This is a genomic window from Nevskia sp. (assembly GCF_021732705.1).
Classification (GTDB): domain Bacteria; phylum Pseudomonadota; class Gammaproteobacteria; order Nevskiales; family Nevskiaceae; genus Nevskia.
Genome location: NZ_JAKFUM010000006.1, coordinates 57,475 through 285,618, shown reverse-complemented (window position 1 = coordinate 285,618; position 228,144 = coordinate 57,475). Strand labels below are relative to the sequence as shown.

Here is a 228,144-nt window from a genome sequence, read left to right as displayed (position 1 = left end):
CGGGCTCAGGCCGCCCGCTTGTCGGCGGCGCAGAGGTTCAGCAATTCGGCGGCGATGTTGTCCAGCTTGATGGCGCGATCGGCCGCGCCCATCTTGTAGGCGGCGCCCGGCATGCCCCAGACCACGCTCGAGGCCTCGTCCTGCACGATGGTGTGCGCGCCGCTCTTGAGCATTTCGAGCAGGCCGCGGGCACCGTCGTCGCCCATGCCGGTCAGGATGCAGCCGACGGCGTTGGCGCCGGCGAAGCGCGCCACCGACTTGAACAGCACGTCGACGCTCGGCCGGTGGCGGTTTTCCGGCGGCGCATCGGTCAGCTTGGTGACGTAGCGTGCGCCGCTGCGGGTGACTTCCAGATGCCGGTCGCCCGGCGCGATGTAGACGTGCCCCGGCACGATCTGCTGGCCGTCACGCGCCTCGCACACCGACATCGCCGACGAGCGATCCATGCGGGCCGCGAACGGCCCCGAGAACATCGCCGGAATGTGCTGGGTGATGACGATGGCCGGGGCATCGGCCGGCATCCGCTCCAGCACTTCCTTGATCGCCTCGGTGCCGCCGGTGGAGGCGCCGATCGCGATCAGGCGCTCGGTCGTGCGATAGCGATTGCCGACGCTGGCCAGCGGTCCCTTCGACGGCTGGCGCGGAAATGCGGGTGCGCGGACATGGCTGCGCGCCGCGGATTTCACCTTGGCGATCAGGTCCGCGGTGTAGCTGCGCATGCCGGCGGCGAGATCGATCTTCGGCTTGGTGACGAAGTCGACGGCGCCCAGCTCCATCGCCTGCAAGGTGACTTCCGCGCCCTTTTCAGTCAGCGACGACACCATCACCACCGGCATCGGCCGCAGCCGCATCAGGTTCTCGAGGAAGGTCAGGCCATCCATCTTCGGCATCTCGACATCGAGCGTCAGCACGTCGGGGTTCAGGGCCTTGATCAGGTCGCGCGCGACGAATGGATCGGGTGCGGCACCGACGACTTCGAGTTCGCGGTCGCCGGACATGATCTCGGTCAGCAGCTGCCGCATCAGCGCGGAGTCGTCGACGATCAGGACCTTGATGATCTTGCTGGGCATCAGAAAAGCTCCACGGAGCCTGCGGTGGGGGATTCGGCGAGCTTGTGCCGGTACAGGCTTTCGCTGGCCAAAACCTCGGTGTCGTTGGCCGAAGCCAGGCGCTTGACCAGCACGCGGCCGGTCAGCGGGAAGTAATGCACGCGTCTCGGGCAGGTGTCGTACAAGTCCTGTGCCGCCACGCCCAGTCCCTCGGTCTGCAGGTAGCGCAGCACGAATTGGCCGTTGCGCTTGCCGACGTTGGACACGGTAAAGCCGGCCAGCACCGCGCCGCCGCCGAAGACCTTGCATTCGAGCCGGTTGCGCGCCGCGCCGCGCTTCAGCAGCTCGTTGATCAGCACTTCCATCGCGTACGAGCCGTAGCGCGCGCTCTCGTTGGCCACGCCGCCGTTCTCAAGGTCCGGCAGCATGAAATGGTTCATGCCGCCGACGCCGGCCAGCGGGTCACGGATGCAGGCCGACACGCAGGAGCCGAGCACGGTCACCAGCATCACGTCGCGATCGGTGACGATGTACTCGCCCGGCAGCACCTTCATCGCGTGGGCGTTGAACTTCGGGTCGAAGTAGGTCGTCGGTGCGGCGATCTGCTGCACCTTCTCGCGAACCTTGCGGATCGAATACACGGCGATCAGCCCTTGGCCGCCGCGCGGCGATAGACCGTGCGACCGATCGAAGTGACGATGTCGGTGGCGTGGAAGAAGCTTTCCGAGTGGCCGGCGAAGAACAGGCCATCGGGGCTCAGCAGCGGCGCCATCTTCATCAGGATGTCGCGCTGGGTCGGCTTGTCGAAGTAGATCATCACGTTGCGGCAGAACAGCGCGTCGAACGGCCCCTTCATCGGGTAGCGCGGATCGAGCAGGTTCAGCGGCTTGTAGGTGATCAGCTCACGCAGTTCGTCGATCACCCGGACACGGCCGGCGTTGGCACCGCTGCCGCGCCGGAAGAAACGGCGCTTCTGCGCCTCGCTGAGCTTCTCGATGCGCTCTTCCGGATAGACGCCGGCGGCGGCCGTATCGAGCACGTTGGTGTCGATGTCGGTCGCGAGGATCTTCACCGGCGGCGTCAGCGTGTCGTAGGCCTCGCAGGCGGTGATCGCGAGCGAGTACGGCTCCTCCCCGGTCGAGGCGGCCGAGCACCAGATCTTGACCGGCGTGTGCCGGCCTTTCTTGACCAGGAACTCGCGAAGAATCTCGAAGTGATGGGCCTCGCGAAAGAACGAGGTCAGGTTGGTGGTCAGCGCATTGGTGAACGCCTGCCATTCATCGGCACTGCCATGCGCTTCGAGCTGGTCCAGATAGTCCTTGAACGACTCCAGATTCAACGCCCGCAGCCGACGGCCCAAGCGGCTGTAGACCATGTCGCGCTTGGATTCGGACAGCGCAATGCCGGCCTTGGCGTGGATCATCTGGCGCACGCGATCGAAGTCGCGGGCGGTGAAGGTGAAGTCGCGGTCGTCGGCGACGATCGAGGCTTCGGCGGCTGCGGCGTGGCTCATCGGAAGTCAGGCTCTTGGCGGTACGACGGTATCGAGGAATTCAGCCAGCCCGGAGCGGACGGCCGCGTCGCGCGGTGGTCGCCCGCGATCGGGGACGACGCCGGACGCGGTGCGCAGTCCGGCGACGATGAGCGCATCGCCCACCATGTCGCCGAGCGTGGCGACCAGTGCCATCAAGTGCCGCTGCCACGAGACTGCGATCATCGTGCTGCTCCGGTTCGTGCCGGGGTTGCGGCTGCCGTCAAACCGTCATGACGGCACGCGCGCTCCGGTCATCGCTGGCAACGGTTCAAAATTCGGTCCACTGCTCGCCACCGCCGTTGAGCGCCTTGGCCGGCGCCGGAACCGGCGAAGTCGACGATGGACGGCGGGTCACCGGCTTGCTGCGCGTCAGCGAACGGACACTGGCGGCGGCGGCCGGCGGCAGCGCCGGGGTTCTGGCGCTGGCCATCGGGCCCTGCTCGCTGGCGCTGACCCGGAAGCCGGCAACCGAGGCGCTGAGCCCCTCGGCCTGCGATTCCAGCGAACGGGCCGCGGCCGACGCTTCCTCGACCAGTGCCGCGTTCTGCTGCGTCACCTCGTCCATCTGGGTGATGGTCTGGTTGACCTGCTCGATGCCCTGGCTCTGCTCCTGCGAGGCCGCCGAAATCTCGGCCATGATGTCGGTGACGCGCTTCACCGACGTCACGATCTCGTCCATGGTCTTGCCGGCGTGCTCGACCAGACGCGTGCCATTGCCGACCTTTTCGACCGAGTCGCCGATCAGGCTCTTGATCTCCTTGGCGGCCCCGGCGGAACGCTGCGCCAGGCTGCGGACTTCCGCCGCCACCACCGCGAAGCCCCGGCCCTGCTCGCCGGCGCGGGCCGCTTCCACCGCCGCGTTCAGCGCCAGGATGTTGGTCTGGAACGCGATGCCGTCGATGACGCTGATGATGTCAACTATTTTCTTCGACGACGCCTGGATCGCGCTCATCGTGCCGACCACGTCGCCGACCACCCGGCCGCCCTTCAGCGCGACGTCCGAAGCGCCGAGCGCCAGTTGGTTGGCCTGACGGGCGTTCTCGGCGTTCTGTTTGACGGTGCTGGTCAGCTCCTCGATCGAGCTCGCGGTTTCCTCCAGCGACGCCGCCTGCTCCTGCGTGCGCTGCGACAGGTCGGCATTGCCGGTGGCGATCTCCTCCGCCGCCAGCCGGATCTCGTCCGTCACACCTTGGATCTGGCTGACCAGGCGGGTCATGCCGTCGAGCACGGTGTTGACGCCGCTGCAGAGATCGCCGATGCGGCCTTCCTTGCCCTCCATCGGCACCCGGACGGTGAGGTCGCCATCGTTGGCGGCAGCGATCGCGTCCTGCGCCTGGCGCACGGCCAGCTCGAGCAGTTCATTGGCGCGCTGCTCGCGATCCTTGATCGCCAGTTCCTCGGTGAGGTCACGCCACTCCACGACGTAACCGACGCGAAGCCCGGCGGCGTCGTTGATCGGGTTCAGGATCAGCGAGAAGTGACGGCCACCGAGATGCAGCCGGGTGACGTGGGTCTGGGCCATCGCCGCCAGCATCGTCCGCTGGTGCGACGGCTTCTTGTGGAAGCGGTCGATGTTGGTGCCGACGATGCGGCGCGCGTCGAAGTTCGGCACGTCGCGGCGGATGTCCGACTCGGCGGTGTTCAACATCGTCTGAATCGACTGGTTGACGTAGACGATGTTCAGATCGGCGTCGGCGATCATCACGTTGGTGACCACCACGTCGAGACCGCGCTGCACGCGCGCCATTTCCGCAGCCATGCGCTGCTCGCGCTCGGTGGCGGCCAGTTCGTCGGTCAGGTCCTTCCATTCCACGACATAGCCGAGCCGCGCATTGGCCTCGTCGTTGATCGGGTTGAGGATCAGCGAGAAGTGCCGGCCACCGAGATGGAGCGTGGTTTTGTGGGTCGCCGACATCCTCGCCAGCATGCCGCGCTGGTGCTCCGGCTTCTTGTGGAAGCGGTCGATGTTGGTGCCGACGATGCGCCGGGCGTCGAAGCTCGGCAGGTCGCGGCGGATGTCGGGCTCGACGACGGCCAGCATTTCCTGGATCGACTGGTTGACGTAGACGATGTTCAGGTCGGCGTCGGCGATCATCACGTTGGTGACCACCACGTCGAGGCCGCGCCGCACGCGGGTGACCTCGGCGGCCATGCGCCGCTCGCGCTCGGCGGCGGCCAGCTCGTCGGTCAGGTCCTTCCACTCCACGACATAGCCGAGACGCGCGCCGGATTCGTCGTTGATCGGGTTGAGGATCAGCGAGAAATGCCGGCCACCGAGGTGCAGCGTGGTCTGATGGGTCGCCGACATCCGCGCCAGCATGCCGCGCTGGTGCTCCGGCTTCTTGTGGAAGCGGTCGATGTTGGTGCCGACGATGCGCCCGGCATCGAAGTTCGGCACGTCGCGGCGGATGTCGGCCTCGGCCGCGCGGAGCATGTCCTGGATCGACTGGTTGACGTAGACGATGTTCAGCTCGGCATCGGCGATCATCACGTTGGTCACCACCACGTCGAGCCCGCGCTGGATGCGCTGCTGCTGGACGAGACCGGCCCGCTGGACGGGACGGGCACGCGCCTGCTGCCAGGCACGGCCCAGCCACAGCGCCGTGGTCGCCAGCAACAGCAGTTGCACCCAGACAGCGGGCAGGCGGGACGCCGCGGCCGCGGCCATCACGGCCGCAGCGGCGATCAGCACACCGCGGTCACGCCACGGCGGGGCAACGGCGGACATCGGGTTCGACTTCGACATGGACGGCACTCCTGAAACGGGGATGGGAAATCGGGTGAGCACAGCCGGGCGCACGCCGGTAACGCGCGGTTGCCGTCGTTCAGAATTCGGTCCAGGCCTCGCCACTGCCGTTGATGACCTTGGCGGGCGTGGCGGCGGGCGTGGCGCGACGCGCCGACGGCTTGGGCCGCGCAGGGCCGCGCAGCGGGGCGACCGGCGGCGGGGCGACCGGCGCGATCGGCGCGGCGGCGCGCTCGGCCGCGTGGACGGCGACCTGCCCGCTGTCGACCCGGAAGCCGGCGACGGCGGTCGAAAGGCCATTGGCCTGCGCTTCCAGCGAGCGCGCGGCCGCCGAGGCTTCCTCGACCAGCGCGGCGTTCTGCTGGGTGACCTCGTCCATCTGGGTGATCGTCTGGTTGACCTGCTCGATGCCCTTGCTCTGTTCCTGCGAGGCCGCCGAGATCTCGGCCATGATGTCGGTGACCCGCTTCACGCTGGTCACGATCTCGTCCATGGTCTTGCCGGCCTGCTCGACCAGCCGCGTGCCGTCGCCGACCTTTTCGACCGAATCGCCGATCAGGGCCTTGATCTCCTTGGCCGCCGACGCACTGCGCTGGGCCAGGCTGCGGACCTCCGAGGCGACCACCGCGAAGCCCCGGCCCTGCTCGCCGGCGCGCGCCGCTTCAACCGCCGCGTTCAGCGCCAGAATGTTGGTCTGGAAGGCGATGCCGTCGATGACACTGATGATGTCGACGATCTTCTTCGACGACGCCTGGATCGCGCTCATCGTGCCGACCACGTCGCCGACCACCTGGCCGCCCTTCAGCGCCACATCGGAAGCCCCGAGCGCCAGCTGGTTGGCCTGACGGGCGTTCTCGGCGTTCTGCTTGACGGTGCCGGTCAGCTCCTCCATCGAGCTGGCGGTCTCCTCGAGCGACGCCGCCTGCTGCTCGGTGCGCGCCGACAGGTCCTGGTTGCCGGCCGCGATCTCGCGCGCCGCCACGTTGATCGCCTCGGTCGATTCCTTGATCCGGGTGACCACCGAGGCCATGTTCTCGACCAGCGCATTGACGCCGCTGCAGAGGTCACGGACCTGGCCGGCCTTGTCGTCCAGCGGCACCCGCTGGGTCAGGTCGCCTTCGCGCGCCGCCGTGGCGACTGCCTGCGTCTGCTCGACGGCCCGGTTCAGCGCGGCCTGGGCATTGATCTGGTCGGTGATGTCGGTGGCGAAGATCGCCGCCTTGCAGGGCTTGCCGGCGAGATCGAGGATCGAGTTGTAGTTGGCCTGGAACCAGACCACCTTGCCGTCCTTGCCGATCCGCTTGAACTGGCCCGACGGGCTTTCGCCGCGGCCGATGCGGGCGATCAGTTCGCGCGCCTCGGCCAGTGCCGCGGGTGTTGCCTCGACCAGCATGTCGTGATGGCGGCCGACCAGTTCCTCCGGGCTGTAGCCGGTGGCGCGGCAGAAGTTCTCGTTGGCCAGCAGAATGGTGCCGTCCAGTGACAGCTGCAGCGCGCAGCGGGCACGGTAGACCGCCGCGATCTGGCCGGCGGCGTCGTTGTCCTTGATTTTCTGTTCGGTGATGTCGGTCGCGTACTTGATGACCTGCTGCGGCCGGCCCGCAGCATCGAGGATCGGGTTGTACGAGGCGTTCAGCCAGATCTCGCGCCCACCCTTGCCGAAGCGGCGGAACTGGCCGGTATCGGCTTCGCCGCGCCCGAGCTTCTCCCAGAACTGCCGGTACTCGGCGGACGCGCTCTCGGTCGGATCGACGAACATCGCGTGATGTCGGCCGACGATCTCGTCCAGCCGGTAACCGGTGGCATCGAGGAAGTTGGCGTTGGCATCGATGATCTTGCCGTCGAGCGTGAACTTGATGACCGCCTGGGTCTTGGAGATCGCGTCGAGCTGGCTTTCGTAGGCCGCCGAGCGCAGCCGCGAGTCGGTGATGTCGGTGGCGTACTTGACCACCTTGAACGGCTTCCCGGCCGGGTCGTAGATCGGGTTGTAGGTGCCGTGGATCCAGACTTCGCGACCGCCCTTGCCGATGCGCCGATACTGGCCGCTGTCGTACTCGCCGCGTCCGAGCTTGGCCCAGAACGCCGTATAGGCCGGCGAGTCGCGGGTGGCGCCGTCGACGAACATCGAGTGATGCCGGCCGACGATCTCGTCGCGCGTATAGCCGAGCACATTGAGGAAGTTGTCGTTGACGCTGAGGATGTGCCCGTCGAGCGAAAACTCGATGACCGCCTGGGCCTTGGAGATGGCAGCCAGCTGGCCCTCGTAGTCGGCCGAGCGCAGCTTGGATTCGGTGATGTCGGTGGCGTACTTGACGACCTTGTACGGCCGTCCCTCGATGTCGAGCATCGGGTGGTGCGAGGCGTGAATCCAGATTTCGCGGCCATCCCGGCTCAGGCGGCGGTATTGGCCGGAATCATGCTGGCCGAGCGCGAGCTTCGACCAGAACTCGCGGTAAGCCGGCGTGTCGCGCTCTTCCGGCACCACGAACATCGCGTGATGCTGGCCGACGATGTCCTCGAGCCGGTAGCCGGTCATGGCGAGGAAGTTCGCGTTGGCCGCCAGCACGCGCCCGTCGAGCGAGAACTCGGCGACCGCCTGTACCTTGTCGATGGCGGCATTGCGGGCGGCGAATTCGATGATCTGCTGGCGCGCGGCGCGGCGCGGGAACAGCGAGGCAAGAAACGTCATGTCGGCAGCCTTCGGAAAGGGTGGAGATCAGGGATCGAGCAGGAAGGCGTGCCGTCCGCCCGGAACCCGCAAGGACGCCGCGCCTGGTAGGCAGCCTTTGCAAGTCCAGTTCCCGGTGGCTGACGCCGGATTTCCGGCAACGCGTGCGGCGGCCGCAGACGCGAAAAACCCCGCAGCGCCGTTCAGGCCCTGCGGGGTTCGTGCTGCCGGGTCCGCACCCTCCCGGCGACCGGGAAGGGTGGGCGCTGCGTCTGGGTCAGAACTCGGTCCAGGTGTCGCTGGCTGCCGCACGTGACGACTTCGGCGCGCTGCTCCCGCCGCCCGATGCCGGACGGCGCAGCGTGCCGGCAGTCGGGGCCGGGGTCGGGCGACCGCCGCGCTGCGGCTGGCCGGCAGCCGGATGCTGCGGTACGCCCTGCTGCCTCCGCTGCACCGGAGCCGCATGGCTGCCTTCGAGCGTGAACTGCGCGACAGCCGTCGACAGGTTGCCGGCCTGATCTTCCATCGAACGTGCCGCCGCCGAAGCCTCTTCGACGAGTGCCGCGTTCTGCTGGGTGACCTGATCCATCTGCGTGATCGCCTTGTTGATCTGGTCGATACCGCTGGACTGCTCCTGCGACGCCGCCGAGATCTCGGCCATGATGTCGGTGACCCGCTTCACGCTGGTCACGATCTCGTCCATCGTCTTGCCGGCCTGCTCGACCAGCTTGGTGCCGTTGCCGACCTTCTCGACCGAATCGCCGATCAGGGTCTTGATCTCCTTCGCGGCCGAGGCGCTGCGCTGCGCCAGGCTGCGGACTTCCGCCGCCACCACCGCGAAGCCCCTGCCCTGTTCACCGGCGCGGGCTGCTTCGACCGCGGCGTTCAGCGCCAGGATGTTGGTCTGGAACGCGATGCCGTCGATGACGCTGATGATGTCGACGATCTTCTTCGACGAATCGTTGATCGCCGTCATCGTCGTCACGACCTGGCCGACGACCTGACCACCCTTGATCGCGACATCGGATGCGCCGAGTGCCAGCTGGTTGGCCTGACGCGCGTTCTCGGCGTTCTGCTTGACCGTGGAGGTCAGCTCTTCCATCGAACTGGCGGTTTCTTCCAGCGACGCCGCCTGTTCCTCGGTGCGCTGCGACAGGTCGAGGTTGCCGGCCGCGATCTCGCCGGCGGCGACGTTGATGGTGTCGGTGGCCTGCTTGATCTGGGTGATGATCTCGGTCAACTGGGCAACGGTGGCATTGGAGTCGTCCTTCAGCTGGCCGAAGGTGCCGTGGTACTCGTTGGTGATGGTTTCGGTCAGATCGCCACGGGCCAGCGCGCTGAGCACGCGGACCACTTCGTTCAGGCCGACGCTGGAGGTTTCCAGCAGCTGGTTCAGGCTTTCGCCGAGCATCTTGAAGAAGCCCTCCTTGCCCTTCATGTCGATGCGCTGCGTGAAATCGCCGTTGGCGGCCGCCGCGACGATGCTGCCCACTTCATTCTCGACCGCCACTTCCGCCGTCCGGTCCTTCCACTCGACGACCGCGCCGAGGCGCTCGCCGGCGGCGTTGATGATCGGTGCGGCGATCAACGAGAACGTGCGGCCGCCGACCACGATCTGAGTGCGATGGGTATCGCGGAAGGTCGACAGCATCCGGGCCTGATGTTCCGGATGCTTGTGGAAGACGTCGATCTTGGCGCCATCGAGCTTGCGCACATCGAAGTTCGGCAGGCTCTTGCGAATGTCCGACTCGGCGACGGTCAGCATCTCCTTCACCGAGCCGTTCATGTAGACGATGTTGCGATCGTTGTCGGCGATCATCACGTTGGTGGTCACCGAGTCCAGCGCCATCTTGATGCGCAGGTTCTCGTCCGCCACTTTCCGCTCGATCACCTGCGCGGCAAAGATGCCGTCGAGCATCGCGTTGATGCCGCCGGCCATTTCGGCGATCGGTCCCTGCTTGCCTTCGAGCGGGATACGCTGGCTCAGATCGCCGCGCTTGGCTGCCGTCACCACTGCCTCGGTTTCGGCCACGGCATGCGACATCGATTCCTCGGCATGCACGCGAGCCGTGATGTCGGTCGCGTACTTGACGACCTTGAAGGCCTTGCCGTCGGCATCGAGGATCGGGTTGTAGGTCGCTTCCAGCCAGATCGGCCGGCCGCCCTTGCCATGCCGCAGGTAGCGGCCGGCATCGAATTCGCCGCGGCCGAGCTTGTCCCAGAACGCGCGGTACTCCGGCGTGCTGCGATAGGCGGCATCGACGAACAGGCTGTGGTGCTGACCGCGCACCTCATCGAGCGTGTAGCCGACGGTGTTCAGGAAGTTGGCGTTGGCGGTCAGGATGCGGCCGTCGAGGGTGAACTCGATCACCGCCTGCGCCTTCGAGATCGCCGCCAGCTGACCGTCGGCATCGGACGCCTTCTGGCGCTGCTCGGTGATGTCCGTGGCATAGACGGCGACCTTGGTCACCGTGCCGTCCTCGAGCACCACCGGGTTGTAGTTGGCCTGCAGCCACAGGTCGCGGCCTTCGCCGGAGCGATAGCGGAACTGCCCGGCCACGGCCTCGCCGCGCGCCAGACGGTCCCACGCGGTACGCATCTCGTTGCGGCTGCCGGCGTCGTCGGATTCGATGACGCTGTGCTTCTGGCCGCGCAGATCGTTCATCGAACGACCGATGACGCGCAGGAAGTTGTCGTTGGCCGAGACGATGGTGCCATCGGTCGTCAGTTCGAGATACGCGCGCAGCCGGCCGATTGCGGCGATGTGCGCGCGCGTGGCGGCCAGTTCGCGGCTCAGTTCGGCAACGGTCAGCCCCTTGACCGCCTTCGGTGCGACGCTCGCGGTGGAGACCTTGCCGCGATGAACCAGTGCCGCCGTCTTCAGCGGCTTGCGCGCGGCCTTGGCCGGCGCACGCTGCGGCTTCGACGGCGCCGCCGGGCGGGAAGAAGACGCCGAGGCGGCGCGGGCAGCCGGCTTGGCCACCGGGCGCGCCGCAGGCTTGGCGGCGGACGAGGCGGACGGGCGGACGGATTTCGGAGTGGACTTCACTTGGGCTTTCATGAGGGTTCTGCCGGGTTCGTGCGGCGGGCGCGACGGGCGCACGCGGGGTGGATCAGCGGGTGACGATCGACGGGCGCTGCGCGGGATGCGAGGTGGCGTCGTGGATGGATGGCGACAGGCCTACTGCAGCGACTGCGACGGCAGATCGACCAGCGCCATGTCGGTCGACGACATCAGCTTCTCGATGTCGATCAGGATCAGCATCCGCTCGTCGAGCGCACCCAATCCGGTGATGTAGGAGGTATCGAGCGCGCTGCCGAATTCCGGCGTCGGCTTGATCTGCTCGGGGCCCAGCTGGGTGACGTCGGACACGCTGTCGACGACGATGCCGACGATGCGCCGGGCGATGTTCAGGATGATCATCACGGTGAACTCGTTGTAGGCGACGCTCGACAGGTTGAACTTGATGCGCAGGTCGATCACCGGAACGATGGCGCCGCGCAGGTTGATCACGCCCTTGATGAATTCCGGCGAACCCGGAATCCGGGTCACGGTGTCGTAGCCGCGAATCTCCTGGACCTTGAGGATGTCGACGCCGTAGTACTCGTTGCCGAGCGTGAACGTCAGCAGTTCACTGCCGACGGCGGAGTGGGCGCTGGCAGCGCCGGGTAACGGGGATGCGGCTGTCGGGTTCATGGCGGGTGACGACCTGTCGGGTGGGACTCTCCTGCTCCGCGTGCAAGTTCAAGACCCGCGCGCCACGCCGTCCCTGGTGTCAAAAAACTTGCACGGCCCGGTGTGTTCGCTGCCCGGAACAGCGCGCCGGCCCGGTCATCGTCGTGATCGATGATGACGATCGCGGACACGACAAGGCCCCTTGCGGGGCCTTGTCGGGGACGGCGTGCGCGACGTGCGCGATGGTCAGGAAGCCAGCGCCTGCGGCGGCGCATGCGACGGCAGCCGCGGCTTCGACGCCGCCGCCGGCTTGCGCGCGGGAGCGGGGCGCGCGGCGGTCATCGCTCTGTCCGCGGCGTGCGGACTGGCGTCTTGCGCCATCTCGTCGATCACGAAGCGAGCCACGGCCGCCACCAGGGCCTCGGCCTGATCCTCGAGCGAGTGCGCCGCAGCCGAGGCTTCCTCGACCAGTGCCGCGTTCTGCTGGGTCATCTGATCCATCTGGGTGATGGTCTGGTTGACCTGCTCGATGCCCTGCGTCTGCTCCTGCGAGGCCGCTGAAATCTCGGCCATGATGTCGGTGACCTTGCGCACGCTGCTGACGATGTCGGCCATCGTGCGGCCGGCTTCCTCGACCAGTTGCGTGCCGTTGCCGACCTTCTCGACCGAATCGTGGATCAGGGTCTTGATGTCCTTCGCCGCCGAGGCACTCATCTGCGCGAGGTTGCGCACTTCCGCCGCCACCACCGCGAAGCCGCGGCCCTGCTCACCGGCGCGCGCCGCCTCCACCGCCGCGTTAAGTGCCAGGATGTTGGTCTGGAACGCGATGCCGTCGATGACGCTGATGATGTCGACGATCTTCTTCGAGCTGGCGGTGATCGAACCCATCGTCGTCACCACCTCGCCGACAACCTGCCCGCCGCGCAGCGCGACATCGGACGCGCTGATCGCCAGCTGATTGGCCGCGCGCGCGCTTTCCGCGTTCTGCCGCACCGTGGCGGTCAGCTGTTCCATCGAACTGGCGGTTTCCTCCAGCGAAGCCGCCTGCTGTTCCGTGCGCGCAGAGAGATCGGCATTGCCGGTGGCGATCTCGCTGACGCCCTGGTTGATCTGCGCGACGGCCTGCTTGACCTCGCCGAGCATCGCGGTGAGCTGGGTTGCCGTGGTGTTGGAATCGTCCTTGAGCCGGCCGAAGGTACCGCTGTAGTCGTTGCTGATCCGTTCGGTCAGATCGCCGCGCGCCAGTGCCTCCAGCATCCGCACCACTTCATCGAGTCCAGTCTGGCTGACCGTCATCAGGCGGTTCATGCCCTCGCCCAGCTGCTTGAAGAAGCCTTCCTTGCCGCTCAGCTCGATGCGTCGCGTGAAGTCGCCGGCAACGGCGGCTTCGACCAGTGCCGCGATCTCGCCCTCCGCCGCCAGCTGATCGGTGCGATCCAGCCACTGGCCGACCGAGCCCATGCGCTCGCCGTTCGGGCCGCGGATCGGCGTGGTCGTGACTTCGTAGGTGCGGCCGCCAAGGCGCAGCAGCGAGGACGTGGTGCGCTCCAACGCCTTCAGCCGCGCCAGCGCTTCGTCCGGCTTGGCATAGAACACGCCAACCGAGCCGCCGAGCAGCTTCGAGGCATCGAAGCCCGGCAGTTCGCGCTTGAACGCGGCTTCGTCGCGCTTCAGCACCGACTGCAGCGCATCGTTCAGGTAGACGATGGTGCCGTTCTCGTCGGCGATGCGGACCGGCATCACCGTGGCGTCGAGCGCGTCGCGAATGCGCCGATGCTCGGCACTGGCCTGCGTGCGGGCGTCCGCCATCTGCCTGCAATGCTGCTGCACGCGCAGCACGGCGTCGCGCAGCAGCCCGTCGGGCACACGGCCGGTGCGCCCGGCTGCGATGTCGTCCAGCGCTTGGGCGCTCGCTGCCAGCGGCTGGAACACGAGCACCTGCAGCGCCAGTCCCACGACGACGGCAGCCGCCAGCGCGACACCGGCGGCATCGGTGAGCGATGTCGACAACAGCACCAGCAACGCAGCGAACGGCACGGCGAACGACAAGGCCGTCGTCACCAGCCACGGGATCGGAAACGCGATTGATGCTTTCATGTCGGACACCTGCGTGATGGAAAGCGATGTGACCGTCAGTGGTGCGCTGCGAGGCCGCCGCCGGCTGCGAGCACGGCCAGATCGTCGGCCTGAAGCAGGCGTTCGATGTCGACGAGGATCAGCATGCGGTCGTCCAGCGCACCGAGGCCGGAGATGTACTGGGTATCGACCCCGGCCCCGAATTCTGGAGCGGGCTTGATCTGGTCGACGCTGAGTTGCGTCACGTCGGACACCGCGTCGACGACGATGCCGACGGTCCGGTTCGACAGGCTCAGGATGATCATCACCGTGAACTCGTTGTACTCGACCTTGCTCAGCCGGAACTTGATGCGCAGGTCGATCACCGGAACGATGGTGCCGCGCAGGTTGATCACGCCTTTCAGCCAGTTCGGCGCATCGGGAATCCGGGTCACGGTGTCGTAGCCGCGGATTTCCTGCACTTTCAGGATGTCGACGCCGTAGTACTCGGCACCAAGCGAGAAGGTCAGCAGTTCGCTGGCGGCAACCGCCGCCTGCGCGCGGGAGCCGCCGGACAGGGTCAGCAATTCAGGGGTCATGGGAGTGCTCGATTCGATGGCAGGGACGGATGCGGGGGCGGATCAGAATTCGGTCCAGACGTCGCCGCCGCCGTTGACGCGGCGCGCTGCGACCGGCGGGGCGACCGCGGCACCGCTGGCAGCGCTGGCGCGCCGTGGCGCAGGCTTGATCCGCGGCGTGCCGGCTTTCCGTATCGGCGCCGGCCGGGCGGCCGGGGCCGGGGTCTCGACCACCGGATGGGCACGCGCCTGATCGAGCACGAACACCGATACCGTCTGCGCCAGCTGCTCGGCCTGCTGCTCCAGCGCGTGGGCCGAGGCCGACGCCTGCTCGACCAGCGCCGCGTTCTGCTGCGTCACCTCGTCCATCTGGGTGATCGCCTGATTGACCTGCTCGATGCCGGAACTCTGCTCCTCCGACGCCGCCGAAATTGCCGAGATGATCTCGGTCACCTGCTTCACGCTGCCGACCACCTCGTCCATCGTGCGGCCGGCCTGTTCGACCAGCTTGGTGCCGTTGTCGACCTTCTCGACCGAATCGCCGATCAGGGTCTTGATCTCCTTCGCGGCCGTGGCCGAGCGTTGCGCAAGGCTGCGCACTTCCGAAGCCACCACGGCGAAGCCGCGGCCCTGCTCGCCGGCGCGCGCCGCTTCCACCGCCGCGTTCAGCGCCAGTATGTTGGTCTGGAAGGCGATGCCGTCGATGACGCTGATGATGTCGACGATCTTGCGCGACGAGTCGTGGATCTCGCCCATGGTCGTGACCACGTCGGACACCACCTGGCCGCCGCGCAGCGCGATCTGCGATGCGCCGTGCGCCAACTGGTTGGCCTGGCGCGCGCTTTCGGCGTTCTGCCGGACGGTCGACGTCAGCTGTTCCATCGAGCTGGCGGTTTCCTCGAGCGAGGCCGCCTGCTGCTCGGTGCGCGACGACAGGTCCTGATTGCCGGCCGCGATTTCACGCGATGCGGTATGGATGGTTTCGGTCGCCTGCTTGATCGTGGCGACGATGCGCGACAGCTGTTCCACCGTCTGGTTGGAATCGAGCTTCAGCTGGCCGAAGGTGCCGTGATACTCGGCGGCGATGGTCTCGGTCAGGTCGCCCTTGGCCAGCGCGCCGAGCACCCGCACCACTTCGCCGAGGCCGACCGAACTGGTGTCCATCAGCTCGTTGATGCCGCGCGCCAGCGCCAGGAAGAAGCCGGTCTTGCCGTCGAGCGCGATGCGCTGCGTGAAGTCGCCTCGGGCGGCAGCCTGGACGATGCGCGCCACTTCGGCTTCGGTCGCCACTTCGTTGCTGATGTCGCGGGCGTACTTGATCACCCTGACCGGCTTGCCGGCGGCATCGAACAGCGCGTTGTACGAGGCTTCAAGCCAGATAACGTGACCATCGGCCGCGATGCGGCGGAAGCGCCCGCCGATGAACTCGCCGCGACGCAGGCGGTTCCAGTGCGTGGCGTAGTCCGGATGCGCGACCTCGGTCGGATCGCACAGCATGCTGTGCGGCTTGCCGATGATCTCGGCCAGCGGATAGCCGAATGTCTTCAGGAAGATGTCGTTGGCATGCTGGATGCTGCCGTCGAGGCCGAACTCGATCACCGCCTGCGAGCGGTTGATCGCCGCCAGCTGGCCACTGTTCTCGGCCGCCACTGCAGCGCGGCGACGCAGCTCATCCTGCATGCGGGCGAGCGAGGCCATGACGCTGCCCGGATGCGCCGCAGCGCCCTCGACCTCGCGGTCCAGCGTGCCGCCGGCGATGCGGTCGGCGACCAGGCCGGCATCGCTCGGATCGGCTCCGAGTTGCGCCATGATCTTGCGGGTCACCGCAAGGCTCAGCCAGGCCAGCAGCGCCGCCAGCACCGCGAGACTGCCGAACTGCGCCCAGGTGACTTCACGGCCGACGGTCTCGCCAGCCGCGGTCTGCTGCGCGATCAGCGCCTCGATGCTGTCGCCGACGGCCGCCAGCGAGCCTTCCAGCGCCGTGAAGGCCGCGCGAAACTTCGGCAGGCGCGCGGTCGCTGCCGTGGCGTTGCGCGACGCGAGATCGACGATGGCGGTGGCTTCGGCGGCATAGCTGTCGATCTGCGGGCCGACCGCGTCGAGCTGCTGGCGGATGTCGTGATCCAGCGTGGTGGCGTTCAGCGAGGCCAGCGATTCGCGAATGTTCTGGATATGGCCGTCGAGCCCGCTGCGGATCTCGGCGAAGCGCGCCGCATCGGCCCGGGTGTCGGCCGCGAGCATGGCGGCGAGCACGTCCGAGTTCAGGGCGTCGTGCATCATGTCGACCTGCATCTGGGCGCGAACGGCCTGCGCCGCTGCCGATTGCCGGGCAGCACTTTCCAGCAGCAGCTTCTGGCCGAACCAGCCAACGAGACCGAGGGTGCACGCAGCCACCAGACCGGCGGCCCCGAGCAGCAACAGGCGTTTCTTGAGATTCATGGGCAAAGGTCCTCGGGAAAACGGACGCGCTACCAGCGGGCCGACAGGCCGATGGCAAGGGTGATGTCGGGAGTGCTGCGGTTCAGGCCGGCGTAGGCGGCGGTGTCGAGCTGCAGGTTGTCGTTGATCAGCCAGACCAGGCCGGTGTCGAAGCTGAACTGGGTATCGCCATGACCGGCGGAGCCGAGTTCCTCGCTCGCCAGTTCGACGAAGCTTCTGAACTGCGGTGTCCAGGCATGGGCGACGGTGATGCCGAAGATGCCGCTGACGTAGCGGTTGCCCGCGTCGTCCTCATTGAGCGCGAGGCCCGGCATCAGGCCGAGCGAGCAGTCGTGGGGCAGCTCCCATTCGGCGACGCCGCGCAGCGACGTGCCGACGCCGCTGGCGCGAAAGGCGCGGCTGCCGCTCGGCAGGTCGACGTGGAACAGCACGGCCAGCGAGGCATCGGCCGGCCCCGGGGACGGCACGTGGTACTTCACGCCGAGCGCGATGTCGCCGATGCCATCAGCCTGTGGCGTCGACGCGTCGGAACGTTGCAGCAACAGGCCATCGGTCTCCAGCCGGGCTTCCCAGTTCTCGCTGAAGCCGAGGCGCAGGAGCGTTGGTGTCGCCAGCGTCTGCGGACGATCATCGACCCCATCGCGGCGTTCCATCGCGACACTGGTCTCGATCTGGAAAGTGCCGGTGCCGACGGTCAGGCTGGACTCGACGAAATCCGGCCGGTCGGTGCTGATCGGATCGGCCGACGCCGGTGTCGGGAGGCACGCCGCGAAGACGCTGCACAGGATCGTGTTGCGGGCAATTGCCGGGAGCTGGATGTTCATCAGAATTCCGTCCATTGATCGCCCGACTGGGCCAGTGCCGGTTCGAGCGCGGCGCGACGGCCGGCTGCCGCGGCGCGGCCGCCTCGTCGGCTGGTGCCGACGGTCTTGCCGCCGGGGCGCACCGGCAGCGGCAGCACGCGCGACGAGCCGCCCGACGCATCGCCTGCGCCGGTGCCGCGAGCGTCGTGCGACAGCACGAACACCGCCACGGTGCTGGCAAGATCGGTGGCCTGCTGCTCCATCGACCGCGCGGCGGCCGAGGCCTGCTCGACGAGGGCCGCGTTCTGCTGCGTCACCTCGTCCATCTGGGTGATCGCCTGATTGACCTGCTCGATGCCCGAGCTCTGCTCCTCGGACGCCGCGGTGATCTCGGCCATGATGTCGGTGACCCGCTTCACCGAGGTCACGATCTCGTTCATGGTCTTGCCGGCCTGTTCGACCAGTCGCGTGCCGGCGCCAACCTTCTCGACCGAATCGCCGATCAGCGTCTTGATCTCCTTGGCGGCCGCGGCGCTGCGCTGGGCCAGGCTGCGCACTTCCGCCGCGACGACCGCGAAGCCCCGGCCCTGCTCGCCGGCGCGGGCGGCTTCCACCGCGGCGTTTAGCGCCAGAATGTTGGTCTGGAAGGCAATGCCATCGATGACGCTGATGATCTCGACGATCTTCTTCGACGAATCGTTGATGGCATCCATCGTGCTGACCACGTGTGACACGACCGAGCCGCCCTTGACTGCGACTTCCGAAGCGCCGATCGCCAGCAGGTTGGCCTGACGGGCGCTCTCGGCGTTCTGCTTCACGGTCGAGGTCAGCTGCTCCATCGAGCTGGCGGTTTCCTCGAGCGAGGCCGCCTGCTCTTCGGTGCGCGACGACAGATCCTGATTGCCGGCCGCGATCTCGCTGGCGGCGACATTGATCGTGTCGGTCGCGTTCTTGATCGTCGAGACGATCGAGGCCAGCTGCTGCACCGTGCTGTTGGAATCGGCCTTCAACTGACCGAAGGTGCCGTGATACTCGTTGCTGATGGTTTCGGTCAGATCGCCCTTGGCCAGCGCGCCGAGCACGCGCACCACTTCGCCGAGACCGACCGAACTGGTTTCGAGCAACTGGTTGATGCTGGCGGCCAGCGTGCCGAAATAGCCGGACTTGCCTTCCAGCGAGATGCGCTGCGTGAAGTCGCCACGGCCGGCGGCCTCGACGATGCGCGACACCTCCTGTTCGGTGGCCACTTCGATCGTGCGATCGAGCCATTCGACGACCGCACCGAGCCGCGTGCCGTTCTCGCCGACGATGGGGTTGACGGTCAGCGCGAAGCTGCGGCCGCCGACCTTGATGCTGGCGCGCATCGTCGCGTTCATCCGATCCAGCATCTGCGTCTGGTGCGCCGGATTCTTGTGCAGCGAATCGATCGAGGTGCCGATCAGCTTGCGGGCATCGAAGCCCGGCAGGTCGCGACGGATGTCGGACTCGGCACCGATCAGCATCTCCTGCACCGACCGGTTGACGTAGACGATGGTGCGATCGGCGTCGGCGATCATCACGTTGGTGGTGACGTTGTCGAGCGCGTTGAGGATGCGACGGTTGACGTCGGCCTCGCGCTTGATCGTTTCCGCGCGTTCGGTCTCGCGGTTGCCGCGCTCGCGTTCCAGCGCCTGTTCGGCGTTGACGCCGCGAACGATCCAGACCGCGAGCCCGGCAAACGCCAGCAGCCCGAAGCAGACCAGGCCGACCATCTTCATGCGCGTGCCGGTCAACGCCGTGCGGCGCGTGGCGAGCGTGTCGCCGATCAGGCCGAGCGCCGCCTTGCCGAACGCCGTGCCGTGCTCCAGCGCGGTCGCGGCAGCGGCGGACTGCGCGGCGGTCGGCCCTGCCGCCAGCGCCGCCTCGAAGGTCGCGGTCGACTGATCGAGATTGGCGAATGCGGCGCCGATCACCGCCTCGAACGACGGATCGGCAGCAAACGACTTGCGCAGCGACTCGGCGAGCGCGTGACGAGCCTCGGCGATCCGCTCGCGCAGCATCGCGATGTCGGCGACGCCGGCATTGGCGGGCATGGCCGCGGCATCGCCCAGCGCCGCCAGCAGCGCCGGCGTCGAGAACATCGTGGCCGACATCAGGTGATAGGTATTGGCCTCGGGGTCCAGCGACAGCGTCGAGGCATCGGCAATGGTGGTGAGGCTGTTGCGCCAGGTGGCGCGAGCCTCGCTGCTGGCGGCGTCGCCACGGGCGTCGAAGGCCGCCAGTGCGGGTGCGATTCCGCCCTGTTCTGCATCGACGGCCGACAGCGCGACATTGACCTGCGCGACATACAGCCAGGTGCCCAGCCCGACGAGGCCGGTGGCGACTGCGATCATCAGGACCAGCTTGCTGGTCAGGCGCAGGGATTTCAGGAAGACAGGCATCTTCGGCACCTCGGGGAACGTGTGGTCAATACCGACGCGCCGCGCATGCGGCTGTCTGAGCGGCCGACGTCACGGCGATGACGTCGGCATGCAACGGGCTGCGGACCCGGTACGAGACCGTGTCCGGCAGTCAGGTGATTCGGTGCGGCGGCGCAGGCCCATGCGAGATCGGCCTGCGCGCGGTCATGCAGCCGCGGCCTGGCTGGTGCTGCGGACGAGTTCGCCGACATCGAGAATCAGCGCGACGTGGCCATCGCCCATGATCGTGGCGCCGGAGATGCACGGAACCCGGCGATAGTTCGCTTCGAGGTTCTTGATCACCACCTGCTGCTGACCGACCAGTTCATCGACCAGCAACGCGACCTTGCGGCCATCGGATTCGAGCAGCACCAGAATGCCGAGGCACGGATCGTGGACCTGCGAATCGAGCCGGAACAGTTGCCACAGCGCGACCACCGGCACGTATTCGTTGCGCACGCGCACCACCTGACCGAAGCCGGCCACGGTCTTCACCTGCTCGGGCACCGGCTGCATCGACTCGACGACGCTGTTCAGCGGAAGCACGAAGGTTTCGCCACCGACGGCGACGGTCATGCCGTCGAGGATCGCCAGGGTCAGCGGCAGGCGGATCACGGTGCGCGAGCCGCGACCGGCCTCGGAGAACAGTTCGACCTGTCCGCCGAGCGCCTGGATGTTCTTCTTGACCACGTCCATGCCGACGCCGCGGCCGGAGACGTCGGTCACCTTCTCCGCGGTCGAGAAGCCCGGCGAGAAGATCAGCTGCCAGACCTCGCCGTCGGGCATCGATTCGGCCTGCGCGGCGGTGATCAGGCCATTGGCCTGGGCCTTGGCGACGATGCGGGAACGATCGAGCCCGCGACCATCGTCCATGACTTCGATGACGATGTGGCCGCCCTGATGCGCGGCCGACAGGCGAATGGTGCCGGTGGCGTCCTTGCCCGCAGCGGTGCGCGCGGCCGGCAGTTCGAGACCGTGATCGAGGCTGTTGCGAACGAGGTGATTGAGCGGATCGGTGATCTTCTCGATCACGCTCTTGTCCAGCTCGGTGGCTTCGCCGAACGTGGTCAGCCGGACCTGCTTGTTCAGGCGGCCGGCGAGATCGCGCACCACGCGCGGGAAGCGACTGAACACGCTTTCGATCGGCAGCATGCGGGTCGACATCACCGCTTCCTGCAGCTGCCGCGTGTTGCGGTCGAGCTGGCTCAGGCCGGCGAACAGCTTCTCGTGCAGCACCGGATCGAGCACGCTGGCGAGCTGCGTCAGCATCGCCTGCGTGATCACCAGTTCGCCGACGAGATTGATCAGCGCATCGATCTTCTCGGTGCCGACGCGGATCGAGCTTTCGCCGCCATGGCTGCCGCTCGCCGCCGCCGCCGGCACGGTCGCCGTGGGCACGGCGGCCGACGCGGTCACGGCGGCATCGGCACCGCCCACCAGCGTCAGCACCGGCTTTGCCGCGGCCGGCTTGTCAGCTGCAGGGTCAGCGGCGCAGGTCGCCGCGGGAGCCGCCTCGATGCTCAGCGTGCACTCGTCTTCGACCCAGGCGAATTGTTCAACGATTTCACTGCGAGGCGCAGTGGTTTCGAGCGCGATCTGCCACGACAGGTAGCAGGTCTCGGCGTCGGCCGCATCGAACGCCGGCAGACGCGACAGGTCGGTTTCGACCGTCATCGTGCCGAGGTTTTCGAGGCCGCGCAGGATGCGCCACGGGTCGTTGCCGCTGCGGAAGATGTCGGCGTTCGGCATGAAGCCGATGTTCCACACCGTGCTCGCTGGCACCGATGGCGCCGATGCCGCGGCGGTGGTGACTGCCGCGACGGGTCCGGCCGATTCGCCGGCCAGCGCCCGCTTGATCTCGGCCTGGGTGCTGGCCACGGCCTCGACATCGAGCGCCGACCCGTCGCGCGCCGCACCGAGCAGCCCGCGCAGCACATCGACCACGCGCAGTAGCAGATCGACATCGCCTTGCGTGATCCGGCGCTTGCCGGCGCGCATCTCGTCGAGCAGGGTCTCGACGCCATGCGTGTATTCGGCAACGCCGGCAAAGCCGAAAGTGGCCGCACCGCCCTTGATCGAATGGGCCGCGCGGAAGATCAGGTTGATCGTCTCGCTGTCCACCGTCTGCAGATCAAGGCGCAGCAGCGCCTGTTCCATGGTGTCGAGCCCTTCGAAGCTTTCCTCGAAGAAGCTCTGGTGAAACCGGGTGAGATCGAGCGTCATGCCATGCCTCGGACTGGAGATCGGGCGCTGCGGGTGTGCGGCGTTACCCCACGCAGGCAAGGCGTGTTCCAGACGTCGACGACGTAACCTTGACAACTTCCATCCCTTGCGCAGGCCGGAAAAGCGCGTGCAGACAAGCGCTTGCAACCGGCGATCGGTCAGCGTCCGGCGCTGGTTGGAAGTCGCTCAAGTTTCGCGGTGGCGCTGGCGCCATTGCCGCGTCGGACCGCGCACGCGGTCATCGGCGGCTGGCCGGCAGTGGTCCGTCGGTCCTCGATGGCGTTCGACGGGCGCCCGGGTCGATGCGAGGCGGCGCCTCGGGGTCGTCAGGCGCGACGGGCCGCCGCCGCGCCGCGCCAGCAATCGGACGCGGCCGTCGGCTCAGGCCGCGGCCGCGGACTCGTAGCCGGCGATCCAGCCGTCGAGTGCCTGGCGCTGGCCGATGGCCTCGATCCAGTCCTGATCGATGCGCTTGAGCACCGGCGTCGGATTGCTCGGGGACATGCCATCAAGCCGCGCGTGCTCCATCGCATCCGCCACATGGATGGCACCGGCAAGCCCGAGCTGGGCTTCGCCGAGGGCCGCCGGTTGGTGGTGGAAGGCCACCGCTTCGACCAGCGACGGCGGCAGGCCCCACAAGGCCAGCACGTGGGCGCCGATTTCGGCATGCGTGCAGGCGAAGATCTGCTGCTCGGCGATGTGCTGCCGGATGCCCATGCGCTTCGACAGATCGATGGCGCGGGCATAGGCCTCCGGCATCGACACGGCGAGGATCACCTGGCCGATGTCGTGCAGCATGCCCGCGCAGTACGCGGTGCGGCTCAGTTCGCGATCGGTCAGCAAGGTTGCGGCGGTCATGCCAACACGCTGCGAATGGCGCTGGACTTCCTCCAGCGAGAAGCCGGCCGGCGCGCAGATCTTCGACATCGCCCGGAACAGCTCGGCCGACGCCACCAGATGGCGGATCGGCTCGAAGCCGAGATAGGTCACCGCCTCGCGGATGTTGGTGATGCGCCGCGCGAGGCCGAAGAACGCCGAGTTCACCAGCTGCAGCAGGCGCAGCGTCATCGACATGTCCTGCTCGATGATCGACGCGACCGACTTCGGCGTGGCCCGGCCGCTGTCGAGATCCTGCGTCAGCTGCTGATACAGGCGCGGCACCGCCGGCAGGCTCTTCAGCGAGCCGAGCGAGGCCATAACACCGTTGGAATAGAGCTTGGCCTGCAGCGTGCAGGCACGCGCGACGACACGGCTGAGATGCGTCAGGTCGAACGGCTTGGCCAGAATCTGGTGCGCCACCGGCAGCGCCTTCATCACGCTGTCCTGACTGGTCTGGGCGCTGAGGATCAGCCGCACCGTGGCCGGCCAGCGGTCGCGCACATCGCGCAGCAAGGCGATGCCATCGAGCGTGGCGCCGCCGGCGGCGCTGCCGATGTCGCTGATGACAACATCGAAACGCTGCGCTTCGAGCGCCGACTGGGCGGCGGCCGTGCCGATCACGTACTGCATGTTCCAAGCGTCGCGCAGCGGCTTCAGGCGAGACAGCAGCGCTTCCTGCGCGGAAGACGAGGATTCGGCAATCAGGACGTCGATCATGGCGATGGCGGAGCAGATGGAATTCGGGCGGGAACGGGGTGATCGCGCTGCCGATCAGGCCGCCTTGTGGTCGTCCTGACGCGTCGGGACCAGCACCGGCACCGGCTCGCGCACACGGCCGCGCGGAATGTTCCAGAGCTTGGCCAGAAAGCTTTCGGTGACCACGAAGCCCTTGCCCACCAGCAACTGACCGGCACTGCTGCGCAGTTCGCCGGCGATGATCATGCCCGGCCTCAGCAGCAGCACCGGCAACTGCCGGATCGCGATGCGACCGCTGTCGTGCACGACCAGCCGTTCGAGCGCGGCCACCATCGGTTCGGCGAAATGCCGGTCATCGTCGCGCAGCATGCCGATCGCTTCGGCCTCGCCGTAGCCGCGCACCTGCAGGCTGTCGTATGACGAGGTCAGTTCGAGGATGCGCGCGCTGTGCGTCAGGCGTTCGATCGCGGCCGCATCGAACAGCGCGTTCCAGTCATCCGGCAGCAGCTTGCCGTGACGCAGCAGCAGGATCGCGCGCGCCGGCTCCAGCCGCGGAATGGTCGACAGCAGCCGGTCGGTCAGCGCCGGCAGGCCGTCGATCATCACGGCTTCGTCATCCGCCAGCGGCTCGCCGGCATGGAATCGCTGCAGCAGGCCAGCCGGCAGGCTGACCGCGCCGATCGACGACAGCAGCGCCGCCACTTCCAGCGGCCAGCCGCCATCGATCTGCAGCTCGCGCGACAGCTCGTGCACGAGACGCTGCACGCGCAGCGCTTCGCCGTGCCCGGCCGGATCGACCACGCCGAGAATTTCGGCCAGCGCCTTGATCGCGCCGCGCAAGGTGCTTTCCAGCAGTTCGTGCTCGACCTGCTGCAGCCGGTACTGCGTGGCGGCGGCTTCGAACGAGGCCAGCAGCTCGGTCGGCGGGCAGGGCTTGGTCAGGAAGCGGAACAGCGCGCCATCGTTGACCGCGGCGATGGCCGACGGCACGTCTGCATAGCCGGTCAGCAGCAGGCGGACGCTGTCCGGCTGCCGGGCCCGCGCCTCCTTCAGGAACTGCGCGCCGTCCATGCCGGGCATGCGCATGTCGGACATCACGATCGCGAACGGCGCCATCGTCGCCATCGTGTTCAGCGCCGCCTGCCCGGAGGTTGCGACATGCACCTCGTAGCGCCGACCCAACTGCAGTTCCAGACCTTCGAGCACGGCCGGCTCGTCGTCGACGAGCAGCACGCGCAAGCGAACGGGTTCCGTGACGATCATGCCGATACCCCGGACAGGAATCGGCTCTGCCACTCGCCGAGATCCTGGATGCGATTGACCGAGCGAAGGAATTCGAGATCCAGTGGCTCGGGAGCACTGTCCTCGATGGAGCCGGCGCGATGCGTCAGCCAGTCCGCGACATGGACCGCGCCGACGATCGAGAAGCTCGCAGCGCCGAGCCGCGACGGTTCGTGGTGATGGCTGACGGCATCGACCAGCTGCGGCGGCAGGCCCCACAGGGCCAGCACGTGACCGCCGACCTCGGCATGGGTGCAGCCGTAGATCAGCCGTTCGGCCGCGCAGCCCAGCGTGCGGGCCCAGGTGCCGCTACGCAGGCCGTTGGGCAGCGCCGCCGACAACGCCAGCACCATGTGGCCGATGTCGTGCAGCAGGCCGGCCGCCATCGCCGTGGCGCGGTCGGTGCGGTCATCGACGAGATCGCCGGCCAGCGTCGCGACGCGCATCGCATGCGCCTGCAGCACGTCCAGATCGAGGCCCTGCGGCTCGGCCAGCTGCGACATGCCGCGAAACAGCTCGCTGGTCAGCACCAGTGCCCGGACCGGTTCCAGCCCGAGCAGATTGACCGCTTCACGGGTACTGCTGACCGGACGCGCGAGCCCGAAGAAGGCCGAGTTCACCACCTGCAGCACGCGTGCGGTCATTGCCACGTCCTGCTCGATGATCTCGGACACGCGGCGAAGCGATGGCTCGCGACGATCGATCTCGGCGGCAAGATCCCAGTACAGCCGCGGCAGTGCCGGCAGCACGGCGATGCTGGCGACGACACGCCGGACGACGTCATCGTCCGCGCCGCCGTCAGGTCCGCTCGCAATCCCGCCATTGGGCCCGATGGCACTGTGCACCGCAGCCTGCAGCCGGCGGGCATCGCAGGGCTTGGTCAGGAACTGATGCGCCACCGGCAGCGCGCGCAGGACGTCGTCCCGGCCGGATTCGCCGGACAGGATGAAACGCACGGTCTGCGGATGGCGCTCGCGCACGGCACGCAGCAGGCTGGCGCCGTCCATCCCCGGCATCCTCATGTCGCTGATCACGACATCGACCGGCGCCTGCTGCATCTGCGCCAGGGCATCGTCGCCGCTGCGGGCAAACGACAGTTGCCAGCGATTCCTCAGCGCCCGCAGACGATTCTCCAGCCCTTCGAGGACGTCGGGTTCGTCGTCGACGAACAGCACGCGGATCACGGCGCGACCTCGACCGGCGGCCCGGCAATCGGCAGCGCGATGTTGAACGTGGTGCCGACCTCGGCGCTGGACACGAAGTCCAGCGTGCCGTGATGGCGGTCGACGACGATGTGCCGCGAGATCGCGAGCCCCTGCCCGGTGCCCTTGCCGACCGGCTTGGTGGTGAAGAACGGCTCGAACACGCGCTGGCGGATGCCCTCCGGAATGCCGGTGCCGGTATCGCCGATGTGGATCACGACGCAGTCGTCGACCCGTTCGGTGCTGATCGTGATCGTGCCGCGCGCGCCATCCGGACGCGCCTGGATCGCGTGGGCCGCGTTGATCAGCAGGTTCAGGAACACCTGGTTCAGATCGCCGCCATGCCCGATCACGCGCGGGATGTCGCCGAACGCAGTCTGCACGTCGGCCGCGTACTTGTATTCGTTGTGCGCCACGACCAGGGCATCGGCGAGGCTGGCGTTGATGTCGACCGGACCGAGGTCGGCGCGCTGATGCGAGAACCGCTTCATCGCTTCGACGATGCCGGCGACGCGGCTCACGCCATCGATCGAACGCAGCACCGCGCGCGGCACGCGCTGGCGCAGGAAATCGAAGTCCGAGGAATCGATCGCCTGGGTCAGTTCGTCGAACGGCAGGCGGCCCGCTCGGACCTCGATCACGCGGTCGATGATGCCGCCCAGCGTTTCGAACGCCTCGCGGATGAAATGCAGGTTGTCGCCGACGAACTGCATCGGCGTGTTGATCTCGTGCGCGATGCCGGCTGCCAGCTGACCCAGCGATTCCAGCTTCTGCGCGTGACGCAGGTCGAGTTCCAGCTTGCGCTGCTCGCGCAGGTCGAGCGCCACGCACAGGATCGCCAGCACGTCGCCCTCGCTGTCGCGCTGGCACGCGGCGGACAGCAGCAGCGGCAGATGGCTGCCATCGCGCGCCACCCATTCCACTTCCTCGCGCAGCAACTGCGTCGGGTCGCCGAGGCAGCGGGCGATGAAGGCGTCGGAATCCGGCCAGTAGCGGGCCAGCGAATGCGTGATCAAGGTGCCCGGCGGCGTGCCGAGCAGCGTGTGCAGCGTCTGGTTGGTGCGGGTGATCTCGCCTTTCGGCGTGATCGTCAGCAAGGCACCCGGCACCACCTCGTACAGGCCGAGCAGGTAGCCGTAGACGGCGCTCATCTGCTGCTGGTTCAGGCGCGCTTCGCCATCGCGTTCGGCGAGCAGCCGCTCGAGTTCGGCGATGCGCCGGCGCTGGCGCTGCAACAGCGTGTCCGGCACCTCGATGGCGTCATCGGCCGCTGCACCCCGTGCCGCGTCGCCCGACGCATCACGCGTCGGGCCCGCCGCCGGATCCGCCAGGGCCGACGCCTCGATCATCAGGCCAGCACTCGCTGCACGGTGGCGACCAGCTGCTCCGGATTGAACGGTTTGACCAGCCAGCCGGTCGCGCCGGCCGCCTTGCCTTCCGCCTTCTTTTCCGGCGTTGACTCGGTGGTCAGCATCAGCAGCGGCGTGAACTTGTAGTCGTTCAGCGTGCGCAGGTTCTTGACCAGGGTCAGGCCGTCCATGTTCGGCATGTTGACGTCGGCCAGCACCAGCCGGAATTTCTCGGTCTGCGCCAGCTTCAGTGCCACGGCACCATCTTCGGCTTCGGCCACGTCGTAGCCGGCGGACTTGAGAGTGAACGCCACCATCTGGCGCATGGAGGCTGAATCATCGACGGCGAGTACGCGCTGGCTCATGACGGGTTCCTGGAGATCTGCAGGTGGTTGGCTACGCCCATGACGGCGGCGGCTGTTTGCAAGGTGGTGGAGGGCTGACGCCACTCGGTGTCGAAACCGGCGGCGCGACGGTCGCGGCAGAACATGACGAACAACTGCATCGCGGCCGTGTGCACGCGCTGCACGGCCGAGGCTTCGAAGACGACGGTCCCGGCGCGCTCGAAGCACGCGGCGAGCTGGGCGCGCAGGTCCTGCGTCTGCTCGATGCCGAGATCGGACGGCAGCACCACGAGGTCATCGGACGCAGCCGACGGGGCTTCCGGCATCGATGCGGCAACGGCAGCCGCAGCCGTGGTGGCGGCTGCGGCCTTGCGGCTGCCGCGACGCGGGCGCTTTGCCAGCGGCGGGAGTTCCGCCGGCGCACTGCCCTCATCGTGGCTGACGGGGTTTTGAAGCACGGTATCGGGCATGGTTTCCATCCAGAGACAAAGGGGACGACGCCGGCAACGATCGTTGACATCGCGATGACACGGTCAAGGCAAGTCCTGTTCCTGTGGCCATCGGCGGATTGCTGACAGGGCTGCCGTCCGCGGGCCGCCGTCGAAGGGCGGCGCGCCGCGACGAACGGTCAGGCTGCGAGCGCCGACGGACCGACGAGTGTCGCGACCATGTCGTCGGCATTGAGCAGCGTCAGCATTTCGCCGGGCCGGGTGACGACGCCAAGCACGCCGGACTGCGTGTTGCCGCCGGTGGCGGGCGCGCGCTTGATCGCGGAGTCGGCAATCCGGCGCACGTCGACCACGCGATCCACGCGCAGGCCGACCGATTCGCCATGGCCGTCGACGACGACGCAGCAGACCGGCGTTTCCAGCGGCCGCGGCGACAGACCCAGCCGCAGGCGCAGATCGAGAATGGTGACGATGCTGCCGCGCAGGTTGGCGACACCGAGAATCTGGCGCGGCGCGCCGGGCACCGATTCGATCTCGGTGTCGGCCAGCACTTCCTGGACCTTGAGGATTTCGAGGCCGTACAGCTGGCCAGCCAGTTCGAAGGTGACCCAGCGGCTGGAGTCATCCTGGGCGCGTCGCAGGTTCATGGTGTGTGCTCCGGGGGCGGTGCGGCTGCCGGCGCGATGGCCAGCGTGTGAGTGGGTTCGGGTGCCGCCGTGAGCGGCGGAAAGGCGGCAGGCGCGCTTGCGGCGGTGTCGCTGCCGGCCGCGTCTTCGCTGGCGCCGGCCATCGCTTCGGCATCGGCCACGGTCAGCGGCGTCGCCGAGCCCGCCAGCACCACGACCAGCACGCGGCGATTGCGGTTGCGACCCTCCGCCGAATCGTTCGAAGCCGCGGGATAGAACTCGCCGAAACCGGCGACGCTCATCCGCGTGGGTGCCACGCCCTGCGCCATGAACAGCGAGACGACACTGGCCGCGCGGGCCGACGACAGCTGCCAGTTCGACGGGAATGCCGCAGTGGCGATCGGCACGTTGTCGGTGTGGCCTTCGATGCGGATCGCGTTCGGAAACGGCTTCAGGATCGCCGAAACTCGCGCCAGCACCGGCTTGGCCGCGGCCGAGACATCGGCCACGCCGCTCGGGAACAGCAGATCGGTCCGGATCTCGATCTCCAGCCACTGCTCGGTGCGGCGCACGGTGACCAGCTTCTTGTCGATGAGATCGCCCATCGCCGCCTGGATCTGGTCGGCCATGCGCCTGAGATCGCCGCGGCCCTGCCCCGCGCCGGCGGTGCGCGCCTGTTCCGGGCTCGGGCTGGATGTCGGCAACGGTGCCTTGACCAGCGAATTGCCATCGACCCGCTTCTGCGTGGTGCCGGCCTGCTTCGGCACGATGTTGATCAGCGCCGGGTTCGCGCCGCGATCGGGGTGATCGCCGATCTGGATCGGCTTCATGCTGCGCGGACGCCCGCCGAATGCTTCGTTCAGCGAATCCGACAGCACGCGGTACTTGCCCTCGTTGACCGAGGACATCGAGTACAGCACGACGAACAGCGCCAGCAGCAGCGTCACGAGATCGCCGTAGGGAATGGCCCAGGCCTCGTGATTGGTGTGGTCTTCGTGGCTGCGCTTGCGCATGGCCGACTACCGCGGGTGCGCGCGAAGTGACGTGGACCCGCTCACGACAAGAACCCCAGCAGCTTGGCCTCGATGTTCCGTGGGTTCTCGCCCTGCGAGATCGAGATCAGCCCTTCGATGATCATTTCCTGCGTGCGCGTCTGTTCGGCCACGGCGGCCTTGAGCTTCGACGCCATCGGCAGGAAGAACAGGTTGGCGCTGGCAATGCCGTAGATCGTGGCGACGAACGCGGCCGAGATGCCGTGACCGAGCTTCGACGGATCGGCGAGGTTCTGCATCACCGCCATCAGGCCCATCACCGCACCGATGATGCCGAGGGTCGGCGCATAGATGCCCATGCCTTCCCAGACCTTGGCACCGGCCAGGTCGAAGTGTTCCTTGGTGCTGATCGACACTTCCATCGTGCTGCGGATGACGTCGGGCTCGGCACCGTCGACCAGCATCTGCAGGCCCTTGCGGATGAACGGATCGGTCTCGGTACCGACCGCGCCTTCGAGCGCCAGCAGGCCCTGCTTGCGGGCGCTGTTGCTCCACTCGACGATGCGCGCGATCAGCGCCCGGCCGTCGACATGCGGCGGGAAGAACACCCACTTCGCCATCGCCATGCCGCGCTTGAACGTGGCCATCGGCGTATGCATCGTGATCGCGGCCAGCGTGCCGAGAATGACGATGACGAACGCCGCCGGTCCCCACAGCGCGGCAATGCCGCTGCCCTTGAGGATCGAGCCGCCGATCAAGGCAACCATCGCCAGCACGAAGCCGATGATGCTGAGGAAATCCATGGCGTTCCGAAGCCTCCGTTCAGAACATCGAGAGGCCGTGCAGCGACGTCGTCCAGGCCCGGACCAGGCCCGGGAAATCGACGATCAGCGCGACACGGCCTTCGCCGGTCACCGTGGCGCCGGCCAGACCGGCCAGACCGCGCAGGCCCAGGCCGAGCGGCTTGATCACCACTTCCTCGCGCGCCTTCACCGAATGCACGATGAAGCCGAAGCGCTCGCCATCGGCCTGCGCCACGACGACATGGCGCGGCGCATCGGTGGCCGGGCCGTCGGCGCTGGTCCACTGCTGCAGGTCGATCAGGCGCAGCGTGCTGTTGCGATAGAGCAGAGCCTGCCAGTGATCGAGGTGTCGGACCCGGGTTTCATCGAGCGCGAAGACATCGAAGACATCGGCCAGCGGCAGCGCCAGCAGGCGATTGCCGACGGCGACCATCAAGGCCGGCAGGATCGCCAGGGTCAGCGGCACGCGCAGCTTCACGCAACTGCCCTGCCCGACCTTCGACTCGATGACGACGCTGCCGTTGAGTGCCGTGATCTTCGACTTGACCACGTCCATGCCGACGCCGCGGCCGGACAGGTCGGACACCTGATCCTTGGTCGAGAAGCCGGCCATGAACACCAGCTGCAGGCATTCGTCGCTGGTCAGCTTGGCCGCCTGCGCTGGGTCCATCAGACCTTTCTCGACCACCTTGCGGCGCAGCTTTTCCGGATCGATGCCGGCACCGTCATCGCGCACCGAGATCAGGATGTGATCGCCCTGCTGCTCGGCCGACAGCACCAGCTTGCCGACGGCCGGCTTGCCGCTGGCCGCGCGCTGCTGCGGCAGCTCGATGCCGTGATCGACGCTGTTGCGGACCATGTGCACCAGCGGATCGGCCAGCGCCTCGACCAGGTTCTTGTCGAGATCGGTGTCTTCGCCGATCAGCTCGACATCGACCTGCTTGCCAAGTCCGCGCGCAACGTCCCGTGCCAGCTTCGGAAACTTCGAGAACACCTTCTTGATCGGCTGCATGCGGATCTTCATCACCGCCGACTGCAGGCTGCGGGTGATGTGGTCCAGCTCGCCGACGACCTTGCCGTACGCCTCCGGCGTCGCATTGCGCGCGCGCAGGGTCTTCAGGCGATTGCGCACGAGCACCAGCTCGCCGACCAGATTCATCATCTGATCGAGGCGCACGGTATCGACGCGCACCGTCGTTTCGGCCGTGGCGGCCGATGCCGCCGCCGGCGGCGACACCGGGTGCGCCGGCGGCATCGGCTTCGGCGCAGCCGTCGAGGCAGCGGCCGGCGGCGCGGGCACGGCTTCGCCGGGCGATGCAGCCGGTATCGCGGAATCAAAACCCTGCATCACGGCAGGAGACGCCGCCCCCGGCGCCGCACCACCGTGATACAGGTCCAGCAACTTTTCGAATTCGTCTTCGGTGATCGTGTTGGTGTCCGGTGCGGCCGGCGGGGCAGCCTCCGCGGGCTTGGCCACCGTGCCCGGGGCAGCACCGCCGTGCAGGGCGTCGAGCAGCGCTTCGAACTCGTCCTCGGAAATCGAGCCTGAATCGGCAGCCGGGGCCGTCGGGGCCGTCGCGGTCTTCGACTTCCCGCGCGCCTTCTTCTTCGGCGCCGCCTTGCGCGTCGGCGTCGGCGATTCCGCCACCGGCGCCGGCACCACCGACACCGCTGCCGGCTGGGCGGGCGGCGCTGCGGCACTGGCGCGCAGGGCATCGAGCAGACTCGCCGGTGCCGGCGACGGATCGCCACCGGCGGCGACGTCGGCCAGCATCGACTGGATCTGGTCGACCGACTGCATCGTCGCGTCCATCAGGTTCGCGTCGAGCTTGCGGGTGCCGGCGCGCACCACGCCGAACACTTCTTCGGCGACGTGGCACAGGTCGACCATCGCCTTCAGGCCGAGAAAGCCGGCGCCACCCTTCACGGTGTGAAAGGCGCGGAACACGGCATTCAGCAGCTCGCGATCATCCGGGCTGCGCTCCAGATCGACCAGCTGCTCGCCGAGTCGTTCGACCAGCTCGCCCGCCTCGGTCAGAAAGTCGGCCCGGATATCGTCATCTACACCGTTCATCGTGTTGTCCTGGTGGTTCCGTGGGGGCGCGGAAACCCGCCTGCTGCCTGTGCGTCGATGCGTGTCCGATCAGAAGCCGAGTTCGGCCAGCAGGGCATCGGCGTCTTCCTGGCTGGCACCGCCGCCGGCAAGGCCCGGCACCACCGGCCCTTGCAGTTCGCCGCTCGCGATCGGCGCGGTGGCACCGCTCGGCCGCACGCCTTCATTGGTGGCGCGCAGCAGCTTGATCAGCGCGCCTTCGATGTTGTGGACCAGCGCGATCACGCGGCGGATCACCTGACCGCTGAGGTCCTGGTATTCCTGGGCCTGGGCAATCGCCGTGACGTTGCCGCGCAGGCTCTGACCGATGTCCTTGATCTCGCCCTCGATCCGCTCGATCTCGTTGGCCAGCGTCAGGCCCTTGATCGGCTGGCTGGCTTCGCGCGGCAGCCGCTCGCGCACGACATCGAGTTGCGTCACGCAGCCGTTCAGGCGTTCCAGCAGGCCGCGGCTGGCATCGCAGAGATCGAGCGTGTTGTGCGCGGCGTCCTCGCCCATCTTCACGACGTAGTCGAGGCGCACGCAGGCGTCGGGAATCTCGCTGCCGGCGAGCTGCTGCAGGCGCTCGTCGAAGTTCATTTCCTTCACCGCCTGATGCAGTTCGCGCGTCAGCTTGGCCAGGTTGACGAACAGGCCTTCCTCGCGGATTCGCATCAGCTGGTTCAGCCGCGCTTCGAACAGCGGCTGGTCGTCGGCTTCAAGCGCCGACAGGATCTCGCGCAGGCGCGAGACGTATTCGCTGCGATCCGGGATCGTGCTGTCGCGTTCGGCGGCACGCATCGGCAGGCTGACGACGACGGCGCTCATGCGATGACTCCGTGATTGAAGGTCATGGCGAGGGCTCAGGCAGCCTGCTCGAAGCGCTGGAAGATCTTGTCGAGCTTTTCCTTCAGCGTGATCGCGGTGAACGGCTTGATGATGTAGCCGTTCACGCCGGCCTTAGCCGCCTCGATGATCTGGTCGCGCTGCGCTTCGGCGGTGACCATCAGCACCGGAATCGCCTTCAGCTTGTCGTCGCCGCGGATCGCCTTCAGCAGGTCGATGCCGGTCATGCCCGGCATGTTCCAGTCGGTGACCACGAAATCGAAGCCACCGGCCTGCAGCATCGGCCACGCGGTCTTGCCGTCATCGGCCTCGGCGGTGTTGGTGTAGCCGAGATCGCCGAGCAGGTTCTTGACGATGCGGCGCATCGTCGAGAAGTCGTCGACGATCAGGATGCGGAGGTTCTTGTCCATGTGTTCAGCCCAGGCTGGCGGTGGTCGGGGATTCGGGAGTGGTCAGCCGCGTGCGGCGGGCCGAGCGGGATTCGGTGGCGGACTTGCGCGCGCGCGGGGTGGCGCTGCCGGTCTTGCCGTCGCGCCAGTCGTTCAGTCGCGCCCGCAGCCGCAGCAGCGCCTGCCCGTGCAGCTGGCAGACGCGGGATTCGGTGACGTCGAGCACCTGCCCGATCTCGCGCAGGTTCAGCTCTTCGTCGTAGTACATCGCCATCAGCAGCTTTTCGCGCTCCGGCAGTTCGCTGATCGCCTGCGTCAGCGCGCGCATGAAATCGGCGTGCTCGACGACATCGGCCGGCGTGGCGGCCGGATCGACCGCCTCGTAGTCGCGATCGTCCTCGTCGTCGTGGCTGGCGCCATGCATCGACAGCACCTGGCACTGCACGGCATCGCGGACGATCTCATGGTACTCGCTCAACGACGCGCCGAGCTTTTCGGCGATCTGGGCATCGCGCGCCTCGTGGCCGGTTTCCTGCTCGATCGCGCGGATCGCGGCCGAGACGTCGCGCATGCGGCGATGCACCGAGCGCGGCGCCCAGTCGCCGCGACGCAACTCGTCGACCATCGCGCCGCGAATGCGGATGCCGGCGTAGGTTTCGAAGCTGGCGCCGCGATCGCCGCTGTAGTGACGGGCGGCCTCGATCAGACCGATGACGCCGGCCTGGATCAGGTCGTCGATGTCGACGCTGGCCGGCAGCCGCGCCGCCAGATGCCAGGCAATGCGCTTGACCAGTTCCAGATGCTGCGTCACCAGCGCCGATTCGGCATTGACGCTGGTGCGGGCAGCGCCGCTGCCGCTGTAGGCAAGCAAGGCCGGTTGCGCGCTCATGGCACGGCCACGCCGGCGAGACGCGGTGCGCTGGCACCGGTCGGACTGTTGGCGGCCGGTTGCTGCACCAGCCGCTCGACGAAGAATTCGAGATTGCCGCGTGCGCCGTTCGGCATGCCCCAGCTGTCCGCGCGCCGTGCCAGCTGGCGGAACGCTTCCGACGCCGGGCAGTTCGGATAGGCCTCGACCACCGCGCGCTGTCGGCGCACGGCGCGCTTCAGCCAGTCATCGCTCGGAATGCCGCCGATGAAGCTCAGCGTGACATCGAGGAAGCGCTCGGCAACGCGGCGCAGGCTGTCGTAGACGCTCTGCGCTTCGCTGGCATCGCGAACCATGTTGGCCAGCACCTGCACGCGCTCCACGCCGTGATCGCGGTTCAGCACCTTGATCAGCGCATACGCATCGGTCAGCGAGGTCGGATCGCCGGTGACGACGACGATCACTTCCTGCGAGGCCTGGCTGAACGTGATCACCGAATCGGCGATGCCGGCGGCGGTGTCGACGATCAGCACGTCGATCGGCCGGTTCAGCTCGGAGAACGCCTGCACCAGCCCGGCGTGCTGCAGCGAGTTCAGCTCGGCCATATGGCGCTTGCCGCTGGACGCCGGCACGATCATCACGCCGGCCGGGCCGGTCATGATCGTGTCTTCGAGCGTGCACTTGCCGTCCAGCACGTGCGCGAGGTTGTAGCTCGGCTGCAGGCCGAGCATGACGTCGATGTTGGCCAGGCCGAGGTCGCCGTCGAGCAGCATCACCTGCTTGCCGGTCTGGGCCAGCGCGACGGCCAGATTGACCGAGACATTGGTCTTGCCGACGCCGCCCTTGCCGCTGGTCACGGCAATCACGCGGACCGGTTGCGCGGCCTTCAGGCTGCGCAGGCCGGCAGCCTGATCGAGGATCGGCAGCGCCGCCATCTGGGGCTTAGACATGAGCCTTCGCTCCGGTCGGTGCGATGCCATGGGCGGAACCGACGGTCGAGCCGTCGAACATCGATGCGAACTTGAGGGCCATCATGTCGTCGTCCAGTTCCATCGGGGTGGCGCGGGCCAGCTGCTGCGCGCGGATCACGAGCTGATCGGCGCGAGCGACCTGGAGGTCTTCGGGAACCCGCTGGCCGTCGGTGACATAGGCCAGCGGCAATTGGTGACGGATGGCCACGCTGAGCGCGCCGCCGATCCGCGAGGTTTCGTCGAGCTTCGACAGGATGCAGCCGGCCAGACGGCCGCCCGGATTGGCCGGCGACTGCACGCCGCCGAAGCGGCGCACGACTTCGTCCTGATCACCGGACTGGCTGGTCGCGGAGATGGTCAGGTAGGCCTTCAGGCGCGGGCTGGCGTCGGCCAGCATCTCGATCTGCTGCACCAGCGCGCCGTCGCGCGGGCTCATGCCGACGGTGTCGATCAGCACCAGCTTGCGATCGGCGAGCTTGGCCAGCGTGTCGCGCAGGCTCTGCTGCGGCGTCACGGTGTAGACCGGCACGCCGAGCAGGCGGCCGTAGGTGTAGAGCTGTTCCTGCGCGCCGATCCGGTAGTGGTCCATCGCCACCAGCGCGATGTCGCGCAGGCCGTGGCGCTCGGCGTAGCGCGCGGCAAGCTTGGCGATGGTGGTGGTCTTGCCGACGCCGGTCGGGCCGACCAGCGCGAGAATGCCGCCATCGAGCACGACATCGTGCTTGGCCACCGGAATGCGGCGAGCCAGCAGGCCCAGCGGCAGGAAGCGCGCCCGTTCTTCGGTGGTCGCATCCGGCAACTGGTCGGCGATCTCGCGGGCGAGTGCGGTGTCCAGACCGAGATCGGTCAGCGTCTTCAGCACGGCGTAGCGCTGCGGGCGGTTGGCGCGCAGATCGTTCCAGGCGAGGCCGGCGAGCTGCTGCTCGATCATGCGGCGCATGTCGCTCAGTTCGCGGGTCATGCCGCGCTGCATTTCGAGGTATTCGTTGGGCAAGGCCATCGTCGCAGCCACGGCATTGCTGCCGGACACCGCGTGCATCAGCGACGCGGCCTGCGTGCTGCTCATCACCGGCCGCACGCTGCCGGCCATCTGCGTCGGCTGGGCCATGGCGGCGGTCATCGGCGGCGTGGCGGCGATCTGCATCGTCGGTGCCGGCGGCGCGGCCACTGCCGGCGCGATCGCGTCCGGCTCGCCGAATTCGGCCAGCAGCAGTTCCAGCGGCGAACGGATCGACGGCATCGACGCGGCCACCGGCTCCGGCTTCGGCGGCGGCGGTGGCGGCGGCGGCGGCGGTGCGGCAACCGCCGGCTGGGCGGCGCGACGCAGCGACTGCTGCATCAGCGCTTCGTCATAGTCGACCGCCGCGACGACTTCGATCCCGCCCTGGACCCGCCGGTTCGACAGGATCACCGAATCCGGGCCCTGTTCGTCGCGCACCATGCGGATCGCTTCCCGCATGTTCTTCGCAATGAACCGCTTGATCTTCATCGGCCATCCACTCCTTCTTGATTCCATCGCGACCGGAGGCTCAGGAGACGGCGCCGATCAGGCGGATCTGCTTTGAATCCGGAACTTCGTTGTAGGCGAGCACGTGCAGGTCGGGCAGCGACTGGCGGGTGAACTTCGCCAGCAGCGGCCGGAGTCCTGCCGGCACCAGCAGCACCGCGGGTTGTCCGGCCTGCGCCTGGCGCCGCACCTGGTCCGACAGCGACTGGTGCATGCGTTCGGCAAGTCCCGGTTCCAGCACCGCGCCACTTCCTTGCAGGCTGTCTTGCAGGACGCGTTCCAGTTGCGGAGCCAGGGTCAGGACCGGAAGCTCAGGTTCCAAGCCATTGATTTCCTGAACGATCTGGCGCGACAACGCGACACGCACCGCGCTCGCGAGGACGACGGGTTCCTGACTGCGCGGCGCGGCCTCCGCCAGTGCCTCGGCAATGCCGCGGAGGTTCTTGATCGGCACGCGCTCGGCCAGCAGGCTTTGCAGCACGCGCACGAACACGGCCAGCGGCAGCGCTTTCGGCACCAGGTCCTCGACCAGTTTCGGCGCCGATTTCTGCAGCGCGTTGAGCAGCGCCTGGGCTTCATCGAAGCCGAGCAGCTCGTGCGCGTGGTCCTTGATGATCTGCGACAGGTGCGTGGCCACCACCGTCGCCGGATCGACCACCGTGTAGCCCAGCGTCTGGGCGTGATCGCGGGCGCCGCGTTCGATCCACACGGCATCCAGCCCGAAGGTCGGGTCCTTGGTCGCGATGCCTTCGACGGTGCCGAACACGCGGCCCGGGTTCAGCGCCATGTCGCGGTCGGGATAGACCTGACCGCTGGCGATCGGCACGCCGTGCAGCGTGATGCGATAGGCGCTGGGGCTCAGTTCGAGGTTGTCGCGGATGTGCACCGGCTGGATCAGGAAGCCGATCTCCTGCGTCAGCTTCTTGCGCACGCCCTTGATCCGCGCCATCAGCTCGCCGCCCTGCTTGGCATCGACCAGCGGCACCAGCCGGTAGCCGACTTCGAGCCCGAGCGGATCTTCCTGGGTAACGTCGTCCCAGCCCAGCTCCTGCGGGGGTGCCACAACCGGCGCCGGCGGGTTCTTCGCGGTGGCGGCGCGCTGCTTGGCACGCTGGGCGGCCAGGTAGGCGATGCCGCCGCAGATCGCGGCCAGCGACAGGAACACGAGGTTCGGCATGCCCGGGATGATCCCGATCAGGCCGAGCACACCGGCGGTGACGCCGAGCACCTTCGGCTCGGCAAACACCTGCGTCATCACCTGCTGGCCCATGCGCCCGGACTTCGACATGCGGGTGACGAGGATCGCCACCGAGGTCGACATCAGCAGGCTCGGAATCTGGGCCACCAGACCATCGCCGATGGTCAGCAGCGTGTAGTTCTTCAGCGCTTCGCTGAAACCGAGGCCGTGGCTGATCGTGCCGATGAACAGGCCACCGACTATGTTGATGAACAGGATCAGGATGCCGGCGATGGCATCGCCGCGAATGAACTTCGAGGCACCATCCATCGAGCCGTAGAAGTCCGCTTCCTCGCGCACTTCCTCGCGCCGCGCCTTGGCTTCCTCGCGTGTCAACAAACCGGCGTTCAAATCCGCGTCGATCGCCATCTGCTTGCCGGGCAAGGCATCGAGCACGAAGCGCGCACTGACCTCGGACACGCGCTCCGCCCCTTTGGTCACGACCATGAAGTTGATCAGGGTCAGGATCACGAACACGATGAAGCCGATCGCGTAGTTGCCGCCCACGACGAAATGCCCGAAGGCCTCGATGACGTGGCCGGCCGCGGCGGCACCCTCGTGGCCATGCAGCAGCACGACGCGGGTCGACGCCACGTTCAGCGCCAGCCGCAGCAGGGTGACCAGCAGCAGCACGGTCGGGAACGCGCTGAATTCCAGCGGCCGCATCACGTAGACGACGGCCAGCAGGATCACGATCGCCAGCGCGATGTTGAAGGTGAACAGCAGATCCAGCACGAACGGCGCGAGCGGCACCACGATCATCGCGAGGATGACCATCAGCATCAGCGGCGCGCCCAGCCCGCGGGCGACGCTGTCGGGGCCGCGCAGGTTCTGGAGCAGACTGGTGATCGCGTTCGGCATCGGTCCTTCCGGAAAGGTCAGGACATGCCGGTGCACATCCTCGGAAGGCCGGGCTGCAAGTTCCGTTCTACGGCGAATCGGTCTTGCGGCGCGTCAAATCTGCGTCGAGCCGATCAACCGGGCGTGCTGACGATCGACCGCCGCGTGGCGGCCATCGGCGCTCGCTGCCGGCATCGCTGACGCTGCTGACCCCGGCATCGGCCGCCGGGTTCGGGGTTTTCGCAAATTGATGATTTTCCGAATTTTTTCCTGAGCCGGCGGCAACAGATTAAATCTCGATTCATCTGCACCTACCGTCACCTGCGGCGCGTAGACGCCAGTGCGGGATGGGAACGCGAATGTTCCCGGACCCGCTGCTTCATTCATTCATGACCCGAGGTTTCCACGTGCTCAAGAAGTCCCTGTTTGCCGCCGCGCTTGCTGCGGCCGGTTCCCTGCTTTCCATTGCCCATGCCCAGACCACCACGGCCGCGCTGCGCGTCATCGGTCTGACCGACGACCAGCGGCTGATCTCGTTCAACACGGCCGCGCCGCGCCTGACCACCCGCGAAATCGGCGTCATCGCCGGACTCGCTGCGGCCGACACGCAGATCGTCGGCATCGACTTCCGCATTCAGGACGGCCTGCTGTACGGCGTCGGCAACGGCGGCGGCGTCTATACGATCGACCTCGGCAACGCGACCGCGACGCGGGTCAACTCGCTGTCGACGCCGCTGGCGGGCAGCCGCTTCGGCGTCGACTTCAACCCGGCCGCCGATCGTCTGCGCATCGTCAGCGACAGCGGCCAGAACCTGCGTCACAACGTCAACGCCGGCGGCGTCACGCTGACCGACGGCCTGCTGAACAACGGCGCCGTGCCGCCGGTGACGACGCTGGGCGTGGCCAGTGCCGCGTACACCAACAACGATCTGGCCACCACCACCGGCACCGTGCTGTTCGACATCAACGCCGCCACCGGCTTCGTCGCGCTGCAGGCGCCGCCGAACGCGGGCGTGCTGGCCAACATCGGCGCGCTGCTGGTCGATGCCACCGGCGCGGCCACCCCGCTCGTCGGCCGCGTCGGCTTCGACATCTACACCCGTTCGAACCGCGCCGGCGTGACGGTCGGCAATGCCGGCTTCGCGGCGCTGACCACGGCCACCGGTACCGCGGTGTACTCGGTCGACCTTTCGAGCGGTGTGGCGTCCAGCATCGGCACGCTGGCCTCCGGCATCACGCTGGTTGATCTGGCGCTGCCGCTGAACCAGTAAGGCATCGGCGGAATTCCGGGCCGTCGCTGCCGACGGCCCTGTCCAGCGTCAGTCGGCCCTCGCCGGCTGACGCGGGTTGCATGGGCCGAGTGCCTGTCCGCTCAGCGCTCGGGTGGCTGGACCGCCGAGACGTCGCCGCCGTTCGCGGCGCTGGCATGACAGACACGATTGCGGCCGGTGCGCTTGGCCGTGTACAGCGCGCTGTCGGCGCGCTGCAGCAGGCTGGCCGTGGCCGTGACATCGCGCGGATAGCTCGCCACGCCGATCGAGATCGTGATCGGCGGCAGACGGCGATCACCAGCCGGAACCGGCATCGCTTCAACCTCGCGCCGCATCCGCTCGGCACAGCCGGCGGCGACCCCCGGCCCGGTATCCTCGATCAGCAGCACGAACTCCTCGCCCCCGAGCCGGAACGCGCCTTCATCGACGCGGCCGACCCGCAGCAGCAGTTCCGCCACCGCACACAGCACTTCATCGCCCACGTGATGGCCATGCTGATCGTTGATGCGCTTGAAGTGATCGATGTCGATCATCAGCAGCGAGAACGTGCGGCCGTTCCGGTGATGCTCGTTGATTCGCCGCTGCAGCACGGTATCGAAGTGGCGGCGGTTGAACAGACCGGTCAACGGATCCCGGATGGCCTGCCGGCGCAATTCCTCGCGCAGCCGGACACTGCCGATGGCCAAGCCGATCTTCTTGACGCAGTTGGCCACGGTCACCGGATCCGGCGGCATGATTTCCGCCTGCAAGCCCTCGCTCCACTCCAGGTGCAGCAGGCCGATGGTCTGGCCAAGCGCCATGATCGGCGCGCAGGTGTGCGGACGCAGCGACTGGGCGACGTGCGAGTCCTGCAGATGCGCGCACAGCGTCGGATGCTCCGGATCGTCGATGCGCAGCACTTCGCCGATCTGGATCGCCTCGCAGTCGCTGCAGCGCATCGTGCTGGGCGCGGTGCCGATGCAACCCCACTGCGCGAGCAGCGACAGGCTGGAACCGTTGCCGTCCGACAGCCAGATCGCGCCGCCGTAATGCTTGAAGATCGTCGGCACGAACCGCTCGATGATCTGGCCGGATTCCTCGAGCGTCCCCGCCTCCGGCAACCGGGTCATCATGTCGCCGAGCACGCGCTGCTCCTGATTGCGCCGCGCCCAGTTGCGCATCGAATGCTGCAACTGCGCCGTGCGTTCGCTGACCTTGCGTTCGAGGTCGGTCGCCAGCTGGCGCACCACCGACTCGGCGCGCTTGCGCTCGGATATGTCCTCGACCACGGCGACGTACAGCGCCGGCTGATCCGGCGCCAGCACCATGCGCGTCGCGGTGACCTTGACCCAGATGATCGAGCCGCGCTTGTGCAGGTAGCGCTTCTCGATCTCGTAGCCATCGATCTCGCCGTTGATCAGTGCTGCCGCCTGCTGGCGGTCGAGTTCGATGTCCTCCGGCACGGTGATCGCGCGGTGGTCCATCGTCAGCAGCGCTTCGCGGGCGTAGCCGGTCAGCGTGCACAGCCGCTGGTTGACGGTGTTCCACGTGCCATCGGCATTGAGCAGCGCCATGCCGACGGCGGCTTGCTCGAAGAAGCCGCGCAGCTTGCGTTCCGACTGGTCGAGCGCCGCCATCGCCAGCTTCTGCTCGGTGACGTCCTGCACCAGGCTGATCAGCGAGGTCGCGCGACCGCTGTCGTCACGCAGGATCGAGTTGTGCCACTGGCACCAGACGACCGTGCCATCGCGCCGGTAGTTGCGATTGCTGCTGGTGATCTGCGTTTCGCGGCCAAAGGTCATGTGGTGGACGACGCGGAGCACCGAGTCGATATCGTCGTCATGCACGAAATGCCAGTCGGCAACGCCTTTGCCAACGATTTCATTCGCAGGCCAGCCAAACATCGTCTCGGCCCGTGCCGACCAGCGCTTGACGCGCATGTCCGGTGTCCATTCGATCACCGCCAGCGGCGTGTTGGTGAAATGGAATTCGCGTACCCGTTCATGTTCGGCGGCCACCTGCTTGGCCACGACGCGATCGGTGATGTCGATCGACATGACCAGCAGCGCCGGCACCTTCGCCGCGTCGACCGACAGCCGACGAACCTGATGCAGCAGCCAGCGCTCGCTGCCGTCCTTGCGCCGCCAGCGCCGCTCGACCGAGTAGCCCTCGCGGTTGTGCTGATCGGCGAACAGCGTCCGTCCGCGATCACAGCGCAGCTCGCGCTCATCGACCGGCAACAGCTGCCGCAGCGGCTGCCCCTGCAGTTCGTCGATCGGATAGCCGGTCAGCTCGGCCATCCGGCTGTTGACCTCGATCCAGCATTCGTCGGTGCCGACGAGACCGATGCCGACGGTGGCGTTCTCGTAGACCGAGCGGAAGCGCTGCTCGCTTTCCGCCATCGCGGTGCGGCTCTCGCGTTCCATCGCCGCCAGCCGGAAATAGGCTGCGACGAGATTCTTCTGCTGCCGGGCCCAGTCGAACAGCAGCGCGGTCAGCAGGCCGTGGCCGAACCAGACATAGATCAGGGTTGCCGCCAGGAACTTACGACGCGGCTGGTCATCGGCGTGCGGCAGCAGGCCAACGGTGGTGACGGTCGCGAAGACCGCCCAGGCAGCGGCGCCGTAGCGGGCCGACAACGGATACGGCAGCAGGATCACCAGAAGCAGCGGCAGCACGCCGTAGTACGCGAACACCGGCATGAACATGCCCTGCCCGGGGTCTTCGAAGGTGTCGTCGACGAACAGCATGACGATGCGAAACAGCAGCAGCGCCGCGGTGATCGCCAGCAAGATCGCACTGGCGGCGGGATAGCTCAGGACACCGCGCTGAACCAGCAGCGCGTTCAGCAGCAGGAGCATGCCTGCGGGTGCGAACGGCACGACTTCCCACGGCTGGACGCCCGGATGCTGACCGAGGCTGTGGCTGGTCAGCAGGCAGATCACGCCGACGATCGCCGACGCGAGCACGACGATGCGCTGACGGTCGGCCAAGGCATCGCGGGCATCGACATCGATCAGGCGGCTATGTGCCCAAACCTTCATCCCTGGCGCTCCGTTCCGTAGTCCCCATCACTACCCAGATGGCGCCAGGTGACGCGAATCTGGCGGACTCTGCCCTGCCTGCAGGTTTCGTTCCCGACCGGCGTGCCGTTTCCGTGTGTGAACGTCGTGCCGATCGCCAGCGTCGATCGACCGCGCGAGGTGCGGGAGGCGAGACACGAGAGGCGATGCCCGGAGCCGCTGCCCGCAGCCGCTGCCCGGCGTCAGCGGTCCGGCGCTTCGTCGGTCGCGGCCGCGCCTGCCGGTGCAACGCCGCCATCCGGCTCCGGATCGGGTTCGCCACCCGGCACGTCGCCGACTTTCGGCAGCAGCGGACGGTTGCCGCCGCGCCAGGCCTTCAGCTGATAGACATAGGTCAGCACCTGCGCCACGGCGGCGTAGAGCGGCGCGGGAATCTCTTCTTCCAGATCGCAGCCGCGGTACAGCGCACGCGCCAGCGGCGGGGCCTCGATCGTGGTGATGCCATGCTGCCGGCCGAGTTCGCGAATGGCGAAGGCGACGGTATCGACGCCCTTGGCGATGACCTTCGGCGCACGCATCTTGCCGGCGCTGTACTGCAGCGCCACGGCGTAGTGCGTCGGGTTGGTGACGATGACATCGGCCTGCGGCACCTTGTCCATCATCCGGCGCTGGCTCAGCTCCTGCTGCATGCGGCGGATGCGGCCCTTGACCTCGGGGCGCCCTTCGCTCTGCTTGTATTCCTCGCGGATTTCCTGCCGCGACATCTTCAGTTGCTTGTAGTAGCTCCACAGCTGCCACGGCACGTCGATCGCCGCGATCAGGCCGAGTGCGGCCACCATCCAGACGAAGGTATGCACGACCATCGACAGGCCGTGGCCGATCGCCTGATGGCTGGCTTCGGTACCGAGCCCCAGCAGTTCCCCGCGCGAACCCCACCACGACAGCCCGGCGACCAGACCGACGAGGCAGAACTTGGCGAGGCTCTTGGCCAGTTCGACCAAGCTGTTCGACGAGAACATGCGGCCGAAGCCGGTGATCGGGTTCAGCCGGTTCAGATCGGGCTGGATTGCCTGCAGGCTGAAGTTCCAGCCGCCGATCAGCATCGGCGCCAGCAGCGCGGCCAGCAGCGTCGCGAACAGGATCGGGGCGACGATCACCAGCGCGGCCGCCAGCGTGCTGCCGAGCAGGGCCGGCATCCGCGATGGATCGGTGAGGGCTGCGGCATCGAAGCTCAGGCCGTTGCGCAGCAGCGCCTGGGCCTGACTGCCGATGCTGCCGCCGAGGCTTGCCATCAGGGCCGCGCCTGCGCCCATCACCACCGCCGTGGTCAGTTCGCGCGAACGCGGAACCTGGCCTTTCTCGCGGGCTTCGCGCTTGCGTTTTTCGGTGGCCGGTAAGGTTTTCTCTTCGGCGGAATCAGACATCGCCGCCTCCCGCCGTCGGCTGCGCGATCAACTGTCCGATCAGGGCAAACGCCTGATCAAGCAGCTGTTCCATCACCGCCTGAAGCGTCGGCAGGCTGAAGCGCAGCAGCAGCAGGCCGGCAGCGAGGGCGATCGGAAAGCCGACCGACATCGCGCTCAGCGCGGGCGCCGAGCGGCTCATGACGCCGAACGCGAGATTGACCAGCAGCAGCGCGATCACCACCGGCAGGCTGATCTGCACGCCGCCGACGAACAGCTGCCCGCCCCACAGTGCCAGCATGTGGAAGGCGTCGAGATCGAACCCCGGCGTGCCGACCGGCATCGTCTGGAAGCTCGTCGCCAGCGCCTCGATCAGCCGAAGATGCCCGCCGCTCGCGAGGAACAGCAGGGTACCGGCGATCATCAGCAGCTGGCCCACGACCGGCGTGCCGGCGCCACGCAGCGGGTCGACCAGCTGCGCAAAGCTCAGGCCCATGCCGTAGGCGGTCAGTTCGCCGGCCAGCACCACCGCTTCGAACACCAGCATCAGCACGAAGCCCATCGCGACCCCGATCAGCAGCTGCTTGACGGTCTCGAACCACCACGCGGCGGTGAAAGCCTCGATCAGCGGCGCTTCCGGCAGCATCGGCGCCAGCGCCAAGGTCAGCAGCACGGCGAGCGCGACGCGGATGCGCGCCGGCACCACGCGGGCGCCGAGCACCGGAGCGGTGGCCAGCACGCCGCCGATGCGCACCAGCGGCCAGAACCAGGCTTCGATCCAGCCCAGCACCTGCGCGTCGGAAAACGTCATGGCGCTGGCGTCAGTGAATCAGCGCGGGAATGCTGTCGTACAGCCGCTTGGTGTACTCGGTCAGCAGCCGCAGCATCCACGGCCCGGTGAACACCAGCACGGCGGCCGTCGCCAGCAGCTTCGGGATGAAGCTCAGGGTCTGCTCGTTGATCTGCGTGGCCGCCTGGAACACGCCGATCAGCACGCCGACGGCGAGTGCAGTCAGCAGCAGCGGCGCTGCCAGCATCAGCACCAGCTGCAGTGCCTGACTGCCGATGGTCAATACCGTTTCGGGAGTCATCGCCGATTCAACCGGTGACGAAGCTGGCCGCGAGCGTACCCATGACCAGCGACCAGCCATCGACCAGCACGAACAGCATCAGCTTGAACGGCAGCGAGATGATCACCGGGCTCAGCATCATCATGCCGAGGCTCATCAGCACGCTGGCGATCACCAGATCGATGATCACGAACGGAATGAACAGCAGGAAGCCGATCTGGAACGCGGTGGTCAGCTCGCTGGTCAGGAAGGCACTGGCCAGCACCGCGAACGGCACGTCGTCCGGCGTGTTGTACGGGCCGCTGCCGGCGATCTTGGCGAAGGTCATCAGATCGGCCTCGCGGGTCTGCGCCATCATGAAGCCGCGCATCGGCTTGGCCGCCGCCGCCAGCGCCGGCTCGAACGCCATCTGGCCGTCGAGATAGGGCTTGGCGGCATCGTCGTAGACCTTCTCGAACACCGGCTGCATGACGAAGAAGGTCAGGAACAGCGACAGGCCGATCAGGATCTGGTTCGACGGCGTGGCACCGGTGCCGAGGGCCTGACGCAACAGGCCGAGCACGACGACGATGCGGGTGAACGCTGTCATCGCCAGCAGGCCGGCCGGCAGCAGGGTCAGCGCCGTCATCAGGATCAGCACCTGAAGACTCAAGCTGTAGTTCTGGCCACCGCCGGCAGCGGGGCTGACATTCAGTGCCGGAAGGCCGGCGGCCTCGGCCATCGGGGCCACCATCGCCAGCAGTAGCGTCGCTGCGGATGCCGCGCGCGGCAGCAGGCGGCGACTCATGACTTCACCTGCTGACCGAGGGCGCGCTTCAGCGCTTCGGCAAAGGCCGTCGCCATCGGTGGCTGGCCGCTGCCGGCCGACGGAACCTCGGCAGCCGCCATCGCCGGCGCTTCCGGATAGACATGCAGCGTGCTGACGCCGCTGGCCGAAACGCCGATCAGCAGATGCGTGCCGCCGGCTTCGATCAGCAGCACCTTTTCCTTGGCGCCGACCTGCAGGCCGCCGTGGATGCGCAGGTTGGCCGGACCACCGGTGCGCACGCCCTGCAGGCGCTTCAGCACCCAGGCCAGCGCGAAGATCAGGCCGAGCACCACGATCAGCGACAGCGCGGTCTGGCCAAGCCCGGGCAAGGCCGCGGCAGCGGCGGATGAAGACGACGTCGACGCAGCGGTCGACAGGGCAACTGAAGGAGCCATGGAGAGAGCCATTGGGGGCGATGGCGCTCGGGGCTACTTCAGCTTGCGGATGCGTTCCGCCGGGCTGACGACATCGGTGAGCCGGACGCCGAACTTCTCGTTGACCACCACCACTTCGCCGTGCGCGATCAAGGTGCCGTTGGCGTAGACGTCCAGCGGCTCGCCGGCGGCGCGCTCGAGTTCGACCACCGAGCCCTGATTGAGCTGCAGCAGGTTGCGGATCGGAATGCGGGCGCGGCCCACTTCCATCGACAGCGTCACCGCGACATCGAGGATGACGTCGAGGTTGAACTCGTTGCCGAGGCCGCCGGCGTTCGCGGCGGAGCCTTCCAGATTCTGGAAGCTGGCGCGGGTGTAGTCCTTGTTGCTGCCGTTCTGCGGGGTGGTCATGGGATCGGGCTCGCGGGCGGTTTCGGGTGCGGAATTCGGAATGGGGTGGTCGGTCATGGGATCGCGTGTCGAAGCGGCGTCAGTGCAGCGCGTTGCTGCGCTGGCCGCGGCGGATCACTTCGGTGATGCGCACGGCGTTCTTGCCTTGCGAGGTGCCGAACGTGCCCTTGAACACCGGCATGTCCTCGACGCACAGCTCGATGGTCTTCGGCAGCTTCAGCGGCAGCACGTCGCCCGGCTTCAGCTGCATCAGCTCGCGGACGCTGACGGTCAGGCTGGCCAGCTGGCTGCCGATCTCGACTTCCGCGTCCTGCAGCTGCTCGCGCAGGTTCTGGCTCCAGCGTTCGTCCTTCTCGACCCGATCGGACTGCAGGCCGGTATCGAGCTGATCGCGGATCGGCTCGATCATCGAGTACGGGAAAGTGATGTGCAGATCGCCGCCGCCGCCTTCGAGTTCGATCTTGAAGCGCGACACGACGACGATTTCCGACGGGCTGACGATGTTCGCGAAGTGCGGATTGACTTCGGAATTCAGGTATTCGAAGTCGAGGTCCATCACCGGCGACCAGGCTTCCTGCAGATCGTGGAACGCCTGCTTCAGCAGCAGCTGGACCACGCGCATCTCGGTCGGCGTGAATTCGCGGCCTTCGATCCGGGTGTGAACCTTGCCGTCACCGCCGAAGAAGTTCTCGACCACCGAATACACCAGCCGCGGCTCGAAGATGAACAGCGCCGTGCCGCGCAGCGGCTTGACCCGGACCAGATTCAGGCTGGTCGGCACCAGCAGCGAGTGCGTGTATTCGCTGAACTTCGCCATCTCGATGCCGACGACCGACAGCTCCGGCGAACGCCGCAGCATGTTGAACAGGCCGATGCGGAACAGGCGCGCGAAGCGCTCGTTGATCATCTCCAGCGTCGGCAGGCGGCCGCGGACGATGCGGTCCTGGGTCGCGAAATTGAAGCTGCGTGCTTCGCCCGGCGCGGGCGGCGGCGCTTCGGTCTCGACCTTGCCGCTGTCGACGCCATGCAGCAGGGCGTCGATCTCGTCTTGGGAAAGCAGGTCTTGCATGGGAGTCGTCCGGTCGGTCGGGCCGCGCTTACTGCATGACGAAGCTGGTGAAGAACACTGCGTCGACACCGGCCTTGCCGGTCTCCTTGGTCAGGATCCGCTGGATCTCGGCCAGCACCTTGGCCTGCAGCGCTTCCTTGCTTTCGCGCGATGCGACATCGGCCGCGGACTGCTGGCTCAGCAGCATCAGCACCGAATTGCGGATCTGCGGGTTGTGCTGCTTCAGCGCGTCCTCGGTGGCGGCGCCGGAGACCTGCAATTCCATTTCGACCTGCAGGAAGTGCGAGGTGTCGTCGCCGCTCAGATTGACGACGAAGGCCGGCGTCAGCGGGTAGTAGCTGCTGCCACCGTGCTTGCCGCCCTTGGCTTTTTCGCCCCCGCCGCCGTGCTCGGGCTTCGGCGCTTCGCCGTGCTCGGCCGGTGCCGCCTCGGCGGATTCGCCCTCGCCTTCGGCAGCCGCCGCCGGCGCCGGATGCTTCGGCGTCAGGAAGAACACGGCGCCGCCGGAGATCGCCGCCGACGCCACGACGGCACCGATGATGATGAACAGGGTCTTCTTCGACTTCGGCGGTGCGGCGGCTTCGGCGGTGGACATGCGGGCAATCTCGTCTGCGGGTTTCGCAGGCGAGGGAGCAAGCCATGTGCCACGCCCACTGGAGTCCGAAACTGCAGCGGGATCAGTAGCTTGTGCCGAAGACGAGAAATTGACTCAGGCTTGTCGCGGACCGCCCGGAAACGGTCGCGACAAAAATGCGGCGCGCGCCGGATCGCCGCGGTCGGGCAGCGATCTGGTCAGCGCCGGCCGACCGTCAGGGCGTCGACGCGGTCGGCTCGGTGACGAAATAGAAATGCGCCGGCACATCGCGTTCGTCGAGGCGCTCGATCGGAATCGCCGCGCCGTCGAGCGTCAGTTGCAGCCGCGTGGCGCTACCGGAGGGCTGCGCCAGCGCCTGCGCCATCGCCTCGTCGAGGTTCGTGCCGTCGGTGGTCGAGATCCGCGCCAGTGCCCAGTCGAGATCGCGGTCGGTCAGCCAGCCGGGACCGCGCTGCGTGACCATCCACAGCCCGCCGCCTTCATCGAGCGCCACGCGCGAAACCTTGCCGGCCGGCTTGGCCAGATGGGTATCCAGCGCATCGCCGTCGGCCGGGGCGGACAGGATCAGCGGCGCGGCATCCAGAGCCATGTAGCCGCGCTGCGGTCCGTTCTGGAAGTACCAGCAGCCGCGGGCATCGAAGGCGTAGTTGGCGGCGATGGTCTCGATGATCTGCGGCCGGGTGATCAGCTCGCCGCGGATCAGCCAGCGACCGCGGCGATCCAGCCGCAGCCAGCCATACAGATGCGGCACATTCGGCCAGCGCTGCAGCGCACGGCGGGCCCAGTCCTCGATGCTCGGCTCGAAGGAAGGTTCGATCGGCGGCTCGGACGCAGCGCTCATCGACCACCACCCGCAGGGTTTGCGATATCGCGATTCGGCATGGATGTCAGGGGATTGCGGAGAATTCAGGGGCGGACACGGCGCTCGCGCAGCGTTCAGCGACTGCCGGGACCGACGGCGCGCACGGCGCTCGACAGGGTGCGGGCATCGGCCGACGGCAGCGGCAGATAGGTTGCGCGCATTTCGGACGCCAGTCGCTGCGCCACCGGCTGCTGCCGCGGCGAGGTGTCGACGAACAGCGTCGCGAAGCCGGCCGCGCGCAGGCGGCGCGAAGCGGCCATCGCATCGTCCTCGGCCTTGGCGCGACCGCCGGTGCCGTCACGCGCGACATTGGCGCGGCCGTCGGTCAGCAGCACGATGCCCGGCGTTTCGCCGCGGCGGGCGACGGCATCGGCCAGTTCGATCGCGGCATCGAGTGCCGTGGCCAGCGGCGTGCCGCCACCGCCCGGCAGGCCGGCGAGACTGCGCTTGGCCCGCGACAGCGAGCGCGTCGGCGGCAGCAGCACGTCGGCCGTGGTGCCGCGAAAGCCGATGATGGCAACGCGATCGCGCCGCACGTAGCAATCGGCCAGTAGCAGTTCGACTGCGCCCTTCGCTTCGGCCAGCCGGTTCATCGCGGACGAGCCGGAGGCATCGACGACGAAAATCGTCGTCGTCTCGCGCTTCTGCTGCAGCCGGGTGACATGGAAATCCTCGCGCCGCACCAGCACTTTCGGCGTCGGGAACGGACTCGGCGGACGCGTGGCCAGTTCGCGCTGGCGCAGGCGCTGCCACGGTGCCGCGGCCCGCAGGGTATCGATCACGCTGAGCCGCAAGCCGGCGCGCGGCTCGCCACGCAGCGCGCCGGCCGGTCGGCCGCGGGCCGCCAGCTTCTGCACCGCGCCGGACTTGCCGGACGCCCTCGCCTTGCCGGTTTTCGCGGCACCGGCCTGCAACTGCGCCAGCAGATTCGGCGGGATCGCGGCCTTGGTCGCTTCGAGGATCATGTCCTCGATCGCCTTTTCGAGGTCGAACGGCGGCGGCTCGTTGTCCTTCTCGCTGTCCTCGCCTTCCGGCGGCGGTTCGGGCGGCGCATCGGGTTCGGGTGGCTGTTCCGGCGGAGGCTCGGGCGGCGGTTCAGGTGGTGCTTCGGCGTCCGGCGGCGGTTCCGGCGGCGCTTCGCGCTGCGGCACCTGCGTGGCGCGCGGGGCCAGCACCAGACGCCCGGCGATCGACGCGTCTTCCTCGGTCGCAAGGTCGCGACCTTCGAGTGCGGCGATGACCCGCGTGGCGCGCGCCACCTGCTGCACCGCGCGCAGACCCGGAATGCCGAGGGCCAGTGCCGTGCCGCACAGCGCTTCGATCAGCGCTTCCGGCAATTGCACCTGCGCCAGCCGCGCACGGGCGGCGGCGATGGTGTCCGGCGCCGGCAGCTCCAGACCTTCATCGATGCCGCGCAGGTCGTGCAGGTCGACCAGGAACGCGAAACGGTCGACCAGCGCCGGCGCCACGACTTCATCCGGCTCGATGCCTTCATCGAGCGCGATGACGCCGATGCGGGCAGCGACGACCTGCGCCAGCCCTTCGCGCTCGATGCGCAGTTCGCCGTCGTCCAGCGCTGCGGCGAGCCGCGCGGCCATGCCGGTCGACACGCGTTCGGCCATCGCCAGCACCACGACGCCGCCATCGGCTTCGGCCAGCAGGCCGCGTTCGGCGATCGGCCGGCCCGCGGACAGGGTGGCCGACAGATCGAGCCCGCCGAGCAAGCGGCCATCGTTGATGTTCAGCGGCACCCGCCGCCACGGCGTGCCCGCCGGCAGCAGGCCGTGCACCAGGCCCAGCCAGCGCTCGCGGACCGGCCCCGGCAAGGCATGCAGCAGCACGCCGCCGAGCCCGGCCGGATCGACCGCGAACAGGGTCGCCGCCGTCGCGGCATCGGCCCAGCGCGTGCGGTCCTGCTCGGTCAGTTTCACCGGCTGCCGGTCCGTGCGCGCATCAGCTCGCGGCAAACACGTGCTGGATCGCGCGGTCGACGCGGACGCTGCTGCCGGCATCGTCGAGCGGATTGCGTCGCAGGCGGTGGCGCAGTGCCGGCGGCGCGATGCGCTTCAGGTGCTCGACGGTCACGGTCTTGGCGCCATCGAGTGCGGCGAGTGCCCGCGCAGCGCGCATCAGCGTCAGTTCGCCGCGCAGGCCGTCGGTGCCGAGCGCGAGGCACAGCTCGGCCGATTTCTCGAGCAGCGCATCGCTGACCACGAGGTTCGCCAGTTGCTTGCGGGCGCTGACGATGCGGCGCCGCACCTTGTCATCGTCCTTCTTCCAGCTTTCGATGAAGGCGGTGCGATCCTGCTCGAAGGCATCGCGGCGGCGGACGACGGCGACGCGCGACGCCAGATCCTTCGGCGTGCCGACCTCGACCGACAGGCCGAAGCGATCGAGCAACTGCGGCCGCAGTTCGCCCTCTTCCGGATTGCCGCTGCCCACCAGCACGAAGCGCGCGGGATGGCGCACGCTGAGGCCTTCGCGCTCGACCACGTTCTCGCCGCTGGCGGCGACATCGATCAGCAGATCGACCAGATGGTCTTCGAGCAGATTGACCTCGTCGACATACAGGAAGCCGCGGTGGGCGCGCGCCAGCAGGCCCGGTTCGAAGGCCTTGACGCCCTGCGACAGCGCCTTCTCCAGATCGAGCGCGCCGACCACGCGGTCTTCGGTCGCGCCGAGCGGCAGGTCGACCACCGGCACCGGCACGAGATGGGTCTTCTTCCGGGCGTTGCCGAGCTTCGCGAGGCTTTCGGCGCAGGCTTCGCTGCGGTCATCCGGCGCACAGTGATAAGGGCAGCCGATCACCGCTTCCATCGGCGGCAGCAGCGCGGCGAGCGCACGCACGGCGGTCGATTTGCCGGTGCCGCGATCACCGAACACCATGACGCCACCGATCGACGGATCGACCGCCGCGATCAGCAGCGCCAGCTTCATCTCGTCCTGGCCGACGATCGCGGAAAACGGGAACGGCTGAGCCATGGGCAGGCTATCCTCGGCGCAAAACTGAAAGGAAAAGAGCGTGTTGGCGAGCTTAGCAAACCCGTTTCCTGACCAGTGTCAATTTCTGTTGATACCGCACGATTGCAAACTGGACACTCGCGCGCGAACCCGCATCGCGCGCGCGGCCCGTGGGCCGGATTGTCGCCAGTGAGCTTGGCCGATCGCCTGAAGCTCGGCACCCACGCGCTGCATCGCGAGGTCGAACGCAGCGGGATGATGCCGGCCTTCCTGCGCGGCACGATCAGCCGCGAGCGCTACTGCCTGCTGCTGCGCAACCTGCACGCGATCTATTCCAGCCTTGAAGCCGCCCTGACCGAGCACCGGCAGTCTCCGGCGATCGAGGCCATCCACAGTCCGGCGCTGGCGCGCAGTGCCGCGCTTGCAGCCGATCTCGATCATCTGCACGGCAGCGGCTGGCAGACCGCCTTGCCGCTGACGACGCCGGCACGGCGCTACGCCGCGCACCTGCAGGCGCTGGCGGCAGAGGCGCCGTCGAAACTCGTGGCGCACGCCTACGTGCGCTATCTCGGCGATCTCAACGGCGGGCAGATTCTGCGGCGCATCGCGCGCGCTGCGCTGCGGCTGCCGGAAACCGGCGACGGCACGCGCTTCCACGAATTCGCCGCGCCCGGCGTCGATGCGCTGGCCGCGGCGTTTCGCGCCGGGCTCGATCACATCGTGCTGCCGGAAGCGGAACTCGACGCCATCGTGCACGAAGCGCAATGCAGCTTTCGCCTGCATGCCGAGCTGTTCGAAGCGCTGGCGGCGGCCTGATCGCGCGCGTCGGCGGCTAGTCGCCGCGAACGTAGCTGCGCAGTTGGCGATACAGCGCCGCCGCGCGCTGGGCCGAAACTTCCAGTTCCTCCAGCAGCGGCGCCACGCCGCTTTCGCTGGCGGCGTCGGCAATCTCCATCGCGGCGACATTGGCATTGGCGAGAATCGCGGCCATGACCTCGTCCGGCTCGCGCAGCGGACTGCCGCCCTGCGACTGCAGCGATTCGCTGCGCTCGGTCTGCAGGATCGCGCTTTCGAAGTGCCGCCGGGCCGACTCGACACGCTTGCGCGCGGTGAGGTCGGTCAGGATCAGGATGAAGCCGAGAATCGACGAGCCCTGCCCGGCCACGACATCGGCCCGCGCCGCGAGTGGCAGCGCTTCGATGCCGGCAGTCACCAGCGACACCTCGCCGCGCCAGCCCAGGCGCTCGCGCTGCAGCCGCCACAGCATGGCGCGCACTTCCTCGGGCTCGACGAACAGGCCGGCGAGATCGTCGAGCGTCTGCAGCTGCGCCGCCGGGCTGCCGGGCAGACGCTGGAAGGTTTCGTTCGAGAACAGGATGCGGCCGGCCGGATCGGCGATCACCACCGGATCCTTCGAGTTGCCGACCTGCGAGCGCACCAGATCGAGCTGATGCTGGGCAATCAGCAGCCGCACCGCCTGGATCTGCAGGATGATGTCCGACAGCGAGTGGCCGATCGCCCGAGCCAGCACGGTTTCGGCGCGCGTCCACGGTGCGGCCGTGCCGCGCACGATTTCCGACCACGCCGCGAACGAGCGCCGCGGCGACAGCGTCATCGGATCATCGTTGATCAGCGGCTTCGCCGGATCACCGGCCCAGGTGTATTCGCAGGGCTGCTCGGGCCGGAACCACATCAGGTAATCCGGACGCGACGGCGACAGGGTCACCGCCATCACGCCGCTGGCCGTCGGTGCCATCGCCGCGAATGCCGGGTTCTTGCGCACGACCGAGGAACAGGTGAACACGGTATCGAAGGTCTGCGAACCGACCCACTGCATCAGCGCCCGCAGGTCCGGCGTCGATGGCACATCGCCGGCGGTCATGATCTCGCCGTCGTGGAACAGCGCCGCGCCCGTCGCATCGATCGGCGTCAGCAAGGTGCGCGGATTGCGGAACAGCGCCTGCCGCCAGTCGCCATCGGTCGACGTCGCCTCGATCAGCCGCAGTTCCAGCCGCTTGACCAGCACCTCGACCTGCGACTGCACGTAGTTCTCGATCGCCGCGATCCGGGTCGAGATCACTTCCGCCAGCAGTTCGAGCACGGCGCGCGCCGCGTACGGCACGTAGCGCGGCGAATAGTGGTGGCAGGCGATCAACCCCCACAGCCGCCCCTCGCGCACCAGCGACACCACCAGCGTGCCGGTCACGCCCATGTTCTTCAGGTACTGCAGATGCAATGGCGACATGCTGCGCAGGTGGCACAGCGACATGTCCAGCTCGTCGCCGGACGGCAAGGTGCGCGGCAGCAGCGGCACCGGCTCGTAATGGACATCGACCAGCACGCGCACGCGATTGCGGATGTACAGCTCGCGCGCCCGCTGCGGAATGTCGGTGGCGGGATAGTGATGGCCGAGCAGCGATTCCAGCCGCGGCTCGCGCGCCTCGGCGATGATCTCGCCGTGACCATCCGGATCGAACTGGTAGACCATCACCCGGTCGTAGCCGGTCATCTCGCGCACGCAGCTGACGATGGCGTTCGACAGCGATGGCAGATTCAGCGCGCTGCTGAACTTCTTGACCGCCGCTGCCACGTCGGCGTGGCCGATCGGCCGGGTCGACTCGTAGCGACGACCGCCGACCACGGTATCGCCGTCGCGGCGTTCGAGTTCGACGATCAGACAGCCCTGACGCCGATGCAGCGTGCCTTCCAGTGCAGTCCCGCGAATGCCGTCGTCGACCGTGCAGCGCAGCGGCGTCGGCTCGTCGAGGCTGTCGCTGACGCGCATCGATTCCAGCCGCCGCGGCAGGTCACCGCCGAGGCGCGACAGCGGCTGTCCGAGCAACTCGCCGGCCGCCAGCCCGACGAACTCGGCGGCGTTGACCGTGGCCTGCACGATCCGCTGCGTCGCTTCGTCCACCACCAGGAGAACGCCATGCGGCTGGATTGATCCGGCGAGGTGGATCAGCTCGCGCTCGCAATTGCTGAGAGTGGCTTCGCCGAAAGCGGGACTGGCCAGCGCTTCGTTCATGCTCTTCCTCCCATCCTCGAGGTGCCGGATCGCGCTGCCTGCAGACGATCTGCCGGAGGCTGGAGTGTATAGCGTCCGCCGCGACTGTCCGTCGCGGAATTGCTGCAACGCAAAAACGGCGGGCGCGTCGGCAGCCCTGCTGAGGGGACGGATTCCGCGCTGTGCGACCGCGAGTGGGGACTGCCGACGACGATCAGTGGACCGATGGGTCCGGCGAGTCCGGCTTGGTCAGCAGCACGCGGCCGGTGCCCTGTGCCTGGCGGATGATGAAGCCGAACGATTCGTCGTCGCCTTCGGGCTGGCAGGCGGCCGAGACTTCAACCGCGACGCGGCGTCCGTCGAATCGGCGCAGCGCGCTGAGCACCTGCCGCGTCGACGAATCGCGGCGCAGCGACTGCAGCAGGCGGTCGAAATCCTGAACCGTGGCGCCGAGCCAGTTCGACAGCGATTGACCGAGCACCTTGACCCCGGGCGACATCTCCGCAAGCCGCAGGAACGCCGGGTTCGACATCTGGATGCGACCGGCCCCGTCGGTGATGACGATCGCGTCGGGGCTGATCCGCATCAACGAGGTCAATCGTGCGCCAGCCTGCGGGACCTGCCAGTCCGGATCCAGTGGCCGAACGCGCATCAGCAGCGAGGTATTGGCCTCGGTCCGCAGCGGCGTGATCGAGACATGCACCATGCCGCGATGCTCCGGCAGCAGCGCTTCCGCTTCGCCGGCGCGGCCGCCGAGGCGCGCGGCGGCAAACAGTTCGTTGATCTCCGCGCGTGATTGCTCGTGCAGCGGCAAGGTCGCACGCTTGCCGATGATCTGGTCGAGCGGCAGGCCGAACAGGCGGGCCGCGGCGCGGTTGGCATCGACCACATTCAGCGAGGTCGCGTCGATCACCATCACGGCGTCGGTCGCGATCTGGAACAAGAGCTGATAACGCGTCTCGCTCTGGCGACGCTGCCAGTAGTCGCGTTCCATTTCCTGTTGGGCATGCAGCAGCCGCTGCTGCAGCGCCGAGACCACGCTCATGTCGCGGCCGACGACCAGCACCGGGCCTTCGCGGCCCAGCCGCACGGCGGAATACGCGATCGGAATGTCGATGCCGAGCCGCGAGGGATGATTGACCTGGCGCGAGCGCGACAGCCCGGTCGACGCCGCATCGGCCAGCAACTGCTCGACCTTGCGCCGGGTCTCGCCGGTGACGGTGTCGACCAGCGGGCGGCCCAGCCACTCGTCCGCCATCGAGCGCACCGGCTCGGTACCGCCGATCGAAATCTGCCGGATCACGCCATCGCCATCGACGACCAGCGCGATGTCGCTGCCGACCGATACCAGCATCTCGGCCACTTCCGGTGCCAGACCGGACAGTGCCCCGAGATCGCGTTCACGCATCGTCACGGGCGCCCCCATGCGGAGGCCCGACAGTTCATCAAGGTGGATCGGACGCTCAAGCAGGAGGCCTCAAGATCGTTCGACCATTCGAACGGTTTAGCCAGGACAGCGGGGTTTACCAAAGCCCGTGCGCGAAAAGGCGCCGGAGATGGCAGACGAAGGGCAGTGCGGCAACGCACAAGCGAGTACGGTACACCAAGGGCACTGGTGCGGGAAGCAATCGTGCCGGCTGGCATGTGCCGACTGTCGCCGTTCGACCAGGCGTGCATGGGTACCTCGGTGCCGCGTGAACCGTACCGATGGAAGGCCGTCCCGTCCGATGACCCGGACAGCGGACGGACCGTGCAGCCTGTCAGCGCCAGCGTCGTCGCAGATCCGCCAGATGCCCGATCAGCGAGCCGGTCAGCGCCAGCGCGATCCAGTGCCAACCCGCTCCGGACAGGGCTGCCCGCAAGGCCAGCAGCAGACAGAATCCGGACAGCAGGTTGACGATCAGATCGACCGGCGCCGGTCCGCGCGCCTTGAGCTGATGCAGCGAGATCAGCAGCACCGCTTCGGCCAGCATCACGAACAGCACCAGATCGACGACCCGGCCGCTGGCGAAGAAGTGTTCCATCGTCGTCGTGATCCGCTCAGGCCCGCGCGAAACCGACGAGATGAGCCAGATCCTTGAAGAAGATGCGCACGTGCGCCATCGGCTTCTTCCGCGCGAGCTTCTTGTTCATGTACGACTCGAAGGTCAGCTTCTGCACGTCCTTGTCGAGGCAGATCTTGACGAAGCTTTCGCGGCGCTTTTCGGTGGAGTACCAGAACCGCTGCATGATGCCGAGGATGAAGAAGACGAAGCCGTGATCGCGCATGAAGCGCTTGCGCGCCAGCTTCAGCGAGCGGACATCGCCGGTGATCAGCAGCTGATGCACGGCCTGCGCGGCCAGCTCGCCACCGAGCATCGCGTAGTAGATGCCCTCGCCCGAGGCCGGCGCGACGACGCCGGCGGCATCGCCAGCCAGAACCACGTCGCGGCCGTTGTCCCAGCGCTTCAGCGGCTTCATCGGAATCGGCGCGCCTTCGCGCCGCAGCGTTTCGCAGCCATCGAGCCCGGTCTTCGCGCGCAGTTCACCGATCGACGTGCGCATCGAGAAGCCCTTGTGGGCGCTGCCGGTGCCGATGCTGACGGTATCGCCGTGCGGGAAGATCCACGAGTAGAAATCGGGTGACAGCGCGCCGCGGTAGATGACATCGCAGCGCCGCGCGTCGTAATCCAGCGTCGGTTGTGCCTTCGGCGCGCGCACGATCTCGTGATACGCGAACACGAACTTCATGCGATCGGCGCCGCGCACCGTCTGCCGCGCCACCAGCGACTTCGCGCCATCGGCACCAATGACGCTGCGGGCGCGCAGGCTCAAGGTCACGCCGCCTTTCGCGGCGTGACCCGGCCGGTAGTGGATCAGCGCGGTGCCGTCGGCGTCGCGCGTCAGCTCCTCGAACGTGCCGATGCGCCGCTCCGCGCCGTTGGTGGCGGCACGCACGCGCAGCCATTCATCGAAGGCTTCGCGGTCGACCATGCCGACATACCCGTTGTCGATCGGAATGTCGACGTTGCGGTCGCTCGGCGAGACCATCCGCGCCGACGTGATCTTGGCGACCAGCATGTCGTCCGGAATCTGGTAGTCGCGAATCGCGCGCGGCGGAATCGCGCCGCCGCAGGGCTTGGTGCGTCCGTCGCGATCCAGCAACAGCACCTTGTGACCCAGCTTGGCCAGTTCGTTCGCCGCGGTCGCGCCGGAAGGCCCGCCGCCGACGACGACGACATCCCAGGTTTCAATCGGCATCGGGTTCAGCGACATGGCACTACCTCGTTCAAGACAGGGATGCGGTCAGATTCGGGTCGGCACGGCGGCTGCCGGCAGTTGCCGTGGCGTCTGCGGTCGCGGCAGCGGCCGGTGCCAGTCGCGCGGCGAGTTGGGCTGCGACGACGAACAGCAGGCCTTCGGCAGCGAACACCAGCGCGTAGGCCAGGCCGTCGCTGCCCACCAGTCCGCGGGTGACATCGCTGGCCGCAGCGCCGGCGAAACCACCGAGGCCGAAGGCGATCGCCTGCGCAGCCCCCCACAGGCCCATGCGCACGCCTTCGCGCGAGGCGCGACCTTCGCTGGCATACGACATCATCGATCCGATCGCCGACACCGCGAACGCGCCGTTGGCCGCGCCCAGCAGGAAGACATTGGCCTTCAACGGCCAGCCGGCACCGATGACGCCACCGAACGCGAGCGCCAGCAGCGCCAGTGCCGAGGCCAGGCAGCCGCCGATGGTCCAGGCCTGCAGCGAGCCGAAGCGCCGCCCGCGGAAGCCGCTGCCGGCCAGCGCGACAAGAATCATCCCGACGAACACACCGCTGTGCTGGGTGCCGGCGAGCCGGGTCGATTCACCGGGCGAGAAACCGAACACCGAGCCGGCAAACGGCTCCAGGATCAGATCCTGAGCGCTGTAGGCCAGCATCGAGATGAACACGAAGATGGTGAAGCGACGCGCGCGCGATTCGGCCCACACTTCGCGCAGCGCCTGCAGGAACGGCGGCTTGTCGTCGGCCTCGCCCTGCTGATGCCCGATGCCATGACCTTCAAGGCCCCACGTCGCCAGCAGCGTGATCGCGAGCGCGGCCAGCGCCACTGCCAGCGTGATCAGCACCAGCCGGGGCGCCGAGTAAGGATCCAGCAGGTTGCCGACGACGACCGTCGTCACCACGAAGCCCGCGATCATCATCAGCCAGACGATGGTCGCCGCTGCCGCGCGACGCGACGGATCGACGCGCTTGGCCAGCAGGACCAGCAGCGAGGTGCCGGCCGAGCCGACACCGACGCCGATCAGCAGGAATGCCAGCACCGACAGCGCGATGCCGGCCGTCAGTGCCGAAGCCATCAGGCCGATCGCGAGTGCCGCCAGCACGCCACCCAGCCCCAGCACCGCCATGCCACCGATGATCCACGGCGTGCGCCGCCCGCCGACGTCGGACCCGAAGCCAAGCCGCGGACGCAGGATCTGAACCGCGTAATGCAGCGCAACCAGCGCGCCCGGCAGCATCGCCGGCAATGCCAGTTCGACGACCATGACACGGTTCATCGTCGACGTGGCAATGACCACGATCGCACCGAGCGCGGCCTGCACGAAGCCAAGCCGGACGATGCCGAACCAGCCGAGATCGGCCGGCTGCGACGCGGCTCGCGGCGCCAGGGGCTTCATGCGCTGAGCTCCTGCGCGAAGCGGACGGCGAAGGCGCTGACCATCATCCCGCCGACGTACAGCGGAATGCCGAAGCCGCTGTACCAGAGCGCACGTTCGCGCGGTGTTTCGAGGAAGCGCTTCATCATGATCAGCTGCACCGCCAGCAACGCGGCGATGGCCATCGCGTGCCCGGACATCTGCCAGTGCAGCAGCAGCGCGATGACCACGACCTGCGGCAGCGCCATGATCGCGCAGGCAGTCAACGCGGCGCCGCGAACGCCGAGCCGCACCGGCAGCGAGCCGATGCCGTGAAACTTGTCACCCTCGATCGACTTGAAGTCGTTCAAGGTCATGATGCCGTGCGCACCGGCGCTGTACAGCGCGGCCAGCGCCAGCGATTTCGCACCCGGCGTAGCGCCACCGGCCATCACCGCGGCGCCCGTGGTCCAGGCCAGACCTTCGTAGCAGATCGCGCAGGCGGTGTTCCCCCACCAGCCGTTGCGCTTCAACCGCAGCGGCGGCGCGCTGTAGGCCCATGCCAGCAACAGGCCGGCGACGGTGGCGGCAAAACCCCAGGGACCGAGCACCAGCGCTACCAGCAGCGACAGCACGGTCCAGCCGATGGCGATGTAGTAGCCCCAGAGTCCGGGCATGCGGCCCGACGGGATCGGACGGTTCGGTTCGTTGATCGCGTCGACGTCGCGGTCGTACCAGTCGTTGACGGCCTGACTCGTGGCGCAGACCAGCGGTCCGGCAATCAGGATGCCGATCAGGATCAGCGGCCAGCGATCCGCCAGTTCGACGCCGGACGCGATGACGCCGCAGGTGAACGCCCACATCGGCGGAAACCAGGTGATCGGTTTCAGCAACTCCGTGACAGCGGAAAGCGCGGGGCGAGCCATGGGTTTCCCGGAACGAGTGCCTGCGGCGAGACTCGCACAGCCCGGGAAAACCGTCAATCTAAATTTACACTACCAAGTGTCAATAGGAAAAATCAAACGGCAGCCCAGCCCGCGATGGCGAAACCGTCTCGATTCGAACCGGGATCGGGGGCGTCGAAGCGGCGAATGCACCGAGCCAGACGGGCCAGTCGCCGGTCACGGCTTGTGGTCGTCCTGCTCGTCCGACGACGACGGCTTGCGCATCGACCACCAGGCTTCCAGACCGAGCCCGAGAGCCAGAGCGAGACCGGCCCACTCGAACACCGGCACGCCCAGAAAGGTCATCACGGAACGATCACGCAGCGGGTTCCGGCTCGTCGGGACCGAGGTCGCCGAGACCGTAGCGACGCAGCTTCACGTACAGGCTCTGACGGCTCAGGCCGAGCATTTCGGCGGCGGAGGCGCGGTTGTCGCGCGTCAGTTCCAGCGCGGCCTCGATGCAGAGCTTCTCGATCAGGTCGGTCGACTCGCGAACCAGTTCCTTCAGCGACACGCGTCCGACCAGCTCGGTCAGCTGATTGGCCGAGCGTGGCAGCTCCTGCGCCACGCGGGCGCTGACCGTCGTCACGCGCCGGCCGACATCACGGATGGTGAAGCCGAAGCACGGCGGCTCGCCCTGCGGCACGGCCACGCCGGACACTTCGACATCGGCCATCGAGCCATGCTCGCCGCGCAGCACGGTCGAGAACAGTCGCACCGATCCATGCTGGCGCAGGCTGCCGACCAGCACGCTGAAATCGACACCGGAACGTCCCAGCCAGCGCTCCAGCGATTCGCCGCGCAGCTGGCCTTCGCTGGCCGCCTGCACCAGATCGACGAACGCGCGATTGGCGGTCAGCACCTGACCTTCAAGGTCGGTGACGACGAAGCCGTCAGGCACGCTTTCCATGACCTTGACGATCGACCGCGGGACGGTCGACTCGGCGCCATCGCCGCGCACCGGCGACAACCGCACCAGAAAGAACGAGCCGTTTTCCTGCGAGAACAACGAGGCGGCGATCAGGAATTCGCGGGCATCGGTGGTCAGCCGCACGCGGGTGTCCTCGCCGCGCCCGACCGCCCTCGCCCGCGCCAGCAGCACGCCGATGGCCTGTGTGCTGTCGGCATCGAAGCCTTCCGGAAAGCTGCGGCCGACGACCTTGCGCGACACCTCGCCGAGCAGACTGCCGGCCGCCGGATTGGCTTCAACCACCTTCAGGTTGACGGCATCGACGATCAGCACCGCTTCGAGCGACGACTGGAACAGCAGCCGGTAGCGCGTCTCGACATGGCGCAGGCGCCAGTAGTCGCGTTCCATCGACTGCTGGGCATCGACCAGCCGCTGCTGCAGCTGCGCGCTCGGACGAAGATCGCGTCCGAACGCGACCACCTGCCCGCCGCTGCCGACCTGCACGGCCGAGTACAGCACCGGTACATCGTTGCCGCGTGCCGACGGATGATTGACCTGGCGCCAGCGGCGATCCGCCTTCGACGCCGCGTCGCGCAGCAGGGTTTCGACCTTGCCGCGACTTTCGAGCGTGACGGTTTCCGCCCATGGCTGGCCGATCCACTTCCGGCAGCCTTCGAGCATCATGTCGTCGCTGCCCAGCGCGACATCCCGGATCACGCCATCGCCGTCGAGCACGAGCGCGACATCGGCAGCGGCGGCGATCAGATTCGATGCCGATTCGGCATCCAGTTCACCCAGCCTGCCGCCCGAAGGCTGCGTCTGATTCACGGCCGGGGCTCCTTTCTGATCATCGATGACGGGCAGCCTCTCGGCTTGTGGAAGTATTGTTGGCCGACGTTCGACGCAGCCCGATGCGGCCGCCTCGTTCAGCGCCGCTGACGTTGTGAAACCTTGATTCCCGCCTGTTCGACGGCGCCCCGGGCATCAATCGCGGTGCCATCGGCACCGACGGCTGCTGCGAGCTCCGGGTTCTCTGCAAACTTCGGTCCGCCCACAAGAATAACAAGCTCGGGGTTGCGCAAAGCACTCCGGATGTTCCGCAGCCAGGTCGCAAGTCCGTCGAGATGGCCATCGATGCCGACCGAGATGCCGACGCTGTCGAACCACTCGGCCGACACCAGCGGACAGACCTCCTGATGCACCATGCCGGGCCCGCCCTGCACATCCCAACCGCTGCGGATGAAGAACTCCTTCACCATCATCAGACCCAGCGAATGCTGTTCGCCCGGTGCCGGCGTCAGCAGGACACGACGGCAGGCCTGCGGGTCGCGATCGCCGTCGATGTCGCTGTCGCGGAAGACGGCGCTGAACTCGCGGATGACGTGCTGCAGCCGGCCCAGCGCCATCGTCACTTCGACGAAGTCGCAAAGATCCTGCTCCCACTGCACTCCAAGGTGGCGGGCCGCGGGTGCCAGCAGGTCGAGGTACAGGGTCTCGATCAGATAGCCCTGATCGAGCATGGCCTCCATGTAGCCGCAAGCGGCAGCGGCATCGTGCGACAGGACCAGGCTGGTGAACTCGATGACGTGCTCGGCCGTCGGCAGCAGGCCGGCGTGCGCATGGTCGGTCGACAGCGTGCCGACGCCCTTGTGGGCGAGCAGCAGCCTCGGAATGATTTCGCCTTCGATGGTGCGGATGAGCGGCTCGAAGGGCCGGTCAGTCCGCTTGTCCAGCATCCAGCTCGCCGCCGCATCCGGACTGGAGACCCCACTGTCCGATGCGTCGGGACGCAAGCCCCGTGTCGTTGTCGCCGTCAATCCCGCCCCCGTCAGCCTTAGCATTTGATTTTTTCTCCCAAATCAAAACGCTTTGCAGAGTCCCGGAGCATCGACGATGTCGGGTATGGCGATCTGATGTCGCCGTGCCCAATCACGCATGGTGCAGAGGTTTGATGCTACGGGGACATACACCTTGCTTCACTAAGGCGATGAGCAATCTTGCGCCCGAACCCAAGACCGGTCAAAGCCACTGACCGGAGCTTTGCACAGGCTTTTCCAAATGTCACGTTTTGATTACGTCAATTTTAGTTGACAGTCCTGAACCGCCGGACTAGATTCACTCCAAGGCCTCACCCACTGCGGAGAGAAAGGCATGGACAAGCGGGGAGTCACTTCGGCGCGGCGCAAGCCGCTTTACACGCCGGAACAGCGTGTACGACGTGATGCCTCGGGCTGGACTCTGGTTCAGGGCCTGTTGGCACCATTCCAGTTTCTGGTTTTCCTGATCAGCCTCGGCCTCGTGCTTCGCTATCTGTGGACCGGCGAAGGCGAGCAGGCGGCGCTGTTGTCGATCGTGGTCAAGACACTGACGCTGTACACCATCATGGTCACCGGCGCGATCTGGGAAAAGGTCGTGTTCGGGAAGTACCTGTTCGCCCCGGCCTTCTTCTGGGAAGACGCGGTCAGCATGATCGTGATCGCCCTGCACACCGCCTATCTGTGGGCGCTGTGGACCCACGCCCTCGGCGTCACCGAACTGATGGTGCTGGCGCTGGTCGCCTACGCCACCTATGTCGTCAACGCCGCGCAGTTCATCTGGAAGCTGCGCATGGCGCGGCTCGATGCGGCAACCGAACCTTCCTTCACCGCGCCGGCCGGAGCCCTCGCCAAATGAGTTCAGCCCTTGCCGCCGTTCCGGTGGTCGTTCAGTCACGCCCGGCCGCCGGTGGCTGCAGCGATGCGCCCGTCCTCAAGGAACGCGGCCAGCGCGAAGTGTTCTGCGGCCTCACCGGCATCATTTGGCTGCATCGCAAGATCCAGGATGCGTTCTTCCTGATCGTCGGCTCCCGCACCTGCGCCCACCTGATGCAGTCGGCCGCCGGTGTGATGATCTTTGCCGAGCCGCGTTTCGGCACGGCGATCATCGACGAGCGCGACCTCGCCGGCATGTCCGACGCCAACGACGAGCTCGACCGCGTCGTCGCCCAGCTGCTGGCCCGCCGCCCGGACATCAAGCTGCTGTTCCTCGTCGGCTCCTGCCCGTCGGAAGTGATCAAGCTCGACCTGTCGCGCGCCTCCGAGCGTCTCGCCCGGCAGCACGCGCCGAAGGTCCGGGTGCTGAACTACTCCGGCAGCGGCATCGAGACCACGTTCACCCAGGGCGAGGATGCCTGCCTCGCGTCGCTGATCCCGGCCCTGCCGGCATCGGCCGCCGCCGCGCCGAAATCGCTGCTCGTGGTCGGCGCGCTGGCCGATGTCGTCGAAGATCAGTTCCGCCGCCTGTTCAGGGCGATCGGCATTCCGGACGTGCAGTTCCTGCCGCCGCGGCGGTCGACGGAACTGCCGACCGTCGGCCCGAACACGCGCTATCTGCTGGCGCAGCCGTTCCTGTCCGATACCGCGCGCGCGCTCGAGGAGCGCGGCGCCACCCGCCTCGATGCGCCGTTTCCGCTCGGCGTTGAAGGCACCACCGCCTGGCTCGAAGCCGCCGCGGCCGAATGGGCGATTCCCGCCCCGAAGTTCCAGGCCGCCATCGCACCGGCTGCGACCCGCGCCAGCGCCGCGCTCGATCGCATCCGCAGCCAGCTGGCCGGCAAGCGCATCTTCTTCTTCCCCGATTCGCAGCTCGAGATTCCGCTCGCCCGCTTTCTGTCGCGTGAACTGGATGTCGAACTGGTCGAAGTCGGCACGCCGTTCCTGCATCGCAGTCACCTTGCGCAGGAACTCGCGCGCCTGCCGGCGGGCACCAGCCTGAGCGAAGGCCAGCACGTCGAGCGCCAGCTCGATCGCTGCCGCGCCGCAAAGCCGGACATCGTCGTCTGCGGGCTCGGTCTGGCCAATCCGCTCGAAGCGGAAGGCATGACCACCAAGTGGGCGATCGAACTCGTCTTCACCCCGATTCAAGGCTACGAGCAGGCGGCCGATCTGGCCGAGCTGTTCGCCCGCCCGCTGGTCCGCCGCACGAAACTGGCCGCCTGACATGCAACTGACGCTCTGGACCTACGAAGGACCGCCGCATGTCGGGGCGATGCGCATCGCCACCGCGATGAAGGATGTGCATTACGTCCTGCACGCGCCGCAGGGCGATACCTACGCCGATCTGCTGTTCACGATGATTGAGCGGCGCACCCGTCGCCCGCCGGTCACCTACACCACGTTCCAGGCCCGTGACCTCGGTGGCGACACCGCGCAGCTGTTTCAGGACGCCGCGCGCGATGCCTTCGAGCGCTTCCAGCCGAAGGCGATGCTGGTCGGGGCCTCGTGCACGGCCGAGCTGATTCAGGACGACCCGGGCGGCCTGTCCGAAGCGCTGAACCTGCCGATCCCGGTCGTGGCGCTGGAGCTGCCGTCGTACCAGAAGAAGGAAAACTGGGGCGCGGCCGAGACGTTCTACCAGCTGGTTCGGGCGTTGGCCGGACCGCACGTTCCGCCACCAGGGCAGAAGCGCGAACGCGAAGCCGGCCGCAAGGCCCGCTGCAACCTGCTCGGCCCCACGGCGCTCGGCTTCCGTCATCGCGACGATGTCACCGAGATCAGCGGCCTGCTGGCGCGGATGGGCGTCGAGATCAACGTGATTGCCCCGCTCGATGCCACCGCCGCCGATCTGGCGCGACTAGGCGACGCCGACTTCAACATCGTGCTGTATCCGGAAACCGCCCAGCAGGCGGCCGGCTGGCTGCTGCGCAACTTCGGCCAGCCGATGGTCAAGACCGTGCCGATCGGCACCGGTGCCACCTGCGAGTTCATTCGCGAAGTCGCCACCCTCGCCGGCATCGACCCGACCGCCACCCTTGACGATGCGAATCGCCGCGCGACCTGGTACGCGAAGTCGGTCGACTCGACCTATCTCACCGGCAAGCGCGTCTTCGTCTTCGGCGACGCCACGCACGCCGTGGCCGCCGCCCGCATCGCCAGCCGCGAACTGGGTTTCACTGTGGTCGGTATCGGCACCTACAGCCGCGAGTTCGCCCGCGAAGTTCGCGAAGCCGCGAAGCTCTACGGCGTCGAGGCCCTGATCACCGAGGACTACCTCGAGGTCGAAGCCAGGATCGCCGAGCTGAATGTCGAGCTGCTGCTCGGCACCCAGATGGAGCGCCACATCGCCAAGCGCCTCGGCGTGCCGTGCGCGGTGATCTCGGCGCCGGTGCACGTGCAGGACTACCCGGCGCGCTATTCGCCGCAGATGGGTTTCGAAGGCGCCAACGTGCTGTTCGATACCTGGGTCCACCCGCTGATGATGGGGCTCGAAGAGCACCTGCTCGGCATGTTCCGCGAAGACTTCGAGTTCCATCCGGAAGCCGCGCCGTCGCACCTCGGAGGTGCCGTCTCGGAGCGCCGGGTCGACGCTGCCGCGCAGATGCCGACCATGCCTGTCGAGGCGCTCGCAGCCGCCGCGGCCAGCGCAGCGCCCGAGCTCGCCGTGGCCGAAGCCGACGCGCCGTGGAACGGCCAGCCGGTCTGGTCCGCCGAGGGCGAGAAAGAGCTCGGCAAGATTCCGTTCTTTGTGCGTGGCAAGGCGCGTCGCAATACCGAGGCTTATGCCCGGGATCACGGCGTCCGCGTCATCACTGTCGAGGCGCTCTACGATGCCAAAGCTCATTTCAGCCGCTGACGCGAGCGGGACGCCCGTCCCGATGCGCGTCGTGATCGTGACGATGGACAACCATCTCGCGAGCGCCACGCAGCGTGCGGCTGTCCGGCTGGCGCGCGAAGTGCCGGGACTGGTGCTGACCATGCACACGGCCGCCGAATGGGGCGCCGACGAGCGTCTGTTGCACAAGTGCCACGAGGACATTGCCCGCGGCGACATCATCATCAACACGATGCTGTTCGTCGAAGAGCAGTTCATGTCCGTGCTGCCACAGTTGCAGGCACGTCGCGACGCCTGCGACGCGATGATCGGCTGCATGTCGGCCAGCGAGATCGCGAAGCTGACCCGGCTGGGCCGCTTCAACATGGACGGCAAGCAGGAAGCCAGCGGCGCGATGGCGATGCTGAAGCGCCTGAAGCCGAAGCCGAAGGAAGGCGGAGGCGCGGCCAGCACGGCCGGTGCCGAGCAGATGAAGATGCTGCGCCGCCTGCCGAAGCTGCTGCGCTTCATTCCAGGCACCGCGCAGGACGTGCGCGCCTACTTCCTGACGCTGCAGTACTGGCTGGCCGGCTCGGAAGACAACATCGTCAATCTGGTCAAGTTCCTCGTCGACCGCTACGCCGACGGCCCGCGCAAGGCCCTGCGCGGCACGATCAAGTCGGAACTGCCGATGGAGTATCCGGATACCGGCGTCTATCACCCGCGCCTGAAGGGCCGGATGAGCGACACTGCAGCGGCGCTGCCGAGAGTCGGCAATCGCGGCACGGTCGGCGTGCTGATGCTGCGCTCGTATCCGCTGGCCGGAAACGCGGCGCACTACGACGGCGTGATCGCGGCACTCGAAGCGCGCGGCCTGAACGTGATTCCCGCATTCGCCTCGGGCCTTGATTCGCGCCCGGCGATCGACCAGTTCTTTATCAAGGATGGCCGCGTCACCGTCGATGCCGTGGTCTCGCTGACCGGCTTCAGCCTCGTCGGCGGGCCGGCCTACAACGATGCCAAGGCCGCCGAAGAGATTCTGGCCAAGCTCGATGTGCCGTATATCGCCGCCCATCCGCTGGAATTCCAGACGCTGGAGCAGTGGGGCGCCGGCGAACGCGGCCTGATGCCGGTGGAGTCGACGATCATGGTCGCGATTCCGGAACTCGACGGCGCGATGATGCCGACGGTCTACGGCGGCCGCTCGAATTCGGCCGGCGAGCAATGCACAGGCTGCCATCGCGGCTGCGTGTTCCCGCCGTCGAAGACCGCGCGCGACATGCAGAGCTGCATCGAACGCGCCGAAACGCTGGCCAGCCGCATCGACAAGCTGGTGCTGCTGCGGCGCGCCCAGCGTGCCGAACGCAAGGTCGCGATCGTGCTGTTCAACTTTCCGCCGAATGCCGGCAACACCGGCACCGCGGCCTATCTTGCCGTGTTCGAGTCGCTGTTCCGCACCCTGCAGGGCATGAAGGCGCAGGGCTATTCGGTGGACGTGCCGGCGACCGTCGACGACCTCCGCGATCGCATCCTGCACGGCAATGCCGAGCGGCTCGGTGCCATGGCCAATGTCGTGGCGCGGATTACGGTCGACGATCACGTCAAGCGCGAAGTCTGGCTGACCGAAATCGAGGCACAGTGGGGCCCCGCACCAGGCAAGCAGCAGAGCGATGGCCGTTCGATCCACGTGCTCGGCGAACAGTTCGGCAACGTGCTGGTCGGCGTGCAGCCAGCCTTCGGTTACGAAGGCGACCCGATGCGGCTGCTGTTCGAGAAGGGCTTCGCGCCGACGCACGCGTTCTCGGCGTTCTATCGCTGGTTGCGCGAGGATTTCGGCGCGCATGCGGTGCTCCACTTCGGCACCCACGGCGCGCTCGAATTCATGCCGGGCAAGCAGTCCGGCCTGTCCGGCGCGTGCTGGCCGGATCGCATGATCGGCGCACTGCCGAATATCTATCTGTACGCATCGAACAACCCGTCGGAAGGTGCGATCGCCAAGCGCCGCTCGAATGCCACGCTGATCAGCTACCTGACGCCGCCGGTGGCGCATGCTGGCCTGTACAAGGAGCTGAACGATCTGAAGTCGTCGATCGAACGCTGGCGCGGACTCAGTCCGGAAGAGGCGCACAACCGTGCCTCGCTCGCAACGCTGATTCAGGCGCAGGCCGCGGCACTCGATCTAGCGGCGGCCGAACCGCAGTGGCTGCTTGATACCGAAGCCGATGCTCGGGTCGATCATCTGAACGCGGCGGTGCTGGAACTGGAGTACACGCTGATCCCGCATGGTCTGCATGTGGTCGGCGAAGCGCCGACGGCGCAAGAACGCGCCGACCTGCTGGCCTCGATGGCCGAGTCGATGCAGGGCACGCGACTGACACCGTCGGTGGTCGATGCCATCGCGCGTGGCGCCACCGTCGACACCGCGCTGGCAATGGCCGGCCTCGTGCATGACGACAGCGCGCGCAAGCTGTTCGGCGATCTCGTCCACAGCAATCGCCTGCTGGGCGAAGATCACGAAGTCGAAGGCATCCTCAAGGCGCTCGACACCCGCTTCGTCCGCCCGGCTCCCGGTGGCGACCTGATGCGCAACGCCGCAATCCTGCCGACCGGCCGCAACCTGCACGGTTTCGATCCGTTCCGGATTCCGAGCGCGTACGCGGTCAAGGATGGTGTCGAGCAGGCCCAGCGCCTGATCCAGCGCTACATGGACGATGGCAATCCGCTGCCGGAATCGATCGCGCTGGTGCTCTGGGGCACCGACAACCTCAAGTCCGAAGGTGCGCCGATCGCGCAGGCACTGGCGCTGATGGGCACCAAGCCGCGCTTCGATGCCTATGGCCGTCTGGCCGGTGCCACCCTGGTGCCGCTGGCCGAACTCGGCCGCCCCCGCATCGACTGTGTCGTGACCCTGTCCGGCATCTTCCGTGACCTGCTGCCGCTGCAGATCAAGCTGCTGGCCGAAGCCGCGTTCATGGTCGCCAGTGCCGACGAGCCGTCGGAGATGAACTTCGTCCGCAAGCACGCGCTCGCCTACATGGCGACGCATGGCTGCGATCTCGAAACCGCCGCGCTGCGCGTCTACGGCAATGCCGATGGCGCCTACGGCTCGAACGTCAACCATCTGGTCGAGAACAGCAAGTGGGATGAGGAAGACGAACTGGCCGAGACCTACACCAAGCGCAAGAGCTTCGCGTTCGGACGCAGCGGCGTGCCGACCTGTCAGGGCGCGCTGCTGAAGTCGGTGCTGGCCGATGTCGACCTCGCCTACCAGAACCTCGATTCGGTGGAACTCGGCGTGACCACGGTCGACAACTACTTCGACACGCTCGGCGGCATCAGCCGCGCCGTGGCCCGTGCTCGTGGCGGCAAGACCGCGCCGGTCTACATCGGCGACCAGACCAGCGGGCCGGGCACCGTCCGCACGCTGACCGAGCAGGTTGCGCTCGAAACCCGGACCCGCATGCTCAACCCGAAGTGGTACGAGGGCATGCTCAAGCATGGCTTCGAGGGCGTGCGTCAGATCGAAGTCCACATCACCAACACGTTTGCCTGGTCGGCCACCACCGGCCAGGTTCAGCCGTGGGTGTACCAGCAGTTGGCTCAGACCTTCATTCTGGATCCCGAGATGCGCGAGCGCCTCGCCAAGTTGAATCCAACCGCTTCATCGCGCGTGGCCAGTCGCTTGCTGGAAGCGACGGAACGCAATTACTGGACGCCGGACGCTCAGACGCTGGAGGCATTGCGGAATGCCGGCGATGAGCTGGAAGACCGGCTCGAAGGCATTCAATTCGCGGAGGCAGCATGAGCAGCATTGGCAATATCCCGGTTTCGACCGTTCGCAAGATGGTCCCGCCACCCGACGGCGCCGGCAGCGTGCAGGTGCACCTCGACGCCGCGCAGAAGATCGGCAACGCCAAGGTCTTTGCCGTCTACGGCAAGGGCGGCATCGGCAAGAGCACGACCTCGTCGAACCTCTCGGTCGCGTTCTCCAAGCTCGGCAAGCGCGTGCTGCAGATCGGCTGCGATCCCAAGCACGATTCCACTTTCACGCTGACCAAGCGTCTGGTGCCGACGGTGATCGACATCCTCGAAACCGTCGACTTCCACGGCGAGGAACTGCGGCCCGAGGACTTCGTCTACGAGGGCTACAACGGCGTGATGTGCGTCGAGGCGGGTGGCCCGCCGGCCGGTACCGGCTGCGGCGGCTACGTCGTCGGCCAGACGGTGAAGCTGCTGAAGGAACATCACCTGCTCGAAGACACCGACGTGGTCATCTTCGATGTGCTCGGCGACGTGGTCTGCGGCGGGTTTGCCGCTCCGCTGCAGCATGCCGACCGCGCGCTGATCGTTGCCGCCAACGACTTCGACTCGATCTTCGCGATGAATCGCATCGTGGCCGCGATCTCGTCCAAGGCCAAGAACTACAACGTGCGGCTCGGCGGCGTCATCGCCAACCGTTCGCGCGAAACCGATCAGATCGACAAGTACAACGCGGCGATCGGCCTGGAAACGCTGGCCCGGTTCCCGGATCTCGATGTCATCCGCCGGTCGCGACTGAAGAAGTCGACCCTGTTTGAGATGGAGGATTCGCCGGAACTGAAGGCAGTCACCGACGAGTACCTGCGTCTGGCCGGCAATCTCTGGATGGGAACCAAGCCGCAGCTGACGTCGCCGCTGAAGGATCGCGAAATCTTCGACCTGCTCGGGTTCGAGTGATGAGCGCCGCACCGACCCGGAACAGCTATGTCGAGCGCCGCGGGCAGCTCGAAACCTATTTCGACCGCACCGCGGCCGATACCTGGGCCAAGCTGACGTCGACCGCCAAGGTCAGCCGCATCCGCGAAACGGTGCGTGCCGGCCGTGACGAGATGCGCAACACGCTGCTGAGCTGGCTGCCGGCCGACATGAACGGCCTGCGCCTGCTCGATGCCGGCTGCGGAACCGGGGCCCTGTCGGTCGAAGCAGCGCGGCGCGGCGCGGAGGTCATCGCCATCGATCTGGCCGCCAATCTGGTCAACGTCGCCCGCGAACGCGTGCCGGCCGACCTCGGCAGCGGCCGGATCGAGTTCCACGTCGGCGACATGCTGAACCCGGCTCTCGGCAGCTTCGATTACGTGGTCGGCATGGATTCGCTGATCCACTACGGCGCGAACGATATCGTCGCCACGCTGGAAACCCTGATGGCCCGGACTCGGCGCGGGGTGCTGTTCACGTTCGCGCCGAAGACGCCGTTGCTGACCGTGATGCACAACGTCGGCAAGATCTTCCCGCGCGGCGACCGCGCGCCTGCGATCGTGCCGGTGACGGCGATGACCCTGTGCACGCTGATCCGGCAGCGACCGGTGGCAGCGGACTGGCGCTTCAGCCAGACGCGCCTCGTCACCAGCGGCTTCTACAAGTCTCAGGCCTGCGAACTGGTCCGCGCATGAACCCCGTGCCCGAACGCCCGAAACTGGCAACGAGCTGGATGCGCGTGTCTTCGCGCTTCCTGCCGTTCGCCGATGCTGCGACGCCGGAGCTGCCGCTGCCGCGGCTGCTGCGGCTGTCGCTGTTTCAGGTGTCTGTCGGCATGGCGATCACGCTGCTGATCGGCACGCTGAATCGGGTGATGATCGTCGAGCTGAAAGTCTCGGCCTTGCTGGTCGGGCTGATGGTGGCGCTGCCGCTGCTGTTCGCGCCGTTCCGTGCGCTGATCGGCTTCCGTTCGGACACGCACAAGTCTTTCCTCGGGTGGCGGCGCGTTCCGTTCATCTGGTTCGGTTCGCTGCTGCAGTTCGGCGGGCTCGCGATCATGCCGTTCGCGCTGCTGGTCATGACCGGCAAGGGCGCTGGCCCGGCGATCATCGGCGAGGTGGGTGCCGCCCTCGCCTTCCTGCTGATCGGCGCCGGCATGCACACGACGCAGACGGTCGGCCTGGCGCTGGCCACCGATCTGGCACCGGTCGAATCGCAGCCGCGCGTCGTTGCGCTGATGTGCACGATGCTGCTGTTCGGCATGGCGGCGTCGGCGCTGGTGTTGGGCGTCTTGCTCGCCGATTTCAGCCCGCTGCGTCTGGTGCAGGTGATTCAGGGCACGGCCGTCGTGACGATGATCCTGAACGTGATCGCCTTGTGGAAGCAGGAAGCACGCGACCCGTCGCGCACCGCCCACGAGCTGCCGACGCCAAGCTTCCGTGAATCCTGGGAAGCATTCAGCCGCACCGGTCATGCCGTGCGCAGGCTCGTGGCGCTTGGCCTTGGCACGGTCGCGTTCTCAATGCAGGACATCCTGCTGGAGCCGTTCGGCGGCGAAGTGCTGGGCCTGTCCGTCGGCTCGACGACCGGCCTCACCGCCTTCATGGCCTTCGGCGGCGTGGCCGGCTTCGTGCTGGCGGCACGCGCGATCGGTCGCGGAGTCGATGCCTATCGCATCGCCGGCTTCGGTGCCGCGCTGGGCCTCGGCGCCTTCGTCACCGTCATCTTCGCTGCACCGCTGCAATCCATCGGCCTGTTCGCGCTGGGTGTGGCACTGATCGGCTTCAGCAGCGGTCTGTTTGCGCACGCCACGCTGACGGCCGCCATGAATTTCGCACCGCGGTCGCAGATCGGCCTGGCACTCGGCATCTGGGGTTCGGTGCAGGCCACCGCCGCCGGCAGTGCCATCGCCGTCAGCGGCCTGATCCGCGACAGCGTCGCCGATCTCGCCACCGCTGGCGCACTGGGTCCGGTCGTCACCGGTCCTGGCGTGGGCTACACGGCGGTCTACGCCGTCGAACTGTTGCTGATGTTCGCAACACTCGTCGCGATCGGACCGCTGGTCCGCAGCGCGCCGACTGCCACCGAGCTGGCCGCTGCAGACGCACTTTGGAACAACGTGAAGTCCCTGAATCTACGAGAGGAGATCGTGCAATGAGTACCGGAGCCATCACCCAGACGATCGATATTGCACAAGTCGTGCTCTATCTGTTCTGGGCCTTTTTCGCCGCGCTGGTCGTCTATCTGCATCGCGAGAACCAGCGCGAAGGCTATCCGCTGGAATCGCTCGATCGCTCGGCCAGCGGCCTGCAGGAAGGCCTGTTCGGCCGTCCTGATCCGAAGACCTACCTGCTGCCGCACGGCAAGACCAAGACTGTGCCGGAAGAATGGAAGGCTGGCCCGGCCCCGGCCGTCGGTGGCAAGCCGGCAGACCGTTATCCGGGATCGCCGCTGGTGCCGGTCGGCAACCCGCTGCTCGCCGGCATCGGCCCCGGTGCCTGGGCTGACCGCGACGATCATCCGGACATGACGTTCGAAGGTCAGGTCAAGATCGTCCCGCTGCGCGCCGATGGCGACTACGGCGTGGCCGAAGGCGATCCGGACCCGCGTGGCAAGTCCGTGTTTGGTGCCGATGGCAAGGCCGGCGGCAAGGTCTACGACATTTGGGTCGACCGTTCCGAACGTCTGTTCCGCTATTACGAGATCGAAGTCGAGGGAGGCCGCCGCGTGCTGCTGCCGTCCAACTTCGCGAAGGTGCAGGGCAACGGCACGATCAAGGTCCTGGCGATTCTCGGCAGTCAGTTCGCCGACGTGCCGGCGACCAAGCAGCCGGAACAGGTGAGCCTGCTCGAAGAAGACGTCATCTCGGCTTACTACGGTGCCGGCACGCTGTACGCCACCGCCGACCGTCTCGGACCGCTGCTGTGAGCAGCCATTCCGACGCCCATCACGACGACTTCAACAGCGTTCCGGTGCGCGAGCTGCCGGGGCGTCTGCCTGAAGGCGAGCGCGTGCTGTGGCAAGGCGCGCCGATGTGGAAGTCGCTGTTCTGGCGCGCCTACTACGGGCGTCTGATGGCGATCTACTTCTCGATCCTGATCGCCTCGCGCGGCATCTCGGTGCTGGCCAGCGGCGGCGACCTCGCCGCTGCCGCCATCGGCATGCTGTGGCTGGCGCCGCTGGCAATCGCCGGCATGGGGCTGATGGCTGGCGTGGCGTGGTTCAGCGCGCGGGCGTCGTACTACACAATCACCAACAAGCGCGTGGTCATGCGGATCGGCGTCGTGCTCGAAATCACCTTCAATTTCCCGTTCACGGTGATCGAGTCGGCAGGCCTGCGCATGAACGGCGAAGGCACGGGCGACCTGCCGCTGCAGTTCAAGGCAGGCGAGAACATCGCCTATCTGCACCTGTGGCCGCATGCCCGTCCGTGGCAGTTCAAGCGTACGCAGCCGATGCTTCGGTCCGTAGCCGAGCCGCAGAAGGTGGCGCGCCTGCTGGCCGATGCCCTTGCTGCCGAAACGGAAGGTCTGACACCGAAGGTGGCGATCAAGTCCACGCCGCGTCATGCGCCGGCGCCGTCGTCGGCGATGTCGGCCGCCGGTTACTGATCGCACTGATCGACCCTCCCAGAAACTCGAAGCCGATATCGCCATGAACGAGCCGCAGACGCTGCAAAACCAGGTCCCCGAGCGCTTTCCGAGGGTCATGCTGCTCGCGATCGGCTCGGTCATGGTGCTGAGCTTCGCGCTGGCCGCCGTCAGCCGGATCCAGTCCGGCGGTGCGGCCGGTACTGACGCACTGAGCCAGCAGGAAGCCGCGCAGAACGCGGTGGTCGCCAGCCGCAGCCTGCGCTTCGAAGACCGGCCCGACGGCAGCATCGCGGTGATCGATGTCGCCGATGGTCTCGAGATCGATACCGTGAAGCCCGGTGCCGACAACTTCCTGCGCGGCACGTTGCGTGGCCTGGCGCGCGAGCGTCGCCGCGAAGGCATCGGCTCGGAGCCGCCGTTCACGCTCAGCGCACAGGCCAACGGCTATCTGGTGCTGACGGATCCATCCACCCGGCGCTCGATCAACCTCGGATCGTTCGGGCCGACCAACGCCGAAGTGTTTGCCCGCTTGCTGATGGCCAAGGGCAACCACACACTCGCCTCCTCCCAATCGAATTCGCCGAGCAATACGCCATGAGCACTGCCACGATCGAAGCGCGCCTGCCGAACGAGACGACGAAGGCGGCCCAGCAGGACACGCTGCTGACGCCCCGCTTCTACACCACCGATTTCGTGGCGATGGACCGGATCGACGTCAATCCGATCCGCGGCCAGTGGCAAAGCCTGATGGACGAGTACAAGGCCGACAACAACAAGACGCATTTCCAGCGTCCGGCCAATCTGATGGCGGACTATTCGGCGCTGCCGGAAGGCCTGTACAAGGAATTCGTCGATTTCATGGTCAGCTCGATCACGTCGGAGTATTCCGGCTGCGTGCTGTACAACGAAATCAAGAAGAAGGTGAAGAACGAGGACATGCGTGAGCTGTTCGGCTACATGGCACGCGATGAAGCGCGTCATGCCGGCTTCATCAACCAGTGGCTGAAGGACTTCGGCATCGCCGTGGACCTGGGCTTCCTGACGCGCGCCAAGAAGTACACCTATTTCAAGCCGAAATACATCTTCTACGCCACCTACCTGTCGGAAAAGATCGGCTACGCCCGGTACATCACGATCTTCCGCCAGATCGAGAAACACCCGGAACTCAAGTTCCACCCGATCTTCGGCTGGTTCGACCAGTGGTGCAACGACGAATTCCGCCATGGCGAATCGTTTGCGCTGCTGATGCGCGCAAACCCGCACCTGCTGACCGGCCTGAACAAGCTGTGGATCCGCTTCTTCGTGCTGGCCGTCTACGCCACGATGTTCGTGCGCGATCAGGCACGGCCTGAAATGCACGCGGCGATGAAGATCGATCCGCGCGAATACGACTACACGGTGTTTCGCATCACGTCGGAAATCTCCAAGCAGGTGTTTCCGTTCACGGTCGACATCGACAACCCGACGTTCCGCGCCTGCCTGGAGAAACTGCTGGCCATCTCCACCGCGAACGATGCCGCGAAGGCACAAGGCGGCGTGCTGAACGCGATCAAGCGCGTGGGCTACGCGGCATCGGCTGCCCTGACGTTCTTCAAGCTGTACCGTGTTCCCGTCATTTCAAACGAGCTGCCGCAGAACGTTCGTCTCGCGCCGACCTGGTAGCGCGAGCAGCCCTGCCCCATGTCGTCCATCGCGTATCCGGTCGCGTTCACACTGTTCCTGTGGTGGTTCTCGACAGGCGCGATCCTGTATCTCGATGGCCTTCCGCGTCACACCTTCCGCTGGAGCCTGCTCGCTGCGACCGGCGTGCTGGCCGGTGCTCTGGTCTGTCTCGCACAGGCCAGTGCCGAAACGACCGCCACCAGCGCCTACGCGGCGTTCACCTGCGGCATCCTGGTCTGGGGCTGGCTCGAGATGAGCTTCCTGATGGGTTTCATCACCGGACCGAGGCGAACCCCCTGCCCACCCGCGAGTCGCGGGCTGCTGCGCATGCGCCATGCGATCGAAGCGATCCTCTACCACGAGCTGGCGCTGATCGGCGGCGCCGTGCTGATCGCGACATCGACCTGGGGCAATCCCAACCAGCTCGGCCTTTGGACTTACGCTGTCCTGTGGATCCTGCGGACGAGTGCGAAGCTGAACGTGTTTCTCGGTGTGCGCAATCTCAGCGAAGAGTTTCTGCCGGACCACCTGCGGTACCTTCAGACCTACTTCACGCGCAAGCCGATGAACCTGCTGTTCCCGGTCTCGGTAACCGTGGCGACAATCGCGGCAATCCGGCTTTGGCAGGCGGCGCTGGCACCGGGCGCCGGCGAGTTCGATGCAGCCGCGTTGAGCTTCGTCGCGACGCTGCTCACGCTTGCCGTGCTCGAGCACTGGTTCCTGGTCGTTCCGATCCCGGCCAATCTGCTCTGGCAATGGGGCCTTGCCTCGCGCAAGCCCGACGTCACCGGTAGCACGCGTTCCGGAGCGGCCTCGCTGTCCTGAGGGTCGCGCGCTGATTCGTCAGCCTGAATCGACGCGACTGCCAGTCAGCTCAATGCCGGTAACGTCGGCAGCGTTCTCAGCGCCACACCGGCAATCGCACCTGCGAACGCGCCGCTGACGACATCGACCATCGCATGCCTGCCGAGACTCAGGCGCGACCATGCGATCGCCACGGTCAACACCGCCAGCGTCGTCGTCGCGCCCGCTTCGGGCCACACCAGCGCCACCGCAAACGCGGCAAATGCCGTATGCAAGGACAGCTTGATCCAGCGTTCGCTGGCCACGGCGGTTGCCACGACAGCCGCAGACAGCACCGCACCGGCGACCAGAGTGGCCGACTGCTCCACTGTGGAGAGGCCCAGCGCTGCGAGGCCCAGCAGGCCCAGCAGTGCGCGATTCAACAGTCGGCGTTAGTCCGGCTTCGAGGCGTCGACATGGCTCCAGCGGCCGGCCCGGACCTGCACGAGGCACCAGACCACGACAACGACTGCCACGGTCACGGCCGCAAGCCCGGCCGCCATCGCCTGCTCGGTCTGAGCGGCGCGCCTGGAGGACAGCCACAGGATGGTGCCCGGAACAACGACCGCGGGGTGTCCGACGATCGACAGCACACGGGCGATGACGGAAGTGATCACGGATCAGCAGGGCGAGATGGCGCAAGTGCGCCTGCAGGACGGTAGCGAGGCGGCTGCCGCAAGGTCAATCGTGCACGGACGGATGGACGACAACGGTCATCGTCGGCAACGCCCGTCGGCAGCAGATCCAGCCCGAAACCAGAGTTGGGAGCGCCCAAAAAAAATATCCCTCGGCAATCGGAAGATTGTCGAGGGAAGGCCGGATCAACGGGGTTTCAAATCGTTGATCCGGAGCACTGCGGAGTTATGAGGCGCGTCAGCCGGGAATCGCGCGCGTCTCGCTTGCGGAAGCGTAAGGCACCGGCAGCGACACATTGGATGCCGGTGGTGCTGCGCCGTCCGCCGGTGCTGCATCCGGAGCCGCTTCAGGCACGGCAACCGCCGGCACCGGAATCGGCGCTGCGAACACCGGGTAGTCCTTCAGCATGCTCTGGCCGTACAGCGGCTTGTAGGCCCCCTGATGGCAGGTCGCGCAGTTGGTCTTGGCGACATCACCCAGCGGCCCCTTGCGGTGTGCAGGGAAGACATCGGTCAACGGGACCATGTACTCGTTGTTCAGCGCACGCGCCATGCGGATGCCGTACCAGGCCGTGACCCGTTGCGGCGGACTCTGGCTCCAATCCGCGAACTGCCGCGAGTTGTGGCAGTACGTGCAATTGACCCCGAGACCCTGCGACATGTGCGTCATCAGGCTGAACGTCCACTCGGTCTGCTTCACCGAATGACGATTGCCGGTCGGCAGCGCGGTCGGGCCATTGACGCCGATCGACTCCGCCTTCAGCAGGAACGGCGTGAACGGATCCGATGGCAGCGAGGCACCGTTGATGACCGCCGTCGATCGGTTCTGACCCGCACGATTGCCGAGCGACGCCTTGGCCGTGTTGTCGACATCCGTGAACCAGACATTGGCCGGGATGTTGTTGCCACGGTGGCAGGTGTAGCAGGTCACGCCGGTGGCCTGAACATGGTCCTTCCACTGGCTGTTGATGGCCTGCGTCATCTGCAGCATCTTGCGCGCGACAACCTTCGTGTACAGGCCATCGTCGGCCATGTTCTGGACGTTGTGGCAGTACGCACAGCCTTCCTTCGGTGCCACCCAGGCGGTGATCGCAAGCATCGTGCGCGTGAACTCGGGGGCGGTGAGACCGCCGAGCACTTGCACGTTCTTGTAGATCGTCGCAACCGGTGGACCGGCAGCCGGCGCATCGGCCAGCGGTGCCGGCAGCACATTCTGCGCGGCCTGCTTCTCGACCAGACGCGGGTTGTAGACCGCCCCCATGGCGGTGCCGCGATAACCACGCTGCACCGGCTCCACCGGCGGCCGTTCACAGCCTGCGGTGAACAGCGCTGCCAGCGTGACCGCCGACACCCACTTCATCGAACTGAGTCTCATGGCTTCGCTCCTGGCAGGGTGGCGGGGTCGACCGACGGCGCCCAGACCTCCGGATACGCGGCGACGATGTGGTGCTTGACGCCCCACAGGAACCAGTTGTCGACGACCGTGCCGGTCAGCAGGATGCCGATGCCGCCCGTGATCGGGCACAGGATGGCGAACCACCAGGCCCAGCGATGCACCGACTCCATCGTGCCGTTGAAGCCCATCGTCCAGCGCCAGAACAGTGCTGCACGCTCGGACGCCGTACCGCGGTCGACGATCTGCTCCAGCTCGCGCTCGCCGCCGTAACGGCTCACCGCAAGGATGGTGGCGCCGTGCATGGCGAACAGCAGCGTGGCGCCATACAGGAACGCGATCGACAGCATGTGGAACGGGTTGTAGAACAGGTTGCCGTAGCGAATCGAGAACGCGGCCGTCCAGTCGAGGTGCGGGAAGATGCCGAACGGCACCGCTTCGCCCCACGAGCCCATCAGGATCGGGCGGAAGAAGCCGAGTACCAGATACAGCCAGATCGCCGCGAGGAACGCCCAGGCGACATGCGGGCCCATGCCATGCGCCTTGGCACGACGATAGGTGCGCAAGCACCACAGCAGCACCGACGCGGTCAGGAAGAAGCCGGCCATCAGCCACCAGCCACCCTCGTTCAGCGGCGGGATGCTCAGGCCATACGACGGCGCCGGCGGCTCCAGGGCAAGCCACGGCAGCTGCCGGACGAACTCGATCCAGTTCCAGTCCACCGACGCCAGCATGTTGAGACCGATGATCTCGAACGCGATGAAGCCGCACAGCAGCGACGTCAGGCCAGTCCAGCCGAGGTAGATCGGACCGATCTGCGCGTCGCCGAACTTGCCGATCAGATGGAACAGGAACGGCTTGCCGTCGCGATCACCGATGCCATTGTCGGCGGGTAGCGGCGTGCCGGGGTAAGGTGGTGCAGCCACCTGTACCCGGGTGAAGATGTTTTGGTAATCAGCCATGACTGCCCCCTGAGCCCCAGATCGGAAGATTGAGCCACCAGCTCCACCACTCCGGCCAGCCGTGGGTCCAGAACGGACCGCTGATCACGATGCAGACTGCGCTCCAGAACACCGCGCTCAGGGCCAGGAACAGACCCAGACGGTGAATGCCGAGCGCACCGATCGAGTAGCCGATGATGTCGCGGAAGAACGTGTTTTCATGTTCGGCCGTCTTGACCAGCTCGCCCTTGCGCGGGTTCGAGGCAGACAAGATCAGCGAACCATGCAGCGACAGCGCCAAGGTCGTCGCGAAGAAGAACGACACTCCGAGCATGTGCGCCGGGTTGTAATGGAAATGCAGGTACTGGTAGCCGGTGTTCGACACCCAATCCAGATGGCTGGTGATGCCGTACGGGAAACCATGCCCCCACGCACCCAGCAGCACCGGTCGAACGAAGACCAGCGTGAAGTACGCGAGGATCGCGAAACTGAACGCAAACGGCACGTGGTAGCCCATGCCGAGCTTTCGGCAGATCTCCACTTCCCGCAGCGCCCACGATACGAAGGAGCCCAGTGCGCAGATCGAGATGATCTGCCACAAGCCACCTTCTCGAAGCGGTGCCAGACCCAGACCGTAGGAGATATCCGGCGGCGCGATGTTGATCTGCCAGATGTTCCAGGTCGGCCCCAGCGAAGCGCCGTAGATGATCAGCGCGGTGCCGAGAATGGCAAAGAATGCTGTTGTGACCCCGAAGAAGCCGACATAAAACGGCCCCACCCAGAAATCGAACAGATCTCCGCCTAACAGGGTTCCCCCGCGGACTCGATATTTTCTTTCAAAACTGAGCATCGCCATGACACAAGACCCCCTGGTCTGTCGGCCGAGATCGGATGTATGAACGACGCTGCTGCCGGTGTCGGATCTGGCTCAACGAGGGCGTTGGCCTCGTCCGGCACCGGAGCAGCGTTGTACTTGCTACTGCCCTGCCGAACCCTGCGACGCCGGGAGCGGCGCGAGCGACGACGTGGCCGTCGGAGCGGCAGCGGAGCTGCCAATCCAGTTGTAACGCGGCGTGCCGAGCAGGATGAAATGAATCAGGATCGCCAGCACGAACAGGAACGTCCCCAGCGCAACCAGCACTCTGCGCGGATCGAAAAGCAGCCAGATTCTCCACATGGTTTTTGACTCCTAGTAACAAGTGATACGGAAGTGGACAGATACAGACCTATCGGCCTGCACCATCAACTGGAGCAGCAACTTCTCAACCCCAGGGCTTCCAGGCCCAGACGAGGTAGTGCGCCACGACGGCAATCGCCGTGAAGCCGATGAAGCTCATGACGAACACGCCATGAAACTCCTTTGCTTCCTTTTCAGTCAGGCCCGACAGCGAGCCGCTTCTTTCGTCAGCCATCTTCTAAACCTCCAATCAGGCCTTTCGGCCGTTACCGCGCTACCCGCGCGGCAGGGACCCTCAAAGTGGATGACTCCACTTCTCCGATACTGTCTTCAACGCCACGGGCGCTGAAGGTTGTTTCTCATGGCTCAGGCCACCACGCCATCGGTCAGTGCACGACGCGCCGCGGCAAGTCGCACTGCCGTCACTGCGTCTTCACCCGCCTTGCGGGCATCGGCTTCGGCACGGTCGCGCAGGCGTTTCGCCGCGCTGATCCGCACCAGAACCGGTTGCAGTTCCAGCCATTCATCGAGCTGCGCCTTGGCGTCGTCGAGCCACGGCATTTCGGCGATCAGGCGCGATGGCGTGGCGTCGACGCGATCCATGTCCGTGCCCAGCGGCAGGATGTGGAACAGGGCGTCGAACAGCGCGTTGCAGAATTCCTGGATCAGGTAAGTTGCGCCGGCGTAACCCATGAACGGCGTGCCGGTATGGCGGCGGATGATCGCGCCCGGGAACGAGGCCGGGATGTAGGTGGCCTTCATCATTCCGCCACCGCCGGATTCGGCCAGGTACATCCGCTCGTTGTAGCTGCCGTACAGCACCAGCGGCGGCTTTTCCTTGATCAGCTGGCGGACGGCTTCGTTGTCGGTCTTGGCGCCGGCAATGCGCGAGATCGCGAAGTTGCACGGCATGCCCATCTCGTCTTCGAGGAAATGGCGAACGCCGCGGGCGTAGGTGTCATTGGCGACGATGCCGAAGCTCGCCGTGCCGTAGAAATCCTGAGTCACCGAACGCCACAGGTCCCAGATCGGCTTGATCGTGGTGTGCTTCTCGCGCTCGATGAACGGCTCCGGATCAAGCCCCAGCAGCTCGCCGAGCTTGCGCAGGAACTTGGTCGTCGAGTGCAGACCGATCGGCGCCTGCAGATACGGCCGTTCGAGCGTTTCGCACAGCAGGCGGCCGAACTCGCGATACATGCAGATGTTGACGTCGGCATTGATCAGCTTCGGCACATCGGCCAAATGGCTGCCCAGCGGGAACGCCAGATTGACTTCGGCGCCAATGCCTTCGACCAGCCGACGGATTTCGGCGAGATCGCTCGGCATGTTGAAGGTGCCGTAGCAGGGGCCGATGATGTTGACTCTTGGCTTTTCGCCTTCCTTGCGTGCCTTGCGCTCCGGAATCTTCTTCAGACCGTACTGCGTCCACAGCCAGTTCATCGACCGGTTGGCGCACTGCCACTGATCTTCGTCGATGGTGCGCGGCAGGAAGCGCAGCAGGCCGGTGCCTTCCGGTGTCACGCCACCGCCAATCATCTCGGCGATCGAGCCGGTGACGACGACGGCCGGCATGTCCGGATCAAGCGCGGCATGCGCGCGCTTCATCGAGCCTTCAGTGCCTTCGCGGCCGAGCTGCTCTTCGGCCAGACCCGTCACGACGATCGGCAGTTCGTGTGGCGGCAGCGCATCGGTGTAATGCAGAACGGACGTGACCGGCAGGTTCTCGCAGCCGACCGGGCCGTCGATGACCACCTGCAGGCCCTTGATTGCCGTGAACACATATACGGCACCCCAGTAGCCACCCGCGCGATCATGATCGAGGACGAGCATCAGATCGGCTCCTCGACTTTCGAGGCTTTGCGGGCCTTTTCCATCTTTTTCGCGTAGCTGACCCGGAATTCGGGACGCAGCTTCGGCGTGTCTTCCCAGACGCCGGCCTTGTCGCCATGACCCACGCCATCGAAGAACGCATCCATCGCCAGGAAGCGGTCACGATTGCCGAGGGCGGCGTTGATCACGGTTGCGAGCGAACCGGCACCGGCCGGGCCCATCAGCGGTCGTGCGGAAATCAGGTTGGTGAAATACAGCCCGGGCGTCTTGCGCTCCTTGGCGTACTGCACGACCGGCGTCGTACCGATCGCGACATCGGGCTTGAATTCGTTGAAGGCTGCGAGGTCCTGCTCCAGCGAGGCGCGATACTGCACATGCACGCCTTTCGCCTGCAGCCATTCACGATCGGGATCGCTCCACACGGTCTGCGGACAGGCCGTGCCGACGTAGCGCAGATCCGCGCCACTTTCGACCAGCAGCCGTGCCACCAGCAGTTCCGAGCCTTCGTAGCCGGACATCGTGATCCGGCCCTTGATCGGCATCTTGGCGAGCGCGCCCTTGATCGCCGGCAGGAAGCGGTTCTTGGCGGCATCGATCTGGGCCTGGGCGACGTTGGTCGCCTGCCCGATCGCCTGCAGCCAGGCTTCGGTGCCGTCATGGCCGACCGGAGCGGAAGCCACGACCTTGCGGCCGGCGGCATGGAACTCGCGGACGCTGGCGGTATAGAACGGGTGGATCGCGGCGACCGCCGCGCAGTCCAGCGCCGAATACAGTTCGCGCCATTCGCGGGTCGGCACGACCGGGCCGGCGGCAAGGCCCATCGGGTCCAGCATCATGCCGATGATCACCGGATCGGCCGGGAACATCTCGCCGAGCAGGGTGATGGTCGGCTTGGCGCTGACACCGCCACGCGGTGCGGCGACGGGACCCGCCTCGGCTTCGCTGCGCGCGTACTTGAGCATCGCCGCGGACAGCACATCCTTGGCTTCCGCATGCGTCGGCACGCCGAATCCGGGAACATCGATACCGATCACGCGAACGCCGTTGATCTCTTTCGGCAGGATCTGCAAAGGCACGCCGCTGGCGGTCGGCACGCACAGATTGATGATGACGATCGCGTCGTAGTTCACCGGATCGGCCAGCTTGAACACTGCTTCGCGGATGTCCTCGAACAGCTTGCCGGTGACCAGCGTTTCGCTGTTGAACGGCACGTAGCCGACGGTGCGGCGCGCGCCGTAGAAATGGCTGGTGAAGGTCAGGCCGTAGACGCAGCAGGCCGAGCCGCTGAGCACGGTCGCCGTGCGGCGCATGCGCAGGCCGACGCGCAGCGAGCCGAACGCCGGGCACATCGATTGCGGCTGGTCGTGCGGCCCTTTCGGATAATCCTTCGCGTACTGCTCCAGCGTGATCGTCTTGCCGGCCGCCTTCGCAGCTTCGATCATCTGGTCCTTGCCCGAGTGGCAGCCGAGGCCGTCCCCTTTCAGGGTTTCGGGATTCGCGATCGGTGTCGCGATCATCGGAGCGTCGTCGGCCATGGCGTGCGTGCTCGGGCTCAGACGTTGTCGTAGACGACTTCGAGCGAGGTCTTGACGATCTCGGTCTTGCCGCACATGTCGAATTCGGTGGCCGGGGTCAGCACGTAATCGCGGCCGGTGCTGTGCGCCGAGAACAGGCCGAGCAGGCCGTCCTGCGTCAGCGGCGTCGGCCGCATCGGGATGCTGGTGTGCACGTTCTCGGCGAGCTCGGCGAACATCGGGCCCCAGACCGAATCCGGCCGGCCGACAATCTCGTAGTTCGCGCTCTTGCGGCGGATGTCGTCGTTGGCCGGGATCGTCGCCAGCACCGGAATGCCGACCGCGCTGGCGAATGCTGCCGCTTCGCCGGTGCCGTCATCGCGGTTGATGACCATGCCGGCGACACCGACATTGCCGCCGAGCTTGCGGAAGTATTCGACCGCCGAGCAGACGTTGTTGGCGACGTACAGCGACTGCAGATCGTTCGAGCCGACGACGATGACCTTCTGGCACATGTCGCGGGCGATCGGCAAGCCGAAGCCGCCGCAGACCACGTCACCGAGGAAATCGAGCAGCACGTAATCGAAACCCCACTCGTGGAAGCCGAGCTTCTCGAGCGTTTCGAAGCCGTGGATGATGCCGCGACCACCGCAGCCGCGGCCGACTTCCGGCCCGCCGAGCTCCATCGCGAAGACCCCGTCGCGCTTGAAGCAGACATCGCCGATCTTCACTTCTTCGCCGGCCAGTTTCTTCTTCGAGCTGGTCTCGATGATCGTCGGGCAGGCCTTGCCGCCGAACAGCAGCGAGGTCGTGTCGGACTTCGGATCGCAGCCGATCAGCAGGACCTTCTTGCCCTGCTGGGCCATCATGTAGCTGAGATTGGCGAGCGTGAAGCTCTTGCCGATGCCGCCCTTGCCGTAGATCGCGATGATCTGCGTCTCCTTGGTTACCGGGCCGGTGTGAACCGCATCCGGTTCCTTCGCGGCTTCGCTGCGCAGGTAGTCGGTGAGCTGGCTCAGCGGAATGGCGGAAACGCCATCGTCAGGTGCGCTCATTGCGGCGTGCTCCAGTCGAGAATCATCTTCAGGCAGGCGGGATCGCCAAATGCCGTTCGGTAGGCGTTGTCGGCGTCGGTGACTGGACGGCGATGCGTGATCAGCCCGTCGAGGTTCAGTGCGCCGGATTCGGCCAGGTGCTTCGTCGCGAGCAGGTCGCGCTCGTGCCACTGCGCGGCCACGCGGATACGCGCTTCGCGCATGAACGCGGGCGGAAACGCGAAGCTCAGCGGTTCGCTGTAGAAACCCGCCAGCACGATCTCGCCACCGGGGGCCAGCTTGGAAATCAGCGTGTCGAGCAGGCGCGAATCGCCGCTGACATCGCAGATCGAGCGGTAATCGCGACGCGGGTCGCTGGCCGGATCGATCACCGTGTATCCGATCGCGCCTTCCGCGCGCTCCGGATTGGTTTCCCAGACGGTCGGCGCGGCGCCACCGAGTGCGACGGTCAGCCGCGCCAGAAGTCGCCCCAGCACCCCGTGACCGACGATCAGGTCCGGCAACGCCGAACCGGGTGCGACGATGGCGTGGTGACCGGTCGCGGCCAGTGCCAGCAACGTAGCCTGTTCGCCGAGGGCTTCATCGACGACCAGGGCCTTGGCGCCCGGCACGACGACGGTGGACGCCGCGCCGCCGAACAGACCATGGACATGGCCGTAGCAGCGGGCGCCAGGCACGAACACCAGATCGCCAGCCTTGGAGCCGGATTGCGAACCGGCTTCGCGAATGCGGCCAACGGACTCGTAGCCCGGAACCAGCGGATAACCCATGCCCGGGAACATCGGCATCTTGCCGGTCCACAGCAGACGTTCGGTGCCGGTGGAAATGCCGCTCCACTGAATGTCGACGATGACGTCGGCATCCGTCGGCGCAGCCAACTCCAATCGCGTCAATGCGAGGCGCTCAGGCTGCTCGAACACTACTGCGATGGTGTTGATACCGATTCCTCCCGCTCATTCGGCTTGTCAGGCAAGCCGTACATCGGTTTTTGTCTGACTGTTAGTTTAGGCTGACATACAGAAGTGTCAAGTAATACTTACGCTTTTCGTCAGCATCGGTCGGCAGGGTTGACATCGATCAGTCCCGAACCACATCGGCAACGATCACCGAAGTCTGCAGCGGCATCGTGGTCGGGATCTGGCGGACGCTGCCGAAGCCTGCGGCGGCCAGCAGCTCGCCGATCCGTGCCGGTGTTCGCGGCCGGCCGCGGCCCATCGCCAGCAGGTAGAAGCCGAAATAGGCATCGCCCACGGTTTCAGCCCCGGCGGCCTCGGACATCGGCTCGGCGATCAGCACGCGGCCATCGCTCGGCAAGGCGGCCTGCACCGCGCGCAGCAGCTTCAGCACCGATTCGTCGTCGTGGTCGTGGATCACGCGGATCAAGGTGACGAGGTCCGCGCCGAGCGGCAGCGGATCACTGAGGAAACTGCCGCCCAGTGCCAGCGCGCGCGATGCAAGCCCCTGCGCGTGCAGACGCTGGCGAGCGCGTTCGGCCACCGGCGGCAGATCGAACAGGAACAGCTGCAGCTGCGGCCAGCGCTGACCGACCGCGGCCAGAAAGGTGCCCTCGCCGCCGCCGACATCGAGCACGCGGCGGTGCCGGCGCATCGAGTACGCCGCGAGGACCTGATCGGCGATCAGCGTCTGCGAGGCCGTCATCAGCCGGCTGTAGGCCGCGATCCGCTCCGGCTCGAAGCCTTCGCCGCTGCGATTGGCGCAGTACGGCCAGTAGCGCGCCAGTTCGCTGTCCTGCGGACCGTCGCGCAGCAAGGTCACCGGATCGCGCAGGTCGGCGTAGAACAGCGCGTGGTGTTCGACCAGCGCGGAAATGCCGCCATCACCGACGATCGGCGCACCGACCGGGCCGAGGCGCACGCGGCCGTCGCTGCAGCGCGAGGCCAGCTTCAGCGCGATGGCGGCGTCGATCAGACGCTGCGTGCCGTCCAGATGCAGGCCGATGCGCAGCGACAGCGCCTCGACCGTCGTCGGTCCTTCGGCCAGCGCTTCCAGCACCTTCAGCCGGACGCAGGCCAGCAGGACCTGCGAGTAGACGAAGCCGGACACCAGATCGAACACCGCGCGGGCGCGACGGCGAGCGATCGGCCGGGTCAGCGGAAACTGCGCGGCGAATCGTCGGAAGGCCGGATTGGCCAGCACGGCGTTGCAGGCCGCGTGGAAGCGGTCCTGCCATGAGCCGTTCAGTTCGGCGCCCAGTGTCGACACAGGTCGCCCTTGTCCGGTGGTCGTCGGCTGCCGGTCAGGCGGCGCGACGCAGTTCGACCGGCAGCAGGCCCTGCATCTCGAGCAGCATCGCGGCCCGCAGCGCATTGGCGCCGACGCAGTCCGGGATCGCCGAGATGGCGCTGCTGACCAGCGTCTCGAGCCGGTTGATGGCACCGGCCAGTCCCAGTTCCCGCGCCGCGTTCGGGCGGCCGAGGCTGGCATCCTGACCCGTTGGCTTGCCGATCTTCTCGGCATTGCCGGCGACATCGAGAATGTCGTCCGCCACCTGGAACGCTTCACCCAGACGTTCGCCGAGCGCGCGCCATTGTTCGTGATCGGCCACGCCGGCCGCAGCGGCGCCGGCCATCGTGGCGCCGGCGAACAACGCGCCGGTCTTGGCCTGCTGGTAGTCGGACAGCACCGCCAGCGGCTCGCATTCCCAGGCCTGACCGGCGCAGATGCCGGACGGCGCCGCCACTGCCCGGCTGGCGATCTGCATCAGCGGTGCGAGCCGGCCGGGATTCGCCGCCAGCGACGCGGCCAGCGACTGGTAGGCCGTGACGATCAGCGCATCGCCGGTCAGCACCGCGATGCGCTCACCGAAGGCGCGATGCACCGACGGCTTGCCGCGCCGGGTTTCGGCGTTGTCGAAGCACGGGAGATCGTCGTGGACCAGCGACGCGCAATGCAGCAGCTCGATGGCGGCGGCGGCGGCGCTGGCAGCGGCCGGATCGTCATCGCCATTGGCCATCGCCACGGCCAGGCACAGCCGTGGCCGGATGCGGGCACCGCCGGGGAACACGGCATAGCGCAGCGCAGCCATCAGTTTCGGGGGACAGCCACCGGATTCGCTCGGGGCCAGCGCGGCCATCAGGGCCTGCTCGATACGCGTCGTGGAAGCCATTGCCGTGCCCTCTTGTTTCGCGTGTCCCGTGCACCGCCGCAGGGGCGGTGAGATCGGGCGGTGATCGCGGGATCGCGAATCATCCGAGCTGTAAATCTTTGTTTACTCTTTGACTGTAAATCAATATAGACACCTGCTAGTGTCGCGTCAACGCCGATTCCGATCGGCTCGGGGCAATGGAAGGCGGCGCATGGGCAGCAACAAGGTTCTGATCGTCGGCGCGGGTGTCGGAGGGCTGTCGGCAGCCATCGAACTGGCAGCGCAGGGGCATGCCGTCACCGTGCTGGAACGGGCAGCGCAGCCCGGCGGCAAGATGCGGACGGTGACCATCGGCAATACCCGGATCGATGCCGGACCCACGGTGCTGACGATGCGCTGGGTGTTCGATGCGCTGTTCGACAAGGCCGGGCTGAGCCTGCCGTCGTTCGTCGATCTGGAACGGGCCGACATCCTCGCCCGCCACGCCTGGGACGAACGCGCGCGGCTCGATCTGCATGCCGAGGTCGGTGATTCCGCCGCCGCGATCAGCCGTTTCGCGACACCGGCCGAAGGCCTGCGCTTCCTCGAATTCAGCGAGCGCGCCCGAAAGATCTACCAGACGCTGGAAGGGCCGTTCATTCGCCAGTCCTGCGACAGCCCGCTGGCGCTGATCCGCGAGGTCGGCCTTGCCCGGCTCGGCGATCTCTGGCGGATCACGCCGTTCGCCAGCCTGTGGCGAGCGCTCGGCACGCATTTCCACGATCAGCGGTTGCGCCAGCTGTTCGGCCGCTACGCGACCTACTGCGGCTCGTCGCCGTTCCAGTCGCCGGCGACCCTGATGCTGGTCGCGCACGTCGAGCAGGATGGGGTCTGGCGCGTGCGCGGCGGCATGGGCCGTCTGGCGCTGGCGCTGGCCGATGCCGCGACGCAATCCGGCGCCGAGATCCGCTACGGCGCCGAGGTCTTCGAGTTGCTGTCGAACGGCTCGCGGGTGACCGGCGTGCGGCTCGACAATGGCGAATGCCTGTATGCCGACGCCGTGATCGTCAACGCCGATCCGGCGGCCGTCGCCGGCGGCCTGTTCGGCGATGCCGGCCAGGCCGCGGTCAAGCCGATGCCGAGGCGGATGCGCTCGCTGTCGGCCGTGACCTGGGCGATGGTCGCGCGCACCAGCGGCTTTCCGCTGAGCCGGCACAACGTGTTTTTCTCGAACGACTACCGCGCCGAGTTCGACGACATCTTCAAGCTCGGCCACCTGCCGAAAGCACCGACGGTCTACGTCTGTGCCCAGGATCGCGACGACGCGGCGACCGCCGGCACGCGCCTGCCCGAGCGGCTGCTGTGTCTCGTCAATGCCCCTTCGAACGGCGACCACCATCGCTACGACTCATCGGAACTGCTGCCATGCGAACGATCGACCTTCGCCCTGATGGAACGCTGCGGCCTGCATCTGCAGCGGCAACCGGAACGGACGCTGATCACCACGCCGACGGACTTCAACAAGCTGTTTCCGGGGACCGGGGGAGCGCTGTACGGCCCGGCGTCGCACGGGTGGCGGGCGTCGTTCAACCGGCCGGGAGCCCGCACCCGGGTGCCGGGTCTGTATCTGGCCGGGGGCAGCACGCATCCGGGGCCGGGAGTGCCGATGGCCGCCCTGTCAGGCCAGCTGGCGGCCACCAGCCTGATGGCCGACCTCGGTTCGACGCGCCGGTCGCGGCCAATGGCTATCGCTGGTGGTACCTCGACGGTCTCAGCGACGACGGTCAGCACGGCATCACGCTGATCGCGTTCATCGGCAGCGTCTTTTCGCCGTACTACCGCCACGCCCGCCGCCGCGGGCCGGCCGACCCGACCCAGCACTGCGCGGTCAATGTCGCGCTGTACGGCAAGCATCGACGCTGGGCGATGACCGAGCGCCGCAGCGGCAGCCTGTCGCGCGATGCCGACAGCCTCGCGATCGGCCGCAGCGAGCTGTGGTGGAACGGCCGCGCGCTGACCATCCAGCTCGATGAAATCACCGCGCCGTGGCCGTCACGCATCCGCGGCCGGATCACGCTGCATCCGCAGGCGCTGGCCCATCATGTCGAACTGCTGGCTGCCGACGGTCGACATTGCTGGCAGCCGATCGCGCCGTGCGCGCGGGTCGAGGTCAAGCTCGATGCCCCGGCCGCCAGCTGGAACGGCATGGCCTATCTCGATTCGAACAGCGGCGACTCGCCGATCGAGGACGCCTTCACTGGCTGGCACTGGTCACGCAGCAGCCTGCGCGATGGCTCGGCCGTGCTCTACGACAGCACGCGGCGCAGCGGCGAGCGCGACGTGCTGGCGCTGCATTTCGACACGCAGGGCCGGACCACGCGCTTCGAGCCACCGGCTTCGGTTGCGCTGCCCGGCACCGGCTGGCGCATACGCCGCGAAACGCGCGCCGACGACCCGCGCGCCACGGTCGCCGAAACGCTGGAAGACACACCGTTCTACGCGCGCTCGGTGATCGAGTCGAAGCTGCGTGGCGAACGCGCCATCGGCGTTCATGAAAGCCTGGATCTCGACCGTTTCAGGCAGCCGATCGTGCAGGCGATGCTGCCGTTCCGGATGCCGCGCGCACGGCGCTAGCCGGGCTTCGGGGAGTCGTCGTCAGGCTTCGGATCGGGGCGCGTTGCCTGCTCCTGCGCGGCACGCGCTTCGGCTTCGCGATCTCGCCGTTGTGAGCGGCGAAGCGCGATCAGTTCCCAGAACGCCAGCGCGAGGATCACGCCGAACGCGAGGCCGAGGTCGAGCACGGCGAACCAGTCGATCTTCATCGGTGAATCCGGGCCGCGCTCAGCTTTCGCTGGCCTGCAGGCCCGTCGCCATCGGCGGCCAGCCGCTGTTCCGGTGCCGTTCGGCCATGCGTTCGCGTTCGCTGCGTTCCAGCCGCTCGAACAGGTCGATGACCCACAGCGCGCGAGCGCGGAACTGCCACCACGGCGGCGAGGTCTGGGCGATCTGCGCGGCAACGTCCGGCGGCGGCGCCGGCGTCCGGGCCACGGCGTCGATCAGGAACTGCACGGCCGGAATCGCCGGAACATCGGCGCCGGCGGCCGGATCGAGATCGGCAGCATAAGCCTGCATCAGCAGACCGAGCTTGCGGCTGCCCGGCACCACAGCGCGCTGGCTGATGGAGTCACCGCCACGGCGACGCAGTTCATGGCCGATCTCCGCGTACAGCAGGCGTGCGGCGTTGATGCCCGGGCGGCACGCTGCCGGCAGGCGCACGAGGCCGGAATCGACGCGGGCGTACAGATGATCGGCTTCCGCCAAAAGGCGCTCGATGACGCCGGCCAGCGGCGCATCGAAGCGCGGATTCGCCAGCAGGTCTTCCGGCGCGAGGCCGGCGTCGCGCAGCCAGTCCGCCGGCAGATAGACCCGGCCATTCCGGGCATCCTCGCCGACGTCGCGCGCGATGTTGGTGAACTGCATCGCCACGCCGAGATCGCAGGCGCGGGCGATGGCGGACGGCTCGCGCACGCCCATCAGCAGCGCCATCATCGCGCCGACCGTGCCGGCGACCCGTGCCGCATAGGCCTGCAGATCGGCAAGGCTGTCGTAGCGGCGTGCGGTGGAATCCCAGACGAAGCCTTCGAGCAGCGCGTCGAGCAGGGTCCGCGGAATGCCGTGGCGCACGACGACCACCGCCAGCGCCCGGTCTGCCGGAATCTCGTGCGGCGTGCCGGCGTAGACCGCGTCCAGCCGCAGGCGCAGCTGCTCGACGGCGGCGAGACCGCCGCTGTCGATGTCGACCGCGTCATCGGCCAGCCGGCAGAACGCGTACAGCGCACATGCCGGGTGGCGGATCGCGGCCGGCAGCAGCAGCGACGCGGCATAGAACGACTTCGAACCGGCGCGCAGCAGGCGCCGGCAGGCGGCGAGATCGGCGGCGGCGGGATCGCGCAGGGCTGCGGACGACTCAGGCAAGGGCATGCGCGAACGTATCCGGATTCGGCACCACGGCATCGAGCACCCGCGCCGACGACAACACACCCGGCAGTCCGGCACCCGGATGGGTTCCGGCGCCGACGAGGAACAGGTTCTCGATGTCCTCGCTGCGGTTGTGCGGGCGGAACCAGGCGCTCTGCATCAGGATCGGCTCCAGACTGAACGCCGCCCCATTGACCGAGTTCAGGCGGTCCTGAAAATCCTGCGGCGTCAGCATCCGTGAACTGACGATCTCGCCTTCGAGCCCTGGCAGCAGGGTGGCGCTCAGCAGCTTTTCTACCGAGCGGCGATAGCGTTCCGCTTCCACTGCCCAGTTCGTGCCGCTTTCCAGATGCGGCACCGGTGACAGCACGTAGAACGCGTCACAGCCGTCCGGCGCCAGCGACGGATCGGTCGCGGTCGGGCGATGCAGGTAGAGGCTGAAATCGTCGGCCAGCACCTTGCGGTCGAAGATGTCTTCGAGCAGCTCCTTGTAGCGCGGGCCGAGCAGGATCGTGTGATGTTCGACGTCCGGATACTGCCGCTTCGTGCCGAAGTACCAGACGAACAGCCCCATCGAATAGCGGGCCCGCGCCAGCTTGCCGTCGCTCCAGCGGCGCTTGGCCGATTTCGGCAGCAGGTGGCGATACGTCCACGCGGCATCGGCGTTCGACACCACGACATCGGCCGCCAGCCGCTCGCCGGTGACCAGCTGCACGCCGGTGGCGCGCTGGCCATCGAGCGTGATCTGGGCAACCTCGGCGTTGCAGCGCACGACACTGCCCTGCCCTTCGATCAGATCGACCAGGCCCGTGACCAGCCGCCCGGTGCCCCCCATCGCGAAGTGCACGCCCCAGCGCCGTTCGAGGAAGGCGATCAGGCAATAGACCGAGGTGGTCGTGAACGGATTGCCGCCGACCAGCAGCGGATGGAAGCTCAGCACCGTGCGCAGGCGCTCGTCCTTGATGTACTGCGAGACCAGACCGTGCACGGTGCGGTAGCTCGCCAGCTTCATCAGGTCCGGCACGACCTTGACCATGTCCATGATCGAGTCGAACGGCACATGGCCCAGCTGCTCGAAGCCGACCTTGAAGATCGCTTCGCTGGCCTGCATGAAGCGCTCGTAGCCGGCGACATCATCGGGCGAAAACTTGGCAATCTCGGCGCGCATCGCCGCCGGATCACCGGTGTAGTCGAACACTTCGCCATTGGCGAAACGGATGCGATAGAACGGGCTGACCGCCCGCAGCTCGACATCGTCGGCCAGTCGCCGCCCGCACAATTCCCACAGCTCCTCGAACAGGAACGGCGCGGTGACGATGGTCGGGCCGGCGTCGAAGGTGAAGCCATCCTGCCGATAGACGTAGGCGCGGCCACCGGGCGCATCGAGCTTCTCCAGCACCGTGACGCGATAACCGCGTGCGCCGAGCCGCACCGCTGCCGCCAGCCCGCCGAAACCGCTGCCGATGACGATGGCGTGAGGACGGGTCTTGACCGCCACCGGCGGCCGGAACTGATCGGGAGCATTCATGACCGGACAGTAGCGGAGTCAACTTCTGTTGACAATCGATTCGTCCGTTTTATCGGACACCGAGCGTCGGGCCGTCACGGCCGTGATCCGATCCCGGTCGACGGCGGCATCGGGTGATCTCGTTGCTTGAACCACCGGGCCGGGACCGCTACCGTGCAGCAGCCTTTTCCAGTCCCCCGCCAGAGCCCGACTCGACATGAAATTGATTACCGGAATCATCAAGCCGTTCAAGCTGGACGAAGTGCGCGAGGCGCTGGCCGCGATCGGCGTTTCGGGCATTACGGTGACCGAAGTCAAGGGCTTCGGACGCCAGAAAGGCCATACCGAGCTCTACCGCGGTGCCGAGTACGTGGTCGACTTCCTGCCGAAGCTCAAGATCGAGATTGCGGTGAAGTCCGAAATGGTCGATGCCACGATCGACGCCATTACGCGTGCCGCGCACACCGGCAAGATCGGCGACGGCAAGATCTTCGTCACCGAACTCGAACAGGTGCTGCGCATTCGCACCGGCGAAGCCGGACCCGACGCGGTCTGAGCAGAAGCTTCATCGGCGCATCGACGGCCGACGCGCCGGCCATGCGCCGGACACAAAAAAAGGCGGAGCCCGAGGGCTCCGCCTTTCTTGTTTCAGTCAACGTCCGGACGAGACCGGAACGTCGACTCCGGTCGTTCAGGCCGGAGCGAAGCAGTAGCAGCAGATCTTGTTGCCATCCGGATCACGGACGTACGCGGCGTATGCGGTCGGGGTGAACGAACGCGGACCCGGGGCGCCTTCGTCCTTGCCACCATGGGCCAGGGCGACTTCGTGGAACTTGTGCACGGCTGCGCGCGACGACGCGGCGAAGCTGATCGTGCCGCCGTTGGCGTAGGTCGCCGGCAGGCCGTTGCCCGGCTTGGTGATCATGAACAGGTCGGAATCGGCGGCGCCGGTGCTCCACAGCGAAGCGGCGTCGAAGTTCATCACGCGCTTCAGGCCCATCGTGTCGAGCACGGCGTCGTAGAACTTGCGGCCACGCTCGACATCATTGGTGCCAACGACCACATGCGTAAAAATGCCCATCGTGATTCTCCTCGGTACAGTTTTTTAGGATGAAGGGGCGCCAGCCGTGACCGGATCAGCGAGCCGACGCGACCCCTACTGTGGAACACCGCAACCGGAACAACAAGATGTGCGTTCCTGCGCCAATCCGGCTTCGGCGATGACACAGAAACGTGGCAATTCGGGGTCGCCTGCAGGCGGTCCCCGGCTGCCTTCGCAGACGATTCAGAGGCCGCCTGCAGGGGGCGACATCGCTGCCAGCGAGCCACTTTCCGGCACTTCGTCGGTCCACACCTGGAAGCGTTCGAGTGTGTGCTGGCCGTAGGTCGTGGTGATCGCGACATCGGCGGCATCGCGTCCACGCGCGATCAGCACGCGCCCGATGCGCGGCTGGTTGTTGCGCGGATCGAACGGATGCCAGGCGCCGCCGAGGAACACTTCCATCGAGCCGGCGAAATCCATCGGGGCGTCGACCTTCGGCACGCCGATGTCGCCGAGATAGGCCGTGCAGTAGCGCGCCGGAATGTTCAGGCAGCGGCAGAACGTGATCGCCAGATGCGCATAGTCGCGGCAGACGCCCTGACGCTCGTTGTAGGTCTCCCACGCGGTCTTGGTCGGCCGCGCGTAGGCATAGCCGAACGTGATGTTGTGATGCACCCAGTCGCAGATCGTCTGGACCCGGACCCAGCCCGGCGGCGAGTGTCCGAACAGTTGCCAGGCAATGGTCGTGAACAGGTCGGTCTCGCAGTACCGGCTGCCGAGCAGGTACACCAGCGTCTCCGCCGGCAGCGCTTCGACCGGCACCTGCTCCGCATACGGCAGCGCGTGTTCCGCTCGGCCGTGATCGCGGATCAGACCATCGGCCGCCAGCCGGATGCGCCCCGCCGGGGCTACGATCCGACTGCACCAGTTGCCGAAGCCGTCGCGATACATCGACACCGGCACCGGCGGATCGATCACCAGCAGGTCGGGCCGGATCAGGTCCGAGGCACGTGAGTAATGCACGTGCAGATTCAGGATCATCGGCGTCGGCTGTGGGCACTGGTACACCAGTTCGTAGCCGAATCGAATCTGCATCGGGCACCCCCTGCCGTGGCGCAGCGGACGATCCGCTGCCAGCGCTACAAGTTCAGCAGCGGTGGCAGAAGCGGAGGCAGCAAGCGTGCCAGCCGCTGCGCCCAGGCCTGCTGACCGGCATCGTCGGCGATCAGGTCCTGACGAATCTCGAGTTCGACATGCGCAAGCCCGCGCCGCTCGCCGTGGACGACCAGCGTGTGGTCGGTGTCATCGCCCATCGCGTACGGCTGGTTCAGGCCAATGACGAGCGACGGATCCTGCGCCTGCAGTTCGGCGGCCAAAGCTTCCGCGAGCCGCGCATCCCGCTGGAACAGCAGACCCGCGTGCCACGGCCGGGCAACATCGAGATACACCGGCGTGAAGCTGTGCACGGCGATCAGCACGCTCGGCACGCCAAGGGCCGCGCGCTGGTCCAGCGTGGTGCGGATCGTGTCGTGATACGGCTGGAAGACTTCGCGCTCGCGCGCCGCACGCTCGGTAAGGCTGACCGAGGCATTGCCCGGAATGACCGTGCGCTCGCTGCGCGCCACGATCGACTCCGGCGTGCCCGGCGGGCGATTGCAGTCGATCACCAGCCGCGACCAGCGCTGCGCGATCAGCGTGGCATCGAGCAACGCGGCGAGCTTCCGGGACAGCGCCAGCGCACCGATGTCCCAGCCGATATGGCGCTGGCGTTCGCCATCGGACAGACCCAGGTTGTCGAGCGATCGCGGAATGTCGCAGCTGGCGTGATCGCACAACAGCACGAACGGCGACCGGGCCTGCGGACGCTCGATTCGCCACGCCGGTTGCTCGTCTGCGGACAGCAGGCCGGACGGTGTGACGACGGAATCTGGGGAAGGAGTCGAGATCGGCATGCGGCGGTGATCTCGTGTTCCGGATCGGCTGGGATTCAGCACGCAATCCGATGGTCGGGGCGACAGGATTCGAACCTACGACCTCTTGCTCCCGAAGCAAGCGCTCTACCAAGCTGAGCTACGCCCCGCAATTGCGGTTACAACCTTTTGCCGCTTCGATCAGCTCTCTCTGCCGAGGCAGAACCGAACCAGATCGATCAACGCTTTCTTGTATCGGGTTTCGGGCAAACCCTGAAGCGCTTCGATCGCTGAATCACTGTGTGTCTCAGCGAGGGCGCGAGTGTACGGGATCGCTCCGGTGGCTTCAACCGTTTCGAGCACTTCATCGATGCGATCGACGCGACCGTTGGCGATCGCGTCCCGAATCAGCGCACGCTGGGGCTCGGAACCGTTGCGCATGGCATGCAGCAGCGGCAACGTCGGCTTGCCTTCCGCGAGGTCGGTGCCGAGATTCTTGCCGCTGACTTCCGGGTCGGCCGTGTAGTCGAGCAGGTCGTCGATCAGCTGGTAGGTCATGCCGAAGGCGTGGCCGAACTCGGCGTAATGACCGATGCGCTCGGCCGGCACATTGGCCGCGATCGCGCCCAGCGAAGCCGCGGCGCGGAACAGCTGCGCGGTCTTCAGCTCGATCACGCGCAGATAGCGCGCTTCGGTGATGTCCGGATCGTTGCAGTTCATCAACTGCAGCACTTCGCCTTCGGCAATCGCGTTGGTCGTGTCGGCCATCACCTGCATCACTTCCATGCGACGGCTTTCGACCATCAGCTGGAAGCTGCGCGAGTACAGGAAATCGCCGGACAGCACCGCACCGGCGTTGCCCCAGACCGCGTTCGCGGTCTTGCGGCCGCGGCGGCGGTCCGAATGGTCGACGACGTCGTCGTGCAGCAGCGTCGCGGTATGGATGAACTCGATGACCACGGCCAGCAGATGCGGCAGGTCACCGGTCGCGCCGATTGCGCGCGCCATCAGCAGCACCAGCGCCGGGCGCAGACGCTTGCCGCCGGCCGCGATGATGTAGCCGCCGATCTCGTTGATCAGCGGCACTTCGGACGACAGGCGGGCCCGGATCAGGGCATCGACCGCAAGCATGTCGTCGGCGATCGGCGACAGGATGGCGGTCAGTTCGGACGATCGACCGGAACCCGAAGGCAGCTTCGGAATCCCGGCCAGGACAGCGGAGGCGCTGGCGGTTGAGGCGGAATCCAAGGGGTTGATCGTCACGAAAGGTGCGGTTGGGAGGCAGACATCGGGCAATCGTGGCCCGGCATTCCGCGTCGCTTGGAAGAGGATGCCGAAATTCTAGCATCCAGCGGCTGTGGCAAAGCCGATGACGACGCGCACGGCCGCGGGCGACGTCGGCGGCGCAGCGACGTCGCGCCGCGCACCGCCGGCGCGCGCCGGGTTCAGACGCCGGCTTCCGCCGCCAGATCCTTCAAGGCCAGCGAGTCGTCGCGCAGACGATCCGGCGCGATCTGCGCGCGCCCGGCGACGAGCTTCTTCATCACGCCGAATTCCTTCAGCTGGCTGATCGCATCGGCCGCGATGATCCGGCCTTCCTTCAGGTAGAACGCGGCAAACGAGCGGGTTGCGGTCGAGCCGCGAATCACCAGCTGGTCGTAGCCGGTCGACAGGCCGGCCATCTGCAGCTTCAGCTCGTACTGATCGGACCAGAACCACGGCAGCTCGTCGTAGGCCTTCGGCTGGCCGACCATCGCGCGCGCCGCGTGCTTGGCCTGCTCCATCGCGTTCGGCACCGACTCCAGCCGCACGCGGCAGCCGTGCAGCGCGCTCGGCCGATTGGCGCAGTCGCCGGCGGCAAAGATGTCCGGGTCGGCGGTCTGGCCGAATTCGTCGACGACGATGCCATTGCTGCAGGCAAGACCGGCCGCTTCGGCCAGCTCGGTGCCCGGCACGAGGCCGATGCCGACCAGCACGCAATCGGCGTCGATCCGGCTGCCGTCGGCCAGCCGGACGGCGGTGACGACGCCATCGGCCCCGTCGAATGCGTCGATCTGGACATCGACGCGAATGTCGACGCCTTCCTCGCGATGGACGCGGGTGTAGAACTCGGAAATCTCCGGTGCCGTGACCCGCGCCAGCACCCGCGGCGCGCCTTCGAGCACGGTGACCTTGGCGCCCTTCTTGACCGCCACCGCCGCCGCTTCGAGGCCGACATAACCGCCGCCGACGATGACCAGACGCCGGCCTTCGACCAGCTGCGCCTGCAACTGCGCGGCATCGGCGATCGAGCGCAGCGTCAGCACGTTGCCCAGATCGGCGCCGGGAATCGACAGGCGACGGGCCTGTCCGCCAGTGGTCAGCGCCAGCTTGTCGTAGGCCAGCGTGCGGCCATCGGACAAGGCCACCGACTTCGCCTTGCGGTCGATCGCGGTGACCCGCGTGCCGCCGATGAACTCGATGCTGTTGCGCTCGTACGCGGCGGCATTGCGCACCAGCAGCTGCTCGGTGCTGACGGCGCCCGTCAGAAAGCCTTTCGACAGCGGCGGCCGCTTGTACGGCAGCGACGGCTCGTCGCCGATCATCACGACGCGGCCGGTATGCCCCAGCGTGCGCAGTTCCGCGGCCAGTTCGCTGCCGGCCTGGCCAGCGCCGACGATCACCACCGTGCTGGTCAGGCTCATGACCCGCGCTTCCGGCAGCGGACGATCGGGTGTGCGGGCAGCGTCAAGGCAACGGCGGTCAAGGCAAGGCTCCGGGAAGGCGGGTGAAATCGGTCGACGGCGCAAATGGTAGACGGTTTGCTCGTCCGATCGACGGACCGATCACGGCACGCCCCGCGCAACCACCGATCCGCAGACAGGAAAATGCCCGGCCGCAGACTGCGGCCGGGCATCGGTTGCCTCGACACTCTTCGGCCGCGTCAGAACTGGTAGCGGAAGAAGAAGCCGATGTTGTCGCGGTCGCGGATCGAGTTGTTGGCGCCGCCGCGCGTGTACAGGTTGTAGGTGATCGTGAACGAGGCCGCCTTCTCGTAGCGGATCTCGAACAGCGAGTTCAGCTGGATGCGGCCCTCGACGAAGTTCGGACCCGGCCCCGGCGCGTTGTTGTAGACGTCGTGCTGGAAGATGAACAGCGGCTGGATCGAGATGCTCGGCAGCACCGACTCGTAGCTGATGCGGCCGACGACGCGGTAGCCGCCAGAGAAAGCATTGGCGAACTGGTTGCGGTTGGCCTGGAACGGATTGAAGCGCAGACCGTCCGGACCGAACGAGCACGACGGGTTGGTCGAGCATGCAAGGCGGGAGCCATCGGCGCCGCTGCCGTCGGCGCCGGCGCTGGCCGACGTGTACGCCGTGCCCGGCCCTTCGATCTGCAGTCGGCTGAAGTTCGGCAGGTTCAGGATGTGCGTCGCGGCGACTTCGTACAGCAGGATGACCTGGTCGGCGCCAATCCAGTTTTCCGAAGCACCGAGCACGCGGGTCGCGCCGAACGTGTACTGCAGCACCTTGCCCGGGATGTAGCCCTGGATGTAGGAGTTCGGCGCGTTCTCGCCGATCGTGCCGCCACGGTACGGGATGATGAAGTTCGGGAACGAACGGGCCGAACCCGGCACCGATCCGACGACGAGGCTCAGGTTGCCCGGGAACGGGTTGTTGCCGTTGCCGTCGACGAAGTTGTTGCTCGGATAGACGCTGTAGGCGTTGCCGCCGTTTTCGGTGAACGCCACCGTGTTCGTCGTGCCGAAGCAGCCGAGGCTCTCGTCGTGGCAGCGGGTCAGGGTCGGACCGAACGCGGCGAACGCGAGGTCGACGATCGCCACCTGCAGCGGCAGGTTCGGGCGGTACGCCACTTCACCCTGATACGAGTAGTCGCCGTACGTGGTGTTGAAGCTGAAGCCGATCAGCTTGCGGTTTTCCGGGTATTCCAGCTGGATGCGCGCGGTATCGAACGGCACGGCATCGGAAATCTGGAGGCCCGGCCGCGGCAGGATCAGGTTCGCGAACGCACCGAGATCGCCGCCGATGTCCCGCGCCGACAGCGGGCTCGCCGCCAGCAGCTGCAGCGTGTCGAGCGTCAGCGAGGTCTGGCCGGCCACGCCACCGAGCGCAATCGGCAGGTTCGGGCAGGACTGCAGGAATTCCGTCGTGTTGCGGGCATCGATGCCGATGGCGCTGCCTTCGCGGCGGGCGCAGCTGGCATTGGTCGAATAGGTGCTGACATACGGCAGCTGTGAGTGATAGTTCAGGAAGTAGCCGCTGAGCTCGGTACCGTTGTTCAGCCAGTCGGCGTAGTAGCTGAGCTTGAAGCCGTACTGACCCTGATCGCTCGCCTTCTTGTCCGGCAGGCGCGGAATGGTCAGCGAAGTCGGCGTGACTGCGGTCAGCGGGTTGTCCAGGCGGCCGCCGGCGAGCTGTTCGAAGTCGTCGGCCGCGCTGCCGAAGCTGGCGTTGACGAACTGGCGCAGATTGGTCGTGCCGAGATCGACGAACGAGTTGAACGTGCCCGGCACCGGAATCTCGACGCGGCGCGATTCGAACTGGTAATAGCCCTCGACGCTGAGCCCCTGCACGATGTTGGTCGACACGCGCAGCATGTTGACCGGGATGTACAGGTCTTCCAGCAGGCCGTTGCCGCTGCGGAAGAAGCTGTTGGCGTTGATCGGCTGCGCCTGGTTGATCGAGTTCAGGATCGCCACCGTCGACTCGCCCCACTGCACGGTCTGGCGGCCGATGCGGAACTGCAGCTCGCGGTCGCCCGGAATCGGGATCGAGCCGAAGAAGTTGGTATCGAGAAAGTCGTAGCGCAGACCGATCTGCTGGCCTTCCAGCTCGTTGCGGTTCTCGGTGACCTGGCCGCCCGGACCGAAGACCTGCGGGAAATACCGGTTCGACGGATTGCTGCGCACCGCGCCGGACGTGCCGACCGTGGCGAAGTTCTGGCTGGTGATCCGGTTCCCCGAGTAGACGGTGCCGTGATACAGCGCCGGGTCGTAGATCGCGCGGCCGCGGTAGAAGAAGCCGAAATCACCGGTCTGCAGCTTGAAATCGTGGGTCCAGACAATCGGCGACTGCGTGATGTCGCCGCGGTTGAAAGCGAGGTTGCCGTCATCGAAGTTCAGCGACGCGGCACCGGGCGACCGGCGCAGTTGCTCGGCCGGGTAGCTCTGTGTGCGGTTCAGACCCTGGCAGAGCTGATAGACGCCGCTGCAGACATTCGGATTGATGTTGCTCTTGCCGATCAGCCGGGCGTCCTGCGCCTCGACGCGGAACGCCACGCCGGCGGTCAGCGTCTGGTTCAGCACGGCCCCGAAGTCCTGCCCGGCGATGCTCAGATCGAATTCGGTCGCCAGCGCCGGCGCAGAAGCGCCCGCGGCCAGCGCGGAAACAGCCAAGCCCGCGATTCTGTTCGCTTTCTTCACGATGTACTCCCCCATGATGATCCAGAACCCTGGCCGGTGACGGCGGGCCCGCTGTTCGCACGAAACTGATCGGACGTCGCTGTCGGCCTCGGGCCGACGCGCGCCTCGGTTCTGGATCGCCGGCCCCCGCCGGTCGATCGAACTGCCCGACCCTTCCCGGCCGGAAACCGCGCGTACCGCTCGCAAGCCGTGGCAGGCGACGACACGCGAGGCAGTCAAAGAATTGCACGACTGTTCAGCAATGTCCGGAGAATAATCAGCAACGTCCGGAAATTACAGCCCCCCGCAACATTTTCGACATATCCGGCGGGCGTTTCCGTCGCGCGAACCACGCTGCTGGCAGTAATGCCGATAACCCCTCAGCCGGCGACGACGGACGCCGACATCGACCAGCAGCCGTCGTTCGGGCGACATGCGTCCATTGATTTGACACGTGTCCAGTTCTTGCTTACCGTTCGGTCATGGACGGAATCGAAGAACGCCGACTCGAGGAAAAGGAACGACGCCGGGAAGACATCCTCGACGCCGCCGAGCGCGTGCTCGCCGTGAAGGGCTACGACGCCGCGAAGATGGACGACATCGCCCGCGCCGCCCGCGTCTCACGGGCCCTGCTCTATGTCTATTTCAAGGACAAGACCGAACTGCAGTTCGCGCTGTGCCTGCGCGGGCTGCACCTGCTACGCGAGCGCTTCGCGCAGGCCCGCGCACGGCATGCCCGAGGCCGTGACCAGATCCAGGCGATCGGACGGGCATACATCGGCTTCGTTCAGGAATTTCCTGTCTATTTCAATGCTTTGGCACGTGCCGAAGCGCAGCATACCGAGCTGGAGGACGAGCACGGCATCTGTCACCGGATGATGATGACCGGGCGCGCCGTGCATGCCGAAACGATCGCCGCCCTGCGCACCGGTCAGGCTGACGGCACCTTGCGCCACGATCTCGGCGATCCGTTGATCGTCGCGATGTCGCTGTGGGGCTTCACCCATGGCATCGCGCAACTGGCGATGACCAAGGGCGAAATCTTCGCGCACGAAGGCATTGCCACCAGCGCCTTCATCGACCACGCCATCGAGATGGCGACCCGCTCGCTGCTGCCCTAGCGCGACGGCGAATCGCCAGCGAACACCGGCATCCATGCGGAATCTTGGGAGCGTTGACTGACATGTGTCTAAGCGATAGACATTCATCCAAGCTGCGGCGCAAGCCAACGCCGCATGCGGCCGCGCGCCGGAAACCGGCATTTCCGTCGCGCGTCGCCGCAATCACCCTGTTCGCGCTGACGGTTTCCGCCGCCGCGGCAGCAGCGACCGAGCCGCCACGCGGCGAATTGCGCGCCGGCGACCCGCTGGCGGCCTGCATTGCCGACGCGCTCGACAGCAATGCGGCACTGCGCGCGCAGGATTTTGCCGTCGAGGCCGCAGCGCAGGGGTTGGCCGCCGCGCGGGCCCAGCGCGCGCCGCAACTGTCGCTGAATGCCCGGTACACGCTCAGCGAAGGCGGCCGCGTCACCCGGATTCCGACCGGCGATCTGGTCAACCCGATCTACCAGACGCTGAACCAGCTGACTGCGGGATCGGCGAACCCGACGCAGTTCCCGACCATCGGCAACAACGACATCAACTTCCTGCGGCCGCACGAGCAGGACACCCGCCTGACCGTCACCGCGCCGATCTACGCGCCGCAGATCGGCGACGCGATCCGCATCCGCAGCGCCGAACTCGACGGCAGCACCGCCACCCGGGAGGCGTTTGCGCGGACCCTCGTGCGCGACGTCAAGGCTGCGTACTTCCAGCTGGCGCAGGTGCAGGCCGGCATCGGCATCCTCGAAGCGAGCCGTGTCGCGCTGGTCGAGAACCAGCGGGTGGCGGAATCGCTGGTCGCCGCCGGCAAGGCGACGCGTGACCGCAGCCTGCGCGCGGAGGCCGAGCGGCTGGCGATCGAACAGCGTCTGGACGCCGCCCGCGCCGATGAACGCAACGCCCGGCGCTACCTGAACCTGCTACGCAATCATGCGCAGGACGAAATCGTCGTCGTGCAGCCTGACGCGCTCGACCGCACCGTGCCGGCCGCCGTCGAGCCGGCCGAGCGTCCGGAGCTGCGCGGGCTCGATGCCCGCATCGCCGCCGCCGACGGTGCTCGCTCGCTGGCGGAAAGTGCCTACCTGCCAACGCTGTCGTTCGTCGGCGACAGCGGCATTCAGGGCACCGGCTACACCTTCAACCGCGATGCCGATGTCTCGACCGCCTCGCTGGTGCTGCGCTGGACCCTGTTCGATTTCGGCGCCCGCCGCGCCGCCGTCTCGCAGGCGCGGGCCCAGGCCGAGCAACTGAAGGCGACGCGCGACGACGTGCGGCGCCAGCTCGATCTCGCCCGCCTCGGCGCACAGGACCGCGTCGGCACGGCCAGCCGTGCCGTCGTCACCGCCGAAGCGCGGCAGCGCGCGGCCGAGGAATCGTTCCGCATTGCCGAGCGCAAGCGCGATGCCGGCCAGCTGTCGCAGGTCGAGTTCCTCGACGCCGAGCGCGCCGCCACCGAAGCGCGGCTGGGCCTCGTGATCGCCCGCACCGATCTGCAGATCGCGCTCGCCGATCAGGAATACACCGCCGCGCGCTATCCGCTGTCGGCCCTCGCCGCCTCTTCCACCCCAGCCGTCGACGCCATTCCTAACGGGAGCGCTCCATGAACCACCCCGCACCACGAAGCTTGCCCGCCGCCGGGCTGGCCGTCTCGATCGCGGCTGCGATCGTTCTCGGCAGCGCCGCCTGCAGTCGCAAGCCGGACGTCACCGAAGCGCCGGCACCGCGCACCGTCCGCATCGCCACCGTCCGCTCCGGGCCGGCCGAACCGCCGGTGTTCGCGAGCGGCCAGGCCGCGAGTCGCGATGAAGCCAAGCTCGCGTTCAAGGTCGGCGGCGTCATCGCCGAGATCGCCGTGCGCGAGGGCGATGTCGTCACCGCCGGCCAGCGGCTGGCACGGATCGAGGTCAACGAGATCGATGCCCAGGTCACGCAGGCCAGCGAAGCGCTGCGCAAGGCCGAGCGCGATCTCGAGCGCGGCCGCAAGCTGTTTCAGGACGATGTCGTCACCCGCGAGCAGCTCGACGACCTGACCACAGCTGCCGCCGTCGCCCGCGCGCAGTCGCAGGCCGCCGGTTTCAACCGCCGCTATGCCGAGATCGTTGCCGGCAGCGACGGCCGCGTGCTGCGCCGGCTGGCCGAACCGAAGGAGCTGATCGCGGCCGGCACGCCGGTGCTGATCGTCAGCAGCGCCGGCAGCGGCACGGTGCTGAATGTCGGTCTGGCCGATCGCGATGCGCTGCGCGTCGCGATCGGCGATGACGCCGAAGTGCGCTTCGAGGCCCTGCCCGATCGCGTGTTCACCGCTCGCGTGCAGCAGGTGGCGCGCGCCAGCGATCCGCGCACCGGCACCTGGCGCTGCGAGTTGGCGGTCGATACCGCACAGGCCGGGCTGCCGGCATTCAGCGGCCTGATCGGCCGCGCGCGCATCGTGCCGAAGACCAGCACCGCGACGGCGCGCAGCTACCTGCCGATCGAAGCACTGGTCGAGGGCGACCAGGCCAAGGCCCGGCTCTACCTGTTCGATCCGGCCACGCAGAAGGTCAGCGGCCGTGATCTGGCGATCGCCTTCGTCAGCGGCCGCGAAGTGGCGCTGGCGGACGCGCTGCCGGAAGGCACGCAGGTGGTCACCGATGGCGCGGCCTACCTGCGTGATGGCGACGTCGTGCGCGTCGCCGATGCCGCCACGCGGGCCGAGCGTGCGCCATGAACATCTCCGACTTCGCCGTCCGCAACTTCCCGTTCACCCTGGTGCTGTTCGGGCTGATGATCGCGATCGGCATCAGCAGCCTGAACGCGATCCCGCGCACCGAAGATCCGTACTTCCCGATCTCGGCATTCTCGATCGTCGCGGTGTATCCGGGTGCCGATCCGATCGAGGTCGAGCGGCAGCTGGCCGAGCCGATCGAAGACGCGCTGAACGAGCTCGATGACCTGAAGCATCTGTTCTCGACCTCCGACGACAGCCTCGCGATCATCCAGGTCGAGTTCTCGACCGAGGTCGACGTCGCCAAGAAGTATGACGAGGTCACGCGCGAGATCGCCGCCCTGCGCCCGAAGCTGCCGGCCGGCGTCACGCGGCTGGAAGTGAAGAAGATCAACCCCGGTCTGGTGCAGATCGTGCAGTTCGCGCTGACCTCGGAAACGGCGAGCTACGCGCGTCTGGCCGATGCCGCCGAACGCCTGCAGGACGCGCTCGAGACCGTGCCGGCCGTGCGCAAGGCCGAGACCTGGGCCTACCCCGAGCGCGAGCTGCGCGTGGCGCTGGATTTCCGCAAGCTGGCCGAACTCAACCTGCGCGCCGCCGATGTGCTGGCCGCCGTCAGCGGCGAGAACACCAACATCCCCGGCGGGCCGCTGGAAGTGGCGGATCGCCGCTTCAACCTGAAGACCACCGGCGCCTATCGCAGCCTCGACGAAGTGCGCGCCACGGTCGTCGGCGGCAGCCCGGGGCGGCTGGTGACGGTCGGCGATGTCGCCGACGTGCGCTGGGATTACGAGTCGATCGAATACACGGCGCGCTTCAACGGCCGCCGCGCGGTCTGGGTCACGGCGAACCAGAAGGACGCGCAGAACATCTTCACGACGCAGGCCGCCATCGAGAAAGTGCTGGCGGATTTCGCGCCGAGCCTGCCGGCCGACATCAAGCTCGAACGCGCGTTCGACCAGTCGAAGAACGTCGACAAGCGCCTGTCGCGGCTGACCGCGGATTTCGTGATCGCCATCGCGCTGGTCATCATCACGCTGCTGCCGCTTGGCCTGCGTGCCGCCGGGGTCGTGATGATCTCGATTCCGCTGTCGCTGGCCACCGGCGTCGCGGCGCTGCACTTCGCCGGCTTCTCGATCAACCAGCTGTCGATTGCCGGCTTCGTCGTGGCGCTCGGCTTGCTGGTCGACGACTCGATCGTGGTCACCGAGAACATCGCGCGCTTCATGCGCATGGGCCATTCACGGCGGCAGGCGGCGATGCTGGCCACGCGCCAGATCTCGCTGGCGGTGCTCGGCTGCACCGCGACCCTGCTGTTCGCATTCCTGCCGCTGCTGCTGCTGCCGGAGAACGCCGGCAAGTTCATCCGCTCGCTGCCGGTCGCCGTCGTCTTCACCGTCACCGCGTCGCTGTTCGTGTCGCTGACGATCATTCCGTTCCTGGCCTCGCGCCTGCTGCCGGTGCACGAGCGGGAAGAAGGCAACGCCTTTCTGCGTGCGACGCTTGGCGTGATCCACACGGTGTACGCGCCGATGCTGCATCGTGCGCTGGCGGCGCCGAAGCGCACGGCACTGGCGGCGGGTCTGCTGTTCGTCGCGAGCCTGAGCCTGGTGCCGTCGATCGGTTTCTCGCTGTTCCCGAAAGCCGGCACGCCGCAGTTCCTCGTGCAGATCAGCCTGCCCGCCGGCGCCAGCCTGCAGGCCACCGATACCGCGCTGCGCGCGGTGGAAGACGCGCTCGATCAGGAGCCGGACGTCGCCAAGCGCATGTCGAATCTCGGCCGCGGCAATCCGCAGATCTACTACAACGTCTTCCAGAAGGAGTACTCGGCGAACTACGCCGAGGTGTTCTGCGAGCTGAAGGCGTTCGATGAACGCCGGGCCACGGCCCTGTACGACCGGCTGCGCGAGCGCTTCGCGCAGATACCCGGCACCGAGATCGTGCTGAAGGAGTTCGAGAACGGCCCGCCGATCGCCGCGCCAGTCGCGATCCGCGTCATCGGACCGGACCTCGCCGAACTGCGGCGGCTGGCGGCCGATGTCGAGCAGATCATCGCGACCACGCCGGGCACGCGCGACATCACCAACCCGCAGCGCCGCGCGCGACTCGATCTGGAACTGGCGGTCGATGCCGATCGCGCCGGCCTGCTCGGCGTGCGGCCGGTCGATCTCGACCAGACGCTGCGGCTGGCCGTGGCCGGACTGCCGGCCGGCGATTTCCGGACGGCCGATGGCGAGAACTATCCCGTCGTGCTGCGCGCGCCGATGCAGGCGCGCAGCCAGCTCGACACGCTCGACGGCGTGCACGTCGCGAACGCGGTCGGTGCGCAGGTGCCGCTGTCGCAGCTGGCACAACTGAAGCTGGTGGAATCGCCCGCGGTGATCCAGCGCTATGACCGCGAGCGCTCGGTGACCGTCTCGGCCTACACCCGCACCGGCTTCAATACCGATGCCGTGACCAAGGCGGTCGTGGCGCGGCTGAAGGACTACCCGTTCCCGGCCGGCTATCGCTTCGATATCGGTGGCGAAGCCGAAAGCCGCGCCAAGAGCTTCGCCGGATTCGGGGCCGCGATCCTGATCACCGTGTTCGGCATCCTCGCGGTACTGGTGCTGGAGTTCGGCAGCTTCAAGTCGACCCTGATCGTGCTGACCGTGATTCCGCTCGGCGTGATGGGCGGCCTGCTGGCGCTGTTCGCGAGCGGCTACAGCTTGAGCTTCTCGGCGATCATCGGCTTCATCGCGCTGGTCGGCATCGAGATCAAGAACTCGATCCTGCTCGTCGACTTCACCAACCAGTTGCGGCGCGAAGGTGTTGCGCTGAGCGAGGCGATCGAGCGCGCCGGCGAAGTGCGCTTCCTGCCGATCCTGCTGACCTCGCTGACCGCGATCGGTGGCCTGCTGCCGCTGGCGCTGCAGGGTTCCGGCCTGTATTCGCCGCTGGCCTGGGTGATCATCGGCGGGCTGATCAGCTCGACCCTGATCGGCCGGCTGGTGACGCCGGTGATGTACAAGCTGCTGCCGCCGGTGATCGCCGATGACGATGCGGAGGCAGCGCCGCAGCCGGCACCGATCGCGTCGGCCTAGCCCGATGGACCGGCATCGGCGCAGGTACCATCACTCACGATTCTTGCGCCAGTACTGCCGGTAGCGGCGATTGATCTCCGGGCCCGGTGGCGCGACGACGTTGGGGCCGGAGATCGCCACGGTGAAGACCTGCCCGTCAATCACAACCGATACCGGCACTGGCGTTGGCGGCAGGCCGCCACCGGGCGTCTTGGCATAACGGTCGAGACTGTCGAGACGGCCATCGGCCACGAGATTGGTGGCCGGCGCGCCCGTCTTGTAGTTGACCGAGTACAGCCTGGCTTCGCCAAGTGCCGCGCAACTGTCAGCGACGGCCGTGGCCGGAATGTTCGTGCCGAAAATCACGGTGCCGTTCAGCGTGGTGGATCCGCCGACGACCTTTTCCCCGACTTCGAGCGTCACGTACCAGCCCGCTGCCGATGCCGGCGGCGCAAAGCTGGTGGTGCTGTCGTACAGATCGGCCTCGGTCAGAACCGTGCCGCGAATGTAGTCGATCGTGTGGCTGTCCTTGATCGCGTAATAGCGGTTGCGTACGACGGTATCGAACGGATGCTCGCGGTCACCGGCACCGATCAGCAGCGTATCGGTGCTGCCACCGGGCTCGGCGAGCACCACGTCCGGCGCGAACAGGAACTTGCGGGCATTGGCGCCGCTGCCGCCGAGCGCGGCCACCTTCTGCACGGTCCAGTCGGCCGCGGCATCGGCGTTGATGTTGACGCGCCAGAGATTGCCACCAGTGTCCGCTGCGTAGATGCGATCGGCCTTGCCGTCGTAGTTCGAATCGATCACCGCGAGATCGGCGGCGATGTCGTAGGTCATGCCCGGCACACTCAGGTTGACCGGTGCGCCGCTGACCGACGCACCTGCCTGCCACAGCAGATTGCCCGTCGCCGCATCGAGCACCATGATGCCGCGGCCGATTGTCGGCGTGCCCTGTGTGGCCGGATCGTTGGCCGTGCTGTCGTAGCCCATGCCCATGATCAGCACTGGACCCGCCTGCGCCCTGATCCGGACCATTTGCGGCTGGGACCAGGTCTGCGCCAGTGCAGCGAATCCAGCATCGCTGCTGCTGCGCTTCCACAGCAGTTTCGGATCGTCCGGATTCGACACGTCGAGCGCGTAGATCAGCCGCCCACCGCGCCGCATCGTCAAAAACAGGTAGGCCTTGTCGCCCCGCGTATGGTCGATCACGCCGTCATTGGCGCTCGAGTAAGTCCATGCCGATGGCGAGCCGTCGATGAAATACGGCTTGGTCGCACCGGATGCGATCAGCGGTACGTGGTCGTGCAGCCGCTTGAGCGCACCGAAATGCTCCGGCGCGACGAATGCCCAGCTTTCCTGCCCGGCGCTGCTTACCCGGCCGCCGCGCACGGCGTGAAGCAGGCCGTCGCCGGCGCCGTAGAACAGCATCACATCGTCGCCGTTGCGGCCGTAGTTGATCACCGCGGTCCGCGAATGGATGACATCGCCGTGGAGCATGCCGCGCACGGCCGTCAGCGAGCCGGACGGATTGTCATCGCCGCGCGTGTTGGTGCCGCGCACCCAGTTGATCACGCTGGTGCGCTCGGCGCTGGTCGCCCCGGAGATCACGACATTTGCGTTGGTCGTGTCGAACGGTGTTGCCGACAGCGACGATCCTGCTGTGCAGGCGCCGGTACAGGTGTAGACGCGGCGTGCGCTCTGGCTGCTGGCATACAGGGTGCGCAGCGCCTGTGCGGCGCCGCCTTTCTCGATCAGCTCGCCATCGGGCGAGTCGCTGACGCCACCGCTGCCTTGGCTCGATGGATAAAAGCTGGCATTCCAGAAACTTGATCCGGTGGTCCAGTAGCTGATCGCGCTCGGAATGATGAAGCCGGTGTTGTCGTCCAGCGCCTTGATGTTGCGGCTGTCGGCCAGGTAGACCGTCGGCGGCACGGTGCTGCGATCCGCCGCCAGCTGGTACTGCTTGAGATTGCCGGCCCAGTTCGGAGCCGAATTCGCGTCCGGACGAAACACGCCGAGGTAGACCTGATTGAGGAAGGTCCCGCGTACGTTGTTCGATACCGGCAGCGCCGATGAGGCGAAGACGCTGTTGATCGGCAGCACTTCCTGGAAGATTTCGGTCAGCGCCTTGTTGATGTCGGCCTGCAGGGTGCTGGTGCTCGTTGCCGCGAAATAGCGACCGCGCCCCTGCACGGCCATGCTGCGCAGCAGCGCGGTCCAGCCTGGCCCCTGTCCGTTGCTGCCCGGCAACACGTCGATCGTGTACGAAATGATCTGGCGACTGGCGAACAGGAAGCGGGTCCATTCGTCCGCCATGTTCGACTGGCTGCCGTTCGGGCTGAGCGTGACTTGCGCAGTCGAGCCACCGGCCGCAATCAACGCCGCGCCGGCCGCGTTGGTGTCCGACGTATTGTCCTGCACCGGTCCGTTGGAGATGTAGATGATGAAGCTGCGCGCACAGCCCGATGGCAGGCTCTTGTAGCGCGCGGTTCCGGTGACGAATGCCTCGGTATCGGACTTCGCCTTGTGGTTGCCATAGCTGCTGACCGGCGGGCCGCCGGATACCGAATCGCCGCCGGTGAGGTAGCGATGGGCTTCGGACAGTGTCAGGCCGGCCTTGCCGCCGTTGGACTTGTCGTTGTTTTTATTGAGATTGTTGATCGTGCAGGTGATCACACTGCGGTTGCCCACCGTCATCTGCCGGATGTGGCTGCGAACGTATCCGCCATCGGCACCGCTGTTGCCGACGCCGGGAAAGGCTGCTGCGCAAGGATTGCTGGAATTGCCGGCACCGGTTTCGGTGAACAGCATCAGGCCGACGTTGTAGCGGTCGTCCACGACACTGCCGAACACGGCCTGCAACGCGGCGATCTCGGCCGTGAACGGCGTATTCCAATTCGCCGTGTTGTCGAGAATGATGAGGATGTTCGGGCGTTCCGACACCGCGGACGGATTGACCGAGAAAATGTCGGTGTCCTCGGCTCGGGCGGTGGACCACGGCAGCAGCGCCCACACGAGCAGCATGGCCAGCGCCAGCCAGCGCTGTGGCCATCGATGAAACGGGGGCCGGTGTTCCGGGCATGGATTCGACATGGATGTGCATCCTCGGGTCATGGGCAGCCTGCCGTGGCCAGCACACGGGCGCGAACGCCTTGGTGGACTTCGACACGCACGCCGCTGCGGCTGTCGGTGGCGACGGCCGCGACATCCCAATAGCCTTCCTGCGGGGCGAAGCCGGAAAAATTGGCGCTGTAGCCCGGTGCGGCCATCATGCCGAGGCAGTCCGGAGCCGAAACCGCGACCGAGTAATCGCTGCGCCCGTCATTGTCGATATCGACCGCGATGGTCCGTGCCGACAGCGGCGAATAGAAATTCGCCGCACTGCTCATCACCTGCTCGATGGCCGTTTGCGCCGCCGCAGTGGCCTCGACCTGCGCCTGTGCGTTGCCAGCAATGCGCAGGTTGACCGAGCTGAAGCGGATGGCCGAGACCGCCAGCAGCGACATCACCAGCAGGAAGATCAACCCGACCACCAGCGTCACTCCGCGCTGACCTTGGCGGCCGCGAGGGCAGATGTGCGCGGCCATGACGGATGTCGTGCAGGGTTGCAATGCGTTCATTCGCGTCGTCCACTGAGATTCACCGCGCGCACGGCCACCGAAAACGCTTGACGCTTGTAGGCATCGCCCGGGCTACTGACCGTGCTGTCGCCAAGCACGTAGCTGCGGCTGTCGACATGCCCGGCACTTGGCTCCAGGGCCCGCGCCAGCAGGCTGACGCGGACGGTCATCACGTTCGACCACTCGGCCAGGCTCGGTATCGGCTCGTAATCGTCTGGAGCGCCGTCGCCGTCGCGATCGATGCCGTAGTCGAACTGCAGGTTCTCGATGCCTTCAACGAGCGAGGTGACGACAAACCCCGCCTCGGTCAGCTCCAGCATCTTCAGCGTCGGAATCGGGCGGCCGTTGTCCGCCGCTGCCGTACAGACGCCGCCGCTGGCCGGAACATGGCAGGGGCTGACGAAGTACAGGCGCTGGACATAGCGGCGCAATTCAGCCGGCGTCGCGTTGTCCTTGCGCAGCAGCGAGAACACGGCCGCCGCACCGGTCCCGCCGGTGCCGACCATCGTGGCAGCCGGCGTGGCCTGCACGTAGATGCGGCCGGCGACCGTGGCGCTCGGGCTGATCACGACATTGCCGGCCTCCGCACGCCGAGTCACCAGCACGTCGGTACCGGATTTCAGGTTGCCGCTGGCCAGACAGCCGCCCAGCGAACCGGCCGGCGATGCCGAATCGTCATAGCCCTGCAGCGGCAGCACCATCGCCAGTCGTATCGCGTCGAGACTTGCCGCCGTGGCACCGGTCTCGCAGGGATTCGGCACCGCGCTGACCGTGCCCGACATGCCGCCGCTTTGCCCGAAGTAACCGGCTAGCTGAATGTCTTCCTGCAGCAGGCTCATCGCGTACCGACCGTTCTCGATCTGTCGGCCTGACTTCTCGATCTCGGCGCGCGCGGCGCTTTGTTGCGCCATCAGTTGCGTCATCACCAGCAGCAGCAGCAGGCCGAGCGTGATCGCCACCATCAGTTCGATCAGCGAGAAGCCGCGTACCGCGATGGCAGTCCTGGGGCTCATCAGGCGCCTCGCAGATCGGCAATCCGGATCGGCACCGTGACCACACGGCGCAGCGCCTCGTCGCCATACAGGCCCTGGCCGCAGACCACGCCGGTACCCGGCGCTGCGGTGGCGTCCAGGCCTTGCCAGACCACGCTGACCAGATAGCGGTTGCTGGCGATGCGCATCACGCAACCGCGGGCGCCGATCATCGCGCCAACGGTGTCGCCGCCGTCGTTGACCACCGTGGCGCCCTGCAGCAAGGCATTCCACTCGGCAATGTCGGCATTGGCCTGGGTGTAGGCCGTCACCGATCCGGCGCTGCAGCTCGGCAGCGTGGCTGCGCCGACGCCGGCATACGGCAGGCCCGAGGTGGCATCGCTGATGGCGTAGCAATCAGCCACCGAGCGGTTGGCATTGATTCGCCCGACCATGTCCTGCACCAGAAAGATCGCCTGATTGCGCTGGAACGATTCCATCGACGCGTGCTGGCTGCGCAAGGTCAGCCCGGCCACGCCAAGCAGCCCGACCAGCAGCACGAACAGCGTCACCAGCACTTCGATCAGGCTGACACCGGCCTGTTGCCGACGGCACGCGACGCGGCGCTTCACGGGCAGTTCACCACGGACAGGCGGCAGGCCGTTGTCGTGGTGCTCGGCAGGCCGGACAGGTCCAGCGCCACGCACCGTGACGACACGTCGCGCGCCGTCCGGCTGGCAATCTGGATCGCGGCGTCGCTGCCATCTATCCTGCCTTCGCCGTTGAAGGTGACACCGCTGGTCGCGCTGCTGGAGGCGGCAAACGACAGATCGCGGTAGGCACCCTGCGCGGCCAGCGCGACACTGCCGACGCTGACGGTCCATCCGGCCTGCCAGCAGCTGCCGGCCGGCGTAACCGTGACGGCGGCATTGCGCTTGATGGCCTCGCTGCGTGCCTGCAGCAAGGCGTAATTCAGTTCCGACGTCGCGGTGCGGATGCGCTGGCCGGCGACAAAGCTTCGATAGCTCGGCACGCCGATGCCGAGCAGGATGCCGGCCACGGCAATGGCCACCATCAGCTCGACCATGGTGAAGCCGGTCATTGGCCGACGCCCTGGCCTGCTGGCGAGGCTCACCAGCAGTCTCCGAGTGCAGCCGTGCCCGATCGCGTGCGGACCCCGGCCTGATCCAGCGTCAGCCGACCGCAGCGGGCATCGATCGTGGCCTGACGGCCGACGGGCGTCGCCGTGATCAGAAAACTGGGCGGCGTCGCCGAATTGTCGGCGCTGACCGTGACGGTGTAGTGGCCGCTGACGTCGTCCGTGATCGCCGGCAGCGGCGGTGAGGTATTGCTGGTGGCGTAGGCTCGGGCGTCAAGCAACAGCTGCTCCTGCCGATTGGCAATGGCCTGCAGATAGCTCTCGACAGCGGCGCGACGACTGCGTGCCACGGCGTTGCTGTAGCTGCCGACCGCGATCGTCGCCAGGATTGCGACGATCGCGACCGCCAGCATCAGTTCGATCAGCGTGAAGCCGCCGGCCGCCCGACTTGGCGGAGCCGGAAACGGGGCGCTGGCGGACGGGCAAGTCGGCACGATGAGGCACTCGGCAAGCGAACAAGGTCGACGTATCGCGACCCCCGATCCCGTCGAGGCCCTGACAAGAAGTTGTCACGGGCTGCTTCGGAGCAGGAAGTCGTGCCGGCACCGGTGCAGGTTTCAGTCCCGACGCGCGTCACGCACCCCAGTGGCGGACAAGAGGTGGCTTGAATGAGGCCGAGTGGTTGCGCGATGACGGATTGCCCGGATGCCCGGCACGCCATGCCGGCGGCGTCGCATTGCGGATGCGCCGGCCCGTGGCGACCGGATCAAGCCGCGAAGGCTCGGAATTGCGTTGCGAATCCCAGTGATTGGTCCCGCCTGCGCGACCCGCTCGGCGACGAATCCCGCGAAGCGCTGTGCAAATCGCCGGACCCCCGCCGCTTGTTCGCGCACGCGGCCATAGCGGTCCTGATCGGCCCTGATCGGCCCTGATCGGCCCTGATCGCGCGAGTCATTGACGGAAAACGTCAATGTCGGCGCTGATCCCGTGATTTCCGCCATATGCCGTTCGAGCCCTCGGGTACGGCGTTCAACCACCGTTCCAGCGCTGCCGGCGTGACATCCGCGCGCACCCGATCGCGACGAGCTCGCCTATTCATCGATTCAATGGCTTGATGCTGCATTGCCACGAGCGTGGGCACGCCGTGTCCCGGATCGGGTCCATGCAGCGATGGGTCCGGACCTCCGGGGTCAGCCGATCCGGAGAGCCATCGCGTCAACGAATTGGCGTGTTGTCCGCCCCGACGCCGACGTATTTTCGACCGACAGATCGTCCGTCGTCGAAGCGCCGAGACGAGCATCGGAGGCCACCACGGTTGACGCCGTTGCAGACACGACGAGAACGACCTCCGGCGTCGGCTGAAGCTCGCTCGAACGCAGGATCGCGTTGGCGATCATCACTGCGGGGTCTAACACGCGCATTGGCTGAACCACCGATGGACCGTTCCTCGATGTTGCCGGTTCGAGTCGAGCGTCGACATCCGGCATCTGCGCCGGCTCGAAATTCCGCTGACCCGTCAGCGCGCCGCGGGGCGCACGATCACTTCGGCGGCAGCCCGCGCATTCGTCGCCAGATCGCCTGCCCGGTACGGTCGTACGCGCGCACGGCGTCTACGAACTGCCGCCGCGCGTCGACATCGACCATCGGGCTCGGCAGCATCGGGTCGAACACCACCTGCCGGATCGCGTGGCGACCCATCAGCAGCGATTCGTGTGCGGCCTGCGCCAGCGGCATCGCGTCGACCTGCGTGGTCCACGCCTCCAGCTCGCGCGCCAGTTCGCGATAGGCGCGATTCAGCGCCGCGCCGTCCCACAGACCGGCGAGCCGTGCACGGCGCGCCGGATCGAAGTGATCGGCGACGAACACCGCCGCATCCGGCTCCAGCCCGAGCTTGATCAGACGCTCGCGCACGGCCTCGACGCCGCCTTCGAGATTGTCCGGCCGCAGCAGCAGGCCGGGGTCCAGTTCCCGGAAGCCGAGCATGTTCAACGCCCGCTGCCGCACGCGCAGCCGCTGGCGATCGCTGCGGCCGAGCGGCGCGCTGTGCACCGCGATCCAGGCGCCCGACCACGGCCGCGTGCGGGCGTCGGCCGTGCGCCAGGTCGCGACTTCGCCTGCCAGCTCGTGGGCCGCGCCACGCAGCCGGTAGACGCCGCGGTCGCTCGCTTCGATCAGGCCGTCGGCGACCAGCCGCAGCAGGGTCACGCGGACGCTGCTTTCGCCGATGTCGAACAGCGCCGCCGCCTGCACGGCATCGCGCGCGGACAGTGGCTCGCCCTCGTTGGCCAGCAGCATGTCGAGGATCAGGGACTTGGCGGTGAATTTCATCCGGAGGTCGGCATCGCGGGGTCGGCGACGGCGTCACGATCGATTGCGGAACGCGATCATTACCGATATTGTTGGTTCATGCACTATTTTGTAATGACATGACCGATACCGTCCTGATCGACCGCCGACCGCCGCTCGTGATCATCACGATCAACCGGCCGGACGTGCGCAACTGCGTCGACCGGCCGACCGCGGAAGCCCTGTCCGCCGCCTTTCGCGCGTTCGATGCCGATCCCGACCTGCCCGTCGCCATCCTGACCGGCGCGGGCGGCCATTTCTGCGCCGGTGCCGACCTGAAGGCGGTGAAGTCTGGCGATCCGGCGCGCGCCAATCGTGTTGCACCGGATGGCGACGGGCCGATGGGCCCGACGCGGCTGCAGCTGTCGAAGCCGGTGATCGCCGCCGTCTCCGGCTACGCCGTCGCTGGCGGTCTGGAACTGGCGGCCTGGTGCGACCTGCGCGTGGTGGACGAATCCGCCGTATTCGGTGTCTTCTGCCGGCGCTTCGGCGTGCCGCTGATCGATGGCGGCACCGTGCGCCTGCCGCGCCTGATCGGCGCAAGCCGTGCGCTGGACCTGATCCTGACCGGCCGCCCGGTACCGGCAGCGGAAGCGCTGGCGATGGGCCTTGCCAATCGCGTGGTGCCGACCGGCTTGGCGTTGGCGGCAGCCGAGGCGCTGGCGCTTGAAATCGCGGCCTTCCCGCAGCAATGCCTGCGCAATGACCGGCTCAGCGCGCTGGCGCAATGGTCGCTGCCCGAGGCCGCCGCCATCGCCCATGAATTGGCGCATGGCCTCGCCACGCTGGGTTCCGGCGAAACCCAGCACGGCGCGGCGCGCTTCGCGGCCGGCAGCGGCCGTCACGGCCAGTTCTGAATTCCTTTCCGAGTCGAAACCATCATGAGCACTTACGTCCTCGATCCTGCAGTCCGCGAACAGCTGAAGGCCCGCTCCAACTGGCAGGGCTGGCTGGCCTTGGCGAAGGACTACGGCCTGATGGTGCTGGCATTCGCGATCAGCGCGCTGTGGCCGAGTCCGCTGACCTGGCTGCTATCGATCCTGCTGCTGTGCGGCGTGCATGTCGGCCTCGCGATCCTGACGCACGAGGCGGCGCATCGCTCCCTGTTCGCGAACACGCGGCTGAACGAGTGGATCGGCCAGTACCTGTGTGCGCTGCCGAACTTCAACCACATGACGATGTACCGGACGTATCACATGGCGCATCACCGCCATGCCGGCACGGCGGAAGATCCGGACCTGGTGATGGTCGAGCGCTATCCGATCGCCCGCGCAAGCCTGCGGCGCAAGCTGCTGCGCGATCTGACCGGGCAATCCGGCATCCGCTTCCTGATCGGCACGGTCGGCATGACGGCGGGCTACTGGAAGTTCCAGCAGAACGGCATCGTCGAGAAGCTCGAATATCCTACGCCGCAGCGCTTCGCCGACTACGCCGCGCGCTTCATCGCCAACGGTGGCGGCTGGTCGATCGCGTGGCAGTTCGCGATCGGCGGTGTGCTGGCCGCGTTCGGTCACGGCGAGCTGTACCTGCTGTGGGCGCTGGCCTACCTGATCCCGTTCCCGTTCTTCATGCGCATCCGCGTGCTGGCGGATCACGGCGCCGTGCACGACCTGCACAGCCGCAACCCGCTCGAGCATGCGCGCTCGACACAGGCCAACTGGATCGAGAAGCTGCTGCTCGCGCCGCACAACGAGCACTACCACCTCGAACATCATCTGATGCCGTCGGCCCCGCACTGGAACCTGCCGAAGCTGCACGCGATCCTCGTGCGCGACGGCGTCATTCCTGCGGCGAATCAGGCCACCAGCATGCTCGATGTGCTGCGCCGCGTGACGCACTGACGCCGCGCCACGAGGCCTGCGGCCACCGCGTCGGTCGAGACCTCAGGGCTGCTGTCGCCCGCACAGCAACCGCGTCAGCAGCGGTGCCGGCGTGCGGATGGTCACGGTGGCCGTCGGCACCGGGCCGAGCAGCGCCGTCGCCGTGGGTGCCAGCGTCAGTTCGATCGTGCGCTCGCACTGCAGCAGCGCCGGTGCCGTCACCGTGACCGTGATGTTCGCCGTGGTCTGGCCCGGCGCGAACGTCACCGAGCCTGACGGCGACACGCGATAGCGCGAGGCGGGCTCGCTACCGCCAACGGTCACCGGCACGGTCACCGTGCTGGTCGGCGCATACGACAAGGTCACGCCGACGGTCGTCACCGAATCGCCGCGCAGATTGGCCGGCGGCGTGTCCAAGGCTGCGCTGGCGAAGCTGACCGTCGGCGCCGGCGTGAACGGCCTGAGCCGATAGACCGAACCCATGCCGGCCTGACCGCCGGCGAAGCTGGTGCCGACGAGATCGCCCGTGCGCGATTCGAGCACGCCGGCGTACGGATTGGCAGCCAGCGGCGTGCCGCGGAAGGCGTACAGGCGGCGGAAGTCGCTGCCATCGTTCGCCAGCGAATAGACCACGCCATTGCCGCTGCCGCCGGAGAACGTCGTGCCGTACCAGCGGCCACTTGCGGCACGCGACAGGCCGCCGAACAGCAGGCCGCCGTTGGCGTCGCCGCTGAAGCCGCGCAGCACGCTCAGGCTGCCATTCGGGGCAAGGCGGAACACCGTGCCGCCACGGTTGAAGTCACTCGCAGCCGGGCCCGCGTAGGCGGTGGTGCCGAACAGGCCGCCATCGCTCCCGAACAGCAGCCCGCCGGACGGCCCGCTGCCGCCGCCGGTGGCGGTGAAGGTGTGCAGCACGCTGAACTGTCCGGCCTTGGTCACGCGGAAGACGGTGCCGGCATTGTCGACACCGCCTTCGGTCAGGGCCGCGCCGTACAGCGCGCCATCCGGCCCCTCGACCAGCCCCGCATACACACCCGAGCCATCGACGCCGCCGCGCAGGCGATACAGGTTGGTGACGACACCGGCCGGCGTCATCCGGAAGACGCTGCCGCTGGTGCTGATGCTGCCGCAGCAGAACGTCGTGCCGTAGAAATTGCCATCGCTCGCGAGCATCAGCGAACTGGCGGGGGCTGCGCCATCGGCATCGCCGAACGAATGCAGGTTGGCGAAGCCGCTGCCGTCGGCCGCGATCCGGAACACCGTGCCCAGACCCACCGCACCGCCCGCGCCGGTGGTGCCGTAATAGGCACCGTCCGGGCCGCGCACGAGGCCGGCGTTCGGGTTCGCGCCATCGCTGCCCGCGAATTCGTGCAGCACGGTGTGGCGGCCGTCCGCATCGATGCGGAACACGGTGCCGAAATTCCCGGACGTGCCGCCGCTGCTCGTGGTTCCGAGCACGGCTCCGTCGTCGGTCTCGACCAGTTCGCCGGTCGGCCGTGCGCCATCGAATCCGCTGAACGAATGCAGCACGGTTTCCGCGTAATCCACCGGCAAAGGTGCCGCGCCGACGCAGGTGCTGACGAGGCCGATGATGGTGCCGATGCCGATGGCGCGCAGACAACGTCCGGCCCGCTGAAGCCGGCTGGTGAAATGGCTCATCCCTGTGCTCCCCAGAAGTGTGAAAGGCAGTGACGCGATGAGATGCGGTGCCGTCGGTTGCGACGTGCCCGATCCTGTCGATCATCGGTTTTCAAGCTTGTTCAGCGCGATTGGCCGATGACGTGCGCCGACCATAGCCGGCACGTGCAGGCCTCGCAAACTGCCGTGACTGTCAGTCGCAACCTGCCGAATGACGCGGCAATCAGCCGTGTCCGAAAGCCGTCAGTTGCCCTTGAAACTCTGCCGCCACTGCAGCGGCGAAACCCCGAACGCCGCACGAAAATGCTGGCGCAATGAAGTCGCGGAACCGAGCCCTGCAAGCATCGCGATGCGGTCGATCGAATGCTCGGTGGTTTCGAGCAGTTGCTGGCTCAGCGCCAGCCGCTGACCCAGCAGCCACTGGCCGAACGGTTCGCCGGTCAGTTGCCGGAAGCGCCGGGTGAACGTGCGCCGGCTCATCAGAGCGCGCGTCGCCAGCGCATCGAGGCTGTGCGGCTGATCCAGACTCGATCGCACGCTGTCGATCAACTCGGCCAGGCGCGAATCACGCGCGGTGGACGGCAGCGGCTGGGCGATGAACTGCGCCTGTCCGCCCTGCCGATGCGGGGGCACCACCAGACGACGTGCCACGGTATTCGCGCAATCGCTGCCATGTCGCGCCCGCAGCAGATGCAGGCAACAGTCGATGCCGGCGGCCGTTCCGGCCGAAGTCACGAGGTCGCCGTCGTCGACGTACAGCACATCGGCATCGAGCTCGACCTGCGGGAAGCGTTGCGCGAAGTCGCGGGCAAAGCCCCAGTGCGTGGTCGCGCGACGTCCGCCGAGCAAGCCGGCCTCGGCCAGCACGAAGGCACCGAGACACAGGCCGACGATCTGCGCGCCACGCCGATGCGCCGCCACCAGCGCATCGAGAAGCGCCTGCGGCGGCCGTTCCGCCGGATCGCGCCAGCTCGGCACGATGACGACATCGGCGCGGCGCAGAACGCCCAGGCCGTGTCGCACTTGCACGGCAAAGCCCGCGGTCGTCATCAGCGCGCCGGGCTCGACCGCGCAGACCTTCAGATCGAACCGCGGCACGCCCGGATGCGCGTCGCCGAACACGACGCAGGGCACCGACAGATGGAACGGGCTGATCTGCTCGAAGGCGATGACGGCCACGACCGGTGCGCGCACCGGCGCGGGCGATTCGATCGATGCGGAACGGGGCATGGCAGGGCTCGCGTTGCGGGCCTGCCCGTTGGCAGGCGACTTGGCCCGATCCTAGCGAAATTTGGCAATCGGGCCACTGCAGGTCGCGCGCGGCAGTCCCGATAATCACGATGCCGCCACCACGCTCGTCCCGACCCGCACTCACCGAGACCCGATCACCATGACCGCTCCCGAACCGCTGGCCCTGCTCGATGAACTGCTGCGCATCTGGCAGCCCCAGATCGGCGACGCCTACACGGCTTACCGCAATCACTGCCAGCGGATGGCCGCGTTCACCCTGGCGCTGATGCCGTCACCGACCGATGACGACCGGAAGAAGGTGGCCATCGCGGCGTGCTTCCACGACCTCGGCATCTGGTCCGACGGCACGATCGACTATCTGCCGCCGTCGTCGCGCCGCGCGCGCGACTACCTGCAGGCCAATGGCCTCGATGCCTGGATCGTCGAGATCGAGCTGATGATCGACGAACACCACAAGCTGCGCACGTTCAAGGACGCAACGTACCCGCTGGTCGAAGCATTCCGAAAGGCGGATCTGGTGGACCTGTCGTTCGGTGCGATCGCGTTCGGCCTCCCGTCGGCGCAGGTCAAGGCGATCCGCACCGCTTTGCCGAACAGCGGCTTCCACAAGTTCCTGATGGGCCTCGCCGGCCGCTGGTTCAGGCAGCATCCGCTAAGCCCGCCGCCATTCCTGAAGTGGTGAGCAAGCCACGGATGCCTGACGGCGACGCGTCAAGCGGCCGGGGATGACTCAGGCGGCTGCAATCGTGGTCCGATGCAGCAGTCGGTGGTGTCCGGCATAGCCACCGGTTGCGGCATGCAGCAGCGAGCGGTTGTCCCACATCACCAGCATGTTCGGCTGCCAGCGATGGCGATAGACGAACGCAGGCTTCGATTGCCACTGGTACAGCTCGAACAGCAGCGGCATCGCTTCGGCGTCGTCCATGCCGTCGATGCCGATGATGTAGCCCAGACAGCTGAACAGCCCCTCGCGGCCGGTTTCCGGATGGCGCTGGATCAGCGGATGGCGCTGCACGTTTTCGGCGTCCTTCGACGGCCGGATCACCATCGAGCGGCCCTTGCGGTCGTTGGCCCCGTACAGACCATCCGGCGCGTAGGCCTTCTTTGCCGAATGCAGTGCGATGCGGCCTTCGATCCTGGCCCGCAGCGGCTTCGGCATCGCCTCCAGCGCAGCGTGCTGGTTCGCGAACAGGGTATCGCCGCCAACCGGCGGTATGACCAGCCCGTACAGGCAGGTGCCGGCAGGCGGCCGCGGCTGGAAGCTCCAGTCGCTGTGCCAGGCCTCGGCGAACAGCGAGGTCGTTTCATCGGCGCGCCGTTCGACCGCGATGATGTGCTTCCGGCCGGCAATCGGCGCGATGAACGGATCATCGCCGAACGCGCCGAAATACTGCGTGTAGCGCTCCAGCGCATCGTCGTCGAGCCGCTGATCCGGAAAGGCCAGCACGTGATGTTCAAGCCAGGCCGAGCGCAGCGCCGCGATGGTGGCGGCATCGAGCGGCTGCGACAGATCGACGCCGCGGACTTCGGCACCACAGGCTTGACCGGACGGCGTGATGCTCAGATTCATGGCAGAAGGATTTCCGAACGCGAGCAGATGATCGCTGCGGTCAAGCATGCACCGGCCGGCAGCCGTCGTCAGCCCGGCTTGCGCGTGCGCCGCGCGAGGAAGGCCTGCACGGCAGCGCTGAACGCCGGCTCGCGGCCCAGCGCGGTCTGGCCGGCGGCTTCGAGTTCCAGCTGCGCCGCGAAATCCTGATGCAGGCTGTCGTCGAGGGCCCTTCGCGTGGCCCGCAGTGCCGCCGGCGAGCGGGTGGCGAGCTTCGCGGCGATCTCGCCCGCCTTGGTCATCAGTTCGGCATCGTCGACCACCGCCCAGATCAGGCCCCAGGCCGCTGCCGTTGCCGCCGGAATCGGCTCGCCGAGCAGCGCCATGCCGCGCGACCGGGCGCGCCCGACGAGGCGCGGCATCATCCATGTGGCGCCCATGTCCGGCATCAGGCCGATGTCGACGAAGGTCTGCCGGAATGCCGCCGACTGCGCAGCGATGACGATGTCCCCACTCAGCGCCAGCGAGCAGCCCCCGCCGGCCGCGATGCCGTTGACCGCGATGACCACCGGAATCGGCAGCTCGCGGATCATCTGCACCAGCACGCCGTAGTGGCTGCGCATCGGCGCGCCGAGGTCGATCTCGTCCAGTTTCAGATCATCGCGCCGGGCCGAACCAAGATCGGCACCGGAACAGAACGCACGGCCACTGCCGGTCAGCACCAGCGCCGCAGCATCGTCAGCGAGCGCCCGACGAATGCCATCGATCAGCGCAGCGACGGTCGCGACGTCGAGGCTGTTCAGCGTGTCCGGACGGTTGATCGTCAGGGTCGCGATGCGGGCATCGACGGTGTAGAGAACGGTATCGGCCATGGCTTGCGGTGCGGTTCAGTCGGTCGGTCCGACAGTGTCCGACTTTCGCGCAGCGCAAGCCACGCCGTCAGATGGCGGCGCCGGTGCACGCGGAAATGGCGAGCGTCATCGTGGCCATCGCCGACTGCGCGGGACGCTCGGCCGCTGCGTGGCCGCAGGCGCCGCTCGCCACGCCGCGCGAGGCACGCATTTCCCGGTCCAAACGCGGCAGAATCGCGCCACCCGAATCCGCAACAGGAACTCCCATGCCCTCCTTCGACGCCGTTTCCGAAGTCGACAAGCACGAACTGACCAATGCCGTCGATCAGGCCAGCCGCGATCTCGGCAACCGCTACGACCTGCGCGGCACCGACGCCCGGTTCGAGCTGGAAGACAACGTCATCACGCAGTACGCGCCGACCGAGCACCAGCTCGACCAACTGCTGGAAATGCTGAAGATCCGCCTTGCCGGCCGCCACATCGACCTGCGCGCGGTCGAGGTCGGCGATGTGCTGACCAACCTCGCCGGCTCGCGCCGCGCGATCACCATCAAGCAGGGGCTGGAACAGGCACAGGCGAAGAAGATCATCGCCAAGATCAAGGAAGCCAAACTCAAGGTCGACTGCCAGATCAACGGCGAGAAGCTGCGCGTGAACTCGAAGAAGCGCGACGATCTGCAACTGACCATCGCGTTCCTGAAGAAGGCCGACCTCGAGGTGCCGCTGCAGTTCGAGAACTTCCGCGACTAGGACCGTCGCGGACGTTCGACAGCGTCAGCCCAGCACCGCCGCCAGACGCGCGGCATGGCCGCTGGCATTGACCGCACGGTAGCCCGCGAGCGCTTCGCGCCGTCCGGCCAGCGCGGCTGCGGCATCGCCGAGGCGGGCGGACTGGTCGGCCAGCGCTTCGACGATCTGCGGTTCGAGCGCGGCGGCGCCAATCTCGCGAGCCAGCGCCAGTGCCTGCTCGAAGGCCTGTCGCGCCGTGGCTTCACGTGCGGCGTCCGGCCTGGCGCCGGCTTCGGCAATCTCGCAACGCCCGACGCACAGCAGCGCACACGCTTCGAAATAGCGTGCCCCGCGCTCGCGGCTGCAGGCCACGGCTTCGTCGGCCGCGACCCGTGCTTCGGCATGTCGGCCGACGCCGCGCAGTGCATCGGCGAGGTATGACAGGCAGCGCGCTTCAACCTCCAGATGTGCCCGACGCGCGCGCAGGTGGGCCAGGCAGTCGGTCGCGGCCAGCACGGCTTCGTCGTAACGCTGCTGCATCAGCAGCGCGACCACCCACGCCCGCTTCGCGACGCCCCGCGTGAAATCGCTGGCGACCTGCTCGGCCCGCTCGATCGCGGCCGATGACAGCGCCACCGAATGCAGGACGGCGGGATCGTCGGGCGGCAGGCCGCGCGGCAGTTCCGATTCCGACTGATTGGCCTGATTCCACAGCAGTTCCTCGATGATCCCGGCTGCCGGCAGCATCACCAGCGCCCGGGCGTAGATCGCGCGCGCCTCGTCGAGCAGGCCGAGGCTGGTGTACAGCAGGCCCAGGCAGTTCTGCATCGCGCCGAGCACGCTGTAGCCCATTGCCAGACCGAAGCGTGGATCGTCGTTGCACATCGCGTGGCTCTGCTCGGCAAAGACCCGGCCCTCGCGCGGCCGGCCGCTGATGTACAGCGCATACGAGTACTGGCCGATGATCGTGCCGCTGACTTCCGGCGCCGCATCCCGGCACTGCCCGGCCAGCGTTTCGATGGCGTGGGTCCACGCGCGAATGTCGCCCGCCATCATGCCGCTCGCTGCCGCGCGGCCGGCGCGGATCATCAGCGCCAGTTCCTTCATGCCGAAAGCTTCGGCCAGTTCGCGCGCCTCGTTGCACAGCACTTCGAGTTCGCCGTCGGTCATGCTGAAGCGCCACGCGCCGCCGACGATCAGCTCGACCAGACACTGCAGCCGCAGTTGCTGACGCGGCGGGCTGGCGGCGAGCGGCGCGGTCAGCTCCAGCGCCTTGCGGATGTATTCCAGCTGCTGGATACGGTTGCCGCTGCGGATGTGCACGGCCGCTTCGCCGTACGCGAGCGCTGCCTTCAGCGCCTCGCCGGCCTGCTGCCAGTGCCAGGCGCGCAGGCTGGCCATCTCGCCCAGACGCGTCGCGTACAGGCTTTCGATCCCCTGCGCGACCATCATGTGGGTCAGGCGGCGCTTGTCGCGGAGCTGCGAGTTGATCGCCACCTCCTGCGTCAGCGCGTGCTTGAAGCTCAGCCGCACCTCGTTGCCTTCACGGGTCTCGAACACGAACTCGCCGTCGCGCAGGCGATCGATCAGGCCGTCGAAGATGTCGGTCGACAGATCCATCACATGCCGGACCAGCGCCGGCGCGAACTCGCGGCCGATGACTGCAGCGATCTGCAGGACCGATTTCTCCGCGTCCGGCAGGCGATCGATACGCGACGCGAGGATCGACTGCACCGAGGCCGGGATGCGCAGCGCAGTGAGCGGCTGCCGCAACTCGATGCGCGCCGGCGCCATGACCAGATCGCCCGACTCGCGCAGCGACTGCACGATTTCCTCGCAGAAGAACGGATTGCCGCCGCTGCGACGGAAGATGTCTTCGGCCAGGCCGGCCGTGGTCGGGTCGTTGCCGATCAGGTCGGTCAGCATCGCGCCGACCGCTTCCGGACCCAATGGCGACAGCGACATCTGCTCGTAGTACGGCTTCTTCATCCACTCCGCGTGATAGCCCGGGCGGAAGTTCAGCAGCAGCAGCCGGTTGCTGCCGGCCTGCGCTTCGACCCATTCCTCGAGGAAGCGCTCGCTGGCGGGGTCCATCCAGTGCAGGTCCTCGAAGCAGGTGATCACCGAGCCCGACATCGGATCGGCACCCTGAATCAGGCGCCGCAGCAGCTCGAACAGGCGACGCTGCTTGGCATCCGGATCGATCTGCACCGGCGGCAGTGCCGGATCGGCCACGCCGAGCAGTTCGCAGACCAGCGGCGCGTAGTCGATGAACTCGGCGCCGAGGCGCATCAGCCTGCCAGTGATCTTGTCGCGGGCGCTGACCGGGTCTTCGTGCTCGTCGATGCCGTAGTGACTGCGAAACACCTGCAGCATCGGCAGGTACGGAATGTTGGCGCCGTGCGACACGGCGCGGCCGAGATGCACGGTCATGCCGCGCGCACGGCAGGACGCGATGAACTCGTGGAACAGCCGGCTCTTGCCGGTGCCGGCTTCGGCGACGACACCGAGCACGATGCCCTCGCCCGCCCGCGCGCGCGCCAGCGCGCTTTCGAGCACCGCAAGTTCCGGATCGCGACCGACGAAGCGGGTCAGCCCGCGCGAACGGGAATTGTCGAAGCGATTGGCGCTGGTCCGCGCCGATACCAGCTCGAACACCTCGATCGGTTCGACCACGCCCTTGAGCGTCGGGCTGCCGATCGAGCGCACCTCGCACATGCCGCGCACCTGACGATGGCAGTGCTCGGACATCAGGATGCGGTCGCCGCTGGCGAGCGCTTCCAGCCGCGCGGCGATCACCACGACATGACCCTGCGCGGTGTAGTCCATGCGCAGGTCGTCGCCGATGGTGCCGACCACCACTTCACCGGAGTTGAGGCCGACGCGGATGCTGAAGCGTAGCCCGTATTCGGCTTCGAGCCGGGCATCGAGCGTCGCCGTGGCATCACGCAGGCGCAGCGCGGCCATGCACGCGCGATAGGCGTGATCCTCATGCGCCACCGGCGCGCCGAACAGCGCGATGGCGCCATCGCCGGTGAACTGGTTGACCGTGCCTTCGAGCTGATGCACGGCTTCGGTCAGGCCGGCGAAGAAGGCGTTCATCGTCTCGTGCCAGATCTCGGGCCCGAGACGCTCGGCCAGCGCGGTCGAGTTCGCGGTATCGCAGAACAGCACGGTGACCTGCTTGCGTTCGCCTTCGATGACCGAGCGCATCGACAGGATCTTGTCGGCGAGAAAGCGCGGCGTGTACGTGGCCATGCGTCCTGCGGCCGGAGCGGACGTGGCCGCCGTCGCAGCCGGCTTGCGCCAGACCAGCACGATGCCGTTCTCGTCATCGGCGACGCGGCGCGCGTGGATCAGCTCGTCCTTGACATCGTCGATGTCGTCGTTGGTCAGCCCGAAGCGGCGCTTCAGGCCGCGATACGAGATGCGCTGCTCGGCTTCCAGCGCAGCGGTCACACGGGCCAGCAGCGCGGTGAATTCGTCGGTCGAGGTGCTCATGCCGTCAATACTGGATGCTGCTGGCGAGTTCGTGGAGGCGCGCGTACTGGTCAAGATTGACACCTTCGTCCGCCAGCCGCTGCTCGGTGACGCGCAGCGCCTGCTTGAAGCGCTCGGCGGCCGCGCGCAGTGCCGGCGTCTCGAAGTGGTATTGCGCGTCGAGCAGGTGGGTGACGATGAGGGGCCGGAAGAACATCTCGAAGGCCAGGGTCGACTTGAACAGATCCCAGCCGTGCAGCACATCCTTGCGCGCGAACGCCGGAATGGCGCGCGATGACGGCGGCGGAATCCGGATGCGGAAGTCGGTGCGATGCGGCCCGAGCTTGTAATACGAGTTGTGCTCGAGCCCGTGGGCAATGGCGACGTCCCAGATGTAGGTCGTCAACGCCAGCACCAGGTTCGGGTACGGATCACCATCGCCGCCTGGCGCGAGGATCACATGCTCGTCCGGAAACCCGGGCAGCACCTGCGCGATGTAGTGCGCCCAGCGCTGGATGTAGTAGCGCTCTTCCTCGCCCTGTCGCGTGTCTCCGAGCGCTGCGATGTGCGCCACCACCTCCCGGACATAGCCGCGAACGGTGTCGTAGTACTCGGCCAGGAAGCGGCCGTAGTCGGACGGGATGTCCGGCGCGGCCGTCGGATAGGTCCACGGCTTGTAGTTCGGTCCCGGCTCGTTCGACGGCGCGTACTTCGACAGCGGATTCGGATAGCCGATGTACCCGGTCGGCACCAGTTGCCGGATGTTGGTGCCATTGCAGACGTAGGGCGCGTAGAACTCGCCGTGCCGTTCGCTGACGATCGAACTGCCGCCTTCGAGCACCGCGTGGTCGACCGCCAGATGCAGTTCCAGATGCGGCTCGAGCAGCTTGAACAGCGTGTGCGCTGTCGGAATCGCGCTGACCGTGATCGCGTTGACCGTGTCGTACGGGAAATGCGTCGCTGGGTGCCCGGACAGCGAGGTCATGTGCGCAGCCCCCTGGATCGCGTAGTACTTGGCGAGCGTCCAGGCGTGACCATCGGCCGGCGTCATCACCAGATGCTGCCAGCGATCATCCTGCAGATGGCCGATCGAGATCGCCAGCAGTTCGTACGCCTTGCCGGCGGCCACGCGACCGAACAGCACGACCGTCGGCGCGACATGCATGCCCGGGTACGGATCGAGATCCTGCATGGTCGTGAAATCGGAAATCAGATAGTCCCGTTTCGGATCGCAGGCCGAGGTGTTGCTCGAAGTTGCTGCCCGCCAGTTGCGCGGCCGTGCGCCGCCGCAGGTATTTCGCATAGCAGGTCGTGGTCAGCATCCACGCGCATTCGGCGTCGGTCGCGTGATCGATGCGGTTGTGGATGAACCAGTTGTAGAGCGCCAGCGGCAGCTTGGTCAGCATCGCCTTGAAATAGTTGATGCGCACCGTCCAGTTCCAGTGCCTCTGCTCGGCCTTGGGCAGATGCATGACCTCGGCCGCCATGTACATCGGCTGGTCGGCAGCCGGCTGCGGCCATGGGCCCGTGCGGCCGTAGCGGAAGGCGCTGCGCGGCAGTGGAAAAGCACGCTGCTTGAACGACGAGACGGTTGACATGGTTCCCCCGAACCGGTGTGCGGACACATTCGTATGGCGCTGGATCGACAAGCTGCCGCCGTCATCATGTCGGAATTTCAGGCCCCCGATACGGCGTTTCTCATGACATTTTCGCGCGCGTGGCAGCGGCGTGAGACTTTGTTCGGAAGGGTCGTGGCCGGCCGTGCGCCATCACCGCGCGGGTGGCTTCACGGCGTGCCCTGCGCGTACCAAGCAACGCTCGGCGCTTGATGAGCGATACATGAATTTCTTCATGAACGCCTTCATGAAGACTCGCGTTTCATCGTCTGGAATGGCGATGACCAGACCGCGCGGCGGCCTGGCGGCAACGACGGAACAGGGGCTTGACGCCTCGTGCCGACCGCGTGGCACGAGGATGCTGCAGCGTGCTTTCGACCGGCTGTCCGGCATGGATTCTGAAGCCGTTCCACCCACCGCGGATTCCTGTCCTTCCATCGGCGATCTGTGGATTCAGAGGTCGCCATCGGTAGGTTTCGCGGCGTGACGCACCACCGCGGTGCGCTCGTCGCATGTCTTCACCTACAGGATCCGGGAGTTCCCATGTTCAACAAGACCCGCTGTGCCCTCGTCTTCGCCACCGTGCTCGCCGCTGGCTGCGGCGGCAGCGGCGGCCCGAGCCCCTCGCCGGCCGGCACCGGTCCGACGCCGCAGTCGTCGCCGACCGTCGTCGGCCCGCTCGACACCGTCCAGGCCGCCGTCACCACCAGCGTGATCTCGCCGCTGGTCACCGCCACGGCCAACACGCCGCTGCAGGGCGTACTGCTGTGCGGCAACTCGGTGGTCACGCAGAACGTACTCGACATCGCCGATGCCTTTGCCAACGGCCTCGCGTCGCCGACGCAGCTGATCGTCACCACGCCGGCGCAGGCACAGGCGGCGCTGGCCGCGCTGCTGAGCAACCTGTCCGGCCTGCTGACGACCCTGAACAACGGCGCGCTGGCCTGCCTCGGCACCAGCGGCGGTGTCGCGACCGTGCCGACCAGCAACCCGCTGGCCGGCACGCCGCTGGCCCCAATCGGTGCCGCGCTGCTGCCGCCGCTGACCTCCGCCGCGCAGCAGCTCACCGCCAGTCTCAACGGCAGCGCGCCACCGATCACCGCGGTGCAGCTCGCCACGATCCTGTCGACGCTGAGCACGGCGTTCAATCAGGCGCTGGCCCAGTTGCCGAGCAACGTCACCGGCGCGCCCGTCGTCGGCGGCACGCTGGTGACGGTCGGCAACGCGCTGACCAACCTGAGCGCGCTCGCCAACGCGGCGGTTGCCGGTGCCTCGCCGACGACCCTCGCGGCCGGCTTCCAGGCGCTGGCCCAGAGCGTGCTGACCGACGTCCTGACCCGCGTGCTGCCGGTCGGCGTGCTGCAGAACACTGCCGGCGGCACCGCGATCGCCAATCTCGTGCAGACGATCCAGAGCGCGGTGGCCACGCTGACGGCCAGCCTCGGCACCAGCCCGACCGTGCCGCTTCCGGCCAATCCGCTCGGTGGCACCGGCTTCTCGGCGATCAGCGGTCTCGTCACGCAGCTGGTGGCGGCCCTGCCGACCGGCCTCGCCGGCACCGCCGGCCAGTCGCCGCTGACGGCCGCCATCGGCGCGCTGCAGAGCTTGCTGAATGCGCTGCTGGCGCCGCTGACCGGCGGCAACGGCTGCATCCTGCGCTTCCTCGGTCTGTGCTGATCGACCGCGGGGATCGACCCTGAGCGGGCGATCCCCATCCGTTGTCCGGAGGCCGCCGCGTGCGGCCTCTTTTTTGGGTCTTGCGGCGGTCGATCCGCGACCGGTCAGCGCGCAGCCATCGCCAGTTCCGCGGCCAGATTGCCGAATGCGGCCTGATAGCCGAGGCGAACGCCGGACGCGATGTCGGCCCCGTCGAACGCGACGACCTGGCTGGTGAAGCGCAGCGCCGTGCCGGTCGCAATCGGTCGCAGTTCGACCGTGATCAGCGCAGCGGACAGCCGCCGCGTGCCGTCGTCGACGGTTTCCGAGAACACCAGCCGCTGTGGCGGCACGAGATCGAGATAGCGGGTTTCGACCCGATAGCGCGGGTCGGCCTTCGGGCCGCAGCGCGCGACATCACGGCCGCCGACGCGGAAATCCGCTTCGATGACTTCGAGCATCACCGCGCCCGACGGCACGCCCCAGCGGCTGCGCGATTCAGCACTTTCGAACGCGGCCCAGACCTGCTCGGGTGCCGCCCCGAAGTCCTGTTCGAGCACGATGGTGTCGTGCACCACGGCCGGCGGATCGGCAAACAGGCCTTCGAGCGCCGCGGCGACATGCTCGCTGCCGTCACTGGTCATGGCAGGTCCCGATCTCGCGCACTTCGACCGTCGCCCACGCCGCGGCCGGGCATTCGGCAGCGATCGCGATCGCTTCGGCGCGGGTCGCGACATCGATCAGGAAGAAGCCGCCGATCATTTCCTTCGACTCGGCGAACGGGCCATCGACGACCGTCGTGCGGCCGTCCTGACGGCTGACGCGCGCGCCTTGCGCATCCGGCATCAGCGCATCGCTGCCGCGGTGGATGCCGCGCGCGGTCAGCGTGGCGCCGAAGCGCAGCATGCTGTCGTACTCCGCGATGCCTTGTTCCCGGGTGCGGCGGCCGCGCCGGTCGCGCGGTTCGTGGATCAGCAAGGCGTAGGGCATGGCAGCGGGCAGCGCAGATGACGAGGCTGGATGGTAAGCGCGCGTCGCACCCGGCGTCATCGTGACGCGGCGGCGGCGCTGGCCTGCGCACGCTGGCGCAGGAACGCCTGCTCGCGGCGGTTGCGGGTCAGCATCGCGGCCTGCTCGAACGCGGCCTGCGCTTCGTGGTGCCGCCCGAGCCGCGACAGCAGATCGCCATGGGCGCTCGCCAGCCACGGGTAGCCGGCGAGCGCCGGCTCCGCCAGCAGCGGCGTCAGCGCGGCAAGCCCGGCCGCCGGGCCATGCGCCATCGACACCGCAACGGCGCGATTCAGCGCCACCACCGGCGATGGCGCGCTTGCCAGCAGCGCGTCGTAGTGCTGGACGATGCGCGCCCAGTCGGTCCGATCGGCTTCCGGCGCTCGCGCGTGGCAGGCCGCGATCGCCGCCTGCAGCGCATACGGCCCCGGCTGCCCGCCCGCCAGCGAGTCGGCCATCGCGAGCGCGGCAAGGCCGCGGCCGATCAGCAGACGATCCCAGCGACGGCGATCCTGATCCATCAGCAGGATCGGCGCACCGTCCGGCGCGGTGCGCGCGCGCAGTCGCGAGGCCTGCAGTTCCATCAGCGCAACCAGCCCGTGCACCTCGGCCGCGCGCGGCGCCAGCGCGGCCAGGATGCGGCCGAGGCGCAGCGCTTCGTCGCACAGCGCCGGTCGCAGCGCATCGTCACCGGCGGTGGCGGCGTAGCCCTCGTTGAAGATCAGGTACAGCACCGCCAGCACCGAGTCGAGCCGCGCCGCGAGGCCGGCCGCATCCGGCAGTTCGAACGCGACCCTGGCCTCGCCGAGGGTGCGCTTGGCCCGAACGATGCGTTGCGCCATCGTCGCTTCCGGCACCAGGAACGCGCGCGCGATCTCGTCGGTGCTCAGGCCGCCGAGCAGGCGCAGCGTCAGCGCGGCGCGGGCTTCCGGCGTCAGCACCGGGTGGCAGGCGATGAACATCAGGCGCAGCAGGTCGTCGTCCATCGTGTCGGCCGTCGGCAGCGCCGGCTCGCCGGCGTCCGGCGCGCGCTGCGCGTCCTGCAGCTGCGTCTCCAGTGCGAGGGTCAGTGCCGCGGCCTGCTCGTGATGCAGGCGCTCGCGTCGCAGGCGATCGATCGCGCGATGCTTCGCCGTGGTCATCAGCCAGGCTCCGGGATTGTCCGGCACGCCGGAAGACGGCCAGCGTTCGAGCGCGGCCACCAGCGCGTCCTGCGCCAGATCCTCGGCCAGGCCGACATCGCGCAGCATCCGCACCAGCGCGCCGATGAGCTTCGGCGCCTCGATTCGCCAGATCGCCGCCACGCGCGCGCCGATGCCGTCATCGTGCGGCGTGCGCGGCCGGGACGGCGAGGTCGACGGCATCCTCAGGCCGGCGGCAGCGCGCAATTGACCATCCACGGAATGCCGAAGCGATCGGTCAGCATGCCGAACCGGGCCGACCAAAATGTCGGCTGCAGCGGCATGCGGATCACGGCGCCGTCGGCCAGCGCGGCGTAGACCCGCTCGGCGTCGGCGACCGATTCGACATTCAGCGATATCGAGAAACCGGCCGGCGTCGACGGGCTGTCGTCCGGGGAATCGGAGCCCATCAGCACCTGATCGCCGACGTCCAGTTGCGCATGCATCACGCGGTCCTTGATCGCGGCCGGCAGATCGGCGCACATCGGCGACTCGCCGTAGGTCGCGATCATCGTGATGGCGCCGTGAAAGGTCGCGGCGTAGAAGGCGAACGCCTCGCGGCAGCGACCGTCGAAATGCAGGTAGGGATTGAGTTTCATGCGCGTTGTCCTCGTCGTCTCGCTGCCGGTCAGGCGTTCGCATCGAGCTGCGCGCGCAGCCTTGTTTCCTGCTCGCGCAGCGCCGGCGTCATCGCATCGCCGAAGTCGCTCATCTCGTAGACCGGGCGGATCTCGATCTCCGAGTCGCCGATCATCGGGTTCGGGCAGCGCTTGACCCATTCGATGGCCTCCGCCATCGACCGCACCTGCCACAGCCAGAAGCCGGCGATCAGCTCCTTGGTTTCGGCAAACGGGCCATCCGTCACCGTGCGCTGACGGCCGGAGAAATGCACGCGAACGCCTTTGGCGCTGGGATGCAGGCCCTCGCCGGCCAGCATCACGCCGGCCTTGACCAGTTCCTCGTTGTAGCGACCCATGTCGGTCAGCAGTTGTTCGTCGGGCATCACGCCGGACTCGGAATGGGCATCGGCCTTCAGGATGATCATCACGCGCATCGTTCGGTCTCCAGGGATGTGCAGAAAGCGGCCAACGGCACCGCGGCATCAGGACGACGAAGCAGCCCTGCCGGAATCGACAATGATCGCGATCCTGTCACCGCGAAAATCGGGATCGCATTGATTTCGCTCGACATCATGTGCCCGCAACGCGGTCGCAGGGCGCGGCTTGCTAGGCTTCGCGCTGCTGGGGCTTGAATGATCTTAGACACAAGGGAAAGGCGGGAAAAACCGGAATTTAACGGGAAATATCGGGAAACAAACGAGTTTTTCCGGCTGGCCTGCCTGCCTGAGGTCTTAGACACAAAAGGCGAAACCCGGCGATTGACCGTGATACCGCCTTTTGATTTTAGACACCTGAGCGTTTGGTGCGGCGGCCTTGCATCAGCGTTGCAATTAGGGTGCTTTCTTCCTTGCAAAGACCGCTTGATACACCGAGTCAAGGTCGTCGTCGCTCAAGTCCTTCAGGCTGCTGACGCTGTAGCGTTCCTGCAGATGCTGGGTTTTCCAGTGCTCGATGCCGAGTTGCTTCACCCGAGCGTGAATCGCGGTGTACCGCTTGTTCCGCCAGTCTGGAACACGCTTCGGCGCGCTTTTTGACCCGAGGAGCCGTCCAAGGTCCTGTCTGAGCGCTGATATCGCTTCCTCGCCGTGGATCGCTGGCATCAACGACAAGCTGCTGTACTTGAACTTGCGCTTCAAGGCTCCCCATACGGCCGCATGGTTACGAGGCGATTTCCTGACCGCCGCTTCCGCCACAACGATCTGGTTGACCAGTTCCGTCAGCGTGCGCGCGGTTTCCTGGCTGATGTGCATCGCGCCAGGGATCACCTGTGTTTTCACCACCACCGGCCGATGGTGAATGGTTACGTTACCGCCTGCAACGATATTGCCGGTCCCGGAAACCACCTGTGAAACCGATGGAACATCTTGATTCCATTGCTTTTGTGAATCTCCGAACAGCGCCCGCACCTTGTCTTCCCTGCTCTCTGCCATGTGTCGCTCCCTGTGTTGAAACTTAAGCGGCGAGATTGACTAGCCTTAGCACCGTGGCTCGGTGCACTGGCGTCGCCGACTCCTTGAACATCTCGTAAAGCGTGACGAGCAGCTCCGCTTTCTTGGCCGGCGGCAAGACCCGACGGTGCTCCGCCAGCAGCTGCTCGACGATCTCGACGACCTCTCGCATCAGTCGGGAATCAAACTCCCCTGGCTTAGGCGGTGATTGAAGCTCAGAAAACAGTGCCGGACCGTCTCCTGTAAGTACCCAGTGGATGTTGGCACCCGCCCGCAAATACCCCAAAAGGGGCCAAGCGCCAGGCACCCTTGTCCCTGCCTCGTATTTCTTCAGGGCGCTGAAGCTGATCCCCGAGAACAGGGAAAAATCCTGCTGGCTCATGTCGAGCGCAATCCGCACGCTGCTGAGCCTATAGGCGAGGCCGACGAACGCGGTGGACTCATTCGGCCCGTAAGTGTCCACCGTCATGGACGCTTTTCGCTAAGTGATTTTTCATCACTAAGCAACTGATATTTAAAGTGTTTATTCATTTTTTAAAAGGAAGTGCCGTGCAGGAAAGCGTCCACGGACACAATTGGGTTTGACAAGGCCCCATTTGGGGCCTATGTTTAACCCCATGACGCAAATTGATACCGCCACCAAGAAGCTCCTCCGCGACCCGCTCAAGCGCCGCGCGTGGGTCATTTATCAACTGGGAATCAAGGGCCGTTCGCTGGCCGATGTCGGCCGCGAAAACGGTGTGCATCGCAAGTGCCTGTACCACGCGCTGGTGAAGCCCTATCCGCGCATGGAAATGATGATTGCGCGGTCGCTGGAACTGACGCCGCAGGCGCTGTTTCCGGAACGCTACGACGCCGACGGCCTGCCGAATCGGCGCATGGGCCGGCCGAAAAAAGTCTCTGGTCAAGAACATAAGCCGAAGCATAGTCCGGCTGCGCGCAAGCGCAATACGCAAACCGAGACGCAGGTCTAGATATGGCCCGCGACCTGCTCACTGGCGACTTGTTTGCGGTGCCGCGTCCAGCGCAGGCGCTGGCCGGCAGCCACGACTTCCGGCCGGTGGTTGCGGGGCTGGTCGGTCAGGCGCTGCATGCAGCCGTCAGTGACCGGCACGAGATCGCGGCGAGCATGTCCCGCCTGGCCGGCCGCGATGTCAGCAAGTACATGCTCGATGCCTATTCGAGTGGGGCGCGTGAGGAATTCAACCTGCCGTTGTGGCTGGTGCCAGCGTTCGAAGCGAGCTGCCAGACACACGCACTGACCGCCTGGCTGGTCGACGTACGCGGCGGCCGGATGCTGATCGGCCGGGAAGCCCTGAACGCAGAGCTGGGTCGCCTTGAGCAGCTGCGCGAGCACGCCGCAAAGCGCATCCGCGAAGTGAAGAAGCAGATGGGTGAAACGGAATGACTTCCGATGTGCCCACCTTGGCTGTTTCTGCAGCGGACATCGTTCAAGTAACTGGCATGTCCAAGTCGGGCTGCGCAAAGCGCGCCTTGACAGAGCGCTGGGCTTTTACGGAACGCCCGGTACGCGGCGGCATGCAGCGGCTTTACGCCTTCAAGGATCTGCCGGCCGACCTGCAAGCCGCCCTCGCCATCGCCGGCCGCGTCACGCCGGCCGTCTCCTCCGCACCGGCTTCTCGCGCCGGTGCCGCACCTTCGGCAGCCCGGACCTCCCCGACCGGCGCTGCTGCCCTTTCTTCATCACCGGCAGCCCGCAAGGCTGCCGTCGCTGCCCAGACAGCCGAGAGCCTCTGGGGGCGTCATGAGCGAGCAGCACCGGGCTGCAAGGCCCGCGCTGCCCAGCTCAAAGCGGCGGTGGATGCCGTTGCAGCACTCGTCGACGCCGGCCGCGCGGTTCGCCAGGCCATTCGAGAGGTTGTGGCACAAGGCACCGAGACCGAAGGCACGCTGCGCAAGTCCTGGTACGACGTGAAGCCCTACGCCCGCGAAGACTGGCTGGCCGTGCTGACGCCGGGCTGGACCGGCCGCACGCTGGATACGGTCAGCCCCGAGGCCTGGGATTTCTTCAAGGGCGACTACCTGCGGCTGGAAGCGCCGAAGTACAGCGCCGTCTACGACCGCCTGACCCGCACGGCCAAGGTGCGCGGCTGGATCGTGCCGAGCCTGGGCAGCCTGAAGACCCGGCTGGATCGCGAAGTGCCGAAGGCCGTGCAGGTGCTGGCGCGTAGAGGCACCGAAGCCTTCGCCCGAACGATGCCGGCGCAGCGCCGCGACCGCAGCGTGTTCACCGCACTGGGCGGCGTGAACGCCGACGGTCATCGCTTCGACGTGTTCGCCAAGTGGCCGGACGGCACCGTGGCCCGGCCGGTCATGGTCGGCTGGCAAGACCTCATGAGCGGCAAGCTGCTGGCCAAGCGCGTGGACCGCACCGAGCACAGCGGTCTGGTGCGCTTGAGCTTCGGTGACCTGATCGAGCAGTACGGCATTCCTGGCGCGGCCTGGCTCGACAACGGCCGCAGCTTTGCCGCCAAGTTCATCACCGGCGGCATGGCCAATCGCTACCGCTTCAAGGTGCGCGAGGAAGACCCGGCCGGCTTGATGACGCAGCTGATCGGCGCGGACAACATCCACTGGACCACGCCGTACCACGGCCAGGCCAAGCCGATCGAGCGCGCTTGGCTGGACCTCTGCGAGACAGTGGCCAAGCACCCGGCCTTCGCCGGGGCGTACGTCGGCAACAACCCGATGGCCAAGCCGGAGAACTACGGCAGCCGCGCGGTGCCGATCGCGGATTTCCTCGCCGTGCTGGACGAAGAGATCGCCGCCCACAACGCCCGCAGCGGACGCCGCTCGACGATCTGCGCAGGCCGCAGCTTCGACCAGACGTTTGCCGAGAGCTACCAGGAAGCCGGCGTGCTGATCCGCATGCCGACAGCCGAGCAGCGGCGCTGGTGGATGCTGGCGGCGGAGAGCGTCTCGCTGGCGCGCAGCACCGGCGAGATCAAGCTGCTCGGCAACTTCTACTGGCATGAAAGCCTGGTCGACCACGCGGGCGACAAGGCCGTGGTGCGCTTCGACCCGGACCACCTCCACAAGGGCGTGCACGTCTACACGATGGACGGCCGCTACATCACCGATGCCGAGTGCACGGTGGCCGCCGGCTTCAACGATCTGGATGCTGCGCGCGATCTCGCCCGCGCCAAGAGCCAGCGCAAGAAGCACGCGAAGGGCGTGCTGGATGCCGAGCGTCGAATGGATGCCCTGCAGGTGGCCGCGCTCATGCCGCGCGCCACGCCGGCCGAACCGATGAAAGCCCCGAAGGTGGTCCGCATGGCCACCGGGCATGCCGCGCCCGGCAAGCGGCCTGCGGCGGGCGTGCAAGGCGGCGACAACGAAGGGTCGTCCGTGATTGCCGCTGCATTCCGGCCGGTGCCGAAGCCGGCTCCGATGACCGATGAGGATTTCGAGGCCGCGTTTTCGGCTGGCGTGGCGCGGCTGAAAGCCGGCGGCACCGGGAAAGCGCGGCTCTAACACCAAAACCTGCCGGGTGTCCCGTTCGAAGGGAAGACACCCGGCAGGCCCTCAAAGGGCGCGAGCCCTCTTACTGCAACTGGAGTTTAGCAATGGCAGATGCAACACCGATGTTCGACAGCGCACCGAGCGAAGCGGAGATGGTAGAAGCCACCCGCAGCACACTGCAGGCGCTGCTCGCAGACGAGGCCAACGGCCTGTCACAGAGCGATATCAGCCGCGAAGCGGATGTCAGCAGCACCACGCTGAGCCGCTTTCTGAAGGGCGACTACAAGGGCGACAACGCCGGCATCGCCACCAAGCTCTCGAAGTGGCTGGAAACCCGCCGCGCGCGTCTCAGCACCGCCAGCGCAATGCCCACGCCGCCGGCCTACATCAACACAAGGACCGCGCAGCGCATCCTCGATACGCTCGAATACGCGCAAGCGGCAGGCGACATGGCGGTGGTCTACGGCGGTGCCGGCCTGGGCAAGACCACCGCAACCAAGCGCTATGCCAGCACTGCGGCCAGCGTCTGGGTGGTCGAGATGACGCGCAGCCACGGCAAGCTGCTGGGAGCGCTGGAACGCATCGCCGTGACCATCGGGCTGCGCGGCATTCCGCGCGAGCCGGCCAAGGTGCAAGACCGCATTCACGACCGTGTGGCCGACACCGGCGGGCTGCTGGTGATCGACGAGGCGCAACACCTGGAGAACGACGCCCTCGAAGCGATCCGCGCGATTCACGATGCCACCGGCATCGGCGTGGTGCTGCTCGGCAATGAAGTGCTGTATTCGCGCCTCACCGGCGGCAAGCGGGATGCCACCTTCGCGCAGCTGTTCAGCCGCATCGGCAAGCGCGTGCGTCTGGGTCGGCCGGTGGCCCAAGACGTCGACGCCGTGGCCGATGCCTGGGGTCTGAACGATTCCGAGGCGCGCGATCTGCTGCACGAGATCGCCGGCAAGCCCGGCGCCCTTCGCGGTGCCACCAAGTGCCTGCGGCTGGCCAGCGTGGTCAGCGCCGGCCAGATCCGCGGCGAGCACCTGCGCACGGCTTGGACGCAGCTGGGAGGTGCGGAATGAGCTTCCCGTTCGAGAGTGCCAACGAGCACGATTTCTGCCTGCGCGGCGTGCACATCCAGGAAGTCGATGCCTGTGAACAGGTTGCTGCCTGGAAGACCGTCCACAGCCCCAGCGGCCTGCTGCTGGCCGCCCGTGCGATGTGGCAGCGCGGCCTGCGTTCGATTCGCCGCCTGTTCCGCAGCGAGCCGGTCTGGCAGCCGATCGACGCTTTCCCGGTGGCCTTCACCTGCGCGCTGATCGCGGTGTTTGATCGCAATACGGGCCTCGTGCTGCTGCGGCCAGAGCTGTACATGTTCACCGGCCAAGGCATCGGTGCAGGGTGGATCGGCTGCAAGACCACTCAGCCGCTGGCGCTGACCGCCGCTGAGGTCGCGGTGTGGCGACCGACGAAGCCGCTGCTGCCGACGCTCGATCAGTTCCCGGCGGTGAAGCCATGACCGCCGTCCGCTTGATCCAGCCGCTCGGCCGCGAGACGCAGCCGTTCGAGGACATCGTCGACGAGCTGAAGTTCTTCGCCGACATGGCGGATGACCTGGGCATGCCGGGCGACGATCACATCTACCTGCGCGCGATTGCGGAGATCCGCAGGCTGCGGGCGCTGGTGCCGGCGGTGCAGTCATGAGCGGCGGTGGCGGTTTCAGCGCGCACGCCCGCAACGATGCATCGCTGCTGCCGGGCCAAGGCTCTGCGGCAGAAGACTTCCGGGGCGATGTAGACCCGGCAGCCGAACTGAACGCTCAGGATCTGCTCGGGATGCTGCCGCGCAGGCCGCTGGCCTGCAACGAAGGCTTCATCACCGGCCTGGCGTTGGCAGCGCGTGCGATCAAGGGGCTGGATGCCGGACGGTGCCTGATTGTCGGCATCGACATCGGCTTCGAGTCCGCCACGGTGCGCTTGGCGCGAGCACCGAGCGCGGCCCTGCAGATCGAGGGCCACCGGGCTACGTACACCGGCCCTGGCGGCGATCGCATCCACATCAACCGTGGCCGCTATCTCGGCGCGACGGTCGAGTGGCGCGAAGGCGCATGACCGCGCAGCTCGTCATCACCGGGCTGCGGGCCTTCCTCGCAGAACGCGGCCCGCAGCCGCTGTGGGAGGTGCATGCCTACCTGCAGGCCGCTCACGGCATCGAGTGCCCGGTGGCTGCGAATCGCGTGGTGCTGATCGAACTGAAGTATCGCCGCGTCGAAACCTTCGGCTGCCCGACCTTGTGGGTCCGGCAGTTCGGCGAGACGCGGCCGTGGCCGACACAAGTCGGCCGCGCTGAAGAAGCCCCGATTTTCCCTCCCGCCACGCCGGTCGACCCGCAGTTGTTCGGGCGGTCGGCGCTGGCCCTCACCGCAGCCACGACGGCTGCCGGAGCAAGCTCATGACGCAAGACACAACTGTGGCCCTCGCCGGTATCGAGGAACGTGCCAAGAACTACCGCCAGGCGCGCGATCTACTGGCTGATCGACTTCGCCAGCTCGAAGATCAGATCGAGGCTGCCAAGCGCCGCGCGATGCCGCTGATCACGTCTGCCCTGGGCGCGGCCAAGGCGGCGGAGGCCGAGCTGTCGACCGCGATCCAGGAAAACCCGAAGCTGTTCGAGAAGCCGCGCACCCTGATCGTCCACGCGATCAAGCTCGGCATCGAAAAGCAGAAGGGCAAGATCATCGTCGAGGACGCCGATCGCACGATCGAGCTGATCCGCAAGCACCTGACTGATCAGTTCGATGCCCTGGTCAAGACCAAGTTCAAGCTGGTGAAGGCCGCACTGAATCAGCTCAAGGCTGCCGACCTCAAGAAGATCGGCGCGGAGGCCGGCGCGGCCGGCGATGTCGTGGTGATCCGCCCGGTGGACTCGGATCTCGAAAAGCTGCTGACCGCGTTCCTCAAGACCGAGGAAACGGCGGTCGAGGATGAAACGTGAGCGCCCGGCCGGATAGCCAGGTCGCACCGTTGCTGGACTTTCACGCGCAAGCGGCGGAGCGCGAAGCTGCGCGCCGTCGCAAGGCTGCGCTGGACCGGGCCGCGCAGCTGGTGGCGCAGGCCGAGTACCAGCACGCGTACGGCAACACCGCTGCAGCTGGCGAGCTGATCGATCAAGCGATCGACGTTGGCGCGCCGATGCCGGACGACGTGGCGGACGCAGACGCCGATGGCGGTGGCGAATGAACGCCGCCGAACTGGCGGTGCACATCGCAGCCGAACGCGGCATCACGGTGGCGCTGGCCACGCATTTGCTGAACGATCTGGCGTCCGCCGCGATCGGCGAGTTGCAGGCCGGCAAGCAGGTGACGTTGCCGGGCATCGGTGTCCTGAAGCCGGAGCTGCAGCCGCAGCGCTGCCACATGACCGGCCCGATCAAGGCGCGGATCGTGGTGCGGCTGCTGCCGGCATCGGAGCTGAAGTACGCCCTGGCCTGCGCGGCCACGCCAAAGCGCTGAAGCCATGCCCGCCGCGCCCAGGGTGCCGCCCCCCATCAATGCTGGTCAGCGCAAGCTGATCCAGATGGTGCATATCGCCAAGGCGCAGCTTGGCCTGGACGACGAGGGTTACCGGCAGATGCTGCGCGTGCACGGCGGCCACGACAGCACCACAAAGATGAGCCTGGCACAGCTCGAAAGGGTGCTGGCGCATCTGAAGTCGGCCGGCTTCAAAGCGCAGGCTGCAAAGCCGAAACGAGGCAGGAGGCCGCATAACCTCGGGGCCGGCGATCGCGGCCCGCTGATGAAGAAGATCGAGGCCCTGCTGACCGATGCCGGGCTGCCGTGGGGCTACGCCGCTGCGATGGCAAAGCGGATGTACCGCAAGGAGCGGCTGGAGTTCTGCGACGGCAACGATCTGGCCGGCATCGTCGCAGCACTGGAAAAGGCCGCGATCAAGCGCCTGGTGCCCGCGCTGCGCCAGGCGCTGGCCGACGCCGGCCTGATGTGGGCGCACGGCCAGTACATCGCGATCCAGGAATTCGGGTTCGACGCCAGCGACAGGAACCTCGATCGCTACCCGCAGGCGATGAGTCAGGTGCTGCGCTGGCTGCGCGGCGAGCTGGCCGGCAAGGGCGTGCTGCAGCGGCCCGGCACGGAGACCGGCAATGGCTGACCTGTTCCAGGATCAGGACCTGCCGGCCGGCGCGCTGCCGGAGCATCAAGCGCTGCTGGACAAGTGGCCGTCGCGCCTGGTCGAGATCCTCGATCACCTGGAACACCAGCTCGGCACCGAGCTGCGCGGCACTGTCACGCCGGATCTCGTGAGCCGGATCGCCAAGGAAGCCGTGCTGGCGATCGCCAGCGTGGCCGGCGGCCGGCCGATCTACTTGCCGGCCGCCAGCCACCTGAAGCGCGCCCTGCGGGATGACCGCCTGTGGGAAGGCTTCAAAGGCAACAACTACGACGAACTGAGCCGCGCCACCGGCCTGACCGAAAGCCAGGTGCGCCGGATCATCAATACCCAACAGAAGCTGCAGGTGGCGAAGCGGCAGCGGAGTCTGAACCTGTGAAAACCGAACACGAGCGCAAGCTAGACAAGATCAAGAAGTGCCTGCGGCTTGCGAATTCCAGCAACGAGCACGAGGCTGCCGCAGCGTTGCGGCAGGCGCGGAAGATGATGGACGAGATCGGCGTCTCCGCCGATGACGTTGCCGCCTCCGACGCTGCGGAAGCACGCGTGCGATCGCAGGCGCTACAGCAGCCGCCGAAGTGGGAACAGAGCCTTGCGTTTGTCGTTGCCGAAGCGATCGGTTGCGGGGTTTATTTCAGCTACGGCGTGGATCTGCACTTCATCAAGAAACCGGGGCAATACGTGTTCGTCGGCTGCGGCGGTGACCAAGCCATTGCTTCATACGCTTTTTCGGTCCTGTACCGGCAGCTAAAAGCAGCTCGCAAGCAATATCTGCGGCTCCATCTGAAGCGATGCAAACGCGCGAATCGCATGGATCGCGCCGACTCGTTCTGCGCTGGCTGGGTTTTTAGTGTGCGCGCGAAGATCGGTTTGCTGACCATACCGCCGGAGCGGCTAAGAGCAATCCAGACCTACCTCTCGCAGATCGACATGTCGCCCGCTCCGGCCGAGAAATCGTCTGCGCGAGCGGACATTCGATACAACGACTTCAATAGCGGATATCGAGCTGGCCGCGAAGTGGACCTGCGCAAGCCCATGACTGGCGATGCTGCACAGCTCGAGGCGCTCCGCTGATGGCTATGCCATGCCCGATACCAGGCTGCAGCAGCCGTACGCGCCCTGGGCAGCTGCTGTGCGGCCCGCATTGGTCGATGGTGCCGACGGAACTCAAGGGCCGCGTCTGGAGCACCTGGCGCGGCTTCACGAAGGCCAAGGATCACCAGACGATCATGGTGGCCCGCCAGCCGTATCTCGACGCGCGCGCAGCGGCGATCAGCCATGTGGCCAACGCGCAGGCGCCGCTGCTGTGAAGTGCAGTCATCTGGTGGTCAACGGTCATCCCGTGATCGTCTGTGGATCCAGGCGGATTCCGGCTTGCGTGAAGTGCGGCGGCCCGGCCAGCCAGGAATGCGACTGGAAGGTCGGGCTCGACAAGACTTGCGACCGGCCGGTTTGCACGGCCTGCAGCGTCTCGCCGTTCGAGGGCAAGGACCTGTGCCCGAAGCATGCGATGGAATGGTCCTGGCACCCGCGCAATCCTGAGTCGCCGACGTATGCCGATCCGGCCTGAAAACCGAGCGCGCTACCCCCGCGACTGGCCTGCGATCTCCGCTCGCATCCGAGCGCGTGCGCAAGACCGCTGCGAATGCCTGGGCGAGTGCGGCCGTGGCACCCATGACGGGCGCTGCCCGAATCGCCAAGGGGAGCCGGCGTACGGCACCGGATCGACGGTAGTGCTGACCACCGCGCACCTGGACCATGTTCCGGAGCATTGCGCCGACGACAACCTGCGATCCATGTGCCAAGCCTGTCACCTTCACTACGACCGCGATCATCACGCGCAGACGCGCTACGCGACCCGGCGGCAGGGCCGTGCGGCAAGCGACCTGTTTGAACAACCGGGGCAACCATGCGTCTGACCTGCAGATCCTGCGGCGCAACCGGCTCTGCCGAAGTGGTGTTCGGCGCGGCCGATGCTGACGCCGCGCTGATGCTGGCCGGCGATCTGCCACCCGCCGTCGCCCGTCAGGTCTGGGCTTACCTGGCGCTGTTCCGGCCACGTCAGCGGGCCTTGACCTGGTCACGCACGCACAAGCTGCTGGCGGAGCTGGTGGCGCTCATGGCGGAGCCTACGATCACTCGCAAGCACCGGTCGTTTCCGGCCACCCCGGCGCTGTGGCGCGCGGCGCTGGAACACATGGCGGCTACGCGCGACGCCCTGAACCTGCCGATGGAATCCCACGGCTACTTGCTGGACGTGTTGTCCGGACTTGCCGAGAAGGCCGCGACGCAGTCGGAGCGCGACCACGAGCAGGGCCTTCGCAGCGCGCCGCGCAGCGCCGGCAGCCCTGCGGCCGATCCCGCTTCGGTCGCGGTCAATCTGCCGCAGCAGCTGCTGCACTCCGAGCGGCAGGCTCGTCGGCGCTTGAAGCTGGCTGACATGACGCCCGAGGAAGAAACTCAGTTTCTGGAACGCCAACGTGATCTGGCTCGCTGAACCGAATTGACGCCCGGCATAGACTGGTGTGTCGGACTATTTTTCTCTCAGGGAGCGAGCATGAAACTACTGGTGCGCTGGATCGTGCTGCTGCTGGCAGCCGTCGGCGGTGCGATGGTGGTGACCTTGGTAGTCATCATGTCGAAAGAGAGCAGCCAACACAGCGCGCAGCCAGAGACGGCTTCGCAAGCCCCGCCGCCGCCGGTAAAAGTGGTGACGATGACGCCCTACTACTCCATCGTCGATGGCTACGAGTACGGCTACAAGCCCGCGCTTTCCGATGTTGATCTCCAGCAGGGTCAAGGCACCAAGGCGCTGGTGATGATCAAGTATCTCGGTGCTCGGGACGGGCGGCTGCAGCTGGCGATCGAAACCGGCCGCAGCCTTCGCCAGGTGATGGACTGCGCGAGGCCCTGCGATATCGTCCGGGTACGGGTATTCAGCAGCGGGCGAATGCTGCGCAAGGAATTCCTGCCGATGGAGCCGAACACGATCATGCAGCTGGCCTTTGCCGATGCCTCGAAGGGTTTGCTGAAGCCGTACCAGCTGGCAGATGGCAAGTATCTGGTGGTCGGCGAGGATAATCGGCAGGCTTTTGTCGAGGAAGCGCCGGGCATGCGCTGGTAGACGTGCTCTGAACGTTGCGCCAAGGCCCGCCGAAAGCGGGCCTTTCTCGTTGCATCCGCATCTGCGAAACCCTGATTGATTCACGCGCGCGTGACGATGCGCGCATGACCCCCGAACAACTCCAGGCGTTCTGCCCGGCCGCGCTCAGCTTCCACGTGCAGCTGGTCAGTGCGATGACGACGTTTCGCATCAACACGCCGATCCGGCAGGCGATGTTCCTGGCGCAGATCGCCCATGAAAGTCAGGGCTTCACGCGGCTGGAAGAGAACCTCAACTATTCGGCCGAGAAGCTCCTCGAACTCTGGCCCAGCCGATTCAGCCCAGCCGAAGCCAAGGCCTATGCCCGGCAACCAGAGCGGATTGCAAACCGGGCCTATGCCAACCGGCTGGGCAACGCCGACGAGGCGTCTGGCAACGGCTGGCGCTATCGCGGACGCGGGCTGATCCAGATCACGGGCCTGCGCAACTACTCGGAATGCAGCAAGGCCCTGTCGCCGCGCCGCAACTTCCTGGTGCAGAACCCCGAGGCCCTGTTGCGGCCGATCTATGCCGCCGAATCCGCCGGCTGGTACTGGAACCACGCCGGCTGCTCGAATTCCGCCGACGACGGTGACTTCATCGGCTGCACCCGCCGGATCAACACGCGGCTGATCGGCATGCCCGATCGCCTGGTGTGGTTCGGCAAAGCCAAACAACTGCTGTCGATTCCGGACTAGACATGGCGAACCTCATTGCAAACCTGCTCGGCAGCACGGCCGGCGATCTGGTGGACAAGATCGCGGGGGCTGCCGACCGCTTCATCACGACCGATGGCGAGCGCAACCAGTACCGGCTCGAAACCGAGAAGGTCCTGCAGGCGCGCGACAGCGAGATCGAGCAGAGCCTGCGAGCCGAGCTCACCGTGCGCGAGCGGATCATGGTGGCCGAACTGCAGCAGGACGACACCTTCACCAAGCGCGCCCGGCCGGCCGTGGTCTACGTCGGGCTGGCGGTGATCGTCTTCAACTACTGCCTGGCCCCGATGATCGCGTGGACCGTCGGCAAGACGCCGCCGGTGTTCAATCTGCCGGAGGAATTCTGGTATGCCTGGGGCGGCATCCTCGGGCTTTACACCTTCGGCCGCAGCATGGAAAAGCGCAACCGCCGGCCGCTGCCATCACCGCTGCAGGAACCGCCCACGCCCATCGCCGCGCCGCTGCGACTGCTCGGTGAGAAACCATGACCCCAGAGTGGATGAAGCTCATCTGGGACGTCGTCGTGAGCCTGATCTCCGTCGCGGCCTTCCTCGTGGCGTGGTTCGGCCGCCGCGACCAGGCGCACAAGCTGGCGATCGAAAAGGTCGCGCAGGATCTGGCGAAGAAGTCCGCCGACGAAAGCAGCCACTACAGCTCGCTGAAAGACGAGATCGCCGACATGGGCGAGCGCATCGGCGTGGTTGAGGAAAACGTCAAGCACCTGCCCACGGCCGGTGACCTGCGCGCCCTGCAGCAGTCGATCAATCAACTTTCCAACGGCATCGGCCGGCTCGAAGGCGCGCAGCAGGGCACCACGCGCCAGGTCGACCTGATGAACAGCTATCTGATGCGGACGGAGAAGGTATGAGCTTCCGGGATCACCTGACGGCCGATCTGCGCCTGGTGTTGCTGCGGGTGCTGGAATGCGCGCCGAGCTACGAGTGCAACAGCAGCATCCTGCAGATGTCGGTCGAGGACTATGGCCACAACGCCAGCCGCGATCAGATCCACACCGAGCTGACCTGGCTGGCCGAGCAAGGCCTGGTCACGGTCGACAAGCCGGTGGCCACGGTGCTGGTAGCCACGTTGACCGCGCGCGGCCTCGATGTTGCGAAGGGCCGCAGCAACGTGCCCGGCGTGAAGCGGCCCGGCCCGGGCGCCTGAGCCTGCTGTGGGCCGACCATGAGCCGCAAGAGCAGCATCGCCACCCTGGCACCGGCCATCCGCACCGAACTCGATCGGCTGCTGAAAGACGACCGGTTCACGCTGGAGCAGGTCGTGGCCCACCTGAAGAGCCTGGGCGCTCAGGTGTCCCGCAGTGCCGTCGGTCGGTATCACAAGCGCTTCGAGGAGTCTGGAAAGAAGATCCGCGAAGCCCGCGAGGTCGCGGCCGTCTGGGCGGAGCGTCTGGGCTCCGAGCCGCAGGGCGATATCGGCAAGGTGGTGATGGAGATGCTCCGGACGCTGGCCTTCGACGCCACGATGCAGCTCGGTGAAGGCGGCGACGGCGATGCCGAAGTGCAACTCAGCGGCAAGGAAATCGGCGCGCTGGCGCTGGCGATGCAGCGGCTGGAAGCGGCCGGCACCCTGAGCCTCAAGCGCGAGCAGGCCCTGCGCCGCGCAGCGGCTGAAGAGGCGGCCAGCCTGGTCGACGCAGTGGCGGCAGAGAAGTCCGTCGGCCTGACCGACGAAGCGGCCGAAGAGATCAAGCGACGCATCCTCGGCATCAAGACCGGCAGCGGGGCCTGAGCCCGTGGCGGTCACGAATACCTCGAAGCGCACGAGTAGGCCGGCGGCGGCCGACGTTGTCCAGCCGCCGCCGGAGCTGCCAGCCAAGCGCGCGATCGCAGAAAGTGCCAGCGTGTTCCTGGGCTACCAGGCGCGCTGGGCGGCGGATCAATCGCCGGTCAAGATCATCGAAAAGTCGCGCCGCATCGGCCTGAGCTGGGCCGAAGCCGCGGATTCCACGCTGCTGGCCGCCAGCCGCTCCGGCATGGACGTCTGGTACATCGGCTACAACAAGGACATGGCCGAAGAGTTCGTGCGCGATTGCGCCGACTGGGCCAAGCACTATGCCTTCGCCGCCAGCGAGATCGAGACGGGTGTCGAGGTGTTCAAGGACGGCGACGAAGAGAAGTCGATCCTGACTTACACCATCCGCTTCGCCAGCGGGTTCCGCATCACGGCACTGTCGTCACGGCCGTCGAACCTGCGCGGTAAGCAAGGCCGCGTCATCATCGACGAAGCGGCGTTCCATCCGGATCTGGCGGAGCTGCTCAAGGCGGCGCTGGCGCTGCTGATCTGGGGCGGCCAGGTGCACGTCGTCAGCACGCACGATGGCGAAGAGAATCCGTTCAATGAGCTGATCAAGGAAGTGCGGGCAGGCAAACGCCCTTACTCGCTGCACCGCGTGACCCTGGACGATGCCTTGGCCGATGGCCTGTATCAGCGCGTGTGCCAGGTGCGCGGCGTGCCCTGGTCAGCGGAAGGCGAGACCGCATGGCGTGCAAGCCTGGTGGCGCAGTACGGCAGCGGTGCCGACGAGGAGCTGTTCTGCATTCCCAGCAAGGGCGGCGGCATCTGGCTGCCGCGTGCGCTGATCGAGGCGCGGATGGCCCCGGTCGACGCACCGCGCAAGGTCATCCGCTGGCAGGCTCCGGGCGGCATGGACCTGTGGTCCGATTACCTGATCGAGCAGGAAGTCGCCGCGTTCTGCGAGCGGGAGCTGAAGGCGGAGATCGAGCAGCTTGATCCGATGCTAGCCAGCTGCCTCGGTGAGGACTTCGCGCGCAAGGGTGATCTCACGGTGCTGGCTCCGTGCCAGCTCACCCGGACGCTGGTGCGGAGCTTCCCGTTCCTGGTGGAACTGCGCGACGTGCCGTTCAAAGCCCAAGCGCTGATCCTGTTCTACCTGATCGACGGTCTGCCGCGATTCAGCCACGGCATGCTCGATGCCACCGGCAACGGAGCCTATCTGGCCGAAGTGGCGCAGCAGCGGTACGGCGAGGCGCTGATCACCCGCGTGCATCTGTCCGAGCCCTGGTATCGCGACAACACACCGCCGCTGAAAGCTGCGTTCGAGGATGCGGCTATCGTGTTGCCGCGCGACGTCGACGTGCTGAACGACCTGGCCACGTTCCGCCTGGTGCGCGGCGTGGCGCGCATCCCGGACCAGCGTGCGGGTGACAGCACCGGCAACCACCGCCACGGCGACGCCGGCATTGCGCTGCTGCTGGCCTATGCGGCAACCCGGCAGCAGATCTACCAACCGTTCGACTACGAGGCCGTGAGGGCGCCCGGTGGCGCGCGCATCAACTTCATGCGCCACGACGATCAGGACGATATTCCCGAGCCGAAGGGCTTCCACCATCACGGAGTGATCTGATGGCCACCAGCAGCATCCTTGGCCCGGACGGCCGCCCGATCGAAACCGCCGACCTGACCGAAGAGCTGGGGCGCGGTGGCGTCACCGGCCTGCGCAGCGTCTGGCACGACAGCATCGCCCGCAACCTCACCCCAGCGCGTCTGTCGGCGATGCTCGAAGAGGCCGGTCGCGGCAATGCTGACGACTACCTGACGCTGGCCGAGGAAATGGAGGAGCGCGAGCCGCATTACGCGGCTGTGCTAGGCACCCGCAAGCGCGCGGTGTCGCGCCTGCCGGTGATGGTGGAATCAGCCTCGGACGATGCCGAGGACGTGCGGATTGCCGACGACGTGCGCGAGCTGATCGCCCGCCCAGGCTTCCGCTTGCTGCGCAAGGACATGCTCGATGCCCTGGGCAAGGGCTACTCAGTGCACGAGATCGTCTGGGAGCGCGGCAAGAAGTGGCTGCCCAGTTTCGAGATTCGAGATCCGCGCTGGTTTCGCTGGGACCGCGATACCGGCTGCAGCCTGCGGCTGAAGCATGAGTCCGACCCGATCAACGGCATCCCCCTGGCACCGTACAAATGGATCGTGCACCGGCCGAGCCTCAAGACCGGCCTGCCGATCCGGGGCGGTCTGGCCCGGCTGGTGGCCTTCGCTTGGCTGTGCAAGAGCTACGCGCAGAAAGACTGGAATGCCTTCGCGGAGATCTTCGGACTGCCGCTGAGGATCGGCCGTTATGGCCCCGGTGCCAGCAAGGGCGACATCGCGATCCTGCGGCACGCGGTGGCCAGCCTCGGCTCGGATGCGGCAGCGATCCTGCCGCAGTCAATGGCCATCGAGTTCCACGAGGCGGCCAAGACCAGCGGCGGCGATCTGTTCAAGACGCTTTGCGAGTACTTGGACCGGCAGATCAGCAAGGCGGTCCTCGGGCAGACCATGACCACCGATGCCCAGAGCACCGGGCTGGGGTCGAACAACGCCAGCGTGCACAACGAAGTGCGCGACGATATCCGCGACGACGATGCCCAGGACGCGGAAGAAACGCTGAACCGTGACCTGGTTGTGCCGTACGTGATCCTGAACTTCGGGCCGCGCGACAACTACCCGCGCATCACCTTCCCGATCCGCGAGCCGGAAGACCTGGTCGCCCTGGTCAAGAACGTCACCGCGTTGGTGCCGTTCGGGCTGCGGGTGGAAGAAAGCGTCATGCGCGATCGCCTCGGCTTCCCGGAACCGGACAAGGATGCGTTGCTCCTGCAGGCACCCGCAAAGGCCGTTGCAAGCCCGTTGCCGGGCAGCGGCAATCTTGACCAGGCGCTGAACGCCCGCCAGGTGAAGAAGGCCCCGCCGCTGTCCACGGACGCCCGGCAGGCTGCGCGCCTGACCGAGGACGCCGATCTGGTGGTCGAAACGCTGACCGCGCCGATCCAGACGATGCTCGATGAGTCCAGTTCGTTCGAGGAGTTCCGGGCCAAGCTGCTCGATGCCTACGACGAGCTGGACGACGCGCGCCTGTCGGAGCTGCTGGCGACCGCGCTGACCGCTGCCCAGCTGGCTGGCCGCTACGAGCTGCTGCTGGGCGTCTGACGGTGGCGACCTACGGCAGCCTGCCGTTAAAACAGCAGATCGAGTTCTTCCGGGACAAGCTGAACCTGCCGACGAAGTCGTACACCGACATCCAGGGCGCGGCTCACGACCAGGCGTTTGTTGTGGCCGGTGCACTGAAGGCAGACCTGCTGAACGATCTGCGCGGTGCGGTCGACCGCGTGGTCGCCGACGGCATCGGCTTCGAAGCGTTCAAGAAGGATTTCCGCTCGATCGCCGCGAAGCACGGCTGGGCCTACAACGGCGGCAGCAACTGGCGCGCACAGGTGATCTACGAGACCAACCTGAACCAGAGCTACAACGCCGGCCGTGAAGCGCAGATGGCCGATCCCGAGCTGCGCGCTCGGCGGCCGTACGGCATGTACAAGCACTACGCCAGCCCGAACGAGCGGCCGGAGCATGTCGCCTGGGACGGCCTGATCATCCCGCTCGATGACCCCTGGTGGGACAGCCACAGCCCGGCCAATGGCTGGGGCTGCAAGTGCAAGAAGTTCATGTACAGCGATCGCGACGTCGAGCGGCGCGGGCTCAAGGTGGTCAAGCCGCCGCCCGAGGAATTCGAAGACCGGGTGATCGGCAAGCGCAGCGGCAACCCGCAGACGGTGCGGGTGCCGAAGGGCATTGATCCAGGGTTCGCCTATACGCCCGGCAAGTCCACGCTCGGCAAGCTGGCCGAGCGTGGACTCGGCAGCATCGGCGGCCTGCCGCCGGCATCCGGTGCGTCCGCCGCCGCTGCAATGGTCAGCCGGCCGGCGGTGCGCAAGGCTTTGGCCACGGAGTTCGGAAGCTGGATCGATACCGTGCTGGCGACCGATCGGCCGGGCAATGTCAGCTTCAACGTCGGCAGCCTGTCGGCGGAGATCGTCGAATCCCTGGCGGCGCGCAACGTGATTCCGGAGTCCGCCGCGATCACCATCCGCGACCGCGAAGTGCAGCATGTCTTTCGGGAGACGAAAACCACGACCAAGGCCGGGTTGCCCAAACAGCCCAGCCTGAGAGACTTCAAACAGCTGCCGAATCTGCTGACCCGGCCGCGCGCCGTGCTGCTGGTCACCGGTACCAGCACCTTGATCTACGTGTTTGATCCGGAGTCTGCGAGCGGCCGAAGCGCTGGCAGGATCGTGGTGGAGGTGAACTACAGCCTCAAAACCAGCGACGGGCGGCGTGGCACCAATTCCATCCGGACGGTCACGCTGGCGAACACGGCGGACCTGACGAAGGATGTGCGAGCCGGCTCCCTGGAACTGCTGGAAGGCCGGCTTTGAAAGAGGAAGGGAAGCTCAGGGTGGACGCCACACCCACCGTGCAGGCGACCTTGCGGTCCCCCGAGCCGGAGCTGGCGATTTCCCGGCCGTCTGAACTTCGGCCCCCAGTGTACCGCGAGGCCTGCCAGGAGGGTGACGCGCCCTGCGAGGTCTCCAACCCCCTCGCTTACGCCTCGATAGGTCTGCTTTCGCAGAATGCGCCGGCCGGGAGAATTACCGAAGGCGCGTCACCGTTGGAGCTTACTACGGAGGAAACCGATGGCCGGCGCGATCATTGAACTGGACTTGCGGCAGCTGGCCGACCTCAGCGCGGCGATCGCGCGCTACGAGCAGCTGGTGGCAGCACCGGAGCCGCTGCTGGACACCATCGGCCAGCTCCTGGCCAACAGCACTGAAAAGCGCTTCGACGAGCGCACAGCGCCGGACGGCACGCCCTGGGCACCGGTCAGCGAGGACTACGCCCGCCGCAAGCAGGCCGGCCGCGCGACCAAGCGATCCGCGGTCGTGTCCGATCCTGGCCAGGTCCTGGAGCTGACGCTGGATCTGCGCCGCCTGGTCCGGCACCAGGTGGTGGGCGACGAGCTGCTGGTCGGCAGCGATCGGCCGTACGCGGCCACGCACCAGTTCGGCCGGGGCGGCATTCCGGCGCGGCCATTCCTGGGCGTGAGCCCCGAAGACGAACGCGAAATCGGCCAGATCGTCCGCCATTACCTTCAGCTGTGACCGCCGGGGTCCGAGCGGCGGCTGAAAACGAGCCCCTGGGCGGGCCTGTGGCGCGCTGAAAGCGCTTCCCGCCCCGACGACCCCGGCAAATTTTCTGCAACGCGTGCAACGGCCTTTGCAACGGCCGGGTGCGAAACGGCGAGCCAAGCGGCATTGACACACTGCCGATCGCACCCGAAAGTGGCTTGGCGACGCCCGCCGACCCGGTTTCGGCGACCTCCCGGGCGCGCGCGGCGAGGCTGATCGAGCAGTCGCAGGTGCGAAACCCTGCCGTGCCGGTGGGGCTTCGACACTGGCGGCATGCCGAAAGCCAACCGCCTGACCGCCCTCTGCTTCGCCTTGCCGACTCTCGGCACCGAAGGCGAAGCCGTGCCCACCCGGATTCCGGTGATCCCGGCACCAGATGCGCAAGGCCTGGTCAAGGGCGTTGATGGCCGCGCCTGGCGCTTGAGCCAGCCGCGCCAAGTGGCGGCCAACGCCAGCCAGCCGATCCAGGTCGACGAGAACCACGCCACTCAGCTGGCCGCCCCGCTCGGGCAGGCCTCGCCTGCGTTCGGCTGGATCAGCTCCCTGAGTGCCGACGAGAGCGGCGCTGTCTCCGGTGCCATCGAATGGACCGAGCGCGGCCTGAATGCCGTGAAAGGCCGTGACTACCGCTACCTGTCGCCGGTGATCGAGTTCGACGCCGCCAGCGGCGAGATCGTCGGCGTGAAAAGCGTGGCGCTGACCAACACCCCGAATTTTCCCAGCCTGGCGCTGAACAGCGCACAGCACCCCTCGACCGAGACCGATCCTATGTCCGCTGCCCTGATCACCCTGCTCAAGCTGCCCGCCACTGCCACCGAAGCTGAGGTGGTCGCCTCGGTGCAGTCCTTGATGGATACGCGCCAGACCGCGCTGAACGCAGCGGCCAGCCCGCCGCTCGACAAGTTCGTGCCGCGCGCCGATTACGACACCGCGCTGAACGCCCGCAATGCGGCAGAAACCGCGCTGGCCACCGAGCGCCGCGCCAAGACCGACGGCGAGATCGCCACGCTGATCGATGGCGCGCTGCAGGCCGGGAAGATCACGCCGGCCACGGCCGAGTACCACCGCGCGAACTGCGCCCGTGAAGGCGGCATCGAGGCGTTCAAGGCTTTCATCGCGCAAAGCCCCGTGATCGCAGCGGCCAGCGACGTGAAGGGCGATCCGAAGACCAACCCCACCGCGCTCAATGCCGAGCAGCTCGCCGCCATGACCGCGATGGGTGTCGACGAAGCCACCTTCCGCAAGGCCAACGGCCTGTAGTTCGCGCCGCATCACCCGTTGCAAGCCGCACACCCCTGACCTGATCTTTCGGAGCTTTCCATGACTGCACTTAACGCTGCCCGTCGCGTGTTCACCCGACTGGGCGATCTCCTCATCGTCACGATGGCCAACGGCGCGCAGGGCTATCGCGGCGGCCTCGCTGCCATTCAGCCCGCCGGCACCGCCGTGGCGGCCACCGCCACCAACACGCTGAACGTCGTCGGCTGGTTTACCGCCGACGCGGCCGGCGGCACGCAGGTGGAGGTCAGCAAGGAAATCGTGCCGTTCGCCAATTCCACGGCGGCCGACCTGATTGCTAAGGCCGATATCGGCGCGAGCTGCTACGTGGTCGATGACCAGACGGTAGCCAAGACCAATGGCGGCGGTGCGCGCCCGCGTGCCGGCAAGGTGTTCGACGTCGACGAGTACGGCGTCTGGGTCGACTTCCGCTAATTCGACCGCGTCCGTAGTTCTTAGCCGCAACCACCCGCAGCCCCTTACCCGAGAATCCCCATGCCGAAGCTGACCATTTCACCCGCCCTGATGACGGCGATCTATCAGGGCTACAACACGAAGTTCCAGGCCGGCCTCGGTCGTGGCGACATCTACTGGGGCGAGGTCGCGATGACCGTGCCGTCCGGCGATGCCCAGGAGGTTTACGGCTGGCTCGGCAAGACCACCGGCTTCCGCAAGTGGATGGGCGATCGCGTGATCCAGAGCCTGGAAGGCCACGATTTCACGATCAAGAACGAGCACTACGAGAACACCGTCGGCGTCAACCGCGATCAGATCGAGGACGACAAGTACGGCCTGCTCGGCACGATCTTCGAGCAGATGGGCCAGGACACGGCCGAGCACCCGGACACGCTGATCTGGGATCTGCTGGCCAGCGGCACGAGTGCCGTCTGCTACGACGGCCGCCCGTACTTCGCGGCCAATCATCCGGTGACCGACAGCAAGGGCAAGGTCACCAACACCTCGAACCTGACCACGGAAGCCGGCGGCAAGCCGTTCTGGTACGTGGCGGACTTGAGCCGCGTGCTGAAGCCGATCATCTGGCAGACCCGCAAGAACTACGACTTCGTCCGCGTAGACGCTTCCACGGATTCGCTGGTGTTCCTGAAGAACGAAGCGCTGTATGGCGTCGACGCCCGCGTCAGCGCCGGCTTCGGCCTGTGGCAGATGATGCAGGCCAGCAACCAGGACTTGACCGGAGCCAACTTCAAGGCGGTGCGCACGGCGATGCGCAACCTGAAGTCCGACAACGGCCGGCCGCTGAACATGAAGCCGACGCACATCTTCGTGCCGCCGGCCCTGGAAACGGCAGCCGAGCTGCTGTTCAAGCGCACCCTGATCGACGGCGGCAGCTCCAACGAGCTGGCTGGTGCGGTCAAGGTGGTCGTCGTTCCGTATCTGGCTTAAGCCAGGACCTGAGCTGACGTGATCTACGCCACCCGCCAGGACATCCTCGACCGCGAAGGCGCGAATGCGCTCTACGCGGCGGCCGATCGCGACCGCGACGGCCAGGTGGATGTCGTGGCGGTGGATCTGAAGCTGGCGGACGCCTCGGCCGAGATCGATACGTTCCTGAGCCTGCGTTACCCGCTGCCCCTGGCCACGGTGCCGCCAGCCCTGACGCGGCTGTGCATCGACATCACGCTGTACCGCCTGAGCCTGTCGGCCGATGTGCTGACGAAGGAGCTGCGGCAGCGCTACGAGGATGCAATCTCGCTGCTGAACAAGATGTCGCGCGGCGATGTCGGCCTCGGCATTCCGGTGGCCAGCGAACCGGCCGATGCCGGCGGCGAGGTCAAGGGCGGCGAAATCCTGATCTCGGCTGAGCCGCGGCTGTTCACGCGGCGTAGCCAGGGCGGGCTGTGATGGATCTGCTCGATCACCGCGATGCCATCGTCGCGCAGCTGCAGACCGTGCTGCCGAAGACGGTGACCGTCTATGGCTTTGCCGGTCGCTTCAACCTCGAAGAGCTGGAACGCCATGCGGTCAAGGCCCCGTGCGTTCTGGTGTCGGTTCTGAACGGCAGCGAGGGCTCCGACCGGGGCGAGCTGTACCTGAATCTGACGGTCGCGGCCTACGTGCTGACCAAGGCGATGCGGGGCGCACTGCCGGCGGAATCCGGCCTGAAGCTCTCGACCGTGATCCTGCAGGCCGTGTCGGCCACTGATTTTTCCAAGCAAGCCCAGAGCCCGACCGGGCTGCGCTTCGACAACCTCTACAGCAGCGCGCTCGGTGAAGACGGCGTGTGGCTGGGGGCTGTTGGCTGGCGGCAACTGTCGCCGCTGCAGGCCGAGGGCGCCGATGCCCTGGGCGAGTTTCTGACGCTGCATACCGATTTCGATTTTCCGCCGGCCGATGGCCGCCCGGAAGCCGTTGACCATCTGGCCGTGCGCGGCCGGGCCTCCACCGAGCCAACCTCATGACGATCGCTTTCAACCAGATTCCGGTGAACTTCCGGGTTCCCGGCCAGTACGTGGAGTTCGACAACTCCCAGGCCAACGGCAGCGACGGCACGGTGCCGCAGAAGATCCTGCTGATCGGCCAGATGCTCGCTGCCGGTACCGGTACGCCGAACGTGGCCACGCTGGTGTCCAGCGCGGACGAGGTGGCGCTGCTGGCCGGTCGCGGCTCGATGCTGCATCTGATGGCCAAGAAGCTGTTCCTGGCGAACGGCTTCACGCCGACCTACATCCTGGCGCAGGCGGATGCCGGCGGCTCTACCAAAAGCTCGCGCGCCGTGATCTTCAGCGGCACTGCGACGGCCGGCGGCGAACTGGCGCTGTACATCGGTGATGCGCGCTACGCCGTGCCGGTGCCGACCGCGACGACGGCCGCGCAGCTCGCCACGCTGGCCGCCGCCGCGATCACCGCCGATGCCGAGAGCTATGTCGATGCCGCCGTCGACGGCGTCGTGCCGGCTCGCGTGAATCTGACGGCCCGGCATGGCGGGATCGATGCCGGCCGGATTGAGTGCACCCACAGCCGCTATGACGGCGAACGGCTGCCGACCGGAATTTCGGTCGTGATCGCGGCCCTGGTCGAAGGTGCCGGCAATCCGACGCTGACAGCGGCGATCGCCGGACTGGGCGAGAACTGGTATCCGACCATCGTCATGCCGTACACCGATGCCGCCAGCCTGACGGCGCTCGAAGCCGAGCTGGCCGATCGCTTCGGTCCGGTGCGGCAGATCGAGGGCTATGCCCACGTCGGCCGCTCCGCTGACCAGGCGACGCTGCAGGCGCTGGCGGCCGGCCGGAACAGCCCGCACGAATCGATCATCGATTGCCTGGACCTGTTGACGCCGGCCTGGGCCGTGGCGGCCAGCGTGGCGGCCGTGGATGCAGGCGAGCCCGATCCGGCCCGGCCGCGCCAGACGCTGACCCTGCCGGGTGTCGTGGCCAAGATCGAAACCGGCCGCCGGACCAAGCAGGTGCGCAACCAGCTGCTGAATGCCGGCGTGTCGACAGTCCTGGTCGATGCCGGCGGTCTCGTTCACATCGAGCGCCTGACCACGACCTATCGCCTGAACAGCTACGGCCTGCCGGATGACAGCTATTTCGACACGGAATCGCTGCATCTGCTCGCCAACCTGCGCTTCACGCTGCGCAGCCGCTTCGCTGCGAAGTACCCGCGCCACAAGCTGGGCAAGGACGGCAGCGAAGGCCCCAACGTGATGACGCCGGGCACCGCGCGAGCCGAGCTGATCTCGCTGTACCGGGACTGGATGAGCCGGGGCTGGGTCGAGGGCGGTACGGCCTTCGAGCAGTTCAAAACCGACCTGCGGGTGGAGATCGACGCCGACGACCCGAACCGCCTGAACGCGATCGTGCCGCCGGACCTGATCAATCAGCTCCGCGTGGTCGCCGCACAAATCCAGTTCCGCCGCTAAGGGAGCACGACGCTTATGGCAAAGAAGATTCTGGGCCGCGCCACGATCAAGTTCGATGGCCGCACTGTCCTGAGCAAGAAAGGCTCGACGCTCGATCCCGGCGGTGTGGCGCGTACGCCCGTCGTTGGTTCGCGCTCGGTGCACGGGTTCACCGAAGAGCTGACCGCGTGTTCGCTCGACGTGAAGATCACCCAGACCGACGAGATCGCACTGGAAGAAATCCGCGCGATCGAGGACGCAACCATCGTCTTCGAGGGCGATGACGGCGTGAGCTACGTGATCACCGGCGCGTTCAGCACCACCACGCCGAAGCTGGCCGAGACCGAAGGCGAGATCAGCGCGACGTTCAGCGGCACCAGCTGCGACCGCGTTTAAGCCGGCCTGCCACCCACCTGCAACCAACTTCAAGGCCCATGAAAACCATCACCGGCACGCTACGCGACGGCATCACCATCAGCGGCAAGACGCACCTGGAATTCGAGCTGCGCGAGCCGACCACGGACGATCTGTTCGAGGCGGAAGACGAGGCCGGTACCGATACACCGCTGAAGTTCAACGGCGCGGTGATCGCTCGCACGCTGGTCCGCTGCGGCACGTTCAACGGCCCGTTCACGTTCCAGATGATCCGGAAGCTGACCCGCCGCGATTACGTGACCTTGAGCAACGCCATGAAGGAGGCGGAAAAGCTGGGGGAAGGCTGACGCCTCGCCAGCGCGCCAGCCTCACCGCGATGGCCTTCCTGGCCTCGAAGACGGGCTGGTCACGCGCTGAGTTGGGGGCGATGCCGGCGAGCGAACTGCTGCACCACATCAACACCTTTACCAAGACTCCGGACTGACGCACGCCCGTGACCGATCTGACCGTATCGCTACGTTTGCTGTTGCAGTCGCGCGAGTTCACGCGCGGCCTGCTCGGCAGCGAGCGCGGCGTGACCGATTTCAGCACGCGCAGTCGGCGCGCGATCGGGCAGCTCGATCAGACCATCAAGAGCGTTCGCAACAACCTGGCGGCGCTCGGGGTCGGCTTTGCGGCTGTCCAGGTGGTTCGCGAGTCGGCTCGGCTCGACAAGTCCCTGACGCAGATCCGCCAGACCGCCGGTGCCACGGGCGACCAGGTGCGGTCTCTTCGCGCGGACATCTTCCAGTTGGCACGGGATACCGGCCGGCCGATCGACACGCTGCTCGGCGGCTTCAACAACTTGATTCAGGCCGGCCTCGACTTCAAGGCAGCACTGGCATCGACGCGCGCGATCGCGCCAGCCAGTGCGGTCACCGGTGCCGGTGAGGATGTTCTGGCCGGCGGGCTTGCCGTTGCCGCTGCCAGTTTCCAGTTCGACCTGACCCAGCCGCGCACAGCAGTGGAGCTGCTCGATCAGATGGTGGTCGCCGGCCGGCTCGGCAATGCCGAGCTGGAGGATCTGGCCTCGATCTTTTCGCGCGTCGGCGTAAACGCCAAAGCCGCCAACCTGCAGTTCCCGCAGACCCTCGGTTTCATCGAAGGCCTCAGCCAGGTCGAACGGCAGCCGGAACGGCTGGCGACGTTGGCGGATTCAACGCTGCGCCTGTTCACCAACGACAAGTACCGCGCGAGTGCCTCGAAGGCCACCGGCGTGCCGTTCTACAACAAGGACGGCAGCAGCCGCGATCCATTGGCGGTGCTCGATGACATCGCTGCGCGCTATCAGAAGCTGGCAACCGATCAGGCGCGCGATCGCTTCATCGCCAGGGCTTTCGGCACTACCGATCTCGATACCCAGCGCGGCATCCGAACCCTGCTGGGCGGCGACTCGCTGAAGCAGGTGCGCGAGTTCACCGGCACGATCACGCGGGCCGGCGGCACCGTGAAGCGCGATCTGGGGGAAGCCCTGGATAACGCCGATTCGCAAGCGAAGCGTCTGGCCGCGAACTTCAAGACCATCGGCGATGCCTTCGCGCAGCCGATCAACCGCACGCTGTCGGATCTGATTCAGTTCCAGCTTGATCCAGCGGAGAAGGGCGGTCTTGGTCTCAGTCCTGGCGGCGCGGCCCTCGCCACCGGTGGGCTGGTGTTGGCAACGGGCGCGGCCGGCAAGCTGGCCAGCGATCTGTTGAAGAGAATCCCGTTCATTGGCGGCGCTGCTGCTGATGCCGCCGGCACAGCGGCCGGACTCGCGCAGGGTCAGCTGATCAAGCAGGCCGGCCTCGCCACGCCGGTATTCGTCACCAACTTCCCGGCGTCTGACAGCGGCGGTGCCGCCGGCTCCGTTGCCGGTGTGGCAGCTGCAGCTGGTGCCGGAGGACTGCTGGCCCGGCTTGGATTGACCTCGGCCGCCGCCGTTGGAACTGCTGCGCTCGGAACGGCCGGCGTGCTGGCTGCGGGCGCGGCCGGATTCGAGCTGGGGACCAAGGCCTATAACGGTGGGGCGCTCGGAGCGCCTGCGATCGCCGGCACCGAGTTCGCCGATAAGGTGGGTCGGGCTGTGGCCATCGCTCTGGCGGCCTTCGGCAATCAGGACGCTCGCAATGCGCTTGCAAGCCGTGCCAAGGAACCTACCGACGTCACCGGCACGATCAAGATCGAGCTGGACAATCGTGGTGCCCGTGTTGCCAGTGCTCGCAGCCGGGGCGTGGACTTCGACTTCAGTTCCGGGCCGTTGGCCCTGAGCCCGCCATGAGCTGGCGCGAGCAGCTCCAGGACGCTTCGTTTCGCGGCGTTCCGTTCCAGATCGACAACGCGCCCAACGAATTCGCGCGGCGGGTGGCGGTGCACGAGTATCCGCTGCAGGAGCGCGCTGAAACTGAGGACTTGGGCGGCCGTGCCGTGCGCATCCTGCTCGATGGCTACGTGATTGGGTCCGAGTACTTCACGGCCCGTGATCGGCTGCTCGATGCGCTCAATCAGCCCGGTCCGGGCGAGCTGGTGCATCCGTATCGCGGTACGTTCCTGGTGCAGCTGATCAGCTGCCGGATGACCGAGAGCACGCGCGAAGGTGGTCTGGCGCGGTTCCAGCTGGAGTTCATCGAAGCACGCACGGTCAGCGCGCCCGCGCGTGCCGCCGACACCCAGCTTCGCGTCCGGTCTCAGGCGGAAATTGCGTCGACGGCCGCGACGACGCAGTTCGCGACAAGCTGGCCCGCTAGCCTCGGTGCCACGATCGATAGCACGATCGGCTCGGTGGTCGGCGCGGTCCGAGCCGTGGAAACCGTGCTGGGTTCCGTCACCGTGGCGCAGGACGAGATCGCTGGCATCGTCAGCTTTCCGCAGCGCATCGCCAGCCGGATCGGCACGGATATTCGGCGCATCCGCACGCTGGCCGGTCTCCGCCGGCTGTTCAGCTACCGAGCCACGTCAGCCAGCCGCGCGCCGCAGGCCATCGCGAACGCGGCAGCGCTGACCACGCTGGTGCGCGTGCAGGCGGTGATCGCCGCGACTGAGCTTGCAGCCGACACGGTGTTCGACAGCTTCGACGCGGCGATCCGCACGCGGGACGAGCTGGTCGACGTGATTGACCTGGTCGGTTACGCGGTCGACGACGAGAGCTATGCGGCCCTGCAGGATCTGCGCGCGCGCCTGGTGGAGGACATCCGCAGCCGCGCCGTGGATCTGTCCAGGATCGCCCGCTACACGCCGCCGGCCACCTTGCCGGCCGTGGTCGTGGCTTATCGGCTGTACGGCGCTCGCACCGGCGTTGCTGGGCTGTTGCAGCGGGCTGACGACATCGTGGCGCGCAACGGCCTGGCGCATCCCGGCTTCGTGGCCGGCGGTGTCGAGCTGGAGGTGCTCAGTGACTGACCTGAACACTCGGGTGACGCTACAGATCGGTGAAGACGTGTTCACCGGCTGGGAGTCGATCAGCATCACGACCGGCATCGAGCAGCTCGCCGGCCAGTTCGAGCTGCAGTGCGCCGATCGCTGGGCCATCCGAGGTGAGACCCGGCCGATCCTGCCGGGCAAAGCCTGCGCGGTGTCGATCGACGGCACGCCGGTGATCACCGGGTACATCGACGAGGCCAGCCCGAGCTACAGCGCCACGGCGCACAGCCTGACCATTCGCGGCCGAGACGCCACCGGTGACCTGGTGGACTGCGCGGCCGAGACCGACGGCCAGAGCTGGGAAGGCCGAAACCTGCTGCAGGTGGCCACGGATCTGTGCAAGCCGTTCGGCATTCCGGTGCGCCTGGACGGCGATGCCGGCGCGGTGTTCGCGCAACAGGCGATCAATCCCGGTGAGACGGTGATGGAAGTGCTGTCGCGCGCGGCCCGCCTGCGCGGCTTCCTGCTGGTGTCTGACAGCCTCGGTGGCTTGACCATCACTCGCGCTGGTGTGCGTCGCGCCACGCGCGCGCTGAAGCTGGGCGTGGACATGCTCGAAGGTTCGGCCACCCGCAGCCATGCCGAGCGCTTCGCCCGGTATCGGGTGATCGGCCAGGACGGCGAAGGCCGTTATGCCGGCAACGAAACGCTGGCTCAGCAGGTGCTGGCGACCGCAACTGATCCGGAGATCCGCAGAGCGCGGACCACCGTCATCGATACCGTCGACGCATCCGACGCCGGAGCGGCGCAGCAGCTGGCCCGGTGGACGGCCGCCAACCGCAAGGCGCGCGGCGATCGCGCGGAGCTTTCGGTGCGCGGCTGGATCGACGGCAGCGCCCCGTGGCAGCCGAACCGCCTGGTGCAGATCGATGACGCCTGGCTCGGCTTGTTCGGCGATTACCTGGTGGCGCAGGTGACGTTTTCGCTGGATGACCAGGGCGGCGAGATCACGCGCTTGTCGGTGACGCCGGCGGATGCCTACGTTCCGGCGCCACTGACGGAGAAGATGCCGTGATCGATCTCCCCGAAATCTTCATCAGCCGCAAGGCGGGGGACAGCATCGAGCCGATCACGATCACGCTCGATCGCGTGCCGGCACCCGGCGCTGCCGTTCGAGCTGAGCTGAGGGACCCGGTCGACGGCCTGGTCTATCGATGGAGCACGACCACTGCAACGGCCAGCGTGGTCGGCTTCGACATCGTGCTCGCCGCGATCGACGGCGCGACCACCCAGACCTGGCCAGCGGGCCTGCACGGCTTCGAAGTGCAGGTAACCGAGGGCAGCAAGACCACCACTGAAATCAATCGAGAGGATCTGGAATTCGAGATCCTCGGAGACGGCGCGCATGGCTAAGACGATCATCATCCGCGAAGGCGCGGCCGGCCTTTCGGCATATCAGATCGCCCTGCGCAACGGGCTGTCGCCGAACGTGACGGAAGCGCAGTGGATTGCATCCCTGGGCGGTGGCGGCGTCGCTGGGCCGAACTCGACCCGGATCAAGCGCGAGACCTTCGCATTCGCCGGAGCCGGGCCTTACGCCTTGGAACAAGCGCCGGATGGCGACTTCACGATGCTGCTGCTCGATGGCACCGAGCAGGCCAACGATCCGTTCGCGATCAATTCCCAAGGCTTGACCTTGGTCGGCACGCCGACCGGCTACCTGACGGTCAGCCTGATCTACACCTACTGAGCCCGCCCACAATGAAGAACGCCCTGCGATTGCTCGCCTGCGTAAGCCTGCTGCTCGGCACGGCCGAAGCGCAGAACACCACGACCAACTGGACCCATATTCGGAACACACCGACCACCGTGGCCGGCTACGGCATTGGTGATGTCTGGACCCGGACGCAGGCCGATGCCCGCTACGCGCCCATCGTGGTGCCGTACGCGAATCTGGCCACCCTGCCGGGCGGCACCTTGCTCGGGAATGCCGCTGCAGGCGCTGCGGCACCGGCTGCCATCACCATCGGCAGCGGCCTGTCGTTGAGCGTAGGCGGCGTCCTGAGCGCGACCGGTGGCGGCGGCGGCGGAACGGTGACCACGGTCGTCTGCGGCACCGGCCTGACCGGCGGCACGATCACGACCACCGGCACCTGCGCAGCGTCCTTTGGAACAACGGCCGGGACGATTGCCCAGGGCAACGATGCCCGCATCGGCGCGATCAACGGCGTGACCGTCAGCGGCACGCCAGTGGCCGGCTATGTGCCGACCGCAACCAGCGCCAGCACCGCGACCTGGCAGGCTCCGAGCGGCGGCGGTGGCGGGGCCGTGAGCAGCTTCAACTCGCGCGTCGGTGCCGTAGTGCCGGCGGCCGGTGACTATCCGCCTTATCTGGGCGGCGTCGGCCACCGGGCCGGCCGACGTGCGTGGATCGGAGACTCGATCACGGCGCGCAACAACAAGACGACCCCGAGCATCAACGAGCGGTCGGCCTCGGGTTACGCGATCTGGCTGAACGCCTTGTGCGGCCAGTGTTTCGAGATGCCCGTTCAGTACGCGACGGCCTCGACCTTTACGGCCAACTCTCTGAACTTCGGTGTCAGCGGCCAGGGCTGCGGCGACATCCTCGCGCGGCTGTCCGCGATCATCAGCCAGCGGCCGGACGATGCCTTCCTCCTGTGCGGCACGAACGACTTCGGGGCCAAGGTTTCGCTGGCTACGGTGCAAGGCCAGCTCAACAGCATCATTCAGCAGCTGGGGGCGGCCGGCATCCCGCTGACCGTCAGCACGGTCTATCCGCGATCCGCTGCGAACCTCACGGCGCTTGGCATGACCACGGGCGAAGTGACCACGGCCAAGGGCGCGATCGAGCAGTTCAATCAGTACATCAGGCGCTACAACATTACGACGGCACCGACCACTGGCTACAAGATTCGGGTGGTTGATCCGTGGCGATATATGGTCGACCCGGCGTCGACCGTCGGCGACCCGCGTGCCGGCTGCCTCGTCGACGGGCTGCACCCGCTGCCGGCCTGCGCCTACGCCGCCGCGCGCGCCGAATGGGACCAGGAAGCCGGCAACCTGCCGCCCTCGATCGTCGGAACGCTGCAGTCCGCCGGAAACCTCTACAACGCCAGCAGCAATCCAGGCGGCAACCTGCTGGCTAATGGGTTCATGGCGGGCACCGCCGGGACCCTGAACGGCACCGGAGTCAGCGGCCAAGTTCCGGACGCTTGGACGATGCAACGCCAGAGCACCTACGGCACCGGCGTCGGCAGCATCAACACCACCTTTCTGGACGGCACGGCCGGATCATCGGCGCGTCAGATCTGGACCACGAACGGCACCGCGACGCCGGCAACACCGCCGGCTGCCAATCCGGAGTTCGTCGGCTTCCTGCTGCAGACCGTTTCCAGCAACTTTGCGGCCGGAGACATCGTCGAGGCGACGTGCGAAGTCAATGTGTCGGGCCTCAGCGGCAACAACCTGGTCGGCGTGGCGCTGGTCCTTCTGTCGACCGGCGGCGCTGGCCAGACCTACTACGACCTGAACCCGATCGACAGCACGCAGCCTTTCCCGCAGGTGGCGTTTTCGAGCATCCGCCGTACCAACCGGCTGACCGTGCAAAGCGGTGCCACCGCGCTGACGGTGCGCGTGGAGACGCACCTCGATGGTTCGGTCATCGGTTCGGCCACCGTCGATGTTGGCCGTTGCTCGCTGGCAAAAGTCCCTGCTGCCCTTTAACCGAGCCCTCGCCATGAACCTGAAAATCATTTTCGTGTTGTGCCTGCTGTTCTGTCTGTCGGCTTTCGGGCAGAGCGAAACTCTGCTGGCCCAGGACTATCTGAACGTGACGCGGCTCGGTGCCCAGCAACGCCTGCAGGCCGGCGCTGAGCTGCCGGCGCTGCAGCAGTTGGCGGTGACGGGCTTGATCGCCCGTATCGCCAGCGGCAGCTATACGAGCCGAACCATTACGGCCGGTAGCAGCAAGATCACGGTCAGCAACGGCAGCGGCGTGGCGGGCAACCCGACAATTGACGTAGCCGAATCTTCACTGGTGATCGCGAACCTGAGCGGCAACCTGCCGGTATCCAAGCTCAACGGCGGTACCGGTGCGGACTCCACGACGTACTGGCGCGGCGATGGCACCTGGGCCACTCCGGCCGGCGGTGGCGGCGGCGGTGGCGTGACTGGCCCCGGTACCAGCACTGACACGGCGATCGCGCGCTACAGCGGCACCGGTGGCACCGTGCTGCAGAACAGCGGCGTGCTGATCGATGCCAGCAACAACATCAGCGGCGTGGGCACGCTGGCCAGCGGCGCGCATACGCTCACTTCGGCTTCGGCAAACGCGCTGGTCGTCGGGCCGAACGGCAGCACGAACCCTGTTCTGCAGGTCGACGACTCGACAGCCTCACAAGTCACCGGCATCAAGATCACTGGCAATGTGGCCGGTTCGGCCGCCGACATCGCAGTGATTTCGACGCAGACGAACGAAGGATTGACCCTTTCGACGAAAGGTACCGGCTCCATCCTTTTCCGCACCGGCAACAGCACGCGATGCACGGTCAGCTCGCTCGCCTTCAGCTGCACTCCGACCACGTCGTCGGCGGCCGCTTCGGTGCGATTCGGGTTTACGGGTGCTGCCGATACGAGCATGACGGCTGCAACCGAAAGCCCGAGTGTGTATTTCAATCTGGGGCAGGTGCGGCAGCACGCGACCGGTGCAATCACCTTGCAGCGCGATTTCAGAATCACGCCTTCGACGCATTCCGCGGTCGGCGCGAGCACGATCACCGATGCCGCCTCGCTGTACATCGACAGCGCGCCGCTGGCCGGCACCAACATGACCATCACCAACCCGCGCGCCCTTTGGGTCGCAGCGGGCCTGACGCAGCTCGATGGCGGCGTTCGCCTGGGCGCGGCGGGTGCGGGCCTTTCCATTCGCGAGGGCAGCAACGCGGCGATGGGCACGGCCACCCTGAGCGCCGGCACCGTGACGGTCAGCAACACGCTGGTGACCAGCAGTAGCCGCATTTTCCTGACGCCGCAGACCTTGGGCACGGTGTCGGTGCCTTCGGCCTGCGGCATCAGCGGCCGCAGCGCCGGGATCAGCTTCACCATCCTGTGCTCCCAGGCCACCGACACCAGCGTGATCGCTTGGCAGATCGTCGAGCCGGCTCCCTGATGGCTGACAGCCGCACTGCGATCCTGACGGCCATGCAGACGGCGATGCGGCCTTTGTCGCGTCGGCTGCGGGCACTGGCATCGCGCGCCTTGATCGCGCGCGCCGACGACGGCGGCAAGCTGCAGACGGTGCAGGTGACCGCGCTCGCTGGCGAACGCCTGGATGACGTGCAGCGGCTGCAGTACTTCGGACATAGCGCGGTGCCGCCGCCCGGCAGCACCTGCTTGTTGATCTCGATCGCCGGCTCGCGGACGCATTGCCTGGTCATCGGCGGCGAGCACGATTCCCGGCCGCGCAATCTCGATGTCGGCGAAAGCCAGGTCTACAACAGCCACGGCGATCACGTCTGGCTCAAAGCGACCGGCGAGATCGTGATCCACAGCAGCAGTCTGGTCACGATCAACAGCCCGCATACGCACGTCACCGGCACGATGACCGTCGACGGCGCATTGCTGAGCAATACCTCGGTGTCTGATCCGCTGGGCTCGATGCAGGAAATGCGCGACATCAACAACGCGCATCGCCATACCGGCGTTCAGGCCGGCGGCGCGACCTCTGGCCTTACCAACATGCCGATGACCTGATGGCCGACCTTGCCCTCATCGCCGCGTCGGATGATCTGCTCGATGGCTTCGACCTCGACTTCCTGGACACCGATCTGCTGCTCGATCCCTCGCTGCGGACGGCGGTGATCGTTTCGCTGTTCAGCGATCGAGAGAACGACGACGCCGGCAGCGCGGATCGGCGTGGCTGGTGGGGCGATGCGCTGTCGACCGTTGCTGGTGACCGCATCGGCTCAACGCTGTGGCAGCTGCAGCGCGAAAAGCAGACCGACGACGTGCTGATCAAGGCGCAGCTCGCGGCCGAGCGGGCACTGGCCTGGCTGGTCGACGACGGTGTGGCGCGCTCGGTCAAGGCGACGGCCACGTTCCCGCAGCGCGGCCGGCTTGATCTGGCGATCGAGATCGTGCGGCCGACAGGCCTTGAGCTGATCCGCTTCAGCGACATCTGGGCGGCTTCGTTGCGGCCGTATGAGCGGGTGTCGCCATTCACGCAGCTGGCGGAGCTGCAGCGCCTGGCGGCGCGCTACGCCTACCTCTACCAAACCATGGATCCGATGGTGACCCTGTGAGCGCACAAAGCGAACTCGAAGCGGCTGCGGTAACGATTCGATCGGTGGTCGATGGCTTTGTCGCGATCTTCACAGGCGGCCCGACCCAGACGGTGGACAACGGCAGCGTGCTGTTGCCATCCATCGCCAAGCTCATCACCGATGCCCAGGCGCGCGTCGACGCGGCCGTGGCTGCGATCGAGGCGACCCCGACGGGAGGATCGACCGCGCTTCCGATCGTGCCTTCGGATTCCGTGACGCTCGACCCGCTGCCGGTCGGTGGCCTGTACTTTCCGGACGGTGGCCTGGTCGCGCTGCAGTTCGGCAACGGTGCCGTGGTGTCGCAGCTCTTCGCGCCGAACACGTTCTTTCCGAACATCCCGAGCAAGGTGCTGGCGACAGGCACCGACGCCGGCATCACGATCATCGGCTACTTCCCATGATGCGGCCGGTGCCGAATCGCAGTGCCATGCGCCTGCAGGCGGACTTCCGCCGGGCACGCGCGTGGCGCGGCGGTGCCTGGGCAGGCTCACCGGCCAGCCTGCTGTCATGCAGCCGCGCCTCCGCGTCGACCGCGCCGCGCTTCGATGGCAGCCGGGCGATGTTCGCCGCCAATGCGGTGCGGCTGACTGATCGCGGCGTGTTTATCGACCCGCCATCGCAGCAGCTACTGTCCAACTCCGCATTCTCGCGAGCCGTGGTCGGTGCGATCGGCTTCGGTGGCGCGTTGCCGCTCGGCTGGGATGCCACCGGTGGCGTGACCTTGTCCGTGATCGAGATTGGCACGGTCGATGGCAGGGCCTCGATCGTGGTGGAAGCCCAGTACACCAACACCACGCCGTTCGATCCGCTGAATCCGGACGACGGCACCACGATCCAGATCAGCCTGGAGCCGAACAACGGCTATACGGCGGGCGCCACGCGCACCTTCACCTTCAGCGGCGATCTGACGGTGCTGACGCGCACCAACATCAGCCTGGTGCGGGCGCGCATCTACGGCCGCAACTCGGGCGGCGTCGCCGTGGGCGATTCGCTGGAATCTGCCGTGCTGGTGTCGACCACCGGCGTGGCCACGCCGTTCATCGTGACTACCTTGCTGGACAGCACGGCAGTCACGGCATCGCCAGTGATCACGGCAGTCATCCGCAACGGCAGCACGGGCGTCTTTCGCTTTCGGCTGACCGCCGCGCAGCTCGAAGCTGGCAGCACGGCTACCGACTGGATCGCGACGTCGGCCGGTGTTGAAACCCGGACCAACTACTACGCCTATAACACCAGCTCCGGCGTGGTGATCGGCACGGTGGGCTCGGGCGGGCAGCTGCCGACGGGCTGGAGCCTGGGCGCGTCGACAACGGCGCAGGTGCTGGCCGTGAACACTGAGGTGGCAGGCGACATCACCTTGCGGGTGACGGTGACCAACACCACGGGTGCTGCGATCGCCGGCACCGTACGCACTAGCCCGATCGCGCAGGCCAGCAACCCCGCTGCAGCGCCTGGTCAGGTCTGGGTGTCGTCGGTCATCGCCCGGATTCTGGCTGACCCGAACAATGCCGGGCCGCGCGTGGGCATCACTTCGCGCAATGCCTCCACTTCGTCGACGGGCTCCGGCTCGAATGCGATTCCAGCCAGCTCGGTACCGGTGACCGCCGAAGTGCAGCAGACGATGCCGGCGAACACGGCCTACGTCAGCACGCAATTGACCTTCAGCGCTGCCGCGAACTCGACTTCGGTGACCGACATCCGGCTGTACCCGTCACCCCGCATCGAGCGCGTGACGGTGGTCGGTGCAACAGGCCTGGTGTCGCGCGCTGCTGAAGTCGTGGCCATCAACGAACCCGCCCTATTCGCGGGTGCCTGCCACGCCGTGATCGAGGCCGAGTATCGGGCCATGACGCCGTACGCCACGGTGTTCGCGGTGCAGTTCGGGAGCGGCCATGTGCTGCGCTTGGTGGCTGGCGATCAGGTGGGCGCGATCGTCGAACTTGCGGGCACGGCCGTGGCCACGTTGACGCGTGCCAGCGCCGGAGCGACTGGGGCCATCCGAATATGCGCATCGTGGTCGGCGGGTTCGATCTCGGTGTCGATGCCGGACCTGGGCGGCGGTGGCGTGCTGTCGACCGCCTTGGCGGGCTTCGATCCGACGACCGCGACCAACGCCTGGCTCGGTAGCGTCAACGGCACGAAGCCGGCGGCGACGGCCGTGCGAGCCTTGTCCGTGCAGGCCGGTGCGATCACCGGAAACAGTCTGGCGCTACGCGCCCGGCAGCGCTGGTCGCCGATCAACTTCAAGACCATCGAAGCGGTGTCGAACCCAGGGTCGATCGAAGCCGCTCCGGCCTTCATCGGCACGGCGATCGAAGCGCCCGGCGCGAGCTATTCCGCTTATCCGACGTTCACCTCGAATCGCTACTTCCGGCGCTCGAACGGTGGCGCGGCTATGAACGACGTGCTGCCGTCGCCGGTGACGGCACCGACGCTGGCGCTGATCACCATCATCAATATCGACAGCGTGGCCAGCATCACGGTCTCCACTGCGGCCGGCACGATTCAGGGCGCTGCGACGATGTCGATCCCGCCGCTGAGCTTCGCCACTTTCGCGTCGACGGCGGGCGTCTGGTACTTCTTCCAGCGCAGTGGCGACATCTTCGCGCCGCCGGCAGAAGTGCCGACGGTCAGCGTCTACGGCCCTCCGAATCCGCTGGACCCGTTCCGCTCGATCGTCGATCCCCCGAGCTACGCGCAGTACCACTCGATCATCGATCCGCCGCGCGCGTTCGCGTCCGAGATGGTGAAGGCGAGCAATGCCTGGGCGGTCTCGGGCAATCGCTCCGAGGCGCTACGCTGCCTGCGCGGGCTGCGGGATTGGTGCGCGGCGGACTACTGGCGCGGCCCAGCCGGCGACAGCTCCAGCCTGACGCAGATCAGCAACCAGATCGGCAGCACGGGCATGGCCTATCTGCTGGTGCGTGACTGTGGTGCCGGCACACCGGCTGACCATGCAGTGATCCGGGAATGGTTCCGGGCAAGGACCACGGCGATGATCACGTTCTATCGCTCGATCATCCGGCAGGGCTTCACCGGGCCGCAGGTATGGACCGGGACGAACACGGCCCGCAATAACCACAGCTACAGCGCCGGCTTCGCGGCGGTGACGGCTGCCCGCATCCTGGAACGCGGCGACTTCTACGACTTCGGCCTGTACATCTTCCGGAATGCGGTCTACGACGCGGCGACCTTGCCAGGGGCCACCGGGTCGCTGATTGCCGAGCTGTCACGCGGCTCGCGAGCGCTGTACTACTCCAGCTACGCGCTGGTGTTCCTGATCCCGCTGGCGATCGCTCTGCAGAGCTTCGGCATCGATGTGTGGGGCGAGCAGAATGGCGCGCTGCTGAAGATGGTCAATTTCGTGGTGCCCGGCATCGACGATCTGACGCTGATCAAGGCCGAACAGGCGCGCTTGATCGCCCTTGGCAATACCGGCACCTCGAACAACCTGATCGCTGCTGACCAAGAATCGATCGGCTTCACGTCCTTCGACGAGGAGACCGGTGCCAGCAACCCGAACGAGAGCCGGGTGCACTACACCTGGCACCCGTACAGCCGGTTCAGCAATGCGCAGATCCCGTGGCGGCCGGTCTGGGTCAGCCGCGTGCGCGCCTACGACAATCAGTTCAACACCAACGCCGGCGGCGGACAGGTCGACCTGTTCCCGGCCCCGGGCGTCACCTGAGACTGCCGATGCCGTTCAATCGCCCGAGCTTGAGCCAGATTCAGAACCGTGTGCAGGCGGACCTGCAGACGCGGATCGAGGGCTCGACACCATCCCTTCGCCGCAGCGTGCTCGGTGTTTTCGCCAGTGCCTTGTCGTCGGCCATCCATAGCCTGTATGGCTTCGTCGCGTATCGCTCCGAGCAGTCGGTCCCTTACTCCGCGACCGGTGACGATCTGGCGCGCTGGGCGAGCCTGTGGAGCGTCGGTCGACGCCAGCCGACCTACGCCAGCGGCAGCATCACGATCACTGGCGACCCGGCCGCCACGATCGCCGCCGGCAAGGCGCTGCAGTCGGCCAATGGCATCGAGTATCAGGTGTCGAACCCGGTGGTTCTGGATGGCACGGGATCGGCCGTTGCGCTGGTTACCGCGCAGGTGCCTGGCGCTGTCGGCAACCAGGCCGGCAACACGCTGCTGAGCTTCATCAGCCCGGCGCTGGGCGTTAATGCGGTGGCCCAGATCACGGCCGATGGCATCAACGGTGGCGCGGAGCTGGAGGACGACGACTCGCTGCGCGCCCGCATGATCGAGCGGATTCAAAACCCGCCGCATGGCGGCAACGCCTTCGACTACGAGATCTGGGCGACATCGGTGCGCGGCGTCTCGCGTGCCTGGGTCTTTCCGCTGTATCTCGGTGCCGGCAACGTGCGCGTCTACATCGCCGACGACAGCTATGCAGGTGTCACGCTGGCCAGCGCAGCCACGGTGGCTGCCGCGCAGGCCTACATCGACAGCGTGCGGCCGGTGACGGCCGACGTCGACGTCGTCGCGCCGAACCGCCAGGCGGTCAATATCCGCGTGACGCTGGTTCCGAATACGCCGGCCATTCGGGCGTCGGTACAGGCTGCACTGGCCGATCTGTTCACGCGCGAAGCGGCACCCGAAGGCACGATCCTGCTGACGCATGTGCGCGAAGCCATCAGTCAGGCCGTCGGCGAGTACGACCACAACCTGATCACGCCGTCGGCCAATGTGACGGCGGCGGCCGGTGCGATCCTGGTGCTGGGGACGCTGACGTGGACGTAAGTGCCGAGATCTATGCCGCGCAGCTGGCGGCGCTGTTGCCGGTCGGCCCGGCCTGGACGCGGCGCGAAGGCTCGCTGCTGGCTCGGCTCTTGTTCGCGCTCGGGGGCGAGCTAGCGCGGCTGCACGTTCGCGCGGACACACTGCTGGTCGAGGCCGACCCGCGTTCGACCGCCGAATTGCTGCCCGACTGGGAGCTGACAGCCGGGCTGCCAGACTCTTGCGTGGCCGTTGCACAGAGCGTGCAGCAGCGCCGCATAGCCTTGGTCGCTCGGCTCACCGCCACGGGCGGGGCTTCGCGCAGCTACTTCATCGGCGTCGGTGCTGCCTACGGCTACACGATCACGATCGAGGAGCCGGCCTTGCACACCTGGCGCATCCGATCGGCCGACGTGCCAGTGACCCCGTTCCGAGCTGGCTTGTCGACGGCTGGCGACCCTTTGACCAGCTTCGGCAACGAGTCGCTCGAATGCCTGTTTAACCGGATCAAGCCGGCGCACACGGCCCTTCTTTTTGCCTACGGACCCTGACCCATGCAGCGAATCCAACATCCCACGGCGACGCCTGACAATCGCTTTACCGAGGGCAGCCCCAGCTCCGGCACGCCCGCCACCGTGGTCACCGCCGCCTTCCTCAATAGCGTTCAAGAGGAGATCGCGTCGACCATCGAAGCGGCAGGAATTGCGCTGAACGCCGGGGCCAACAACCAATTCCGGAAGGCCATTTTCAGCCTGGTCTATCCGGTCGGCTGCGTGTTCATCAGCACCGGCATCCAGACGCCGTTCCAGCTGTTCGGGATCGGCACCTGGGAGAACTACGCGGCCGGCCGCGTCCTGGTCGGCCTCGATGTCAGCGATCCGCTGTTTGACGTGGTCGGCGAGACCGGCGGTGCGAAGGAGATCACGCTGTCGGTCGACCAAATGCCGGCGCATCGGCACGGCATCGAGCGTGGCTCCTCGACCACCGGCGCCGGTGGGGGCGCTTTTCAGTCGTTCGTCACCGACGAGGCCTACGAGGCCAGCAATACCAACACCTTCAATGCCACCAATCCGGTGCGGTCAGTCGGCGGTGGCCAGCCTCATCCGAACCTTCAGCCGTACCAGGTCATCCTGTACTGGCGTCGCACCGCGTAAGAGGATGCGACCCTCGATGCGTTAGCGCGCACCGAGGGCCGCCAACCGCCGGCATACACCGACGGCCAGCCAAGGCATCCCCACCGTGCACACGGCATGGGAAGCCTAACCGAGTTCATCTGGCCGAGGAGAGCCCATGCCTGCTGCACCCATCATTCCGTGGATTGGCGGAAAACGCCGTCTGGTCCCGCTGATTCTTCCGCTGTTTCCTGAACACACCTGCTACGTCGAGCCGTTCTGCGGCGCGGCAGCCCTTTTTTTCCTGAAGCCGCCATCTGACGTGGAGGTAATCAACGACATCAATGGCGAGCTGGTGAACCTGTATCGCGTCGTTCAGAACCACCTGGAGGAGTTCGTCAGGCAGTTCAAGTGGGCGCTGACCAGCCGGACGGTCTTCGACTGGGAGCAGGCCAAGGTGCCGAGGACCTTGACCGATATTCAGCGCGCCGCCCGGTTCTACTACCTGCAGCGCAATGCCTTTGGCGGTCGCGTGGACGGCCAGAGCTTCGGCTACGCGACCACAGCCCCGCCCAAGCTCAATCTGCTGCGCATCAAGGAGGAGCTGAGCGCCGCCCATCTTCGACTGCACGGTGCCTATGTCGAAAACCTCCCTTGGGCTGAGGTCATCTCACGGTACGACCGACCGCACACCCTGTTCTATTGCGATCCGCCGTACTGGCAAACCGAGGGCTACGGCGTCGAATTCGGCTTCGAGCACTACGAGCAGATGGCTGCCCTGATGCGCTCTATCCAAGGCACCATGATTGTTTCAATCAATGACCACCCGGACATCCGGGCGATTTTCGCCGGTTTCCCGATGCGCACGGCCGACATCACCTACACCGTCGGCGGCGGCCAGAACGCCCAGCCGGCCAAGGAACTGATCATTGGAAACTGGCGCGACGGCTGGCCAGCGCCGAAACCCCTCACCGAAACCCTCGGCCTCGACCTGATCTAGCCTTTTCTCATCGCCTTGCATCGCCCTGACAGGCCCGTTGCGGCACTATTGCAAGGTGTCTAAAACCAACCCGCAATGTGTCCCGAATCAAACCGCGCCCTACACGCGCCATGAAGCCGCCGCCGCGTCGTTCCCCGCCCCGCGCCCGCGCGGCCTCGCCTGCCGGACGCGCGGCCCCTCCGCGCCATGGGCTCGCGCGGGTGCTGTCGAAGCTCGGCGTCTGCTCGCGCAGCCAGGCCGAAGCCGCGATCCGCGACGGCCGCGTCGCGGTCGATGGCCGGATCGAACGCAACCCGGAACGGCCGAGCGATGCCACGCGCGAAGCGATCACGCTCGATGGCGTCGCGGTGCAGGCCGCCGCCAAGGTCTATCTCGCACTCAACAAGCCGCGCGGCATCGTGGTCAGCGCCGCCGACGAGCGCGGGCGCGACACGGTCTACGCGCTGCTGGCCGATGCCGGCCTGCCGTGGATCGGCCCGGTCGGCCGGCTCGACAAAGCCAGCGAAGGCCTGCTGCTGCTGTCGAACGACACGGTGTGGGCGGCCGGCATCACCGAACCGTCCGGCGCGCTGGAAAAGACCTATCACGTGCAGGTCAACGGCCTGCCGGACGACGCCGCTCTCGCGGCGATGGTCGCCGGCATCGCCGACGGCGCTGATCATCTGGCCGCCCGGCGCGCCACGCGGCTCCGGGTTGGCGAGAAGAACGCCTGGCTCGAAATCGTGCTCGACGAAGGCCGCAATCGGCACATCCGCCGGCTGCTCGAGGCGCTCGGCTACGACGTGCTGCGGCTGGTGCGGGTCGCGATCGGCCCGCTGACGCTCGGTGCGCTCGCCAAAGGCGCGCACCGGACCTTGACCGCTGCCGAAGTCGCGGCCTTGCGCAGTCGCTGACGCGACACGCGACCGCCGCCTGCGGAATCAGTCGATCTCAGTCGATCTCAGTCGATCGGGCGCACGCGGAAGTTCTTGCCCTTGATCCTGCCGGCCTTGAGCCGCTCCAGCGCGCTCTTCGCGAAGCGGCGGTCGATCGCCACATAGGTCCGCGTATCGAAGGTGTTGATCTTGCCGACGGCTTCCTTGGCCAGACCGGCATCGCCGGTCAGCGCGCCGAGCAGATCGCCCGGGCGCAGCTTGTCGCGCCGGCCGGCGTCGACGCACAGCGTCACGAACACCGGCGGCACCGGGCGATCCGGCGACAGCTGCGACATCGGCAGCTTGCCGAGTACCGCCTTCAGGCCGAGTTTCGCTTCGATCGCCGCGACTCTACTGCGCTCGCGCGACGTGAACAGATGCAGCGCGATGCCGCTCCTGCCAGCGCGACCGGTACGGCCCACGCGGTGAACATGCTGGTCCGGCTCGTTCGGCAACTCGTAGCTGACGACCAGCGCGAGGTTCTGGATATCGAGCCCGCGGGCCGCGACATCGGTGGCCACGAGCACACGGGCCGAGCCGTTGACGAAGCGCACCAGCACTTCGTCGCGATCCCGCTGGTCGATGTCGCCATGCAGGCTCAGCACCGAGAAGCCGCGCTTCGCCAGTTTCGTCTCGACGTCCTGCGCATCGTTCTTGGTGTGGACGAAGACCAGCGCCGATTCCGGTCGCTGCGTGCTCAGCAGATGCGCCAGCGCATCCATCCGGCGGATCGGGTCGACCTCGTAGAAGGTCTGCTCGACCTGCGTCGTGACCACGGCGTTGTCGACCGTGATCTCGACCGGCTCGCGCTGCAGCCGGCGGCTCAAGGCGCGCACGCTGTCCGGGAACGTGGCGGAGAAGAAAAGCGTCTGCCGGGTCTTCGGCGCCTGATCGACGATCGCGCGGCTGGCGTCCTCGAAATCCGAATCGAGCATGCGGTCGGCTTCGTCGAGCACCAGCACGCGCAGGCTGTCGAGCTTCAGGTTGCCGTCGGCCAGCAGTTCCTGCACCCGGCCGGCCATGCCGACGACGATGTGCGGATCGTGTTCGAGCGAGGCCACCTGCGGCCGCTTCGAGATGCCGCCGCCGAGCACCGTCAGCTTGACGTTCGGCAGGCAGCGCGCCAGCCGTCGGATTTCCTTCGCGATCTGATCCGCCAGTTCGCGCGTCGGGCACAGCACCAGCGCCTGCGTGGTCATCTGCGTCGGATCGATCCGCGACAGCAGGCCGAGCCCGTAGGCTGCAGTCTTGCCGCTGCCCGTGCGGGCCTGGCCGATCACGTCGCGGCCGTCGAGCATCGGCGGCAGGCTCTGCGCCTGGATCGGCGTCATCACCGTGTATTCGAGGGAGTCCAGCGCCTGCAGCAGGGCCGGATGCAGGGCGAGACTCGAAAACGGCTGACTTTCCACGGTTTGCACCTGAGCACGTGAGACGCGCCCGAGAGGGCGCAGCCGCGAATTGTGAGGCCACGCGGCCGGCGCTGCATGACCGATCTCGTGAACACGCCCCGCGGCATGGCCATTCGCCCGCCCGATCGTGCCGCCCGTGTCATCGCCTGCCGGAGCCGACACCCCACTGGCGGTCACTGACCGCGCCCTCGGCACCATCCATCCGTCGGTTGTATGCCGCTGGACTGCCACGCGTGCGCTGCGCTCCAGATTTCCGCGCCAAGGCCGAACAGGAATGCACCCGAGTCAGGAGGTACACCATGTTCACGTCAACGCGGTTCCGGCGGGTCGCGCCCGCTCGACGAGCAGCGGCCGCGCGGTGGCCGCCCGGTTCCGGGCGCGTGGTTCGCGGCATCGTCATGGCCGCCGCCACGCTGTCCGCGGTGGGCGCCGCCATGCCAGCACGCGCAGCCACGGCCGGTGGCACGCTGACGGTCAACGCATCGGTCGCCTCGGTCTGCCTGATCTCGAACGGCACCCTGAGCTTCGGCAGCTACGACCCGACCTCGGGCAGCGCCAGCAATGCCTCGACCACCGTCACCCTGACCTGCACCCTCGGCACGGCCTACAAGATCGGGCTCGATGCCGGTGCCGGAAGCGCCGCGACCGTCAGCCTGCGGCAGATGACCAGCGGCGGCAACACGCTGGGCTACCGGCTGTTCCGCGATGCCGGCCGCACCCTGAACTGGGGCAACACGCCGAGCACCGACACGCTCGACGGGACCTCGTCCGCGGTATCGCTGACCAATACGATCACCGTCTACGGCCAGATTCCGGCCGGCACGGCCGCGCCTGCCGGAACGTACACCGACAGCGTGGCGATCACCGTGACCTACTGAACCACGAGTGCTGCCATGACCCGCCTGCCCATTGCCGCCTGTTTCCTGCTTGCGCTGACGACACGCGCCGGATCGATCACGGTCAATCCGGTTCGTCTGGAAGTGCCATCCGACCAGACCGCGACCTCGCTCACCATCAGCAACGCCGGCGGTGGGGCCACCACGATGCAGGTGCGCGTGTTCCGCTGGCGACATGTCGACGGTGCCGACGTGCTGGAACCGGCCGACGATGCCGCGGCCTCCGGCGAAGCGCCCCTCGTCACGCCGCCGATGTTCCGCCTCGATGGCAATGGCGCCAGCCAGATCGTCCGCATCGGCTTTCTGCATCCGCCCCGCGCGGCCGAAGAGGGCCGCTGGCGCGTGATCGTCGAGGAAGTCCCGCCGCCGTTCGCCGCGGTCGGCTACCGCGAGGACGGCGACGCCTCGCAGATCGCGATGCGTCTGCGCGTCAGCCTGCCGCTGTTCCGGCAGCCGGAGATGCGCCGTTCCGACCTGCGCTGGTCTGCCGAAGGCGGATCGATCGCGCCACAACTCGTCGCCGCCAACCAAGGCACGATCACCGAGCGGATCGATGAAGCCCAGTTGCAGTCGGACGGCCATGTGCTGAGCCGCATCGCCGGGCCGATCTACCTGTTCCCGGGCGAGCGCCGCCGTTTCGCGCTCGATCCCGCCAGTGCCGCCCCCGTGGCATCCGGTGCGCTGCAGCTGCGCGTGGATGGCACGTCGGCACTGACGCGGCGCGACCTTCGACTCAGTGCGCAATGACCGTCGCCTGCTGCTGACCTTCTGGTGGCTGGGTTGCGCGAGCGACGCAGCCGCCGCGCCGACCGGTGTCTGGTTCGAACCCGATCCGTGCCCGGCCGACGCCACGCGGATGATGCCGCTGCCCGGCCAGCCGATGCTGCTGAGCGTGCATGCGGCGCCAGCGATGCCCCCGCACGACACCTGGCTGCTGATCGGCGATGACGGCCTCTGGCGGGCGCCGTACGAGGCGTGGGCACAGTGGACGCCACTGCCGCCACCGCGCATGGAAACCGATGCCGGCGGCAGCCGCTGGGCGGTGCTGCGCACCGACGATGGCCTGGCGCTGCGCTTCGATGGCTGCCGGAGTGCCCTGTGGGTCGACGCCAATCCCCAGCGCGTGCAGCACACGGTGCTCGGCTCACCGGACCGTGGCACCGTCAGCACGGCCGGCCATGGCGGCTACGTCAACATGGATGCCCGCTACGGCGGCTTGAACGGGAGCGACGCCGTCAACGCGCTGGTCGATGTCGGCGTGTTTGCGCCCGGCGGCGCGGGCCGCAGCAGCCTGTTCATTGACCATCGCACGGGTGGCAACACGCTGCGCCGGCTCGACAGCCACTGGCTGATCGATGATCCCGAACGTCTGCTGCGCCTGCGTCTCGGTGACGGTGTGACGCACAGCGCCGACTGGGAAACGCCCGTACGCTTCGGCGGTGTGCAGTGGGGCACGGACTTCACGCTGCAGCCGGATCGCATCACCTTTCCGTTGCCCAGCCTCGGCGGCAATGCAGCACTGGCGTCGACCGCGCAGCTCTACGTCAACGGTATCCGCCAGACGCCGCCGCAGGCGCTGCAGCCCGGCGCGTTCCGTTTCGACAGCGTGCCGACACTGACGGGTGCTGGCGACCTGACCGTGACCCTCCGCGATGCCCTTGGCCGCGAGCAGACCATCAGCCAGCCGTTTTACGCCTCGCCGCGTCTGCTCGACACCGGACTGGACGAGCGCACGGTGGAAGCCGGCTTTCTGCGCGAGAACTTCGCTGGCGCCAATGATCACTACAGCCGCCCGATGGTTGCCGGACTGTGGCGGCGAGGCCTCGATGACCGCGTGACCGCGCTCGGCCGGATCAGCGCGTCGACCCGGCGCCAGCAAGGCGGATTCGAAGCCGACGGCGTGCTGCAATCGTTCGGCCTGCTGACGGTATCCGCTGCAGCCTCGAACGCCGAGCGTGGCGTCGGTGGCATCGCGACCCTCGCGTTTGAGCGACTGGCCGAGCGCTGGAGTGTGGCGCTGCGCCGCCGGATCGCCACGCGGGACTACGCCGACCTCGGACGCGATCCCGGCACGCTGCACTTTTCCGATGCCGCGCGCCTGTCGTGGCGACTGCCAGTCGCCGGGCGCGCGAGCCTCCTCTACATCTCCGAACAGCCCTGGCGTGGCCGCGGCACGCGCCTCGCCGGCCTGGCATGGAACGCGACACTCGCCGCGCGCGTGCAGGCGTACGCGAGCTGGCTGCATCCGCTGGGCCGCGATCAGGGCGCCGACAGCCTCGTCATCGGCCTGTCCGCTGCCTTCGGCCGCACGGCCAGCGCCAGCATTCAGGCGACCAACGACGGCAGCGACTGGGGTACGCGCGGCAGCATTCAGAAAGCCCCCGACGGGCCGCTCGGCTGGTCGTATCAGGTCAGCGCCGACAGCCGCGACACCGGCTTGCGCGAGGCGGACGCCGCGCTCACCACCGCGCGCGGCACGCTCGGCGCAGGCTATGCCGCCATCGGCGACCACGGCGGCGCCAGCGCGCGCCTGCAGACCGCATTTGCGGTGGTCGACGGTCATGGCTACTGGTCGCGACCGATCGCATCGAGCTTCGCCGTGGTCGATACCGGCGGCGTGGCAAACGTACGCGTGCTGCGCGAAAACCAGATCGTCGGCCGCACCGATGCCGACGGCCGCCTGCTGCTGACCGATCTCATGCCCTATCAGCGCAACCATCTGGCGATCGACGACCGGGACCTGCCGATCAGCCTCGGCCTGAGCAGCGGCAGTGCCGAGATTGCGCCACCGTCGGATGCCGGCGTGCCCGTGCGCTTTGCCACCGACCGCCGATCCATGCGGCGCCTGCGGCTGGTCGACGCGCAGGGAGCCGCGATTCCGGCCGGTGCCGGCCTCAGCGTCGAGGGTCACGCGCAGGCCTTGCCGGTGGGCTACGACGGCGCGGTGTATCTGGAATGGCCCGCCGATCCCGCGCGTCGTCCGCGAATCGAGGTGGTCTGGGCCGGCGGCCACTGCCGGGTCGCCCGCGATCCGCTGCCGGCTGCGGCCAATGCGGCCGATACCGCCACCGTCCGCTGCCTCGACCGCCCGCCATGACTCGCGCCGCGATTCGCAGTGCGCTGGCGACGGTGGTCGCCACGTTCATGCTGGCGGTCACGGCACCGGCGCAGGCCTTGCTGGCGAGCTGCACCGTCTCCAACAGCACCCTGAGCTTTGGCAGCTACAACCCGATTGCCGCATCGCCGAGCACCGCCACGGCCACCGTCACGGTGACTTGCACCGGCATCGGTCTGCTGGTCAGCTACACCGTGCTGCTGTCCGGCGGCGGCAGCGGCAATACCGCGAGCCGCCGGATGAACGCCGGGGCCAGCACGCTTCCGTACAACCTCTACACCAGTGCCAGCTACACCACGGTCTGGGACAACAGCACCGGGGTCAGCGGCGGCTTTCTGATCGGCCTCGGCGGCACTGCCTTTTCCCACACCGTGTACGGCCGCATTCTGGCGCAGCAGCCTGCGGCCGCGGGCAGCTATGTCGACAGTCTGATCATCACCGTCAGCTACTGACGGCCGGTCGCGGATCACGGGTTCGCGGACGCGCTTGCGAAAAATTTCGTCGTGCTGTCGATTGCCGGCGGCTTCGCGCATCCAGTCATCAGGCAGGGCCATCCGGCCCGCCGGCACCGGGAACGACCGACGCCAAGCGCCCGCCCGTGATCGCGCCGCGCTCTGCGCCGACGTCAATCCCGAATGCGAATCATCGCGGAATGCTGACATCGACCCTACCCTAGACGACACCCGGAGTGCGCCATGCAATACATGCTGATCTACAAGGAAACCGCCGAAGACTTCGCGCTGCGCGAAGATCCCGCTACCGCCGATGCCTACTGGGGCGCCTGGAGCGCCTACATCGGCTCGATCGCGCAGGCCGGCATCATGCTGAGCGGCAACGGCCTGCAGCCGCCGCACGCCGGCACCACCGTGCGCCTGCGCGATGGCAAGCGGCAGGTGCAGGACGGCCCGTTCGCCGACAGCAAGGAGCATCTCGGCGGCTACGTGATCATCGAGGTGCCAGCCCTTGACGATGCGCTGGAATGGGCCGCGCGCAGTCCGGCCTGCGCCCGCGGCTCGACCGAGATCCGCCCGGTGCTGCCGCCGCCGCCGGCCCGCGCCTGAGGCCGGCATCGAGATGGAGCGCAGGCCGCGATGACCGATGACGTCGCCATCGCGGCTGCGGCCGCCGCCCGCGAGGCCTACGGGCGGCGGCTGTCATGGCTGGCGTGGCAGTGGCGCGATCTCGAAGCGGCGGAGGATGCGCTGGCCACCGCGCTGCTGGCGGCGCTCGAGCACTGGCCGAAAACCGGCATCCCGGCGTCCCCGGAAGCCTGGCTGATGACGGTGGCCAAGCGCGCGTTGCTGCAGGTGGCGCGGCATCGTCGGCTGACCCGCGATCCGGCCGTGACCGCGATGCTCGATGACGAGTTCGCGCACGACGACCCCGACGCGCCGCTGTTGCAGCCGATTCCCGATCACCGGCTGCAGCTGATGTTCGTCTGCGCCCATCCGGCGCTCGACGCCCGCGTGCATGCCGCATTGATGCTGCAGACCGTGCTCGGGCTCGACGCCCGGCAGATCGCCTCGGCCTTCCTGCTGCCGCCGGCCACGCTGGCGCAGCGGCTGGTCCGTGCCAAGAAGCGGATCCGCGACGCCGGCCTGCGCTTCGAACCGCCGGAAGGCCCGGAACTGCCAGCGCGCCTGCAGGCCGTGCTCGAAGCGATCTACGCGGCCTTCAGCCTTGGCTGGGACGCCGTCGCCCCGGATGACCACACGCCGTCCGATCTGATCGACGAAGCGCTGTACCTGGCGAAGCTGGTCGTGGCGCTGCAGCCGGACAGTGCCGAAGCGATGGGCCTGCTGGCGCTGATGCTGCTCTGCGAATCACGCCGCGGCGCGCGCTTCGATCGGGATGGCGCGTTCGTGCCGCTGCACGCGCAGGACTGCGCGCGCTGGGATCGCGCGATGATCGTCGACGCCAACCAGTGGTTGTGGCGGGCCTCGGCCCTGCGCCAGCCGGGTCCGTTCCAGCTGGAAGCGGCCATTCAGGCCGCGCACGCCCAGCGCGCCTTCACCGGCACCGTGCCGTGGGCCGGCATCGTCACCCTGTACCGGCACCTGCTGCGGATTGCGCCGACCATCGGCGCGCAGGTCGGCCATGCGGTTGCGACCGGCGAGGCCGGCGATCCGGTGCAGGGCCTGGCGCTGCTCGACCGGATCGACACCGCGAGCATCGATCGCTACCAGCCGTACTGGGTCGCCCGCGCGCATCTGCTGGCGCTGACCGGCGAGGCCGGCGCGTCACGCGTCGCCGCCACCCGGGCGATCGGCCTGACCCTGCAGCCCGCCGTGCGCGCGTATCTTCAGGGGCACTATCACGCCGCCGACCGAGCACCTTGAGCGCCGTCGCGCATCGTCCACAGGCTCCGGAGTTCTTGCGATGACCCGCCATTTCGATCAGAACCCGACGCTCGCCGACCCGAAATCGCTCGACGAGTTGACGGCCCGCATCGCCGCCGACGGCAAGCGCGTGTCGCGCAGCGAGCGCCATGTCATCGAGCGCGTCGGTCGGCGCCTGCACGTCAGCCGCAACGCGCAGCAGGAATACGAGGACGGCATGAGCGTCGGCGAGCGCATCGCCGATCGCATCGCGGCGTTCGGCGGCTCGTGGACCTTCATCCTGAGCTTCATCGGCCTGCTGATCGTCTGGGTGATCCTGAACAGCGTGATCCTGGTGCGTTTCGGCACGCCGTTCGACCACTATCCGTTCGTGTTCCTGAACCTGATCCTGTCGATGCTCGCGGCGCTGCAGGCGCCGGTCATCATGATGTCGCAGAACCGGCAATCCGCGAAGGATCGCGCGGCCGCCGAGCACGACTACGAGGTCAACCTGAAATCGGAACTGGAAATCCTCGCGCTGCATCAGAAGGTCGACCGCCTTCGCGAGGAGCAGTGGCGGGAGTTGGTGGCGATGCAGCAACAGCAGATCGCCCTGCTGACGCGACTGGTCGACGCACAGAGAGGCGACGCGGGCAGCCGATCCGGCCACGTGGCAGGCTGATCCGCGACGCGGCGGCAGTGGCGACCTTGGCATGCGAGTGCCGCCTTCGCGTCGGCGCGTCAACGCACCGCCTCGCCGCGCAGGGCAGAATCGCCGCCTGACCGGGTGCGGTTCGTCGTGCAGGCATCGCCCGATGTCCAGTCTGCCCGGCCGTGCCCGCCTGTCCATCCCTGCTTTTCGACATGTCCGAGTCGCCAGTGCCCGAGTCGGCACCCTCCCCGATCGATCCCGATGCGCCGCCACCAAGCCCGGTGACGCCGGTCTCGGGCACGCTGCTGGGCCGCGTGCTGGCCCTGCTGCACCGTCATCCGCTGCTGCTGCCGGTGGCCAGCTTCGCGTTCGGCGTCGGCAGCTTCCTGCTGGTGCAGCGCGGCGAGCACATGGCGCGGGTAATGGCGGTGATCGCGCTGCTTGGCTGGCCGTGGCTGCTGGCCGAAGGCGTGCTCGGCCGCTGGTTCGCGCGGCGTACGCGCGGCCGTCTGCCGGAGGCCACGGCCCGCTTCATCACCCAGCAGGTGCAGCAGGAACTGCTGTTCTTCTCGCTGCCGTTCCTGTTCACGGCGATGTCGGCGGCTGCGCCGGGCCAGATCGCGTTCGTGATCGCCGCCGGTGCGCTGGCGGTGGCCTCCGCGATCGATCCGCTGTACTGGCACCGCATCGCGCCGAACCCGGCGCTGTCGATGGCCTTCCACGGCGGCTGCAGCTTCGTCGCGTCGCTGGTGATCCTGCCGCTGGCCGTGCACCTGCCGGTCGAACAGGCGCTGCCGATCGCGTTCGGCATCACCGCGCTGACCCTGCTGCTGAGCCTCGTCGCGCTGCTGCGCCAGACCGCCGATGGTGCGGCAAAGCGGCGGTACCTCGCGGTCGGCACCATCGCGGCCGCGCTGCTCGTGCTGATGTGGCTGGGCCGCGCCGCGATCCCGCCTGCCGGGCTGTGGGTGCGCGAGGCGAGGATCACGACCACGCTCGACGGCTTCGTGCCGGGCGCTGCGGTCGACCAGGTCGCCATCACGCAACTGACCGAAACCGGGCTGATCGCCTTCGTTGCCGTGCGCGCGCCGCGCGGACTGTCGCAGGCCGTGGTCTTCGACTGGCAGCAGGACGGTCGCCTGATCGACCGCATTCCCGCCGAGATCACCGGCGGCCGCGACGCCGGCTTCCGCACCTACAGCCGCAAGCTGCACTTCGGCGAAGACCCGCGCGGCCACTGGCAGGTCGACCTGCGCACGTCGCAGGGCCAGCTGATTGCCCGGCGCAGCGTCGAGATCCGCTGAAGCGATCCGCGCCGGAAGCCGCTAACGCCGCGCCCGACGCGGCTTGCGGCCTTCGGCAGCCGCTGCCGGTGCCGCCGACGCCACCGGCTTTTCACGCGCGACGATGTCGATGATCGCGCTGACCCGTGTCAGGAAATGCACGCCCTGCGCCGATTCGTCGGCGCGCAGGTGATCGACCATGCGCTGCAGGAAACGGTGGCCCTGATCGATCATCCATTCGATCTGCTGCTCGCCCGCAGGCGTCAGCAGCACGTAGCGCTCGCGTGCCGACAGCGGGTTCTCGACGATCGCCAGCAGCTCGTGCGGCGGCTTCGCCAGCACCCGCAAGGCCTTGGAAATCGCCGAGTTGCCGATTTCGAACCAGCGGGTGATCGAACGCTCGATCTCCTTGCGGGCGATGCGCTTGCCGCCCTCGCCTTCGGAGCGGATCAGCCACAGGATCGCCACCTGATGGCGGGTCAGCCGGCCGCCTCGCAGCGCGTCCTCGATCCCAATGCCGATCTTGTAGTGCACCGGATAGAACAGATTGAGAAAGTCCCGCGCGGCCTGCGACACCGGCGACGGCGCGGCATCGGGCGACGGTGTCGCGGGCACGGTTGCGCTCTTCGTCGACCGCGCACGGTTTGACCTCGCCGGAATCGCGGACTTATTGTGTCCTGAGGACATAGTTGAACGTCGCCATAAAACGGGATGCCGGTTGATCCCTGGAAACCATTATCGAGCAGCGAGGAGACGACGATGCACCCACGCTACGAAGCCCGCGATCTGGCCACGCCCGAGGTCATCGCCAATCCCTACCCGGCCTACGCCGCGCTGCGCGCCGAATCGCCGCTGCCCGGCTATGCCGATTGGCCGCCCGGCACCGTTCCCGGCCGCGACGCGCCGCTGCGGGCCTGGGCGCTGCTCAAGCACGCACACGTGCAGGCGGCCGCGCGCGATCCGGTCACGTTCTCGTCCGCCAACTTCCAGCAAGGCACCGGCGCGCCGATCCTGATGCTGGTCAACCACGACGATCCGGAACACGCGAAGCTGCGCCGCATCGTGGTCAAGGCGTTCACGCCGAAGCGGGTGCGCGAACTGCGGCCGGCAATCGAAGCGGTGGTGCGTGATCTGATCGGCCAGCTGCCGGCTGGCGAATTCGATGGCGTGTCCGCGCTGTGTGCGGGCCTGCCGGCGCGGCTGATGGTGCATCTGCTGGGGCTTCCGGCCGATCTGACCGACCGCTTCCAGCGCTGGTCCAACGCCTTCATGCTCAGTGCCGACCTGTCGGCGGAAGACCGCGACATCAGCAATCGCGAGATGGTCGGCTACTTCGTGCAGACCGTCGCCGAGCGCGCGGCACGGCTCGCCGCCGGCGCAAGCCCGAACGACGACCTGATCGATGCCCTGCTGACCGCCGAATCCGAAGGCCAGACGCTCAGCACCGACGAGGTCTGGCGCTTCTGCTTCACCCTCGTCGTCGCCGGCAGCGAAACCACGATGTACTTCGCCGCCAACTGCCTGAAAGTGCTGGCCGAACATCCCGAGGTCTGGGCCGAACTGCAGACCGACCGCTCGAAGATCGGCCGCTTCCTGCACGAAACGCTGCGCATGACCGGCCCGCCGCAGCGCCTGTTCCGGCAGGTGACACGAGACGTCGAGATCGGCGGTCGCACGATCGCCGCCGGCGAATGGGTAGCGCTGTTCTTCGCCGCCGCCAACCACGACCCCGAGGTCTTCCCGGACCCGATGCGCTTCAGCCTCAATCGCGAGAACGCCGGCCAGCATCTGAGCTTCGGCCACGGCATCCACTACTGCCTCGGCGCCCCGCTGGCGAGCCTGGAAGTGGAGTGCCTGATTGCCGGTCTGCTCGATGGTTACCGCAGCCTGCGACCCGGGCTCGCGCCCACCGTTGCACAGACCGCGACCCTGCTGCAGCACAGCTGCACCACGCTGCCGCTGATCCTGGAGCCCAAGCTTGCGAGCTTAGAGGCCAGCAACATCGCGATGGTCAGGGAAGTCTTCGCCCGCTTCGGCGCCGCCGACGTGCCGGGCATACTCGAACTGCTCGACGACGACGTGGTGATCGACTTCTACGGTCCGGCCACGATTCCGTACGCCGGCCATTACCGGACGCGCGACGAAGCCCGTCGCTTCTTCGACACCGTGCTGGCCTCGGTCGACATCCACCAGTTCGACGCCGAGGAATTCATCGCCAGCGGCGACAAGGTGGTGGTCACCGGCCACCTGCGCCTGACCGCGCGCAAGACCGGCGGCAGCATCGACTCCGACTTCGTCCACGTGATCACGATCCGCAACGGCAAGTGGCTGCACTTCCGCGACTTCATGAACACCGCGGCGGCCCAGGAAGCCTTCGGCGCCTGATCTCGTAGCGGGCAGGCGAGCCCCGGAAACGACAAAGGCCGCTCGATGAGCGGCCTTTGTCGTAATGCGAATGCGAAAACTGGTCGGAGAGACAGGAATCGAACCTGCGACCCCCTGCTCCCAAAGCAGGTGCTCTACCAAGCTGAGCTACTCTCCGAAGGCGCGCAGTTTACTCGTTTGCCGACGCAGCGGTGCGGCTTTCGTCGACGGATGCCGGGATCAGGCCGGGTTGACCGCCACACGACGCGGCAATCGTGCGCGCAGGCGGCGCACGCCGCGGCTGAGCTTCTCGAAGCCGAGATAGACCACCGGCGTCGTGAACAGCGTCAGCAACTGGCTCAGCAGCAGGCCACCGATGATCGCCACGCCGAGGGGCTGACGCAGTTCCGAGCCGGTGCCGAGCCCGATCGCCAGCGGCACGGCGCCGAACACGGCGGCCATCGTCGTCATCGTGATCGGCCGGAACCGGGTCAGGCAGGCTTCGTGGATCGCCTCGCGCGGCGTCAGGCCGCGATTGCGCTGCGCTTCCAGCGCGAAGTCGATCATCAGGATCGCGTTCTTCTTGACGATGCCGATCAGCAGGATGATGCCGATGATCGCGACCAGCGACAGTTCCATGTTGAACGCGAGCAGCGCCAGCAGCGCGCCGATGCCGGCCGACGGAATCGTCGACAGGATGGTCAGCGGATGGATCCAGCTTTCGTACAGCATGCCGAGCACGATGTAGACGGCGAGCAGTGCGGTGATCAGCAGGATCGGAAAGCTCGACAGGCCGCTGGCGAACAACGCGGCACTGCCGCCGAAGCTCCCGCGTATGGTGCCCGGCATCTGGATTTCCGCCATCTCGCGCTGGATCAGCGGCGTGACCTGCGGCAGCGAGGCACCGGGTGCCAGATTGAAGGTCAGGTTGACGACGGTGAACTGGCCTTCGTGGTTGATCGACAGCGGCGCCGTGCCGAACTCGAAGCGCGCGACCGATGACAGCGGCACGCTGGCGCCGGTCGGTGTCGCGATCTGCACGCGGCCCAGCGCGGAGGGATCGCGCTGCTCGTCCGGCGTGGCTTCGAGGATCACGCGGTACTGGTTGGTGCGGTCGTACAGCAGCGCGATCTGGCGCTGGCCGAAGGCGTCGTACAGCGCCTGATCGATCGTCGCCGGCCGCAGGCCGAGCCGCGACGCGGCATCGCGATTGACGATGACGTTCAGCTGCAGCGCGCCGGTTTCGAGATCGGAGCTGACATCGCGCAGCTGCGGCAGCTTCTTCAGGCGCTCGACCAGCTTCGGCGTCCACTCGTAAAGGTCCGCCGTTTCCGGCGACGACAGGGCGTAGATGAACTGCGCGCGCCCGGCACGGCCACCGGCGCGCAGGTCCTGGATCGGCCGCAGGAACATCTCGACCCCTTCGACCTTCGCCGACTTCGGCCGCAGCCGTTCGATCACCTGATCGGCCGTGACCTTGCGGCCCTGCTCCGGCGTCTTCAGGTTGATGAACATGCGACCGGAGTTCGACGCGCGCCGATTGCCGCCGACGAAGTAGACGGCCGACGCCACCGCCGGATCGGCCAGCACGACATCGGCGAGCTTCAGCACCTTGTCGGTGATGGCCTCGAACGAGGTGTCCTGCGCCGCCACGATGCTGCCGTTGATCAGGCCGGTGTCCTGCTGCGGGAAGAAGCCTTTGGGCACCACGCCGTACAGCCAGCCGGTGACGAAGACCATGGCCACGGTCAGCACGGCCATGATCCGCGTGTGGCGCAGGGTCCAGTCGAGGCAGACCCGATAGGCGCCGAGCATGCGGTCGAGCATCGCTTCGAGGCTGCGGCCGACGATGCCGGGCGGCCGGTCATGGCGCTCGGCGCGCAGGAAGCGCGCGCACAGCGCGGGCGTCAGGGTCAGCGAAATCAGCGCCGACACCACGACGGCGATCGACAGGGTCACCGAGAACTCGCGGAACAGGCGCCCCGGGATGCCGCCGAGGAACAGGATCGGCACGAACACGGCGATCAGGCTGACGGTGATCGACAGCACCGTGAAGCCGATCTCGCGCGTGCCGCGCAGCGCCGCCTGCATCGGCTTCTCGCCGCGCTCGATGTGCCGGACGATGTTCTCGATCACGACGATCGCGTCATCGACGACGAAGCCGACCGAGACGGTCAATGCGATCAGCGACAGGTTGTCGAGGCTGTAGTCGAGCAGCCACATCGCCGCGAAGGTCGCCGCCAGCGCCAGCGGCACGGTGACGCCGGCAATCGCCGTCGGCACGCCGCGGCGCAGGAACATGAACATCACGAGGATGACCAGCGCCGTCGATACCACCAGCGCGATCTGCACCTCGTGCACCGACGCGCGGATGGTCTGCGTGCGATCGGCCTGGATCGAGATGTCGACGCCCGCCGGCATGCTGGCACGCAAGGCCGGCAGCTCGGCCAGGATCTGGTCGACGGTCTCGATGACGTTGGCATCGGCCTGCTTGCGAATGAACAGCAGCACCGCGCGCTTGCCATTGAACCAGCCGGCCAGCCGCGTGTTCTCCTGTCCTTCGATCACGGTGGCGACCGACGACAGCGGAATCGGCACGCCGTCGCGGGTCGAGATGATCGCGTTCTTGAAGTCCTCGACCGTCGCCAGCTGATCGTTGGCATCGAGCACCCAGGTGCTCGATTCATCGCTGAGCGAGCCTTTCGAGCGATTGACCGTGAGGCTGGTCACGGCATTGCGGACGGTCGCCATCGACAGGCCCATCCGCGCCAGCGCGCCGGGATTGGCCTGGATGCGGATCGCCGGTTTGGCAGCGCCGGAAATCTGGACTTCGGCCACGCCCGGAATCTGCGACAGGCTCGGGCTCAACTGGGTGTCGGCAACCTCGTAGACCTTGTCGAGGCCGACATTGTCCGAGGTCATCGCCAGGATCAGGATCGGCGCGTCGTTGGGATTGGCCTTGCGATAGGTCGGCGGCGACGGCAGCCCGGCCGGCAGATCGGCCAGCGACGCGTTGATCGCGGCCTGCACATCGCGCGCGGCCCCGTCGATCTCCCGGTTCAGGTCGAACTGCAGGATGATCGTCGTGCTGCCCAGCGCGCTGGTCGAGGTGATCTCGTTGACGCCGGGGATCTGGCCGAAGCGCCGTTCGAGCGGCGCCGCCACGGTCTGCGCCATCGTTTCCGGGCTGGCGCCGGGCTGCTGGGTCGACACGAAGATGATCGGGAACTCGACCTGCGGCAGCGGCGCCACCGGCAGCCGCGAATACGCCAGCACGCCGATCAGGAACACCCCGATCGCCAGCAGCGAGGTGCCGATCGGCCGCCGGATGAACGCGGCGCTGAAGTTCACGGGTACCGGCCTGCGACCGCGTCCGGCGCGTCATCGGCGCGGCCGAAGCGCTTCGACAGGCGCTCGGCCAGTTGCCCCATGTACAGGTAGATCACCGGCGTCGTGTACAGGGTCAGCATCTGGCTCAGCACCAGACCGCCGACGATGGCGATGCCGAGCGGATTGCGAAGCTCGGAACCGGTGCCGGATTCCAGCGCCAGCGGCAATGCACCGAGCAGTGCCGCCATCGTCGTCATCATGATCGGCCGGAAACGCAGCAGCGCCGCTTCGAAGATCGCCTCGTGCGGGGCCTTGCCATGATCGCGTTCGGCTTCCAGCGCGAAGTCGATCATCATGATCGCGTTCTTCTTGACGATGCCGATCAGCAGCACCACGCCGATCAGCGCGACGACCGAGAAATCCTGCCCGGTGACCAGCAGCGCCAGCAGCGCACCGACGCCGGCCGACGGCAGGGTCGACAGGATCGTGATCGGGTGGATGTAGCTCTCGTACAGCACGCCGAGCACGATGTAGATCACGACGATCGCCGCGAGAATCAGCCACGGCATGCTGGCCAGCGCGCTCTGGAATTCGGCGGCCGTGCCGGTGAAGCTGCGCTGCACCGACACCGGCAGGCCGATCGCGGCCTCGGCGGCCGCGATCGCCGGCAGCGCATCGCTCAGGCTGTAGCCGGGTGCCAGGTTGAACGAGATCGTCGCCGCCGGCAGCTGGCCCTGATGGCTCAGCACCAGCGGGCCGCGGGTCGTCGTCGCCGTCGCCACGGCCGACAGCGGCACCAGCGCGCCGGTGGTCGATTTCACGTAGAGCTGATCGAGGGCATCGGGCCGCTTGCGGAATTCGGGTGGCACTTCGAGCACGACGCGATACTGGTTGATCGCGGTGAAGATGGTCGTGACCTGACGCTGGCCGAAAGCGTCGTACAGGGTGTCGTCGATCGCCTGCACCGGCACGCCGAGCCGCGATGCGCGATCGCGCTGGATGGCCAGCGAAAGGTACAGGCCATCGGTCTGCTGCTCGGTGGTGACATCGGTCAGCTGCGCCTGCGCCTTCAGCGACTCGATCAGCTTCGGCGTCCACTCGGCCAGTTCGCTGGCATCGAGACTCTTCAGCTCGTACTGGTACTGGGTGCGGGCAATGCGACTGTCGATCTGCAGGTCCTGCACCGGCTGCATGAACAGCGTGATGCCTTCAACGTCCTCGGACAGCGTCTTCAGCCGCTTGATCACGTCGTCCGCCGACGACGAACGCTGCGCCCGCGGCTTCAGCACGATGTTCAGGCGGCCGGTGTTCAGGGTCGGATTGATGCTGCCGCTGCCGACAAAGGCGGCGACCGACTGCACGTCCGGATCCTGCCGGATGACGTCGGTCAGCGCCTGCGTCCGCGCCCGCATCGCCGGGAACGAGATGCTGGCCTCGGCTTCGGCGACGCCGACGATCACGCCCGTGTCCTGCTGCGGCAGCAGGCCTTTCGGAATCACCAGGAACAGCAGCACGGTGGCGACGAGCGTCGAGGCGAACACCAGCATCGTCTGCTTCGGCCGCGCCATGACCCAGCGCAAGCTGCGCTCGTAGCCACCGAGCAGGTTGTCGAACTGGCGCTCGGACCAGTCGAACAGCTTGCCGCGCGGCTTGTCGTGCGCCTCGGGCTTCAGCAGCTTGGCGCACATCATCGGCGTCAGGGTCAGCGAGACGAAGGCCGAGATCGTGACCGCAATGGTCAGCACCAGCGCGAACTCGCGGAACAGCCGGCCGATGACGCCGCTCATGAACAGCAGCGGGATGAACACGGCGATCAGGCTCACCGTCAGCGAGATCACGGTGAAGCCGATCTGCCTGGCACCATTGCGCGCGGCGGTTTCCGGGTCCTCGCCCTTCTCGATGTAGCGGACGATGTTCTCGATCATCACGATGGCATCGTCGACGACGAAGCCGGTGGCGATGGTCAGCGCCATCAGGCTCAGGTTGTCGAGCGAAAAGCCGCACAGGCCCATGACGCCGAAGGTGCCGATGATCGACAGCGGCAGCGCGATGCTCGGGATCACAGTCGCCCACAGCTTGCGCAGGAACACGAAGATCACCATCACCACCAGGGCCACGGTCAGCAGCATCGTGAACTGCACGTCGTGCACCGAGGCACGGATGGTTTCGGTGCGATCGGCCAGCACCGTGACCTTGACCGAGGCCGGGAAGCTCGACGTCAGCTGCGGCAGCAGCGCCTGAATGCGCGCGACGGTCTCGATGATGTTCGCGCCCGGCTGGCGGCGGATGTCGACAAGGACGGCGGGGCGGGATGGGGGTTGGGATTGCTGAGCGGCAGTCGAGTTTGCTTGGGCAAAGATTGCACTTGCCGTCCCCGGCGAGACTTCGCGCGTCTCGCTGACGCCGGCCCCGCCATCCCTGGCGGGGCGTTCGTGCGACGTGCGAGCAGTGCTCGCAAAGCTCGTCGCACTCGTTCCGGCCCGGTCGTCTCCGACGCCCGGGCGTTCGTGCGACGTGCGAGCAGTGCTCGCAAAGCTCGTCGCACTCACCCAAGCGGCGAGCTGCTCGTTTTCGACGCCTTCGATGACGGTCGCGATGTCCGACAACCGCACCGGCGCGCCGTTGCGGTACGCGACGATCACGGGCTTGTACTCGTCGGCGGAGACGATCTGGTCGTTCGAGCCGATGGTGAAGCTCTGCTTGGGGCCGTCGAACGTGCCTTTCGGTGCGTTGACGTTCGCCTGCTGCAGCGCCGTGCGAATGTCTTCGAGGCCGAGATCGAGGCTCGCGAGCGCGGTCGGGTTGGCCTGCACGCGGACGGCGGGCCGCTGGTTGCCCTGGATCGACACGAGGCCGACGCCGCTGACCTGCGACAGCTTCTGCGCCAGCACCGAATCGGCAAGATCGGCGACCTGGTTCTGCGGCAGCACGTCGGAGCTGATCGCGAGCTGCAGGATCGGCGCATCGGCCGGGTTGACCTTGTTGTAGACCGGCGGATACGGCAGGTCATTCGGCAGGGTGCCGCGAGCGGCGTTGATCGAGGCCTGCACGTCCTGCGCGGCGTTGTCGATATCGCGATCGAGCACGAACTGCAGCGTGATCGTCGACAGCCCGAACGCCGAATTCGAGTTCATCGACGCCAGACCGGCGATGGTGCCGAACTGCCGTTCGAGCGGCGTCGTGACCAGCGACTCCATCACCTGCGGGCTGGCACCCGGCAACTGCGTGGTGACCTGGATCGTCGGGAAATCGACCGCCGGCAAGGCCGAGATCGGCAGCCCGCGATAGCCGAGCGCGCCGAGCAGCACCACCGCGATCATCATCAGCGTGGTGGCGATCGGGCGCGAGATGAACGGCGCGGAAATGCTCATGGCGGCGGCAGGCTCGGGGCTCAGGGCTTTGCCGGCGACGGTGCTGGCGTCGGTGCTTCAACCGGTGCCGGACCGGCGCCGGCATCATCCGGTCGCCGCCGTCGCTTGCGTTCGCCGCCCGGTTCGCCCGGCTTGCCGGCAGCGTCACCGCCGGGTGCGGCCGCAGCCGCCGGATCAGCAGCCGGAGCATCGCCAGCCGGCTTGATCCTGGAGCCCGGCTGCAGCCGGTACTGGCCATCGACGACGATGCGGTCGCCGTCGTTCAGTCCGCTGGCGATCAGGGCCGTGCCGCCCTCGCTGAGCGCGACCTTGATCGGCCGCATCTCGGCGGTCGCCTCGCCCTTTTCGTTGGCGGTGGAGACATAGACGAAGTCGCCGTTCGGGCCGCGCTGCACGGCGTTGGCCGGAATCACCAGACCGTTCTTCTCGGTGCGGACCAGCAGCTTCATGTTGACGAACTGGCCCGGCCACAGGGCCTTGTCATCGTTCGGGAACGTCGCCTTCAGCAGGATCGTGCCGGTGGTCTGGTTGATCTGGTTGTCGACCACGGTCAGCTCGCCGGCGGCCAACTGCCGGGTGTTGTCACGATCGAAGGCGAGGACCTTGAGCCCCTGCCCGCCAGCGGCGCGAATGTCGCCGAGACTCTGCTCGGGCAAGGTGAACAGCACCGAGATCGGCTTGATCTGCGTGACCACGACCAGCCCGCCGGTGGTGCCGGCGTCGACCAGATTGCCGACGTCGACCAGGCGCAGGCCGGTGATGCCGCTGATCGGTGCGGTGACGCGGGCATAGCCGACGGAGATGCGGGCGTTCTGCACCGCCGCCTCGTTGGCCTTCACCGTGGCCTGCAGCTGCGCCACGGTCTGTGCCTGGGTGTCGAGCTGCTGCTTGGAGACATAACCGTCTCCCACCAGCTCGCTGAAACGCTGCAGATCGCGCCTGGCCGTGTTCAGCAGCGCCTCGTTCTGGGATTTCTGCGCCAGCGCCTGCTGCAACTGTGCTTCGAAGCTGCGCGGGTCGATCTGCGCCAGCAGGTCGCCGGCCTTCACCTCCTGCCCCTCCTTGAACGCGACCGATACCAGCTGGCCGCTGACCTGCGGCCGGACCGTCACCGTGTTGAACGCCTGCACGGTACCGAGGCCATCGAGATAGATCGGCACGTCGCGACGCGCGACATCGCCCAGGGCGACCGGAATGGGGCCGTCGAAGCCACCGGGACCGCCGGGGCCGCGCCGGATGCGCTTGCCTTCGCCCGGCTTGCCGGCGGCGGCCGGGGCATCGCTGCCATCCGCGAGCGTCGCCGCCGGCTTGCGAAGAAACACGAACCAACCGAGCACGGCGATCGCGCCAATGACCAGCGCGATAGCGACGACTCTGCGCATGCTGTTTGCTCCATCTTGAGAAGTGGGTGTGGCCCGAAAGCATCGGGCCGGGGCGTCGCCGAAGTCGCTTGGACGCGCGGGAACGGCATTCCGTTCAGTCGCCGCATCCGATCAGGGTTCCCGCCGGGAACATCCGGAACTGCACGGTTACCTTGCGGCAGACGCAACAGTCGCCGCAAGCCCCATTCGGGTGAAGTTCGGTAACGTTGACAACAGTTTAACGTGAGGTCGATGACAATCCCGGCGCGCGTCGAATCGGCGTCGCCCGCTCGCTGCCGCACCGGCCCCGGACGGTCATACTGCTGTTCCCGCGCGCTCGCTCGCGCTTGCCGACAAGGAACGCCGCCGTGGCTGGAAGCAGTCTGTTTGCCCTGATCGACGACATCGCGACCCTGCTCGACGACGTCGCCGCGATGACCAAGGTCGCCGCGCGCAAGACCGCCGGCGTGCTCGGCGACGATCTGGCGCTGAATGCGCAGCAGGTGTCCGGCATCGCCTCCGAGCGCGAACTGCCGGTGGTCTGGGCCGTGGCCAAGGGCTCGTTCATCAACAAGCTGATCCTGGTGCCGCTGGCGCTGGCGATCAGCGCGCTGGCGCCCGGGCTGGTGCTGCCGCTGCTGATGATTGGCGGCCTCTATCTGTGCTTCGAAGGTGTGGAGAAGCTCGCGCACAAGTTCCTGCATCCGGCCGCAGAAGACGAGGCTCACCATGCCGAACTGACGAACGCGCTGGCGGATCCGGCGATCGATCTGGTCGCATTCGAGCGGGACAAGATCAAGGGCGCGATCCGGACCGATTTCGTGCTGTCGGCCGAGATCATCGTGATCAGCCTCGGCACGGTCGCCGGTGCCGCGCTGACGTCACAGCTGGCGGTGCTGTCCGGCATTTCGGTGATCATGACCGTCGGCGTCTATGGTCTCGTCGCCGCGATCGTCAAGCTCGATGACGCCGGTCTCTACCTGAGCCGCAAGCCCGGCACGGGTCAGCAGGCGCTCGGCCGCCTACTGCTGGCAACGGCGCCGAAGCTGATGAAGACGCTTTCGGTGGTCGGCACTGCGGCGATGTTCCTCGTCGGCGGCGGCATTCTCGTGCACGGCATTCCGGGCGGCGAAGCCACCGTGCACCATCTGGCCGAAAGCGCCGGCAGCATCGGCGGCGCGGTGCTCGCGCCACTGCTGAATGGGGTCATCGGCGTCGTTGCCGGTGCCGTTGCACTGGCGGTCTTCATGCTGGGAACACGCCTGTTCGGCAAGCGCGCACCCGCCGCCAAGGCCTGATCGCGACCGGGTGGCGTTGGACTATCATTTCGGCACGACGCGCTGCCGGCGCGCATGACAGAAGAGCCCATGAAAAGCGATATCGAGATTGCCAAGGCCGCCACCCTGCAGCCGATCATTCCGCTGATCGAATCCCGTCTCGGAATTCCGGCGATCGAAATGGAGCCTTACGGTCATTACAAGGCCAAGCTGTCGCTCGACTACATTGCCGGCCTGCGCGCACGCCCGGATGGCCATCTGGTGCTGGTCACGGCGATCACGCCGACCCCACCGGGTGAAGGCAAGACCACGACGACGGTCGGCCTCGGCGATGCCCTGAACCTGATCGGCAAGCGCGCGATCACCTGCGTGCGCGAGCCCTCGCTCGGTCCGTGCTTCGGCATGAAGGGCGGCGCCACCGGCGGCGGCCAGAGTCAGGTGCTGCCGATGGAGGACATCAACCTCCATTTCACCGGCGACTTCCACGCCATCGCACTCGCCAATAACCTGCTGGCCGCGATGCTGGACAACCACATCCATCACGGCAACGCGCTGGGCATCGATGTGCGACGCATCACCTGGAAGCGCGTCGTCGACATGAACGACCGCGCGCTGCGCGACATCGTGGTGTCGCTCGGCGGGCCCGGCAACGGCTTCCCGCGGCAGGACGGTTTCAACATCGTGGTCGCCTCGGAAGTGATGGCGATTCTGTGTCTGGCGACGTCGCTGGCCGATCTCAAGGCGCGGCTCGGCCGCATCGTCGTCGCATCGACCCGCGACGGCGCACCGGTCACGGCGAAGGATCTGAAGTGCGACGGCGCGATGGCCGCACTGCTCAAGGACGCGATCAAGCCGAACCTGGTCCAGACCCTCGCCGGCAATCCGGCAATCATCCACGGGGGTCCGTTCGCCAATATCGCCCACGGCTGCAATTCGGTGATCGCCACGCAGACGGCGCTGAAGCTCGGAGAATATGTGGTGACGGAGGCCGGCTTCGGTGCCGATCTGGGCGCCGAGAAGTTCATCGACATCAAGTGCCGGCAGGCGGGCCTGAAGCCGGCCTGCGCGGTGATCGTCGCCACGGTGCGGGCGATCAAGTTCCACGGCGGCGTCGCGATGCCGGACATGGGCCGCGAGAACGTCGACGCGGTTCGCGCCGGCCTCGCCAACCTGCAGAAGCATGTGGCCAATGTCCGCGAGGTCTACGGCCTGCCGTGCGTCGTGTCGATCAACCATTTCACGGCCGACACGGCGGCCGAACTCGCCGTGATCCGCGAAGCCTGTGCCGCGATGGGCGTGGCCTGCGTCGAAGCGCGCCACTGGGCCGAGGGTGCCGCCGGTGCCGAGGCGCTGGCGCGGATCGTCGTCGAGCTTTGCGAAGCGAACGCCGCGCCGGGCGCGACACCGGTGTACGCCGACGAGCTGCCGCTGCTCGGCAAGATCGAAGCGATCGCGAAGCGGGTCTATGGCGCGTCCGGTGTCAGCGCCGAAGGCAAGGTCAGGAAGCAGCTGAAGGAATGGGCGGATGCCGGTTACGGCCACTTCCCGGTCTGCATCGCCAAGACCCAGTACTCGTTCTCGACCGACCCGAACCTGAAGGGCGCACCGACCGGCCATATGCTGCCGGTGCGCGAGGTGCGGCTGTCGGCCGGTGCCGGCTTCATCGTCGCCGTCTGCGGCGAGATCATGACCATGCCGGGCCTGCCGGCACGGCCGGCTGCGGAAGTGATCGACGTCGACGCCGACGGCAACATCAGCGGGCTGTTCTGAAGCCGGCGTCGCGTTGAAGCAGGCACCTCAAAATTTAAGCGCAAAGGCGCAAAGAAAGGCAAAAAGGAGGACGCAAAGGGAAAATTGTGAGCGGTCGCGTCCACCACGATTATCTTTGCGTCCTTGATTTTTTCCTTTGCGTCTTTGCGGTTAACGGTTGCCTTGTCCTTGACCCCCTGGAATGAGGGGGCATGGTCACCAGATCAGATCGTCCGGCACCTTGTAGTCCTTGTACGGATCGTTTTCATCGACCTTGTCGGACTCGCGGTTGATCACCGCCACGGCGTTCGGATCGCGCTCGCGAATCTTGTCGCCGACCGCGGCCGGCACCAGGAAATAGCGGCCTTCGCAGCGGGCAATCGCGAGGCGGCCGTCGATGATCTGGGCGCGCAGTTCCGGCGTCACCGGAATGCGGCGGATATTGTTCTTGCGGTCGGTGAAGTTGTAGAGCATCTCGCTCGCGACCGGCGGCAGCTTGTTGGCTTCGACCAGCTGCTTGATCTCGGCGTACTTCGCCTTCAGGGCCTGTTTTTCCTTGGCCTTTTCCATCAGTTCGCGATCTTTCGCGGCCTTGGCCAGACGCGCGGCTTCCGCGGCCTTCAGCGCTTCGGCATTCGGCGCTTGTGCCACGACCGGCTTGCCGTGATTGTGCTGACCGCGCGGCTTGTCCTTGCCGGTGGCGGCCTGTGCCTTCTCGGCCTGCTTCTTGGTGATCAGACCCGCCTGCAGCAGCTGGTCGCGCAGCGAAAGACTCATGTCGTTGACTCGTGGAGCGTGGGAGCGGCCGCGAAAGCTTAGCGCAGGCGGCTGTCCCTTTTCCGTGAACCTCAGACCAGCCGGTAATCGCGCTCGCGGAACGTCGCCATCTGCTTCGCGAACTGGGTCGCGAAGCCCGGGAACATCGTCGAGTTGAAGCCGTCGGCCGACAGGTACCAGCTCTTGCAGCCGGAGTTCCAGTTGGTCTTCGCGAGCCGCTTCTGAATGTCGACGTTGTAGGTCTTCTGTGCGTCGGCACGCACGTCGATGTACTTGAGCTTGCCCGCCGCCAGCCTGCCGATCGAGCGGACGATGTAATCGATCTGCGATTCCATGTAGACCAGCGCGGAATTGTGGCCGGGGCCTGAATTCGGACCGAACGTGAAGTACAGGTTCGGATAGCCGGACACCTGCACGCTCTTGTAGGCCTGCGCCCCGCCCGACCACTCGGCGTTCAGATCGCGACCGCCGAGGCCGTGCACCGGGAACGGCGTGCCGTTCTTCGACACCTCGAAGCCGGTCGCGAAGACGATGCAGTCGACCTGATGTTCCAGCCCTTCGACACTGCGAATGCCCTTCTCCGAGATGTTGGCGATCGGCCAGGAGATCAGCTCGCAGTTCGGCTTCTGCAGCGCCGGGTAGTAATCGTTGGTCATCAGCACGCGCTTGCAGCCGATCTTGAAGTCCGGCGTCAGCTGGCGACGCAGCCAGGCGTCCTTGACCTGCGCTTCGCGGAAGCGATTGCCGAGGATTTCCAGCGCCTTGGTCATCGGCGTGTTCCAGATCATCCCGAGCGCCATCGATTCGTGAATCCAGTACATCGCCTCACGCACCGCGGTCTGCGACACCGGCAGCTTGGCGAACAGCGCCTTCGTCCACTCCGGCGACTGGAAGTCGAAGCGCGGCAGCACCCAGCCCGGTGTGCGCTGGAAAACCTTGACCTTGTCGGCGACCTTGACCAGTTCCGGGATGATCTGGACAGCGGATGCGCCGGTACCGATCACGGCCACGCGCTTGCCGGCGAAGTCGTACGAATGATCCCAGCGCGCGCTGTGGATCTTCTTGCCCTGGAAGGTCTCGATGCCGCGCATGTTCGGGAAGCCGGCGTTCGACAGCGGACCCTGCGCCATCACCACCGAGCGCGCCTTGATCGGCTCGCGGCCGGTCAGGGTCACGGTCCACACGCCTTCACCGCCATCGAAATGCAGCGCCTCGACGTTGTGCTGGAAGCGGATCAGCGGCAGCAGGTCATGATCGCGCGCCAGCCCCTTGATGTACGCAAGGATTTCCCGGCTGCCCGAGTAGCCGCGCGTCCAGCCCGGGTTCTGGGCGAACGAGAACGAATAGAGGTTCGACGGAATGTCGCAGGCCGCACCCGGATACTGGTTGTCGCGCCAGGTACCACCGACCTCGGTGCCGCGCTCGACGATCGCGATGTCGGTGATGCCGGCCTTGCGCAGCTGGATGGCGCTGCCGAGCCCGGCAAAGCCGGCGCCGACGATCAGCACCTCAACCACTTTCACGGCGGAGGGATCGGCCGCCTTGCGGGAACGGCGGCCGGCGTCGGGGGCTTTGTCGAGGTACTGGGTCATGTGTTCTTGCTCGTGCAGGGTCTGACTTGGAGCGGGAAAAGCCGAATCAAAAGTTCAACGCAGAGGCGCAAAGAACGACAAAAGAAGGGACGCAAAGGAACAGCGATGACAACTGGAAACCGCACTCTTTCGATTGCCTTTCTTTGCGTCCTTTCTGTTTCCTTTGCGCCTTTGCGTTTAACGGTTGACGTTCGTCGGGCTCGCGTAAAGCCGGATCAGGCCGCCGTCTTCCAGGTCAGGCCCTTGACCCAGGTCGGCGTCGCCTTCAGCAGACGGCGCGGGTAGTAGTCGGTCAGGCGCACCAGCGCATCGACCGGCACGTGGTACAGCGACTTGCGGTCGACGACCATCGCCGACTGGTGGCTGATGATCTGGAACCACGGGTTGCGCCGGCCCTGCTCGGTGCGGCCGCCGATGCGCTTGTACTTGTTCATCGCTTCGTACAGGCGCTCTTCCTTCAGGCCCAGTTTCACCAGGTTGTCGCGCATGCGGTTCAGCAGCGGCAGGTAGGCGGCGATGCCGATGATCAGCTTCGGGTTCAGCAGGTTGCCAGCGGCCTTGACCAGCAGCTGATGCAGCTTGCCGTGGCCCATCACTTCGAGCACGTGGAAACCGATGCCAAGATGGCGCGCCTCGTCCTCGTTGATCTTCTCGAACGCGGCGTGGCAGACCGGATCCTTCACCGTATCCAGCAGGAACTTGCACAGCGCGCCGTCAAGCGCGATTTCCAGACTCGGGATCACCGAGCCGAGCACTTCCAGCGGCATCTCGTCGCTGTAGGTGTCGAGCCAGTCGATGACCAGCCGCAGGTTGATGTTCGGCTCCGGCAGAATCGGGTTGTCGGCATCGCCTTCGAGCATGCCCCAGCGCTTCATCAACGCCATTTCGACATTGGCGTGGCGCTGCTCTTCGGCGTGGAAGTAGCGATAGATCTCGGCCAGCGTGTCATCCGGCGCCTTCTTGGCCATCGCCGCGAAGGCGCGCGCGCCGACGTGTTCGATCCACATCAGGTCGGCCATGAACACCTTGAGCTTGGCGTACAGCTCCGGATCGCCGGTCACCAGTTCGGCACCCGGCGCATCCCAGTCGATGTCGGCCAGCGCCCACTGGGTGTTCTTGATCTTGGCCAGCATCTTCGCGGTATCGAGTTGCATCGGAAATCTCCTCCAGTTCTGGTGATCGAGATGAATTCGGGGATCAGGCCTTCGCCGTCATGAAGCGATTGAGCACACCGGCACCGCGGGCATAGAGGCCCGGCGCCAGGCGCTTCATGCGCCAGATGGCGCGCGCTTCCAGCTGCGGCAGCACGTAGAGCTGGTTGCGGTCGAGCGCATCGAGCGTCTGCTTCGCCACGCCATCGGCTTCGATGCCGGTCCAGCGCATGACCTTCTCAGCGAAGCCGGAGGTGCCGGCGTCGATGCGGCCATCCTTGACGATGTTCGTTTTCACGAAGGTCGGGCACAGTGCGGTGATGTGGATGCCGCTGCCCTGCAGTTCGGCGGCCATCGTTTCGCTGAGTGCGAGCACGGCAGCCTTCGACACGTTGTACGGGCCCATCATCGGCGCGGCGGCGAAGCTCGCGGTGGAGCCGACGTTGATGATTCCGCCGCGTCCGGCCGCGCGCAGCCGGGGCGCAAACACATGGCAGCCGTGGATCACGCCCCACAGGTTCACGCCGAGCACCCAGTTCCAGTCGTCCATCGATGTGGCACCGACCGGCTTGCCACCGGCGCCAACCCCGGCGTTGTTGATGACCACAGTCGCCGGCCCCTTGAACCAGGCTTCGGCCTTGGCGGCCAGCGCTTCGACGTCCTCGACCTTCGAGACATCGCAGCGCAGCGCGGTGCCGGTCGAGCCGAGTTCCTCGATCAGCTTCACGGTTTCCTTCGCGGCCGCGAGGTTGATGTCGGCGCAGACCACGCGGCTGCCACGGCGCGCCAGTTCCAGCGCGAACGCGCGACCGATGCCGCTGCCGGCACCCGTGACGACGGCGGTGGCATCACGAGTGATCTTCTTTCTGGCCATGAGGAATTCCGGAGTGAACTGCGGGCGCAGCATTCCCGGCGGGCTGTCAGGCAGCCCGGCTGGGAGCTTGGAGAGGAGTACCGCCGCCGTGCATCGCGATGCCCGGCAGCGGCGGCTTACGCGGCCTTCAGGTATGCCGCGCGCGGCGTGCGGAAGGCTTCGGTGAAGGACTCGACTTCGGCCAGGTAGTGGCTGTTGTCGTCATCCCATGGGTGGAAGCCCGGGCGGAAATAGTCGAACCACGGACGCACCATCTTGCGCAGGAAGCCGACTTCGCCGAACGCCATGCGGTAGAACGACTTCCAGCCCTTGAGATCAGTCAGCTTGCCTTCCTGACGGACGAAATTCAGGAAGTGCGGCGTCACCATCGCCCAGAACACGCTGGTGGCGAGCACCAGGCCAAACGCACGGATGATGTAGGCCTGCGCGCCCTTGCCCATCGCGGCTTCCCAGACGTCGTAGGCCACGCCCTTGTGCTCGGTTTCCTCGAGCGCATGCCAGCGCCACAGCGCCGCGTAGCCCTTTTCGGCGTTCTCGCTGATCCGCGGTTCCTTCAGCAGCGCATCGGCCATGATCGCGGTGATGTGCTCCAGCGCGATGGTGCCGGACAGGCGCATGGCCGGCGGCGTCGAATTCTGGAACCAGTCGAGCAGCGCCTTGACGCGCTTCTCGAACACCGCAGCCGACGGCAGTCGCTGGATCACGCGGTCGTTGTACTCGTCGTGCTCGCGGCCGTGCATCGCTTCCTGGCCGATGAACGCGGTCGCGGCCTTCTTGAGGTCCGGATCGGTGATCTGGTCGCGGTAGTGACGGACGGCGTCGATGAAGAAGCGCTCGCCGACCGGAATCACCAGCGACATGGTGTTCATCAGTTGCGTGAACTGCACGCCGCCATCGCCGACCCAGTCATGCGCGCGCTCGGCGGGCAGCGGAAACTGCGCGTCGCGGCGAACCGGCATCACGGTCTTCGACTTGGCGTTGCGGGTGGGCTTCTGGGTATCGATGACGCTCATCTTCGTTCTCCTCACTGGAATCCCCGAAGCCTTGCCGGCATCAGGTATACAATCGTCTACGTGGACAGTAGACGACTGTAGACAATGACGTCAACAGTCTCTGTGACATTATTTGATGGCAAGAACGTAAATCCCTGACATGGCGAAAAATTCAGATGGCGGTCGGGGCCAGGACAGGACGCCGGAACGCGTCCCGAGCGGTCGTCAGAAGCTGATGGAAGCGGCGCTGGAACTGGCCGCCACCACGCGGAGCCTGGCGAGCCTCGGTCTGCGCGAAGTCGCCCGCCACGCAGGCTTGAACCCGAACACTTTCTATCGCCATTTCAAGGACTTCGACGATCTGGGCGTGGCGATGCTGGATGAGCTCGGCACCGAACTGCGCGCCGGCCTGCGCGAAGCGCGGATGCGACCCGCCCAGGAGGGCTTCAAGCTGTCGGACTTCTCGAACCCGGCGGAAGGCCTCGCGCAGGCGCAGGCGCTGGCGCGCGAGTCGGTCGGACTCGTGCTCGATTTCGTCATGGATCACCGCGAGGCCTACACCGTCGGCATCCGCGAGCTGCACGGCACCAGCCCGGTGATGCGAAAGGCGATGCAGGGCCTGCTCGACGGCATTGCCGTCGACATGACCGAAGACCTGCTCGGCGTGCTGATGCTGCCGGCGGTGTCGCACGAGGAACTGCTGGCCGTGGCGCGCGTGATCGTGCGCCAGATGGTGTTCTTCTCGATGGACTACCTGGAACAGCCGTCGCGCCAGGCCGACATCAAGCGCGAGGCCGAGCGCTTCATCCTGCTGCTGTTCTGGGGAGCGATCGCCGCACGGGCGCCGGAGTTGCTGGCGGCGGCGAAGCTGAAATTTCCGACGATCTGACGGGCGGTGGCGTCGATGGAAGCGATCAAGTGGTGGGTCGTCTGGGACTCGAACCCAGGACCAACGGATTAAAAGTCCGATGCTCTACCGACTGAGCTAACGACCCTTGATCTTCGCGAGGCGCGGATTATAGCGGCAAGCGTGCCGAATTCCGCATGCTCAGCCTGCTGAAACGGCCTGATAGCGGGTTGGATCGGCGATGCCGGCGGCGATGAATCCGTCACGCCGCAGCCGGCAGGAATCGCAGCGACCGCAGGCGCGGCCCTCGGCATCGGCCTGATAGCAGGACACGGTCTCGGCGAAGTCGACACCGAGCTGCGTGCCGAGCGTGATGATCTGCGCCTTGCTCATCGCGATCAGCGGCGTCTGGATCTTCAGCGCACCTCCCTCGACGCCGGCGCGCGTGGCGAGCTGGGCAACCTTCTCGAACGCGGCAATGAACTCGGGCCGGCAGTCCGGATAGCCGCTGTAGTCGACCGCGTTGACGCCGATGAACAGCGCTTCCGCACCCTGCACTTCCGCCAAGCCGAGCGCCAGCGACAGGAACAGCGTGTTGCGCGCCGGCACATAAGTCACCGGAATGCCCGGTGTCGCGGCTTCCGGCACGGCGATGGAAGGATCGGTCAGGGCCGAGCCGCCGATCAAGTCGAGATTCACGTGAATCAGGCGATGCGAGGCCGCGCCGAGACGCTTCGCGACCTTTTCCGATGCCGCCAGTTCGGCACTGTGGCGCTGACCGTAGGCCACGCTCAGGCAGTGGCAGCGATAGCCGCCGGCGCGGGCGATGGCCAGCACGGTCGCGGAATCCAGCCCGCCGGACAGCAGGACGACGGCGCTTTTCTGAGGGTCCATCAGTCACTCCAGTTGAAGTTTCACCCGCCGGCCATGACACGGCCTCTCGCGCCAGCGTCAGCCACCGACAGGGCGCTAGACAGCGGGCGCGATGCTTCGCGAGTCGATCGCTAGCGCCCGGGCTCCGCGCCCCACAGCAGCTTGTGCAGCTGCATCTGGAAGCGCACGTGCAGGCGATCGGCGACGATCCAGTCCGCCAGGTCGCGCGCCGGCAGCTGGTTCGCGCTGGGCGAGAACAGCACGGTGTGGCGGTCGGTCAGCGCATGTTCGGCAACGATGCGCTTGGCCCAGTCGTAGTCGTCGCGGCTGCACAACACGAACTTGATCTGGTCCTGCGGCAGGAGCAGCGGCAGGTTGTCCCAGCGATTGCGCGCCACTTCGTTCGAGCCGGGCGTCTTGATGTCGAGGATCTTGACCACGCGCGGATCGACACCGGACACATCGAGCGCGCCACTGGTTTCGAGCGAGACGGTGTAGCCCGCGTCGCACAGCGCCGTCAGCAGCGGCAGGCACGCTTTCTGGGCCAGCGGCTCGCCGCCGGTCACGCAGACGTGCCGTGCGCCAAGGCTGGCGACGGTGGCGAGCACCTCCGCCTGCTCGTGCCATCGGCCGCCATGGAACGCGTATTCAGTGTCGCAGTAGCCGCAGCGCAGCGGGCAACCGGTGAGACGCACGAACACGGTCGGGCAGCCGACGAACGTCGATTCGCCCTGCAGCGACAGAAAGATCTCGGTGAGCTTGAGGCGGGTACTGCTGGCAGCCTTGGTCGCCGTCGTGGACCGAGGCGCAAGGCGCTCGGAACCGATAGCGAGCGAGGTCACAGGCGCACTATTTCAGCTGTGCCAGTCGGCTGCGTGCCTGCGCGGCGGCGCTGGCGTTCGGGAATTCCTTGATCACGCGCTGGTAAGCGGCTCGCGCCTGATCATTCTTCTTCTGTTCCTGCTGGATGATGCCGGTCTTCAGCAACGCATCCGGCACCTTCGGGCTGGCCGGAAACTTCTCGAGCAGCGAGCGGTAGCTCGACAGCGCGGCCGGATAGTCCTTCTTGATGTAATGACACTCGCCGGTCCAGTACCAGGCGTTGTCGGAATAATTGCCTTGCGGGTACTTGTCGAGCATCGACTTGAAACCGCGAATGGCATCGTCGTACTTCGCTGCCTTCAACTGATCGAAGCTGCGCAGGTAGAGCGCTTCCTCGTCGGCCGCCGAACTGGCGGGCGCCGCACCCACCGGTGGCGTCACGGCGCCGGGCACTGCGCCCGGCGGCAGACTGCCGTCCAGCGTGGCTGGAGCCGCGGCCAATGCAGCCGCTTCGAGTGTCTTCAGGCGACCGTCGAGCGAACCGGCCAGTTCCTGGTTGCGCCGCTGCGCCTGGTCGAAGTCGTAACGCAACTGCTCGATCAGACCGCGCAACTGGCCCAACTCCTGACTCGACTTCTGATCGCGTCCGGCATCGTTCGCGGTGATGCGACGCGACAGCTCGGCGACTTTCGTCTCGACCGCTTGCAGGCGCCGCTCTTCCGGACTCAGCGCCTGCTCGCCGTTGATCGGACCACCGTAATTCGACGCACACCCGGCCAGAGTCAGCGCTGCAAGCAGCGGAGCAGTGGCGCGGAACAGCTTGCGGGACTTGTCCATGTCGATCACGGTGGCCGATCTCGTTTCGAATCGAAGGCCGATTATTACTGGCCGACGATCTCGACGCGACGGTTCTGCGACCACGAGGCTTCGTCGTGACCCGTGGCGACCGGCTTCTCTTCGCCGTTCGAGGTCAGTTCGAGCTGGCCAGCGGCAACGCCGGCCGACTGCAGCGCGGCGCCGACGGCGGCCGAGCGGCGCTCGCCGAGCGAGATGTTGTACTCGCGGGTGCCGCGCTCGTCGGTGTTGCCCTGCAGCTGGGCCTTCGCGGTCGGGTTGGCGGTCAGGTAACGGGCCCAGGCAGCAACCACGTCCTTCGATTCCGGCTTCAGATCGCTCGAGTCGAAGTCGAAGTAGACGACGCTCTGGGTCGAGGCCGGACGGGTGCCGGTGGTCGACGCGGCTGCGGCGGTCGAAGCCGGCGAGCCCTGCGAGGTGGTCGTCTGCTTGACCGGCTCGGCAGCAGCATTGGCATTCTTGTCGCCGGTGCTGGAGCAGCCGGTGGCGACGGCAGTGAGAGCGAGGGTAGCGCAGGCAAACCACTTGTTGTTCAGCATTTTTTTACACTCCATGACGACAGCAAAAACGAATAGAAGACGCGGACAGGAAAACTCTACTAACGAAATCTTGACAAGCTCAGGGCTTGGCGTACGGTGCCCAAGCCGGTTCACGAACCTCACCAGTGTGCCGCAACTGTTGCCGCACTGCACCATCCGTCGAAACGGTCGCGAGTTCCGCGCCACTGGGACCCTGGCGTGTGTAGATCACGACGGCACTGTTTGGGGCAAAGCTCGGACCTTCATCCAGCGGTCCGTCACTGACCAGGCGCATGGCCTTGGTTGCGACATCCACAAGCCCAATACGATAACCGGAACCGTCGTAGTTGACTAGTGCAAGAGTCTTGCCATCTGGCGAAAAACGGGGCTGCTCGTTGCGCCGTCCGTCGAAAGTCAGCCGCCGTGCCTCGCCTCCATCGATGCTGACCGTGTAGATCTGCGCGGTTCCGCTGCGATCGGACAGGAACGCGACGGTCCGGCCATCGGGCGAAACGGTTGGCGAGGTGTCGATCGCGAAACTGTCGGTCAGCCGGCGACGAGCCTTGGTCGCCAGGTCGATGACGTAGAGATCGGAATTCTTCTGGAAGCTCAGCGTCACCACCAGCTTGTTGCCGTCGGGGGTCCAGGCCGGCGCGCTGTTGATGCCCTTCTCGCCGAGGAAGGTCACGTATTCGCCGGTCGCCGGCGTCTGGATGATGACTTTCGAACGCCCGCCTTCGAACGTCACATACGCGATCCGCTTGCCGTCCGGCGACCACGCCGGCGACAGCAGCGGCTCGAAGCTGCGCGCGATCTCGCGCGGGTTCTCGCCGTCGGCATCGGCCCAGATCAGCTTGTACTGACGCCGCCCGCCGACATTGGCGACGGTGACATAGGCGATGCGGGTGTCGAACACGCCGCGCACGCCGGTCAGCTTTTCGTAGATCTGGTCGGCCATCTTGTGCGCCATCGAACGCCAGTCGCTGGCGCGCGTGGCCGACGCCTCGATGTTCAGGGTCTTGGTCGTGCGGAAGACGTCGAACAGTTCGGCATTGGCCTTCGCGACCCAGCCGGTGAAGGCCTGCACGCGGCCGATCACCAGCGCTTCCTGACCCAGCGCACGCCAGGTGCGGTAGTCGACCTGCGCTTCCTCGGTCGGCAGCGGGTCGAAGCCCTTCATGTCGTCGCGTTTCAGCGAACGGAACAGGCCGCTGCGATCGAGATCGGCGGCGATGATCGCGGCGATGTCGGCCGGCTGGCCGGTCGCCTGCGCGAACGGCACGACGGCGATCGGCTGCGCGGCCCGGGCGCCGCCGACCACGGTGATGTCGAGATCGGCCGACGCCGCGAAGCTGGTCGACAGCAGGAGTCCCGCAAGGATCTTGTTCATGGCCATGTCCTGATTCGTTCGGGTGGGTGTCAGCGCGGCACGAAGGTGATGTTGATGCCGGGCTTGAAGACGGTGGGATCCCGCGGCAACGGCATCGGGCTTGCCTTGTAGACCGCGCGCAGCACGGATTCGTCGAACAGGCTGTTGCCGCTTGGCGTGCGGATGCTCGCCGACAGCACTTCACCCGTCGCCGACAGCTGCATGTTGATCACGCATTTCAGGTTGTTGTCGACGGTCGACGGACGGGTCCAGACCCGCTGGATCGCCGCCGTCAGCTGCGTGGCCCACAAGCTGATCTCCTGCGCCGAGCGCTGTTCCGCCTCGGCGCCGAGAGCGGCCGCGAGTTCGGCTTCGCGCACGCGCTTGGCTTCGGCATCGCGCTTGGCCTGCTCGGCCTTGTTCTTCTTGTCGGCCTGCAGCCGCTTTTCCTCTTCCTCGATCGCCGCGCGCGCCAGTTCTTCCTCGCGCTTCGCGTTTTCGGCTTCCTTCTTCTTCTTCGCTTCCTCGGCCAGCCGCTTCTTGTCGGCGACTTCCGCCGCCTGCTTTTTGAGCAGCGCGTCCTGCGCGGCCTTCTGCTCGGCCGCCTTGACCTCCTGCTCGCGCTTGGCTTCGGCGGCTTTCGCCTCCTCCGCCTTCTTCTCGCGCAGCACTTCCTGCGGGTCCGGCTTCGGCGGCTCGGGATTCGCCTTCGGCGTTTCCGGTTCCGGTGCCGGCGGTTCCGGCGTTGGCGGTGCTTTCGGCTCGGCCTGCGGCTTCGGCAGTTCCTTCGACGAAATCAGCTGGCCCTGAATGATGTTGACCGGCTCCGGCACGCGGCCGCACTGCACGCCGCTGAACAGCAGGCCGAATACGGCGAGATGCAGCGCAACCGCCGCAACGAAGTGGCGCGACGAAAGCTTCATCCGCGCGTCGGTTTGTCCGCGCCGCGCGGCACGCTCGGGGCATCGGTGACGAAGCCGATCTTCGCGGCACCGGCCGCCTGCAGCAGCGACATGCCGTTGGCCACGCGGTCATAGGTCACGGCCTTGTCCGCGCGGATCAGCACCAGGGTCTGCGGCTTGTTGCGCAGCACCGCACCGACGCGGTCGATCACCGTCTGGTCGCCGAGCGGCTTCTTGGTATCGCCGCCGGCGTCGAGGAAATACTCGCCGCGGGCATTGACGAACAGGGTCAGCGGCTCGTCGTCGGCGGTGATCGTTTCGGCACTCGCCTGCGGCAGTTCGACGTCGATGCCCTGCGTCAGCAGTGGCGCGGTGACCATGAAGATCACCAGCAATACGAGCATCACGTCGATGTACGGCACGACGTTCATTTCCGCCGCGAGCCGGCGCTTGCCCTTCTTCGGTGACACCGAGCCCGCCATCAGGCGTTCCTCGAGCCGCCGCGCAGGCCGCGTTCGACAATGCCGGTCATTTCTTCCGCAAACGTCGAGAAGCGATTCTCGATGCTGTCGACCCGCGCGGTGAAGAAGTTGTAGGCGATGACCGCCGGAATCGCCGCGAACAGGCCGATGGCGGTCGCGATCAGCGCCTCGGCAATGCCGGGCGCAACGCTCGCCAGCGTGGCCTGCTTGACGTTGCCGATCGCGACGAAGGCATTGATGATCCCCCATACGGTGCCGAGCAGGCCCACGTACGGGCTGGTCGAGCCGATCGTGGCCAGCAGGCTCAGCCCGCCTTCGAGCTTCTCGGTCTCGCGCGACATCGCCACGCGCATCTGGCGCTGCACGGCGGCCAGCGCGTCGTCGGTCTGGCCCTTCAGCGACTGCTGCCGCGTGTATTCCTCGTAACCGGCCCGGAAGATCTGCGGCAGGCCTTCCTCGGGATCACGACCTCGCCGCAAGCCTTCGTACAGATCGGCGAGCGAGCCGCCGGACCAGAACTTGGCCTCGAACGCGATCGCCTGATTCTGGATGCGCGCCAGCAGTCCGCGCTTGGCGAGGATCACCGCCCAGGACGTCAGCGACGCCGCCAGCAGCGCGCCCATCACCAGCTGGACCGGGATGCTGGCCTGCAGTACCAGTTGCGACAGCGAGATCGTGCCACTCATGCGCAATTCTTCCTTTTATCTTTCTTGATCAATGGGTTGTCGCTTGCCGCGCCGGCTGCGGCAGACGCGGCACCAGCCGCTCGCGCAGGCCCGCGGGCAGACCGCAGGGCTTGAACTGCACGGCGTCGACACAGGCCACGCGCACCTGCGCCGTCGCCAGCAGCCGCGTTGCGTCCTGCGCCAGCCGAAGCTCCTGAGCCATCGTCAGGCTGGCACGTCGACACTCGGTGACCGCGACACTCGCGATCAGCTCGTCGTCGAGCCGCGCCGGCATTCGAAACGCGACTTCTACGTGGCTGACCGTGAACGCCACCTGAACCTCGTGTCGCAGCGCCTCCTGCGAATAGCCCAGCGCACGCAGCCACTCGGTGCGGGCGCGCTCGAAGAACTTCAGGTAGTTCGCGTGATAGACCACGCCACTGACGTCGGTATCTTCGTAATAGACCCGCAGGGGCCACGTGAACAGCGCTGGGTTCATCCGGATTTCACTGGCAAGTCACTGTAATGGTAGCGGATGTCGCAGCGCAGCAAGACAGCCGGCGGACGATGGCGCGGAGCGCGCGCGGGGCAATGCGCGGGTTCGCTCACTCGCCGTCGCTGAACAGGTCGGCCTCGTGCCGTTTCGGCTGGGCGATGCCGTAATGGAGATAGGCCAGCTTGCCGACCATGCGCCCGCGCGGTGTGCGCAGCAGATAGCCCTGCTGGATCAGGTACGGCTCGATCACGTCCTCGATGGTGTCGCGGGCCTCGCCGATGGCTGCCGCCAGGTTGTCGAGTCCGGCCGGGCCGCCGTCGAAGCGCTCGATCAGCGCCATCATCAGCTTGCGGTCCATCAGGTCGAAGCCTTGGGCATCGACATCAAGCATCTTCAGCGCTGCGGCGGCGATCGCGGCGCTGATCACGCCGGTGCCGCGCACTTCGGCGTAGTCGCGCACGCGGCGCAACAGACGGTTGGCGATGCGCGGCGTGCCGCGCGAGCGCCGGGCGATCTCGTAGGCGCCCTCTTCCTCGACCGGCACGCCGAGAATGCCGGCCGAACGCTTCACGATCATCGTCAGGTCGGCCACCGAGTAGAACTCGAGCCGCTGGATGATCCCGAAGCGGTCGCGCAGCGGCCCGGTCAGGCTGCCGGCGCGCGTGGTCGCGCCGATCAGCGTGAACGGCGGCAGGTCCAGCCGGATCGAACGCGCGGCAGGCCCCTCGCCGATCATGATGTCGAGCTGGTAATCCTCCATCGCCGGGTACAGCACTTCCTCGACCACCGGCGACAGGCGGTGGATCTCGTCGACGAACAGGATGTCGCGCGGCTCCAGATTGGTCAGCAGGGCCGCGAGGTCGCCGGCCTTCTCCAGCACCGGGCCGGAGGTCTGGCGCAGATTCACGCCCAGTTCGGCGGCGAGGATGTGCGCCAGCGTGGTCTTGCCGAGGCCTGGCGGCCCGAAGATCAGCACGTGATCGAGTGCTTCGGCGCGCGCGCGCGTGGCGGCGATGGCGATGCCCATCTGCTCGCGCACCGCCGGCTGGCCGACGTAATCCTCGAGCCGCTGCGGGCGGATCGCGCGGTCGACGCGGTCTTCGTCGGTGCGGACGCCGGCAGACATCAGGCGATCGGACGAGCTGTCATCAGGGGTACGGGCCATCCTGCATTGTAGTGGAGGCCGCCGTGCCGCCGTCACGAACGCCACGCTGATCGACATCAAGCCGGCCGCAGGCACAGCCGCGGCATTCACACAAATCTGGCATGCGTCGGGTTAAGGTTCGCCATCGGCACGAACTGGGCGTGCCTTTCGATACCAAACAGACAAGTCGCGAGGAGCAAGCACATGAACAAGGTCAAGATCGTCATCGCCTATCACAGCGGCTATGGCCACACCAAGAAGCAGGCGGAAAGCGTCGGGGCAGGCGTGGCCGGCGTCGGCGGCATCGGCGTGCAGCTGATCAACGTCGCCGATCTCAACGATCACGTCTGGACCGCGCTGGAAGAGGCCGACGCCATCATCTTCGGCTCGCCGACCTACATGGGCGGCGTCTCGGCGGACTTCAAGAAGTTTGCCGATGCCAGCTCCAAGCCATGGTTCGGCCAGAAGTGGAAGAACAAGATCGCCGGCGGCTTCACCAATTCGGCATCGATGAACGGCGACAAGGGCGCCACGATCCAGTACCTGATCACGCTGGCCATGCAGCACAGCATGATCTGGGTCGGCACCGGGCTGATGCCATCGAACTCGGGCAAGGCCACGCGCAACGACGTCAACTACCTCGGCGCGTTTTCCGGAGCGCTGGCGCAGTCACCGAGCGACGTCGGCCCCGACGAAGGCCCGCTGCCGGGCGATCTGGAAACCGCCCGTCTGTACGGCGAGCGCATCGGCCAGATCACCAAGCAGTTCAAAGGCGTTGCCTGATCGCAGGTCGTCCGCGGGCGCTTGATCGCATCAAGCGCCCGCGCTGAATCCGGAGTGCGTCACGGCGAAGCGCCGTAACGCACCGCCAGCAATTCCAGTTCGCTTTCCCCGCCGGGCAGCGCGACCTTCACCACATCCCCTTCCGAACGCTTCAGCAGCGCCCGCGCCAGCGGCGAGTCGATGCTGATGTAGCCGCGTGGCGGGTCGATCTCGTCGGCGCCGACGATCCGGTAGCGATGCTCGACACCGGCATCGTCGGCCACGTCGATCCAGGCGCCGAAGAACACCTTGCTCGGGTCACCGGGTGCTGCGTCGACCACCTTCAGATCCGGAATGCGCATCTGCAGGTAGTGCACGCGGCGGTCGATCTCGCGCAACTCCTTCTTTCTGTAGATGTATTCGGCGTTTTCGGAACGATCGCCCTCGGCTGCCGCCGCCGACAGCGCCCGCACCACCTCCGGCCGGCGCACCCGCCAGAGCTGGTCGTACTCGGCCTTGAGTCGCGCCGCGCCCTCCGCGGTGATGTACGGAGAGCTTTTCGGCTGCGGCTCGCGGTAGCGGGACATCCGGTGGCGGTGCGCCTGCGTCGGCGACTCAGTTGTCCGACGGCGGCGCCAGCAGGCTCGCGTGGACGATCGCGACGAACTGCTCCGGCTTCAGGAAACCCTTGCCCCAGACGGCATCGAGATCGGCCGTCGGCTTGTCCGACTGGATCTTGGCCAGACTGTCGCCGCGCTGGATCGCCGCCTTCAAGCGTCCGCGAACCGTCGACAGCATGTCGCGGTACGCGATCAGCGCCTGACGGTCGCCCAGCGGACCGTGGCCCGGAATGATCCTCGTGTCGTCGTCGACGCTGTTGATCAGCCGGCCGACATTGGCGATGACGCCATCGATCGATCCACCGCTCGACACGTCGATGAACGGATACGTGCCGTTGGTGAACAGGTCGCCGGTGTGCAACACGTTGGCCTTCTTGAACAGCACGATGCTGTCGCCGTCGGTGTGGCCGGCCTCGACGTGCGTGACGCTGATCTCGTCACCGTTCAGGTGGAACGTCACCGCTTCGGCGAACGTGATCACCGGCAGCGCGGCGGCGGGCGATGCCGGCACCTTGAGGCCGAAGGCCTTGATGAACTGTTCGGTGCTCATCCGCTTGCGGACGTTGTCATGCGCCACGATCACGGCACCGGCCTTGCCGAAGCCTTCGTTGCCGCCGGTGTGGTCGCCGTGCCAGTGCGTGTTGACGATGAACTTCAGCGGCTGCGGTCCGAGCGCCTGCAGGGCCTTGCGGATGTTGTCGGACATCACCGCGTACTGGTCGTCGATAATGACGATGCCGTCCGGCCCGCTCGACACGCCGATGTTGCCGCCGACGCCTTCCAGCATCGAGACCGAGCCGGCGATCCGGGTGGTCTTGATCGGTGCCGCCTGCGGACCCTGCGCCGCCGCCACGACCGGTGCCGCGACGACCGCGGCGATGAGCCATTTCCTGAGCATGTGTTGTCCCCGATGAGCGTTTCGAATGGAGTGCAAGCGATGGCGCGCAGTATGGCAGCGGCGCTGTCCGGCAGCGTCACCCGCGGCGCTGTTCGCGGCCCCTTCCGCAGCGCATGCGGCGTCAGCGCACCAGTGCCGTCATGCGCGCGATGCGCTCGGCCTGGATCCGGTTCAGATTCCGGAACACGGTCGCCGCGATTGCCGGATAGCGTTCGCGCAGGCGCTCCAGATCCTGCGAGTTGAAGCGCAGCAGCCGGACATCGGTCACGGTGTCGACACTGGCCGTGCGGCGCTGGCCGAAGTAACCGGCCTCGCCCATCACCGCGCCGCGCGACATCGTCGACAGCACGCGCTTCTCGTCGTCGCGCTCCACCGTGGCCTCGACCGTGCCATCGACGACGACGTAGATGTCCCGCGCCATCTCGCCTTCCTGAATGATCCGGGTACCGGCCGGCTGCCGCTCCAGCCGCGACATCAGCGCGAACAGCCGCGCCTGCCGGTTCGACAGGCCGGACAGCAGCGGAATCGTGTGCTGCGGGCTGCGGCCCAGATCGAGCCGCAGCAGGTCCCACAGGGTGACGATGCGCAGCCGCGAGCCGAGCGCCGGCGTCAGCGTCATGTCCGCGATCAGTGCCATGAACAAGGTCCACGCGCCGAGCGCGCCGAACTGCACCTGATTGCGCAGTTCGCTGCCGGTGAACACGAGGAAACCGAGGCACAGCGAGATCGTCGCCATCGTGATCGGTCGCAGCACGGCCTCGAGCGCCGAGCGCACCGCGCCGGCTTCCTTGCCCTGCTCGCGGGCATCGCTGTTGAACCGCGCGAGGAAGTGCACGGTATCGTTGACGGCGATGCCGAGCACGATGCAGGCGATCAGGCTGGTCGTCGGGTTCAGCGGAATGCCGAGCACGCCGAGCGTGCCGAAGTAGACCGCGATCGGCACGATGTTCGGCAAGGTCGCGATCAGACCGGCGCGCGCCGACGTGAACATCAGCGACAGCAGCACCCAGATCGCGATGACGGCGATGATGATCGACGCGAAATGGCCACTGGCCAGCTGGTTCACGGCACGCGTGGCCAGCACCGGGCTGCCGGTCAGCCGCGCCTGCACCGGCGGCGGCAGTTCCGCCATCCGCGCTTCGACCCGCTCGAGGAAATCGCCGATGGCCAGCGAGCCGTCGACATTGATCCGCACCGACATCAGCGCGCTGCGGTACTGCGGGTCGATCAGGCGGGCCTGCGCCTCGCCGCTCGAGAACAGCAGGATCTGCTTGATCGCCGGGGCGTTGTCGGGGATGGCGAAGTACAGCGGGTCGTTGTTGTTCAGCGCCAGATTGGTCAGCTTCAGCTGATCGACGAACGACACCGCCTGCCCCACTTCCGGCTGCGCCCGCAGCCAGTCCTGAAAGCTGCCGATGGCCTCGATCACGGTCGGGTTGGTCAGGGCTTCCGGCAACTGGCCGTCGAGATAGACGGTGATGAAGTTCGCGCCATTGAAGGTCTTGCTGATCGCTTCGAAATCCTGCCGGACGGTCGTGGTCTCGGCGAAGCTCGCGATGAAATCGGCGCCGCTGCGAATCCGCGCGGCCGCAGCAAAGCCGATGACGATCAGCACGGCGGCCACGGCGATGATCGCGCGACGATGACGCAGGTTGAACGCCGTGAGCCGTGCCGCGAACGGAATGAAGAAACGCGCGGCGATCGACGGCAGCGGCTTGCGCACGCCGCCAGCGTTCAGCAGCGCCGGCAGGAACAGGTGCGTCAGCGCGCCCATGTACAAGGTGCCGAGGCTCGCCAGCCAGGCGAAATCGCGCACGGCCGGCAGCGGGTTCAGCAGCAGCGACAGGAAGCCGATGACGGTGGTCGTCGCCGACAGCGTCAGGCCGGTCGAGATCCGGCGCATCACCCACTCGGCGCGTTGCGTCGGACGCGCCGCCGGGATCGTGCTGTTCGACAGGAAATGCGCCGACAGCAGGTGGATCGTGTACGACAGCCCGATGGTGATCACCAGCGGCGGCACGATGGCGCTGACCAGATTGAAGCGGATGCCGAGCAGCACCGCGCTCGCCACCGTCCACAGCAGCGCGATGCCGACAGCGAGCAGCGCCGACAGTGCCGCCACCGGGCTGCGGAAAGCGCCCAGCAGGAACACCGCGATCACCGCGAACACCGCCGGCACGGTGAAGCGCAAGGTCCGGTCCAGCGCGCCGCTGGTGGCCGCGCGCACCGGCAGCGTGCCGCTGAGGTGGACTTTGGAGTCCCCGGCGATGTCGGCCGCCGCGCGCCGGAGCTGGCCTTCGAAATCCGCCGCCAGATAGTCCTTCGGCGACAGATCGGGCACCGTCAGCGCGAACGCCGCCGTGGCGCCGTCATCGGCCACCAGCGTGCCGCGATACAGCGGATTCGCCGCGATCTGGCCGGCGAAACCATCGATCAGCGCCGGGTTCGCGCGCGCCTGTTCGGTGAACGTGGTGACGTCGATCTCGTCGCCCGTCGCCTGCAGATTCGGCGCCGTTGCCAGCGAGAACACGCCGGTGACGCCGGGCAGCGCCTTGAAGCGCTCGGTCAGCGCGGCAACCTTTTCGAGATTGGCCGCCGTCAGCACCTGCGGCTCGAAGCGCACCGCGACGATCAGCGGATCGTCCTCGCCGAAGGTCTGGCGCACCTGTTCGAGCACGGCGCGTCCGGGATCGTGCGCCGGCAGCAGCGCCTCGGCCGACGGGTCGACATGGAAACGGACGCTGCGGGTCAGCGGATCGATGCAGATCAGCAGCGCGATCAGGCTGGCGATCGCGACCGTGGCCAGCACCGTGCGCGGGCGCCGTGCCACTGCGCCGAGCCAGGCTACCGTGTTCATGACGGGATCACGCGCGGATCGGGAACGTCAGTGCGCGCGGTAGAAGCTGGTCGGATCGAACAGGCGCGACGGCAGGTCCTTGTCGCCGCTGGCGACGCCGACCACCTTGAGCCGCGTGCTGGTCTTGTCCTTCAGGTCGCGCATCAGGATGTCGGACAGATACCAGTAGCCTTCCGAGCGCTGCAGGCCGGCCACCGGCGCCGTCAGTTCCTTGCGAACGGCATTGCCTTCGAGGAACTCCACTTTCAACGCGACACAGGCCTTGTCATCGACGTAAGCGCGCACGCGGCTGTAGCGCGCCGGCGCACCGGCGAGCGGTGCGAGGTTCAGCACCTGCACCGGACGCTGCTCGATCATCGTCGGCTTGTCGAGCGTGGCCACGGCATCGCCGAATGCGTTCTGCAACTGCTTCATGTCGTTGTAGCTGAAGTCGGTGCCGAGCAGCGAACCGTCGGCGGAAGCGCCGGTGATGCGGCGCACGCGCTGGATCGCCGGCAGGAACAGGAAGATGTCGTCCTTGGCGCCGGTCGCGCCTTCGCGCAGCAGGTAGGCCGCACCATCGAGATCGCGCGGTCGCGAGATCAGCAGCAGCACGCGGACCAGGCCATCGATCCGGCTGGCGTAGACCTTGCCGGTCAGCACGCGTTCGGCCCCGGCGCGGTCGATGGACTTGAGTTCCACCTCCTTGATCTGAAGGCTGATCGGCACATTGGCGCGCATGCAGTCCAGCACTTTCTGTGCCGCGGCATCGGCCCGCGCATTGCCCATCATTGCCAGCGCTGCCAGGCACACCGTGCTGCGCAGCCATCGACCGTGCTTCATCCTGCCCCCGGCATCATCCCCGTGATGGCGACAAGCCTAACGCGTCGGCTGCAGGACCGACTGCGAACCGCGTGTCATTGACGCCGCCGCAACCGTCGCGATCGGGAACTCGGCCCATGGCAGCGGCGGCGGGGCTTGTCTACTGTAAGGAACCGAGCGATGACGCTGGGCCACCGAGCAATCGGTTTCCGCCCCCGACCCGGACGTCCCCAGGCTGCAGCGTGACGCTCGTTCGACGCTTTCGCAGGTCGACGCTCGCGGCGGTCCCGCCCACCTCCTCCGCACCGGGGCGTGGTCGCCGCGAGCGTTTTTTTCTGCAGCGTCAGCCCGCAGGCTTCGCGGCCTCGAAAGCCGCCTGCTGCGCCGGGCTCGCGTCCTTCTGATAAAGCCGCTTCCACTCGCCGTACGGCATCCCGTAGACGCGTTCGCGCGCGGCATCGTCGCTGACCGGCTCGCCGAGGTCCTTCGCGGCGGCCGCGTACCACTTCGACAGGCAATTGCGGCAGAAGCCAGCCAGGTTCATCAGGTCGATGTTCTGGACATCCTTGCGGTCGTCGAGATGGGCAAGCAGGCGGCGAAGCACGGCGGCGTCGAGACGGTCCCGAAGTTGCTGGTCCATGGGCGTGGGAGTGTCAGTGGGATGGGCCGCCGATTGTGCGCGATGCTCAGGCCAGCCGTGAACCGGACACGCCCGATCGATTCTTCGAGAGACTGACCATGACTTCCCTGCCTCGCATCGTGATCGTCGGCGCTGGTTTTGGCGGCCTCACCGCCGCTCGCGCGCTGGATGGCCTGGCGATCGACCTGACCGTCGTCGATCGCCGGAATTTCCATCTTTTTCAACCACTTCTGTATCAGGTTGCGACCGCCGGCCTGAATCCGTCGGATGTCGCCTGGCCGGTGCGCGGCATCCTGAGCCGGCAGAAGAACGCCCGTGTGCTGCTTGGCGAAGTCGTCGGCATCGACACCGACGCGCGCGAAGTCCGGCTCGATGACGGCCGCAGCCTGCCGTACGACTGGCTGATTCTGGCGACCGGCGCGACCCACACCTACTTCGGCAATGACCACTGGGCGCGTCACGCACCGGGTCTCAAGCGTGTCGACGACGCCACACTGATCCGTCGGCGCCTGCTGCTGGCGCTGGAACACGCCGAGAACACCGACGACCCGATCGCGCGCCGCAAGCTGATGACGTTCGCCATCGTCGGTGCCGGTCCCACCGGTGTCGAGCTGGCCGGCGCGATCGCCGAGCTGTCGAAGAAAGTGCTGGCGCACGACTTTCGCGCGATCGACACCCGCGAAGTCCGCGTCGTGCTGGTGGAAGGCGCGGATCGCGTGCTGCTGTCGTTCCCGCCCGAGCTGTCGGCGTTCGCGCTGGCGGAACTGCAGAAGAAGGGGGTCGACGTGATGCTGAACACCAAGGTCACCGGCTGCGATGCCGACGGCCTGCGCTTCGGCGACGGCAGCGCGCTGGACTGCGCCACCGTGCTGTGGGCGGCCGGCGTGGCCGCATCGCCGGCGGCGCGCTGGCTCGGCGTGGCGGCCGATCGTGCCGGCCGCGTGCAGGTGGCACCGAATCTGACCGTGCCCGGCCAGCCGAACATCTTCGTGATCGGCGATACCGCCGCTGTCGTGCAGGACGGCAAGCCGGTGCCCGGCGTGGCGCCGGCCGCGAAGCAGCAGGGCCATTTCGTGGCGAAGGCGATCCGTGCCGCGCTGGCCGGCAAGCCGGCCGCCCAAGCGTTCCGTTACCGCGATTTCGGCAATCTGGCGACCATCGGCCGGCATTCGGCCGTGATCGACTTCGGCTTCGTCCGGATGAAGGGGCTCGTCGCGTGGTGGCTGTGGGGTATCGCCCACGTCTATTTCCTGATCGGCGCGCGCAACCGCATGCTGGTCGCGACACAATGGTTCTTCAACTACCTGAGCTACAGCCGCGCCGCACGTCTGATCGTCGGCAGCGATGCCGCCGACCCCGAATCCCGATGACCCTGCCCGTTACCACGCCCCGCTTCGCCGCGCTGGGCGATCCGTACTCCACTGCCTACCCGACCCGGCCGCTGCCGACGCCGACGCTGCTGCACCTGAACGTCGCGCTCGCCGAATCACTGGGCATCGGCCCGGAAGACCGTGCCACGCCGGAATTCGCCTCGATCCTGGCCGGCAACGCGCCGTGGCCCGGCTTCGAGCCGCGTGCTTCGGTCTACGCCGGGCATCAGTTCGGCCAGTTCGTGCCGCAGCTCGGCGATGGCCGGGCGCTGCTGATTGCGGAAATCGACGACCGCGCCGGCCGCGGCCATGAAATCCAGCTCAAAGGTGCCGGCCCGACGCCGTACTCGCGCCATGCCGACGGCCGGGCCGTGCTGCGCTCGTCGATCCGCGAATACCTGTGTTCGGAAGCGATGCACGCGCTCGGCATTCCGACGACGCGGGCGCTGGCGCTGATCGGCTCGCCGCAGCCGGTGCGGCGCGAAACCATCGAGACCGCCGCCGTGGTCTGTCGGGTTGCGCCCAGTTTTGTCCGCTTCGGACATTTCGAGTTCTGGTACTACCGCGGCGAGCCAGAACGGCTGCAGCCGCTGGCCGATCACGTCATCGAACGGCATTTCCCGGAATTCGCCGACAGGCCGGATCGCTACGCGGCATGGCTGACCGAGGTCGTCAGCCGTACCGCGCGGCTGATGGCGCAATGGCAGGCCGTTGGCTTCTGCCATGGCGTGATGAACACCGACAACTTCTCCGCACTGGGCCTGACCATCGACTACGGCCCGTTCGGCTTCCTCGACGCCTTCGACAGCCATCACATCTGCAACCATTCCGACGAAGGCGGTCGCTATGCCTGGGATCGGCAGCCGGTCATCGGCCAATGGAACTGCACCAAAATGTTGCAGGCCTGCCTGCCGTTGCTCGCCAGCGAGCCGAAGGCCGCCGTCGAAATCGCCCAGCCGATTGCCGATGGCTATGCCCGCGCCTACGGCGAGGCGATGATTGCGGCGTGGCGCGGCAAGCTCGGGCTGCAGACCGCGCAGGATGGCGACGAGGGCCTGATCAACCGCTGGCTGAGCCTGCTGCAGGGCAGTCGCGCCGATTTCACGCGCAGCTGGCGGCATCTGTCCGCGGTGTCATCGGCGGAAGGTTCGTCGGCCGATCTCGTGCGTGACGAGATTGCCGACATCGCCGCATTCGATGCCTGGCTGCCGGACTATCAGGCCCGCCTGCGCGCCGAAGGCAGTGTCGATGGCGAACGCGCCGCGCGGATGAACGCGGTCAATCCGAAATACGTGCTGCGCAATCACCTCGCGCAGCGCGCCATCGAACGCGCCGAGGCCGGCGATGCCCGCGAGGTCGAGCATCTGTTCACGCTGCTGTCGCGGCCGTTCGACGAGCAGCCCGAACACGAGGCCTACGCGGCGGAGCCGCCGCCCGAAGCGCGGCAGATCGAGGTCAGCTGTTCGTCTTGACGCGGATGCCGGTTCGACAGCCGTCGCGCCGGCTCCCCGCCACCGATCGACTCTGATCGGCAGCGGGTTCGCGACCGCCATCGGGCGATCAGTCGCCGCGGCGGTGGTAGCGCTTGTCGCGCTCGATCAGGTACAGCCAGCCCTTCTCGCGACGGATCAGGCCTTCCTTCTCGATCGTGCCGAGCACGCGGCACAGATGCTCCGGCGACACCGTGATCAGCTGCGCCAGCTCGCGATACTTCAGCGGCAGCTGCATCCGGAAGCCCTTGCTGGTCGGCACCAGTTCGCAGGCGCCGGCCAGATTCCAGATCAGCTGTTCGACGCGCTGGCGGACCGACAGGTAACCGAGCTGGGCCGAGCGGTCCAGCAGTTCCGAGTGCTGCGCGCAATGCGCCTTGTGCAGCTGCCACGACATCTCGGCATTGGTGCGGATCAGTTCGACGAAGCTCGCCGACGCCACGCGTCGCATCCGCGTGTTGCGGGTCACCACGGCCGCCGAGACGAAATGCTTGCCCAGCACGGCGCAGGAATCGCCAATCAGCGTGCCGGGCGCGCTGCACAGGTGGGTGATCACTTCTTCGCCGCCAGGGTCGAGGAAGATCACCTTCACGAGGCCCTGTTCCAGCAGATAGACATCCCGTGCGTTGGCACCCTGCTTGAACAGGATCGTGCCTTCCGCGTAAGCCAGCGCCGGCGTCGAATCAAACAGCCCGAAACACGGACTGGTCGACACGCGGGTGGCGTGCACCTCTTCCACTTTGCTCATTCTGGTACGTCCCCTTTCCCCGTAAATGCATCGAACGGCCGCCACTCCAGACGACCCTGCGTACTGATCCACCCGATGCATGCGTCAAGTCTGCCAACTGCACGTTGCAGCCAGCAGACACCCGCACGTTCTGCATTCTTCAAAATTGGGAGGCCTTCTGCCGCTTCCCGGGCGGGTGCCCGAAAAACTGCATCTTCGCTTCCCAGGCTGCCTCCCTGAACTCACTGTCGGCTGCAGGCCCGAAACACTCAGCAAAGCCCGCGCCACATTCCGACATTTGAATAGCATTGTTCACCAAACTTCAAGTCTGGTTTCGCGCTTGTTCGCGGAACAATGTTCACCCAGTCACGATTCTTTCCGAAAGCCGTCCTAAAACAAGCACTTGGCCACGACCCCGACTGAGGGGGACGCGACGGCTCGGGAAACGGTGGGGGAGGAAGAAGGATTACCGTCCGGGATTGCGGCGGGCTCTGACGGCGCGCTCGG

214 protein-coding genes, 3 tRNA genes and 2 pseudogenes (1 of these 219 only partly in view) are annotated in these 228,144 nt (G+C 67.0%); 95 read left to right on the top strand and 124 right to left on the bottom strand.

The genetic code is table 11. The features are described 5' to 3' along the window. Positions 1 to 5: 5 nt before the first annotated feature. From QZ951_RS06730 to flhA, 30 genes and pseudogenes are all read right to left on the bottom strand, one after another. Positions 6 to 1,070, bottom strand: coding sequence for a chemotaxis response regulator protein-glutamate methylesterase (locus QZ951_RS06730; RefSeq protein ID WP_292999767.1), 1,065 nt, complete (start codon positions 1,068 to 1,070; stop codon positions 6 to 8). Further along, entirely contained in the window at positions 1,070 to 1,690 is a 621-nt protein-coding gene (gene cheD, locus QZ951_RS06725; RefSeq protein ID WP_292999766.1) for a chemoreceptor glutamine deamidase CheD, read from the bottom strand. The genes QZ951_RS06730 and cheD overlap by 1 nt, the downstream gene beginning before the upstream one ends. 5 nt (positions 1,691 to 1,695) lie before the next feature. Beyond that, positions 1,696 to 2,562 (bottom strand): CheR family methyltransferase, encoded by an 867-nt coding sequence (locus QZ951_RS06720; RefSeq protein WP_292999765.1) that lies wholly within the window; start codon positions 2,560 to 2,562, stop codon positions 1,696 to 1,698. A 6-nt stretch (positions 2,563 to 2,568) separates the two neighbouring features. Next, complete coding sequence (locus tag QZ951_RS06715) at positions 2,569 to 2,766, bottom strand: hypothetical protein (RefSeq protein WP_292999764.1); 198 nt, start codon at positions 2,764 to 2,766, stop codon at positions 2,569 to 2,571. A gap of 85 nt (positions 2,767 to 2,851) precedes the next feature. Then, on the bottom strand, positions 2,852 to 5,329 hold the full coding sequence (locus QZ951_RS06710) for a methyl-accepting chemotaxis protein (protein ID WP_292999763.1): 2,478 nt from the start codon (positions 5,327 to 5,329) through the stop codon (positions 2,852 to 2,854). A 79-nt stretch (positions 5,330 to 5,408) separates the two neighbouring features. After that, positions 5,409 to 8,018: a methyl-accepting chemotaxis protein gene (locus QZ951_RS06705; RefSeq protein WP_292999762.1), complete on the bottom strand. Its 2,610-nt coding sequence runs from the start codon at positions 8,016 to 8,018 to the stop codon at positions 5,409 to 5,411. 256 nt (positions 8,019 to 8,274) lie between these two features. After that, entirely contained in the window at positions 8,275 to 11,058 is a 2,784-nt protein-coding gene (locus tag QZ951_RS06700) for a methyl-accepting chemotaxis protein (protein WP_292999761.1), read from the bottom strand. A gap of 120 nt (positions 11,059 to 11,178) precedes the next feature. Continuing rightward, on the bottom strand, positions 11,179 to 11,694 hold the full coding sequence (locus QZ951_RS06695; protein WP_292999760.1) for a chemotaxis protein CheW: 516 nt from the start codon (positions 11,692 to 11,694) through the stop codon (positions 11,179 to 11,181). A 225-nt stretch (positions 11,695 to 11,919) separates the two neighbouring features. Next, positions 11,920 to 13,770, bottom strand: a complete 1,851-nt coding sequence (locus QZ951_RS06690; RefSeq protein WP_292999759.1) for a methyl-accepting chemotaxis protein — start codon at positions 13,768 to 13,770, stop codon at positions 11,920 to 11,922. 35 nt (positions 13,771 to 13,805) lie between these two features. Beyond that, the gene (locus QZ951_RS06685) at positions 13,806 to 14,327 is read right to left on the bottom strand and encodes a chemotaxis protein CheW (RefSeq protein WP_292999758.1); all 522 of its coding nucleotides are present in this window, start codon (positions 14,325 to 14,327) and stop codon (positions 13,806 to 13,808) included. Between the two features lie 42 nt (positions 14,328 to 14,369). Continuing rightward, a pseudogene (locus tag QZ951_RS06680) lies at positions 14,370 to 15,914 on the bottom strand (methyl-accepting chemotaxis protein); the annotation flags it as partial. Positions 15,915 to 16,774: 860 nt separating this feature from the next. After that, positions 16,775 to 17,569, bottom strand: coding sequence for a transporter (locus QZ951_RS06675; RefSeq protein WP_292999756.1), 795 nt, complete (start codon positions 17,567 to 17,569; stop codon positions 16,775 to 16,777). Then, on the bottom strand, positions 17,569 to 19,968 hold the full coding sequence (locus QZ951_RS06670; RefSeq protein ID WP_292999755.1) for a methyl-accepting chemotaxis protein: 2,400 nt from the start codon (positions 19,966 to 19,968) through the stop codon (positions 17,569 to 17,571). Before QZ951_RS06670 ends, QZ951_RS06675 begins: the two co-directional genes overlap by 1 nt. 183 nt (positions 19,969 to 20,151) lie before the next feature. Continuing rightward, positions 20,152 to 22,209: a chemotaxis protein CheW gene (locus tag QZ951_RS06665; protein WP_292999754.1), complete on the bottom strand. Its 2,058-nt coding sequence runs from the start codon at positions 22,207 to 22,209 to the stop codon at positions 20,152 to 20,154. A gap of 381 nt (positions 22,210 to 22,590) precedes the next feature. Next, positions 22,591 to 23,805 carry a response regulator gene (locus tag QZ951_RS06660; RefSeq protein ID WP_292999753.1) on the bottom strand — a complete coding sequence of 405 codons (1,215 nt, stop codon included), beginning with the start codon at positions 23,803 to 23,805 and terminating at the stop codon, positions 22,591 to 22,593. 54 nt (positions 23,806 to 23,859) lie between these two features. After that, complete coding sequence (locus tag QZ951_RS06655) at positions 23,860 to 25,047, bottom strand: response regulator (protein WP_292999752.1); 1,188 nt, start codon at positions 25,045 to 25,047, stop codon at positions 23,860 to 23,862. Continuing rightward, positions 25,044 to 26,249 (bottom strand): HDOD domain-containing protein, encoded by a 1,206-nt coding sequence (locus QZ951_RS06650; RefSeq protein ID WP_292999751.1) that lies wholly within the window; start codon positions 26,247 to 26,249, stop codon positions 25,044 to 25,046. The genes QZ951_RS06655 and QZ951_RS06650 overlap by 4 nt, the downstream gene beginning before the upstream one ends. Then, positions 26,246 to 27,616 carry an ATP-binding protein gene (locus QZ951_RS06645; RefSeq protein ID WP_292999750.1) on the bottom strand — a complete coding sequence of 457 codons (1,371 nt, stop codon included), beginning with the start codon at positions 27,614 to 27,616 and terminating at the stop codon, positions 26,246 to 26,248. Before QZ951_RS06645 ends, QZ951_RS06650 begins: the two co-directional genes overlap by 4 nt. Continuing rightward, positions 27,616 to 27,981, bottom strand: coding sequence for a response regulator (locus tag QZ951_RS06640; protein ID WP_292999749.1), 366 nt, complete (start codon positions 27,979 to 27,981; stop codon positions 27,616 to 27,618). The genes QZ951_RS06645 and QZ951_RS06640 overlap by 1 nt, the downstream gene beginning before the upstream one ends. Beyond that, on the bottom strand, positions 27,978 to 28,439 hold the full coding sequence (locus QZ951_RS06635; protein WP_292999748.1) for an STAS domain-containing protein: 462 nt from the start codon (positions 28,437 to 28,439) through the stop codon (positions 27,978 to 27,980). The genes QZ951_RS06640 and QZ951_RS06635 overlap by 4 nt, the downstream gene beginning before the upstream one ends. Before the next feature lie 149 nt (positions 28,440 to 28,588). Then, positions 28,589 to 29,056, bottom strand: coding sequence for a chemotaxis protein CheW (locus QZ951_RS06630; RefSeq protein WP_292999747.1), 468 nt, complete (start codon positions 29,054 to 29,056; stop codon positions 28,589 to 28,591). Continuing rightward, a complete protein-coding gene (gene motD / locus QZ951_RS06625; RefSeq protein ID WP_292999746.1) occupies positions 29,053 to 30,048 on the bottom strand; it encodes a flagellar motor protein MotD in 996 nt (331 codons plus the stop codon). The genes QZ951_RS06630 and motD overlap by 4 nt, the downstream gene beginning before the upstream one ends. Before the next feature lie 41 nt (positions 30,049 to 30,089). Next, entirely contained in the window at positions 30,090 to 30,830 is a 741-nt protein-coding gene (locus QZ951_RS06620) for a flagellar motor protein (protein ID WP_292999745.1), read from the bottom strand. A gap of 19 nt (positions 30,831 to 30,849) precedes the next feature. Further along, a complete protein-coding gene (locus QZ951_RS06615) occupies positions 30,850 to 32,904 on the bottom strand; it encodes a chemotaxis protein CheA (RefSeq protein WP_292999744.1) in 2,055 nt (684 codons plus the stop codon). 69 nt (positions 32,905 to 32,973) lie between these two features. Then, positions 32,974 to 33,750 (bottom strand): protein phosphatase CheZ, encoded by a 777-nt coding sequence (locus QZ951_RS06610; RefSeq protein ID WP_292999743.1) that lies wholly within the window; start codon positions 33,748 to 33,750, stop codon positions 32,974 to 32,976. 35 nt (positions 33,751 to 33,785) lie between these two features. Next, a complete protein-coding gene (locus QZ951_RS06605) occupies positions 33,786 to 34,178 on the bottom strand; it encodes a chemotaxis response regulator CheY (protein WP_292999742.1) in 393 nt (130 codons plus the stop codon). A 4-nt stretch (positions 34,179 to 34,182) separates the two neighbouring features. Beyond that, positions 34,183 to 35,046: an RNA polymerase sigma factor FliA gene (locus tag QZ951_RS06600; RefSeq protein WP_292999741.1), complete on the bottom strand. Its 864-nt coding sequence runs from the start codon at positions 35,044 to 35,046 to the stop codon at positions 34,183 to 34,185. Further along, entirely contained in the window at positions 35,043 to 35,975 is a 933-nt protein-coding gene (locus QZ951_RS06595) for a MinD/ParA family protein (protein WP_292999740.1), read from the bottom strand. The genes QZ951_RS06600 and QZ951_RS06595 overlap by 4 nt, the downstream gene beginning before the upstream one ends. Further along, a complete protein-coding gene (gene flhF / locus QZ951_RS06590; protein ID WP_292999739.1) occupies positions 35,968 to 37,485 on the bottom strand; it encodes a flagellar biosynthesis protein FlhF in 1,518 nt (505 codons plus the stop codon). Before flhF ends, QZ951_RS06595 begins: the two co-directional genes overlap by 8 nt. 40 nt (positions 37,486 to 37,525) lie before the next feature. Beyond that, a complete protein-coding gene (flhA, locus tag QZ951_RS06585) occupies positions 37,526 to 39,601 on the bottom strand; it encodes a flagellar biosynthesis protein FlhA (RefSeq protein ID WP_292999738.1) in 2,076 nt (691 codons plus the stop codon). Positions 39,602 to 39,969: 368 nt separating this feature from the next. Here flhA and QZ951_RS06580 point away from each other — a divergent pair, with 368 nt between their 5' ends. Next, positions 39,970 to 40,851, top strand: a complete 882-nt coding sequence (locus QZ951_RS06580) for a DUF4394 domain-containing protein (protein ID WP_292999737.1) — start codon at positions 39,970 to 39,972, stop codon at positions 40,849 to 40,851. 101 nt (positions 40,852 to 40,952) lie between these two features. Here QZ951_RS06580 and QZ951_RS06575 read toward each other — a convergent pair whose 3' ends face one another. The 12 genes and pseudogenes from QZ951_RS06575 to bchI form a co-directional block, all read right to left on the bottom strand. Beyond that, entirely contained in the window at positions 40,953 to 43,874 is a 2,922-nt protein-coding gene (locus QZ951_RS06575) for a PAS domain S-box protein (protein WP_292999736.1), read from the bottom strand. Positions 43,875 to 44,095: 221 nt separating this feature from the next. Beyond that, positions 44,096 to 45,277 (bottom strand): flagellar biosynthesis protein FlhB, encoded by a 1,182-nt coding sequence (gene flhB, locus QZ951_RS06570; RefSeq protein ID WP_292999735.1) that lies wholly within the window; start codon positions 45,275 to 45,277, stop codon positions 44,096 to 44,098. Continuing rightward, positions 45,270 to 46,067 carry a flagellar biosynthetic protein FliR gene (gene fliR / locus QZ951_RS06565; protein ID WP_292999734.1) on the bottom strand — a complete coding sequence of 266 codons (798 nt, stop codon included), beginning with the start codon at positions 46,065 to 46,067 and terminating at the stop codon, positions 45,270 to 45,272. Before fliR ends, flhB begins: the two co-directional genes overlap by 8 nt. Before the next feature lie 10 nt (positions 46,068 to 46,077). Beyond that, the gene (gene fliQ, locus QZ951_RS06560) at positions 46,078 to 46,347 is read right to left on the bottom strand and encodes a flagellar biosynthesis protein FliQ (RefSeq protein ID WP_292999733.1); all 270 of its coding nucleotides are present in this window, start codon (positions 46,345 to 46,347) and stop codon (positions 46,078 to 46,080) included. A gap of 7 nt (positions 46,348 to 46,354) precedes the next feature. After that, complete coding sequence (gene fliP / locus QZ951_RS06555; RefSeq protein WP_366943827.1) at positions 46,355 to 47,059, bottom strand: flagellar type III secretion system pore protein FliP; 705 nt, start codon at positions 47,057 to 47,059, stop codon at positions 46,355 to 46,357. 50 nt (positions 47,060 to 47,109) lie between these two features. Then, entirely contained in the window at positions 47,110 to 47,529 is a 420-nt protein-coding gene (gene fliO / locus QZ951_RS06550) for a flagellar biosynthetic protein FliO (RefSeq protein WP_292999731.1), read from the bottom strand. A 33-nt stretch (positions 47,530 to 47,562) separates the two neighbouring features. Next, positions 47,563 to 47,835: pseudogene (gene fliN / locus QZ951_RS06545) on the bottom strand (flagellar motor switch protein FliN); the annotation flags it as partial. 163 nt (positions 47,836 to 47,998) lie between these two features. Then, positions 47,999 to 48,988: a flagellar motor switch protein FliM gene (gene fliM / locus QZ951_RS06540; protein WP_292999729.1), complete on the bottom strand. Its 990-nt coding sequence runs from the start codon at positions 48,986 to 48,988 to the stop codon at positions 47,999 to 48,001. Between the two features lie 28 nt (positions 48,989 to 49,016). After that, a complete protein-coding gene (locus QZ951_RS06535; RefSeq protein ID WP_292999728.1) occupies positions 49,017 to 49,583 on the bottom strand; it encodes a flagellar basal body-associated FliL family protein in 567 nt (188 codons plus the stop codon). Positions 49,584 to 49,797: 214 nt separating this feature from the next. Next, positions 49,798 to 50,424 carry a DUF2946 family protein gene (locus QZ951_RS06530; RefSeq protein WP_292999727.1) on the bottom strand — a complete coding sequence of 209 codons (627 nt, stop codon included), beginning with the start codon at positions 50,422 to 50,424 and terminating at the stop codon, positions 49,798 to 49,800. A 95-nt stretch (positions 50,425 to 50,519) separates the two neighbouring features. Beyond that, positions 50,520 to 52,376 (bottom strand): magnesium chelatase subunit D, encoded by a 1,857-nt coding sequence (locus QZ951_RS06525; RefSeq protein ID WP_292999726.1) that lies wholly within the window; start codon positions 52,374 to 52,376, stop codon positions 50,520 to 50,522. Between the two features lie 22 nt (positions 52,377 to 52,398). Continuing rightward, complete coding sequence (gene bchI / locus QZ951_RS06520; protein ID WP_292999725.1) at positions 52,399 to 53,427, bottom strand: magnesium chelatase ATPase subunit I; 1,029 nt, start codon at positions 53,425 to 53,427, stop codon at positions 52,399 to 52,401. 168 nt (positions 53,428 to 53,595) lie between these two features. On the opposite strand from bchI, the gene QZ951_RS06515 reads away from it, so the two are divergent. Beyond that, positions 53,596 to 54,222, top strand: coding sequence for a heme oxygenase (biliverdin-producing) (locus QZ951_RS06515; protein WP_292999724.1), 627 nt, complete (start codon positions 53,596 to 53,598; stop codon positions 54,220 to 54,222). A 16-nt stretch (positions 54,223 to 54,238) separates the two neighbouring features. On the opposite strand, the gene QZ951_RS06510 is transcribed toward QZ951_RS06515, so the two are convergent. From QZ951_RS06510 to QZ951_RS06470, 9 genes are all read right to left on the bottom strand, one after another. Next, positions 54,239 to 56,434 (bottom strand): GAF domain-containing protein, encoded by a 2,196-nt coding sequence (locus QZ951_RS06510; protein WP_292999723.1) that lies wholly within the window; start codon positions 56,432 to 56,434, stop codon positions 54,239 to 54,241. 193 nt (positions 56,435 to 56,627) lie between these two features. Next, a complete protein-coding gene (gene ppsR, locus QZ951_RS06505) occupies positions 56,628 to 57,821 on the bottom strand; it encodes a transcriptional regulator PpsR (RefSeq protein ID WP_292999855.1) in 1,194 nt (397 codons plus the stop codon). A gap of 352 nt (positions 57,822 to 58,173) precedes the next feature. Then, positions 58,174 to 58,437 carry a hypothetical protein gene (locus tag QZ951_RS06500; protein WP_292999722.1) on the bottom strand — a complete coding sequence of 88 codons (264 nt, stop codon included), beginning with the start codon at positions 58,435 to 58,437 and terminating at the stop codon, positions 58,174 to 58,176. A 16-nt stretch (positions 58,438 to 58,453) separates the two neighbouring features. Further along, positions 58,454 to 59,668, bottom strand: coding sequence for a geranylgeranyl diphosphate reductase (locus QZ951_RS06495; RefSeq protein WP_292999721.1), 1,215 nt, complete (start codon positions 59,666 to 59,668; stop codon positions 58,454 to 58,456). Between the two features lie 13 nt (positions 59,669 to 59,681). Beyond that, positions 59,682 to 61,061, bottom strand: a complete 1,380-nt coding sequence (locus QZ951_RS06490) for a BCD family MFS transporter (RefSeq protein WP_292999720.1) — start codon at positions 61,059 to 61,061, stop codon at positions 59,682 to 59,684. After that, positions 61,058 to 61,945 carry a chlorophyll synthase ChlG gene (gene chlG / locus QZ951_RS06485; RefSeq protein ID WP_292999719.1) on the bottom strand — a complete coding sequence of 296 codons (888 nt, stop codon included), beginning with the start codon at positions 61,943 to 61,945 and terminating at the stop codon, positions 61,058 to 61,060. Before chlG ends, QZ951_RS06490 begins: the two co-directional genes overlap by 4 nt. 195 nt (positions 61,946 to 62,140) lie before the next feature. Further along, positions 62,141 to 62,269, bottom strand: a complete 129-nt coding sequence (locus tag QZ951_RS06480; RefSeq protein ID WP_292999718.1) for a hypothetical protein — start codon at positions 62,267 to 62,269, stop codon at positions 62,141 to 62,143. A 10-nt stretch (positions 62,270 to 62,279) separates the two neighbouring features. After that, positions 62,280 to 63,701, bottom strand: coding sequence for a transcriptional regulator PpsR (gene ppsR, locus QZ951_RS06475; RefSeq protein WP_292999717.1), 1,422 nt, complete (start codon positions 63,699 to 63,701; stop codon positions 62,280 to 62,282). Between the two features lie 98 nt (positions 63,702 to 63,799). Then, on the bottom strand, positions 63,800 to 64,714 hold the full coding sequence (locus QZ951_RS06470) for a B12-binding domain-containing protein (protein WP_292999716.1): 915 nt from the start codon (positions 64,712 to 64,714) through the stop codon (positions 63,800 to 63,802). 310 nt (positions 64,715 to 65,024) lie between these two features. Here QZ951_RS06470 and bchF point away from each other — a divergent pair, with 310 nt between their 5' ends. The 12 genes from bchF to puhE are packed head-to-tail and all read left to right on the top strand — an operon-like array spanning position 65,025 to position 79,255. Beyond that, positions 65,025 to 65,546: a 2-vinyl bacteriochlorophyllide hydratase gene (gene bchF, locus QZ951_RS06465; protein WP_292999715.1), complete on the top strand. Its 522-nt coding sequence runs from the start codon at positions 65,025 to 65,027 to the stop codon at positions 65,544 to 65,546. Next, positions 65,543 to 66,850, top strand: coding sequence for a ferredoxin:protochlorophyllide reductase (ATP-dependent) subunit N (locus tag QZ951_RS06460; RefSeq protein ID WP_292999714.1), 1,308 nt, complete (start codon positions 65,543 to 65,545; stop codon positions 66,848 to 66,850). Before bchF ends, QZ951_RS06460 begins: the two co-directional genes overlap by 4 nt. 1 nt (position 66,851) lies before the next feature. Then, positions 66,852 to 68,483, top strand: a complete 1,632-nt coding sequence (bchB, locus tag QZ951_RS06455) for a ferredoxin:protochlorophyllide reductase (ATP-dependent) subunit B (protein ID WP_292999713.1) — start codon at positions 66,852 to 66,854, stop codon at positions 68,481 to 68,483. Next, positions 68,458 to 72,246, top strand: coding sequence for a magnesium chelatase subunit H (locus QZ951_RS06450; protein WP_366943816.1), 3,789 nt, complete (start codon positions 68,458 to 68,460; stop codon positions 72,244 to 72,246). Before bchB ends, QZ951_RS06450 begins: the two co-directional genes overlap by 26 nt. Further along, positions 72,243 to 73,157, top strand: a complete 915-nt coding sequence (bchL, locus tag QZ951_RS06445) for a ferredoxin:protochlorophyllide reductase (ATP-dependent) iron-sulfur ATP-binding protein (protein WP_292999711.1) — start codon at positions 72,243 to 72,245, stop codon at positions 73,155 to 73,157. The genes QZ951_RS06450 and bchL overlap by 4 nt, the downstream gene beginning before the upstream one ends. Then, a complete protein-coding gene (bchM, locus tag QZ951_RS06440; RefSeq protein WP_292999710.1) occupies positions 73,157 to 73,870 on the top strand; it encodes a magnesium protoporphyrin IX methyltransferase in 714 nt (237 codons plus the stop codon). The genes bchL and bchM overlap by 1 nt, the downstream gene beginning before the upstream one ends. Beyond that, complete coding sequence (locus tag QZ951_RS06435) at positions 73,867 to 75,333, top strand: PucC family protein (RefSeq protein WP_292999709.1); 1,467 nt, start codon at positions 73,867 to 73,869, stop codon at positions 75,331 to 75,333. Before bchM ends, QZ951_RS06435 begins: the two co-directional genes overlap by 4 nt. After that, on the top strand, positions 75,330 to 76,103 hold the full coding sequence (gene puhA / locus QZ951_RS06430; protein WP_292999708.1) for a photosynthetic reaction center subunit H: 774 nt from the start codon (positions 75,330 to 75,332) through the stop codon (positions 76,101 to 76,103). Before QZ951_RS06435 ends, puhA begins: the two co-directional genes overlap by 4 nt. Next, positions 76,100 to 76,786 (top strand): photosynthetic complex putative assembly protein PuhB, encoded by a 687-nt coding sequence (gene puhB / locus QZ951_RS06425; protein ID WP_292999707.1) that lies wholly within the window; start codon positions 76,100 to 76,102, stop codon positions 76,784 to 76,786. The genes puhA and puhB overlap by 4 nt, the downstream gene beginning before the upstream one ends. Positions 76,787 to 76,829: 43 nt before the next feature. Further along, positions 76,830 to 77,366 carry a photosynthetic complex assembly protein PuhC gene (gene puhC / locus QZ951_RS06420; RefSeq protein ID WP_292999706.1) on the top strand — a complete coding sequence of 179 codons (537 nt, stop codon included), beginning with the start codon at positions 76,830 to 76,832 and terminating at the stop codon, positions 77,364 to 77,366. Continuing rightward, positions 77,363 to 78,430 (top strand): magnesium-protoporphyrin IX monomethyl ester (oxidative) cyclase, encoded by a 1,068-nt coding sequence (gene acsF / locus QZ951_RS06415; protein WP_292999705.1) that lies wholly within the window; start codon positions 77,363 to 77,365, stop codon positions 78,428 to 78,430. The genes puhC and acsF overlap by 4 nt, the downstream gene beginning before the upstream one ends. 18 nt (positions 78,431 to 78,448) lie before the next feature. Beyond that, positions 78,449 to 79,255 (top strand): putative photosynthetic complex assembly protein PuhE, encoded by an 807-nt coding sequence (gene puhE / locus QZ951_RS06410; protein WP_292999704.1) that lies wholly within the window; start codon positions 78,449 to 78,451, stop codon positions 79,253 to 79,255. A gap of 44 nt (positions 79,256 to 79,299) precedes the next feature. Here the strand turns inward: puhE and QZ951_RS06405 are convergent, their stop codons facing one another. The 13 genes from QZ951_RS06405 to QZ951_RS06345 all read right to left on the bottom strand — a co-directional run bounded on the left by QZ951_RS06405 (position 79,300) and on the right by QZ951_RS06345 (position 90,945). After that, a complete protein-coding gene (locus tag QZ951_RS06405; RefSeq protein ID WP_292999703.1) occupies positions 79,300 to 79,656 on the bottom strand; it encodes a hypothetical protein in 357 nt (118 codons plus the stop codon). 9 nt (positions 79,657 to 79,665) lie between these two features. After that, positions 79,666 to 79,890, bottom strand: a complete 225-nt coding sequence (locus QZ951_RS06400) for a hypothetical protein (protein ID WP_292999702.1) — start codon at positions 79,888 to 79,890, stop codon at positions 79,666 to 79,668. Between the two features lie 256 nt (positions 79,891 to 80,146). Beyond that, complete coding sequence (gene pufC, locus QZ951_RS06395; RefSeq protein ID WP_292999701.1) at positions 80,147 to 81,283, bottom strand: photosynthetic reaction center cytochrome PufC; 1,137 nt, start codon at positions 81,281 to 81,283, stop codon at positions 80,147 to 80,149. Continuing rightward, complete coding sequence (pufM, locus tag QZ951_RS06390) at positions 81,280 to 82,263, bottom strand: photosynthetic reaction center subunit M (protein ID WP_292999700.1); 984 nt, start codon at positions 82,261 to 82,263, stop codon at positions 81,280 to 81,282. The genes pufC and pufM overlap by 4 nt, the downstream gene beginning before the upstream one ends. Beyond that, on the bottom strand, positions 82,256 to 83,098 hold the full coding sequence (gene pufL, locus QZ951_RS06385; protein WP_292999699.1) for a photosynthetic reaction center subunit L: 843 nt from the start codon (positions 83,096 to 83,098) through the stop codon (positions 82,256 to 82,258). Before pufL ends, pufM begins: the two co-directional genes overlap by 8 nt. 120 nt (positions 83,099 to 83,218) lie before the next feature. Beyond that, positions 83,219 to 83,419, bottom strand: a complete 201-nt coding sequence (pufA, locus tag QZ951_RS06380; RefSeq protein ID WP_292999698.1) for a light-harvesting antenna LH1, alpha subunit — start codon at positions 83,417 to 83,419, stop codon at positions 83,219 to 83,221. A gap of 85 nt (positions 83,420 to 83,504) precedes the next feature. Beyond that, on the bottom strand, positions 83,505 to 83,654 hold the full coding sequence (gene pufB / locus QZ951_RS06375; protein ID WP_292999697.1) for a light-harvesting antenna LH1, beta subunit: 150 nt from the start codon (positions 83,652 to 83,654) through the stop codon (positions 83,505 to 83,507). Positions 83,655 to 83,785: 131 nt separating this feature from the next. Beyond that, complete coding sequence (gene bchZ, locus QZ951_RS06370) at positions 83,786 to 85,249, bottom strand: chlorophyllide a reductase subunit Z (protein WP_292999696.1); 1,464 nt, start codon at positions 85,247 to 85,249, stop codon at positions 83,786 to 83,788. Next, entirely contained in the window at positions 85,249 to 86,784 is a 1,536-nt protein-coding gene (gene bchY / locus QZ951_RS06365) for a chlorophyllide a reductase subunit Y (RefSeq protein WP_292999695.1), read from the bottom strand. The genes bchZ and bchY overlap by 1 nt, the downstream gene beginning before the upstream one ends. Before the next feature lie 17 nt (positions 86,785 to 86,801). Then, the gene (locus QZ951_RS06360; RefSeq protein WP_292999694.1) at positions 86,802 to 87,818 is read right to left on the bottom strand and encodes a chlorophyllide a reductase iron protein subunit X; all 1,017 of its coding nucleotides are present in this window, start codon (positions 87,816 to 87,818) and stop codon (positions 86,802 to 86,804) included. After that, positions 87,815 to 88,756 (bottom strand): chlorophyll synthesis pathway protein BchC, encoded by a 942-nt coding sequence (gene bchC, locus QZ951_RS06355; protein WP_366943826.1) that lies wholly within the window; start codon positions 88,754 to 88,756, stop codon positions 87,815 to 87,817. Before bchC ends, QZ951_RS06360 begins: the two co-directional genes overlap by 4 nt. Positions 88,757 to 88,895: 139 nt before the next feature. Beyond that, the gene (locus QZ951_RS06350) at positions 88,896 to 90,041 is read right to left on the bottom strand and encodes a methyltransferase (RefSeq protein WP_292999692.1); all 1,146 of its coding nucleotides are present in this window, start codon (positions 90,039 to 90,041) and stop codon (positions 88,896 to 88,898) included. Between the two features lie 34 nt (positions 90,042 to 90,075). Next, complete coding sequence (locus QZ951_RS06345) at positions 90,076 to 90,945, bottom strand: polyprenyl synthetase family protein (RefSeq protein WP_292999691.1); 870 nt, start codon at positions 90,943 to 90,945, stop codon at positions 90,076 to 90,078. 190 nt (positions 90,946 to 91,135) lie between these two features. On the opposite strand from QZ951_RS06345, the gene crtD reads away from it, so the two are divergent. Together crtD and QZ951_RS06335 are read left to right on the top strand one after the other, a co-directional pair. Beyond that, entirely contained in the window at positions 91,136 to 92,707 is a 1,572-nt protein-coding gene (crtD, locus tag QZ951_RS06340; protein ID WP_292999690.1) for a 1-hydroxycarotenoid 3,4-desaturase CrtD, read from the top strand. A gap of 122 nt (positions 92,708 to 92,829) precedes the next feature. Then, positions 92,830 to 93,537, top strand: a complete 708-nt coding sequence (locus QZ951_RS06335; RefSeq protein WP_292999689.1) for a hypothetical protein — start codon at positions 92,830 to 92,832, stop codon at positions 93,535 to 93,537. Here the strand turns inward: QZ951_RS06335 and QZ951_RS06330 are convergent. Genes QZ951_RS06330 through QZ951_RS06320 form a run of 3 tightly spaced genes read right to left on the bottom strand, consistent with a single transcriptional unit; the run spans position 93,534 to position 96,409 of the window. Further along, positions 93,534 to 93,725 carry a hypothetical protein gene (locus QZ951_RS06330; protein ID WP_292999688.1) on the bottom strand — a complete coding sequence of 64 codons (192 nt, stop codon included), beginning with the start codon at positions 93,723 to 93,725 and terminating at the stop codon, positions 93,534 to 93,536. The two genes, QZ951_RS06335 and QZ951_RS06330, sit on opposite strands and share 4 nt — an antisense overlap. Before the next feature lie 19 nt (positions 93,726 to 93,744). Then, positions 93,745 to 94,884, bottom strand: a complete 1,140-nt coding sequence (locus QZ951_RS06325; RefSeq protein WP_292999687.1) for a phytoene/squalene synthase family protein — start codon at positions 94,882 to 94,884, stop codon at positions 93,745 to 93,747. After that, complete coding sequence (locus QZ951_RS06320; RefSeq protein WP_292999686.1) at positions 94,871 to 96,409, bottom strand: phytoene desaturase; 1,539 nt, start codon at positions 96,407 to 96,409, stop codon at positions 94,871 to 94,873. The genes QZ951_RS06325 and QZ951_RS06320 overlap by 14 nt, the downstream gene beginning before the upstream one ends. 196 nt (positions 96,410 to 96,605) lie before the next feature. Here QZ951_RS06320 and QZ951_RS06315 point away from each other — a divergent pair, with 196 nt between their 5' ends. Next, the gene (locus QZ951_RS06315; protein ID WP_292999685.1) at positions 96,606 to 96,944 is read left to right on the top strand and encodes a P-II family nitrogen regulator; all 339 of its coding nucleotides are present in this window, start codon (positions 96,606 to 96,608) and stop codon (positions 96,942 to 96,944) included. Between the two features lie 135 nt (positions 96,945 to 97,079). On the opposite strand, the gene QZ951_RS06310 is transcribed toward QZ951_RS06315, so the two are convergent. The 7 genes from QZ951_RS06310 to QZ951_RS06280 form a co-directional block, all read right to left on the bottom strand. Next, a complete protein-coding gene (locus QZ951_RS06310; protein ID WP_292999684.1) occupies positions 97,080 to 97,469 on the bottom strand; it encodes a VOC family protein in 390 nt (129 codons plus the stop codon). A gap of 204 nt (positions 97,470 to 97,673) precedes the next feature. Continuing rightward, positions 97,674 to 98,525, bottom strand: coding sequence for a transglutaminase family protein (locus QZ951_RS06305; protein WP_292999683.1), 852 nt, complete (start codon positions 98,523 to 98,525; stop codon positions 97,674 to 97,676). A 44-nt stretch (positions 98,526 to 98,569) separates the two neighbouring features. Further along, the gene (locus tag QZ951_RS06300; RefSeq protein WP_292999682.1) at positions 98,570 to 99,382 is read right to left on the bottom strand and encodes an N-formylglutamate amidohydrolase; all 813 of its coding nucleotides are present in this window, start codon (positions 99,380 to 99,382) and stop codon (positions 98,570 to 98,572) included. Between the two features lie 51 nt (positions 99,383 to 99,433). Continuing rightward, a tRNA-Pro gene (locus QZ951_RS06295) sits at positions 99,434 to 99,510 on the bottom strand. 31 nt (positions 99,511 to 99,541) lie between these two features. Beyond that, positions 99,542 to 100,471: a polyprenyl synthetase family protein gene (locus QZ951_RS06290; protein ID WP_366943825.1), complete on the bottom strand. Its 930-nt coding sequence runs from the start codon at positions 100,469 to 100,471 to the stop codon at positions 99,542 to 99,544. 314 nt (positions 100,472 to 100,785) lie between these two features. Beyond that, positions 100,786 to 102,024, bottom strand: a complete 1,239-nt coding sequence (locus QZ951_RS06285) for an FAD-dependent oxidoreductase (RefSeq protein WP_292999680.1) — start codon at positions 102,022 to 102,024, stop codon at positions 100,786 to 100,788. 239 nt (positions 102,025 to 102,263) lie between these two features. Then, positions 102,264 to 104,735 (bottom strand): DUF1302 family protein, encoded by a 2,472-nt coding sequence (locus QZ951_RS06280; RefSeq protein WP_292999679.1) that lies wholly within the window; start codon positions 104,733 to 104,735, stop codon positions 102,264 to 102,266. Between the two features lie 488 nt (positions 104,736 to 105,223). Between QZ951_RS06280 and QZ951_RS06275 the strand changes: the two genes are divergently transcribed. From QZ951_RS06275 to QZ951_RS06260, 4 genes are all read left to right on the top strand, one after another. Continuing rightward, the gene (locus tag QZ951_RS06275) at positions 105,224 to 105,862 is read left to right on the top strand and encodes a TetR/AcrR family transcriptional regulator (RefSeq protein WP_292999678.1); all 639 of its coding nucleotides are present in this window, start codon (positions 105,224 to 105,226) and stop codon (positions 105,860 to 105,862) included. Positions 105,863 to 105,924: 62 nt separating this feature from the next. Next, on the top strand, positions 105,925 to 107,445 hold the full coding sequence (locus tag QZ951_RS06270) for a TolC family protein (RefSeq protein WP_292999677.1): 1,521 nt from the start codon (positions 105,925 to 105,927) through the stop codon (positions 107,443 to 107,445). Beyond that, complete coding sequence (locus tag QZ951_RS06265; protein WP_292999676.1) at positions 107,442 to 108,548, top strand: efflux RND transporter periplasmic adaptor subunit; 1,107 nt, start codon at positions 107,442 to 107,444, stop codon at positions 108,546 to 108,548. Before QZ951_RS06270 ends, QZ951_RS06265 begins: the two co-directional genes overlap by 4 nt. Further along, positions 108,545 to 111,628 (top strand): efflux RND transporter permease subunit, encoded by a 3,084-nt coding sequence (locus QZ951_RS06260; RefSeq protein ID WP_292999675.1) that lies wholly within the window; start codon positions 108,545 to 108,547, stop codon positions 111,626 to 111,628. Before QZ951_RS06265 ends, QZ951_RS06260 begins: the two co-directional genes overlap by 4 nt. Before the next feature lie 30 nt (positions 111,629 to 111,658). On the opposite strand, the gene QZ951_RS06255 is transcribed toward QZ951_RS06260, so the two are convergent. The 8 genes from QZ951_RS06255 to QZ951_RS06220 all read right to left on the bottom strand — a co-directional run bounded on the left by QZ951_RS06255 (position 111,659) and on the right by QZ951_RS06220 (position 119,628). Then, entirely contained in the window at positions 111,659 to 114,703 is a 3,045-nt protein-coding gene (locus tag QZ951_RS06255) for a PilC/PilY family type IV pilus protein (RefSeq protein WP_292999674.1), read from the bottom strand. A gap of 17 nt (positions 114,704 to 114,720) precedes the next feature. Continuing rightward, positions 114,721 to 115,197, bottom strand: coding sequence for a pilus assembly PilX N-terminal domain-containing protein (locus QZ951_RS06250; protein WP_292999673.1), 477 nt, complete (start codon positions 115,195 to 115,197; stop codon positions 114,721 to 114,723). Between the two features lie 29 nt (positions 115,198 to 115,226). Then, positions 115,227 to 116,243 (bottom strand): PilW family protein, encoded by a 1,017-nt coding sequence (locus tag QZ951_RS06245; RefSeq protein WP_292999672.1) that lies wholly within the window; start codon positions 116,241 to 116,243, stop codon positions 115,227 to 115,229. Beyond that, the gene (gene pilV / locus QZ951_RS06240) at positions 116,243 to 116,833 is read right to left on the bottom strand and encodes a type IV pilus modification protein PilV (protein ID WP_292999671.1); all 591 of its coding nucleotides are present in this window, start codon (positions 116,831 to 116,833) and stop codon (positions 116,243 to 116,245) included. The genes QZ951_RS06245 and pilV overlap by 1 nt, the downstream gene beginning before the upstream one ends. Continuing rightward, the gene (locus tag QZ951_RS06235; protein ID WP_292999670.1) at positions 116,830 to 117,303 is read right to left on the bottom strand and encodes a GspH/FimT family pseudopilin; all 474 of its coding nucleotides are present in this window, start codon (positions 117,301 to 117,303) and stop codon (positions 116,830 to 116,832) included. Before QZ951_RS06235 ends, pilV begins: the two co-directional genes overlap by 4 nt. A gap of 29 nt (positions 117,304 to 117,332) precedes the next feature. Next, entirely contained in the window at positions 117,333 to 117,794 is a 462-nt protein-coding gene (locus tag QZ951_RS06230; protein ID WP_292999669.1) for a type IV pilin protein, read from the bottom strand. Positions 117,795 to 118,490: 696 nt separating this feature from the next. Further along, on the bottom strand, positions 118,491 to 118,697 hold the full coding sequence (locus tag QZ951_RS06225) for a hypothetical protein (protein WP_292999668.1): 207 nt from the start codon (positions 118,695 to 118,697) through the stop codon (positions 118,491 to 118,493). A 142-nt stretch (positions 118,698 to 118,839) separates the two neighbouring features. Further along, on the bottom strand, positions 118,840 to 119,628 hold the full coding sequence (locus QZ951_RS06220; RefSeq protein ID WP_292999667.1) for a PaaX family transcriptional regulator C-terminal domain-containing protein: 789 nt from the start codon (positions 119,626 to 119,628) through the stop codon (positions 118,840 to 118,842). A gap of 98 nt (positions 119,629 to 119,726) precedes the next feature. On the opposite strand from QZ951_RS06220, the gene QZ951_RS06215 reads away from it, so the two are divergent. Further along, positions 119,727 to 120,503: a crotonase/enoyl-CoA hydratase family protein gene (locus tag QZ951_RS06215; protein WP_292999666.1), complete on the top strand. Its 777-nt coding sequence runs from the start codon at positions 119,727 to 119,729 to the stop codon at positions 120,501 to 120,503. 24 nt (positions 120,504 to 120,527) lie between these two features. Continuing rightward, positions 120,528 to 121,487, top strand: a complete 960-nt coding sequence (locus QZ951_RS06210; RefSeq protein WP_292999665.1) for a fatty acid desaturase family protein — start codon at positions 120,528 to 120,530, stop codon at positions 121,485 to 121,487. Between the two features lie 42 nt (positions 121,488 to 121,529). Here the strand turns inward: QZ951_RS06210 and QZ951_RS06205 are convergent, their stop codons facing one another. Both QZ951_RS06205 and QZ951_RS06200 read right to left on the bottom strand, forming a co-directional pair. Further along, positions 121,530 to 123,125, bottom strand: coding sequence for a choice-of-anchor tandem repeat GloVer-containing protein (locus tag QZ951_RS06205; RefSeq protein ID WP_292999664.1), 1,596 nt, complete (start codon positions 123,123 to 123,125; stop codon positions 121,530 to 121,532). Between the two features lie 222 nt (positions 123,126 to 123,347). Then, the gene (locus tag QZ951_RS06200) at positions 123,348 to 124,334 is read right to left on the bottom strand and encodes a helix-turn-helix domain-containing protein (RefSeq protein ID WP_292999663.1); all 987 of its coding nucleotides are present in this window, start codon (positions 124,332 to 124,334) and stop codon (positions 123,348 to 123,350) included. Positions 124,335 to 124,494: 160 nt separating this feature from the next. Here QZ951_RS06200 and QZ951_RS06195 point away from each other — a divergent pair, with 160 nt between their 5' ends. Beyond that, complete coding sequence (locus tag QZ951_RS06195) at positions 124,495 to 125,037, top strand: hypothetical protein (RefSeq protein WP_292999662.1); 543 nt, start codon at positions 124,495 to 124,497, stop codon at positions 125,035 to 125,037. A gap of 48 nt (positions 125,038 to 125,085) precedes the next feature. On the opposite strand, the gene QZ951_RS06190 is transcribed toward QZ951_RS06195, so the two are convergent. The 3 genes from QZ951_RS06190 to QZ951_RS06180 form a co-directional block, all read right to left on the bottom strand. Next, entirely contained in the window at positions 125,086 to 125,925 is an 840-nt protein-coding gene (locus tag QZ951_RS06190; protein ID WP_292999661.1) for a TauD/TfdA family dioxygenase, read from the bottom strand. Between the two features lie 68 nt (positions 125,926 to 125,993). Then, entirely contained in the window at positions 125,994 to 126,776 is a 783-nt protein-coding gene (locus QZ951_RS06185; protein ID WP_292999660.1) for an enoyl-CoA hydratase-related protein, read from the bottom strand. A 67-nt stretch (positions 126,777 to 126,843) separates the two neighbouring features. Next, on the bottom strand, positions 126,844 to 126,966 hold the full coding sequence (locus QZ951_RS06180) for a hypothetical protein (protein ID WP_292999659.1): 123 nt from the start codon (positions 126,964 to 126,966) through the stop codon (positions 126,844 to 126,846). Positions 126,967 to 127,021: 55 nt separating this feature from the next. Here QZ951_RS06180 and QZ951_RS06175 point away from each other — a divergent pair, with 55 nt between their 5' ends. Next, entirely contained in the window at positions 127,022 to 127,504 is a 483-nt protein-coding gene (locus QZ951_RS06175; RefSeq protein ID WP_292999658.1) for a YajQ family cyclic di-GMP-binding protein, read from the top strand. A gap of 24 nt (positions 127,505 to 127,528) precedes the next feature. Here the strand turns inward: QZ951_RS06175 and QZ951_RS06170 are convergent, their stop codons facing one another. Continuing rightward, complete coding sequence (locus QZ951_RS06170; RefSeq protein WP_292999657.1) at positions 127,529 to 130,984, bottom strand: adenylate/guanylate cyclase domain-containing protein; 3,456 nt, start codon at positions 130,982 to 130,984, stop codon at positions 127,529 to 127,531. A 4-nt stretch (positions 130,985 to 130,988) separates the two neighbouring features. Beyond that, on the bottom strand, positions 130,989 to 132,155 hold the full coding sequence (locus tag QZ951_RS06165) for a hypothetical protein (RefSeq protein ID WP_292999656.1): 1,167 nt from the start codon (positions 132,153 to 132,155) through the stop codon (positions 130,989 to 130,991). A 647-nt stretch (positions 132,156 to 132,802) separates the two neighbouring features. Between QZ951_RS06165 and QZ951_RS06160 the strand changes: the two genes are divergently transcribed. Both QZ951_RS06160 and QZ951_RS06155 read left to right on the top strand, forming a co-directional pair. Next, positions 132,803 to 133,066 (top strand): hypothetical protein, encoded by a 264-nt coding sequence (locus QZ951_RS06160; RefSeq protein ID WP_292999655.1) that lies wholly within the window; start codon positions 132,803 to 132,805, stop codon positions 133,064 to 133,066. Positions 133,067 to 133,122: 56 nt separating this feature from the next. Beyond that, entirely contained in the window at positions 133,123 to 134,256 is a 1,134-nt protein-coding gene (locus QZ951_RS06155) for a hypothetical protein (RefSeq protein WP_292999654.1), read from the top strand. A gap of 104 nt (positions 134,257 to 134,360) precedes the next feature. Here QZ951_RS06155 and QZ951_RS06150 read toward each other — a convergent pair whose 3' ends face one another. The 7 genes from QZ951_RS06150 to QZ951_RS06120 all read right to left on the bottom strand — a co-directional run bounded on the left by QZ951_RS06150 (position 134,361) and on the right by QZ951_RS06120 (position 138,961). Next, positions 134,361 to 134,879, bottom strand: coding sequence for an SRPBCC family protein (locus tag QZ951_RS06150; protein ID WP_292999653.1), 519 nt, complete (start codon positions 134,877 to 134,879; stop codon positions 134,361 to 134,363). Beyond that, a complete protein-coding gene (locus QZ951_RS06145; RefSeq protein ID WP_292999651.1) occupies positions 134,869 to 135,225 on the bottom strand; it encodes a YciI family protein in 357 nt (118 codons plus the stop codon). Before QZ951_RS06145 ends, QZ951_RS06150 begins: the two co-directional genes overlap by 11 nt. 56 nt (positions 135,226 to 135,281) lie before the next feature. Further along, the gene (locus tag QZ951_RS06140) at positions 135,282 to 136,631 is read right to left on the bottom strand and encodes a sigma-70 family RNA polymerase sigma factor (protein ID WP_292999649.1); all 1,350 of its coding nucleotides are present in this window, start codon (positions 136,629 to 136,631) and stop codon (positions 135,282 to 135,284) included. Then, complete coding sequence (locus QZ951_RS06135) at positions 136,610 to 137,023, bottom strand: VOC family protein (protein WP_292999647.1); 414 nt, start codon at positions 137,021 to 137,023, stop codon at positions 136,610 to 136,612. The genes QZ951_RS06140 and QZ951_RS06135 overlap by 22 nt, the downstream gene beginning before the upstream one ends. Positions 137,024 to 137,052: 29 nt before the next feature. Beyond that, the gene (locus QZ951_RS06130; protein WP_292999645.1) at positions 137,053 to 137,478 is read right to left on the bottom strand and encodes a YciI family protein; all 426 of its coding nucleotides are present in this window, start codon (positions 137,476 to 137,478) and stop codon (positions 137,053 to 137,055) included. A 396-nt stretch (positions 137,479 to 137,874) separates the two neighbouring features. Continuing rightward, entirely contained in the window at positions 137,875 to 138,474 is a 600-nt protein-coding gene (locus QZ951_RS06125) for a hypothetical protein (RefSeq protein WP_292999643.1), read from the bottom strand. A gap of 22 nt (positions 138,475 to 138,496) precedes the next feature. Then, complete coding sequence (locus tag QZ951_RS06120; RefSeq protein ID WP_292999641.1) at positions 138,497 to 138,961, bottom strand: helix-turn-helix domain-containing protein; 465 nt, start codon at positions 138,959 to 138,961, stop codon at positions 138,497 to 138,499. 148 nt (positions 138,962 to 139,109) lie between these two features. Between QZ951_RS06120 and QZ951_RS06115 the strand changes: the two genes are divergently transcribed. The 52 genes from QZ951_RS06115 to QZ951_RS05865 all read left to right on the top strand — a co-directional run bounded on the left by QZ951_RS06115 (position 139,110) and on the right by QZ951_RS05865 (position 179,967). Beyond that, on the top strand, positions 139,110 to 139,466 hold the full coding sequence (locus QZ951_RS06115; RefSeq protein WP_292999639.1) for a helix-turn-helix domain-containing protein: 357 nt from the start codon (positions 139,110 to 139,112) through the stop codon (positions 139,464 to 139,466). 2 nt (positions 139,467 to 139,468) lie between these two features. Beyond that, positions 139,469 to 139,900 carry a hypothetical protein gene (locus QZ951_RS06110; protein WP_292999637.1) on the top strand — a complete coding sequence of 144 codons (432 nt, stop codon included), beginning with the start codon at positions 139,469 to 139,471 and terminating at the stop codon, positions 139,898 to 139,900. Between the two features lie 131 nt (positions 139,901 to 140,031). Further along, positions 140,032 to 141,987, top strand: a complete 1,956-nt coding sequence (locus QZ951_RS06105) for a transposase domain-containing protein (RefSeq protein WP_292999635.1) — start codon at positions 140,032 to 140,034, stop codon at positions 141,985 to 141,987. A 92-nt stretch (positions 141,988 to 142,079) separates the two neighbouring features. Beyond that, positions 142,080 to 143,048: an AAA family ATPase gene (locus QZ951_RS06100; protein ID WP_292999633.1), complete on the top strand. Its 969-nt coding sequence runs from the start codon at positions 142,080 to 142,082 to the stop codon at positions 143,046 to 143,048. Beyond that, complete coding sequence (locus tag QZ951_RS06095; RefSeq protein WP_292999631.1) at positions 143,045 to 143,485, top strand: hypothetical protein; 441 nt, start codon at positions 143,045 to 143,047, stop codon at positions 143,483 to 143,485. The genes QZ951_RS06100 and QZ951_RS06095 overlap by 4 nt, the downstream gene beginning before the upstream one ends. Next, complete coding sequence (locus QZ951_RS06090) at positions 143,482 to 143,670, top strand: hypothetical protein (RefSeq protein ID WP_292999629.1); 189 nt, start codon at positions 143,482 to 143,484, stop codon at positions 143,668 to 143,670. Before QZ951_RS06095 ends, QZ951_RS06090 begins: the two co-directional genes overlap by 4 nt. Next, positions 143,667 to 144,077, top strand: a complete 411-nt coding sequence (locus QZ951_RS06085; RefSeq protein ID WP_292999627.1) for a hypothetical protein — start codon at positions 143,667 to 143,669, stop codon at positions 144,075 to 144,077. The genes QZ951_RS06090 and QZ951_RS06085 overlap by 4 nt, the downstream gene beginning before the upstream one ends. Beyond that, a complete protein-coding gene (locus tag QZ951_RS06080) occupies positions 144,074 to 144,421 on the top strand; it encodes a hypothetical protein (RefSeq protein ID WP_292999625.1) in 348 nt (115 codons plus the stop codon). Before QZ951_RS06085 ends, QZ951_RS06080 begins: the two co-directional genes overlap by 4 nt. Further along, the gene (locus QZ951_RS06075; RefSeq protein WP_292999623.1) at positions 144,418 to 144,960 is read left to right on the top strand and encodes a host-nuclease inhibitor Gam family protein; all 543 of its coding nucleotides are present in this window, start codon (positions 144,418 to 144,420) and stop codon (positions 144,958 to 144,960) included. The genes QZ951_RS06080 and QZ951_RS06075 overlap by 4 nt, the downstream gene beginning before the upstream one ends. Next, positions 144,957 to 145,205 carry a hypothetical protein gene (locus tag QZ951_RS06070; RefSeq protein WP_292999621.1) on the top strand — a complete coding sequence of 83 codons (249 nt, stop codon included), beginning with the start codon at positions 144,957 to 144,959 and terminating at the stop codon, positions 145,203 to 145,205. The genes QZ951_RS06075 and QZ951_RS06070 overlap by 4 nt, the downstream gene beginning before the upstream one ends. Then, the gene (locus tag QZ951_RS06065) at positions 145,202 to 145,477 is read left to right on the top strand and encodes an HU family DNA-binding protein (RefSeq protein WP_292999619.1); all 276 of its coding nucleotides are present in this window, start codon (positions 145,202 to 145,204) and stop codon (positions 145,475 to 145,477) included. The genes QZ951_RS06070 and QZ951_RS06065 overlap by 4 nt, the downstream gene beginning before the upstream one ends. Positions 145,478 to 145,481: 4 nt before the next feature. Further along, complete coding sequence (locus QZ951_RS06060) at positions 145,482 to 146,132, top strand: gp16 family protein (RefSeq protein ID WP_292999617.1); 651 nt, start codon at positions 145,482 to 145,484, stop codon at positions 146,130 to 146,132. Continuing rightward, positions 146,125 to 146,529, top strand: coding sequence for a Mor transcription activator family protein (locus QZ951_RS06055; RefSeq protein ID WP_292999615.1), 405 nt, complete (start codon positions 146,125 to 146,127; stop codon positions 146,527 to 146,529). The genes QZ951_RS06060 and QZ951_RS06055 overlap by 8 nt, the downstream gene beginning before the upstream one ends. Further along, the gene (locus QZ951_RS06050; protein WP_292999613.1) at positions 146,526 to 147,224 is read left to right on the top strand and encodes a DUF2786 domain-containing protein; all 699 of its coding nucleotides are present in this window, start codon (positions 146,526 to 146,528) and stop codon (positions 147,222 to 147,224) included. Before QZ951_RS06055 ends, QZ951_RS06050 begins: the two co-directional genes overlap by 4 nt. A 77-nt stretch (positions 147,225 to 147,301) precedes the next feature. Continuing rightward, the gene (locus QZ951_RS06045; RefSeq protein WP_292999611.1) at positions 147,302 to 147,460 is read left to right on the top strand and encodes a hypothetical protein; all 159 of its coding nucleotides are present in this window, start codon (positions 147,302 to 147,304) and stop codon (positions 147,458 to 147,460) included. A gap of 68 nt (positions 147,461 to 147,528) precedes the next feature. Then, positions 147,529 to 147,720, top strand: a complete 192-nt coding sequence (locus QZ951_RS06040) for a hypothetical protein (RefSeq protein ID WP_292999609.1) — start codon at positions 147,529 to 147,531, stop codon at positions 147,718 to 147,720. Continuing rightward, positions 147,704 to 148,069, top strand: coding sequence for a hypothetical protein (locus QZ951_RS20375; protein ID WP_366943815.1), 366 nt, complete (start codon positions 147,704 to 147,706; stop codon positions 148,067 to 148,069). The genes QZ951_RS06040 and QZ951_RS20375 overlap by 17 nt, the downstream gene beginning before the upstream one ends. Next, a complete protein-coding gene (locus QZ951_RS06035) occupies positions 148,060 to 148,647 on the top strand; it encodes a hypothetical protein (RefSeq protein WP_292999607.1) in 588 nt (195 codons plus the stop codon). The genes QZ951_RS20375 and QZ951_RS06035 overlap by 10 nt, the downstream gene beginning before the upstream one ends. Before the next feature lie 60 nt (positions 148,648 to 148,707). After that, entirely contained in the window at positions 148,708 to 149,274 is a 567-nt protein-coding gene (locus QZ951_RS06030) for a hypothetical protein (protein WP_292999605.1), read from the top strand. 14 nt (positions 149,275 to 149,288) lie between these two features. Next, positions 149,289 to 149,990 (top strand): hypothetical protein, encoded by a 702-nt coding sequence (locus QZ951_RS06025; protein WP_292999603.1) that lies wholly within the window; start codon positions 149,289 to 149,291, stop codon positions 149,988 to 149,990. Between the two features lie 2 nt (positions 149,991 to 149,992). Beyond that, the gene (locus tag QZ951_RS06020; RefSeq protein ID WP_292999601.1) at positions 149,993 to 150,496 is read left to right on the top strand and encodes a holin family protein; all 504 of its coding nucleotides are present in this window, start codon (positions 149,993 to 149,995) and stop codon (positions 150,494 to 150,496) included. Next, complete coding sequence (locus QZ951_RS06015) at positions 150,493 to 150,876, top strand: DUF2730 family protein (protein WP_292999599.1); 384 nt, start codon at positions 150,493 to 150,495, stop codon at positions 150,874 to 150,876. Before QZ951_RS06020 ends, QZ951_RS06015 begins: the two co-directional genes overlap by 4 nt. Then, complete coding sequence (locus QZ951_RS06010; RefSeq protein ID WP_292999597.1) at positions 150,873 to 151,172, top strand: ArsR family transcriptional regulator; 300 nt, start codon at positions 150,873 to 150,875, stop codon at positions 151,170 to 151,172. Before QZ951_RS06015 ends, QZ951_RS06010 begins: the two co-directional genes overlap by 4 nt. Before the next feature lie 18 nt (positions 151,173 to 151,190). Next, positions 151,191 to 151,757 (top strand): DUF3486 family protein, encoded by a 567-nt coding sequence (locus QZ951_RS06005; RefSeq protein ID WP_292999595.1) that lies wholly within the window; start codon positions 151,191 to 151,193, stop codon positions 151,755 to 151,757. A gap of 4 nt (positions 151,758 to 151,761) precedes the next feature. Continuing rightward, a complete protein-coding gene (locus tag QZ951_RS06000; protein WP_292999593.1) occupies positions 151,762 to 153,393 on the top strand; it encodes a terminase family protein in 1,632 nt (543 codons plus the stop codon). Next, on the top strand, positions 153,393 to 154,961 hold the full coding sequence (locus QZ951_RS05995; protein ID WP_292999591.1) for a DUF935 domain-containing protein: 1,569 nt from the start codon (positions 153,393 to 153,395) through the stop codon (positions 154,959 to 154,961). Before QZ951_RS06000 ends, QZ951_RS05995 begins: the two co-directional genes overlap by 1 nt. A gap of 2 nt (positions 154,962 to 154,963) precedes the next feature. Then, entirely contained in the window at positions 154,964 to 156,244 is a 1,281-nt protein-coding gene (locus tag QZ951_RS05990; protein WP_292999589.1) for a phage minor head protein, read from the top strand. Between the two features lie 258 nt (positions 156,245 to 156,502). Next, positions 156,503 to 156,967: a phage virion morphogenesis protein gene (locus QZ951_RS05985; RefSeq protein WP_292999587.1), complete on the top strand. Its 465-nt coding sequence runs from the start codon at positions 156,503 to 156,505 to the stop codon at positions 156,965 to 156,967. A 300-nt stretch (positions 156,968 to 157,267) separates the two neighbouring features. Further along, a complete protein-coding gene (locus QZ951_RS05980) occupies positions 157,268 to 158,254 on the top strand; it encodes a phage protease (protein WP_292999585.1) in 987 nt (328 codons plus the stop codon). Between the two features lie 60 nt (positions 158,255 to 158,314). Then, the gene (locus tag QZ951_RS05975) at positions 158,315 to 158,707 is read left to right on the top strand and encodes a hypothetical protein (RefSeq protein WP_292999583.1); all 393 of its coding nucleotides are present in this window, start codon (positions 158,315 to 158,317) and stop codon (positions 158,705 to 158,707) included. Positions 158,708 to 158,767: 60 nt separating this feature from the next. Next, positions 158,768 to 159,676: a Mu-like prophage major head subunit gpT family protein gene (locus QZ951_RS05970; protein WP_292999581.1), complete on the top strand. Its 909-nt coding sequence runs from the start codon at positions 158,768 to 158,770 to the stop codon at positions 159,674 to 159,676. 18 nt (positions 159,677 to 159,694) lie between these two features. Further along, positions 159,695 to 160,135 carry a DUF1320 domain-containing protein gene (locus tag QZ951_RS05965; protein WP_292999579.1) on the top strand — a complete coding sequence of 147 codons (441 nt, stop codon included), beginning with the start codon at positions 159,695 to 159,697 and terminating at the stop codon, positions 160,133 to 160,135. After that, positions 160,135 to 160,692: a hypothetical protein gene (locus QZ951_RS05960; RefSeq protein WP_292999577.1), complete on the top strand. Its 558-nt coding sequence runs from the start codon at positions 160,135 to 160,137 to the stop codon at positions 160,690 to 160,692. The genes QZ951_RS05965 and QZ951_RS05960 overlap by 1 nt, the downstream gene beginning before the upstream one ends. Next, entirely contained in the window at positions 160,689 to 162,158 is a 1,470-nt protein-coding gene (locus QZ951_RS05955) for a phage tail sheath subtilisin-like domain-containing protein (RefSeq protein WP_292999575.1), read from the top strand. Before QZ951_RS05960 ends, QZ951_RS05955 begins: the two co-directional genes overlap by 4 nt. A 15-nt stretch (positions 162,159 to 162,173) precedes the next feature. After that, positions 162,174 to 162,533: a phage tail tube protein gene (locus QZ951_RS05950; RefSeq protein WP_292999573.1), complete on the top strand. Its 360-nt coding sequence runs from the start codon at positions 162,174 to 162,176 to the stop codon at positions 162,531 to 162,533. 38 nt (positions 162,534 to 162,571) lie between these two features. After that, positions 162,572 to 162,859: a phage tail assembly protein gene (locus QZ951_RS05945; protein WP_292999571.1), complete on the top strand. Its 288-nt coding sequence runs from the start codon at positions 162,572 to 162,574 to the stop codon at positions 162,857 to 162,859. Between the two features lie 146 nt (positions 162,860 to 163,005). Next, on the top strand, positions 163,006 to 164,811 hold the full coding sequence (locus tag QZ951_RS05940) for a phage tail tape measure protein (protein WP_292999569.1): 1,806 nt from the start codon (positions 163,006 to 163,008) through the stop codon (positions 164,809 to 164,811). Continuing rightward, positions 164,808 to 165,929, top strand: coding sequence for a DNA circularization N-terminal domain-containing protein (locus tag QZ951_RS05935; RefSeq protein ID WP_292999567.1), 1,122 nt, complete (start codon positions 164,808 to 164,810; stop codon positions 165,927 to 165,929). Before QZ951_RS05940 ends, QZ951_RS05935 begins: the two co-directional genes overlap by 4 nt. Then, positions 165,922 to 166,965: a phage baseplate assembly protein gene (locus tag QZ951_RS05930; RefSeq protein WP_292999565.1), complete on the top strand. Its 1,044-nt coding sequence runs from the start codon at positions 165,922 to 165,924 to the stop codon at positions 166,963 to 166,965. Before QZ951_RS05935 ends, QZ951_RS05930 begins: the two co-directional genes overlap by 8 nt. After that, on the top strand, positions 166,962 to 167,303 hold the full coding sequence (locus QZ951_RS05925; RefSeq protein WP_292999563.1) for a hypothetical protein: 342 nt from the start codon (positions 166,962 to 166,964) through the stop codon (positions 167,301 to 167,303). The genes QZ951_RS05930 and QZ951_RS05925 overlap by 4 nt, the downstream gene beginning before the upstream one ends. Continuing rightward, on the top strand, positions 167,296 to 167,640 hold the full coding sequence (locus tag QZ951_RS05920; protein WP_292999561.1) for a hypothetical protein: 345 nt from the start codon (positions 167,296 to 167,298) through the stop codon (positions 167,638 to 167,640). Before QZ951_RS05925 ends, QZ951_RS05920 begins: the two co-directional genes overlap by 8 nt. Before the next feature lie 11 nt (positions 167,641 to 167,651). Further along, a complete protein-coding gene (locus QZ951_RS05915) occupies positions 167,652 to 169,634 on the top strand; it encodes an SGNH/GDSL hydrolase family protein (RefSeq protein ID WP_292999559.1) in 1,983 nt (660 codons plus the stop codon). Further along, a complete protein-coding gene (locus QZ951_RS05910; RefSeq protein ID WP_292999557.1) occupies positions 169,591 to 171,078 on the top strand; it encodes a hypothetical protein in 1,488 nt (495 codons plus the stop codon). Before QZ951_RS05915 ends, QZ951_RS05910 begins: the two co-directional genes overlap by 44 nt. Further along, on the top strand, positions 171,078 to 171,662 hold the full coding sequence (locus QZ951_RS05905) for a phage baseplate assembly protein V (RefSeq protein ID WP_292999555.1): 585 nt from the start codon (positions 171,078 to 171,080) through the stop codon (positions 171,660 to 171,662). Before QZ951_RS05910 ends, QZ951_RS05905 begins: the two co-directional genes overlap by 1 nt. Beyond that, the gene (locus tag QZ951_RS05900) at positions 171,662 to 172,210 is read left to right on the top strand and encodes a phage GP46 family protein (RefSeq protein ID WP_292999553.1); all 549 of its coding nucleotides are present in this window, start codon (positions 171,662 to 171,664) and stop codon (positions 172,208 to 172,210) included. Before QZ951_RS05905 ends, QZ951_RS05900 begins: the two co-directional genes overlap by 1 nt. Beyond that, positions 172,207 to 172,632 carry a hypothetical protein gene (locus tag QZ951_RS05895; protein ID WP_292999551.1) on the top strand — a complete coding sequence of 142 codons (426 nt, stop codon included), beginning with the start codon at positions 172,207 to 172,209 and terminating at the stop codon, positions 172,630 to 172,632. The genes QZ951_RS05900 and QZ951_RS05895 overlap by 4 nt, the downstream gene beginning before the upstream one ends. Positions 172,633 to 172,658: 26 nt before the next feature. Beyond that, the gene (locus QZ951_RS05890; protein ID WP_292999549.1) at positions 172,659 to 175,919 is read left to right on the top strand and encodes an alginate lyase family protein; all 3,261 of its coding nucleotides are present in this window, start codon (positions 172,659 to 172,661) and stop codon (positions 175,917 to 175,919) included. 8 nt (positions 175,920 to 175,927) lie between these two features. Further along, positions 175,928 to 176,986, top strand: a complete 1,059-nt coding sequence (locus tag QZ951_RS05885; RefSeq protein WP_292999547.1) for a baseplate J/gp47 family protein — start codon at positions 175,928 to 175,930, stop codon at positions 176,984 to 176,986. Further along, positions 176,977 to 177,513 carry a putative phage tail protein gene (locus tag QZ951_RS05880; protein WP_292999545.1) on the top strand — a complete coding sequence of 179 codons (537 nt, stop codon included), beginning with the start codon at positions 176,977 to 176,979 and terminating at the stop codon, positions 177,511 to 177,513. The genes QZ951_RS05885 and QZ951_RS05880 overlap by 10 nt, the downstream gene beginning before the upstream one ends. 84 nt (positions 177,514 to 177,597) lie before the next feature. Next, positions 177,598 to 178,116 (top strand): hypothetical protein, encoded by a 519-nt coding sequence (locus tag QZ951_RS05875; RefSeq protein ID WP_292999543.1) that lies wholly within the window; start codon positions 177,598 to 177,600, stop codon positions 178,114 to 178,116. 136 nt (positions 178,117 to 178,252) lie between these two features. Further along, positions 178,253 to 179,074 (top strand): DNA adenine methylase, encoded by an 822-nt coding sequence (locus QZ951_RS05870; protein ID WP_292999541.1) that lies wholly within the window; start codon positions 178,253 to 178,255, stop codon positions 179,072 to 179,074. A 110-nt stretch (positions 179,075 to 179,184) separates the two neighbouring features. Beyond that, positions 179,185 to 179,967 (top strand): pseudouridine synthase, encoded by a 783-nt coding sequence (locus QZ951_RS05865; RefSeq protein WP_292999539.1) that lies wholly within the window; start codon positions 179,185 to 179,187, stop codon positions 179,965 to 179,967. Between the two features lie 47 nt (positions 179,968 to 180,014). On the opposite strand, the gene dbpA is transcribed toward QZ951_RS05865, so the two are convergent. After that, a complete protein-coding gene (gene dbpA / locus QZ951_RS05860; RefSeq protein WP_292999537.1) occupies positions 180,015 to 181,397 on the bottom strand; it encodes an ATP-dependent RNA helicase DbpA in 1,383 nt (460 codons plus the stop codon). Between the two features lie 299 nt (positions 181,398 to 181,696). Here dbpA and QZ951_RS05855 point away from each other — a divergent pair, with 299 nt between their 5' ends. From QZ951_RS05855 to QZ951_RS05820, 8 genes are all read left to right on the top strand, one after another. Continuing rightward, positions 181,697 to 182,275: a spore coat U domain-containing protein gene (locus tag QZ951_RS05855; RefSeq protein ID WP_292999535.1), complete on the top strand. Its 579-nt coding sequence runs from the start codon at positions 181,697 to 181,699 to the stop codon at positions 182,273 to 182,275. A gap of 15 nt (positions 182,276 to 182,290) precedes the next feature. Next, positions 182,291 to 183,040: a fimbria/pilus periplasmic chaperone gene (locus QZ951_RS05850; RefSeq protein WP_292999533.1), complete on the top strand. Its 750-nt coding sequence runs from the start codon at positions 182,291 to 182,293 to the stop codon at positions 183,038 to 183,040. Next, the gene (locus QZ951_RS05845; protein WP_292999531.1) at positions 183,030 to 185,390 is read left to right on the top strand and encodes a fimbria/pilus outer membrane usher protein; all 2,361 of its coding nucleotides are present in this window, start codon (positions 183,030 to 183,032) and stop codon (positions 185,388 to 185,390) included. The genes QZ951_RS05850 and QZ951_RS05845 overlap by 11 nt, the downstream gene beginning before the upstream one ends. After that, complete coding sequence (locus QZ951_RS05840; RefSeq protein ID WP_292999529.1) at positions 185,387 to 185,860, top strand: spore coat U domain-containing protein; 474 nt, start codon at positions 185,387 to 185,389, stop codon at positions 185,858 to 185,860. The genes QZ951_RS05845 and QZ951_RS05840 overlap by 4 nt, the downstream gene beginning before the upstream one ends. Before the next feature lie 243 nt (positions 185,861 to 186,103). Further along, positions 186,104 to 186,469: a YciI family protein gene (locus QZ951_RS05835; protein WP_292999527.1), complete on the top strand. Its 366-nt coding sequence runs from the start codon at positions 186,104 to 186,106 to the stop codon at positions 186,467 to 186,469. 30 nt (positions 186,470 to 186,499) lie between these two features. Further along, on the top strand, positions 186,500 to 187,747 hold the full coding sequence (locus tag QZ951_RS05830) for a DUF6596 domain-containing protein (RefSeq protein WP_292999525.1): 1,248 nt from the start codon (positions 186,500 to 186,502) through the stop codon (positions 187,745 to 187,747). Positions 187,748 to 187,787: 40 nt separating this feature from the next. Next, a complete protein-coding gene (locus QZ951_RS05825; protein WP_292999523.1) occupies positions 187,788 to 188,408 on the top strand; it encodes a DUF1003 domain-containing protein in 621 nt (206 codons plus the stop codon). 182 nt (positions 188,409 to 188,590) lie between these two features. Then, entirely contained in the window at positions 188,591 to 189,682 is a 1,092-nt protein-coding gene (locus QZ951_RS05820; protein ID WP_292999521.1) for a DUF2914 domain-containing protein, read from the top strand. Between the two features lie 21 nt (positions 189,683 to 189,703). Here QZ951_RS05820 and QZ951_RS05815 read toward each other — a convergent pair whose 3' ends face one another. Beyond that, positions 189,704 to 190,276, bottom strand: coding sequence for a winged helix DNA-binding protein (locus tag QZ951_RS05815; RefSeq protein WP_292999519.1), 573 nt, complete (start codon positions 190,274 to 190,276; stop codon positions 189,704 to 189,706). A gap of 144 nt (positions 190,277 to 190,420) precedes the next feature. Here QZ951_RS05815 and QZ951_RS05810 point away from each other — a divergent pair, with 144 nt between their 5' ends. Next, positions 190,421 to 192,046, top strand: coding sequence for a cytochrome P450 (locus tag QZ951_RS05810; RefSeq protein WP_292999517.1), 1,626 nt, complete (start codon positions 190,421 to 190,423; stop codon positions 192,044 to 192,046). Between the two features lie 80 nt (positions 192,047 to 192,126). Here QZ951_RS05810 and QZ951_RS05805 read toward each other — a convergent pair. From QZ951_RS05805 to QZ951_RS05790, 4 genes are all read right to left on the bottom strand, one after another. Continuing rightward, positions 192,127 to 192,203, bottom strand: a tRNA-Pro gene (locus QZ951_RS05805). 62 nt (positions 192,204 to 192,265) lie between these two features. Next, complete coding sequence (locus tag QZ951_RS05800; protein ID WP_292999515.1) at positions 192,266 to 195,376, bottom strand: efflux RND transporter permease subunit; 3,111 nt, start codon at positions 195,374 to 195,376, stop codon at positions 192,266 to 192,268. Next, a complete protein-coding gene (locus tag QZ951_RS05795; protein ID WP_292999513.1) occupies positions 195,373 to 198,726 on the bottom strand; it encodes an efflux RND transporter permease subunit in 3,354 nt (1,117 codons plus the stop codon). Before QZ951_RS05795 ends, QZ951_RS05800 begins: the two co-directional genes overlap by 4 nt. A gap of 20 nt (positions 198,727 to 198,746) precedes the next feature. Next, positions 198,747 to 200,108 (bottom strand): efflux RND transporter periplasmic adaptor subunit, encoded by a 1,362-nt coding sequence (locus QZ951_RS05790; RefSeq protein WP_292999511.1) that lies wholly within the window; start codon positions 200,106 to 200,108, stop codon positions 198,747 to 198,749. 347 nt (positions 200,109 to 200,455) lie between these two features. Here QZ951_RS05790 and QZ951_RS05785 point away from each other — a divergent pair, with 347 nt between their 5' ends. Then, complete coding sequence (locus tag QZ951_RS05785; RefSeq protein ID WP_292999509.1) at positions 200,456 to 201,385, top strand: DUF808 domain-containing protein; 930 nt, start codon at positions 200,456 to 200,458, stop codon at positions 201,383 to 201,385. Between the two features lie 69 nt (positions 201,386 to 201,454). Next, a complete protein-coding gene (locus tag QZ951_RS05780) occupies positions 201,455 to 203,134 on the top strand; it encodes a formate--tetrahydrofolate ligase (protein WP_292999507.1) in 1,680 nt (559 codons plus the stop codon). Positions 203,135 to 203,329: 195 nt separating this feature from the next. Here the strand turns inward: QZ951_RS05780 and QZ951_RS05775 are convergent, their stop codons facing one another. From QZ951_RS05775 to QZ951_RS05755, 5 genes are all read right to left on the bottom strand, one after another. Then, a complete protein-coding gene (locus QZ951_RS05775; protein ID WP_292999505.1) occupies positions 203,330 to 203,890 on the bottom strand; it encodes a DUF2058 domain-containing protein in 561 nt (186 codons plus the stop codon). 71 nt (positions 203,891 to 203,961) lie between these two features. Beyond that, positions 203,962 to 205,482, bottom strand: coding sequence for an NAD(P)/FAD-dependent oxidoreductase (locus QZ951_RS05770; protein ID WP_292999503.1), 1,521 nt, complete (start codon positions 205,480 to 205,482; stop codon positions 203,962 to 203,964). Between the two features lie 215 nt (positions 205,483 to 205,697). Next, a complete protein-coding gene (locus QZ951_RS05765; protein ID WP_292999501.1) occupies positions 205,698 to 206,636 on the bottom strand; it encodes a hypothetical protein in 939 nt (312 codons plus the stop codon). 43 nt (positions 206,637 to 206,679) lie between these two features. Beyond that, positions 206,680 to 207,507 carry an SDR family NAD(P)-dependent oxidoreductase gene (locus QZ951_RS05760; RefSeq protein WP_292999499.1) on the bottom strand — a complete coding sequence of 276 codons (828 nt, stop codon included), beginning with the start codon at positions 207,505 to 207,507 and terminating at the stop codon, positions 206,680 to 206,682. A 116-nt stretch (positions 207,508 to 207,623) separates the two neighbouring features. After that, positions 207,624 to 208,520, bottom strand: a complete 897-nt coding sequence (locus QZ951_RS05755; RefSeq protein ID WP_292999497.1) for a metal-dependent hydrolase — start codon at positions 208,518 to 208,520, stop codon at positions 207,624 to 207,626. A 139-nt stretch (positions 208,521 to 208,659) separates the two neighbouring features. Between QZ951_RS05755 and QZ951_RS05750 the strand changes: the two genes are divergently transcribed. Further along, entirely contained in the window at positions 208,660 to 209,388 is a 729-nt protein-coding gene (locus QZ951_RS05750) for a TetR family transcriptional regulator (RefSeq protein WP_292999495.1), read from the top strand. A gap of 30 nt (positions 209,389 to 209,418) precedes the next feature. On the opposite strand, the gene QZ951_RS05745 is transcribed toward QZ951_RS05750, so the two are convergent. The 11 genes from QZ951_RS05745 to ruvB all read right to left on the bottom strand — a co-directional run bounded on the left by QZ951_RS05745 (position 209,419) and on the right by ruvB (position 217,493). Beyond that, a tRNA-Lys gene (locus QZ951_RS05745) sits at positions 209,419 to 209,494 on the bottom strand. Positions 209,495 to 209,547: 53 nt separating this feature from the next. Beyond that, positions 209,548 to 210,240: a 7-cyano-7-deazaguanine synthase QueC gene (queC, locus tag QZ951_RS05740; RefSeq protein ID WP_292999493.1), complete on the bottom strand. Its 693-nt coding sequence runs from the start codon at positions 210,238 to 210,240 to the stop codon at positions 209,548 to 209,550. A gap of 110 nt (positions 210,241 to 210,350) precedes the next feature. Then, positions 210,351 to 211,046 (bottom strand): 7-carboxy-7-deazaguanine synthase QueE, encoded by a 696-nt coding sequence (gene queE / locus QZ951_RS05735; RefSeq protein WP_366943824.1) that lies wholly within the window; start codon positions 211,044 to 211,046, stop codon positions 210,351 to 210,353. Positions 211,047 to 211,068: 22 nt separating this feature from the next. Further along, positions 211,069 to 211,878 carry a tol-pal system protein YbgF gene (gene ybgF, locus QZ951_RS05730; protein ID WP_292999489.1) on the bottom strand — a complete coding sequence of 270 codons (810 nt, stop codon included), beginning with the start codon at positions 211,876 to 211,878 and terminating at the stop codon, positions 211,069 to 211,071. 44 nt (positions 211,879 to 211,922) lie between these two features. Continuing rightward, positions 211,923 to 212,435: a peptidoglycan-associated lipoprotein Pal gene (gene pal / locus QZ951_RS05725; protein WP_292999487.1), complete on the bottom strand. Its 513-nt coding sequence runs from the start codon at positions 212,433 to 212,435 to the stop codon at positions 211,923 to 211,925. A 79-nt stretch (positions 212,436 to 212,514) separates the two neighbouring features. Then, positions 212,515 to 213,804, bottom strand: a complete 1,290-nt coding sequence (gene tolB, locus QZ951_RS05720; protein WP_292999485.1) for a Tol-Pal system beta propeller repeat protein TolB — start codon at positions 213,802 to 213,804, stop codon at positions 212,515 to 212,517. 29 nt (positions 213,805 to 213,833) lie between these two features. Then, positions 213,834 to 214,706 (bottom strand): cell envelope integrity protein TolA, encoded by an 873-nt coding sequence (tolA, locus tag QZ951_RS05715; protein ID WP_292999483.1) that lies wholly within the window; start codon positions 214,704 to 214,706, stop codon positions 213,834 to 213,836. Beyond that, positions 214,703 to 215,167 (bottom strand): protein TolR, encoded by a 465-nt coding sequence (tolR, locus tag QZ951_RS05710; RefSeq protein WP_292999481.1) that lies wholly within the window; start codon positions 215,165 to 215,167, stop codon positions 214,703 to 214,705. Before tolR ends, tolA begins: the two co-directional genes overlap by 4 nt. Next, positions 215,167 to 215,853 carry a protein TolQ gene (gene tolQ / locus QZ951_RS05705; protein ID WP_292999479.1) on the bottom strand — a complete coding sequence of 229 codons (687 nt, stop codon included), beginning with the start codon at positions 215,851 to 215,853 and terminating at the stop codon, positions 215,167 to 215,169. The genes tolR and tolQ overlap by 1 nt, the downstream gene beginning before the upstream one ends. A 28-nt stretch (positions 215,854 to 215,881) precedes the next feature. Further along, complete coding sequence (gene ybgC, locus QZ951_RS05700) at positions 215,882 to 216,331, bottom strand: tol-pal system-associated acyl-CoA thioesterase (RefSeq protein WP_292999477.1); 450 nt, start codon at positions 216,329 to 216,331, stop codon at positions 215,882 to 215,884. 106 nt (positions 216,332 to 216,437) lie between these two features. Continuing rightward, on the bottom strand, positions 216,438 to 217,493 hold the full coding sequence (ruvB, locus tag QZ951_RS05695) for a Holliday junction branch migration DNA helicase RuvB (RefSeq protein ID WP_292999475.1): 1,056 nt from the start codon (positions 217,491 to 217,493) through the stop codon (positions 216,438 to 216,440). A 183-nt stretch (positions 217,494 to 217,676) separates the two neighbouring features. Here ruvB and QZ951_RS05690 point away from each other — a divergent pair, with 183 nt between their 5' ends. After that, on the top strand, positions 217,677 to 218,255 hold the full coding sequence (locus QZ951_RS05690) for a flavodoxin family protein (protein WP_292999473.1): 579 nt from the start codon (positions 217,677 to 217,679) through the stop codon (positions 218,253 to 218,255). 59 nt (positions 218,256 to 218,314) lie between these two features. On the opposite strand, the gene greB is transcribed toward QZ951_RS05690, so the two are convergent. The 5 genes from greB to QZ951_RS05665 form a co-directional block, all read right to left on the bottom strand. Next, entirely contained in the window at positions 218,315 to 218,821 is a 507-nt protein-coding gene (gene greB, locus QZ951_RS05685; RefSeq protein ID WP_292999471.1) for a transcription elongation factor GreB, read from the bottom strand. A 28-nt stretch (positions 218,822 to 218,849) separates the two neighbouring features. Next, a complete protein-coding gene (locus tag QZ951_RS05680) occupies positions 218,850 to 219,752 on the bottom strand; it encodes an MBL fold metallo-hydrolase (RefSeq protein ID WP_292999469.1) in 903 nt (300 codons plus the stop codon). Between the two features lie 121 nt (positions 219,753 to 219,873). Then, on the bottom strand, positions 219,874 to 222,609 hold the full coding sequence (locus QZ951_RS05675) for an efflux RND transporter permease subunit (protein ID WP_292999467.1): 2,736 nt from the start codon (positions 222,607 to 222,609) through the stop codon (positions 219,874 to 219,876). A gap of 27 nt (positions 222,610 to 222,636) precedes the next feature. Next, the gene (locus tag QZ951_RS05670) at positions 222,637 to 223,431 is read right to left on the bottom strand and encodes an outer membrane lipoprotein-sorting protein (RefSeq protein WP_292999465.1); all 795 of its coding nucleotides are present in this window, start codon (positions 223,429 to 223,431) and stop codon (positions 222,637 to 222,639) included. A 322-nt stretch (positions 223,432 to 223,753) separates the two neighbouring features. After that, positions 223,754 to 224,050 carry a DUF1244 domain-containing protein gene (locus QZ951_RS05665; protein ID WP_292999463.1) on the bottom strand — a complete coding sequence of 99 codons (297 nt, stop codon included), beginning with the start codon at positions 224,048 to 224,050 and terminating at the stop codon, positions 223,754 to 223,756. Positions 224,051 to 224,148: 98 nt separating this feature from the next. On the opposite strand from QZ951_RS05665, the gene QZ951_RS05660 reads away from it, so the two are divergent. Next, a complete protein-coding gene (locus tag QZ951_RS05660; RefSeq protein ID WP_292999462.1) occupies positions 224,149 to 225,420 on the top strand; it encodes an NAD(P)/FAD-dependent oxidoreductase in 1,272 nt (423 codons plus the stop codon). After that, positions 225,417 to 226,892 carry a YdiU family protein gene (locus QZ951_RS05655; RefSeq protein ID WP_292999460.1) on the top strand — a complete coding sequence of 492 codons (1,476 nt, stop codon included), beginning with the start codon at positions 225,417 to 225,419 and terminating at the stop codon, positions 226,890 to 226,892. Before QZ951_RS05660 ends, QZ951_RS05655 begins: the two co-directional genes overlap by 4 nt. A gap of 88 nt (positions 226,893 to 226,980) precedes the next feature. On the opposite strand, the gene QZ951_RS05650 is transcribed toward QZ951_RS05655, so the two are convergent. After that, positions 226,981 to 227,658: a Crp/Fnr family transcriptional regulator gene (locus QZ951_RS05650; RefSeq protein ID WP_292999458.1), complete on the bottom strand. Its 678-nt coding sequence runs from the start codon at positions 227,656 to 227,658 to the stop codon at positions 226,981 to 226,983. A gap of 382 nt (positions 227,659 to 228,040) precedes the next feature. On the opposite strand from QZ951_RS05650, the gene QZ951_RS05645 reads away from it, so the two are divergent. Beyond that, on the top strand, positions 228,041 to 228,144 hold the start of the coding sequence (locus QZ951_RS05645; protein ID WP_292999456.1) for a hypothetical protein. It continues 229 nt past the right edge of the window; only the first 104 of its 333 coding nucleotides appear in the window; the start codon lies at positions 228,041 to 228,043; the stop codon falls past the right edge of the window.

Bases quoted from the DNA above. Each gene is read 5' to 3' on its own strand.
- QZ951_RS06730 (WP_292999767.1), bottom strand. From the start codon at position 1,070: ATGCCCAGCAAGATCATCAAGGTCCTGATCGTCGACGACTCCGCGCTG.
- QZ951_RS06720 (WP_292999765.1), bottom strand. From the start codon at position 2,562: ATGAGCCACGCCGCAGCCGCCGAAGCCTCGATCGTCGCCGACGACCGC.
- QZ951_RS06715 (WP_292999764.1), bottom strand. From the start codon at position 2,766: ATGATCGCAGTCTCGTGGCAGCGGCACTTGATGGCACTGGTCGCCACG.
- QZ951_RS06710 (WP_292999763.1), bottom strand. From the start codon at position 5,329: ATGTCGAAGTCGAACCCGATGTCCGCCGTTGCCCCGCCGTGGCGTGAC.
- QZ951_RS06705 (WP_292999762.1), bottom strand. From the start codon at position 8,018: ATGACGTTTCTTGCCTCGCTGTTCCCGCGCCGCGCCGCGCGCCAGCAG.
- QZ951_RS06700 (WP_292999761.1), bottom strand. From the start codon at position 11,058: ATGAAAGCCCAAGTGAAGTCCACTCCGAAATCCGTCCGCCCGTCCGCC.
- QZ951_RS06695 (WP_292999760.1), bottom strand. From the start codon at position 11,694: ATGAACCCGACAGCCGCATCCCCGTTACCCGGCGCTGCCAGCGCCCAC.
- QZ951_RS06690 (WP_292999759.1), bottom strand. From the start codon at position 13,770: ATGAAAGCATCAATCGCGTTTCCGATCCCGTGGCTGGTGACGACGGCC.
- QZ951_RS06685 (WP_292999758.1), bottom strand. From the start codon at position 14,327: ATGACCCCTGAATTGCTGACCCTGTCCGGCGGCTCCCGCGCGCAGGCG.
- QZ951_RS06675 (WP_292999756.1), bottom strand. From the start codon at position 17,569: ATGAACATCCAGCTCCCGGCAATTGCCCGCAACACGATCCTGTGCAGC.
- QZ951_RS06670 (WP_292999755.1), bottom strand. From the start codon at position 19,968: ATGCCTGTCTTCCTGAAATCCCTGCGCCTGACCAGCAAGCTGGTCCTG.
- QZ951_RS06665 (WP_292999754.1), bottom strand. From the start codon at position 22,209: ATGACGCTCGATCTCACCCGGTTTCACCAGAGCTTCTTCGAGGAAAGC.
- QZ951_RS06660 (WP_292999753.1), bottom strand. From the start codon at position 23,805: ATGATCGACGTCCTGATTGCCGAATCCTCGTCTTCCGCGCAGGAAGCG.
- QZ951_RS06655 (WP_292999752.1), bottom strand. From the start codon at position 25,047: ATGATCGTCACGGAACCCGTTCGCTTGCGCGTGCTGCTCGTCGACGAC.
- QZ951_RS06645 (WP_292999750.1), bottom strand. From the start codon at position 27,616: ATGATCGAGGCGTCGGCCCTGGCGGATCCGGCGGCGGGCCCGACGCGT.
- QZ951_RS06640 (WP_292999749.1), bottom strand. From the start codon at position 27,981: ATGAGCCAGCGCGTACTCGCCGTCGATGATTCAGCCTCCATGCGCCAG.
- QZ951_RS06635 (WP_292999748.1), bottom strand. From the start codon at position 28,439: ATGGAAACCATGCCCGATACCGTGCTTCAAAACCCCGTCAGCCACGAT.
- QZ951_RS06630 (WP_292999747.1), bottom strand. From the start codon at position 29,056: ATGAACCTGCGACGCGCCCAGGATGACTCCAGCCGCTGGGTCACCTTC.
- motD (WP_292999746.1), bottom strand. From the start codon at position 30,048: ATGCGCAAGCGCAGCCACGAAGACCACACCAATCACGAGGCCTGGGCC.
- QZ951_RS06620 (WP_292999745.1), bottom strand. From the start codon at position 30,830: ATGGATTTCCTCAGCATCATCGGCTTCGTGCTGGCGATGGTTGCCTTG.
- QZ951_RS06615 (WP_292999744.1), bottom strand. From the start codon at position 32,904: ATGAACGGTGTAGATGACGATATCCGGGCCGACTTTCTGACCGAGGCG.
- QZ951_RS06610 (WP_292999743.1), bottom strand. From the start codon at position 33,750: ATGAGCGCCGTCGTCGTCAGCCTGCCGATGCGTGCCGCCGAACGCGAC.
- QZ951_RS06605 (WP_292999742.1), bottom strand. From the start codon at position 34,178: ATGGACAAGAACCTCCGCATCCTGATCGTCGACGACTTCTCGACGATG.
- QZ951_RS06600 (WP_292999741.1), bottom strand. From the start codon at position 35,046: ATGAGCGCGCAACCGGCCTTGCTTGCCTACAGCGGCAGCGGCGCTGCC.
- QZ951_RS06595 (WP_292999740.1), bottom strand. From the start codon at position 35,975: ATGTCTAAGCCCCAGATGGCGGCGCTGCCGATCCTCGATCAGGCTGCC.
- flhF (WP_292999739.1), bottom strand. From the start codon at position 37,485: ATGAAGATCAAGCGGTTCATTGCGAAGAACATGCGGGAAGCGATCCGC.
- flhA (WP_292999738.1), bottom strand. From the start codon at position 39,601: ATGCCGAACGCGATCACCAGTCTGCTCCAGAACCTGCGCGGCCCCGAC.
- QZ951_RS06580 (WP_292999737.1), top strand. From the start codon at position 39,970: ATGACCCGAGGTTTCCACGTGCTCAAGAAGTCCCTGTTTGCCGCCGCG.
- QZ951_RS06575 (WP_292999736.1), bottom strand. From the start codon at position 43,874: ATGAAGGTTTGGGCACATAGCCGCCTGATCGATGTCGATGCCCGCGAT.
- flhB (WP_292999735.1), bottom strand. From the start codon at position 45,277: ATGTCTGATTCCGCCGAAGAGAAAACCTTACCGGCCACCGAAAAACGC.
- fliR (WP_292999734.1), bottom strand. From the start codon at position 46,067: ATGACGTTTTCCGACGCGCAGGTGCTGGGCTGGATCGAAGCCTGGTTC.
- fliQ (WP_292999733.1), bottom strand. From the start codon at position 46,347: ATGACTCCCGAAACGGTATTGACCATCGGCAGTCAGGCACTGCAGCTG.
- fliP (WP_366943827.1), bottom strand. From the start codon at position 47,059: ATGGTGGCCCCGATGGCCGAGGCCGCCGGCCTTCCGGCACTGAATGTC.
- fliO (WP_292999731.1), bottom strand. From the start codon at position 47,529: ATGGCTCCTTCAGTTGCCCTGTCGACCGCTGCGTCGACGTCGTCTTCA.
- fliM (WP_292999729.1), bottom strand. From the start codon at position 48,988: ATGCAAGACCTGCTTTCCCAAGACGAGATCGACGCCCTGCTGCATGGC.
- QZ951_RS06535 (WP_292999728.1), bottom strand. From the start codon at position 49,583: ATGTCCACCGCCGAAGCCGCCGCACCGCCGAAGTCGAAGAAGACCCTG.
- QZ951_RS06530 (WP_292999727.1), bottom strand. From the start codon at position 50,424: ATGAGCGCTGCGTCCGAGCCGCCGATCGAACCTTCCTTCGAGCCGAGC.
- bchI (WP_292999725.1), bottom strand. From the start codon at position 53,427: ATGGCTCAGCCGTTCCCGTTTTCCGCGATCGTCGGCCAGGACGAGATG.
- QZ951_RS06510 (WP_292999723.1), bottom strand. From the start codon at position 56,434: ATGAACGAAGCGCTGGCCAGTCCCGCTTTCGGCGAAGCCACTCTCAGC.
- ppsR (WP_292999855.1), bottom strand. From the start codon at position 57,821: ATGCGTGAACGCGATCTCGGGGCACTGTCCGGTCTGGCACCGGAAGTG.
- QZ951_RS06500 (WP_292999722.1), bottom strand. From the start codon at position 58,437: ATGGAACACTTCTTCGCCAGCGGCCGGGTCGTCGATCTGGTGCTGTTC.
- QZ951_RS06495 (WP_292999721.1), bottom strand. From the start codon at position 59,668: ATGTCGCTGAACCCGATGCCGATTGAAACCTGGGATGTCGTCGTCGTC.
- QZ951_RS06490 (WP_292999720.1), bottom strand. From the start codon at position 61,061: ATGAAGCCCCTGGCGCCGCGAGCCGCGTCGCAGCCGGCCGATCTCGGC.
- chlG (WP_292999719.1), bottom strand. From the start codon at position 61,945: ATGGCTCGCCCCGCGCTTTCCGCTGTCACGGAGTTGCTGAAACCGATC.
- QZ951_RS06480 (WP_292999718.1), bottom strand. From the start codon at position 62,269: ATGACCTTTCTGGGCGTGCCGGTGTTCGAGTGGGCCGGTCTCGCTCTG.
- QZ951_RS06470 (WP_292999716.1), bottom strand. From the start codon at position 64,714: ATGCTAAGGCTGACGGGGGCGGGATTGACGGCGACAACGACACGGGGC.
- bchF (WP_292999715.1), top strand. From the start codon at position 65,025: ATGGACAAGCGGGGAGTCACTTCGGCGCGGCGCAAGCCGCTTTACACG.
- QZ951_RS06460 (WP_292999714.1), top strand. From the start codon at position 65,543: ATGAGTTCAGCCCTTGCCGCCGTTCCGGTGGTCGTTCAGTCACGCCCG.
- bchB (WP_292999713.1), top strand. From the start codon at position 66,852: ATGCAACTGACGCTCTGGACCTACGAAGGACCGCCGCATGTCGGGGCG.
- QZ951_RS06450 (WP_366943816.1), top strand. From the start codon at position 68,458: ATGCCAAAGCTCATTTCAGCCGCTGACGCGAGCGGGACGCCCGTCCCG.
- bchL (WP_292999711.1), top strand. From the start codon at position 72,243: ATGAGCAGCATTGGCAATATCCCGGTTTCGACCGTTCGCAAGATGGTC.
- bchM (WP_292999710.1), top strand. From the start codon at position 73,157: ATGAGCGCCGCACCGACCCGGAACAGCTATGTCGAGCGCCGCGGGCAG.
- QZ951_RS06435 (WP_292999709.1), top strand. From the start codon at position 73,867: ATGAACCCCGTGCCCGAACGCCCGAAACTGGCAACGAGCTGGATGCGC.
- puhA (WP_292999708.1), top strand. From the start codon at position 75,330: ATGAGTACCGGAGCCATCACCCAGACGATCGATATTGCACAAGTCGTG.
- puhC (WP_292999706.1), top strand. From the start codon at position 76,830: ATGAACGAGCCGCAGACGCTGCAAAACCAGGTCCCCGAGCGCTTTCCG.
- acsF (WP_292999705.1), top strand. From the start codon at position 77,363: ATGAGCACTGCCACGATCGAAGCGCGCCTGCCGAACGAGACGACGAAG.
- puhE (WP_292999704.1), top strand. From the start codon at position 78,449: ATGTCGTCCATCGCGTATCCGGTCGCGTTCACACTGTTCCTGTGGTGG.
- pufC (WP_292999701.1), bottom strand. From the start codon at position 81,283: ATGAGACTCAGTTCGATGAAGTGGGTGTCGGCGGTCACGCTGGCAGCG.
- pufM (WP_292999700.1), bottom strand. From the start codon at position 82,263: ATGGCTGATTACCAAAACATCTTCACCCGGGTACAGGTGGCTGCACCA.
- pufL (WP_292999699.1), bottom strand. From the start codon at position 83,098: ATGGCGATGCTCAGTTTTGAAAGAAAATATCGAGTCCGCGGGGGAACC.
- pufA (WP_292999698.1), bottom strand. From the start codon at position 83,419: ATGTGGAGAATCTGGCTGCTTTTCGATCCGCGCAGAGTGCTGGTTGCG.
- pufB (WP_292999697.1), bottom strand. From the start codon at position 83,654: ATGGCTGACGAAAGAAGCGGCTCGCTGTCGGGCCTGACTGAAAAGGAA.
- bchZ (WP_292999696.1), bottom strand. From the start codon at position 85,249: ATGCTCGTCCTCGATCATGATCGCGCGGGTGGCTACTGGGGTGCCGTA.
- bchY (WP_292999695.1), bottom strand. From the start codon at position 86,784: ATGGCCGACGACGCTCCGATGATCGCGACACCGATCGCGAATCCCGAA.
- QZ951_RS06360 (WP_292999694.1), bottom strand. From the start codon at position 87,818: ATGAGCGCACCTGACGATGGCGTTTCCGCCATTCCGCTGAGCCAGCTC.
- QZ951_RS06345 (WP_292999691.1), bottom strand. From the start codon at position 90,945: ATGGCTTCCACGACGCGTATCGAGCAGGCCCTGATGGCCGCGCTGGCC.
- crtD (WP_292999690.1), top strand. From the start codon at position 91,136: ATGGGCAGCAACAAGGTTCTGATCGTCGGCGCGGGTGTCGGAGGGCTG.
- QZ951_RS06335 (WP_292999689.1), top strand. From the start codon at position 92,830: ATGACCGAGCGCCGCAGCGGCAGCCTGTCGCGCGATGCCGACAGCCTC.
- QZ951_RS06330 (WP_292999688.1), bottom strand. From the start codon at position 93,725: ATGAAGATCGACTGGTTCGCCGTGCTCGACCTCGGCCTCGCGTTCGGC.
- QZ951_RS06325 (WP_292999687.1), bottom strand. From the start codon at position 94,884: ATGCCCTTGCCTGAGTCGTCCGCAGCCCTGCGCGATCCCGCCGCCGCC.
- QZ951_RS06320 (WP_292999686.1), bottom strand. From the start codon at position 96,409: ATGAATGCTCCCGATCAGTTCCGGCCGCCGGTGGCGGTCAAGACCCGT.
- QZ951_RS06315 (WP_292999685.1), top strand. From the start codon at position 96,606: ATGAAATTGATTACCGGAATCATCAAGCCGTTCAAGCTGGACGAAGTG.
- QZ951_RS06310 (WP_292999684.1), bottom strand. From the start codon at position 97,469: ATGGGCATTTTTACGCATGTGGTCGTTGGCACCAATGATGTCGAGCGT.
- QZ951_RS06305 (WP_292999683.1), bottom strand. From the start codon at position 98,525: ATGCAGATTCGATTCGGCTACGAACTGGTGTACCAGTGCCCACAGCCG.
- QZ951_RS06300 (WP_292999682.1), bottom strand. From the start codon at position 99,382: ATGCCGATCTCGACTCCTTCCCCAGATTCCGTCGTCACACCGTCCGGC.
- QZ951_RS06290 (WP_366943825.1), bottom strand. From the start codon at position 100,471: ATGCTTGCGGTCGATGCCCTGATCCGGGCCCGCCTGTCGTCCGAAGTG.
- QZ951_RS06285 (WP_292999680.1), bottom strand. From the start codon at position 102,024: ATGAGCCTGACCAGCACGGTGGTGATCGTCGGCGCTGGCCAGGCCGGC.
- QZ951_RS06275 (WP_292999678.1), top strand. From the start codon at position 105,224: ATGGACGGAATCGAAGAACGCCGACTCGAGGAAAAGGAACGACGCCGG.
- QZ951_RS06270 (WP_292999677.1), top strand. From the start codon at position 105,925: ATGTGTCTAAGCGATAGACATTCATCCAAGCTGCGGCGCAAGCCAACG.
- QZ951_RS06265 (WP_292999676.1), top strand. From the start codon at position 107,442: ATGAACCACCCCGCACCACGAAGCTTGCCCGCCGCCGGGCTGGCCGTC.
- QZ951_RS06260 (WP_292999675.1), top strand. From the start codon at position 108,545: ATGAACATCTCCGACTTCGCCGTCCGCAACTTCCCGTTCACCCTGGTG.
- QZ951_RS06255 (WP_292999674.1), bottom strand. From the start codon at position 114,703: ATGTCGAATCCATGCCCGGAACACCGGCCCCCGTTTCATCGATGGCCA.
- QZ951_RS06250 (WP_292999673.1), bottom strand. From the start codon at position 115,197: ATGGCCGCGCACATCTGCCCTCGCGGCCGCCAAGGTCAGCGCGGAGTG.
- QZ951_RS06245 (WP_292999672.1), bottom strand. From the start codon at position 116,243: ATGAGCCCCAGGACTGCCATCGCGGTACGCGGCTTCTCGCTGATCGAA.
- QZ951_RS06235 (WP_292999670.1), bottom strand. From the start codon at position 117,303: ATGACCGGCTTCACCATGGTCGAGCTGATGGTGGCCATTGCCGTGGCC.
- QZ951_RS06225 (WP_292999668.1), bottom strand. From the start codon at position 118,697: ATGATCGCCAACGCGATCCTGCGTTCGAGCGAGCTTCAGCCGACGCCG.
- QZ951_RS06220 (WP_292999667.1), bottom strand. From the start codon at position 119,628: ATGAAATTCACCGCCAAGTCCCTGATCCTCGACATGCTGCTGGCCAAC.
- QZ951_RS06215 (WP_292999666.1), top strand. From the start codon at position 119,727: ATGACCGATACCGTCCTGATCGACCGCCGACCGCCGCTCGTGATCATC.
- QZ951_RS06210 (WP_292999665.1), top strand. From the start codon at position 120,528: ATGAGCACTTACGTCCTCGATCCTGCAGTCCGCGAACAGCTGAAGGCC.
- QZ951_RS06205 (WP_292999664.1), bottom strand. From the start codon at position 123,125: ATGAGCCATTTCACCAGCCGGCTTCAGCGGGCCGGACGTTGTCTGCGC.
- QZ951_RS06200 (WP_292999663.1), bottom strand. From the start codon at position 124,334: ATGCCCCGTTCCGCATCGATCGAATCGCCCGCGCCGGTGCGCGCACCG.
- QZ951_RS06195 (WP_292999662.1), top strand. From the start codon at position 124,495: ATGACCGCTCCCGAACCGCTGGCCCTGCTCGATGAACTGCTGCGCATC.
- QZ951_RS06190 (WP_292999661.1), bottom strand. From the start codon at position 125,925: ATGAATCTGAGCATCACGCCGTCCGGTCAAGCCTGTGGTGCCGAAGTC.
- QZ951_RS06185 (WP_292999660.1), bottom strand. From the start codon at position 126,776: ATGGCCGATACCGTTCTCTACACCGTCGATGCCCGCATCGCGACCCTG.
- QZ951_RS06180 (WP_292999659.1), bottom strand. From the start codon at position 126,966: ATGCGTGCCTCGCGCGGCGTGGCGAGCGGCGCCTGCGGCCACGCAGCG.
- QZ951_RS06175 (WP_292999658.1), top strand. From the start codon at position 127,022: ATGCCCTCCTTCGACGCCGTTTCCGAAGTCGACAAGCACGAACTGACC.
- QZ951_RS06170 (WP_292999657.1), bottom strand. From the start codon at position 130,984: ATGAGCACCTCGACCGACGAATTCACCGCGCTGCTGGCCCGTGTGACC.
- QZ951_RS06165 (WP_292999656.1), bottom strand. From the start codon at position 132,155: ATGCAGGATCTCGATCCGTACCCGGGCATGCATGTCGCGCCGACGGTC.
- QZ951_RS06160 (WP_292999655.1), top strand. From the start codon at position 132,803: ATGAATTTCTTCATGAACGCCTTCATGAAGACTCGCGTTTCATCGTCT.
- QZ951_RS06155 (WP_292999654.1), top strand. From the start codon at position 133,123: ATGTTCAACAAGACCCGCTGTGCCCTCGTCTTCGCCACCGTGCTCGCC.
- QZ951_RS06150 (WP_292999653.1), bottom strand. From the start codon at position 134,879: ATGACCAGTGACGGCAGCGAGCATGTCGCCGCGGCGCTCGAAGGCCTG.
- QZ951_RS06145 (WP_292999651.1), bottom strand. From the start codon at position 135,225: ATGCCCTACGCCTTGCTGATCCACGAACCGCGCGACCGGCGCGGCCGC.
- QZ951_RS06135 (WP_292999647.1), bottom strand. From the start codon at position 137,023: ATGAAACTCAATCCCTACCTGCATTTCGACGGTCGCTGCCGCGAGGCG.
- QZ951_RS06130 (WP_292999645.1), bottom strand. From the start codon at position 137,478: ATGCGCGTGATGATCATCCTGAAGGCCGATGCCCATTCCGAGTCCGGC.
- QZ951_RS06125 (WP_292999643.1), bottom strand. From the start codon at position 138,474: ATGGCAGAGAGCAGGGAAGACAAGGTGCGGGCGCTGTTCGGAGATTCA.
- QZ951_RS06120 (WP_292999641.1), bottom strand. From the start codon at position 138,961: ATGACGGTGGACACTTACGGGCCGAATGAGTCCACCGCGTTCGTCGGC.
- QZ951_RS06115 (WP_292999639.1), top strand. From the start codon at position 139,110: ATGACGCAAATTGATACCGCCACCAAGAAGCTCCTCCGCGACCCGCTC.
- QZ951_RS06110 (WP_292999637.1), top strand. From the start codon at position 139,469: ATGGCCCGCGACCTGCTCACTGGCGACTTGTTTGCGGTGCCGCGTCCA.
- QZ951_RS06105 (WP_292999635.1), top strand. From the start codon at position 140,032: ATGCAGCGGCTTTACGCCTTCAAGGATCTGCCGGCCGACCTGCAAGCC.
- QZ951_RS06100 (WP_292999633.1), top strand. From the start codon at position 142,080: ATGGCAGATGCAACACCGATGTTCGACAGCGCACCGAGCGAAGCGGAG.
- QZ951_RS06095 (WP_292999631.1), top strand. From the start codon at position 143,045: ATGAGCTTCCCGTTCGAGAGTGCCAACGAGCACGATTTCTGCCTGCGC.
- QZ951_RS06090 (WP_292999629.1), top strand. From the start codon at position 143,482: ATGACCGCCGTCCGCTTGATCCAGCCGCTCGGCCGCGAGACGCAGCCG.
- QZ951_RS06085 (WP_292999627.1), top strand. From the start codon at position 143,667: ATGAGCGGCGGTGGCGGTTTCAGCGCGCACGCCCGCAACGATGCATCG.
- QZ951_RS06080 (WP_292999625.1), top strand. From the start codon at position 144,074: ATGACCGCGCAGCTCGTCATCACCGGGCTGCGGGCCTTCCTCGCAGAA.
- QZ951_RS06075 (WP_292999623.1), top strand. From the start codon at position 144,418: ATGACGCAAGACACAACTGTGGCCCTCGCCGGTATCGAGGAACGTGCC.
- QZ951_RS06065 (WP_292999619.1), top strand. From the start codon at position 145,202: ATGAACGCCGCCGAACTGGCGGTGCACATCGCAGCCGAACGCGGCATC.
- QZ951_RS06060 (WP_292999617.1), top strand. From the start codon at position 145,482: ATGCCCGCCGCGCCCAGGGTGCCGCCCCCCATCAATGCTGGTCAGCGC.
- QZ951_RS06055 (WP_292999615.1), top strand. From the start codon at position 146,125: ATGGCTGACCTGTTCCAGGATCAGGACCTGCCGGCCGGCGCGCTGCCG.
- QZ951_RS06045 (WP_292999611.1), top strand. From the start codon at position 147,302: ATGGTGCCGACGGAACTCAAGGGCCGCGTCTGGAGCACCTGGCGCGGC.
- QZ951_RS20375 (WP_366943815.1), top strand. From the start codon at position 147,704: ATGCCGATCCGGCCTGAAAACCGAGCGCGCTACCCCCGCGACTGGCCT.
- QZ951_RS06035 (WP_292999607.1), top strand. From the start codon at position 148,060: ATGCGTCTGACCTGCAGATCCTGCGGCGCAACCGGCTCTGCCGAAGTG.
- QZ951_RS06030 (WP_292999605.1), top strand. From the start codon at position 148,708: ATGAAACTACTGGTGCGCTGGATCGTGCTGCTGCTGGCAGCCGTCGGC.
- QZ951_RS06020 (WP_292999601.1), top strand. From the start codon at position 149,993: ATGGCGAACCTCATTGCAAACCTGCTCGGCAGCACGGCCGGCGATCTG.
- QZ951_RS06015 (WP_292999599.1), top strand. From the start codon at position 150,493: ATGACCCCAGAGTGGATGAAGCTCATCTGGGACGTCGTCGTGAGCCTG.
- QZ951_RS06010 (WP_292999597.1), top strand. From the start codon at position 150,873: ATGAGCTTCCGGGATCACCTGACGGCCGATCTGCGCCTGGTGTTGCTG.
- QZ951_RS06005 (WP_292999595.1), top strand. From the start codon at position 151,191: ATGAGCCGCAAGAGCAGCATCGCCACCCTGGCACCGGCCATCCGCACC.
- QZ951_RS05995 (WP_292999591.1), top strand. From the start codon at position 153,393: ATGGCCACCAGCAGCATCCTTGGCCCGGACGGCCGCCCGATCGAAACC.
- QZ951_RS05985 (WP_292999587.1), top strand. From the start codon at position 156,503: ATGGCCGGCGCGATCATTGAACTGGACTTGCGGCAGCTGGCCGACCTC.
- QZ951_RS05980 (WP_292999585.1), top strand. From the start codon at position 157,268: ATGCCGAAAGCCAACCGCCTGACCGCCCTCTGCTTCGCCTTGCCGACT.
- QZ951_RS05975 (WP_292999583.1), top strand. From the start codon at position 158,315: ATGACTGCACTTAACGCTGCCCGTCGCGTGTTCACCCGACTGGGCGAT.
- QZ951_RS05970 (WP_292999581.1), top strand. From the start codon at position 158,768: ATGCCGAAGCTGACCATTTCACCCGCCCTGATGACGGCGATCTATCAG.
- QZ951_RS05960 (WP_292999577.1), top strand. From the start codon at position 160,135: ATGGATCTGCTCGATCACCGCGATGCCATCGTCGCGCAGCTGCAGACC.
- QZ951_RS05955 (WP_292999575.1), top strand. From the start codon at position 160,689: ATGACGATCGCTTTCAACCAGATTCCGGTGAACTTCCGGGTTCCCGGC.
- QZ951_RS05950 (WP_292999573.1), top strand. From the start codon at position 162,174: ATGGCAAAGAAGATTCTGGGCCGCGCCACGATCAAGTTCGATGGCCGC.
- QZ951_RS05945 (WP_292999571.1), top strand. From the start codon at position 162,572: ATGAAAACCATCACCGGCACGCTACGCGACGGCATCACCATCAGCGGC.
- QZ951_RS05935 (WP_292999567.1), top strand. From the start codon at position 164,808: ATGAGCTGGCGCGAGCAGCTCCAGGACGCTTCGTTTCGCGGCGTTCCG.
- QZ951_RS05920 (WP_292999561.1), top strand. From the start codon at position 167,296: ATGGCTAAGACGATCATCATCCGCGAAGGCGCGGCCGGCCTTTCGGCA.
- QZ951_RS05915 (WP_292999559.1), top strand. From the start codon at position 167,652: ATGAAGAACGCCCTGCGATTGCTCGCCTGCGTAAGCCTGCTGCTCGGC.
- QZ951_RS05910 (WP_292999557.1), top strand. From the start codon at position 169,591: ATGTTGGCCGTTGCTCGCTGGCAAAAGTCCCTGCTGCCCTTTAACCGA.
- QZ951_RS05905 (WP_292999555.1), top strand. From the start codon at position 171,078: ATGGCTGACAGCCGCACTGCGATCCTGACGGCCATGCAGACGGCGATG.
- QZ951_RS05900 (WP_292999553.1), top strand. From the start codon at position 171,662: ATGGCCGACCTTGCCCTCATCGCCGCGTCGGATGATCTGCTCGATGGC.
- QZ951_RS05890 (WP_292999549.1), top strand. From the start codon at position 172,659: ATGCGCCTGCAGGCGGACTTCCGCCGGGCACGCGCGTGGCGCGGCGGT.
- QZ951_RS05885 (WP_292999547.1), top strand. From the start codon at position 175,928: ATGCCGTTCAATCGCCCGAGCTTGAGCCAGATTCAGAACCGTGTGCAG.
- QZ951_RS05870 (WP_292999541.1), top strand. From the start codon at position 178,253: ATGCCTGCTGCACCCATCATTCCGTGGATTGGCGGAAAACGCCGTCTG.
- QZ951_RS05865 (WP_292999539.1), top strand. From the start codon at position 179,185: ATGAAGCCGCCGCCGCGTCGTTCCCCGCCCCGCGCCCGCGCGGCCTCG.
- QZ951_RS05855 (WP_292999535.1), top strand. From the start codon at position 181,697: ATGTTCACGTCAACGCGGTTCCGGCGGGTCGCGCCCGCTCGACGAGCA.
- QZ951_RS05850 (WP_292999533.1), top strand. From the start codon at position 182,291: ATGACCCGCCTGCCCATTGCCGCCTGTTTCCTGCTTGCGCTGACGACA.
- QZ951_RS05840 (WP_292999529.1), top strand. From the start codon at position 185,387: ATGACTCGCGCCGCGATTCGCAGTGCGCTGGCGACGGTGGTCGCCACG.
- QZ951_RS05835 (WP_292999527.1), top strand. From the start codon at position 186,104: ATGCAATACATGCTGATCTACAAGGAAACCGCCGAAGACTTCGCGCTG.
- QZ951_RS05830 (WP_292999525.1), top strand. From the start codon at position 186,500: ATGACCGATGACGTCGCCATCGCGGCTGCGGCCGCCGCCCGCGAGGCC.
- QZ951_RS05825 (WP_292999523.1), top strand. From the start codon at position 187,788: ATGACCCGCCATTTCGATCAGAACCCGACGCTCGCCGACCCGAAATCG.
- QZ951_RS05820 (WP_292999521.1), top strand. From the start codon at position 188,591: ATGTCCGAGTCGCCAGTGCCCGAGTCGGCACCCTCCCCGATCGATCCC.
- QZ951_RS05810 (WP_292999517.1), top strand. From the start codon at position 190,421: ATGCACCCACGCTACGAAGCCCGCGATCTGGCCACGCCCGAGGTCATC.
- QZ951_RS05795 (WP_292999513.1), bottom strand. From the start codon at position 198,726: ATGAGCATTTCCGCGCCGTTCATCTCGCGCCCGATCGCCACCACGCTG.
- QZ951_RS05790 (WP_292999511.1), bottom strand. From the start codon at position 200,108: ATGCGCAGAGTCGTCGCTATCGCGCTGGTCATTGGCGCGATCGCCGTG.
- QZ951_RS05780 (WP_292999507.1), top strand. From the start codon at position 201,455: ATGAAAAGCGATATCGAGATTGCCAAGGCCGCCACCCTGCAGCCGATC.
- QZ951_RS05775 (WP_292999505.1), bottom strand. From the start codon at position 203,890: ATGAGTCTTTCGCTGCGCGACCAGCTGCTGCAGGCGGGTCTGATCACC.
- QZ951_RS05770 (WP_292999503.1), bottom strand. From the start codon at position 205,482: ATGACCCAGTACCTCGACAAAGCCCCCGACGCCGGCCGCCGTTCCCGC.
- QZ951_RS05765 (WP_292999501.1), bottom strand. From the start codon at position 206,636: ATGCAACTCGATACCGCGAAGATGCTGGCCAAGATCAAGAACACCCAG.
- QZ951_RS05760 (WP_292999499.1), bottom strand. From the start codon at position 207,507: ATGGCCAGAAAGAAGATCACTCGTGATGCCACCGCCGTCGTCACGGGT.
- QZ951_RS05755 (WP_292999497.1), bottom strand. From the start codon at position 208,520: ATGAGCGTCATCGATACCCAGAAGCCCACCCGCAACGCCAAGTCGAAG.
- QZ951_RS05750 (WP_292999495.1), top strand. From the start codon at position 208,660: ATGGCGAAAAATTCAGATGGCGGTCGGGGCCAGGACAGGACGCCGGAA.
- queC (WP_292999493.1), bottom strand. From the start codon at position 210,240: ATGGACCCTCAGAAAAGCGCCGTCGTCCTGCTGTCCGGCGGGCTGGAT.
- ybgF (WP_292999489.1), bottom strand. From the start codon at position 211,878: ATGGACAAGTCCCGCAAGCTGTTCCGCGCCACTGCTCCGCTGCTTGCA.
- pal (WP_292999487.1), bottom strand. From the start codon at position 212,435: ATGCTGAACAACAAGTGGTTTGCCTGCGCTACCCTCGCTCTCACTGCC.
- tolB (WP_292999485.1), bottom strand. From the start codon at position 213,804: ATGAACAAGATCCTTGCGGGACTCCTGCTGTCGACCAGCTTCGCGGCG.
- tolA (WP_292999483.1), bottom strand. From the start codon at position 214,706: ATGAAGCTTTCGTCGCGCCACTTCGTTGCGGCGGTTGCGCTGCATCTC.
- tolR (WP_292999481.1), bottom strand. From the start codon at position 215,167: ATGGCGGGCTCGGTGTCACCGAAGAAGGGCAAGCGCCGGCTCGCGGCG.
- tolQ (WP_292999479.1), bottom strand. From the start codon at position 215,853: ATGAGTGGCACGATCTCGCTGTCGCAACTGGTACTGCAGGCCAGCATC.
- ybgC (WP_292999477.1), bottom strand. From the start codon at position 216,331: ATGAACCCAGCGCTGTTCACGTGGCCCCTGCGGGTCTATTACGAAGAT.
- ruvB (WP_292999475.1), bottom strand. From the start codon at position 217,493: ATGGCCCGTACCCCTGATGACAGCTCGTCCGATCGCCTGATGTCTGCC.
- QZ951_RS05690 (WP_292999473.1), top strand. From the start codon at position 217,677: ATGAACAAGGTCAAGATCGTCATCGCCTATCACAGCGGCTATGGCCAC.
- greB (WP_292999471.1), bottom strand. From the start codon at position 218,821: ATGTCCCGCTACCGCGAGCCGCAGCCGAAAAGCTCTCCGTACATCACC.
- QZ951_RS05680 (WP_292999469.1), bottom strand. From the start codon at position 219,752: ATGCTCAGGAAATGGCTCATCGCCGCGGTCGTCGCGGCACCGGTCGTG.
- QZ951_RS05675 (WP_292999467.1), bottom strand. From the start codon at position 222,609: ATGAACACGGTAGCCTGGCTCGGCGCAGTGGCACGGCGCCCGCGCACG.
- QZ951_RS05670 (WP_292999465.1), bottom strand. From the start codon at position 223,431: ATGAAGCACGGTCGATGGCTGCGCAGCACGGTGTGCCTGGCAGCGCTG.
- QZ951_RS05665 (WP_292999463.1), bottom strand. From the start codon at position 224,050: ATGGACCAGCAACTTCGGGACCGTCTCGACGCCGCCGTGCTTCGCCGC.
- QZ951_RS05660 (WP_292999462.1), top strand. From the start codon at position 224,149: ATGACTTCCCTGCCTCGCATCGTGATCGTCGGCGCTGGTTTTGGCGGC.
- QZ951_RS05655 (WP_292999460.1), top strand. From the start codon at position 225,417: ATGACCCTGCCCGTTACCACGCCCCGCTTCGCCGCGCTGGGCGATCCG.
- QZ951_RS05650 (WP_292999458.1), bottom strand. From the start codon at position 227,658: ATGAGCAAAGTGGAAGAGGTGCACGCCACCCGCGTGTCGACCAGTCCG.